Origin of the sequence: Massilia rubra (genome assembly GCF_011682065.1) — a bacterium.
GTDB lineage: Bacteria > Pseudomonadota > Gammaproteobacteria > Burkholderiales > Burkholderiaceae_D > Telluria_A > Telluria_A rubra.
The window spans coordinates 1-191842 of sequence record NZ_VUYU01000011.1; the positions used below are offsets into that span (position 1 = coordinate 1).

The following is a 191842-nucleotide window of genomic DNA, read 5'->3' on the forward strand; positions in this document are numbered from 1 at the left end:
CGCTGGCTGGCCATCGTACTGGAACGTCTCCCGACGTGCCCCAACAGCCAGATTGATTCGCTGCTGCCATTCCCCGACTTTACTTCGCGCTAAACAGGCTGTACAGGTGGGGCCGCTGGCCGCTTACCATCAATCTTCTTATTGCCGCCGCTTGCCTGCTGGGGCTGTTCTCGACCATCGGCGCCTCGCTGCCGTATCCGATCCTGCCGCCGCTGTTCGCTTCGGGCGTCGGGAACGGCCTCAATTCCTTCCTCGGGCTGCCGCCCAAAATGCTGTTCGGCCTGGCGCTGACCATCAATCCGCTCGGCTTGTTGATCGGTAATACCTTGCTCGGCCCGCTCTCGGACCGTTACGGCCGCCGCCCGGTGCTGATGCTGACCACCATCGGCGCCGCCCTCGGCCACATGCTCACGGCCCTCGCGCTGCTGCTCGAATCGTATCCGCTGTTTATCGTGGCGCGCTTCGGTACTGGCTTGTTGGAAGGTAACGGCGCCGTCGTGCGCGCCATGCTGGCCGACCGCCTCGAAGGCGACCTGCGCGTGCGCGCCATGTCGTGGCTGAACGGCGCGTTCTACCTTGGCTGGCTGGCCGGGCCGCTGCTGGCCGGCGCCACGGTGGTGTGGGGCATCACAGTGCCGTTCTGGATCGCGGCCGGCGCCCTGGTCATGACCGCCGCGCTGGTGGCGCTGGCGCTGCCGCGCGAGGCGCCTTCGCTGGCCACCACCTCGTGGTGGCATGTGGCGCGCCACCAGCACGCGTTTCACTTGCTGCGCCACGCCGACCTGCGCAAGCTGTTCATCGTCCAGTTCGCCTATACCTGCGGCGTGACCGCCTTTTACGAGTTCTATCCCTTGTGGCTGGTGGAGTATCCCGGCTACGGCGCGCCCGGCATCGCCTGGGTCACGGCCGCCCTGTGCGCGGTGATGACCTGCACCGCCGTGTTCGCCGGCCGGCCGAGCCGCTTCGCCCCCTTGCAACGGGCGACGTGGAGCGCGTTCGCCTGCGCCACGGCGATTGCGGCGGTGGCGCTCGGCCATGTGTGGCTGGGACTGGTAGCGATCGTGCTGTTCGGGATTCCGAACGCGTTCTATAACGCCATCGTGCCGGGCTGGTGCGCGGAGCGCTTCGGCGCGCTGGGGCAGGGCGCGGTGATGGGCTTGCTGTCGACCACGTTCTGCCTGGCCAATATCGTCATGGCCCTGGTCGGCTCGGTGCTGACCCTGCTCGATACGCGCCTGATCCTGCTGCTGGGCGCGCTATTGTCGGCCTGGGCCGCCTGGCGCCTGCGCGGCTGGCGCGTGCAGATGGCCGGTGCGGGCGCGGCCAGCCTGCCCGCCCGGCCCTAAGCAAGGGCGGGCAGGCTGGCGCCGTCACAGCGCCGGCGGCGGGTTCAGCAGCGCGGTCGGCTGCGCGGTGGCCGGCTCCGGCCCGCGCAGCATGGTCGGATCGAGGAAGCTGGCGGCGCGCCGGCTGTAAGCCGGGCGCATGTGGATGGTGTCGGTGTACAGCGGCGCGCCGCTCTCGTCGAGCACCGGGCACAGCTGGTCCTTGCACATGTATTGGGCCGGTTCGATGACGATGGCGCCGGTGTCGGCGGCAATCGCGGTCAGGCGCGCCAGCGGCGCCGCGTTGCGCTGGCGATACTCGGCCAGGTTGAACGCGGGCACCTTCGGCACCGGGACGATGGTGCCGAAACGCGAGCCGGTGACCATCGACTGCGGATCGTAGGCGCTGCCGGCCGGCGGCTGCAGCACCAGGAACACGCGCTTGCCGTTCTTGCGCAAGGTGGCCAGGCTCGCGCGCAGCGAGGCATACGCCAGCTCTTGCGCATCAGCCGCCGGGAAGGCTTTTTGCACGCCGTCTTTGTCGACCAGCAGTTCGCGCTGGCCGGCGTTGAAGTAGCCGTACCAGGCCGCGCCCAGCACCACCGTATCGACCTGCGCGCTGTTGGCCAGGGCGTAGGCCGCTTTCACGGTCTTGGGACACAGCGGAAAGCGGATCTGCGGCAGGCGCACCGTGTGCTCGATCGGCGGACAGCCGCCGGCGGTGGCGAAAATTACCGAGCTGAAGCGCGCCGGATCGGTCGCCACCGCGTGCTCGATGCGCGGGCCGTACTGTTGCATCACGGAGTCGCCCAGGAACACGGTCAGGCCGGGTCCGCGGCTGGCCGCCTTCTGGAACACCACGCCGTCGTAGCGCAGCGGCGCCAGGGTCGGGCCGGGGTACTGGCTGTCGTTCAGGGCCGCCAGGAAGGGCTCGGCGCCATGCGTGTCGATGCGTTGGCGCAGCATGCTGGTGCTGATCGCCAGGCCGAACACGGCGATGGCGACCATGCCCACGCCGAGCGACCAGGTCACGCGCGTACGGTCGCGCCGTTCGCGCAGCGGGATGTCGACCAGGCGGTAAGTGAGCCAGGCGAGCACGAAGCCGGCGCCGATCAGCGCCAGCTTGACTGGCATCGGCGGCTTCTGGCCATGGATAATATGGCCGTAGGACAGCAAGGGCCAGTGCCACAGATACAGGGGATAGCTGATCAAGCCGATCGCGACGGGCCAGCGCCGTCCCAGCACCAGGCGATTGAGCACGGCATCCTTGCCGGCCAAAATCAGCAGGCAGGCGCCGCCGACCGGCAACATGGCCCACCAGCCGGGAAACAGCGACTGCTCGTTGGTCAGCCAGAACGCCAGCCCCAGCAGCACCGCGCCGCCCAGCGACAGCGCCGTGCCATGCCGTGTGAAGCGCTGCGCGTGGTGCAGGTTCAGATACGCGACCACGCCGCCGGCCATCAGTTCCCAGAAGCGCGTGAGCGGCGAAAAGAAGGCCGCCACCGGATGGTCGGCCACCAGCAGCACGTTGGCGCTCATGGAGATCACGAAGATCACGCCGGCGACCCACAAAAAGCGCAGCTTGCGCGAAAATACCAGCCACAGGATCAGCGGCCACAGGATGTAGAACTGTTCCTCGACTCCGAGCGACCACAGGTGCAGGAAGGGCTTGGTGATGCCGTCGTTGTCGAAGTAGCCGGCCTCGTTCCACAACACCAGGTTCGACACGAAGGTGGTGCCGGCCACGGCGTGCTTGCCGATCTGCTGGAACTCGCCTTGCAGCAGGGTCACCCAGCCGAAGGCGAGGGTGGCGAGCATGACCACGGTCAGGGCCGGGAAAATGCGGCGGATGCGGCGCACGTAGAAATCGGCGATGCTGAACTTGCCCTTTTCCAGTTGGGACAGGAGGATCGAGGTGATCAGGAAGCCCGAGATGACGAAGAAGATATCGACGCCCACGAAACCGCCGGCAAACCAGGTCGGCCAGGCATGGAATGCGATCACGGCGATCACCGCCAGCGCGCGCATGCCATCGATATCGGGCCGGTAGGCGAGGGCGCCCGCGTGCGCGGACGCGCACGCGCTATGATTGTTGGTTGGAATGACAGCCTCCGGGTGCGGATGATTGAACAAAAATCAATGTCGACAACACGCGCATTATAGTGGAAGCGCTACGTATGGTTGTAATTTGTTTAATGAATTACGCATACAAATATTGTCGAAACTGTAAATACTCAATCATTCGACCGCGCGCTGGCCGCAGCGTTCGCGCGCCTTCGCGGCAAGCTGTCCGGTGTCACATCCTGGCGGCCTTGCTAGACGTTTATTGGGCGTCGCCTTCCTCTGGCGCCGGCTTGCCGATCCAGAGCCGGTGCGGCCCCGGTCCCTTGCCGGCCAGCTTGTCCTGCGGATTGCGCAACCAGCAGCGCTCCAGCGACAGGCAGCCGCAGCCGATGCAATCGTCGAGCGTGTCGCGCAGTTTTTTCAGCTGCGCCATGCGCTGGTCGAGGTCGTGGCGCCAGGCGGCCGACAGGCGCGCCCAGTCGTCGCGGCTGGGCGCGCCGCTGCCGAGGGTGGCCAGCGCCGCCTCGATCTCGGCCAGGCTCACGCCAACGCGCTGGGCCACGCGAATGAAGGCGATGCGGCGCAGCACGTCGCGCGTGTAGCGGCGCTGGTTGCCGGCGCTGCGCGTGCTGGCGATCAGGCCGCGCGTTTCGTAAAAATGCAGGGTCGACACGGCCACCCCGCTGCGCCGCGCGACCTCGCCCACGGACAAGCTCGGATGGGCTTCGCGCTGCGGATGTTGTTCTGCCATCGAAGACTCCTTGACCTCAACTTAACTTGATGTTTTAGACTGGCTTTCACTGCCCAGGCAAGCATTCTAAAGGAGAATTTCAGATGGCAAGGAACACACCCAGGAACCCGTCCGACGGGGTATTTCGCATCGATAAATATGTCGTGCCGGCGGCCTCGCTGGCGGCCTTTGTGACGCAGATGCGCGAGATTGAAGCCATGTTCGAGCGCCTGCCCGGCTGGCGCCAGAAGCATTTGTTGACGCAATTTGGCGGCACCGGGGAATTTAACGTGGTGACCATGGTCGAATGGAAGACGGCCGGCGCGATGGCGGTGGCCCAGGAAATCGTGCAGCGGCATTTTGCCGGGCAGGGCGTGGCGCCCGGCCAGGTGCTCGAGCGCCTTGGCGTGCGCTCGGACCGGGGGTTTTACATCGCCGCTTGAGCGCGGCGGGCCTTGCGTGCGCGGTACAGCTTGCGCAACCACAGGAACAGGGGGATCAACACCAGCAACCACGGCAAGACGGCAACGACCACGGTGATCAGGACGCCCAGGCTCGACGTGAGCACATGGCCGGATTCCTTGATCGCCTGTGCTACCGGCGCGACCCAGCTTTGTTCGGCATGCAGCGATTCGGCTACCAGGTTCAGTTCGACCCGCGTCATCTCGGTCTGGCTGGCCAGTGCCTTGCGCTGGCCGCTGATGCTGTCGAGTTCGGATTGAGTTTCCGACAACTGCTTTTCGGCTTCCAGGACTTCCTTCAGGTTGCCCGTGCGCTTGGCCAGCAGGTCGAGGATGCGCGCCTTGAGCGCCGTGAGGTTGGCGATTTTCGCCTCCACATCGATCACCTGGGCGGTCAGGTCTTCGCTGTCGCGTTCATGTTGCAGCAGCTTTCCGTGCTCAAGCATGGTCTTGAGAAAGCTGTCGAACGCTTGCGGGGGGATGCGGGCGCTGAGGGTGGCATTGGCCGGGCTGCGCAGGCGCGCCTGCGACTGATCGGCGTTGAGCACCACGCAGGCGAGCTTGAGGCAGGCCGCCTGGATCGCCTCGAAGTGCTTGTGCAGCTCGGCTTCGGGCGCTTCGAGCAGCAGTTTGTGACGCGTGGCGATGTAGCGCCGGCTTCCTGGCGGTTCGGGCGCCTCTATCAACTTGGTTTCGACAGCCTCTGGCATGGCGCCGCCGGCGGCGACCTCCATTTTTTGCGAACAGGCGCACAGGAAGAAGGCGACAACGATGCCGGACAGAATTTTCATAGGAGGGGCGCGAATGGATGTTGAGGGAATAGTAACATCATGCACGTGCCTGCGGGCAATGGGTGCAGGCTGGCGCGACGGTGGTGGCCGCGCGCGGCCGCCACCGTCTGGCCCGCTTGCGCCCAGGCGCTTCCCGGCGTGCTGGCAGCAGCAGCCGGGCGGGGACTGGCGGGGTACTGGTGTGGTGTTCGCCTGCGGGCAGGCTAGCTGACCGCAGCCTCGCGCAGGCGGCGCGCCGCCTGGCGGCGGTCGTAGCTTTCGATCAGTGCGTTTTGCGAAACTTCATCGCCAATGCCGCGCAGCTTGAGAAAGCGCTGGGCGGCGTCGCTGCCGAAAGCGCGCTGCAAGGCAAGCGCTTCGTGCAATTGCGCCGCGGTTTCAAGGTCCTGGCGACGGTCTTCGTGACGGCGGTCTGCATCGTCCATGTTGTTCTCCTGGTTACTGTATTGCATTTATAGCACGCCGAGAAAATGCATGCTGCGTATGCGCGTACCGAACGCGGGTATTTACATTATCGTCAGCAGGCCGTCGAACTTGATACTGAGTGCATGCAGAGGGGAAGAAATCATGGGCGCCGGGCTGTGGGTGCTGTCGCTGCCGCAGTGGCCGCAGTAGTGGCGCCGGTGGGGCTTTTGCGCAAAGCTGCCCAGGTCCAGGTGCGGATGGCCGCAGCGCGCACAGCAGACACAGCCAAGCTGCAGGCCGGCCGCGCGCACCGCGCTGTACGCCAGCAGGGCGGGCGGAGTAATGTTGATCTGCACGATGTCGGTGCCGGGAAACAGCGCGTGCGTGGCGCTGGTGCGCAGCGCCACTGCCGCGCAGCGCGTTGCAATGGGCGCTGTTGCGCCGGCCGCCACGCGGGTAAGCGTTATGGCGCCGTCGGGCGCGCCGGCCAGGCTTACCCTGGCGCAGGCGGCCAGGTCGATCACGGGCGGATGCAGCGCGTAGCCCATCTTTTCCAGATGGCGCGCGCAACGTTGCTCGCCGCTGTCGGCCAGCGCGGCCAAGTCCGCCTTCACGCCCCAATAAGTTTGGTGCGTGCGGCACCAGCGGCGGGCGGCGCCGTTGCGGTATTTGCCGGCCGCCACCAGCACGCAGTCGACGATGGCGTCATCGCCCCGCTCGGCCGGAAAATATCCGGCGACGCGCCCGCTCGCCACCGCGATGTGGCCGACTGTGGCCTGATGCGGCCAGCAGATGCCGGATACGACGGCTCCGCCGCCAAGGTGTTGCAAGCTCAGTGGCGCTGCAAGCTCAGTCGGCATGGGCGAGGTACAGGCCGCCTTTGCCGTCCGGCAGCCAGGTTTCGGCGATATCGGAGCTGACATCGAAAAAGCCCACGCCATGCTGGCCGGCGAGGCGGGTCACGGTGGCGTGCGCGTCGTCGATCTGACTCCACGGAAAGCTCATATAGATGAACGCCTTGCCGATGGTGTAGTCGGTGTCGGTCATGTCCTCGTCTTCTTCCTCGTCCTCGCGTTCGTCGAGCGGCATGGCCGGGAAGGCCTGGACGATGTTGGCGTAGAACGCCTGCAATGCCGGGGTGGTGACGGCCGGGTCGGCGTAGGAATGGTCTTCGCCCAGTTCGGTTTGTTCTTCATGCCACATGAGGAAGGGCTCGCGTTTTTTGGGAGCGGCTTCCGCTGCGAAAACCATCAGGTCGTAACTCATGCTTGTGTGCCTTTATCGTAGTGAAGTGCGCTGGCGCTATTTTAGAGCAAGCATGAGAATCCGAGATTTTTCCTTCTTGCCATTCTGGTAAGATGTTCACTCCTTAGCAACCCGGTCATTGCGGACCAAGCGTGCCGCAGGACGCGATAATGACATCCACACCAGCTCAGCCAACCCGCGCGCGGCGCGTTCTGTTCGTTCATCAAAATTTCCCCGGCCAGTTCAAGCGGATTGCCGCCCACCTGGCGCGCGACCCGGCCTACGAGGTGCTGGCGATCGGCAAGGAAGGCTGCCCCGGCCTGCCGGACGTGCGCACCCTGACCTACAAGTTGCACCGGGTCCAGGCCAAGGAAACGCACCACTATGCGCGCCCGTTCGAGTCGGGCATCCTGCATGGCCAGGCTTGCCTGCGCGTGCTGCTGGCATTGAAAGAAAAGGGCTTTGTGCCGGACGTCATCGTCGCCCATCCGGGCTGGGGCGACACCATGTTCGTACGCGAGGCGTTTCCCGATGCGCGGCTGGTGCATTTTTCCGAGTTCTACTATCACACGGACCATGCCGACGTCGGTTTCGACCCGGAGTTTCCCAACAATATCGACGACCGGGCGCGGGTGCGCGCCAAGAATGCGCTGCAACTGCTCAACCTGGAAGCGTGCGACATCGCGGTCGCCCCCACCCGCTGGCAAAAAAGCCTGCACCCCAAGCCCTACCAGGACAAGATCGCACTGATACACGAGGGCATCGACACCACCTACCTGTGCCCGAATCCCGCCGCCTCCTTCACCCTGCCGAACGGAAAAGTGCTGCGTCCGGGCGACCCGGTGGTGACGTATGTGTCGCGCAACCTGGAACCGTACCGCGGCTTTCATACCTTCATGCGCGCGCTGCCGGCCATCCTGGCCGACAATCCCGGCTGCGACATCGTGCTGGCCGGCGGGGACGGCGTGAGCTACGGCGCGCGGCCGGCCGGCGCTGGCAACTGGCGCGAGAAAATGCTGGCCGAGGTCGCCATCGATGCCAGTCGCGTGCACTTTCTCGACCGCATTCCGTTCGCGCGCTACCGCGAGCTGCTGCAGGTATCGGCCGCGCATGTATACCTGACGTATCCGTTTGTGCTGTCGTGGTCGATGCTCGAAGCGATGGCCTGCGGCTGCCTGGTGATCGGCTCGGACACGGCGCCGGTGACGGAAGTGATCCGCGACGGCGAGAATGGCTTGCTGGTCGATTTTTTCGATACGGCGGCGATTGCCGCTACCGTCAGCCGCGCCTTGCGCGAGCGCGAGCGCTGGATGCCCATGCGGGCACGGGCCGTGGAATCGATCAAGGCGGGCTATGCGGTGGAGGAGGGCATCGCCGGCTACCGCCGCCTGATCGACGCGGCGGCGCTGTAAGGCCCGGCCCGGCCCGGCCTGTCGGGGCAGGCGTCGGCCGGGGCCCCGTGATCCATCACGCGAAACGCATATACTTGGCTGACCGATCGAACAATTCGAACAATTCGAACAATCGCCAGGAGCGGCCCGCATGTCCAATCTCAACTTCAAGCACTTGCGCTATTTCTGGATGGTTGGCAAGACCGGCAGCATCGCCCGCGCAGCCGAGCAACTGCACCTGACGCCGCAGTCGATTTCCGGGCAATTGACCGAGTTTGCCGGCACACTCGGCGTGGAACTGTTCCGCCGCTCCGGGCGCAACCTGGAGCTGACCGATACCGGCCGGCGCATCCTCAGTTACGCCGAAACCATCTTCAACACCGGCGACGAACTGCTGGACATCGTGCGCGACCAGTCACTCAAGACCGCGCTGGCATTTCGGGTGGGATGCGCCGATTCGGTGTCCAAGCTGATCGCCTGCCGGCTGGTCGAGCCGGCGCTGAGCCTGGCCGAGCCCTTGCGCCTGATCTGCCGCGAAGGCCGCCTGGCCAGCCTGCTGGCCGACCTCGCGGTGCACCGGCTCGACCTGATCATCGCCGACCGTCCAATGCCGCCGCACCTGAGCGTCAAAGGCTACAACCATTTGCTGGGCGAAAGCGGCTTGAGCGTGTTTGCCACGGCGGCGCTGGCGGCCACTCTGAAAGGGACCTTCCCGGCATGCCTGGACCGCGCCCCCTTGTTGCTGCCGGGGGAGGATTTTGCGATCCACCACAAGCTGCTGCAATGGCTGGCCAACCAGCAGGTGCGCCCGCGCGTGGTTGGCGAGTTCGATGACAGCGCAATGATGAAAGCCTTCGGCCAGTCCGGCGCCGGCGCGTTTTTCGCGCCGACCGTGATCGCGCGCCAGGTGTGCCAGCAGTACGCGGTGGTGGAACTGGGCACGGTGCCGGGACTGGTCGAGCAGGTGTATGCGATCACCACCGAGCGCCGCATGAGTCATCCGGCAACCCTGGCGATCAGCCAGAGGGCACGGCGCGAATTGTTTGTGTGACGGCGCTTACGCGGCAGGCGTGTCCGGCGTGACGGCGGGACGCGCGCGCCGCCCGGCCCACTTGCGGTTCAAGTACAGGCGCACGGGGTTTTCGAAGAGATAGAACGACAGCGCGCCCAGGCCGATCGCGCCCAGCAGGCCGGCAAGGTGCGAGATGCGTCCTGCGCCCACGGCGTAGTAGAACGGTTGCTGCCACAGGTACAGCGAAAACGAGCAAACGCCGAACCATTGCAGCACCCGCGCCGCCAGTAGCTTCTGGATGATTTGGGGAGTGCGCTCCAGATGGTTGATGGAATAGGCCAGGCACAGAGGCGCGAGCGTGTATTGCAGTTCCTTGTGGGCGTAAGTCGAGTAGCACGCGATCGCCACCACCAGGGTCAGGACCGGGAGCCAGGGCGAAGTCTGGCGCAGCCATGGCGCCTGCGTGCTGGCCGCCATCACGCGATAGGCGGCTGCCGCGACCAGGCCGATGGCGGCCGACTCGCTGCGCAGGAACCACGGCGTCGCGCCCGCTGGCGGGTGCCCGGGGTAAACCATGTTCACCGCCAAAATCGCGCCTGTCCCGGCGAGCAGCATGGCGGCGCCGGCGAAGCGGTGGCGCAGGGCGCCGGCGAGCACGGCGAGCGCCGCCAGGAACATATAGCTGTGCTCCTCCACGCTGAGCGACCACAGATGCCCGATCGGCCAGGTCCGCGCCCAGATGCTGATATCGGCCGGGAAGTAATTGCGCAAGAACGCGAGGGTCGCGATCAATTCGCCTTGCGGGACCACGAAGCGCACCGGCTGCATAAAGGCCGCGTAGATCGCCATCGCGATGACGAACAGCCAGAAGGTCGGGAACACCCGGCTCAGCCTGCGCACGAAAAAATCTTTCAGCGGCACCTTTTTGATGAACAAAAGGTTGCCCATCAAAAAACCCGACAACACGAAGAACAGTTGCACGCCGAACTCGCCGAGCCAGGAAAGTTCTTGCGTCGATTTGAAGTGCGAAATCAGTACGGCGATAATTGCCAACCCGCGCCACCCGTCAAGGTAAGGGATATGCCTGGTGGGGCTGCTCATGATGGTTACCGCCATGCTGTTGTCGATCAATCAATCAAGTTACCACATGGTTATTGATACGACAAATGATTCGTGGCGCGCGTTGCGGCTTGTCCGCCTGCCGGCTGATTACGTGGGCCAGCGCCGCAGTAGCGACTTGTACGCCGTGTTTTCTGCATCAAGCGGACGCAAAACAGCCATCTAAACACAATCTGGAAAAACCATACGAGCGATTTTTTCTGTCACCGCTGAACCCATTGTGCGAGAATGCCCCTCCCCCTCGGATGGTGCGCATGATGGCCAGACTCGCCGCAATCATAACTGGACTGGCACTCGTGCTGGCAGCTTGCAAGCCCGCAGTCACAGCGCACGCGCATGACATTCCTGCGGCAATGAGCCAGACCGCGACCACCCTGCTGCATTCAAAACTTCTGCACGCGACCTCGATTGCTGTCGTTTATCGCGGCAAGGAGTTCATTCTGCATCAAGGCGAGCTGGAGACCGGCAAAGCCAATCGGCCGAATGATTCAACGCTCTATGAAATCGGCTCAGTCAGCAAGACTTTTGCTGGCCTGCTGCTGGCGAACGCTGTGCTTGATGGAAAGGCGGCGCTTGACGATCCCATACAAAAGTACCTGGCGGCCGCCTACCCGAACCTGCAGTCGCAGGGGCAGCCAATTCGCTTGCGCCATTTGATTACGCACACCAGCAATATGCCGGGCATGCTGCCATTGCAGGTGAACGCCGTATTGAAGGATTTCGCTGCACACGCCACGCCGGCGAAGCTCAATGCAGCCTACGCCAACTATGGACAACAGCAATTCTGGCAGGAGTTGCACTCGGTCGGCATCAAGGGGCCGCTTGGTAAGGACTACGCATATTCAAGCGCCGCTACCGAACTCATTGCGCACACTCTCGAAAAAATCTACGGCATGCCCTACGAAGTCCTGCTCGCGCGATTCGTCGCGCGCGAAGCCGGCATGCAAGATACCAAGCTGAGAATCACATCAACGGATACCGTCCGGCTAGCGCCCGGCTACCACAGCGACAATCCCGTTATAACAACACCGATGCCACAGTTGCCTTGGGGGGCAGCCGGCAATCTGAAGTCGACTATGCCGGATATGGCGAAGTACCTGCGCCTGCAATTGGGTGCCAATCCGGCGGTCGTCGAATCGCACAAGCCGCTGGTACGCTTCCAGGACGACTTCAGTATTGGCTATTTCTGGAACATCGGCACCAATCGCCAGTTGGGCACGCATTATGTACACCATGGCGGCGTGCCACGCGCGCAAAGCTACGCCTACGTCGTTCCTAAATATCAGCTTGGGGTCTTCATCATCACCAACCAGAGCGGCGACGCTACTGCCGGCGCCATGGAAAGCGCGCTGGCGCATATTTTCGACACAGTGGAATCCATGGAAAACGCGAAGTAGGCCGGCCCTTGTTTTGCGCCGCGGCCACCAGGAACATGCCTGAAAAAGGCCAGCCATCGGCGCCTGGCCTTGGTGTTGATGGATGTCGTCGTCCTCGGCTCCGGTCGATTTCCGGCCAACTGTTTCCGGCGATCCAGCGCGCGCCGTCATAACCGAACGGGCTGCGGATAGATGGCGCGGGAGTGTGACGCGGACAACAAAAAGCCCAACACGATGGTTGGGCTATATGCTTGACTTGCGATGCAAACGATGGGGTGGCTGATGGGGCTCGAACCCACGACAACAGGAATCACAATCCTGACCAAATGGGGTTCAACGATATTCATCAGTATTCCAAGTGTCGGTAATTTATATAAAAATCAATGACTTGAGAGATTTTTTGCCACCGCCGAGATTCAGCGTTATTCATTGATATACTGCCACATGGGTTACATGGCGGTTACATGAAGCGAAAAATTGGGGCTGGAGATGGCAAAAGTAAGATTTACGTCTGGACGCATCGACTCGTTCTCTTGTGAAGATGGCAAGAGCCAATCGTTCCTGTGGGATGCTTCCGCGCCTGGGCTGGGCGTGAGGGCCACGGCAAGCGGCGCCAAGTCGTATATGTTCCAAGCAAAATTGCGCGGCCAGGCAATGCGGATCACCATTGGCGCCACTGGTACATGGACCATTCCAGAGGCCCAGGCGGAAGCGCGCCGGCTCAAGGTAATGATCGACAACGGGCAAGACCCGCGCCAAGTCAAAGCGGCGGGACTCGCTGCCGAACTGGGCGCCCGCAACGCCAGCAAAGCCGCTGAGACCGCAAGGCGAGCCCAGGCAACCCGAGAATCGGTAACATTGGGCATCGCTTGGCCAGTCTATATTGAGGCGCGCCGCAAGCGCTGGAGTGATTGGCATATTCGCGACCATGAGAATGTAGGCAGCCCAGGCGGGGCAAGTAAGCTGCGAGGCAGAGGCGTGACAGAACCGGGGCCGCTGGCCTTGCTGTTTGACGTTCGACTGCTCGACTTGAGCGGGGCGCGCATTGCGGCATGGCTCGCAATTGAAGCGCAGACTAGGCCCACGCGCGCCGCCCTGGCGTTTCGCCTGCTTTCGGTGTTCGTGAACTGGTGCGACTCACAGACCGAATACGCGGGGCTAGTCCCCGCAGGCGCATGCAAGGCGCAGCAGGTCCGCGACGAAATGCCAAGCAAGAACGCAAAGGAGGGCGATAGCCTGCAGCGCGAACAGCTCGCCCCTTGGTTCGATGCCGTGCGCGGGATGAGTAACATTGTGCAGTCGGCATATTTGCAGGCGCTGTTACTCACTGGCGCGCGCCGGCGCGAGTTGGCCGCCCTGCAATGGGGTGACGTGGATTTCAAATGGCTGAGCATGACCATCCGCGATAAGGTGGAGGGAGAGCGCACCATTCCCCTGTGCCCATACGTCGCCGCTCTGCTGTCCGGCCTGCCGCGCCGCAATGAATGGGTATTCTCAAGTCCAGCATCTGAAAGCGGCCAACTGTCGGAGCCTACGCCAGGACATAAGCGCGCGCTGTGCGCCGCCGGCCTGCCCGATCTCACATTGCACGGTCTGCGCCGGTCCTTTGGGTCTCTCGCGGAGTGGACGGAAACGCCGGCTGGGGTGGTCGCACAGATCATGGGGCACAAGCCCAGCGCTATTGCTGAAAAACATTATCGGCGCCGGCCGCTCGATTTGCTGCGCATGTGGCATATCAAAATAGAGGTGTGGATTTTGGACCAGGCGGGCGTGGCCATTGTGCCGGCGGCACCTGGCCTGCGAGCTGTATCGACAGCATAGTTCCCGCACAAGTTTAAAGCGCCAGTCTAGTTTTAGCGGACGAAAAGCCGGACTCCTTCACCGGCCTGACTGGTGCCCCAACATATGAGGGCTGACACCTGAAGGGGTGCAAATGTCTAATAAGTACCAAGTTCCGCATTACGGTCGACTTGCGCCAACCACGCTTTGGCGCAGCGGCAGAATTAGTGACGTTGACGTAGTGACGCTGGCTGAAGCGGCTGCTATGGCGACCCAGCACGCAGGCACTGCCATTACGGAAGCTGACTTTCTTCGATCAGCAGGCCGTGGGGAGATAATGTTGCGCGCAGTAGTGCATGTGGCGGCGGTTATGGTGGCTTGTAGAGGGGATGAGCCTCCCGCTAAAATCGAATTACATAGTATTCCGACGTTGCCGCTTTCGGCATGCCAAATGCTGGCGAATGTCGGCCATGCGGCTTGGCGCCATTTAGACGGTCATGAAAGCACGAAAATATCCATGGGCGAGCTGTGGCGCTTTAAGCGCTTTGAGCTGCACGAGGAAGATGCAGCCATTGAGACAGCTATTGGAGATTGTCGAGTAACCGGATACGACGTTCACGCTTTGGCGGATGCATATCTCGTGGATCGCGAGACAGAAAAGCGCCCGGCAGCGGATATCTCTACGAGCAGCGCAGTGCAAGATAAACGAGAGACAGTCGCGAATAACGATGAGTTGTGCGCATTATCGGAAGACGTTCACAATGGAGGCGCGTTAGATTGGGCATACTGGGTCGCGCGGAAAACGATCACGCCGATGGAAGCCGCGAAACTGACCTATTGCATTGATCCGATTGAGTGGCCTGGGAACGGAGATGCACAAGGCTCGTTCACTGCTGAATTGCAAAAAAAAATTGTAAAGTGTGCTGCTCTCTTGGGGGATATCCAAATTGACTGGTCACTTCCCGCGTTGTGTGCCTACTTGGGGATTGAAGACGCTCCCTATAGGATGAGAATTGCAGCTCAATCCGAACAGGACAGGCTAGCCAAATTTGCGCAAGCGCCCGTACCGCCGCGTCGTTCGATCACGCCGCCCCCCCCACCCCCAACAAGACTCGACACGTCGCGCGGGCCGGTCGTTGGACCAATCAAATATGAAATTACCCTTCCAGATTGGACGCGGTGGAGTCGCTTGGACATCGTTCGGTTGTGGGAGGCAAGCTGTCTGCTTGCAGACATTGAACCGCCGCTTGCAGATGGCGCGGTAATTTGGGCAGAATACCAAACGGTTGGACTGTCACCCGCGTTTCATGAAGCATGGGAAATTATCAACGCTGACTCCACATTTTCCAAGCTGGAAATTCTCCCATACTCAGGTCGTATGCTCTGGAATGTTGATTTGGCAGGCTTCGCAGATTGGGCGATAGGAAAAGGGTTCAATGTCCCTGCAGGCCTGCGCATGATCGCCGCCCGGCGGTCCGTCAAGCTTGCAGTTGGACGCGCGCCCGAAGCGGGCACACAGGCGCCGCAGCCTGCCCCCTTAACGCATAAGCTCCGCATAAACTCTCTCGATGCACCAATTGATAAGGCTATTGGCTTGGCCGGTAGCCACAAAACCGCAGCCGTGTTTCTTGAGTTGAGGGCGCTTGCTCTTAATGAAGAAAAGCCGTTTACGGGAATCATCGAGGGGGACTCGCTCTGCTACACAACTGACGATGGACGACCCGATGGATTGACCAAAAATGCACTTGAGCACCGCCTGCGGCAACGAAGAAGGGCATCGGGTAGGAGCGGGTAAGCGCGCATAAGCGCGGGCTAAAGCGGGTAGGCGCGGCGCGTAGCAGATAACCGCATGTTGCGATATTCAATAGGAACCTCTTAAACGAAAGGGGTTCCAAAATGTCCACCGCTCAAAAATTTTCATCTCTCGAAACCGAGACCCGCAGCCATGTTGATACGGCATGCGCTGCATTCCACCTAACGCGCTCTTGCCAAACGTTGCGTTCGTGGTCGTGCTTCCAAAACGGCCCCATCCGGCCGACCCGCATCAATCGCCGCCTGGCATGGCCGGTAGCTGAAATCAAGCGCCTGCTGAACGGGGGCGCCAATGCTTAAGCCCCAAAAGAAAAACGCCTCACAAGGAGGCGATGAAATCACGCAGCTGGCGGGCGGTGTGAAAGCGAAAAAGAAAGACTTCTTCTGCGGCGTCAAGCATATCAGCAAACTGCGCCGCGAGCTACAGGGTGCAGGGCTGGCGTTGCGCGACACGAGCGGTCGCACCCAATGCGAAACGCTGTTGCGCGTGCTCCAGTACCTGGGGCCGCGCGGCATCAATACGCCGGAGGGTGTCGGCTGCGGCTTCTACAGGATCGCCACCCGCGTACAGGAACTTGAGGAGCGTGGCTGGCTTATCGCGTCATACCGTGAGCGCATTGTCGGGGCTGACGGCCTGGCCCATCGCGGCATCGCACGCTACACGCTGCTTGGTCGTGCCGCTGACCGAGCTCCAGCTCCGCAAGGCGTGCTCGATTTGGGGGCGCCACAATGATTTTCCTGACTGTCAAGAACTGGGACACCTTCCAGCACTACGGCAAGCGCAATCCCCCGTGGATCAAGTTGCACCGCGCCTTGCTCGATGATTACAGCTTCTGCGCCTTGCCTGATATTTCAAAAGCGCACCTCATGCTGGTTTGGCTCTACGCCAGCCAGCACAACGGGCGCGTGCCGCAAGACCCGGCCTTTCTCGAAAAAAAACTGTCGTGCGAAAACCTGAATCTCGATGCGCTTATCGCTAGTGGGTTTTTGATCCGCTTGCACGGTGCTAGCGAGGTGCAAGCATGATGCAAGCAACTGATGCAAGCAACTTGCTACTCTCAGAAGAGTACGCTAGCAGCTTAGTCTATTCTCAGAAGAGAAGAGAAGAGATAAAGCCTTTACCCCGCCCGAGCCATGACGAGGGGGCTTTTACCCTCCGGCCATATCAAGCTGAAGCGGTGCAAAACCTTCGCGCCGCCTTGGCGAGGAAGGTTTTAAGGCTGATGCTCAATTCCCCCACTGGCTCCGGGAAAACAGAGGTAGGCATGGCGCTGGTAAAGGGGGCAAGGGCAAAGCACCGCCGCGTCGCTTTCTTGTGCAACCGCGTGCATCTGGTCGAGCAGACCTCGCGCCGCTTTACAAAGGCCGGGATTTCGCACGGGATTATCCAGGGCGAGAACACGACCCGCGTTTATGAACCGGTGCTGGTAGCGTCGATTCAAACGATCGCCAAACGCGGCCTGCCGGCAGTCGATGTGATCCTGATCGATGAAGCGCATACGGTAGCCGGTTCTGCCGAGTACCGCGCCGTCATCATTGAAGCAGCGGCGCGCAACGTCCCTGTTATCGGTCTGTCGGCCACGCCCTACGCTAAAGGGCTGGGCAAGCATTACGACGAGCTGGCCGGGGCGCTGTTTCAAGAAATGATCGTGGCGGCGACTATCCCCGAACTGATCGAGGGCGGCTTTCTGGTCGACTGCGAGGTGTACGCGCCGAGCGAACCGGACATGTCAGGCATCAAGCAGGCGCGCAACGCGTTTGGTGACATGGACTACACAGATGCGGACGTAGGGCGTGCTGCCGATAAGCCGGAGCTTGTGGGCGATATCGTCACGCACTGGCAACGTCTTGCAGCGGGCACGGCGACCGTTTGCTTTGCGGCGAATATAGCGCACTCGAAACACATCGTTGAAAGCTTCCAGGCGGCAGGCGTCAGCGCTGAACACGTAGACTGCTACACGTCGCCGGAGGACCGCCGCGCCATCCTGGGGCGCATCGAAACCGGCGAGACGCTGATTGTGTCGAATGTCGGCATCTTGGCCGAGGGTTGGGACTTCCCCGCTTGTCGTACCTTGATCCTTGCGCGGCCTACCCGTTCGCTAATTCGCTATATCCAGATGGCCGGCCGGGTGCTGCGCCCGCACGCATCCAAGGTACGGGCGCTGATTCTTGACCATTCGGGAACAGTGAGCCGGCTGGGCTTCCCTACGGATGAATTTCCGCTGGAGCTGGACGACGGTACGCCGAAACCCGCAAGCAGCACGACGGATGACGCGGCCCGCGAAGCAGCTTTGCCGAAAGCCTGCCCGACATGCGCGTACATGACGACCGCGCATAAATGCCCGATTTGCGGCCATGCCCGTGTGAAGAAAAGCGGCGTTGAAGTCCAGGCCGGCGAGCTAGTGCTGGTCCAGAAGAAGCAAAAGCCAACAAAAATCGACAAGCAGGCGTTCTACTCGCAGCTAATCAGCGTCGCGACGAAGAAGGGCTACCAAGCGGGGTGGATTTCGAACCAGTATCGAAACTACTTCGGAGTGTGGCCGAAAGGACTGGACCAAACGCCTGCCGAACCGACCGCCGAATTTGTCGGGTACATGAAGCACTTGCAAATCAGGTTCGCCAAAGCGAAAGGGGCGAGCCATGCAAACGACTAAACCGCGCACAGCAGAAGAGGCCATCGGCCGGTGGCCGGGCATTCTCCAGGCACTCGGCATTGACCCGGCGTTTCTGACGAAGAAGCACGGCCCCTGCCCGATGTGTGGAGGGAAAGACCGTTTCCGTTTCGATGACAAGGAAGGCCGGGGGACATGGTTTTGCTCCGGCTGCGGTTCCGGCGACGGTTTCCGCCTGCTACAGCAGATCAAGGGAATGGCGTTCAAGGAGGCCGCGCAGGAAATTGACCGGATCATCGGTACGGTTCCGACCGGTCCTATCGCAGCGCAACGCACAGACGCAAGCAAGATCGAGGCATTGACGAACGTTTGGAAGGCGAGCCGGCCAGTCACGCGCAACGATCCGGTTGGCCTGTATCTGCATCGCCGCCTGGGCATTGAGCAGGCGTCGGGCGATCTTCGCTACCACCCCGCGCTGCGGTACACCGATACGGACGGGACCGACCTGGGGCGCTTTCCGGCAATGCTGGCCCGCATGCGCTACCCGGATGGCTCGGGCGCGTCTATCCACCGCACCTACCTTACCGAAAGCGGAGAAAAGGCGCTGGTCCCGCAGGCAAAAAAGATCATGGCGGGAAAGCCGCTTAATACGGCCGCTGTGAGGCTCGGACAAGCGTCAAGCCGCCTTGGTATTGCCGAGGGCATAGAAAGCGCCCTAGGGGCCGCAAAACGCTTTGGCGTGCCTGTTTGGGCCGCAACGAATGCCGTGCTGCTGGAATCATGGGTGCCACCGGCAGGAGTCGAAAGCGTTCTGATCGCTGGCGACAACGACGCCGGGTCGTCCTGGGCCGGCCAGGCTGCGGCGTTTGCATTGGCAAAGCGTTTGGTTCGAGAGGGATACGCAGTGGAAGTGCAGATTCCTAGCGACGCCGGGAAGGATTGGGCCGACGAATGAAAGTATCCCGTGACTTCCTACTTGACTTCGCCTATCTCGCCAACCTGTACGCGTGGACCCCCGCTGACATCGAGGAAGTGAAGGCACAGACCCGCGCAAACCCCGAGCCAATGCGGCAATACTGGGCCCTTTTAGCGGCAGCGCACCGGGCCGGCTACAAGCAGGAGAAGGCCAACAATTATGAGCGATTGGGGGCGTGGATACAGAGGGCGCCAGAGTTCGCGGACCAATACGCCCGCGCACGCGAGGGGGTTTCCGCCGACTTCGCGCGCGTACGCGAGGCGGCGGCCACCACATTAAGCGACCAGTACGCATGCGCGCACGCGAGGCGCACATGAGGGCGGACGCGTTACTGGACCTGATTGCAAAACTAGAAGATTGCGATGTTGATGCCGCCGCAAAGGTGGCGTTCCGAAAGATGATCGTCAGTGTGGGGGCGATGCACAACATTAGCTGCCTAAAGCAAGAGCAACGCGTGGACTTTGCACGGAATTTACTGCGGCTGAGAGAACAGCGCACAGTTGTTCGGGACCGGCTCATAGCGCAATTTCAGGTCAGCGAATCGCAAGCGAACCGCGATATTTCTACTGCCCTTGTGTCGCATCTCCAACCCACGCAAAAACGCTAACTTTTTGGCGGTAAATAGAGCTGTAATAGAGACTTGCAAATGAAAGGATCACCAAAATGAAAGTTGTGTATTTCCCTGATGAAAATAGCTCCCGCGCGCAAACTGCGGTAGGTGCAATGTTCGCCTCCCCACAAAACAAGTGGGTGAATCTGCTTGACCTGATTGCTACGATTGAGTCCGGCGAGACGGTCGAGATTCGGCCCGCATCCGAAGCTGAAATTAAGCGGGCAGATGCCTACGTGGCGCTGCATCAAATCGGAGTAATGCTGGGCGAAAAACTCGACGCTATTCTGGAGGGTGAGCCGTTAGAGGATGTTGTGAGAAAGACTACGGCCGTGCGCGATGCGATAGAGTCTATCGACGTAGAGTTGCCCGGCATTGTCAACTTCACGAAGGGCTAATCATGGGACTCCTCGATATGTTCAATGACCCGCAGACGGCCGGGTTGCTCGGTGCGGCCGCTCAAATTATGGAACGCTCCGGCGACACTAGCCGCCCATACAGCGCTGCTCAGGCATTCGGCACGGGCATCAATAGCTATATGCAGATCAACAATTCCATGCGCGCGCGCAAGCTCCAGGAGGAACAGGAGGCACAGGAAGCCGAGCGCCGCGCGCTGCAATTACAGCAGATGCAGGGCGATATGCAGATGAAACAAAAGCTGCTTGATCGTGAAGACCGCATTCGCACACGTTTGACTGAAGGAGCGCCGGCGCAGCCAGCACAGCAGGCGCCCGCTGATTACGGCTTTGCCAGTGCCGCACCAGGCGCTGGGCCGATGTCGCCAAAAACCGGCGGCCCGGACTGGATGCGACAATTTCAGGCGAGCAACGGCGCCGGTGCGCCTCCAGCGCAGCCGCAGCCGGCCATGCGGGCCCCTGGAAGCGACAAGCAAAGCGCGGTCGCGTATCTGACCCGCGTGGCACAAGTGCGCACGGAGGAAGGCGACATCGACGGGGCCAACAAAGCGTGGGAGCACGTCGCTAAACTCAGTCCTGAGGTGAGCAAGATCGAAGCCGGCACGCAGAATGGCCGGCCGATCAGCGTCATCACGTTCAAGGACGGCCAGCAAAAAGTAAGCGAATTTGGCCTGGCGCCGAACATGACCGAGGTGGACCTGGGCGACCACAAGCGTTTCGTTGACAAGAACGCCGTCAGCAATGGCCAAGAGTACACGGTCAACCAGTCGGCAAATTCCAAGGCCGAGGACCGGCGCGCCGCCGCCAGCCGCGCGCAATCGGCCAGCCAGTTCGGCGCGCGCCTGTCGTTCGACAAGCAGCAGGTCGAAGGCACTGGCCCGGACGCATCCGAGGCAATGATCGACGCCATCGGCACCGGCAAGATGGCGCCGCCGTCTGGCTACGCGCTGCGCAATCCGAAGATGCTCAACATGATGGAGCGCGTCGCGCAGAAGTACCCGGACTTCGACGCCACCGAGTATGACGGCAAGAAGCGCGCAATGCGGGACTTCACCACCGGCCGCCAGGGCGATTCAATCCGCTCGTTTGCCGTGGCGTCGGACCACTTGGGGCAACTGAAAAACCTGATCACGGAGCTGGGCAACGGCAACACGCCGCTGGTCAACAAGTACAGCAACATCGTCGCGCAGCAGACCGGCAGCGCGGCGCCAACCAACTTCGACGCCGCCAAGGGCATCGTAGCAAAAGAGGTGCTGAAATCCATCGTCGCCGGCGGCGGTGGCGTGGAGGAGCGCCAGGAGCTTGCGCACCTGCTTGACAACGCCAAGACGACGAAGCAGCTCAACGGCGTGGTCGACACGTACCTGCACCTGATGGCTGCGCAAAAGAGCGGCTTGGAGCGCCAGTACGAACTATCCACCGGGCGCAAGGACGCAAAGACGCGCTTTAATTACAAGGCCGAGGCCGAGAGCGGACCGGTGGCGCCATCGGCGCAGCCTGTCCGCACCTACAATCCTAAAACTGGGAAAATCGAATAATGGGCCAGATCATTAATGTACCGAACCAGGGCCGGGTAGAGTTCCCGGACGGTATGAGCGATGCGGAAATTGTCGCCGCGATCAAGAAGAATGCGCTGTCTTACCCAGCGCCGGCAGCGGCAAAGCCGAAGGGCTTTGGCGAGCAGCTCAACGACTTTGTGGCGAGCGTGCCGCGCCAGGTTGGCCTGGCCGCGCGCTACGGCATCGAGGGGCTGGGAGGCACGTTTGATGCCTTCGTCGGCAATCCGGTTCGGACCCTTGCAAGCCCGATCTTAGGTAATAAGCCGAGGGCGGATACTGGCGCTGCGCTGGCAAACGTTATTGGCCTCCCCAGTCCGGCGAATGCTCAAGAGCGTGTTGTTGGCGACGCGGCGCGCATGGTTGCTGGCTCTGCCGGCATCATCGGCGCCGCAGGCAAAACGGCTGCATTCACAAACGGCACTACGCAAGCAGTAGCGCGCAACCTGGCAGCCGCGCCCGTAAAGCAACTTGCTTCCGGCGCGGCCGCAGGGGGCGCAGGCGGATATACGCGCGAAACTGGCGGCAATGAGGGGTCTCAGTTGATCGCATCCTTGGCTGCCGGGGTGGCGACGCCATTTGCCGTTGGTGGCGTCCAGCGCGCGGCGGCGGGCATTGGCAACCGCTTGCGTCCTGCCGGCCCGCCGGCATCACCACAGCAGCAGCAAATGCAAATCGACATCACGATCAACAGCGCGCTGGAGCAAAACGGGATCAAGCTGGGCGACCTGCCGGCGCAAGTAGCGCAAAGCATTCGCCAGGACGTGGCCAAGGCCTACAAAATCAGCCCTGACCTGTCGCCCGATGCGGTGCGTCGCCTGGCCGACTACCGCCTGACTGGCACCACCCCGACCGCCGCCGGCCTGACGTTGGACCCGGCTATCGTGACGCGGCAAAAGAACCTCGCAAAGGTCGGCATCAACAGCAGGGACCCGGTGGCTCAGCAGCTTGGGCAGACGGAGCGCGCTAACGACCGGCAGTTGACGACTGGGCTAAATGGCTTGGGCGCCAACACTATTGATGATGCTCTGGCGGGCGGCAATAAGATTATGAGCGCGCTGGAAGCGCGCAATGCCCGCGCCAAGGCGTTAATTGACCAGCGCTACGCTGGCGCGCGCGGTGCAGATGGGCGCAGCGCCGCACTTGACCCGTACGCGTTCACCCAGCGCGCCAGCGACCTGCTTGACGACGCACTACTGGGAGGCAAGCTGCCTACGGACGTGCGCAATTTGCTAAACAAAGCCGCGAATGGGGAAATGCCGTTGACGGTTGACGTGGCCGAGCAGTTCAAGACCCGAATCGGAGACCTCCAGCGCTCGACAATCGACAAGGCCGAGCAAAAGGCGCTTGGCATGGTCCGCACTGCGCTGGACGATACGCCACTGCTTCCGGGTCAGCAGATTGGCCAGGAGGCCATGGATGCTTTCGGTCGTGCGCGCTCGCTGAATAGCAAGTGGATGGGTATCGTAGAAAAAACGCCTGCACTTCAAGCTGTGCGCGAAGGAATCGAACCTGACAAGTTCGTGGAAAAGTTCATTGTCGGCAGCGGCGGCAATGCCAATGTCATGGATGTGAACATGCTGCGGAACTCGATCCGGAAAAGCCCCGAGGCATTGAGCGCGGTGCGCGAGCAGATCACTTCGTTCCTCAAAACTAAGGCGCTCAATGGCGCAAATGACGAAGTTGGTAATTTCAGCCAGTCGGCCTACAACAAGGCGCTTTTGCAGATTGGGGATCGCAAGCTCAAGCTTTTCTTCGCCCCAGAGCAGGTTGCGCAAATGAAGGCCATCGGCCGGGTGGCCAGCTATGAGCAGTTCCAGCCAACCGGCGCTGCGGTGAATAAGTCCAACACCGCATCGGCCGGCGCCGCCATGCTCCTTGACCGCATTGCAGACCTGCCGTTCCTGTCGAGAGTCCCATTCGGCCAGCAGATGATCGCTCAGCCGCTGCAAAACATCTCACTGGGCATTCAGTCCAATCGTGCGATGAATGCGCCGCTGAACATCGCCGGGCCGGCCAAGGCGCCAGCGCAGTTGCGCGCGCGCGGCCTGATGCTGTCGCCGGCCGCGCTCATGGGGGTGGAAGGGGAGGAGGATCGACAGCGCCGGCTACTCGCCGCGCCGCCCCGCTAGCCAGGCGTTGATGATGAAGGCCAATGCCGCGCCAAGCTGAATTGGATCGTAAGACATATTTACCCCTGTGTAGTTTCCCCATTATAGGCCACCTCCGGGTGGCCTTTTCATCGTGGGGCAGGGCATCCTCAAGCCTTAAACAAAGGCCGGGAATGGGCGAAAGATGAAGCGGCGCGGTGCATCAGGCTGGTCGCGCGGCCAGGCCGCAACGATCCCCAGGCAGGTTTAAATAAGCTAGGAAAACTGGCCCGGCCCTTCTACGGCTTCACGATCCGCATCACCGTCGCGCGTGAAACATCATACCGCCGGGCCAGGGCGCTGATGGATACAGCCTGCTCCCTATGCTGGCTGATCATTTGGGCGCGCTGCGCGTCGGTTGTGCTGGCTGGGCGGCCAAGTGTGGCGCCCTCAGCCTTTGCACGTGCAAGGCCGGATTGGGTGCGCTCCACCAGCAAGTCCCGCTCCATCTCAGCAACGGCCGCGAGCATCGTCAGCATCAACTTGCCGGCCGGCGAGGTCAGGTCAAGTTTGCCAAGCTGCAAAACGACCACCTCGATCTTGCGGGCCGCTAGTGCCTTGATCGTGGCGCCAACGTCCTGAGCGTCGCGCCCCAGCCGGTCGAGCTTTGACACTACCAGCGTTTCCCCATCGCGGATTTGGCCCAACAGCGCTTTGAACTGCGGGCGCAGGGATGCCGACACCTTGCCGCTCACGCCCTCATCACTGAACCAGTAGTCGACCTTGTATCCGGCGCCCTCAATCTCCATGCGCTGATTCGCAGTGGTCTGGTCCTTGGTGCTGACGCGGCTGTAAGCGAAAGTTGCCATTTGTTTCTCTCGTGAAAGTTGAGTAGGGAAGTGTGTTCAATAACGCCTTAACTATATATGAACATGTTCAAAATAGCGATAGCTATTTTATGGGCATACTTTTGTGTTGATCCGCGTGCATGTTCATATACGGTCGTTTTTGAACATCAAATAGCTGTCCGTCCACGATGCTTCATGATAATGTTTTGGTTTTGACAGGTCGGACATCAGTCGTGGAAACTAAGAAGACCAATAAGCAACTTTTTTATAAGCAAGCCCAGTTCGCCAAGCCATCATCCGTCCCGCTGCAGCACCTGCTGCACCGCGCGATCAAAAAACTTAGCGTGCTCCAACGCAAAGAGCACATTTTCGAGGCAACCTTGACTGACGGGGGCATGCCCGAGGCCTCGATGCGATTGATTAATTCTGCCCGTGCCGATGCCGGGTTTCAATTGGGCACGTTGATACAGTTTTCCCCGGGTGCTAACCACTTGGTCATGTCGCAAGCAGTCAATGAGGCAGCAGATGAACTCGACGTGTCAAAGTTGCCTGCGCCGGAGGGAAAGCACTTCATCGACTCCCCCCTCTACTTCGCAGTGCGGGACAACCATGTAGTGTTCATCCAAAGTCGAAGTCTTCGGTCAGAAGCATTTGAGAGTCACTTAAATTGGCTGCTCAAGCAATCTGGCGCAATGGCTAAGGACCAGCGGGTAGTGTTGACGGACGTTATTCCGCAGGACATCCGTAAAAAACTGCAAGATAAGCCGATCAAACGGGTCTTACTACGTGCGCCGTTTTTCGAAACCCAAGGAAATGCTGAGGAAATCGTTGGCAGTCGAGCCACGCGCGCAGCGAAGGCTGGAGTAGGTCTTGGGCTCAAGATTGTGAAAGCTTTGATGTCGCCCGAAAAATTTCAGGCACTCAAGGTTGACCAGATGACCGAGCTCAACAATGTACAGCTCAATCTTGAGGTTAAGGTTGCCGGAAAGCATAAAGCTAAGAGTGCCGTGAATGAAAATGATATGATGCGCACTCTCCTGCAGGCTCTGGGACAGGTGGAGAACATTGACTTTGTTCAGGTTGAGATCGAGGGTGCAGGCACTAAAAAAGGCAACCAGCTGAGAGTACGCGAACATGTTTCGATTGAGAGCGTGGACGGCATTCTGACCACTGCCGGCGCGTACCACGCTCTGGTAGGATGGCTTGAAAGCTTGATTGACAAGGGCCACATAAGCGCTCAAGATTGACAAATGAAGCTTTTAACTACCCTTCTTGGAGCCGGTGTTGCCTGGTGCACTTATCGTTTCGCCCCAGATGTATTCCCACAGCTAATTGCAGCACCTGGCTTCGCCGCGACTTTTTCCGGATTAGGTGTTGCATTGGCTGGCGGCTGGACCGCTGTTCTTACAAAGTTGAACGCTCTGGACAAGCTAGACGACCTCCCTCAAGGCGGAGCCGAGCGGGTAAGCGGCTACGGTGCGGCGTCACGCAATTTCTCGGTCGCGCAAATTGTTGTGCATTTCGCGATGTCAGTACTTTGTTTGGCTTCAATCTATATTGCCAACATTCCAGCTGGGCAACCCGCGATGCGTCCTGCAATCGGTTATGTTTTGTGTGTAGCGCTCGGATATTGGCTGGGCAGTTTCCGCGAATCTTGGGCGTGCTTTAAATCCGTCGATGAGACACGTAGATCGCTAATTCAGGCGCAGGCTGCAACGAAACAGCGCGTGGCTTACCTTGCCCAACTTCGAAAAGACATCACCGAAAAACCGATCGATATGCACGACCGGCATCTTCTCGGCTACACATCTGACTCGAAATAATCAAGTGCGGTTGGGGAGGCTGCTCATCTCGCATGAGGCGGCGGTCGCCGGAGCCCGGCTCTCGCTGCAACCTCCGGCTTCATGGAAATTTGGGAGTCAAATTTCGTCTTCGTCTTTGCGCCACGGTCGCGCCCGCCTGCTGACTTCCGCATTCACATCCGCCATGACCTGAGCTGTGATGATGCTCCGCCCCTTAAGCGCGGCGCCGCTGCCGGTTCAGATCGACCGTGGAACGTCGAGCACATCGCCCGGTATTTGAAGCGGTCGGCCGACACCGTCCGGCGCGAAGTAGTCGTGCACACCACGTTCCCAAGTCGATCCGCCTGCCAGGCTCGCCGCGCGGCCAGGAGCTCTACAAGGCCCGGGAGGTGGTGGCCTGGACGAAGCGCCTGGCGTCATAATTTTGCCGTGATATCGTTGGCGCCAGGGCAAGCACCTTCTCGCCGTCGCTGGCATCCGGCGCCAGGGTGCGCGTGGCGAATGTCGGCCGGGCCGGCGCCGCCGTCACGCAGGAGCGGTACACCGGCACCTTGACCTCTTGCACGCGCGGCGGCGCGCTGGCGCAACCGGACGTCAACACGATAGCGATGACCAGCAGCAGGCCGGCCAAGAGTGAGTATCCATGCGGGTTCTGAGCGTTTTTACCCCTGCTAGCAGGCCAGCACCGGAATCTGCGCAAAAATTGCGAAAAATCGAAATTTCGAAATTTCGAAAGTTTCATCGGGTAGCCTCCAAGATCAGGTTGACGGCCGGCATGGCCTCGTCGCAGGTGGTGGCGCGCGCGCCGGCGACCCGGGCCAGCGCCGCGTCGAAGCGCTTGCCGGCGGCGACGGCCTGCTGCTGGGCGGCCTGGCCGCGCACGCCGGCCTCGCGCGTGGCATCCGCCAGAGCGGTGACAGCGGCGTTCTGGCGCTCCACCGCTGCCGCACATGCGGCGCTCTTGGCGCGCTCGGCGGCCAGCTCCACCCGGGCGGCGTCACGGTCGCGCGCGGCGAGGTACCAACCGCCACCGCTCCACGCGCCCACCACCAGCAGGGCCGCCAGCAGGATCACGGCGGCGACCTTCCAGATACCGCCCGTGACGCCAGCGGCCAGCGTGCCCAAGGCGCTCATTGGGCCGCCACGCACTGTTATCTCGGTTGCTGGGGGGCGTAAGTGTTGATAAATCGTAAATTTACTCCTTTAAGACTCTGCCCATGAATTGTGTATGGAACAAGTTTGATGGGGTACGAGGCAGGAGCCTTTCTGCGGCAGTACAGTGCGGCATGTTTATAGGCCCTTACTACATGATATTGGACGTCGACAAGGCAACGTACGCCCTGGAGCCAGGGGAGCCCGGAGACTACATCTATGAAATCGCTGGTCGCGTCATTGGCCTTAATGAGGCTTGTCGCCGGGTAGTGGCGGGTAGGTTCAAAGCGATCTATGTCGATGTGCTGGCTGCGGAGGCGGCATGTATCTCGACCGTCGACCTATTCGACGCCAACGCAACTACCCTGGAATATTTCTACGCGATCTATGACAGCGACGGCAGCCAGTTCGCGGGCGCGCTTACGCGTTTGCTCGGCGATGAGCCTTATTGGGGAAATATTCTGATAATCGACAGACTTGAAATTCTCCCAAAATTCAGAGCTCACAATCTCGGCCTTGTGGCCATGCGCCGCATAATCGAGCGATTCCGGCCAGGCGCTGAGATAGTCGCAATAAAGCCATTCCCCCTACAGAATGAGGCTTTCATTGGCAACGACGCTGCTTGGCGCGCCCGCCTTGATCTACCGAACTTCAAAGGAAATCAAGCACGCGCGGTGGCAAAGCTGCGCCGCCATTATGCCAAGCTGGGCTTTAAGCGGCTGCGAGACACGGAGTTCATGTTTCTGTTTGGGGGCGCGATTTTGCCGGGCATCGCGGGCCTGGAGAAGTAGCCGTGCGGCTATTTTTTCTTGGGGGCGATTCCTGCTCTCTTGGCCGCGTCACCCGACACTACCAATTGAAGCGTGCCATCGAGGCGCTTGACGACAGTCGACAGTAGCTGTTCGGTGGGGATGGATGCGAGGTCAATTTGCGGCTCCAGTGCCGCCATCACCATGGCGACTATTTCGGAATTAACGCTACGTCCATTTTTCTTTGCATGAGCTTCGAGGCGTTCGCGCAGCGCGGGCGCCATACGAAGGGGGAAGGGGGTTGTTTGGCTCGGTGCAGGCATGTGCGCGATTGTCCCCCACAGCGTCAGTTCCATCAAAGAGTCTTCTTGACTCTGAGTCTATTAGATTCTATATTGAGTGTAATCAATTTCCATGAGGGATGAAAAATGGCCAGTCAGCCAGCAGGGTATCCGTTGCGTATGCCGTCTGAGCTACGAGAGTGGTTTAGCGCAGAAGCGACGAAAAACGGGCGGTCCTTGAACAGCGAGCTGGTCCATTGCTTAACAGAGATTCGGGCACGCAGTACCCCGCCAGCCGCCGCAACGCAGCAGTTGGGCACCTAAGGCCGCGTCAACAGATGAAAGGAGTGTAATCGACGAAATGAAAGCCAGATGTGACAAGGGCCAACTGTAGGAGGTCGGCCCTTGAAAGTACACCGCCTAGTGGAGCTAGGCAAGTTGGGCCATAAATGTATCAGCATTTTTTGGCCTGTTGGATTAGTGCATCTTGGAGAAACACATGAACATAACGAACATTAAAGTAGACAACGAAAAATGTCAATCGCCCCTGTCCACCACCGCCAAATTGCACACGCTGCAATCACAGATGGCGGCAAGCCATTTCGGGGAAGATCATCCTTGGCGAATGGCGCTCAGCGAAATTATAGAGGGCGCAAGCGATGCCACTGCGCTCGAAGGCCATGTTGATTCGTTGCACAAACCGTTTTCGTGGCTGCCCGCAAGCCTAGCGGGGAATGCCGACGCTGATAATGACACGGATGCCCTGGACGCATTTCGAGGTATCACAACTTGCCTCCAATTGATTGAAATGAGTAATCTGGATAGAGAAATGGCCGACCCATCTCCTGTCTTAAATATGTGCGACACAGGAAATTTGATGCGGCTTGCGATTTTGGTTGCTACGGAGTGGGGGAATAAGGCTGAACGACGCATAAGCAAGCGTACGGCCGACGCGCGTGCTGGGGGTGCAAAATGAACCTTTCAGAAAATCTGAACTTTGGAAGCGCAGACAGGGCGCCGTATCAACTCACCCATTTGTTGCGTCAGATGCCGGCTGACTTTTCCGCCCATCGACCGCTTGCCCTGATGGATCGTGCTACAGCAGAAGCGGCGGCACAGCACGCTAGAAATGCTAATGACACGTTAATGCACGGGCTGGCCGCGCTCGGCCACGTGATGATGTTAGCCGGCCTCAATGAAGATGGGCAAGCGGCTTCGAGCCATTTGGCACGAATGGGCGACCTCATCACGCATCTGGCCGTCGAAGCCGAGGCAATGCAGGAACTGGACTTGTCGATTAGTAATGCGCTTAAAGCGCAACCGCGCAGCGATGGTGATACCCAATGTTGGGTGCCCGCCTTGCCCGGCCAGCTACCGCCGCCGGAGCAAACGGTGATCGGCTGGCATACCGAGTTGGAGAGCCCGGTTGTCATTTTTTATGATAGCAGTGGATTTGGTGAGGCGTGCTGGCGGGTCTGCGCTGACGGAGGGCAATTCCCCCTCGCCGCAGTGACACACTGGCGCCCATGCCAGCAACCACAGGGCTAATGTTGCAAGGGTTTCTGAACGCGCAAGAAACGTGAAAGCCGTTGCGAATCAAGTGGTTGTGGCAGGGCGTGGAATGCCGGCGTCGCAGGTTTCTGAACGGATCGGCGGCGAGCGCACGCCGGCGCGAGCACTCCAGCTTGGCCGGCCTGGTCCGGCGGCTCCGAGGTAACAAGTAACGCGCGTGCGCGCGTAAGGAGCCGGGTTCTACTTCTTGTCGTGACAGCTGGTCGCCTGTGGAGTGCGGTCGCGCCGGAAGTGGCCACGGTGGGTTGCCTTCACCATCGGCATTGGCACAGTGCCGAAAAGTGCCCGCAGCATAGTGGGGCGCTTGTCCTGACTGGATAGCGCAGCGATGATGCGCTTTCCCGGCCGTTCGCCCGGCTTCTTGCCGACCGCTTTCCTGCTGGCGCAGCTGTGCCTGTTGCAGCTGGTGTGCCTGTGGCGCGCGCCGCCGGCCTTTGCGTCTTGTTGGCCGTGGCCGGCGGCGTCAACTGGCAGCGCGGCACCTGGTCCTTTACACGCCATCGGCGACGCCGTGCGCGCAGCGGCAGGCACCAGTGCGCTGCTGGCGGTGGCCGGCGTGGACGCCCTGCTGCTGGCTCGCCTGACCCTGGCCACCGCTGCCGGCGTGCTGCTGCTGGCGGTCGGCCTGCTGGCGCAGCTTTCACTGGCGGGGCGTCAAGGGTCGCATTTGAAATGCAACCCTCAGAAGGTCGTCGCGCTGCTGGCAATCGGCCTTGGTATCGGCGCCCACCTGCGCCTGCGGGTCCCGGTCGGCACCTCCGGCCAGGCCGTAGACCCGCCTTGAATGGGTGCGTCCCTGTTCGCGCTCGCTGAGGCTGGCCGCGCCGAGCGTGTCGTCAGCCTCGATCCGAAGTCAGGCGCCTGGCTAGCAGGGCGAAAAAGCTGTCGAAAAATACGGATCAATACGGCCAACACCGCGACCTCCGCATTTATTGAAACGGGTTACACAGCGGTTACATGGCGTGACAACGTGAGCCAGAAAACAAAAAGCCCAACTCAATGGTTGGGCTATGTGCTTGATTTCAAACGCAAACGATGGGGTGGCTGATGGGGCTCGAACCCACGACAACAGGAATCACAATCCTGGACTCTACCAACTGAGCTACAGCCACCATCGAATCTGCATTTTGTTCAGATGCTTCCTGAACAGAAAAAGATTATACAAACATCTGAGCGAACTGGCAAATCAAAATGCGTGGAATGCTAAATATTTTCAAATCAGCACTTCACGAACGGGCGGGGCGATGCCCAGCAGGTTGGCAAACGCCCGCGACAGCGCGGGTGCCCCGGCGCTGGTAAAGCTTTGCAGCGTGGCGGACGATGGCGCCAGCCCCGCAGTCCCGGACTCGCCCACTGCCGGCAGGATGGCACTGGCCACGTTGCCATGCGCCTCCAAATTGGACGCTTCCACGCCGCACGTATCCACGCCGGACGCATCCACATCGGACGCTGCCACGCCGGACGCATCCACATCGGACGCTGCCACGCCGGACGTTTCAACGCCCGGATTGAGCAATCCCGCAGTCCCCAGCAAGCGCGCCAGGTGGCGCGCCACCGCATCGCCCGTGTCGATCAGCACGATCTCGCGTGAGGTTGCCTGTGCAATCACCTCGCCCAGCATCGCCAGCACGAACGGGTAGTGCGTGCAGCCCAGCACCAGCGTATCGGCGCCTTGGTCCAGCAGCGGCGTCGCATAGCGCTCCAGCAGCGCGCGGATGGCGGGCGAACCCAGGTCGCCCAGCTCGATCTGGTCGACCAGCCCCGGACAGCCTTGCAGCAAAAACTGCGCGTGGCTGCTTGCACTGACCTGGTCGCGCAGCAGCAGGAACTTGGCGCCGGCGACGGTCACGCTGGTCGCCAGCACGCCAACCTTGCCGTTGCGCGTGGCCGCCGCCGCCGGCTTGAGGCCCGGCTCTACCCCGACGATGGGCATGTCGGGATAGTGCGCGCGCAATACCTTGATGGCGGCCACCGTCGCCGTATTGCAGGCCACCACCAGCGCCTTGGCGCCGTTGGCGACCAGAAAAGCCGCTACCGCCAGCGAGCGTTCGGCCACCACGCTTTCCGGCTTGTCGCCGTACGGCGCAAAACCGGAATCGGCGAAGTACAGCAAACGCTCATGCGGCAGCTGCGCGCGAATATGGCGCAGGACCGACAAGCCACCCACGCCGGAATCGAACACGCCGATCGGCGCGGTCGCCGACGCGGTAGCCGACGCGGTAGCCGGCGCCGTGGCCACCATGGAGACGCTCGCGTTTTTCACTTCGTCGTCACTCGTTCGTCTCAGGCTACGGTGACGGGAATCTTGCCAACGCTCGACAGAGATTCAATCTTCGCTGCCCATTCCTTTGGACCGGTGTTGTGCACCGAAGTTCCGTTGGAATCGACCGCCACCGTGACCGGCATGTCGATCACGTCGAACTCGTAGATCGCTTCCATGCCCATGTCGTGGAAACCGAGCACCGTGGCGCTCTTGATCGCTTTCGAGACCAGGTAAGCCGCGCCGCCGACCGCCATCAGGTAGGCCGACTTGTGCTTCTGGATCGACTCGATCGCTGCGGGACCGCGCTCGGCCTTGCCGATCATGGCGATCAGGCCGGTTTTTTCGAGCATCATGTCGGTGAACTTGTCCATGCGGGTGGCGGTCGTCGGACCGGCCGGGCCGACCGCTTCGTCGCGCACCGGATCGACCGGGCCGACGTAGTAGATCACACGGTTCTTGAAGTCCACCGGCAATTCTTCGCCTTTGGCCAGCATGTCCTGGATGCGCTTGTGCGCGGCGTCGCGCCCGGTCAGCATCTTGCCGTTCAACAGCAGGGTCTGGCCCGGCGTCCACGAAGCGACTTCTTCTTTCGTGAGCGTGTTGAGGTCGACGCGGCGCGATTTTTCGGTATCCGGTGTCCAGTGCACGTCAGGCCAGCTCGACAGCGCCGGCGGCTCGATGTAGCTCGCGCCCGAACCATCGAGCACGAAGTGCGCGTGGCGGGTGGCGGCGCAGTTCGGAATCATGGCGACCGGCTTCGAGGCCGCATGGGTCGGGTGCATCATGATCTTGACGTCGAGCACGGTCGTCAGGCCGCCCAGGCCCTGCGCGCCGATGCCGAGCGCATTGATCTTGTCGCACAGCTCGATGCGCAGTTCTTCGGTCTTGTTCTGTGGGCCGCGCAGTTTGAGTTCGTACATGTCGATGTCGTCCATCAGCACTTCCTTGGCCATCAGCATGGCTTTTTCGGCAGTGCCGCCGATGCCGATCCCGAGCATGCCCGGCGGACACCAGCCCGCGCCCATGGTCGGCACGGTTTTCATGACCCAGTCGACCAGCGAGTCGGACGGGTTGAGCATGACGAACTTGGACTTGTTCTCCGAGCCGCCGCCCTTGGCCGCGACCTTGACGTCGACGGTGTTGCCTTCGACCAGTTCCATGTGGACCACGGCCGGCGTGTTGTCCTTGGTGTTCTTGCGTTCGAACTGCGGATCGGCCACGATCGAGGCGCGCAACTTGTTGTCGTCGAAGTTGTACGCGCGGCGCACGCCTTCGTTGACGGCGTCGGTCACGGTGCCCGAAAAACCTTCGAAGCGCACGCCCATGCCGATTTTGAGGAAGACGTTGACGATGCCGGTATCCTGGCAGATCGGGCGCTTGCCCTCGGCGCACATGCGCGAGTTGGTCAGGATCTGGGCGATCGCATCCTTGGCGGCGTCGCTCTGTTCCGACTCGTAGGCGCGCGCCAGGTGGGCGATGTAATCGGCCGGATGGTAGTAGCTGATGTACTGGAGGGCGGCGGCGACCGATTCGATCAGGTCTTCCTGCTTGATGATAGTCATGGCTATGGTTCTCGTTGGCTTAGTGGGGAGTCTTGGACTGGTTCTGGGTGCCGATCATGATGCGGTCGGTGTAGGCGATTGCCAGTGCCGAGAGCAGGAACACGATGTGGATCACGGTCTGCGCAATCAGCGTTTGCGGCGTGTACGCGTGGGCGTTGATGAAGGTCTTGAGCAGATGAATCGACGAAATGCCGATGATCGCCATCGCCAGCTTGGTCTTGAGCACCGAGGCGTTGACGTGCGAGAGCCACTCCGGCTGGTCCGGATGGCCTTCCAGGTGCATGCGCGAGACGAAGGTTTCGTAGCCGCCGACGATGACCATGATCAGCAGGTTGGAAATCATCACCACGTCGATCAGGCCCAGCACCACCAGCATGATGGTCGCTTCGTTGAGCTTGGTGGCGGGCGCCATGCCGGGCACGGTGACGGCGGTGAGGATGTGTTGCAGCGATGATGCATCGCCGAGGACGGCGCCGATCAGGTCTTTCAGTTCAACCCAAAAATGGAAGACATAGACGCATTGCGCCAGGATCAGCCCCAGATACAGCGGCAACTGCAGCCAGCGGCTCATGAAAATGACGTTGTTTAACGGGGTCAGCTTGCGCTGCTCGGTCGGGATGATCGGTTCAGACATGAAAGGCTTGGCTCCAGAGTAAGGCAAAAATTTTCGCTGCGTCATTTTACCAGCGCTTCGCCCGCCTGCAGATAGCCGGCTCGGTCCGGCAGCGTATTGATCTGGCGCAAACCACAGGCGAGTCACCTTGGCGCGCCATTGATCTTGTCGTTAATGCAAGTGACCATACCGCTTTGTTGGATGATCCATGCTTTAATGCCTTGTTGTCCTTGTTCGCTATGTTGCAACGTAAGGGCGCAGTAAGCGAGCGGGATTAAGGTTTTAGCAAACAACACCACTAATGGAGACTCAGCATGGCAGCATCAGATTCCCCCCAGCAGGAAAATCAGGGCTTGCAGGAAAGCCGCGTGTTTGCGCCGCCAGCCGACTTCGTGGCCAAGGCCGCCATCTCCGGCATGGATGCGTACAACGCGCTGTGCGCCGAAGCCGCCGCCGATTACGAAGGCTTCTGGGCGCGCCTGGCGCGCGAGAATCTGGACTGGCACAAGCCGTTCACCTCGACCCTGGACGAGACCAACGCGCCGTTCTACAAATGGTTCGACGACGGCCAGCTGAACGTCTCGTACAACTGCCTCGACCGCAACCTCCAGAATGGCAACGCCAATAAAACCGCCATCATCTTCGAAGCCGACGACGGCGCCGTCACGCGCGCCACCTACCAGGACCTGTACGAGCGCGTCTGCAAGTTCGCCAACGGCCTCAAGGCGCGCGGCATCAAGAAGGGCGACCGCGTCATTATTTATATGTCGATGTCGATCGAAGGCGTGGCCGCCATGCAAGCGTGCGCGCGCATCGGCGCCACCCACTCGGTGGTGTTCGGCGGCTTTTCGGCCAAGTCGCTGCAGGAGCGCATTATCGACGCCGGCGCGGTGGCGGTCATCACGGCCGACGAACAACTGCGCGGCGGCAAGCACCTGCCGCTGAAAAGCATCGTCGACGAAGCGCTGGCGCTGGGCGGCTGCGACAGCATCAAGAACGTCATCGTGTACAAGCGCACCGGCGGCAACATTGCGTTTACCGAAGGGCGCGACCTGTGGCTGCACGAGCTGGTGGCCGACCAGGCGGCGGAATGCGAGCCGGAATGGGTGGGCGCCGAGCATCCGCTGTTCATTTTGTACACCTCCGGCTCGACCGGCACCCCGAAAGGCGTGCAGCATGCCAGCGGCGGCTACCTGCTGTGGGCCGCGCTGACCATGAAGTGGAGCTTCGACATCAAGCCGCAGGACGTGTTCTGGTGCACCGCCGACATTGGCTGGGTCACCGGTCACAGCTACATCGCCTACGGCCCGCTGGCGGTCGGCGCGACCCAGGTCGTGTTTGAAGGCATTCCCACCTACCCGAACGCCGGGCGCTTCTGGGCCAACATCGCCAAGCACAAGGTCAGCATCTTCTACACGGCGCCGACCGCGATCCGTTCGCTGATCAAGGCGGCCGATGTCGACCCGGCCGTGCATCCCTCCAAATACGACCTGAGCAGCCTGCGCCTGCTCGGTTCGGTGGGCGAGCCGATCAATCCGGAAGCCTGGATGTGGTACTACAAGAACGTAGGCGGCGAGCGCTGCCCGGTGGTCGACACCTTCTGGCAGACCGAAACGGGCGGTCACATGATCACGCCGCTGCCGGGTGCGACGCCGATGGTGCCGGGTTCGTGCACCTTGCCGCTGCCGGGCATCATGACCGCGATTGTCGACGAGGCCGGCGTGGACGTGCCGAACGGGCAGGGCGGCATTCTGGTGGTCAAGCGGCCGTGGCCGTCGATGATCCGCACCATCTGGGGCAATCCGGAGCGCTTCAAGAGCAGCTACTTCCCGGATGAGCTGGGCGGCAAGATGTACTTGGCGGGCGATGGCGCGATCCGCAACAAGGACACCGGTTACTTCACGATTACCGGGCGCATCGACGACGTGCTTAATGTGTCGGGGCATCGCATGGGTACCATGGAAATCGAATCGGCGCTGGTGGCCAATCCGATGGTGGCCGAGGCGGCGGTGGTGGGCAAGCCGGACGACACGACGGGCGAATCGATCTGCGCGTTCGTGGTGCTCAAGCAAGCGCGTCCGACTGGCGAGGAAGCGAAGAAGCTGGCGCTCGAGCTGCGCAACTGGGTGGCCAAGGAAATCGGCCCGATCGCCAAGCCGAAGGAAATCCGCTTCGGCGACAACCTGCCCAAGACGCGTTCGGGCAAGATCATGCGGCGCTTGCTGCGCGTGCTGGCCAAGGGCGAGACCATAACGCAGGACGTCTCGACGCTGGAAAATCCGGCCATCCTGGAGCAGTTGAAAGAAGCCTCGTAAGGCGAAATGCAAATTTCTTCATACTTCGCGGAATCTTTGCTATAATCTGCGGCTTCGCGAAGGCGGAGATGTAAAGCAGGAGAGATGGATGAGTGGTTGAAGTCGCACGCCTGGAAAGCGTGTATAGGTTCATAGCCTATCCGGGGTTCGAATCCCCGTCTCTCCGCCAGAAAAAAATAAAAGCCACCCTCGGGTGGCTTTTTTGTTTTCTGGCGGAGAGAAGAAGAGCCCCTGCGGGCTCTTCGGCGGGGATTCGAAGGGCTGGGCGTACTCGCCCAGCCCTCTCCGAATCGTCCATCTGCCACCGCTGCGCGGTGGCGCGCCGAAGGCGCCGCGCGCAGCGCACGCAAAAATATCACTCGATCAGGCCTCGCTCTCTAACACACGTCAAATCTCCTCAAACACAGCAAAGATCCTCCCCGCATATCCGCCAGAATAGCAACGTGCCGAAGAACTTTTGCCCCCTGCCCAAGCACAACGGTATCGCGTGTCATAGTGCCCCCTTTCGGCGAGGAAAATTTAGCCATGTCCATAGCTCCGCCAGGAAACCAAATAAACAAGCCACCTCCAGGTGGCTTTTTTGGTAAGCGTCGCCCTAACACCGTCTTAAGCCGCCCGGCAATTCAAGCGATGCAGGCATCACACAAAATCCCGGAACAAATCGACACCAAGTGTACGGGTCAGCGACACTGCCGAGATCAATAAAGAGTTGTTGATAAACGCCGCGGCAAATCGGCATCATATTTTTGGCCATCAATTTCGTCACTACTCAAATCCCCCAAGATTGTTCCAGGGCTTGGCAAATCCCCACGATCCCGATGCTTGGCCGGGTCCCAGAGATGCGAACGAAGTATCGCGCGTGAGCACTGGAAAAACACCGCGTTGACTTTCACGACCAATACGGAAAGCGGCAATTTGCCGTCGATACTGAAGCTTGACAGCAAACCCGGATCGACTTGAATCGATGCGGTACCGTTGACCCGCAACGTTTCTCCAATCCCGGGTATCAAAAAGATGAGAGAGACCCGGGAATCATGCAGGACATTCCGCAGACTGTCTATTCGATTGTTCCCGCGACGATCGGGAAGGAGCAAGGTTAATTCGTCGTGGACCCGGACAAAACCAGCAGGGTCACCTCGAGGAGACACATCGAGACCGTCCGATCCGCTTGTTGCCAGGAGGGCAAACGGCGCCGCCTCGATGAATTTTCGATAGTGCGGATGAATGTATGCCACTTCTTTTTTCATTGACGCTGCGGCAGGCATTCCGTAAATCCCTTCAAGCGCCGCGATATCCGAAACGATTTGACTGTCAAGCTGGATCAAGCTCTACTCCCTATATTGATTGATGGGCTCTTGCGGTCACAAGAGAACCTCGGGCGATCGCCCCTCATGGCTGCTTGAATATCGATTTTACCCGAGCACATCTTTAACTGGCATCCATCGCGCGCGACTGCAGCCTGGGGCGGGGGCCTGGGCAACGTGTTCGCCGCCCGTGTCAGCGCCGGCGAACAGATAGTTGCGGCGACCGATGGCAACGCCCGCAGGGCGCGCTCGGCTGCCGAGTTGTCGATCTCGAACATGCCATCGTCGCAGTAGGGAAGACGCTTACCTTTTTTGTTTGTTTCATGGAGGAGAGAAGAAGAGCCCCTGCGGGCTCGTCGGCTGGGATTCGAAGCGTTGCGCATACTTGCGCAAGGGCGGCCTGCGGGATGTCGGCAAAGTCGTACTCCCCTGGCGCAGGCTGTTTTCACGGATGCGCGTTCAGTTCCTGTAAACCTTTACAGCATTGGCACTCTTGGCGCGCTCAACTGCTTCAACACTGTCCGGCAAGCCTTCATAGGCGGCGTCGTGGACGTTCTTCGGAACAAACCGTCCCATTCCCTCTTGTGCTTTCTGGTTTTCATACCTGAGCAAAGTGCGTAGATAGCTCAATTCGGGGTTGACTGCCATCACTCTCAGCTCAACGTGATAGCCGGCCTCGCTCAGCCTTGTGGTCAGCGCGACCAGCGAGTCCGCGTTTTTCGAGGTCTGGTCGATAATGAGGTTGCGCCGGCCATCAATCGCGTCGCTGGTCAGGCGTTTCGCCCATGTCGAGGCGTCGCTATGCGTCAAGTCGGCCGCTTCGCGGTCGTTCTCGCTCATGAGTTCAAAGTATGCCGGGTGACTCAAGCGAAGCTCGTTGGGGTCGACAAGGACATAACCGCCTTGCGTGGCAAATTCCTGTTTTGCTTGAGCGGTAAGCGTGCCTTTCCCTGATCCGGGCTGGCCGCCAGTGATGATCGCCATGGGCTTGTCTTGCGGTTCAACGCACGACAGATGATCTCGCGCAATGAGCGCGTAGAGTCTGTCGTGTTCGGCCTTGTCGAGTTCGTATGGGGGCGCGGTCCCGGTGTTCGCCAGCGCCTTGCATGCACGGAGAACTGGCCCGTACGTGGCGTTGATGTCTGCGATGGCCGCCTGGTCCTCGAGCTCGAGCGCCCTTGCCAAGGCCATCAGCGATCGCTTTTCATTTTCCCATTGCGCGATTTGCTTCATATCCGGGATCGCCTTATGCTCCTCCTTATATACACACTGGGAGTAATAGCTTATCAAGAGGTGTAGTCTGCTTTCGGCAATGTCGTATTCTTCCCGTTTTTCGCTCTGGCTCATGATATTTCCTTTTTTGCGTGAGTCTCGTCTTGTAAATGTTTCGCGTCCATGAAACGACCGCGCGCGCGATCCAGGGCCGCTAAGCAAGCGCACGGAAATGGAGCTGGGCGGTTGAGAAAAACCGAGGCCAAAGGCGCGGCGCGGTGATCGTTGTGGTGGCAGGTGCGACGGCTGCAACGTGCTGTTGAGCACACGCCAGTTTCTAATTTTACAACACCAGAGCCTGCATTTCTACTTGCGCTTAGCGGCGCCGCAGCATCCCTTGCCAGGGGGGGCGACATCGGATGGCCGGCCACCCGGCCTTGGCGGTCCAGCATTGGCGTCCTGGAAAATCAAAAATGACATCGGTTGCAATTAGACTTAGCCAGAAGCACACGGTTGGCGTGCGGCGCAGGACGGAAAAATTAGTCAGCATGCATATTTGTGGTATTTTGCCATTGCACAATCATGCGCCAGCCCACGTTAATCTGACTGCACCAAATGCCATAATGGCGCGTAGTGAGACAGTACTGTTGCGTTTCAAGTAGCAAAAAACCCGCCGCGCCTCACCCGGAGTCAGATTGATGACGCCTTGCCGACTTCCCGCTCGCCTGCTGGCACTGCCGCTGTGCTGCGTGCTGAGCCTGGGCGCGGTCGCCGGCATGGGCGGCGTCGCCAGGGCGGCCGCTTCACCGCCCGAGATGTTGTTGGCGAGCACAGACTGGTTGCCCTACACCGGGGCGCGTTTGCCGTTGGACGGCGCGGCGAGCGCGCTGGTGGCGACGGCGGCGGGGCGTTTTGGCTATACCGTGCGCTTCGCGTATTTTCCGTGGCGAAGGACCGTGCAGCTCGGCCACGACGATCCCCGGTTTGCCGGCTATTTTCCGGCCTACTACACGGAAGAACGCGCGCGCGATTGTCACTTGTCGGCGCCGATCAGCACCAGCATCGTCGGCCTGGCTTATCTGAAGAGCGCGCCCTTGCATTGGCACAGCGTGGGCGACCTGGCCGGCATGAAGATCGGCGTGGTCGCGGGCTACGCCAACGGCGCCCCCTTCGACGCGATGGTCAAGGAGGGCAAGATCCGCGCCGACCTCTCGCGCGGCGACCTGCTCAATCTCAAGAAACTGCTGGCGGCGCGGGTGCCCGCGATCGTCATCGACAAGGCCGTGCTGCGTTACCTGCTATTTAGTTCCCCTGAGTTCGCGGGTCAGCGCGAGCAGGTCGTTTTTCACGACAATATCCTCGGCGAAATGGCGGTACACATCTGTTTCCAGCCCACGAAAGTGGGGCTGAGCTTGCAGCAGTCGTTCAATGCGGCGCTGCGCGGCATGGATCTCGGCAAATTCGATGCGGCCTACTTCAGGGAGCTCGAAGCCGCCGAAAAATCTGGGGTGAAATAAGCCGCGGCATCGCCATTACCGATCAAGCCATCACGCCCGCCGGGTGCCAGGTCTGTCAATCGGACACGGTCCCGGCTGTAGCACGTAGTGGGCAGTCTCTGGCCGCAAAGTGAGCCGCTGGCTGGCCCGGTGGGCAGGGCTTGCCTCGGCAGCCCAGTTCATCCCGCCCCCAGTGGCGATCCGCCAAGCGTTGTTTCAGCCTATTTACATCCTGCCAAACTGCGATCCTGCAAAAAACAGCATGACAGTGCAGAAAGCAACAACGACTAAGGTAATGATCGCACATAGTTTGACGGCAACATGTGCTTCCTTGCTGGTCGCCAGTTCAAGCATGCGCGTAAAAATATAGGTGCCGATCATCAAACCAATAATAGGTATCATGTGTGCTTTCAGGTGAGAGTCCCGGCGCGAAAATCGCGCCGGCTTAGTAAGATTAGAGACTATTGGCTTGCTGCTTCTTTAGCGCAGTTGCACATTCCTTGAAGTTCTTGTACGTATAGTTAATTGAAATGAATCCGCTCATCGTCGTGCTGGCGTGCGTATTAATTTCGATATTGTCCAGATCTTCGGGGAGGGGTTGCTCCGTTTTTCCTTCGGACCAGTCGTAACCATACACAACAGATTCCTCCTTCAGTCCTACCATCCAGTACTCGGGGTTTTTCTTGTAGACATCCTTGCTGCTGTAATCGAATTTCTTCGTGTGTTTGCCGTACTTGATGGCCATCGTTTCAGCAAGACGATCAGCTTTCTTTCTTAACTGGTCGCCAGTACCGTTGACGATATCAATATCGTGGGTTGTTCGAATTCGGCACAGGCCCACGTTTGGCAGTGCCACGACAAAGTAGTCTTTGAATCCTTCGAGCGGCTTCGGTGGCGTTCCGGTAAATATGCCAGGTGAAGAATCCGACGTCTTGAAGCCCAATTTTTCAATCTCTTCGACCGACATTCCTCCTGCAAGACCAAACGGGCCGCTATGCGTCGTCTTGGCTGGCTCAAGAGGCTTTGCAGGTGCGGCCTTGCTCGGCTCTGCGGGGTTAACTGCTTGCGGGGCGCCACTGCTGCCGGGCACCTGCTTTTGACAACCGGCCATCGCGCATAATATGAGCGCAACAATTGAGCAACTTTTGATTTTTTGGGTGGACATATTCACTCTTTGATTTGGTTGGCATAGGGACGTGCCGGGTGCGATTTACAACCCTCCGGTGGCCTGACGTCTGCAACCCATTTTCGCATGTCTTGTAGCCACGCACCAATAAATATTGCCATTAAAGCTTGGTTGCCTCTGCCGCAATGAGTGCGCTGTTAAACGCATGCCTGGGATGACGGCTCCCTCGCATTCCGCGCCCTTGTCCAAGTCATCCACGTTGGCATGTGGATCTGCATTGCCTGGCGTATCGGGCGCTATTGACGAATCCCGGCAAGCGCTTTAGGCTCACCGAGCGACCGATGTCCCCTCGGGCGGGGTCGCTCGATTTGCGGCAATCGCTGCCGGTGTTCAACTTTTCGGGAGGCATGCAATGACCAGCAAGAATACGATCTGCCTGTGGTACGACGGCGATGCCGTCGACGCCGCCAACTTTTATGCAGACACCTTTCCCGACAGCGCAGTCCAGGCCATCCACCGCGCGCCGGGCGACTACCCGGATGGAAAAGAAGGCGATGTCCTCACGGTCGAATTTACCGTGGCCGGCATTCCCTGCATCGGGCTCAACGGCGGCCCGCATTTCAAGCACAGCGAAGCCTTCTCGTTCATGATCACCACCGACGACCAGGCCGAAACCGACCGCTTGTGGAATGCCATTGTCGGCAATGGTGGTCAGGAAAGCGAATGTGGCTGGTGCAAGGATCGCTGGGGATTGTCCTGGCAGATTGCGCCGCGCGCGCTGACGGCGGCTGTATTCGGTCCCGATCCCGCCGCCGCCAAGCGCGCGTTCGATGCGATGATGACGATGAGAAAAATCGATATCGCCACGATCGAACGGGCCGTGCTTGGCCGGGATTGATCCGCTCGATTAGACGAATGCGGTTCGCGCCGACGCCGCCGTCGTGGCCGATTGCAAAATGCGTCCCAGGGGAAGCTCGACGCACCGGTAAAATACCGCGCCCGCCAGCACACTCGCAGCCCAGGCCGTCAGCATACCCAGCGCCTGGAAATGCGGCTCGGGTGGCACGAAGCGGGCAAACGCCGCATTGATCAGCAGGCACACCGGGAAATGGATCAGGAACATCGAATAGGAGATCTGCGCCAGGCGATTGATCGCCGACATGCCCCAGTAGGAAAACGCTCCGGTGCGCGCGCGGCCGAACAGAAACAGGACGCACGTCACCGCCAGCGCCACCGCGATGCGCAGGCGGAAGTCCAGCACCAGCGCGACCAGGGTCGGCGCCAGGATCATCGCCACCAGCAGCGCCACCGCGCGTGGGCGCCGTTTCGGATCGCTCGCCAGCCAAGCCATGATGCCCAGTCCATAGCTGCCGAAGAAATAGGGCGCCCATTCATCCCAGTTGGGATCGCGATTGAAGTACAACAGGGACGTGCTGATCCCGAGCACCACCACGGCAGGCATCAGCCAGCGCCGCCGTCCAGCGCCGGAAACGCGACCGCACAGCCAGACCAGCATGGCCACCACCGCGTACAGCTGGAAATCGATGGCGACGTACCACGCCCCCGCCGACAAGGAGTCGTAACCGAGCACGCCTTGCAGCAACAGCGCGTGCGCGGCCAGTTGCAACCAATCGGGCGGCGGGGAAATCGAATCATGCGTCATCCACCGGGTGGCGAGGGCGGAAGCGGCAACCGCGCACAAAATCGCCACCATGAACGGCGGCACCAGCTTGGCATAGCGCCGCCACACGGTCGCCAGCGGATTGATCGCGCCTGGCTGGCCTTGCGGGAACAAGGACTTGGCCACCAGGAAACCGCCGATCACCAGGAACACTTGCACGGCAATGCGCGCGAAGGAATCGAGCCAGTCGATCACATCGGGCATCAGGGGGCGCGCATAGTCGGCCATCGGACCGTAGAAGGCCAGGTGGTGCAGCACAATCAATTGCGCCGCGATGACTTTTAACAGATTGATCAGTACAAACTGCGCCGGGGCGCTTGCCTTGGCCCCGGGTACTTTTTCTACAGCGACAGCCATCCAAACCTCTTCCAAAAGCGCGACCGCGCAAGCTGCGCATCGGTCGATATCAGCCAGTCATGAGCGATGATTGCTGATAACAATTTGTTATCATAGCGTATGCGGCCAGGATATGGTGTATGGATGCGTTACCGGATGTTACGTGCCGGTCGCCGGAGACGGCGTCAATATGTGTAGCGGCTCGCGTTTGAAACCGATCATGCTCGCATTCGAGGCCGGTTTTGGCTCGAATTAACTGCAAATGACGGAAAGCCCGTGCTCACATTATCTGCAAATGGGCTTGCAATCGACGGAACCGGCTCGCATTCCACGGACGCCGGCTCACGCTAACTGCAAATGACGGTTCATATAGGCAAGCCCGCCGCCAGCATGCGCTCGCGGATCTCGGCCGTGCGTTTCGGTTCGAGCTGGTTGCTGAACATCGCGCGAATCTCCGCCGCCTTGGCATCGAACTGCTCGGTCATGTCTTTGAGCCGGTAGCCGTGGCGCGCTAGCGTCGGCTCAAGGTCGTCGAGCTGGCGCGACAGCACCGTCTCCACCAATTCCGCCGTGACCGGCTTCTCGCCGGTCTGGTAGCCCGCTTCGAGGGCCAGCGTCAGGTGCAACTGAACCTGCAGCGGCGTGCGCAGCTTGGTGGCCAGTATGTCGATCGCCTCGGCTGTCAGAATCTCCCCCGGCTCGGTCTTGTTGCTGGTGCAGACTCCGAGCAGCCAATGGATATAGTCGCGCTGGCTGCCGGCGATGCCGTCCAAATTGAAGATGTCGGTGCGGTAGCCGATTTCCTCCATCGTAGGCCGACGTAGGTCATTGCGTAGTTTGGGATGGCCGGCCAAGATCACCGACAGCCGGCCGCCGACGTCCTCCACGACCTCCATCAGGCGCTTGAGGCCGATGAGCGTGTGGCCGTTCAAGTCGTGCGCCTCGTCGATGAATAGCGCCACGGGGCGCTTGCCCTTTTTCACCAGATCCTGCAGCTCGCGGTCGCGCCGCTCTCCCTGCTTGGGGATCTGCACCTGCTTGTCCTGCGACAGATCGTAATAGAGAGCCGAGATTAGCGTGGCGAGTTTGATGCTGTGCTTCTCCACCGATACCGACTTGGCGACGGACACGCGGTTTTCATCCTTCAGGATCTGCTGAAGACGGCGCAGCGTCACGGTCTTGCCGCTGCCGACGACGCCACAGACAGCGATCAGGCGCCCCTGCATGACCGCCCCCTTGATGTCCTTGATGAGCTGCAGGTGGTGCTCGGTCTCGTAATAGCCGGCTTGGCTGAGGGCCTGCGTCAGCCCGTAATACTGCATCACTTCAACCCGCATGGTGCTCTCCTGTCTGCTTGTTTCGGAAGTAGTCCCGCACGCGTGCCAGCACGACGCTGCGGTTGAGCGTCTCGGCCAGCACCTGGTCGATGAAGGCGCGGTCTTCCGGCGCGAGCTTGGCCAGAGGACGCGCCAGGTCGTCGGCGATGGCGAGTTTGGCGGCGATGGCGCCAGCGAAGTGGTAGGCGTGCGCCTCGGTGTTGAATGGTTGGTGCGGCAGCGACATGGCGGCGGCCGGCGGGGTAAGGTGCATATCGCTTCCTGCCAAAGCGCTGATCGGTAGATCGAGCTGGTCGGCAAGCGCGCGGATGCGATCGGCGCGCTCGTCCGCCTTGCCGCGTTTGAACGCCCGGTAGCGGTGCAGCGGAACCGGCCCGGCTACCGGGCGGTACGGCCCAAATTTCTCGCCGTCGAACTCGACATACATTTCGTCGTCGAATAAGCCCCATAGTAGGACGACGGTCTCGCCGGCCATGTCCGGCTCTACCTGATAGGCAGTGCCGCCGATGGCGATGCGCGCGTCGACGCCGACCTTGCGGCTCTCGGGTTCGCGCGCGAACCGGCAGTACTGCTCCCACGCGCACATGTCGCGCACGCCCTCGGCCGGCAAGTTGGCCAGCCAATCGGCCAGTCGAGAGTGTTTCTCCGAACGATGGCTCTGGTCGTTGTAACGCAGCAGGTAGCGCATCAACCATTCGTTGGCCTGGCTCTCCGTTTCCGGTTTGTGGAAATGGTAAAGCGTTTCATGCGCTTCCTTCACCGTCCTGAATGGGCGCTCGACCTTGCCTTTTGAACGGGCCGTCGTGCGGGTTCCATCTTTGCCTGCTGGAATGTGCGTGAGCCATTCGATATCGAGGGCCAGCATGACGTTTTGAAACACCCGGCTCTTGGCCACCGGACCGTTGTCCAGATAAATCATCTTCGGCCGGCCTTGGAATGGGAACGCGGGGTCGGCCTTGACGGTCATGGCGTTGAACAGGAAACGCAGCGCGGACTCGGCGTCCTCGCCATATACGCACTGGTATTCCTGGTAGCCGACGCCGCTGCGGTCATCTACCACACTGAACAGCATCAAGGTCGGCACTCCCTTTGAAGGATCAATCCAATCGGGCTTGTCGATGTGCTTGAGGTCGGAAGGCGACATATCGAATTGCCAGCAATCGTTGCTGTGTTCTGCCTGAAAACGCACGGCCGGTGGCTCGCGCAACAAATGGGGCTGGTCAAGTCGCAACAGGGACAGATAACGATTGACGGTCGGGCGCCGCAGCAGGCCCATGGGGGCCTTGACCAATCCCTGCACCGTTTCCACCCCATGCTCCTCCATCAACTCGATGGCCCGTCCGGTGGACAGGTGGCGTCCGGCCTTGTTGGTGGTGCGCAGTTTCAGCGCCGCGATCAGTTCGCAATAGCGCTCCAACTCCGCTTGCGGCAACATCCGAGGCTTGCCGTGGTCGGCGCGGTGCGCGGCGTGCGGCTTCTGAAACGCTTGCAGCGCCCGATAGACCGTTGTCGCGGAGACGCCGTAAAGACTGGCCACGGCAGCGATTTGGGTGACACGCTCCGAACTCTTGCGCGGTAAACGGTCCAGCCGCTGCCGCAACTGCAGCAGCGAGTCGACAGGGATCGCCTTATGTCGGCCGATCATGGCGGGCCAACGCGCGGTATACGGAGGCGCGGCCAACGCCGAGTCGCCGTGCGATTTCTGTCGCGCCAAGCTTCTCCTCGACGCGCAGGCGTTGGACCTCGGCGGAATCCACCGATGGCTTGCGTCCATGGTAAACACCGCGCACCTTGGCGGCGGCGATGCCCTCAAGCTGGCGCTCACGCCTGAGGTTGGTTTCGAATTCAGCGAACACGCCCAGCATGTCCAGGAAGGCCTTGCCCGCCGCACTGCGGGTGTCGATGGGTTGCTCGGTCGCCTTGAGGGTGACGCCACGCTCCTTCAACGCGTACACGATGTCCTGCAGATCCTTGATGCTGCGCGCAAGGCGATCGATCCTGGTCACGACCAGCGTGTCACCCCGCCGCAGGAAATCGAGCAGCGTCGCCAGCTCGGTGCGACCGGCGCGGCTGGTGCCACTCGCCTTCTCAGCTCGAACAACGTCGCAGCCAGCGGCGCGCAGCGCCTGCTCCTGCAGGGCGAAGTCCTGGTCGCTGCTGGAAACGCGCGCATATCCGTAGAGCGCCATGGGTAGGGTTCGTCTCGATAGGCTTTAGAACTGCCAAAATTACCATGTCGATAACTAAAAAACAACCCTATTGAGACGAAATATTCGTCTCACTCAAATAGTCCATTTGGGTATACCCATATGACCTGATTAATACAGGAATCTCCGGAAGAGATCGTTTTAATTTCATAATTGACAATATGTATACATTGATATCCAAATTTTCTCATTTGAATTCATGGCGCTCTTTTTTGCCGTCCCCAATATCCAAACTCCTCCGCATGAATTTCCAGATCCAGTTCCAATACCCTGCGCTCTAAGTGCGCCTGCGCGTCCTTGACGGCGGCGTTATAGACGAGCGGACCGATTTCTTCGAGAAAATAGCCGAGCAAGGCACCTGCAGTGATATTGCCGATTTTTTCCTCCATGTGCGCGTCGAAATAGCGCTGGATCGACTCCACAACTTTTTTTCGAGCGTCCTTCGACAGTTCAATGGTCATGGGAACTCCCGGCTGCGCCCTGAGCAGCTAAATGACCAGCATTGCCTTTTCTGAATCGCATAGCCAATCCCACCGCGACCATCGCCAGCAGAACGGCGCAGGACAGCAGCACGGTGATATACGCGTGTTCGAAAGCGTCTTTGGTATGGGCGATGAACGCACGGGCAACGCTGCTGTCCAGCGCATCGGCCAGCAGCAGCGCCTGATCGAGCCCATCTCTTGCAAGGTCCAGTCCAGCCACGCCGTCCGGCACGACGACGTTAGAGGAATAGGATAAGGTCGCAATACTGCCCATGACCGCCACACCGAGCACACCGCCAAACTCATATGCCACAGCTTCCATCGATGCCGCCATGCCCGCTTGCCGGCCGGGCGTATTGAACATCACCGCCACCGACGCGCTGACCATCCCGGCACCGGCGCCGAAGCCAAACACGACCATGCAAAACAATCGCAACATGAAAGCATCACCACTGGACAAGGCCATCCCTACCAGGCCCCCTGCGGCCATCAAGAGCGACATCCACAACATCCGCGCCACGCCGACCCTGTCCAGCATGGCGCCGGCAAGCGGCCCAGCCAAAAATGACGCCAGCGAGATCGGCAGCAGGTACGCGCCCGCGTCAAACGGAGAGTGACCTTCCACTAGTTGCAGTTGCTGAGTCATCACCAGTTGCACACCGATGACCGCTACCATCGCCACGATGATGGTGACGACACCACCGGCGAAGCTGGGATTCCTGAACAGTGAAAAATCCACCATCGGATTGATAGTGCAAACTTGCTGGCGATAGAAGAACACGAGGAAAGCGACGCCGATGGTGGCGGCAATCCCGGCCTGCACGTAGTGCGCGTTCAGTTTGCCCGCTTCATTGATGCCGTAGGTCAGCCCAACCAAGCCGACCATCACCACTACCGAGGACCAGGCATGCCAGGGCTGGCGCGGATTACCTGCCGATTTGCTGACGACTATAGGGGTGAGTACCAAGGCCAAGAGGATAATCGGAACATTGATGAGAAACACTGCGCCCCAACGAAAGTGGCCGAGCAAGGCGCCGCCGATCAGGGGGCCGACAGAGGTAGCGCCCGCGTAGAGCGATCCCCAGATCCCGATCGCCATACCCCGTTCGCGGTCGGTTGTGAACGTGTGTCGGACCAATGCTAGGGATGCAGGCATCATCATTGCTGCACCAGTCGCCATTAGCGCGCGGCCCAGAATCAATACTGCCACCGAAGGAGCCCATCCGCTAAGCGCTGAGGCCGCGCCAAATAGCGCCATGCCCATCAAGAAGATAGGGCGATGACCGATTCTGTCGCCCATCGATCCCAGTCCTAGCAGTAACCCTGCCATCACCAGCGGATAGGTATTGATGATCCACAGTTTTTCGCTGTTCGATGCATGCAGTTCATGCGCAATGGTCGGCAGTGCCGTGAATAGGACCGTCATGTCTAGTCCCACCAGGAAGATACCAGCCGAGATGACAGCGAGCACCATCCATTTATTTTTCAACATCATAAGCTTTCGTTAAGCATTCGTTGGATAAGTTAAAGCAAGCAGCCGGGCATGGATTTCGTCCGGATGACGAATAGCCACCCCTGAGAGTCCTGCCAACCAAATACCGTCGACAGTTAGCCGAACGCATTCCAGCACTGGGCCGCCATCGGTCTCTGCGTGCCGTGCTAAGCGACCGTCGTACCAGGCAACCCATTTGCCGCGCAGTTCGGTGTCGGTGAGCGTGGCAATCCACAACCCGGCCTGTTTGCGAGCCGCGCTAGAAGATTCATGCAGGAAGACGGTATTAACGAAGGCCCGCGTAAAACAGCCATACGGTTGCTTGTCAGCAGCGATAAGCTCATCGAGGCGCTGGTCGAGGTGTCCGAGCATCCAAGTGAATACTTCATCAAGCAGGGCCTGCTTGTTCAGGAAATGGTGGAAGAACGCCCCTTTAGTCACGCCAGCTGCAGCAGACACGGATTGCACGCTGACAGCAGCTAGTCCGCCCTGCGCCGCAAGTTCAGCAGTTCCCTCCAGCAGGTCCATTCGAACTTGTTGAGGGTTTTTCTTTCGATGGTGGGCTTCTGACATGGATCAATCATACCGATCGGTATGTTGCATGTCAATTCTTGTATTTTTTGGAAAAACCTGAGCAAATCTAATTTGGAATGGAGGGGCCGACTGGATCGACATCCACCGTCTTCGACGAACGGAATATTAGAGATTACACAGTTGACCGTCACTTGCAGTAAGCGCGAGCCAGCGGCTATGGAATGCGAGCCGGCGCCGTCGATTGCAAGCACAGTTGCAGATAGCGCGAGCATAGGCTCGTCGTCAGTTGCAGTTAATTTGAGCCGAAATCAGATTCAAATGCGCGCACGGCTGATTTCAAACGCGAGTCGTTACAAATATGGACTCGAGGCGGGTTCTCCGGCAGCGTTCGTCCAGATATCGTCGGGCAGCGCGCGGTCGCGGTGGCACACCCGGTCGTGCTCGGGATAGGTGATCCGGTCGACCGCGGCGCGGGTGCCGACCACCAGGCAGCGCGTTGGCGATGCGCTGCGGTTCCAGAGAAAGTGGCCCACTGCGACCCCGGCGCGGAAGGTGGCCGCGTCTCCCGGCTTGAGCAGTGTTTCGGCATCGCCTTCGACCAGCGTCAGCTGGCCTTCCAGGACGTAGACCATTTCATCCTCGGCGCTGTGCCAGTGCCTGATCGACGAGCGCGTGCCCGGTTGCAGCACTTCCACGAAAGCGCCGAACTGCGTCAGCCCGCCCGCCTCCGAAATCCACAGTGTCAGGTTGGGTTCGGCCGATCCCTCGGCCCAGCTTTCTTCCTTCATGAAGCCGTCTGGCGTGAGCGCAGTCATGCGGGTATTCCTTTCATCAGTGATATCGGCGACGATGGATCATCCTTGGATGCGGGCGCGCGAGCGCATCCGCCGGCTTCGATTCTACGCCGGGAGGATGGCGCTGCGCTGCTCGCAACAGTGGCCGGCTGCGCCCCTGCGCGCAAGCTGGCCGCGCGCGGTTCTTGTTGCCATGCGCTGTCACGCCTGCGACACTGTGCGCCCACGGGCATCAGCCTCTCTCTGGATTCACCATGCACTGGATCATTCAACAAAGTATTTTCAAGCCGGGCAATTACCAGTTGCTGGTCGACGCACTCGACATGCTCGGCATTGCCCATACGTCCGTCGCGATTCCCAACGGGACCGTCGAGATGGTTCCCGATGCGAACCCGGCAGGGAAGGTGTACGTTTGCGGCGCCATCAAACTGGCGAACATCGCGCGCGACAAGGGATGGACGCCAGGCAGCTTTTTGAACGACAATTTCAGGTTCGATCTGTGGCTGGCGCAACTCGGTTCCGAGCTGCTCAATCACGATATTGCGTGCGGCACGCTGGCGGACGTGCCCACCGGGCGCATGGAGACATTTTTCATCCGTCCGGCCGAAGATAACAAGGCCTTTGACGGCATGCTGATGGACACGGAGATGCTCGCCGACTGGCGGCGCGATCCCGCCAGGGCGCGCCTGCACAAGATGCAAGTGATTGTCTCGCCGGTCAAGGCGATCTATCGCGAGTACCGCCTGTTCATCGTCAAGGGCAAGGTGGTGACCGCTTCGGTGTACCGCATCGGCGGCCGGGCCGAACTGTCGCCCACGGTGGAAGACGATGTGCTCGACTATGCACGCGCCATCATCGAGCGCTGGACCCCGGCCGAGTCGTTCGTCATGGATGTCGGCCTGACGCAGGACGGCTTGAAGGTCATCGAATTTAACAACATCAACAGCTCCGGTTTTTACGCCATCAACGTGCCCAGGTATGTCGACGCGATGCAAACGCAGTACGGATAAATCGCGGCCATCCTGACGCCAGCGTGCTCCGGCGGCGACGCCCGGCCGAGCCGCCTTATGCGCAGACGCTGGCCAGGAAATCGGCCACGCTGCCTTTTTTCAAAATCAGGCTGGAGGCGGCCGCATACGGATCGAAGCGGCGCTCCCTGCCGCCCGCCAGCGGTACCCGCACGCTGATGCGCTCGTCTTCGACCTGCACCGAGGCATTGGCCAGGTCGAGCAGATACTGTGAAATGAAGGCGCCCACCAGTCCGACGAAGAACCCCAGGTCCTCGCGCCCGACCGCCTGCGCCTGCAGCCATTGGCTGAACGGCGCGCGCAGCGCGTCCAGGTCGAGCGGCTCGCCCGGCGCCTGTAGTCCGGCCTGGGTCAGCACCGCATCGAGCATCGGCCTGGCTTCTTCGAGAACTTTGTACGGATCCATGTTTATCGTGTGAGAGTGAGAGCGGGCCGGAGGCCGCGCGTTGGGGGCGTCATCATACCACCGACCGCCAGCCGCGCAGGCCCCGGCATGCGCCTGCCGCCCCCAAGCGAAACGGTAAAACGGCGCCGCTATTACCGCTTGCTGCGGATCAGCTCGCGTGTATGATTGCCTTGCTTTTATGTAATCGTTCTCCTGCACCGCCAGGCCGATCCTCTTTTGCCCGACTGCCCGCCATGACCAAACAATTGAACGCCGCTCTTTGCCTGTCGATCTCGCTCGTTTTTGCCATCACCGGATGCAAGCCGAAAGAACCAGTGGCAGCGCCGCCGCCGCCAAGCGCGCCGGCCCCCGTGGTGGCGCCCCCCGCCGCGCCGGCCCCGGTGGCCGCAACGCCGCCGCCGGCCGACGCCGGGGCCAGCGCCGGGGTCGACCTCGATAAGATGGCCGTCATCGACAAGCCGATGCCGCCGTTTCCCTTCGTCGATTATCCCGACAATGTCGGTAAAGAGAAGCAGAACACCAAGGCGTCCGAGTTCGATCAGTTGCACCTCGTCGTCGGTAACAAGATCCACACGGTGGAAGGGCGTTTCCGGCGCATCGAATTCGAATTGGCCGCCGCCGGCATTTCGCGTTTCCAGGGCCAGCGCGATTACGCCAAAGCGGCCGCCGACATGGGCGGCGTCAAGGTCAACACCACGACCCCGAAAGACGACGTGTTCGAGAAAATGAATGGCGTGTTGAACGACGCCATGAGCCACAAGCTCGATTATCCGAATGCCAACTACAGCTATGACACCTATTTTTTCGCCACCCCATCCGGGCGCAAGTGGATGCTGATCATGGCCAACGACGATAAGGTGCGCGTCATCTCGATCGAAGAAAAACAAGCCGCGTCGGTGGTCAAGATGGTGACCGCCGCCGTCATGAAGTCCGAACTCGACACCAAGGGCCATGTCGCGCTGTACATTAACTTCGATACCGACAAGGCGGCCATCCGTGCGGACGGCAAGCCGGCGGTCGACGAAATCGCCGCGCTGATGAAGAAGGAAACGGCGCTGCACCTGTCCATCGAAGGCCATACCGACAATGTCGGCGACAAGGCCCGCAACGTGGCCCTGTCGCGCGAACGGGCGCAGGCGGTGGTGCAGGCCCTGATCGGCGACGGCATCGACGGCGCCCGCCTGAGCGCCGCCGGCCACGGCGCCGACAAGCCGCTCATGGACAACGGCAGCGAAGAAGGCCGCGCCAAAAACCGCCGCGTCGAGCTGGTCAAGGTCGCCAAAGGCTGAGCGCCAGCCTGAAACGGTAAAACGCCGCCGCGATTACCGCTTGCGATGCCTCAGCGGCGATGTATTATCACCTTGCTTTTATGTAATCGTTATCCCCTGGCAGCGCCAGGCCGATCCTTTTTTGTTCCTACTGACCGACATGACCAAACAACTCAACGCCGCCCTTTGCCTTTCGATCTCGCTGGCCTTCGCTCTCACCGGATGCAAGCCGAAACCGCCGGCCGCGCCGGTGGAAGCGCCGGTCGCCAGCGCGCCCGTCGCCGCCACGGTCACGCCTGTCGTGCCGGCGCAGCCCGCGGCAGCGCCGGCGCCGGCCGCCGCCGTCAACGCCGCCGGCGATGACCTCGACAAGATCGCGGTCATCACCAAAGCGCTGCCGCCGTTTCCGTTCATCGATTATCCAGCTAATGTCGTCGGATCGTCACAGCGGACCGAAGCATCCGATTTCGACCAGCTGCACGTGATCGTCGGTAACAAACTGCACACCGTCGAAGGACGTTTTCGCAAGACCGTGTTCGATTTATCGGACGCCAAGATTTCGCAATTCCAGGCCCAGCGCGATTACTCCAAAGCGGCATTGGACATGGGCGGGGTGAAGGTCAATACGGTGAACCCGAGTGATGATGCGTTCACCAACGCAAACGGCGGCGATAGCTACGCGCTTAACAAGAAACTCGGTTATAGCCATTCGAGCTACAGCTACGAAGCCTATTTTTTGCCGACCCCGACCGGCCGCAAGTGGCTGGTGCTGATGGTCGGCGACAGCTCCGTGCACATGATTGCCATCGAAGAAAAGCAGACGGCATCGTCGGTAAAAATGGTGACCTCCGCCGTCATGCAATCTGAACTCGAGAGCAAGGGCCACATCGCGCTGTACATCAACTTCGACACCGACAAGGCCGCCATCCGCCCGGACGGCAAACCGGCGGTCGATGAAATCGCCGCGCTGATGAAGAAAGAAACCGCGCTGCACCTGTCGGTCGAAGGCCACACCGACAACGTGGGCGACAAGGCCCGCAACAAGACCTTGTCGCGCGAGCGCGCCCAGGCGGTGGTGCAGGCCCTGGTCAGCGACGGTATCGACGGCACGCGCCTCAGTTCCGCCGGCCATGGTTCGGACAAGCCGCTGACCGATAACAACAGCGACGAGTCGCGCGCCAAGAACCGCCGTGTCGAGCTGGTCAAGGTGGCGAGGGGATAATGCCCGGCGGGAGGCGCCCAAGCGCGCCTCCCGCTCGCCTCCGGACAAACACCATGCAACGTATTTCTTGCGACGCGTTCGAGGCATGGCGGCGCCTCTTGCGGGAAGTCCGGGCGATCCCTGGCTCTTCTTTGACTAAATCCATAATTCAGTCAAAATAGCGCCTCGATCAATCCTGACAAAACAAAAGAACCCCATGCTCAATCGCTATGTAAAACCGTTGTCCTGTATGGCCATCACCCTGTTGCTGACGGCATGCGCGGCTAGCGGCCCTAAATTTGCGTCAGTGAAGGACGCAATGCCCGCCGTGGCGGACAACACCGGACGCTTGTTTTTTTACCGTGAATACGCAGCGTTCGGCTCCGGCATGCGTCCCGATATTTTTGCCTGCGGCGCCAAAGTAGGGGAGTCTATTCCCGGCGGCGTGTTCTACGCCGACCTGCCGGTTGGCGAGTGCGAGATCGCGATCCCGTCGGTCATGTATCCGGGCGAGCGCAAAATGATGGTGACCGTGGGCACGCCGAAGGTCCAGTATTTCCGCACCTGGATGGGTGCATCGAGCTTCGGCGGGCGCACGAACATCGAAGCGGCGACCGAAGAAGCCGCACTGAAGGCAATACAAGACCTGGCGCTCACCAACGAGAAAAAGAACTGAGGCATTTCACCCGCCCCAGGGTCGCCGTTGCGTCTGATCCATAAGCCAGCACGCACACGAAACAGTATTGCCGGCATCAACCATGTCACGCCCGTAACGCGTGGCGCAAAACGCGCCGCTGGGCTACCGTATCAGTGAACCGGCGGCGTCGGATCGTCCGCGCCGTCCCACTTTTCGGGAGCTGTTTCATGATACGCACGCATCTTTCCATGACGATGGCAGCGCTGCTGCTGTCGCTGTCCCCGGCCTGGGCGCAAGAAAAAGTCGCGCCGCCCCAATCCCCGCCAGGCGCCGACAAGGCGCCCAAGACGCGGGCCCTCGAAGCCGGCGCCAAACTCTTGCAAAGCAACAGCCCGGTGGCCGGTTTTGATATCTACCTGGTCGGCTTTCATCCCATGAAGGACCATCCCGAGCACCAGATGGAAGCGCATCATTACTGCCACCAGATGAACGAAGATTTCGCCCAGTGCGTGCTGTTCGACAGCAACACCAGGAAAGCCAATATGCATGGCGTCGAGTACATCATTTCGGAAACCTTGTTCGAGACCTTGCCCGCCGAAGAAAAGAAATTCTGGCATCCGCACAACGGCGAAATCCTCAGCGGCCAGCTGATGGCGCCCGGCATCCCCAAGGTGGCCGAAAAGGCGCTGATGAAGTCCAAGATGAACAGCTACGGCAAGACCTGGCACGTCTGGAACACCGGCCACATGGGCCAACCCAACGACAAGCTGCCGCTGGGCGAGCCAATGCTGGCCTGGTCCTTCAACCGCGATGGCGAAGCGCAGCCCGGCCTGGTCGAAGAGCGCGACCGCCGCATGAAGCTCGATACCGCCGCAACGCGCAAGGACCGGGCCGACCTGACCAAACTGGCCAAGCCGCAAGCGGGCACGGACGACCTCAAAGGCAAGTTCGCCCGCCCCACGCGCGAGATTCCCGGCGTGACCAACAAATAGCCGCGCCGCAGGCCGGATCAGGGACGGACTGTTCCTACATGCACTGGGCCAGTTGGCCGATGGGCTGGCGCAGGGCAGGGCGCTAGGATACCCATCACCGGCTGCGCGCACCATCAGGAGCACGCGCAGCTTCCATTCACCGGAACAGGCAAAGGAGCTGCGACATGAACAAAATTCCTCTGATAAAGAATGTGGCGTGTATCGTGCTGGCGGCGGTGTCGCTGGCGGCGTGCAAGAACGATGGTGCCGGACCGGGCGCGGGCAGCAACGCCGCGCCGACGGCGACCGTGCCCGGTAGCGGCGCCGGCAACAGCACGACGGGCGCGACCGGCGGCACGGCGACCTCGACCACCGCCAGCACTGACGGCGGGGCCGCGACCACGCCGGGCGTGACCGGCGGCGGCAACAGCGCCACCGGCACGAGCGGCGCGGCTGGCAGCACGGCCACCGGCTCCAGCGGCGCGGCCGGCAGCACCGTCACCGGCGCCAGCGGCGCGGCCGGCAGCACCGCGAGCGGCGCCAGCGCTGGCAATGCGGGCGCCACGGGAACAGCAGGCACGCCCGGCACGACGTCAATGACTGGCAGTGACGGCGCTGCCGGCGCCAACAGCACCGACACCGGCACCAGGGGCACGGCCGGCACCACGCGCCCGAACGGCCAGTAAGCGTTGCGCTCGCGCCGTCCGCCGGCTGCGCGACGGCGACGGCGTCCAGGCAGGTCAGGGCGCCCGCATGTCCTATACTGGCAAGACCACCCACGCCGTCGCACCCGCGCAGGCGGGTGCCCAAGTTTTCTGCCGAGCCCATGACCAATTTCCGCATGCCACCCGATCCCCTGCCCGACCTGAAAGAGCGCTTGGACTGGCATGGCGGTCGCATCCGCGAAACGGCAGTGCGCGAATGCGGCACGCTGTCCGATCCGCGTGTCCTGGCGTTGCTCGCGCCCCGGCTCAACGACTGGGTGCCCCAGGTGCGCGATGCCGCGCGCGAGGCGATGATGTCACTGGTCGAGCGCTTGCCCGCCGCCGCCTTGCTGGCCATCCTGCCGCGCGTGCAGCATCTGCTCAATGCCGGCAGGACCGATCACCGCGCCTGGGTCGATGCTTACGAAAAGGCATTGATCCAGGTCACCGGCGTGCCCGCCTTGCTGAAAGGCGTGCAAGATGCCGATTGCCACGTGGCGCGTGCAAGTTTCCATCTGTTGCGCCGGCACGGCATGTGCACGCCCGCCGAACTGGTCGGCGCCATCGGCCGCAACTGGAACGATGCGATGCTGGCCGTGCAGGGAGTGCGCCTGTGCATGCAATTGCCGCCCGACCAGCGCAACGCCTTGTGCCGCAAGGCGCTCGGCTCGCCCTTCAGCAGCGTGCGCGCCCTGGCGCTGCAAGCCATGCTCGAGACCGATGACGCGGAAAGCCTGGCGGCCGCGCACGCCGCACTGCTCGACGTCAACGGATCGGTGCGCGCCGTGGCCAAGCCGTTCATGGCGCGGCACGGCGTCGACCTGCGCGACTTTTACCGCAACGCGGCGCGCCGGCCGGACCAGAACGCCCTGCAGGTAAGAACCGCGCTGGCGGGCCTGGCCAGCCTGCGCGACCCGGCCGACCTGGCCTTCATGCAATCGTTCATCACCCACACCAGCAAGTCGGTCCGGGCCGAAGCCCTGCTCACCTGGCTGCAGCAAGCGCCGGGCGACAAGGACGACATCGCACTGGCGGCGCTGATGGATGCCTCGCGCACGGTGCGCAAGCTGTCCTTGTACCTCGTTTGCAGGCAGGGCGCGTACATGCCGATGGCGCTGGTCAGGGCGCGCCTGGCGGCCACCGGCGACGCCGCCATGCTCGCCGCCTTTGGCGAGCGCCTCGGGTCGTCGTAGCGTCCGCATCCGGGCTGGCCGGCACGCGCCCTTGACGCGCCTTGCGGCGGCGTTCTCAGGGTGGCGTCCAGCGCAGGCTGAGCGCCCAGAACACGGCCGCCAGCGCGCTCACGGCGGCGCCGAGCACGCACACCCCGGTCCAGCCGGCGGCGGCGTACATGGCCGTTGCCGCCAGCGCCCCGGCGCCGCTGCCGACCGCGTAGAACAGCATGTAGCAGCCCACCAGGCGGCTGTGCGCGTCCGGGCGGCTGCGGAAAATCATGCTCTGGTTGAGCACCTGGATCGCCTGCGCGCCGATATCGAGCAGCACGATGCCCAGCCCGAGCAGCCACAGCGAGCGATGCAGCAAGCCGAGCGGCAGCCAGGCCAGCACCAGCAAACCGAGCGCAATGCCGGTGGCGCGTTGCCCGAGGCCGCGGTCGGCCCAGTTGCCCGCCTTGCCGGCCGCCAGCGCCCCGGCCACGCCCACCAGGCCGAAGGCGCCGATGGCGCTGTGCGACAGGGCAAAGGGCGCGGCGCTCAACGGCAGCACCAGCGCGCTCCAGAAAATGCTGAACGCCGCGAACATCAGCAGCGCAATCACGCCACGGATTTGCAGCATCCTTTCATGCCGCAGCAAGTCCAGCATCGACAGCAGCAGCGCGCCGTACGACAAGCCGGAGCGCGTGCGCGCCTGCGCCGGCAGCGCCGTCCACAGCAGGGCCGCCAGCGCCAGCATGGTGGCGGCCGACAGCAGATACACCCAGCGCCAGCCGGCCGCGTCGGCCACCAATCCCGCCAGCACGCGCGCCAGCAGCAGGCCGATGACGACCCCGCCTTGCGCCGCGCCGACCACGCGCCCGCGCTCGGATGCATCGGCGGCGCTGGCGGCGGTCGCGATCAAGCCCTGCGTCATGGCGGTGCCGAGCAGGCCGACGGCCAGCATGCCGGCCAGCAGCAGCGCCGTCTGGCGCGCCATCGCCACGCACGCCAGCGCCAGCGCCAGCAGCACGGCCTGGACCAGCATCAGGCGGCGCCGGTCGAGCCGGTCGCCGAGCGGCACCAGCATCAGCAAGGCCACGATGCTGCCGGCCTGGGTGGCCGTGATCACGCCGCCGATGGCCGCCGGGCTGATCGCGAAGTCGGCCGCCAGGGAACCGAGCAGGGGCTGGGCGTAGTACACATTGGCCACGCTCAAGCCGCTGCCGCACGCAAACAGCGCGACCAGCCGGGGCGGCACGCGCGGCGCCGCAACGGCGCCTGGGAAGGGTTCCATCATGCTCATCCTAAACTAGTTTTAAATTGAAACTGGTTGAAGTGTAAGGATTCTGGTTTTAAAATGCAACTAGTTAACCGAAAAGAGGGACTTCGCAACGATGGCCAAACGTAAAAGCATGAAAGCCGACCCTTGCCCGGTGGCGCGCGCGCTCGATGTGATCGGCGAGCGCTGGTGCCTGCTGGTGGTGCGCGACGCCTTCGACGGCGCGCGCCGCTTCGGCGACTTCCAGCGCCGCCTGGGGGTGGCGCGCAATATCCTGGCCGACCGCCTGCGCGTGCTGGTCGAGGCCGGCGTGCTGGCGGTGCAGCCGGCGGCGGACGGCACCGCCTACCAGGAATACGTGCTCACCGCCAGGGGCGAGAGCCTGTTTCCGGTGATCGTCGCGCTGCGCCAGTGGGGCGAACAGCAGTTGTTCGCGCGCGGCGAGGCGCACTCGCAACTGGTCGACCGGCACAGCGGACAGGCGCTGGCGCCGATGCTGCCGCGCGCCGCCGACGGCCGCCTGCTGGACGCTGGCGGGACGGTCGTCAACAAGCTGGCGGACAGCGCTGGCCAGGTGTTGTCACCCTGTTCAAGCTGCTAGCTAGCAAGGGTTTGATTGAGCGAGATCAAGCCTGCGACAGCCTCCAAAAGTAACCTTGGCATATGTCAGGCGCCCCGGCGCCGCTAACGCCAGCTTGTTTATGCCGTCGCAAAGGAAGAGCCATGAAACCGACCTCCCATCCCGTCGTTCCCGCCGAAACCCGCCGTCATTCCGTCCTGCGGAGCCTGGCGCAATGAGGCGCTACACCATTACCCTGGGCGCCACCACCAGCGCCGGCGGGCGCGTCGTCTCGGCCAGCGGCAGCGGCTGCATCAACGGCGTGCCGATCGCGCTCGAAGGCGACCTGGTGGCCTGTCCCGCATGCAAGGCGACCGGGCGCATCATGTGCATCGGCCCGCGCATCCCCGAAATGTCGGACGGCAAGCACGTCGCGCTCGAAAACGATCTGTGCAACTGCCGCTGCTCGCCCCTGCCCAAGCTGCTGCCGGTGCAGATGATGCGCAGCCAGGTGCTCAAGGATACCGGGCGCGCCCTGTCCAACAGCGACAGCCTGCCGTCGCGCGTCGCGCGTGAGGCCGCGCGCGGTCCGAGCTTCAACGAGCGCTTCGTGCTGCTCGACGAAGAAACGGGCGATCCGCTGGTGCACAAGGAATATGCGGTGGTGCGCGCCAGCGGCCAGCTCGAATTCGGCACCTCCGACCGCAACGGCTACACCCACTTGCTGTCGACCACGGCGATGGCCGAATCCGTCGAACTCTTTGTCTAGGATGCCGCATGAGCGCCACCCTCATTTCGCCTTCCGGCGCCGTCCTGCATCACCGGGCGCGCCTGAGCACCACGCCGGCTGACGAGGCCGAAGCCAAGACAGTGCGCATCCGACTGGAAAAAGCTTGCCGGCTTGAAGAAAACCGGGTCTACCTGAAGCAGCCCAACATCCGCGCCTTCCTGCGCGCGATGTGCCACTGCCTGGGCGGCGGCGTCGATTTTCTCGACGGCGCCATCCGTGGGCGGCGCAACGACCCGTGGCGCTTCACCGACTTTTCCACCCATCCCGGCGCGGGCCACAACGGCATCTGTACCGCCGCCGGCCTGTACCGCATCACGCGCGAAGTCTGGCAAGAGGTGGGGGCGCGCATGGACCTGTCCGACTTTTGCGCCGAGACACAGGAACTGATCGCGGTCGACGTGCTGCGCGAGTTGGGCGTGCTGGGCAAGATCCAGGCCGGCGACATCGACGCCACGCTGGCGGCCGCCGCGACCTGCTGGCCGGGGTTGCCCAGGACGCCGGGAAGCCAGGCGCGCTTTGCGGCGCCGGACGCGGCCTACGAGAGCTTCATGCAAAAGTACGGCGAATGCGGCGGCACCATCGCGTCGCGGGCCGACCAGGGTTTGCCGCCACCGCGCCGTTAGCCGGCCGGACCAGGCCAGGCCGGCGCCGCGTGCCTGTCGCCGCCTTGCTTACTGCGTTGACTGCGCCGCCCTGGCGCCGCCAGCCTGGCGTTGCTGCCATTCCAGCCCCGGACGCGCCACCCGGAATTGCAGCAACTGTCCATGCTCGACCTCGGTCACATAGGCCGTGCGTCCGTCCGGTCCGCCGAAGCTGATATTGCTCGGCTTCTTGCCGGGCAGGGCGATTTCGGCCAGGGTGCGGCCTTCGGGCGACAGCTTGACCACCGTGCCCTTGCCGATCCGCGTGACGTACAGGTTGCCGTCGACATCGACCCGCATCCCATCGAGCCCGTGATCGGCAAAGCGGGCAAAGCGGCGCTTGCCGCCGAGCGTGCCATCGGGCGCGATCGTGAACGCCCATACCACGCGCTGCACGCTTTCATTCACATACAGGGTGCGTCCGTCCGGGCTGACGTCGATGCCGTTGGCGGTGCCGAGCTGGTCGGCCGCGAGCGTCACTTTGCCGTCGCGCTCGATGCGCCACACGCGTCCGCTGTTTTTCTTCCAGTCCGGGTCGCTCGCATAGATGACCCCGGCGGCCGTGATGGCCAGGTCGTTCGGCTGGCTCATGGCGCTCTCGCGCGCGTGGATGGCAATCGCGCCGCTGGCCGGATCGATCCGGTAGATCGTGTGTTCGACGTAATCGGCCACGTACATGGCGCCGTCCGGCCCGAAGCGGATGCCGTTGGCCACGCTGGCGCCGGGCAGGGTCACGAACACCTCGGCCTCGCCGTTCGGCTTGACCTTGCCGATGGTTTGCTGACGCGCAAAATTGACCGCATACACATTACCTGCGGCATCGACGGCAGGTCCTTCCACCCCGAAGGTGAACGACTGCGGCGCGGTCAGGGCGCTGGCCACGTGCAAGCGCTCCAGGGTGGCCGGGGGCGCGCCGGCGGCCAGGGCGGTTCCCGCCTGGCAGGCGGCCAGGGCCAGCGCGCACGCCAGCCGGTTCGAGCTCATCATGAAAACTCCGATCGTGAAATCGCCGGTCATCCGGCCGGCAACTAGTGTACTTGATGATGAGGTAAGCTTCGTGTTTTGATAATGCTGAGCCAGGTGACAAGTTTGAACGGAAAATACACGAAGCCGCTGCTGATCGCGGCGGCCATCGGCGCCATAGGCGCGGGCGGTGCCTGGTACGCGCTGCAACGCGGCGCGCCGCCCTCGGTGGCCGGGGTGGCGGCCATGGTCGGCATCAAACCGCAGCCGACCGTGCTGGGCTGGCCGGTGAGCATCGGCACCGTGGCCGGCAACGGCAGCGCCGGCTTTGCCGATGGCGGCGCGGCGCAGGCGCGCTTTTCCGACCCCTTCGGCATGGTGATCGACCGCGACGGCAACCTGTTCGTGGCCGACGCCGGCGAGAACAACCGCATCCGCAAAATCACGCCCGAGGGAGTGGTGTCCACCCTGGCCGGCGGCAAGGAAGGCTTTGCCGACGGCAGCGGCGCGACGGCCGCGTTCCACACCCCGTCCGGCATGGCCATCGACGGCGCCGGCAACCTGTATGTCGCCGATACCGGCAACAACGCGATCCGCAAAGTCACCCCGCAAGGCGTGGTCAGCACGCTCGCCGGCGGCGGCGTGGCCGGCTACCTGGACGGCAAGGCGGACGTCGCCATCTTCAACGGGCCGGTTGGCGTGGCGGTCGACAAGGCCGGCGTGGTGTACGTGGCCGACACCTACAACGACCGCATCCGCGCGATCGCACCGGACGGCATGGTCACCACGCTTGCCGGCGGCGCGCCCGGCTACGTGGACGGGCCGCTCGCCAGCGCGCGGTTCGATACGCCCACCTCGGTCGTGGTCGACGCCAAAGGCACGCTGTACGTGGCCGACACCAGCAACGGCGCGGTGCGCAAGCTGACGCCGGACGGGCAGGTCAGCACCCTGGCGAAGGCGCCGGAAGACGCCGAAAAACCGCTGCTGCGGCGCCCGGTCGCTCTGGCGCTCACGCATGACGGCTTTCTGTACGTGGGCGACATCTGGCGCGGGCGCATCCTGCAAGTCAGCCCCGATGGCCTCTTGCAGGGCCTGACCGGAATCGGCGTCGACATCGAGGTCGGTGACGATCGGGCGCTGCGCCTGAGCCGCCCCAGTGCCATCGCGCTCGACCGCGCGGGCGGGCTGTATGTCAGCGACGCCGTCAAGCGCACCGTGCACCGGGTCTCGCCGCGGCGCGAGGGCGCCAGCGCGGTGCTCGCGCCCAAGGCCGCGCCACCGGTTGCCACGGCCGCGCCGGCCGCTGCGCCGTCTGGCGTGCCCGCATCCGGGCCGGCGCCGGCGGCGGCCGGGCGGTTTCCATGGCCGTTCAAGCCGCAGGACCAGCGCCACGAAGTGGTCGGCACCATCGGCGAAGTGCGCGGCAGCTACAACGGCGAAAGCCGCCACCACTTCCACAGCGGCCTCGACGTACAGGCCGACATGGGCGTGCCGGTGCTGGCGGTGGCCGACGAAAAGGTCAGCAGCCCCGTGCCCAACTGGGCCTTCGGGGAGGTGGGCGAAGGCATGAGCATCGACGGCATGGCCTACATCCACATGCGGGTCGGGCGCACGGGGAAGGATGCGCCGCTCGATCCGGCGCGCTTCATCATGCTCAATAACGAGAAAGGCAAGCCGGAGCGCATGCGCGTGCGGCGCGGCACGCGCTTTCACGTCGGCGACGCACTGGGCACGGTCAACCGCATGTACCACGTGCACCTGGTGTACCAGCCGGGCGGGGTGGAAGCCAATCCGATGGTGCTGCCGTTCACTGGCTTTTCCGACCAGGTGGCGCCGCGCATCGACAAGATCCAGTTGGTCGACGCGGCCGGCACGGCGCTGGCGCGCAAGCCAGGCAAGCGCGTGATGGTGGCGCGCGGCGCCGGGCCGCTGGGGATCGTGGTCGACGCCTACGACCAGGCCGACGGCAACGCCGCGCGGCGCAAGCTCGGTTTGTACAAGGTGGGTTACCAGGTCTTGCAGGCCGATGGTACGCCGCTGGCAGGCTTTGGCAAGCCGCTGGTCAATATCGAATTCAACAAGCTGCCGCCGGACCCGGAAAGCGTCAAGCTGGCGTACGCCGACAATAGCGGCATCACCGTGTATGGCAGCGCGACGACGCGCTTCTTGTACGTGGTGACCAACACCGTGCGCGACGGCGTGGCCAAAACCGGCGGCTGGGATCCGGCCGCGCTGGCGCCGGGCGACTACCTGATCCGCATCTTCGCCGCCGACTATGTCGGCAACGAAGCGCTGAGCGGACGCGACCTGCCGATCACGGTGGAATGACGAGGGCAGGCCGGCGTGGCGCGGCCTACCCGGCATGCTTTAAGCGTTGACGCTGGCCGGCCGCTGGCGGCGGTGCGCCAGAAAGCCCAGCATGGCCAGGCCGGTCAGGAACATGGCATAGGTTTCCGGTTCCGGGACGGCGCTGACCAGCTGATCCGAATTGCTGAAGCTGGTGAACGTGCCGGCGGGCGCCATGAATTGTGCCTGCTGGCCGCCATCGCAGCAGCCCTCGAAGCCATAGATGGTCAGGGTATGGTTGCCCGCGCCCAGATTGACTGCCGCGTTGAAGTACTGCGATGCATTGTTGTACTGGCCGGCCCACCACATATCATGGCTTTTCACGTCGAGCGCCACATCGTTGAGGAACAGCGCGCCGCCGAAGCCGAAATCGACGCCTGCGCGGAACTGCCAGAGGCCGGCGTTCGCTTGCGTGACGCCGAAATTGATGGTCGACTTCAGCGCAAAGTTACTGCTCCCGCCGAACAGGCTGGCGTGGGTGATGTTGTTGTACGACTCGACGCTGGTCTTGGTGTAGGCCGCGCCCAGCAGAGAAGCGTTGACGGCGTTCTGGTAGGCGCCGGCATCGGCCAGCGTGCCCGATGGCGTGGCGGAAGCCGATTCGATCGTGATCGTGCTGGCGCAGGCACTGCCGGCGACGGTCAGGGCAGCGGCGGCCAAAACCCACGAGAGATTCTTTTTCATATAGTTTCCTGGACGAGGACCGTGCGCGCAATGGCGGCGCGGTCGGGATAAAAGAAATTTTCGCTCTGCACGAGCGTCCAAGGCATGCGATGGACGATCAGTCTGGGTGCTGGCGCTGAATCACGGTGCATCGGAGATGTGTCGGATGCACGAACAGTATCCAAAGAGTAACATGAATTCGCCTCAACCAACTTTCTTCCTCAGCGCTGTCCACCTTTTACAACGTCCATTTCCTACCCAGCCGTCAAAACGCCTACAACCGGGGTCAGAGCTTTAATTAGCAACAAAAACGTTGCTAATTAAAGCTCTGACCCCGGTTGTAGGCGGGTTTGGTGTGGGGGTAGGAGTTTTGGTGTCAGGCGTTGGCGAGGTCGAGGCGGGCGTCGCTGCCGCGGCCGTGGTAGCGAGCGGCCGACAGGTCGTCGAAGCGGATCGCCGGGCGCTTGGCCGACATCAGGTCGGCCAGCATCTGCGCCGAGCCGCATGACATGGTCCAGCCCAGGGTGCCGTGACCGGTGTTGAGGAACAGGTTGCCGAGCGCGGTGCGGCCGACGATCGGGGTGCCATCCGGCGTCATCGGGCGCAGTCCGGTCCAGAACGTGGCCCGCGCGCTGTCGCCAGCCCCAGGGAACAGGTCGCCCACCACCATCTCGAGCGTGGCGCGGCGGCGCGGGTTGAGCCGGTGGTCGAAGCCGGCAATCTCGGCCATGCCGCCCACCCGGATGCGGTCCTCGAAACGGGTCACGGCAATCTTGTAGCTCTCGTCCAGGATGGTCGAGACCGGCGCTTTGCTGGCATCGGTGATCGGCACGGTGATCGAGTAACCTTTCATCGGGTACACGGGAATGTCGACGATCGATGCCAATAAGGCCGTCGAGTGCGCGCCAAGCGCGACCACGTAGGCGTCGCCTTGCACCAGCTCGTCGCCGCAATGCACGCCGGCGATCGCGTTGCCGCTCACCGCCAGGCGGTCGATCGCGACGTTGTAGCGAAAGCGCACGCCCAGCGCTTCGGCCATGCCGGCCAGGCGCGTGGTGAACAGATGGCAGTCGCCGGTCTCGTCATTGGGCAGGCGCAGGGCGCCGACCAGCTTGTCCTTGACCAGCGCCAGCGCCGGTTCGGCCTGGCCCAGCTGGTCGCGCGTGAGCAGCTCGTACGGCACGCCCGAATCGCGCAGCACCTTGATGTCTTTTTCCGCGCTGGCAAACTGTTGTTCGGTGCGGAACAGTTGCATGGTGCCTTGCTGCCGGCTTTCATAGCTGATGCCAGCTTCTTCGCGCAGGGTCTTGAAGCAGTCGCGACTATACTCGGCCAGGCGCACCATGCGTTCCTTGTTCACCGCGTAACGGTCGGCGGTGCAGTTGCGCAGCATGTCCCACATCCATTTGAGCTGGAAGGTGGTGCCGTCGGGCGTGATCGAGAGCGGGGCGTGGCGCTGCAGCATCCATTTCATCGCCTTCAGGGGAATCCCGGGTGCGGCCCACGGCGAGGCGTAGCCGGGCGAAATCTGGCCGGCGTTGGCGAAGCTCGTTTCGAGCGCGGGACCGGGTTGGCGGTCGAGCACGGTGACGTCGTGGCCGGCCTTGGCCAGGTAGTAAGCCGTGGTGACGCCGATAACGCCGCTGCCCAAAATGACGACACGCATGGTCTCTCCGAAGATTAAATGTGGATGCAAGAATTTCCGCTATATTATTGGGTTTCAACCAGTCTTTGTTCACGTATAACTGCACTTATTTAGTGGAATTTCATGCGCATCGTTAAAGAATCGACCCGCAGCCTCGACAAGCTCGACCGCCACATCCTGCGCATCCTGCAACTCGAAGGGCGCATCTCGATGAAGGACCTGGGCGAGCGGGTCGGCTTGTCGGTCACGCCCTGCATCGAGCGCGTCAAGCGCATGGAGCGCGACGGCGTCATCAGCGGGTATTACGCGCGCGTCGATCCGGCCGCGCTGGGCGCGAAGTTGCTGGTGTTTGTGGAAATTACCCTGAACCAGAAGTCGGCCTCGGCCTTCGAACAGTTCCGGCGCGAGGTGCTGCGCATTCCCGAGGTGCAGGAATGCCATCTGGTGTCGGGCGACTTCGATTACCTGATCAAGGCGCGCATCCACGAGATGGCCGAGTACCGCAAGCTGCTCGGCGACATGCTGCTGCAGTTGCCCGGCGCGGCGCAGTCGAAAAGCTATGTGGTGATGGAGGAGATCAAGGAGACGCTGGTGCTGTCGACCGAGGCGCTCCTCTCGCAGGGTTGATGCGGCCTTAACGCAAGCGCTGAAAACGCCCGGCCTCGAAGTCGGCAATGGCGGCTTCGATTTCCTCGCGCGTGTTCATCACGAACGGTCCGTGCGACACCACCGGCTCGTTCAGCGGCGCGGCGTGGCCGAAGATCAGCAACGCGTCGGTCTCGGCGGTAATCGTCAGGGCGACGCCTTCCTCGCTCAGTTCGGCCAGGTGGAAGGCGTCGGCGCGGTCGCCGTTCACTTCCACGGCGCCGCGCACGACATACAGGAACACATTGCGCGCGCAGGTCCGGCACGTGCAACTGGCCGCCGGCGCGCATCGCAACAGTGCTCATGAATACACCGGTCAGCGATTGCAGCGGGCCTTCGCTGCCATCCCATGCGCCGGCGATCAGGTGCAGGTCGACCTTGCCGCCATCGAGTTGCAGCGTCGGAATGTCGCCCCGCTGCAGCCCGGTGTAGGCCGGCGCCGTCATCTTCAGGCGTCCCGGCAGGTTGATCCAGAGTTGCAGGATTTCGAGCTGGCCGCCCTGTTCGCGAAACGCCGGCGGCGATACTTCGGCATGCACGATGCCGCTGCCGGCCGTCATCCATTGCACGCCGCCGGCGCCGATGACGCTCTCGTGCCCGGCGCTATCCTTGTGCATCAGGGCGCCGTCGATGATGAAGGTCACGGTGTCGAAGCCGCGGTGCGGATGCGGCCCGAACGGCAAGCCACGGTTGCCCGGAGGGTAGTGCTGCGGACCATGGTGATTGAGAAACAGGAAGGGATCGATCTGCTCGACGTACGGTCCCGGTAGCGGGCGCTGGGTCATCAGCTCGCCAATGTCGTCGCGCTGCGCGGGATGCAGGCGCTTGATGCTCTTTTCGCTCATGGGCGAACTCCTTGGATGGGTGGACTCGTCCCTCACCATACCCGAAGCGCGGCGCGCGCGTCGGCCTGCACGATCGCGCAAACTTTATGCCCCGCTGTGCTGTCCTAGAGGGACGCCACCGCTCTGGTGGAGACCACAAGGAGGCAGTAATGGCAACAATGAACGCACCCGCAAACGAACGCCGCCACATTCCCGAACGGCGCAATTCCGGCAGCATCTTGCACGCAACGCATTTTTCAGCCCTCGACTGGGCCGCGATGGTGCTGATGATTGTCGGCGGTATCAACTGGGGCCTGGTCGGGGCCTTCGAGCTCGACCTGGTGGCCGCGCTGTTCGGCGAGCGCAGCACCTGGTCGCGCCTGGTGTATGTGGTCGTCGGCATCGCGTCGCTGTATGGTATTTACGTGCTGAGCAAGATGGCCGCGCGCAGCCGCTAGGAGTCTGCGCGGCGCGGCTGGCGGTGATAGACTTTGAGGTTCATCAAACACAAGGTCGGGGATTGTCATCATGCGCCATTCGTTCCTCATCGCCAGCCTGCTGTGCTGCCTGGGCGCGGCCGCCGGCGCCGCTCCCCCGCCACCGGGGGACGCGGCCTTGCGCGCGGCCGCCCATGCGGCGGCGACCTATCGCACCGAGCTGATCAACAGCCTGGGCAAGATGGTCAGCTTCAATACCGTCGCCGACAAGGCGATTCCCTTCGAACGCAATGCGCAGCATCTCGGCTTCAAGCAGTACCTCAAGGACGAGGCCGAGCGGCTCGGGCTCGATTACACCGACCACGGCTATGTGATGGTCATCGGCCTGGGCAGCGGCAGCGAGCGGGTCGGCATCATCACGCACGGCGACATCCAGCCGGTCGATCCCTCCAAATGGAAAAAGTCGCCGTTCGAGCTGGACAAGACCAGCGAGGCCGGGCGCCTGATCGGGCGCGGCACCGAGGATGACAAGGGACCGATCGCGACCGCCATGTACGCCATGAAGGCGATCAAGGACAGCAAGCTGGCGCTGTCGAAACGGCTGGAACTGTATGTCTACATGGCCGAGGAATCGGACTGGGGACCGCTGACCGAGTTTCTCAAGACGCACCAGGCGCCGCAGGTGAATATCACCCTCGACGCCGAGTATCCGGTGGTGACGGCCGAGAAGGGTTACGGCACCATCAGCGTGACGGTGCCGCCGCAGGCGCCGGCAACGGCGGCGGCGCCGGGCACGCCATCGCTGTCCGCCTTCGGGGGCGGCTTTTTCGGCAGCCAGATTCCGGAAGACGCCACAGCCACCATCGACAACGCCACGCCGGAGCTGGAAGCGCGCATCCGCCAGCGCGCCACCGCCCAGGGCGGCATGCGCTACACCTTCACCCGCCAGGGCCCGCAGTTGCTGGTCAAGGCGCAGGGGCTCGCGGCGCACTCGTCCAAGCCGGAAGACGGCGTCAATGCGATCAGCATGCTGGCCGATGCGCTCAGCGTGCAGGCGTGGCCGAACACCACGGCCGGCGCCATGGTCCATTTTCTCAACGAGCTGATCGGGACCGGCATGTATGGTGACAAGTTCGGCGCCATCGCTTACCGCGATAAATTCATGGGCCCGCTGACCGTGGCGCCAACCGTCATCAAGCAGGGCGAGGCCGGCATCTCCCTGCATGTGAACCTGCGCCGCCCGCAAGGCAAGAGCACCGAACAGCTTACGCGCGAGGTGAACGCGGCGCTGGCGCAGTGGCAGGCGCAGCGCGTCGCGCTGGCCGATGTGAAGGTCGAGATCACCGAACCGTGGCTGCAGAAAAGCGCGCCCCAGGTGCCGACCTTGCTGTCCGTGTTTTCCTACTACACCGGGATCAAGAATCCGCGCCCGATCTCGATTGGCGGCGGCACCAATTCGCGCCTGTTCCCGAACGCGGTCAGCTTCGGTCCGGCCATGCCGGGCACGGTGTACTCGGGCCACTCCGAGCACGAATTCATCACCGTCAAGCAGCTGATGCTGAACCTGCAAATGTACACGGCCGTCATGGTCGAACTCGCAAAGTAGACGCACGCGGGGCGCTGCGGCTGCGCTCCTGCGCGGCCGCACCTCGCCGGCCCCACCTCGCCGGCCACACACGTCCACGTGTCCGCTTCGATCGCACCCGTAAGAACACCGATCCGTGATGTAGGCACCAGCCTACTTTATGTAACCAGTTGCGCCGCTCAGAGGTCAAGCCCGCGCCTTCTCTCGCTCTGGCCAATCACGGCGCCCTCGCGCCGGTGAAGTACAGGCGGTTACAAGCCATTTTTCCCTAGAAATCTTGCCTTGTGCGTGAGTGAAAATGCGCAAAATTGGCGTGCTAGCATCCATTCCCTGTCCGCGATCAACTGGTCTTGCGCGGCATGGAGCTTGCCCGTTTGCCGCGCCCGCTGGCGGCATGGCGCGGCGCATGTGCGGCACCCGCGCAGCCTGAAAAAGATCAGCGGCCACGGCCGTTTCCGGCCCACCACGAGGAGCATCGATGAGTCAATTCGAATACCCGCGGCCCCAGCTCGTGCGCGAGCAATGGATCAGCCTGAACGGCCTGTGGAAATTCATGTTCGACGACGAGCGGCGCTGCCGCATGCCCGATGGCGCAACCGAATGGACGCACCAGATCGAAGTGCCGTTCGCGCCCGAAGCGCGCGCCAGCGGCCTGGGCGACACCGGCTTTCATTCAATATGCTGGTACGAGCGCAGCTTCGAGCTGCAGCCGCACGCCGGCCGCACCATCCTGCATTTCGGCGCGGTCGACTACCGCGCCCGGGTCTGGGTCAACCAGCACCTGGTGGCCGAGCACGAGGGCGGGCACACGCCGTTTTCGGCCGACATCAGCGGCACCCTCAAGGAGGAGGGCGCGCAGGTCGTGACCGTGTACGTCGAAGACGACCCGCACGACCTGGCCAAGCCGCGCGGCAAGCAGGACTGGCTGCTCGAAGCGCACTCGATCTGGTATCCGCGCACCACCGGCATCTGGCAGACGGTGTGGATCGAACGGGTGGCCTCGACCTACATCCAGAGCCTGCGCTGGACGCCGATTTTCGAGACCTACGAAATCGGCTGCGAAATCGTTGCCACCGGCGATATTTCCGAAGAACTGTTCGTTGAAGTCAAGATCTGGCATGGCGAGAACCTGCTGGCCGACGACCACTACAAGCTGCTCGGGCACGAGGCCAACCGCAAGATTTCCCTGTCCGACCCCGGGATCGACGATTCGCGCAACGAACTGCTGTGGAGCCCCGAGCGTCCCACCCTGCTCAATGCCGAAGTGACGCTGCACCATCGCGGCCAGGTGCTCGACGTGGTGCGTTCGTACACGGCGCTGCGTTCGGTGGCGATCAACCGCGACCGCTTCATGTTGAACGGGCGCGCCTACGCGCTGCGGCTGGTGCTCGACCAGGGTTACTGGCCCGAGTCGCTGCTGACGGCGCCGTCCGACGCGGCCCTGAAACGCGACGTCGAGCTGGCCAGGGAGATGGGCTTTAACGGCGTGCGCAAGCACCAGAAAATCGAAGACCCGCGCTATCTGTACTGGGCCGACCGGCTCGGCCTGCTGGTGTGGGAAGAAATGCCCTCGGCCTACCGCTTCAGTCCCAAGGCCATCACGCGCATGGTGCGCGAATGGACCGAGGCGATCGAGCGCGACTACAGCCACCCGTGCATCATCGTCTGGGTCGCCTTCAATGAATCGTGGGGCGTGCCGAACCTGACCCTGACCCAGGCCCACCGCAACGCGGTCGAGGCCCTGTACCACCTCACCCGCACGCTCGACGCCACGCGCCCGGTGATCGGCAACGATGGCTGGGAGGCGTCGGCCACCGACATCCTCGGCATCCACGACTACGATTGCAATCCCGACCGGCTGGCGGCGCGCTACACCACCAGCGAGCCGACCCGCACCCTGTTCGACCAGCGCCGCCCGGGCGGACGTATCCTGACGCTGGACGGCTTTCCGCATCGCGGCCAGCCGATCGTGCTGACCGAGTTCGGCGGCGTGGCCTTCGACAAGCAGGGCGCCGGCGCGCACATCTGGGGCTATTCGCGCGCCCACACCGAAGAGAGCTTCCTCGCCCTGTACCGGCGCCTGCTGGCGGTGGTCAACACCACCACCATGTTCAGCGGCTTTTGCTACACCCAGTTCAGCGACACCTTCCAGGAAGCGAACGGCCTGCTGTGCGCCGACCGCACGCCCAAGGTCCCGCTCGAACTGATCCGCGCCGCCACGCGCAACGACCACGAGAAGGAGGATTGCTATCCCGGAATTGCCTGAGCAGCCGCCTACCTCACCGGTGCGGGACCGCGCCGCCGGTCCGCAAGACACAACACCAGCCAACATACGCCCGCGACGGGCGAAAGGAGATTACATGTCGACCATCATCGTTTTTTGCCACTTGCGCTGGGACTCTGTCTACCAGCGGCCGCAGCAGTTGTTATCGCGGCTGGCGCACCATTTCCGCATCCTCTTCGTAGAGGAGCCCGTTCACGATGATGGCGACAGCTTCATGGAACAATCGCGCCCTGTCCCGAACGTGACCGTGTTGCGGCCGCACACGCCGGTACATGCGCCGGGCTTTCACGACGACCAGATCCGCCTGCTGCAACCGATGCTGGCCGGCCTGGCGCCGCCCGGCGAGCGGCCCATCGTGTGGTTCTATACGCCGATGGCCCTGCCGCTGCTGCAGGAACTGCACGCCAGCCTGGTGGTGTACGACTGCATGGACGAACTGGCTGCGTTCAAAAACCCGCCGCGCCAGCTCCTGCAGCGCGAAACCGCCTTGCTGAACCTGGCCGACCTGGTGTTTGCCGGCGGGCCGAGCCTGTACCAGGCCAAGCGCGAACGCCATCCGAACGCGCATTGCTTTCCCAGCAGCGTGGACGTGCGCCATTTCGAGCGCGCGCTCGAACGCGACCGCAATCATCCGCTCCAGGCCGGCATCGACACGCCGCGCCTGGGCTTTTATGGCGTGATTGACGAGCGCTTCGACGCACCCCTGATCGGCGCGCTGGCCGATGCGCATCCCGACTGGCAACTGGTCATGGTGGGCCCGGTCATGAAAATCGACCCGGCCAGCCTGCCGCGGCTCCCCAACATCCACTACCTGGGGCAGCAATCGTACGAGGCGCTGCCCGGCCTGCTGGCCGGCTGGGATGTGTGCCTGCTGCCGTTCTTGCTGAACGAGGCGACGCGCTTCATCAGCCCGACCAAGGTGCTCGAATACATGGCCGCCGAACTGCCGATCGTCAGCACCGCGATCGCCGACGTCGCCCGGCCGTACGGCCATGTGGTGGCGGTCGCGCACGACCCCGCCGACTTCATCGCGGCGTGCGAAGCGGCCCTGTCGATGACGCCCGAACGGCGCGCCGCCATGTGCGCCACCATGCGCGATATCGTGGCCGGCACCTCGTGGGACGTCACCGTCGATGCGATGCGCCGCCTGCTGGCCGAGACCGCGCCGGGACGCAGCACGGCGCGCTTTGGCGGCGCCGGCTATGCGGGTGCCGGCTATGCGGGCGCCGGCTATGCGGGCGCCGCCAATGCGGGCGCCGGCGCCACCGCCAGCGGCAGCGGCGCCACGGTCAACCCGCTGCGCTCGCAGACAGGCGCGCAGAACGTGCAGACCGTCATCGTCGGCGCCGGCCCGACCGGCTTGTCTGCCGCCTACCATCTGGGCGAGGGAGCGGTGCTGCTCGACAAGAACAGCAGTGTCGGCGGCTGGTGCCGCTCGATCCACGACCAGGGCTTCACGTTCGACCATGCCGGGCACATCATGTTCTCGAACGATCCCTACGTGCTGTCGCTGTACGAGATGCTGCTCGGCCCCAACCTGCACTGGCAGGATCGTGAAGCCTGGGTTTACAGCAAGCAGGTGTACACGCGCTACCCCTTCCAGGGCGCGCTGTATGGCTTGCCGCCCAAAGTGATCACCGAATGCATCATCGGCGCGGTGGAAGCGCGCTTCGGCAGCATCGACGGGGCCGCGGCGGCGGCGGCGCCGTGCGCGGTCAGGCCGGTGGAAGACTGCTGCGCCGATGGGACGGTCGAGCTCGCCAACGGCACGGCCAGCATCGCTCCGCGCAAGCGCGAAAGCCAGAATTTCGAAGAATTCATCTACAAGGTCTGGGGCCGCGGCATCGCCAAGCACTTTGCCATTCCCTACAACAAAAAGCTGTGGACGGTGCCGCTTTCCGAGATGGAAACTTCCTGGCTCGGGGGCAGGGTGCCGTTGCCGGACCTGGAAGACATCATCGAAGGCGCGCTGGAACCGGTCGCCAGGCCGATGGGGCCGAATGCCCGCTTCGGCTATCCGCTCTCGGGCGGCTTCCAGGCGCTGATGTCCGGTTTCCTGCCGCATATCAAGGGCAAGATCGAGATGAACGCCGAAGCGGCCCAGCTGCTGCCGCGCGAACACGTGCTGGTGATGGCCGACGGCAGCCGCTACCGTTACGACCACCTGATCAGCACCATGCCCTTGCCCGAATTGATCAAGCTGACCGGCAGCGAAGCGCCACCCGAGGTGCGGGCGGCGGCCGAGGGGTTGCGTCACCTGTCGGTCCGCTGCGTCAACCTCGGCGTGGCGCGCGAAAACATCACCGACAAGCACTGGGTCTACTATCCGGAAGACACGATTTTCCACCGCATTTTTGTGCAGGGGAACGCCAGCCCGCACTGCAATCCGCCCGGTGGGTTCGGGCTGACCTGCGAGATTTCGTATTCCCCCTGGAAGCCGTTGCCGCTCGACGGCCAGGCGCTGATCGAGCGCTGCATCGAGGACTGCGTCAAGGTCACCATGCTCAGGCCCGATGATCGCATCATCACCGCCAACCTGGTCGACATGCCGTACGCGTATGTCGTGTACGACCACGCGCGTGCGGCCAATGTGGCGCTGGTCAAGGCATGGCTGGCGCGTTACGACATCGTGCTGGCGGGGCGTTACAGCGAATGGGAGTACTACAATTCCGACCATGCCTTCATCGCCGGCAAGAAGGCGGCGGAAGCGGTGCTGCGCCAGCGCGCCGATGCGGCGCAGAACGTCGGGTCGGAGTGAGCAAGCGTTGACAGCGCGTGCCGTCGTGCCTGCCATCGGCAGACACGGCGGTTCTGACCGTGGTCGTGGTAGCGAGCTGTCCTTCCCTTTCGCGACAAGCTCCACGTGGGAACGCAAGCCGGTTCCGCCTCACGGCGGCGCGGCGTGCGCCTTGCAAGGCACCCGCTTCTGTTCGCCAGAAACCCACCGTCATTTCTGCATGCTTACTTAGCGCTGGATCGCGCCCCCCGACATGCGCACGCGGTCGCCGGTGGCGAACGATGGCGCCGTTTCCTGTGTGACCACCTGGGTCGCACCGTCGTCCATTTTCAGCGTGATGCGGTAGACGCGTTCGCCGCTCATGGTGCCGCCGCTGGTGCCCGTGCTGCCGGCGCTGCCGGTGGAGCCAACCGACCCTCCGGTTCCTGCAGTTCCGCTGGTCTGACGCGGTACCACTTCGATCTTGCTGACGGTACTGTTGGGCGTGCCTCCCGACGCGCCCGACGGGCTCGTTCCACTGGCCATGCTGCCGCCCGACTGGGCGCTGCCGGTCGCAGTCGAACTACCCGCGCCCGCCATGGAACTATCCATGCCGGTGCCGGTGGCGCTGCCCGAACTACCCGAACCCGCCATGCTGCCGCTGCTTCCGGTCGACGTGGAACCGCCGCTGCCCGTGGTGCTTCCGGCCCCGGTCGACGTCGAGCCGCCCGTGCCCGCGCTGCTGCCCGTGCCGGTGCCCGCGATGCTGCCGCCGCCGGTGGCGTCGCCGGACTGGCCGCTGCCGCCCGTTCCGGCGCTACCGCTGGCGCCGCTTCCCGCCGCGCCGCCGCTGTCCGTCGTGCCGCTGCCTGTCGCCGAGGTGCTCGCCGAGGTGTCCCCGCTGGTCCCGCTGGCCGTGTCGCTGCCGTTCATGCCGGTGGAACTGCAGGCCGCCAGGGCCAGCAAGCCCGCCAGGAGCACGCTTTGTTCGATACGCTTCATGATCAACTCCTTTGGTTGGTGTCTTCCTTGTGTGCGTGACAATGCCGCGTGCCACACCGGTAAGAGCCAACGATTCGACTAACGTTCCCATGCATTCATCTGCCTTTTGACACAGGTCAAACAATGCGTAGATCGTCTTGATTTTTTCGGAAGGTACAGTGATAGCGCAAAGACAGCACTTCGCGCGCTTGATACAGCGCAAATACCCGCTGCTTTGAACGGGTAATAATTTTCCTACTGAAATTTTTGAGAGCGCGCCATGCCTGCCACTTCACTTTCCAGCCTGATCGTCGAGCTGGTCGCTTCGATGGAGTCGAGCGTCGCCAGCCTGTGCGCGCATCATTACTCCGAACAGGCCGCGTGTCGCCTGGTGCGCGCGGCGCAATCGCACCAGCCTGGCGCTGGCGTTGGCGATACCGCGCCCGGCGCGCCAGCGCTAGCGGGAGCGCGTTTGCGGCAGAAATGCCCAGAGCAGGCCGGCGGTGACGAGCGCGGCGTTGCAATCGACCATCCAGTCGCCGATTGCGCCTGTGCGGTACGGTAAAAAACTCTGCACCAGTTCGTCCAGCGCGCCCATGACCATCACGGTCAGCACCGATTTGATGGCGCGTTCGCGCGCACTGCCCAGGCTGCCGGTGAACAAGAGGAAGGTGATGATGCCGTAGGCCAGCGAGTGCAGCACAATGCCGGACGCCACGGTGCCAATCTCGGCGCGCGCACCGGGCAGGGAACCCATGACGAGAATGGCGGCGTAGATCGCCAGCGCGGTACGGTAGCGCAATTTGCGCAGGCGTTCATCAAGAACAAGCAGGGAAAGCAGGGCGGACATGTCGGGGGGGGCGTGAGGGAAAACCGCCACCTTACCATGCCGGCCGTCGCGCATGCGCGACCGGCATGTTGTTTGCCCAGGGGATCAGATGCTCAGTGCGGGCGCGCCATTGGGGTAGCGCGCGTCGAAACAGCCGTGGCATTCGGCGCAGAACAGATGGGCGACGCGGACGGCGCGCTGGCGCAGGACCAGCTTGAGGTGGGTATGGTTGCACTTCGGGCAAGTCTCCCGCACCGTGCCGAAAGTGATCAGTTCGACCGGGGCGTTATCGCTGTCGAGGTGGTCGACAACCGTGCTGGGATTGAGTTCGGTAAGGACGAGCGTGTCGTCCGGCGTATGGCGCTGGCGGCGGCTGGCGTTTGCCTGTTGATAAAGTGGCTCGGATAGTGCATCAAGGACATATTCGCTCATTCTTATCGCTCCGCTTGGCTGGCCAATGGTTATGAAAAAAGCTCGAGGAACTTCATGATAGATGAATAAGCGCCAGCTTCAAGCCTTTGTGTCATCTTTTCGCCTGCCCTAGTCAAAGGAACAGGGAAAAGTGTTGCGCCAAAAAAAAGCCCGCTTGTGGGAGCGGGCTAAACCCAAGATCGGGCCAAGAGATCGTCAATTCGGAGTGGTGTGCCGCCCTCCGGGTCGACACACCTGGCTGCCAGTCACGCATATCGGTTACGTGTACAGCAGATGAAGCAAGTATAGGCAGGAAATGTTACCCACTTATGACACTGCGCAACAATGTGGGAAAGCGCCGAAAAGAATGTCCGCCGGCATGCGCCCTGGCCGCGCACTGCCGGCACAGGCAAAAAAAAGCCCGCTGATGAAAGCGGGCTTAAACTATTTTCTTGGAGGAAGATAGTGGAGACAGGTGCAATTATGCGGTCCGGGCACTTATATGTCTAATTGCCATTTTGGATACCAGACATGCGCCTCACTTATATCTTCCCGGGTCGCCTCAAACGGTGACGCTCAGGTCGACGTCGATGTTGCCGCGTGTCGCGTTCGAGTACGGGCACACTTCATGCGCCTTGTTCACAGCCGCCTGGGCCGTCGCCAGGTCCATGCCGGGGGTCTTCACGACCAGCTTGATGGTCAGGCCGAAGCCGCCTTTGTCGTTCGGGCCCACGCCGACCGACGCGTCGATGCTGGTGTCGGCAGGAATCGGGGTCTTGAGGGCGCCGCTGACCAGTTTCAGGGCCGACAGGAAACACGCCGCGTAGCCGGCCGCAAACAGCTGCTCCGGATTGGTGCCATCGCCACCTGCGCCGCCCAGCGACGTCGGGGTCGACAGTTTGACGTCCAGGACTTTGTCATCGGAAACGGCGCGGCCATCGCGACCACCGGTTGCTGTTGCGTGTGCTGTGTAGAGAACTTGCATGGTGACTCCTTGCTTGGGTTGGGGCGGCAACGCTGTGCCGATGGAAGAACTATAGCGAACAATTCAATTGTGTGCAATCAATTTGATGAAATTCTTTTCCGGCGCTGGCGGGGGCCGCCCCCCGCCGCCAATTCAGTCGTGCTCTTCCATCGCCTTGAACAAGTCGTCGCGCACGCCCGACAGCTCCTTGCGCATGCGTCCCAGTGCGGCCAGTTCCTGCCCGCTGGCGCACAGCACCTGTTCCGGAATCGCTTCGGCCTGCGCGCGCAGCGCCTTGCCTTGCGCGGTCAGCACGATGCGCACCTGGCGCTCGTCATGCGGATCGCGGTTGCGCGAGAGCAAGCCGTTCGCTTCCAGGCGCTTGAGCAGCGGCGTGAGCGTGCCCGAATCGAGAAACAGGCGCGCCCCGATATCCTTGACCAGGATTGCGTCCTGTTCCCAGAGCACCAGCATCACCAGGTATTGCGGGTAGGTCAGGCCGAGCCGGTCGAGCATCGGCTTGTAGGTCTTGGTCATCGCATGCGAGGCCGAATACAGCGCGAAGCAAAACTGGTTTTCCAGCGCCAGCATGTTGATCCCCGCCGGCAGCGGCTGTTTGGTTTGGCTCATTCCTTCACCGGCACGGTGTAGTTGAGGGCAAGCCGGCCACCGTCGACATACATGGTCTGGCCGGTCATATAGGAAGCGTCGTCGCTGGCCAGGAACACCACCACGGAGGCGATTTCGTCCGGCTCGCCGCAGCGTCCCATCGGCGTGCGCGACAGGATCGTGTTGCGCGCTTCCGGGCTGCCCAGCACGGCTTTCTTGGCCAGTTCGGTCAGGATGGTGCCGGGGCCGATGCCGTTGACGCGGATGCCGTAGCCGGCCAGGTTCAGCGCCATCACCTTGGTCAGCTGGTTGATGCCGCCCTTGGAGACCACGTACGGCACCTGGTTGGCGATCGCCACTTCCGAATTGACGCTCGACATGTTGATGATGCAGCCGTGTTGCTGGCTCACCATGTGGCGCGCCGCCGCCTGGCCGCACAGGAACATCGACTTGAGGTTGATCCGCATGACGCGGTCGAAATCGTCTTCCGTCAGGTCGAGGAAATCGGCGGCGTGCGTTACGCCGGCGTTGTTGACCAGCACATCGATACGTCCGAAGGCGGCCACGGTGGCGGCGATCATGGCGTCAACATCGGCCTTCTGGCTGACGTCGGCGGCGAAGAAGCGGGCGTTCTCGCCGAGCGCTTCGGCCGCGGCGGCGCCGTCGGCTTTGATATCGACCAGCATCACGCGCGCGCCTTCCTTCACCAGGCGCTGGGCGCAGGCCAGGCCAATGCCTTGGGTGGCGCCGGTGACGATCGCTACTTTTTGCTCAAGTCTCATGTAGTGCTTTCAATGTGATACGGACATAGCGAATTTTAACCACACAGCGCGCCCGGCGTTGAGTTTTTTGCGCTGCGTCATAACATGATGGGGCGATCCGGCAACTCATTGGCGCGCGCGCCCTCGGCTGGAAAGTGTTCGGCCAGCAAAGCGTTGACTTGTTCCAATGCAGCCAGGGTGGCGGCGTGGAATTGACCCTGCGCAAAACCCTGCGTCATCAAGGCGCACAAGCGTTTCCAGACGATATTGTCGATCTTGCGTCCGACGTTGCGGTCGGTCACGATTTCGATTTGATGCTCGGCCAGGTTCACGTAGATCAGCACGCCGCAATTGTCTTCCGTATCCCAGATGCCATATTCCGCAAACAAGGCAATCGCGCGTTCGCGAATCCCCATGCCGGCCCACAAGGCGTCGAACGGCATGCCGTGCTCGACGATCAGGCGCAGCTCGCTGCGGTGGGTTTGCTCGCCGGCCGTGATGGCCTTGCCGATCGCGTCCAGCGTTTCCGGCGGAAACGCACGCCGGCCTTTGGCGGCCGTGCTGCGCCAGTGGTGCCAGATCCGCGCAAGGCGCGAACCGCTTGTTGATGTGGCGGACTGACTCATTACCAATCTCCCGAGGCGCCGCCGCCGTCAAAACTGCCGCCGCCGCCGGAAAACCCGCCGCCGGAAAAACTGCCGCCACCACCGCCGCCGCCACGGCCAAGGCCGCCAAGGGCGCTGCCGATGATGAAGCCGGTCGCGCCGCTGCTCCAGCCGCCGCTGCCGAGACGCGAGCGGCGTGGCCGGAACATCGATGCCAGCGCGAAGGCGCCGAACAGGATCAGCGGCACCAGCATGCCGCCACCGCCCGACTCCTGCGCCTGGCGCTGTTGTTGCGGCGGGGCGGGGAACTGTTCCGCGTTGAGCAGCGTGGCAATCGCGCCCACGCCGGCCACCAGGCCGTCATAAAACTGCTTCTGCTGGAAATGCGGTGCGATCACATCCTGCAAGATGCGCTTCGATTGCGCATCGGTCAGCACGCCTTGCACGCCGCGCCCGGCTTCGATGCGCAAGCGCCGCAGGGCGGCCGGATTGTCCGGCGCCACCACCAGCAGCACCCCGTCGTCGACGCCCTTGCGGCCGAGCTTCCAGGCATCGGTCACGCGGATGCTGTACTGCTCGATCTGTTCCGGCGCCGTGCTCTTGACCAGCAACACCGCGATCTGGCTGCCGGTCTTGCTTTCGTAATCGGTCAGCACGGCTTCCAGCTTGGCGCGCTGTTCTTCGCTCAGCATGCCGGCCTGGTCGGTGACATGGGAGCTCAAGGTCGGCACCGGCGCCAATTGCGCGTGCGCGGCCGTGCCGAAGCCGAGGCCGAGGGCCAGGGCCAGGGCCAGCATCCGGAGATAACGCAGCAGCTTCATCGGCTTACTTGCCAAAGTTCACAGCCGGGGCGGTCGAAATCGCTTTTTCGTTTTCGACGGTGAACGACGGCTTGGTGTCATAGCCGAACATTTTCGCCGTCAGGTTGGTCGGGAACTTACGCACCTGGACGTTGTAATCCTGCACCGTGACGATGTAACGCTGGCGCGCGACCGTGATGCGGTTCTCGGTGCCTTCGAGTTGCGATTGCAGGTCGCGGAAGCTGGCGTCGGCCTTCAGGTCGGGATATTTTTCGGCCACCACCATCAGGCGCGACAAGGCGCCGGTCAGCTGGCCCTGCGCCTCCTGGAATTTCTTGAACGCTTCCGGATTGTTCAGCACCTCGGGCGTGACCTGGATGCTGGTGGCGGCGGCGCGCGCGCGCGTGACCGACTCCAGCGTTTCTTTTTCGTGGGTGGCGTAACCCTTGACCGTATTGACCAGGTTCGGAATCAGGTCGGCGCGGCGCTGGTACTGGTTGACGACTTCGCCCCAGGCGGCCTTGGTGGCTTCATCCTTGGTCTGGAACTCGTTGTAGCCGCAGCCGGACAGCAGGGTTCCTGTCAGTGCCAGGGTCAGCAGCACCCGTGCGCAGCGTGCGAATGCAGTGTTTGTCATGGTATTTCCGTCCGTAGCAAGTTGTCGAATGGTCAAAAATATACCCTAAATGCCAACAAGATGACTTTTCAAACGTGCGTGCCGGCGAGCGGGGAGGGGCGGGGGACGCGCTACAATGGCGGGTTTGTAATTGACTACGAGGCTGTCCTGTGAACTTTATCAACAAGCTGTCCGCCGCCTGGACCACCAACAACTCCCTGCTGTGCGTCGGTCTCGACCCCGACCTGGCCCGTTTCCCGGCCCAACTGGCCAAGGAGCCTGACGCGATTTTCCTGTTTTGCAAGGAGATCATCGACGCCACGGCGGACCTGGCCTGTTCGTTCAAGCCGCAGATCGCTTACTTTGCAGCGCTGGGCGCGGAGGGGCAGCTGGAGCGCATTTGCGCGTATGCGCGCCAGCATTATCCGCATATTCCCCTCATTCTCGACGCCAAGCGCGGCGACATCGGCGCCACCGCGCGCCAGTACGCGCGCGAAGCGTTCGACCGCTACGGGGCCGATGCGGTCACGGTCAACCCGTACATGGGTTTCGATTCGGTCGAGCCGTACATGGAGTGGACCGATCGCGGCGCCATTGTGCTGTGCCGCACGTCCAATCCGGGCGGATCGGATTTGCAGTTCCTGATGGCCGATGGCAAGCCGCTGTACCAGCATGTGGCGCGCATGGTGGCGGAGAAGTGGAACAAGAATGGGCAGTGCGCGCTGGTGGTGGGGGCGACTTTTCCGGACGAGTTGGCGCAGGTGCGGGCGATCGTGGGCGAGATGCCGCTGCTGGTGCCGGGTGTGGGTGCGCAGGGTGGCGATGTGGAAGCGACCGTCAAGTCGGGCCGCACGGCCGGCGGCGCCGGCATGATGATTAACTCCTCGCGCGCGATTTTGTACGCGACGGCGCAGGGGAGCGAGGATTTCGCGGCGGCCGCGCGCCGGGTGGCGCTGGAAACAAGGGACGCGATTAATTTGTATCGCTAACTTGTCGTTCCCGCTAGCTCCCAAACCGTCATTCCCGCCGAGGGCCGCCTTGGCGCGGGAATGACGGTAATAGACGGTGCCTTGGATTCCCGCCTTCGCGGGAATGACGGTAACAGTCAGAACGGGAACGACAGAGACTAATACCTGCTCGGCGCAATCGCCTCCGCATAATCGTACAAGGTCCCCAAAATCTCTTCGGCACGCTCGTCCGCGTCTTCCGACAAGGTATCGATCTCGGCAAACAGCTGCTCGATCGTGCGCGCCCCGCCTTGCCCGTCGAACAGCTTGGCCGCGCGGTGTTCTTCCCACTGCTGCGCTTCCGCCTCACTGAGCAAGTCCGGGAAATTGCGCGCGCGATACCTGAACACCAGTTCCACCAGCCGCTGATCTTCAAACGATGGCTTGGCCTTGGCCAGCTTCTCGGGGGTCTCGGCCCGTAAGGACTCCAGCTTGCGCCGGTCGCCGTTGCCGATAAACCCGCCATACAAATCCTCGTCCACATCCACGGCCTCTTGCGCGCCCGGCCGCTGGTACACCTGCGCCCACAAGGCCCCCATATCCGGTCCCGCCGCCGCCACGGCCGCGAACGCGCGCGCCTGCTCGATATCGATGCCCCACTTCTGCGCCATGTCTGTCGTGAGTGTCTTGAGATTGCCTACCAGCATAGGCGACTTGTTCAAATGGATGCTCTTGATCGGCAAGCGCGTCACGCCTTCCGGCAGATCGGCCGAACGCGTGAACATGCGCAGGCGGATCGTATCCGCATCGAGCCCGAACAGCTCGGCCGGGTCATGGCTGCAATCCCACACCAGCACTTCATTCTTGTTGGTCGGATGCGTCGCCAGCGGCCATACCAGGCCAATGCAGCCGCGCTCGGTCGGGAACATGCCCGACACGTGCAGGAACGGCTGGCGCTGGGCCGCCGCCAGGTGCATGCCCATTTCCGAGGCGACCTTGTCTTTCTTGTGCAAGGCCAGGCAAAAATCGAACAGCTTGGGCTGCTTGTCGCGGATCAGGCGCGCCAGGGCGATGGTGGCGCGCACGTCCGACAGCGCATCGTGCGCCGACTCGTGCAACAAGCCATTGGCCTTGGCCAGGTGCTCCAGCTTGAAACTTGGCTTGCCATCCTCGCGCACCGGCCATTCGATGCCTTCCGGGCGCAGCGCGTAGGTCATGCGCACCACGTCGAGCAAGTCCCAGCGCCCGCAATTGTGCTGCCACTCGCGCGCGTACGGGTCGATCAGGTTGCGCCAGAACAAAAAGCGCGTGATCTCGTCATCGAAACGGATGGTGTTGTAGCCGACCCCGATGGTGCCGGCCTGGCTGAAAGCCGCTTCGATGGTGGCCGCGAACTGGTGCTCGGGCACGCCCAGCTCCAGGCATTGCTGCGGCGTGATGCCGGTGATCAGGCACGATTGCGGATCGGGCAGGAAATCCGGCGCCGGCTGGCAGTACAGCATGATCGGCTCGCCGATTTCGTTCAGGGCGGCATCGGTGCGGATCGCGGCGAACTGCGCCGGACGATCACGGCGCGGCTGGGCGCCGAAGGTTTCGTAGTCGTGCCAGAGAAAGGTATGGGTGGTCATGGAACTTTGATCAATAAGTTGCAGCCAGGAGGACGTGCGCCCCTGGGGCGGACCCTGCAACTATCCATTAGCCTCAGTTCCGTCATTCCCGCGAAGGCGGGAATCCAAGGCATGTACGCTGAGCGGCGGTGCCTTGGATTCCCGCCTTCGCGGGAATGACGGCAGGGCGCAGACGTCAGTGGCAGGGGCGGACCCATATGGTACACAGATTGGCGCCGCCCTGGGGCGTGCTTTCAGCGTGCGACCCGGTTGCGTCCACCATCCTTGGCGCGGTACAAGGCGGCGTCGGCCGCTGCGATCAGCGCGCTGTCATCCATGCCCGCTTCCAGCATGGCCACCCCGAACGAGGCCGTGATGTGCGGCAGCGGAACCCGCATATCGCGGAAAATCGCCGCTTCGCGCATGCGCGCGCACAGCCGGTCGGCCACCATCATGGCCAGCGGTTCGGCCGTTTCGGGCAGGATGACCATCAATTCCTCGCCGCCGTAGCGCAGTGCAAAATCGGATGGGCGCAGCGCCATCGAAATCACATCGGCCGCCGCGCGCAGGGCGTCGTCGCCGGCCAGGTGGCCGTGGGTATCGTTGAACAACTTAAAGTGATCGAGGTCGAGCATCACCAGCGCCAGCGGCGTGCCGGCGCGGTGCGCGGTGGCGATCAGCTTGGGCAGCATGTCGTTCATCCAGGCGCGGTTGTAGAGCCCGGTCAAGCCATCGTTCATCGACAACTGGCGGTAGAATTCGCCCAGCTTCTGGCGCCGCCGCAGCAGCGCGTTGGCGGCCCGGATGCGGAACGACAGCAGCCGCAACAGGTTGCGCGCCAGGCCGTTCGACTGGTCGATCAGCTTCCACACCAGTTCGCCCTCGATGACGAGCAGTTCCGATTCTTCCAGCGCGCTGATCGAGGCCAGGTTGGCCGCTTCGTCCAGCACCGATTGCTCGCCCACGCTCTCGCCCGGCAAAATCTTGCTGACGGTGCCGTCGGCCATGCCGTTGCGGGTGTCGGCTTCGACCGCCAGGGCGCCGCGCAGCACGATGTACAGGCGCGCGCGGTTGCTGTCTTCGACCTTGGCGCCGGTGTCGAGCCGTACGACGGCGCACCCGGCCAGCGCTTGCGCGATCTGCTGGTCGTCGATGTCGCGGAACAAATGCAAGTCGCGGATGGTGTAGCTCGATGCTGCGAAGGTGCCGATCTGTTCCAACATAGTCTCTCCGGTCAAATGTGCGCCGCTATAACCATTGGCGTTTGCATCATATCAGTGTTCCAATAGCGTCATTCGAATTGAACCGTTCATTCCATGTACTTCACCGACGCCCTTGGCACCCCATTTCAGCCCGACCCGGCGGCACGGATCGTGTCGCTGGTGCCCTCGATTACCGAATTGCTGTGCGACCTCGGCCTGGCCGGGCAAGTGGTCGGGCGCACCGGCTTTTGCATCCATCCGGCCGCGCAGGTGGCCTCGATTGCCAAGATCGGCGGCACCAAGGATGTGAACCTGGAAAAAATCCGCAAGCTCGCGCCCACCCATCTGGTGGTCAACATCGACGAAAACGAAAAGCCGACCGTCGACGCGCTGGCCGCATTCGTGCCGCATATCGTCGTCACCCATCCGGTGGCGCCGCGCGACAACCTTGCACTGGCGCGCCTGATGGGCGGGATTTTTTGCGCCGGCGAGAAGGCCGAAGCGTGGTGCGCGGACTTCGAAGCGGAGTACGCGGCGCTGCAAGCCTTGCCCAGGGGACGCCCGGCGACCGTGCTGTACTGCATCTGGCAGGATCCATGGATGAGCATTTCGGCCGATACCTACATCGCCCGCATGATGGCCGAGATTGGCTGGAGCGTGCCGCAACTGGGCGACCCGGCGCGCGATGCCACCCGTTACCCGTGTTTTACCTGGTCCGAGGACTTGGTGGCGCGCATCGACGGGGTGCTGCTGTCGACCGAACCGTATCGCTTCACGGACGTGCACGCGGACGCGCTGGAAAAGCAGATCGGCAAGCCGGTCCATTTGATCGATGGGGAAATGATGTCGTGGTACGGCAGCCGTTCGCTGGCTGGTTTGCGCTACCTGCGCGCGATGGCGGAGTCGGCGTCGATGTTCTGAGCGGGGCAGCGGATGTGCCATGCTGGTGCTGCCTCGCGCCGACGCAGGACAGCCTGCCGTGAAGCAGGCGCTGGCGGAGACCTCGAAAAACCTGCTGCGCGGCGCAATCTGCGCCGCTCGCTACGGTTTTTCGAGGTCCCCGGTTGACGCTTGACAGAAAAATTACTCGTTCACTTCGTCCGGCTCGGGCACCAGTTTCGGCGTGGCGTGCAGCTGCTTGTCGTGCAGGCGACCCAGGGCGCTTTCGATGGCGCGCTTGAGTTTGTCGGCGGCGCCGGTGATGGCCTGGTGCAGGTGTACCGAGTGGTCGCTGACGGCGATTGGCTGGTAGCCGGTTACGCGTGCTTCGAGCAGGCAGCGGTTGCCGCCGTCGGAGGATTTCTGGCTGTTATCGTCGCTGAGGTGGACTTCAACACGGGTAATGTGTTCGCTAAAACGGGAAACGGCGGCGGAGACCACGGATTGCACATGATCGTCGAGGCCTTGATGACGTTCGATCGTTTTATCTGTATTGATGTTGATTTGCATAAGCTCACTCCCGGCTGTTCATAAAGGTACTGGCGCAACCCTTTTCTACCTGCATGTGCGGCTTGCGCGCATTGCTGCGCCTCGCCAGGGTTGGCACTTCGTTAAGCACACGACCTATATTACACCTTTCGTTGATATTGCTCAGTGCAAATGAAATCGGGTCATGCCGGCGGCCAGCGCAGGGCGTCCGCAAGGGCGTCGGCGCGCTCGATGCCGAAGCCCATGTTCAGGTATAAACGGCGCGCTTGCGGATTGCCGCGATGCACAGACAAGGTCAGCGGCAGGCGATGCCTGGCTGCCCATTGCTGGAGTGCGCGCAGCACGGCGCTGCCGATCCCGCGTCCGCGCGCATGCGGTAGCAGGGCGATATCGACCAGGCGCACGGCTAGCGGCCCATGGTCGACCACGATGCGCGCCACCGCTTCTTGGCCCTCGTGCAAGATCAGATACAGGGCATCGGGAAAGCGCTCGCGGTAATCGGCACCTTGCAGGCGCTGCTGCATCGATATCAGCGAAGCGGCCAGGGTCGGATCGGCCCCGCCGCTGCCCAACAAGTCCTGGCGCGTGGAGGCGTACAGGCGCGCCAGGAACGGCGCATCGCCCGGCGCCGGGGCACGCGCCCCGAACGCGTGCAGATGGGTGGCCAGCGTCATGGCAGGGCCTTGGCGTCGCGCGCGGCGGCCTCTTCTGCTTCCTCTTTGTCGTGATGGGGAAAGCGGTCCATGCGCGAGAGCACCGGGAACTTGAAGATCCAGATCGCCGTGACCGCCAGGGTGGCGGCGCCGCCGAACAAGATGGCGCGGGTCAGGCCGAACCAGCCGGCGGTCAGGCCCGACTCGAATTCGCCGAGCTCGTTGGATGCGCCGATGAACACCGCATTGACCGCGCTCACGCGGCCGCGGATCTCGTCCGGCGTTTCGAACTGCACCAGCAGATGGCGCACGTAGACGCTGACCATATCGCCCGCGCCGAGCAGGAACAGGGCCGCCAGCGCGACCGGAAAACTCGTACTCCAGCCCAGCACCAGGGTGGCCAGGCCGAACACGGCCACGCCGCCGAACATCCACGCGCCGACGCGGCGGCGGATCGGATAAAACGCCAGCAACACCGAGCACAGCGCGGCGCCGACGCCGGGCGCGGTGCGCAGCAAGCCGAGGCCCGCCGAGTCCACCTGCAGCACATCGTGCGCATACGCCGGCAACAGCGCCGTGGCGCCGCCGAACAGCACCGCGAACAAGTCGAGCGAAATGGCCCCCAGCATGATCGGGCGCGACCACACGAAACGCAAGCCTTCCAGCACCGTGTGCCAGGTCGCCGGATCCTTGTTGACCGCCTGCGGCGCGCTGGTGGTGAGCGCCATCAGGATCACCGACAGCACCAGCAGCGCGGCGGCGGCCAGGTACACGGTGGACGGCCCGGCGATGTACAGCAAGCCGCCCAGCACGGGTCCGACAATGACGGCGACGTGAAAGGCCGAGGAACTGAGGGCGACGGCCTGGCTGAAGCTATCGTTCGGCACCATGTTGCGCAGCACCGCCAGGGTGGCCGGCATCATGAACGCGCGTGCACTGCCGAACAGCACCAGGACCGCAAACACCGGCCACACGACCCCGATCCCGCTCACGGTGAAGGCCAGCAACAGCAAACCGCACAGCAACTGCGTGAGGAGGCAGATGATGATGATCAGGCGCCGGTTGTAGCGGTCGGCAGTGTGACCGGCCAGCAAGATCAATACCAGGAAAGGGGCGAACTGGGCCAGGCCGATCAAGCCCAGGTCGAACAGGCTGCCGGTCATCTGATACACCTGCCAGCCGATGGCCACGCTTTGCATCTGTACCGCCAGGGTGCCCAACACGCGCGCCGCGAGGTAAAACGAGAAATTTCGATTGCGCAAAACGCTGAAACCGTTGGACGGTGACATCACTGACATAGGAACTTTCGGGACTGGCTACGCGGGTAGGGTAAAATGATTCTTTCTAGAATCATCAACATGGCATTGTGCCCGATGTTTCCCGACCCTGCTGGCTGTGCCCCTTCCTTGTCGTTATCGTTTTATGCAGAACACCATATTTGACACCCCTGTCGTCAACACCCTGATGAGAGGCTTTTCGCTGCTGACCCTGCGCCTGCTGGGATGGCGCACCGAAGGATTGACGCCGGAGCAGATTGCCGGCTATTCCCGGTACGTCCTCATTGCCGCGCCACACACCAGCAACTGGGATTTCCCGATGACGCTGATGGTGTGTTTCGCCTTGCGGCTGCGGGTGTACTGGATGGCCAAGTCGAGCCTGTTCAAATGGCCGATCGGCTGGCTGTCGCGTTGGCTGGGCGGGATTGCGATCGACCGCACCGCATCGAACAACACGGTCCAGAACACGATTGACGCGTTCGCCAAGCGCGAGCGGCTGGCGGTGATTGTCGCGCCGGAAGGCACGCGCGGCAAGGTAACGCACTGGAAGACGGGTTTTTATCACATTGCGCACGGCGCCAACGTACCGATCGCGCTGGCCTACCTGGACTTCAAGCGCAAGACCGGCGGCATCGGGCGCATGTTCCAGACCACGGGCGACATCACCCTCGACATGGCCGAGATCCAGCAGTTCTACAGCGGCGTGACCGGCAAAAACAGCGACCAGTTCGACGCCAGCTCGGTCAAGCGAAAATAATCCACTAACCGGGGTCAGAGCTTTAATTAGCAATAAATTGCTAATTAAAGCTCTGACCCCGGTTAGGAAACGTTTCTAGTTAAAGCTCTGACCCCGGATTTGATTGCTAATCAGAGGTCAGACCCCGGTGCGGGGTTTGTGGCGGAGCCATGCCCAGTTAGGCCAGGTCGGCTTCGCTGGTGAAGGCGTCGGCGTAGAATTCCTCGGCCGGCAAGCCGCATTGCTCGACGTACTCGCGGCGCGCCGCTTCGACCACCACCGGCGCGCCGCAGGCGTACACCTGGTGGCCGGACAGGTCGGGGAAGTCGTGCATCACGGCGGCGTGGACGTAGCCGGTGCGCCCGCTCCAATGGTCTTCCGGGAAGGCGTGCGATACCACCGGCACGTACTTGAACTGGGGCAGGGTGGCCGCCCATTCTTCGCACAGCGCATTCATGTACAGGTCGCTTGGCCGGCGTCCGCCCCAGTACAGGCTGACCGGACGGGTGGAACCGAGGTGGATCAGGTGCTCGACCAGCGCCTTGACCGGCGCGAAACCAGTGCCGGAGGCCAGCAGCACGATCGGCTTGTCGCTGTCTTCGCGCAGGTAAAAGGTGCCGAACGGCCCTTCGAAGCGCAAAATGTCACGCTCTTTCATGGTGTTGAACACTTGTTCCGTGAACAGGCCTCCCGCCATGTAGCGAATGTGCAAGGTCAGCGGACCGCCCTGGCTGGGCGCGCTTGCCATGCTGTAGCTGCGCCGCTTGCCGTCGCGTAGCATGAACTCGATATACTGCCCCGGACGGTAGGCCAGCGCTTCATTGGCCGGCAGTTGCAGGGTGACGATGGCCACGTCCGGCGCCGGTTTTTCGATGCTGGCCACGCGCGATGGCATCTTGCGCACCGGATAATCGGTGCTGCCGCCCACTTCGCGCGCTTCGATCACCAGATCGGCCGCCGTGGTGGCGCAGCAGAACAGCGAATAGCCCTGGGCTTTTTCTTCGTCGCTCAGCGCGCGCTGCTGGTGCGCCTTGTGCGTCACCGTGCCGGAGACAACCTTGCCCTTGCAGGAACCGCAGGCGCCATTTTTGCAGCCGTAGGGCAGGCCGATGCCGGCGCGGATCGCCGCCGCCAGTACGGTTTCGTCCGCTTCACAGGCAAACTGGTGGCCGCTCGGCTGGACAGTAATCTGAAACGTCATATCGTCATCATCAATAAGAACTACATGGTCGGGGTCGATCGTGCCGGTGTTACTAAGTACCCGCCCATAAATAACTGTGATTTTTGTCTTCCATAGCCGGCGCGCTGCGGCGTTGCCCTCCGCTTGCAGTGCTCGCACTGCAAGCGGAGGGCGCCTTGCATCGCATCCGGCTATGTTCGCCAAAATCTCACATTTATTTCTGCGCGGGTACTTACTTCTGCCGCGACGACCGACGGTTGCGGGTATTTTACATGCACTCCCGCCGGCGCCGCGTGCAACAGCCCGCCAGCCCGGCCCCGCCACCGGCGCTGTCTTTATCTTGTATATTGTCCGGCTACGCCATCGATAACCTTCCATTCACATGATGACCTCTTCACCATTCAAACGGCCGCGTCTCCTGATTCTCGGCTGCGGCGACGTCGGCATGCGCCTGTTGCCGCTGGTGCGCGCGCGCTTTCGCGTCTTCGCCGTCACCAGCAATGCCGAACGCTGCGCCGAGTTGCGCGCGGCCGGCGCGATTCCCATCATTGCCGACCTGGACCAACCGGCCAGCCTGAAACGCCTGGCCGGCCTGGCCGACTGGGTGGTGCACATGGCGCCGCCGCCAGGCGAAGGCGCCATCGATTCGCGCACGCGCAACTTGTGCGCGGTGCTGCCGCCTGGCGCGCGCATGGTGTATATCAGTACCACCGGGGTGTACGGCGACTGCGGCGGCGCGCTGATCGATGAAACCCGCACCGTGGCCCCGCGCAATGCGCGTGCCCAGCGCCGGGTCGATGCCGAACGGGTGCTGCGCGCCTGGGCCAGTCGCAGCGGCGCGCGCCTGGCGATCCTGCGCGTGCCCGGCATCTACGCGCGCGAGCGCTTGCCGCTGCGCCGCCTGGAGCAGGGCACGCCCGCACTGCTGGCGTCGGAGGACGTGTTCACCAACCATATCCACGCCGACGACCTGGCGCGGATTGTCGCATTGGCCTTGTACAGGACATTGCCCGGGCGTATCTATCATGCCGTCGACGATACCCATATGAAAATGGCGGATTATTTCGATACCGTGGCCGACGCCTTTGGCATGGCGCGTCCGCCTCGCGTTGCGCGATCGCAACTAGTTGCTTCGGTATCTCCCATGTTGCTGTCGTTCATGTCCGAGTCGCGGCGCATGAGCAACCAGCGCATCAAGCAGGAACTGGGCGTGCGCCTGCGTTATCCGCAAGTGGCGCCGGCGGTGGCGGCGATGGCGCTGGTAAAATGACGGTCCTCACTAAGGAAGCGCGATGACCTACGAAGAATATCTTGATGAAGTAACCACCCTGATCACCGAAAAGTACAACCTGAGCGACGCTGCCGCGATCAAGCTGGTCGTGAAAGCGCAGGACGCCGAATTTTTCGTCGAGCATGACGAGAAGGAAGCTATGCGCACCGTGGACCGCGCGCACCAGGATGCCAAGGCTTTGTACCTGGCAAGCCAGAAGAAATAGGCAGAAACCCGGCTGTCAATGGGCGAACTCCCGCGCTCGTTTGACGGCCATCAAGTTCTGGGCGCGGCTTGGTCGTATTGTGTGCGATGTCGTCTCTCAATTGCTCACTTGTGCTCACCGCCATGCCTACCGCCGTGCCTACCGCCGTGCCTACCGCCGTGCCACACCAGATCATCCAGCCGTCCAAAGAACAAGTACGCGCCTACATGGCCCGGCGCGAGGGCGCGCGGCGCCCGCCGCCGCCGCCCGACGAGATCCGCCGCCAGCTCGGCTGGCGTCTTGCCCACCCCGATAGTGAGCGCTTGCTCATCGAATTCTATCTGATTCCCACCAACTACAGCTGTTTGGCCACTCAGATTGCCCTGTACTGGCTGTTTGCGCCCGCGCGGCGCGCCGCACGCCGGTCACAATCTCACCAAATATTGCCTTAAACACAAAGTGTATTGAGTTTAAGTTCCGTTGGTTGAGCGAATGTCAACACTTAGGTGTATGATGCAAGCCCATGCCTAAACAGCCGCATATTCAGGCTGTTTTTGCCATCACCGCTTACTAATCGACTGTAAAGACAGTGCCCTGGCGAATATGCCACGGGCGCGAATTTCGAGAGACTTAAATTCATGACCAATCGCAGATTTCCTGAAGAACCGACTTACGATCCGAACAAGGTGCTCGACGCCATCATCGAACGCTTGCAGCTCAAGAACGATGCGGCCCTGTCGCGCGCGCTCGAAGTTGCGCCACCCGTGATCAGTAAAATCCGCCACCGCACCTTGCCGATCGGCGCGACCATCCTGTTGCGCATGCATGAGATCAGCGATTTCAGTATCCGGGAATTGCGCGCCATGATGGGTGTGCCGGCGGTGAGCATCAATCTCAACGCCTGAGGGGCGCCAAAAGAAAAGGGGCACCACGTGCCCCTTGGGATGGCAATGCCGGTCCGCATTGCAGCGCGTCGGCCTTACCTTTCTGGTTTAGTGCCCTTGGGTGGACCGTGGCGCCGCCACCCATGCTTGACCATGGCGTTGCGCAGGCTGCGCGTGCGGCCAGGCATTACTCATTGCCGGCGTCCGGCGTGGCCTGACTTGTTCAAGCCGACTGCGCCACGCCCTTGCTGATCGATAGCAGCAGGTCCGATGTGGCGGCGGTTACAACCATGGGCTCGCTCGAGACCCTCGTGCACCAGGCCGATTGCACAGCCGCTGGCATGGCCCTGGTGCACCATGCCGATTTCACTGCCTCTGCGCTGGTGCGTGTGCACCAGGCCGATTTTGCTTCAGGCGTCGCAGTGCGCGTGCACCAGGCCGATTTTGCTTGCGGCGTTGCAGTGCGCGTGCACCAGGCCGATTTTGCTTCCGGCGTTGCAGTGCGTGTGCACCAGGCCGATTTGGCGCTGTCGGTGGCAGCACGCGTGCACCACGCGGCTTTCGCTTGCGGCGTTGCAGTGCGCGTGCACCATGCGGATTTTGCGCTATCGGTGGTAGTACGGGTACACCATGCGGCTTTGGTGTCGGCCGATACGGTGCGCGTGCACCAAGCCGAGGTAGCGCTGTCGGTGGTAGTGCGGGTGCACCATGCGGCTTTGGCTGCTTCGGCATTGGTCCGGGTGCACCATGCGGCTTTGGCGCCGGCCGATACCGCCGTTTCACCTTCCGCAGTGCGGGTGCACCATGCCGATTGCGCGCCAGCTGTCTCTACCGGCGCCTCTTCCACGGCACGCGTGCACCAGGCGGCGGCGCGGGCGCCATATACTTCGCCGAAGGTGCTTTCATACAGGTCGCGCATGCGGTTGCCGCAGTCCTGCAGGTGCTGCGTATCTTCTGCTTCGCCGCTCATGCCCACATACGGATAGTGATGCAGGAAATAGCCGAACGCGTGCTCGCAATCCTTCGCGTACTTCATCGTGTCCAGAATATGGTAGTGCCAGAAGATGTCGACTTCGATCATCGGCGCGGTTTCGTCTTCCGGGAATGCCTTCATCAGATACAGGAAACGGCGATATTCCACTTCCACCGCATCCGCTTTTTCCTGCGACCAGCCTTCGCCGGATTCGGCATGCGTGAGCTTGAATTTGATCGGGTCCAGATCGAGTTCCGAAATTGCTTTGATTGCGTCGTTGGTCATCATGATTAAGCCTCTTTTGTAGAGTTGTGATTGGTTTATGTGACTACATTCCCTGTTTGGACTTGCGGGTGTTACCGGTACTGCAAGCTGCCTGTCTCCTTTCTTTCTTACGGTCAATCAATTGCCCGATTACATTGATTTCCGTTACTGTTTGAGGATGTTGCGCCGGTCCGCTTCCGACTTATTGACTTTGCTCAAGCATTACTCGGGGATATTCCTAGTGCACTGCGGATGCACTGACTGTGCCGCAAGCCATCGAGGAGGAATCTGTTTAGGACAATGCCCGTCGTCATCAGACAAACGCTGCATGCGCTTCATTTTTGCTGGACGTACCGCTGGCGTGGCCACGCGCGGGCTCATTGTGCAAAGGGACGCTCACGCAGACCGTGGTCCCTTCGCCGCTATCGCTGGTGATGGAAAACGAGCCGCCGAGGATGCTGATGCGTTCCTCGATGCCGACCAGGCCGAAGGAGCCGACCTTGGCCCGTTCGCCCGCCTGCAAACCGATGCCGTTGTCGCTGACGGTCATCGACAGGCGGTTGCCGCCCAGCTTGAGTTCGACCCTGACCCGGCTGGCCTGCGCATGGCGCACGATGTTGCTCAGCGATTCTTGCAGGATGCGGAAAAAAGCCGTGGCCGCATGGTCGCTGAGCGCCACTTCCTTCGGCTCGTCGATCAGTTCGCAGGCAATGCCGGTGCGGCGCTTGAATTCGGCGATCTGCCACTCGACCGCCGCCGACAGCCCCAGGTCGAGCACGTTCGGACGCAGGTCGTTGATGATCTGGCGCACGCTCTTGATGGTGGCGTCGATCTGCTGCAAGGTGGAGCGCGCGCGCGCGTGCAGGCGCGGATGGCGCTCGCGCGTGCGCGAACTGAGCATGTCCGCCTCGATGCGCAGCGCCAGCAGGTTCTGGCCGAGGTCGTCGTGGATTTCGCGCGCGATGCGCTTGCGCTCGCCTTCCTTGATCTGGTCGGCGTGGGCCGCCAGGCGGCGCAGGTTCTGGTGCGACAGTTGCAGCTTGGCCTGGCTGTCGCGCAGTTCGCGCGTCATGCCCTTGGCCATCTTGATGGCGCGCCGTCGTGACGAGGTCAGCGCATGGAACAGGGCGTACAACAGCATCGAGCTGACCGAGCCGGCCATCATCGCCAGCCACGGCGCGAATTCCTCGAAGCCCGTGTACAGCTCGGTGGCGGCGACGCTGAAGGTGGCGTCCCACTGGCGGCCGTTGAAGTCGATCGGCAAGGTCGCGTAGAAGCGTTCCGGCGCCAGCGCGGCGGGCAGGGATGTTTCGTCGTTTCCGCCGCTGTCGAACAACACGCGCCCGCGCAGCATGTCCGGGCCGAGGGCGTTATCGACCAGCATCATGCGCACATTCTTGATCGGCACTTCGTCGATCACGCCCTGCACCAGCTTCTGCACGCTGAAAGCGATTCCGACCGTGCCCAGATAAGCGGCGCGCCGCTGCGCCACGGTCGCGGTCGGCGCATGCGGCCGGTAGACCGGCAGGCGCATGCCGAGCCCGGTGCGGCCCGGTCCCGAAATGAAGGAAATCGGCAAGCCCGAGGTGAACAGCTTGCCGGTGTCGCGCAGCTCGCCGAGCGTGTCGACGATCAGCGGATTGGTGAACAGGTCGTAGCCGAGCGTGGCGGCCCAGCGTACTTCCGGCTCCACGAAGGTGACCACCGTGTAGGAAGGACGGCGCCCGGGTGGCTTGATGGTGAACTCCTCCGCCTCGCCGGCGCCGTCGGCCGCGCGTTCCTTGCGCACGCGCTGCAGGAAGGCATCGCGGTCGGCGTCCTGCAGCATCTGGGCGAAATTGATGTTTTCGATGGCCGGGAAATTACGCGCCAGTCCCAGTCCGTTGACGTAGCCGTGGAACTGGCGGCGCGTGAGCGGCTCGCTGATCTGGAATACGCTGACCGTGCCGCGCAACACGTCGGTATACGACTTGATGCGGGCGTTGATGGTGTTGCGGGCATTTTGCGCCAGGCCGGCAAAACGGGCGCGCGAATCGGTTTGAATAGAATTGGCGGTGGCAAGGTAAAGCACCAAACCCACCGCCAGCGAGAAGGGCAAGCCGACCCAAAGGGCGGGACGAGCCATCGAAAATGTTTTTATAGTTGTCTTCAGAGTAAGCATGGTGCGTTGCATTCCTTTCGGTAGCCCCAAATGGCGATGCATTGTTTGATCCACATTAACCGGAAGTTAGTTGTCATAATACCTATTGATCCTGCTAGGTATGGAGATCGGAAAAGTCTGAATATAGAAAGAACCCCGCCGCGGCAGTGCCGGGGCGGGGTTCGGTGGGGACGAAAGCGTCGCGTTTCGGCAACGTTTATTTTGCCCAGCTATCTTTCAAAGTAGTAACTCTGTTAAATACCGGCTTGCCCGGGGTGGAGTCGACACGGTCCGCGACGAAGTAGCCGTGGCGCTCGAACTGGAAGCGCTGGTCGGGTTCGGCCGCGCTCATGCCCGGCTCCAGATAGGCCGTCACCACTTCCAGCGCGTTCGGATTGAGGAACGGCTTCCATTCGCGCCCGCCGGCATCCGGCTGCGGCTCGGTGAACAGGCGGTCGTACAGGCGCACTTCGGCCTCCAGGGCGGTGGCGGCGCTGACCCAGTGAATGTTACCTTTGACCTTGTAGGTGTTCGAACCTTCGGTACCCGATTTGCTGTCCTCGAAATACTTCACGTGAACGGCGGTAACATTCCCATCGGCATCCTTGTCGAAACCGGTGCATTCGGTCACGTAGCCGTGACGCAAGCGAACCCGGCTGCCGGGGGCGTCGCCGATCGGCGGGAAATACCGAAAGTAACCTTTTGTCGGCACTTCCATGAAGTCATCCTGCTCGATCCAGAGCTCCCTTGTTATAGGGAAAGTACGCAGCCCGCGCTCCGGAAAGTGCGGATGCACGGGCGAGGTGCATTCGACCGATTCGCCTTCCGGAAAGTTATCAATAATCAACTTCAGCGGACGCAGCACGGCGGTGGCACGCGGCGCTTTCGGGTCGAGATCTTCGCGCAGGCAGCCTTCCAGGGTGCTCATGTCGATCCAGCCGTCGGCCTTGGACACGCCGATGCGCTCGCAGAACAGCTGGATCGATTCCGGCGTGTAGCCGCGCCGGCGCAGGCCGACGATGGTCGGCATGCGCGGATCGTCCCAGCCGGTCACGATGCCGTCTTCGACCAGTTCGCGCAGCTTGCGCTTGCTGGTGACCACGTAGGTCAGGTTCAGGCGCGCGAATTCGTACTGGTGCGGCAGCGGCTTGTTGAAGAAGCCGCCTTCGGCCAGGGTGGCCAGCAGCCAGTCGTAGAACGGGCGGTGGTCCTGGAATTCGAGCGTGCAGACCGAATGGGTGATGTTTTCCAGCGCGTCCGAAATCGGGTGCGTGAAGTCGTACATCGGATAGATGCACCAGGCGTCGCCGGTACGGTGATGGTGCGCATGGCGGATCCGGTAAATGGCCGGGTCGCGGTTGGTCATGTTGGGCGAGGCCATCGAATCGGCGGCCATCTTGATGCGCAGGATGTGTTCGCCGTCCTTGTATTTACCGGCCTTCATGTCGCGCAACATCGCCAGCGATTCCTCGGGCGTGCGGTCGCGGAAGGGCGAGTTGGTGCCCGGCGTGCCGAAGTTGCCGCGGTTTTTCTTGATATCGTCGGCGCTCTGGCTGTCCACGTAGGCGAAGCCGGCCGTGATCAGGTATTCGGCCATGGCGTACAGGCGGTCGAAATAGTCGCTCGCGTAGTACAGGTGGCTCTGGCCTTGTTGTTCCCAGCTGAAACCGAGCCATTTGACGCTGTCGATGATGGTGTCGACGTATTCCTGTTCTTCCTTGGCCGGATTGGTATCGTCGAAGCGCAGGTGGCAGCGGCCCTGGTAGTCGCGCGCCAGGCCGAAGTTGACGCAGATCGACTTGGCGTGGCCGATGTGCAGGTAGCCGTTCGGCTCCGGCGGGAAGCGGGTGATAACTGGCGGCAAGCCCTCACGGACGTGCGCGCCGGCGGCCAGGTCGTTCTCGACGATGGCGCGCAGGAAGTTCGGCGACGGGGCATTCGCAGCCGGCGCCGCAGTGTTTTTTTCGTTGCTCATGGAGGAATGCTTTGCGAATGATAGGGTTGTGTCATTCTAACGCAATGCGTATATATTGCGTTAGTGGGCGGGGTGTCGCTACACTTCCGCCGTTGCCGCCACACATAAAACCGTCTTTCCCGCGAAGGCGGGAATCCAATTTCGTCGCTCATCGCAGGTGCCTTGGATTCCCGCCTTCGCGGGAAAGACGGTTTTGAGGGTAGAGGGGCAAAACGAATTGGTCGAAGCTTGTAGTTTGTGACAAAACGACCAAGCCGACGCCACTACACGTCACTCCAGTCGGGCGGCCTTCACTCCCGGCATCCCATTCCGCCCCGCCGCCGCCGTTCTATAGGATAATCTCGCTTTACAGTTTCGGCAGCAGGAGTTTCCCGTGGACAATTTATACACCACCCTCGGCGTGGCGCCGAATGCGACCGACGACGAGATCAAGAAGGTTTACCGCTCGCTGGCGATGCGTTTCCATCCGGACCGCAACGATGCGCCCGGTGCGGAAGTGCGTTTCAAGAGCATCGTCAAGGCTTACGAAATCCTGTCCGACCCGGCCAGGCGCGAGGAATACAACCAGAGCGTCAACCACCGCATCATCATCGATGCGGAAGAAGAGGCGTTCGCCTTGTGGCGTTCGCTGTTCAGTCTGAATGGCGTGACCTTGCCGGTGTAAGCATCGCCCCCAACTTCCGGACATGGCACGCGCTTGCCCAAGGCGCCGTGCGTCCGCGCTTCGCTTCAACAGTCGATACGCATTACCAACAGGATCAGAAAATGACAAAAGTACATCCCGAATTTGCCTACCAGTCGCGTGAACTCGGCGGCCAGATCGACGGCATTTTGGGCGACCCGCCGAACCGCAAGAACTACGCCATGATGGTCAATGCCCTGGTGAGCGAATACACCAGCGGCGGCGGCATCGAAGACGTCAACATGATGAGCTTCGCGCTGGTCGATCACATCACCTTCAGCAATCCCAAGGGCTTGCTGGCCGAAGCGGGCGAGTACGAAGGCGGCAGCCCCGAAAAAGTCTTCGCCATGGCCGCCTGCGAGGGCGACGCCGAAGCCATGTACGCCGCCATGACCGACAACCACCCGGACCTGGCGCGCCAGGCCATCATCACCGCGTTCCTGTTCAAGCACCCGCGCCTGTGGGACGAGGACGACGAATCGCTCGAACAGCTCTCGCGCGACGATGACGGCGACGACCGCTACGACGACGAAGACGACGGCGTCACCGACGACTTCGCCCAGATGTTCGATAAGGAAGGAGATTGAGCATGAGCGAAAACAGCAATCTGCCCGCGCTGTCGAAACAGATCAGCGAACTGGTACTGGCCGGTTCGCTGTCGCATGCCGAGCAGGCGTTTTCCGAAGCGGTCGAGACGCATGGCGACCTGGCCGTGGTCGAGGTGCTCTCCACCCTCGCGCCGCAGGTCACGGCCCTGCACTTGTCCGGTTTCGACGGCGGCAAGACCTCGCTGGCGACCTTGCTGGTGCCGCCCAAGGCCTGGGCCGACAGCCTGGCGTTTTTCGCCGCCACCTGGTCGGACGACATGATCGAAGACGACCCTGAGCGGGTCGCCGAAACCCTGTTCGCGCACGTGCACGGCATCGTGTTTTCGGCCGACGACCCGGAGCGCCGCGCCGAGCTGCTGATGGAGGCGTCGGCCACCGATCATGGCGCGACCGTGTTCGCGATCCTGTTCTCGATGGCGCCGAAAGAGATGCTGGAACTGGCCGGCGAAGTGCTGGCCAAGGGCCCGTACATCACCAGCCAGACCTCGTCCGACAGCGACGTGGCGCCGTTGGCGATCGAACTGGCCAAGGCCAGCGAAGATGGCTGGGACCGCGCCCTGTTCGAACTGTTCCCCGACTTCCGCCACAGCGGCGACATTGCCGACGCCGAGTACACTGACGATCCGGACGAAGAGCAGCAGTTCCTGATGCGCAGCACCAAGGAACTGCTGTACCGCTTGCGCAAGCAGGTGCCGTCCTCGCGCAGCAATGTGCCCAAGCGCGGCGTGCGCAAGAGCATCGGCACGGGAATCTTCTCGTGATGGAGGCGGCGCCAAACACGCTGCCGGCCATCGTCATCGAGCGCCTGCCACGGCTGGTGCGGGCGATCCGCTGCCTGTCCGCGCGCGAAATCGGCGACGAGTCGGTGATCCTGGCCGACGAACTGGCCGGCATCACCGCCATGGTGGCCGAAAAGTTCACCAACGACCGCACCGCCGAAGGCATCCAGAAGGCCTTGCTGCTGACGGTGGGCTGCGTGTCGCTGGGGCTCGAGCATGAACTGGGCGAAGAAGACGACGATGCCACGCTCGATTTCCTGATCGAAGAAGGCGCCGAGCATGCGTTCCAGGCGGGTTTTCGCATGGTGCGCGACCTGGCCGCCTTGCCGGAAGATTCGCTGGTGGGCGAGTACGACCAGGACCCGGTGTACGCGCAGCGGCGCCTGAAGGATTTGTTCGTCGACATCTGCAGCGCCGATCCGTACCAGAACTGGGCCGGGTTCGAAAAATTCGAGGTCCAGTACAAGCAGCGCAAGGCGGTGCAGGCGATCGTGCGCGCGGCCGGCTGGCTGCGCCGCCATCACTACGCGGGGCCGATCAACGACGCCGACCTCAATGCCGAAGGGGTGATTGCGGTCGCGATCATTTTTGCGATCGAAGGAGGCGGGCGGATCGTGGCGCGCACCGGGCAGGCCGACTTTGAGCGATTGGTGAAATCGGTCCGCAAGAACAAGCCCGATTATGAAGAGGGCTGGGCGGCGCTGATGAAGCAGGTCCCGGCGCAGCACCAGCCGGTGATCGCGGAGCGGATTGAATCGTACCGCACCAACTGCACCGTGATCCAGAAAATCCGCACGCGCACGGCGATGAAAACCTTGTTCGCCGAGTTCGAGAACTATGCGGGTTCGGAGCTCGATGCGGATTATGGTTGATGTCCCTGCAAGTCGTTGTTAGCAGGACCGTGGCGCTGTAAGCACGTTTGGTCTCAAAACCGTCGTTCCCGCGCAGGCGGGAATCCATAGCACGTGTGAGCAAGGGTGCTATGGATTCCCGCCTGCCCGGGAACGACGGTTTTGCAGTTAACGAAGTCTGCGACGGTCGCAGCGGCTAAACCGCCGCCTCACTCGCCAACGCCAAAAATGCCTGCACCAGCGGCGCATGCTCGCCCTTCCTCTGCGCCAGCAGCAAGGTGGTGGTCGCTCCCGCATCGAGCAAGGGCCGATAACACACCCCGTCCATCCTGATCCGCTCAAACGACCCTGGCAGCACCGACACCCCGCATCCCGCCGCCACCAGCCCGATAATGGTCGACGCTTCCCCCGCCGTCTGCGCCACCCTCGGCACGAACCCCGCATCCCGGCACAACCTGAAAATCTGCGGATAAATCCCGGTCCCCGCGCTGTGCGGATACATCACGAACGGCAGCTCGGCCATCTCGCTGAGCGCGACCGCTTTCTTGCGCGCCAGGGCCAGCCCGGTCGGCAGCACCGCCACCAGCGGATCTTCGCGCAGCGCCGTCAAGCCGATATTGTCCGGCAGCGTATCTTCCGGCGGGCGCACGAATCCCAGGTCGAGTTCGCGCCGCGCCAGCATCTCGATCTGCGGCACGGTGGCCATTTCGTGCAGGGTCAGGGTCACCGCCGGATACTGCTGGCGATAGCGGTTGATCACGTTCGCAAACAGGGGCGTGAGCGGCGTCGAGAAGGTGAACCCGATGCGCAGTTCGCCCGCCTCGCCGCGTTCGGCCCGGCGCGCGGTGCTGGCCGCCTGCTCCGACAAGGCCACGATGCGGCGCGCATCGTCCAGGAACAGTTTACCGGCCTCGGTCAGCCTCACCCAGCGCTTGGTGCGCTCGAACAGCTGCGCCCCGACGTCCGCTTCGAGCATCTGGATCGCGTGGCTCAGTGGTGGCTGGCCGATGTGCAGGCGCTCGGCGGCGCGCGTGAAATGCAGTTCCTCGGCCACGGCGATGAAGTAGCGAAGCTGGCGAAATTCCATGTCTGTAATCGATTCAGTGTATGAGAAACGACTCAAATATATATTGGACAGTATAAAAGCGCAAACCTAAGATAACTCCAGTCTATTCACTTCGGGTTGTCCATCATGCCTTCCAGCGCCGTTACCGCCGCTTCCCCCGCTTTCAAGCGCATCAACCGCGCCATGCTGTGCGGCGGCTTTTCCGCTTTCGCGCTCCTGTATTGCGTGCAGCCGCTCATGCCGCTGCTGGCGCACCAGTTCGCGCTCACGCCGGCGCAAAGCAGTTGGTCGCTGTCGATCGCCACTTTGGCACTAGCGGTGTCGCTGGTGATCAGCGGCGCGCTGTCGGACCGCATCGGCCGTAAAAAACTCATGACCTTCGCGCTGGTCGGCGCCGCCGTGTTCACGCTGCTGACCGCCGTCGCCCAGAACTACGCACAACTGCTGGTGCTGCGCGCCTTGCTCGGGTTTTCGCTGGGCGGCATGCCGGCGGTGGCTATGGCCTACCTGAGCGAAGAAATCGAAGGGCCGTCGCTCGGGCTGTCGATGGGCCTCTACATCAGCGGCACCGCGCTCGGTGGCATGGCGGGCCGGGTGATCGCCTCGTTTGTGAGCGACCATTATTCATGGCGCCTGGCGCTCGGCGCGATGGGCGCCGCCGGCTTGTACGCGGCCTGGGAGTTTGCGCGCAGCTTGCCCGAGTCGCACAATTTCAGGGGCGGCAAGCCGGGAGTGCGCGGCTTGCTGGAAGGCGCCCGCACGCATCTGCGCGACGACGGCATGCCGTGGCTGTTCGCGCTGGGTTTCCTGGTGATGGGCGTGTTCGTGAGCCTGTATAACTACATCGGCTACCGCATGCTGGCCGCGCCGTTTAACCTGAGCCAGAGCGCGGTGGGGGCCATGTCGGTGCTGTATCTGATCGGGATGTTCAGTTCCGTGTGGGCCGGCCGGCTGGCCGACCGCATCGGCCGGCGCAATGTGCTGTGGATGGTGACGGTGATCATGCTGGCCGGTCTGCTGCTCACCTTGTCCAGCCATCTGCTGTTGATTCTGGCGGGGATGAGTATGTTTACGTTCGGGTTTTTCGGGACCCACTCGGTGACCAGCAGCTGGGTCGGCCGGCGGGCGAGGGCGCCGCAGGCGCTGGCGTCGGCCATGTACCTGTTCTTCTACTATATCGGATCGAGCGTCATCGGCTCGGTATCGGGGATCGTGTGGAGCGCGGCCGGCTGGAATGGTGTGGTGGCGATGCTGGCGCTGGCCCTCGGCCTGGCCCTGGCGATGGCGCTGCGGCTGCGCGGACTGGCGCCGATCGAGGCGGCCGGTCTGAAGGCAGCGTAAGCGCGCCGATGGTGGGTAGGCAGGTGCTTACCTCTCCCAGATTTTCCATATCGGTTTGAGCAAGGGGAGCTTGGGCGTTGGTGTTGGCTCCACGGCGTCGCCGGCGGCGCGGGGCTGCACCGGCACTGGCACCGGTTCCTCCTTGGCCTGAAGCTGTTCCAACTGCCACCTTGCATTTTCGTCGGGCGGCTGTGCAATCGACCTGCCGCCACGGTGCGCCTGCTGTACGTAGTTGTGATGCGGCGTGGGCAAGGACTCCGAGCACTGCCTGGAACAGGAGTTGACCAGCATCGGAAACACGTCGGTGCCGACTTTTAAGCTGATCCAGAGCTGCAGGATGTTGTCGTAGCCGGTTTCGGTCCCGCACACACTGCACTTGACCGTGTCGCCGTGATAGCGGACCGGATTGCCGTTCAGTTGCGGAAAATGCAGGCGGTGCTTGTAGTTCCCATACAGGGCACGAGTGCTGACCCGGCTGTTGACCAGGTTTTTGCAGCGCGTCAGTTCATACGGAAACCACTGCAAGCCATACGAGGTGTAGACGTCGAAGTGCGTCAACGCCGTCATGTCGCCGATTTCCGGTGGAATGCGCTTGAGCTTGCTACCGTAGAGATGCACCTTGGTGACGCGCTTTAACTTGCCGATCGATTCCGGCAGCGTAAAAATGCCGGCGTACAGTTCGGGCCCGAGTGCCTCGCGCGGCGCGAATTCGTCCGCACCGCTCGCGTCGATTTCATCGATATAGCGGCACAGCGCCTTCCAGGCATCGGAAGACCGGTCTTGGACCTCATTGTCGATCCGGGAGATGTAGCGGTTGAATTTCATGGCATGTGCTTTCGGGGTTGAACAACAGGGCGACAGCGAATCAGATTGCGCCTTTTGCCCGCAAGGCCGCAATCTCTTCTTCGCTGCGCCCCAGCAGATCGCGCAGCACTTCATCGGTATGCTGCCCCAGCATCGGCGGCGGCAAGTCGGCCTGCGCGGGTGTGAGCGACATTTTCATCGGGCTGCGCACCAACTTCACCTTGCCCGCCGCCGGATGATCCATCTCGATGGCCACGCCGCGCGCTTTCACCTGCTCGTTCTCGAACACTTCGCCGACATCGTTGATCGGCCCGCACGGCACTCCAACCGCCTCCAGCTGCGCAATCCACTCGTCGCGCGTGCGCGTTTTGACCATCTGCGCCAGCAGCGGCACCAGCACATCGCGGTGCTGCACGCGCAGCGGATTGGTGGCAAAGCGCGGGTCGGTCAGCAAATCATCACGTCCGCCCGCTTCCACGAACTTGCGGTACTGCCCGTCGTTCCCGGTCGCGACGATGATATGTCCGTCCGCGCAGGCAAACGTCTGGTACGGCACGATGTTGGCATGCGCATTGCCCCAGCGCTTGGGCGCCTTGCCGCTGTTAAGGTAATTGCTGCCCACATTGGCCAGCATCGCCACCTGGGTATCGAGCAGCGCCATGTCGATGTACTGGCCTTGCCCCGTGCGGTCGCGGTGCGTCAGCGCGGCCAGTACCGCCACGGTGGCGTACATGCCGGTCATCAGGTCGGTCAGCGCCACGCCGGCTTTTTGCGGCCCGCCGCCGGGCAGGTCGTCACGCTCGCCGGTGACCGACATCAGCCCGCCCATGCCCTGGATCAGGAAGTCGTAGCCGGCCCGGTGCGCATACGGCCCGTCCTGCCCGAAGCCGGTCACCGAGCAGTACACCAGGTCCGGCTTGATGTCTTTCAGGCTGTCGTAATCGAGCCCGTAGCGTTTCAGCTGGCCGACCTTGTAGTTTTCCAGCACCACGTCGGCTTCGCGCGCCAGGTCGCGAATCAGTGTCTGGCCCTCGGGCGTGGCAATATCGACCGTGACGGAACGCTTGCCCCGGTTCGCAGTCAGGAAGTAGGCGGCCTCGCTGGTGTCGTTGCCGTCGGCGTCGCGCGCGTACGGTGGCCCCCAGGCGCGCGTGTCGTCGCCCACGCCGGGTCGTTCGATCTTGATCACATCGGCGCCGAGATCGGCCAGGTTCTGGGAGCACCAGGGACCGGCCAGCACGCGCGACAGATCGAGTACGCGGATGTGGCCGAGCGCCTTGGGCATGCCCGAAAATGCTTGAGTCATTGTGTCTGCCTTGTTGCAAATCAGGCAGCAATTATATCGGCTTGCGCGCCGCTGCGGCCAAGCGTGGAACGCGGCCGGACCGCCCTGGCCATTTTGTGATGAAAAGTTAAATTGGTCAGACCAATAACTTGAATTGGACTAGCCGATTTTGGAGTTTGCTGGCATACTTAGCGAAACCGACCGCAATGGCGCCCGCAATTTCCGGGCTCATGCGGGTACGGGCAGACAAGGCGACCAAAAATGACGACACCGGAAAAAACCCCGCTCCATATTCGCATGCACGCGGCCGACAACGTGGCCATCGTGGTCAACGATGGCGGCTTGCCGGCGGGGACGGTGTTTCCCGACGGGCTGGTGCTGGTCGACGCGGTGCCGCAGGGGCACAAGGTCGCCCTGGGCGATTTCGCCGAGGGCGACCCGGTGACGCGCTATAACGTGACGATCGGCTTTGCCGCCCGCGCGCTGCCGAAAGGCAGCTGGATTTCGGAAGCGGTGCTGCGCATGCCGGCCGCGCGCGAACTCGAAGGCTTGCCGATCGCCACCCGCGCCGCCCCCGTCATGGAGCCCCTGGAAGGCTACACCTTCCAGGGCTTCAAGAATGCCGACGGCTCGGTGGGAACACGCAATATCCTGGCCATTACCACCACCGTGCAATGCGTCTCCGGCGTGGTCGAACACGCGGTCAAGCGCATCAAGAGCGAACTGCTGCCGCACTACCCGAACGTGGACGACGTGGTCGGACTCGAACACACCTATGGCTGCGGCGTGGCGATCGATGCGCCGGGCGCCGAGATCCCGATCCGCACCTTGCGCAACATCACCCAGAACCCGAACTTCGGCGGTCAGGCGATGGTGGTCAGCCTGGGCTGCGAAAAACTGCAGCCGGCGCGCCTGTTCCCGAAAGGCTCGATCCCGATCCTGAGTGGCGCCGACCCCGCGCACGTGTGCCTGCAGGACGACGGCCACGTGGGCTTTCAGTCGATGATCGATTCGATCATGCGCACCGCGGAAGTGCAGCTCAAGGCGCTCAACCTGCGCCGGCGCGAAACCTGCCCGGCATCCGACCTGGTGGTCGGCGTGCAGTGCGGCGGCAGCGATGCGTTTTCGGGCGTGACGGCCAATCCGGCGGTCGGCTACGCAACCGATTTGCTGGTGCGCGCCGGCGCCAGCGTGATGTTTTCGGAAGTGACGGAAGTGCGCGACGGGATCGATCAACTGACCTCGCGCGCCGCCAACGCCGACGTGGCCGAGGCCATGATCCGCGAAATGGCCTGGTACGATGCCTACCTGACGCGCGGCGGCGTCGACCGCAGCGCCAACACCACGCCGGGTAACAAGAAGGGCGGGCTGTCGAACATCGTCGAAAAGGCGATGGGGTCGATCGTCAAGTCGGGGTCGTCCGCGATCACCGGCGTGCTCTCGCCCGGCGAAAAACTCAAACAGAAAGGGCTGATCTACGCAGCCACCCCCGCCAGTGACTTCATCTGCGGCACCTTGCAGCTGGCGGCGGGAATGAATATCCATGTGTTTACCACGGGGCGCGGCACGCCGTACGGCCTGGCCGAATGCCCGGTGATCAAAGTGGCCACGCGCAACGACCTGGCGCGCCGCTGGCACGACCTGATGGACGTGAACGCGGGCCGTATCGCCAGCGGCGAAGCGAGCATCGAAGACGTCGGCTGGGAGTTGTTCAAGCTGATGCTCGACGTGGCCAGCGGCAGCAAGACCTGGGCCGAACACTGGAAGCTGCATAACGCCCTGACCCTTTTCAATCCTGCACCGGTGACCTGATTATGAGCAAACCCTTCAAACGCATTTTGCTGACCGGCGCCGCCGGCGGCCTCGGACGCCAGCTGCGCGAGCGCATCAAACCGTGGGCCGACATCGTGCGCCTGTCCGACCTGGCCGATGTCGGCCCGGCCGGCGAAGGCGAAGAAGTCGTGCAGTGCGACCTGGCCGACAAAGCCGCCGTGCTGGCGCTGATGGAAGGCGTGGACGCGGTACTGCACTTCGGCGGGATTTCGACCGAAGCGCCATTCGACGCGATCATGCAGGCCAATATCCTCGGCACGGCCAACCTGTACGAAGCGATCCACAAGTGCGGCGTCAAGCGGGTGGTGTTCGCCAGCTCGAACCACACGATGGGCTACTACAAGACCACCGACCTGGTCGACGCCGACATGCCGCCGCGCCCTGACGGCATGTACGGCGTGAGCAAGGTGTTCGGCGAATCGCTGTCGCGCTACTACTTCGACCGCTTCGGCATCGAAACCGTATGCCTGCGCATCGGTTCGTGCTTCCCGGAGCCGGCCAACCCGCGCATGATGATTACCTACCTGAGCCTGGACGACCTGGTCGAAGCGCTGCGCTGCTCGCTGTTTGCCGCGCGCGTGGGCCACACCATTGCGTTCGGCGTGTCGGACAACAAGGCAAAATGGTGGGACGACCGTCATTCGCGCCATCTCGGATTCGTGGCCAAGGACAGCTCGACCCAGTTCGAACACAAGTTCCCCTTCGGCGGCAGCTACGCGCCGGCCGACGACATCACCATCACCTACCAGGGTGGCGGCTTCTTGCTGACCGGGCCGCAGTATAACTAGCCTGGCCCCGCTGGTGCTGCGCAGCGCGCAGCTCTCCGCCGAGATCCTTCCGGGTGTCGGCGGCGCCTTGTCGCGCCTGGACTGGATCGGCGCTGGCGCGCCGGTGCCGGTGCTGCGCCCGTACGCCGGCGGCGCGGGCGGCGGCGCGCCGCGACCGAACCAGCTGGCCTGCTTTCCGCTGGTGCCATGGTCGAACCGCATGGCCGGTGGTTTTTCGTATGGCGGCGAGCGTTACGACATCGCGCCGAACCGCGAGGGCGATCCGTTTCCGATTCATGGCGAAGGCTGGCAGCGGCCGTGGACGGTGGCGTTCCAGTCGGCCAGCCAGGTGCTGCTGATGCTCGAGCGCCGCGACGGCCTGCCGTTTTCGTACCGCGCCTCGCTCGACTACGCCTTGCGCGGCAATGCGCTGGTGGTGACGCTGGAGGTCACCAACACCGGCGTGCTGGCGCTGCCGTTCGGTTTGGGTTTGCATCCGTGGATGCCGCGCAGTCCCGGCACCACCTTGCAGGCGGTTGCGCGCAGCGTGTGGATGGCCGGCGCGGATAAACTGCCGTCGCATGCGCAGGCGATGCCGGATGCGTGGTCGTTCGCGGTTGAGCGCGCGCTCCCGCAAGGCCCGGTCGACAATGTCTTCGAAGGCTGGGATGGCAAGGCGCGCATTCGCTGGCCGGAGAATGGCCTGACGCTGTCGATAGCGGCAGACTGCGGGTATTACATTGTGTACGCACCGGCCGGTGGGGATTTTTTCTGCTTCGAGCCGGTCGACCACCTGATCGACGCGCACAACATGGCGGGCGGGCCTGCCAGGCATGGCTTGACGATCCTGGCGCCGGGGCAGCGGCTGCGCCGCACCTTCAGCTTTACGGTAACTTGATTGCCACTTGCGCCACGCCGCGTTCGATGGTCTGCACCACGCGCGACGCGGGCTTTAACGCCAGCTCGATCACCCGCAAGGCCAGCTGCGGCTGCGCGTCCCCGCACATGAAAATATCGGCCGCCGCAAAGCCGTACTCCGGCCAGGTATGGATCGAGATGTGCGACTCGGCCAGCAGCAGCACGCCGGTCACCCCCATCGCCTCGCCAAAACTATGAAAATGGCTGTGCAAGATGCGCGCCCCGGCCGCTTGCGCGCCGGCGCGCAGCAGCGCATCGATATCGGCGCTGGTCGTCAACAGCGCCGGATCAACGCCATGGAAATCGGCCAGCAGATGAATGCCAGCCGGGCGATGTGCGGCCATCGTCATTTGTGCCCGCCGCCGGAACCGCCGCCGGAACTGCCGCTGTTCGAACTCCAGCTGCTGCCGCTGCTACCGCGATTGCCGCCGTGACCGGAGTGCGTGTTGGACATGGAATCGAACATCGCGACCCAGATGATGATGGTCGTGAGCACCGTCACCGCGATCGCGTACAGTAAATAGCGTTCGTTCATTGCTCATCCTTGTTGGCGATGCGGGTAAATGCCGCCGGCAGGAAAATGGCCGCCAGCCCCACCAGCAGGAACAGCGCCGACGTGCCGAAGTTGACCAGCAGCGGAATCAGGTTCAATCCGAGCAGCCACAAGAAAAACTTGAACAGGATGTTCGACAGCGGCGCCCCGCGCGCGGGTGGCGCGTTCCTGGGCGTGGCGGGGACCCGCGGCGCGCCGGGCGGCCTGGCTTTCTTGACCGGGTCGTCGAACCAGGCCATCACCTGGTCGGTAGCCAGGGGCTTGGAGCGCGACCAGGTCATCTCCTCGTCGGTGACCTCGGCCGCCAGGGTGGTTTTGCCGTATTTGAATTCCATCGTGCGGGTCCGGTCGCCGGCCTGCACGCGCCAGTTGAAGGCGCCCGCGGCGGCCACTACCCGCGCCATGTAATCGGCCGACTTGTTGTACTCGACCTTGTCGGCCAGGGCCACATCGGGTTGGTCCGCATGCCACGCCGGCCAATGGCTCATGACGTCGGCCCGATGCCAGCCATCGACGCTTTCGACCAGCCAGAAAAAACTGGCGCGCGTGCTGTAGAGCAGATACTGGGTCCAGCTTTCCCCATCGTCCGCCTCGCAGGTCATGGCGCCGATCACGGTGCACTGGCTGCCGCCGATGTTGGCCTTCGCGCCGATCTCGATCGTGGTGCGCATGCGCGCGACTTTGTCGCCGGCCGCCAGCACCCGCGCTTCGGGTCCGGCGGCGTCGAGCTGCGCCTTGCAGGCCGGGCAAACCAGGTTGGTCGCCACCCCCGGCAGGTAGCTGATGGTGCTGCCGCACGAAGGGCAGTCGAGGGCGTCGACCTTGCCGCGGTATTTGCCGGCGCTGGCGCGGATCTGTTCATCGTCGCGCAGCAGCTGGCAGCGCATCTCGGCCAAGGTGACCGCGACCCCGGTGTACACCACCGGCACGTCGCCATCGGTGTAGTCGAGCGTGAGAAAGCGCGGGCCGCTGCGAAAGTCGGCCACCCTGATGCGCCAGCCTTCGCCAACCCGGAACGGCAGCTCGCCCTGGCCGGCGATGCATTCGCCGCTGCGTTTTTCCGACGCCAGCCAGCGCTCCCCGTCGATCTGGCAGGTTTGGGCCACGCCGATGGCGTTGAATCCGGGCAGGGCGAGCGTGACCGCGCGCACGCTGGTGAGGGTGAACAGGCCCGAAAAGTCGCCCAGCCAGGCGTTGCTGCCGTCGTCGTACAGCACGTACCACTCGTTCCACAAGCCCCTGGCATAGCGCAGCTGGATGCGCCCGACCACCGTGAAATGGCGCCCGCCGGCGACGCCGCTGGTGCCGACCTGGATCGGCGAATAGTCTTCCAGCACGGACGACATGGTGCCCAGGTTCTTGACGGCGTCGGCATCCTTGAGCAGGGTGGCGCGACAAAACTCGCACACCGCCATGACGGCGGCGTGCGATTTGAACCGGACTTCGGCGCCGCAGCTGGGGCAGGAGACAATGTGCATTTAGCCGAGCAGTTGTTTGAGCAGCTCCGTCTTGGTGCCGTTGTAGTCGTCTTGCGAGATCAGCCCCTTGTCGAGCAATCCCTTCAGTTTCGTCAGGCGCTCTTCGATCGGGTCGACCTGCGGCACGGGCGCCTGCAAGGGCGCGGTCGGCGCCGGCGGCACCTGCGGGATCAGCGAGCCGCTCATGCCTTGCGCCATGGCGTGGCCCAGCATCGCGCCGGCGCCCAGGCCCGCGCCGAGGCCGGCCAGGCCGCCTTCGTTCTGCGCCGCCAGCGGAATGCTGGTGGCCACCTGGAATTGCGTGAACCCGCCCATCTTCTCGCCCGACAGGCCACCCTTCATGCCGGCCGAGATGCGTTCGTCGAGCGCGGCCTGCAGTTCTTCCGGCAGGCTGACGCTGGCGACGTTGAATTCGTCGAGCACCACGCCGTAGCGCGCGAAGGCGATGTACAGGTCGCCCTTGACCTGCTGCGCCATCAGCGCCTGGTTGGCGGCCATGTCGAGGAAGGCGACTTTGGCGCTGCCGAGCGAACTGGCCATGCTGGCCATCAGGATGCCGCGCAACTGGTCTTCGACCTCGTCGCGCGTGTAGACTTCGCGCGTGCCGCTGATTTCGGTGAAGAACAGGCGCGGGTCGGCCACGCGGTACGAGTACATGCCGAAGGCGCGCACGCGGATCATGTCGAAGTCGGCGTCGCGGATCGTGATCGGCTGCGGCGTGCCCCATTTGCGGCCGGTCTGCACGCGCGTGCTGAAGAAATACACGTCCGACTTGAAGGGCGAATCGAAGAACTTGTCCCAGTTTTTCAGGTTGGTCAGCAGCGGCAGCGTATTGGTGGTCAGCGTGTGGGTGCCGGGACCGAAGACGTCGGCGATCTTGCCTTCGTTGACGAACAGCGCCATCTGCGACTCGCGCACGTTGAGGATGGCGCCGTTCTGGATTTCGAAGTCTTGCATGGGAAAGCGCCATGCCAGCACGCCATCGTTCTCTTCGTTCCATTGCAGGACGTCGATGAACTGTTTTCTGATGAATGAGCCAAGGGACATGTCGGTCTCCGGTAGGAATGCGTTGTTAAGCGGGGGCGGGGAGGGCGGGTCAGGACACGGCGCCGGCGTTGACCAGGCCCACCGAGATCGCGATGGCGCCGAGCAGGCCGCCGAAGGCTGAATTGTCGGCTTCGATCTGTTCGGAGGCCATTTTCAGCAGGCGCGTGGTGACGTAGTACACCAGCACCTGGACCAGCATGGCGCCGGCCGCCCAGGCCAGGAACTGATAGTAGTCGCGGGTATGCAGCATGGCCGAGCAGATCGTCAGCGAAAAACCGATCAGGGCGCCGCCCAGCGCCAGCGCGGCGGCGTGGTTGCCGCCGCGGATCAGGGCCACTTCGTCGTAAGGCGTCATGCGCGTGTAGATGACAAAAAACGCCATCACCAGCGCAACCGCTGTTGCAAGGTAGAGCAGATAGTTTAGGATGGCGGGCACGAAGTTTCCCCCTGAAAGATGGTCGTATTGGCAGCGCACGACGATCTTAGAGCAAAAAAGACCAGATGACCAAAAGAATTTTGATACTGTCCGTGTTTGTGGTGGCCTCCTGCGGGCTGGCCTACGAACTCATTGCCGGCGCCTTGTCGAGCTATTTGCTGGGCGATTCGATCCTCCAGTTCTCCACCATCATCGGTTGCTACCTGTTCGCGATGGGCGTGGGGGCGCACTTTTCCAAGTACGTGGCCGAAGAGGATGTGCTGTCGCGCTTTATCGACATCGAGCTGGCCGTGGGCCTGGTCGGCGGCGTCTCGGCGGCGCTGCTGTTCATGACGTTTTCGTGGATGACGGCGCCCTTTCGCACCCTCTTGTATGTGCTGGTGTTCATGGTCGGCGCCCTGGTCGGGATGGAAGTGCCGCTGGTGATGCGCGCCCTGAACGCGCGCGACACCGCCTTCAATGACCTGGTCAGCCGCGTGCTGACGTTCGACTACCTGGGCGCGCTGGCGGTGTCGCTGCTGTTCCCGCTGGTGCTGGCGCCCTACGTGGGGCTGGTGCGCACCGGCTTCTTGTTCGGCATGCTCAATGTCGGCGTCGCCTTCTGGACCCTGTACGCGTTCCGCGCCGAACTGAGCGACGTCGGCGGGCGCGTGCTGCGCGCCTCGTTCGTCATGTTCGCGCTGGTGATCGGCTTTGCCCTGTCGGACCGCATGGTGCAGTGGGGCGAGCATGGCCTGTTCGGCGACCAGATCCTGTACTCCACCAACACCCCGTACCAGCGCCTGGTGATCACGCGCTGGAAGGACGACACGCGCCTGTACATCAACGGCAACCTGCAGTTTTCTTCGCGCGACGAATACCGCTACCACGAAGCGCTGGTCCATCCGGCGCTGCAAGCCTTGCCGTGGGCGCGCAAGGTGCTGGTGCTCGGCGGCGGCGACGGCCTGGCGCTGCGCGAAGTGCTGCGCTACCCGAACGTCAGGCAGGTCACCGTGGTCGACCTGGACCCGGCCATGACGCAGGCCTTCACCACCCGCCCGGAGCTGGTCAAGCTTAATGGCGGCGCGTTCTCCGACCCGCGCGTGAAGGTCATCAACGCCGACGCCGCGATCTGGCTGCAAAACACGGACGAGATGTTCGACGCGGCCATCGTCGACTTCCCCGATCCGTCCAGCTTCGCGCTCGGCAAGCTGTATTCGGTGCCGTTCTACGGCATGCTGCAAAAACACGTGGCGGCCAAGGGGCTGATGGTGGTGCAATCGACCTCGCCCTTCTTTGCGCCGCACGCCTACTGGACCATCGACGCCACCCTGCGCGAGGTCGGCATGCGCACCTGGCCGTACCATGCCTACGTGCCCTCGTTCGGCGAATGGGGCTTCATCATGGCCTCGCCCGAGCATGACTATGTGCCGCCGACCAGCTACCGGCTGCCGATGCGCTACCTGAACGAAGCGACCACGCGCGAGATGTTCGCCTTCCCGCCCGACATGCAGCGCCTGGACATGGCGCCGAACCGGCTCAATACGCAGTCGCTGGTGCACGAATTCGGCCAGGACTGGCGCCGGGTGATCCGCTGATGGACCGGCGCACCTTTTTGGCGCTGGCCGGCGGCGCGGGAGCCGCGGCGGCCAGCGCGGGGTTGTTCCGGCAATGGCTGGAAATGACGCCGGCCGTGCATTCTCCGGGCCGCGCCGAAGGCCATTTCTTGCGCGAGGGCGGCGCGCTGCCGGCGCCAGGCCAGGTGATCGAGACTGACATCGTCATCCTCGGCTCGGGCATCGCCGGCCTGAGCGCGGCCTGGAAGCTCGGGCGCGAAGGCCAGCGCAAGGTCCTGATGATCGACGGTCCGCAGCCGTTCGGCAACGCCGCCGGCGGCCATTTTGGCGAACTGGCGTATCCGACCGGGGGCTATTACCTGCCGCTGCCGTCGCCCGAATCGGTGCATGTGCGCGACATCCTGTTCGACCTCGGGATCATTGCGCGCGACCCGTACGGCGAAAAGCCTTACTACGACGAGCGCGTCATCCTGCATGGTCCCGCGGAGCGCGTGTTGTTCAACGGCCGCTGGCAGGAAGGCTTGATTCCGACCGACGGCGTGAGCGCGCAAGAGCGCGCCGAGCACGCACGTTTTTTCGCCGAGGTCGAGCGCCTGCGCACACTGCGCGGCAGCGACGGACAGCGCGCGTTCGTGTTCCCGAGCGTGTCCTCGTCGCGCGACCCGGCCTTCGACCCGCTCGACCGCATCACGTTCAAGGCGTGGCTGGACCAGCAGGGCTACCGCTCGCCGACCCTGCTCTGGTACCTGAACTACTGCTGCCGCGACGACTACGGCACCCGTTACGACCAGGTGTCGGCATGGGCCGGGCTGCATTATTTTGCCAGCCGCGGCGGACAGGCGGCCAACGCCGGCAACGGCGCCTGGCTGACCTGGCCGGGCGGGATGCAGGCCGTCGCCGACAAGCTGGCCGCCGCGTCGGGCGTGCGGCGCCGCCCCGGCAGCGCCGTCTCGCTCAAGCGCAGCGGGGCGGGCGGGGTTGGCGTAGAAGCGCTGTGCTTCACGCTCGACGGCGGCGTGGCGCGCAGCTATCTGGTACGGGCGCGCAAGGCGATTTGCGCGATGCCGCTGTACGTGGCAGCGCGCGTGGTCGAGGACATCGGCGCCTATGGCTTCGACCCGAAACGCCACACCCCATCGTACGCGCCATGGCTGGTGGCGAACTTCCTCATGAAGGATTTCCCGCGCGAGCTGCCGCACGCGCCGCTGGCCTGGGACAACGTGGTGTGCCAGGAGCCGGGCCTGGGCTACGTGGTCTCTACCCACCAGGATATCCGCGTCACGCCGCCCGGGAAGACCGTGTTTTCGGCCTACGTGGCGCTGTCGGACCGCACGCCCGCGGCGGCGCGTAAATGGATGATGAGCGCCAGCGGCGCCGAACTGGTGGCGCTGGCCGGCGCCGACCTGGCCAGCGCCTACGGCTGGAAGTTCGCGGCCTGCGTCGAGCGGGTCGAGATTACCCTGCGCGGGCATGCGATGGCGGCGCCGCTGCCCGGCTTTCGCAGCAATGCGGGCCTGGCGGCGTTGCGCGAAGCGGATGGACCGATCGTGTTCGCGCACGCCGACCTGTCGGGCTTTTCGGTGTTCGAGGAGGCCGCGTGGTGGGGCGTGCAAGCCGCGCTGAAGGTGTTGAAATAGGCGCTTACTGCTCGCTGTTTACTGATAAGTGGCGACGATGCGCTGCCAGGCCGGATCGTTCTTGAGTTTCTTGAGCACCGGCGCGACTTTGTCGAAAGCGGCGGCCTGGCTGCGCGGCGCCAGCATGCGCCGTTCGGTGGGCGCGCTGGCCAGGGTGACCAGGTGCAGCCTGGCCGTCATGCCGTTCGCGCGCATGAAGTAGCGCGCCATCGATTCTGCCACGACGACGCAGTCGAGCCGGCCAAGCAGCAGCTTTTCGAGGTTTTTCTCGTCGCTCGGCCCTTCGCTGCGCAGCATGCGCGAGCTGTCCAGCCAGGCGTCGATGCCGGGATAGTGGTAGCCGCGCGTGATGCCGACCGAGGCGCCCACCAGGCCGGCCGGCGCGTCCGGGCTGACCGGCTTTGCCGCCAGCGACACCAGCGCGTAACGGTCGGTGGCGAAGGGTACCGACCACAGGTATTTTTTCTGCTCCACGTCGTCGAACCATTCCGGCATCATGCCGATCACCATGCCGTCGATGCTGCCGTCTTCCAGCTTGACCTGCAGGCGCTTGCGCGGCATGTAGCGCAGCCGGAAAGTGAAGGTGCCCAGCTTGCGCTCGTTCAGGTAGTCGATCAGGTCCGGATACATGCCGCGCCCGTCGGCCAGCATCAGCGGCGCGAAACTGGCGCTGGTGTAGACGGTGACCTCCTGGGCCGGCGCGCTGTTTGCCAGCAGCAGCGCGCACAGGACCGCCAGCGCCGCGACCGGGTTTTTCATGATGTCGATACCGTCTGGTCGCGCTTGAGGGCGTGCACTTCGGCGTCGAGCGTGGCCAGGAACAGGTCGCGTTCACCGTCGACGATGCGGTCGACCCGCTCTTCGTCCATGCCGAGCGCTTCGAGCACGAAGGCGGACAGTTGCAGGCTCGCCTCCAGCGTTTCGGGCACGACGATGGTGGCGCCGGCGCGTTTGAGCGCGCGCGCATGCTGTTCGTCGCGCGAGCGCACCAGGAGCGGCACGTCGGGAAATTCGCGCCGGATGCCGCGCACCGCGTGCAGGGCCGACGCCGGATGGTCCATCGTGAGCACGATCGCGGGCGACTCGCCGGCGTTCACGTGGCGCAGCAGCTCGGCGCGCGCGGCATTGCCGAAGTAGACCGGCAAGCCCTGGCCGTGCATCTTGGTGGCCAGGCGCGCATCGTTTTCAAACGCGATGTAGCCGATGCCTTCGGCGGTGAGCAGCTTGGCCAGTTGCTGGCCGACGCGCCCGAAACCGGCGATGATGATGTGGCCGCGCGCGGCGCTAAGGGCCGCCTGGTCGGGCGTGGCCGCTTGCTCGTCGCCGCGCGGCTCCCAGCGCGTGCCGATTTCGCGCCCGAGGCGCGCCAGCATGGGCGTGACGAACAGGGACAGGCCCACGGCGAGCATGACGCGCGCGCCCAGGTCGGCGTCGACCAGTTTGCTGGCAGTGGCGTAGCCGATCACGATGAAGGCGAATTCGCCGCCCTGGCCGAGCAGCAGGCCGCCTTCGAGCGCGCGTCCCCAGCTCAAGCCGCCGATGCGGAACAGCACGGCGATCACCAGCGCCTTGATGGCGATCAGGCCGAACACGGCGGCGGCCAGCCACAGCGGCGCATCGATGACCTGGCGCGCGTCCATGCCCATGCCGACCGTCATGAAGAACAGGCCCATCAACAAGCCCTTGAAAGGCTCGACCATCAGCTCGACTTCGTGCTTGAATTCGGTTTCGGCCAGCAGCAGGCCGGCGATCAGGGCGCCGAGCGCCATCGACAGGCCGGCCGCCGCGCTCAGGCCGGCGATGCCGAGGGTCGTGAGCAGCACCAGCGCCATGAACACGTCGGGCTGGCGATGGCGCGTGAAGATGCGGAACAAGGGATGGATCAGGCGCCCGCCGACCAGGTAGATCAGGGCGATGGCGGCGGCCGCCTTGACCATGGTGATGGCCACCAGCGAGACGATGCCGTCGGACTCGCCCTTGGCCATGACGCCGATCAGGATCAGCAGCGGCACCACGGCCAGGTCTTGCAGCATGAGGATGGAAAAACCGGCCTGGCCGAGCGGGGTGTTGGTGCTGTGCTGCTCGTTCATCAGTTGCATGACCACGGCGGTCGAGGAGAGCGAGAGCACCATGCCGAGGATGACAGCGCTCTCCGTGCGGTAGCCGAGCAGCCAGATGGCCGTGCCGAGCAGGCCGGCGCTGATGCAGACCTGGGCCGTGCCGGCGCCGAACACCCAGCGCCGCAGCGACCACAGGCGGGCGGCTGACAGTTCCAGGCCGATCATGAACATCAGGAACATGACGCCCAGCTCGGCCAGCGCGACCACGCCTTCGGCGCGCGGGAAGGTGAGGTAGGCCAGCCAGGGATGGGTGTCGGCGAACAGGCCGAGGCCGAACGGGCCGAGCAGGGCGCCCACGGCCAGGAATCCGAGCACCTGGTTGATGCGCAGGCGTTGCAGGGTGGGAATCAGGATGCCCGCCAACGAGAGGAACAGGAGGATTTCCCGCAGGAAGGGGAAGGCGTGTTGCTCTTGCACGGGGTGGGGCCTGTCGTGTGGTTGGTCGCGCTTGCCATTTTATAACAGGGGGTGCGGCGTGGCGGGCGTTTATGCCTGTGGCCGGCCGAAAGATGGGCCGCCGCGCACGGTCGCCCTTGGCGCGGCTGCGCCGCATGCCGGTCAGCGGCTTGGCTTTGCCTTGCGACCGCGCAATAGCTTGATTGTATCCGCGAGGCAAGATGATGGACCTGCCGCCTGATCGGAGTGTCTGTATGAAGCCTTCGTTTTTTGCCGTCCGCACCAATTACCCCAGCCGCGCGTCCAGCGACCGCAGCGCGCTGTACAAGGCGATCGGCTGGGATGCCCTGATCGGCGTGACGGCGTACCAGAATACCTGCGCCACCCGGATCAGCCTGGCGCTGGTGCGCGCGGGCATGCGCCTGCCGGGTCGCCTGGCCATTCTCAAGGGCGAGTACAAGGGCAGCCTGGTCGAACCCGGCCATGCGCGCCTGTCGATCCTGCTGCAACGCCGTAACCTGCTCGGCCTGCCGGAAATTTATCGCGGCGGCCAGGCGCGCCAGGCCATCGGCAAGCGCAGCGGGATCGTGTCGTTCTGGCGCATCCAGGACGGCGACGGGCCGGACGAAGGCCATATCGATATCGTTTATCCGGACCCGAACGCGGACGGCAGCCCGGCCTGCGGCACCGAATGCTACTGGCAAGCCCAGGAAATCTGGTTCTGGCCGCTCGATTAGCCGGCCTGGCCCGGCCCGGACAGGCCCGGACAGGCCCGGCCAGGCCAAGCCCAGCCTTGCGCTTTGTTCAGCTCGCTTGCTGGCGCCTCCCGGTCTCGGCTTGCCGGCGCGTATCGGTGCAGTGAATCGGCTGCGCCAGTTCGATATTGTCGCCGCGCGCCTGTTCGCCACGCAGCTGCAAAAAGCGGGTGAGCGCGTCGTCCAGGCCCGGCATGAGCATGCCGCGCTCGGTGTGCAGCGCGCTGTAGGCCGGGCGCGGGGCCAGGTAGCGGCAGGCGGCCCCCGGCTGCGCTTCGAGCCGGCTGGCGTCGACCCCGGCCTGGCGCGCCGCCTTGCCGGCCAGCTCGGCCCAGGTGAGCGGGTCGCCGTTGGTCAGGTGCCACAGCCCGCTTTCCTTGTCGATGGCCAGGTCGAGGCAGGCGTTGACCAGGTCGGGCACGTAGGTCGGCGTGACCGTGATGTCGCTGGCGGCCGCGAACGGGGCGCCGCTTTCCAGGCTGGCCAGCGCCTGGGTCACGAAATTGTGGCTGTCCCAGGGGCCGAAGAAGGAGCTGGTGCGCACCACCAGCGCCCCCGGTTGCCGCTCGAGGACGGCGCGCTCGGCGGCGGCCTTGCTTTTGCCGTAGATATTGATCGGCGTGACGTTGTCGCTTTCCACGTACGGGCATTGCTGGCGGCCGTCGAACACCAGGTCGCTGGAAAAGGTGGTCAGGTGCACCCGGTGGCGCGCGCAGGCGGCGGCAAGCACCGCCGGGCCGGCCACGTTGTCGCGAAAGCAGCGTTCGACATCGTTCTCGGCTTCGTCCACCCGCACGTAGCCGCTGGCGTTGATGACGGCCCAGGGCTGGTAGCGCTGCATGGCGCGCTCCACCGAGACGGGGTCGGCGATGTCCATTTGCTGGCGGCTGAGCAACCGGTAAGCCAGGTTGCGGCGCGCGCAGATGCGGGCGAAGGCGCGCCCCAGGGTGCCGGTGGCGCCGGCGATCAGGATCGGGGCGGACGCCGTGCCGACCAGGCTGTGCCCGTCGGCCGTGATCGAGGTCGGCGCTTCGGGCGTGGCCACGGGCGGGCACAGGCAGCGCCCGGCGCGCCGCCACCAGCCCTGGCCGCGCAGCACCGGATGGGTGGGCGCGAGCCCGGCGGCCAGTTCGCGCATCATGGCCGCCAGCGCGGTGGGACGCGGCAGCGGCGAGCGCACGTCGAACGGCCCCGGTTCGTAGTAGCCACGGCAGGCGGTCACCAGGCAGTTCCAGTCGAACGAGCCGAGCAAGGCCCAAACGGTGACGGCGCGCAGGTCGACTCCGTTGCGCCGCGCTTGTTGCCCGGCTTCCCATACTTCCAGCAGCCAGCGCAGCTGGTCTTCGCGGTTGGCGTCGATGTGCGCTTCGGTCACCGCCAGCGCAATGCCGTAGCGGTCCCAGATTTCTTGCAGGAGCGGGCCGATGCCGGGCGTGGGCGTGGCCAGGGCGCGCGCGGTTTCGATGTCGGCGCAGGGCACGCCATTGGCGTCGCCGCGAAAATGCGCCGGGTAGCGCTCGACCCGGTGGTCGAGCCAGCGCTCGCTGGTGACGTAGTAATTGACGCCGATGATGTCGGGCGGACAGGGATTGTCGCGGAACCAGAGCAGCCCGGCCGGATCGGCCCCGTGGCCGGTCAGGTAGCCCCACAAGGCGTGTCCGGGGTCGACTTTGCCGCACAGCAGGTCCCAGGCCAGCCAGCGCCGCTCGTTGTAGAAGGTGGCGCAGCGGGCCATGGCGGGGGTGCTGTAGGTTTTGCCGAGGTCGTCGGTCTGGATCAGGCGGGCCTGCGGGTTGACCCGCCGGATGGCGCGCATCGCCAGCACGGTGGCGCGGCACTGGATCAGCAGCGCGCGCAGGAAACTGCAGTCGTCGCGGCCGTGCGGGTACCACAGCCCGTACAGGCCGGAAAAACGCGCCGTGGTCAGCGGTTCGTTGACCGGGGTGTAGTCGGTGATCCACGGGTAGCGCGCGGCCACGGCGCCGGCGTATTCCGCCAGCCCGGTGGCGAAGGCCGGGTCGGTCAGGCAAGTATGGCGCGGGCCGCTGCCGTGGTGTACCAGCCCGGCGATGGGGGTGACGCCGGCCTCGCGCAAGGCTTGCAGGCGCTGGTCGCACCAGCGCCAGTCGGCGCTGGCCAGGCCGTCGGGCGCCACCCGCTCCCACAGCAGCGGGTAGCGGATCTGGCTGATCCCCAGTGAGGCAAAGCGGGCCACGTCGTCGGCGCGGCCGTGATGTCCATTCCTTTCCAACTGGCTGAAGTAGTTTTCGCGCACGCGGTTGAGCGTGCATTCGAGCCCGCCCCAGAGGGCAAGCGGCTGGCATGCTGCATCGCTGTCAGTTGTTTGCATAGGGTCACTCATAACATTTAAGCAATCTGGAAAATTAGATATCCGGCGCCGTGGAAAAGTTCAGTTTGTTGATGCGCGAGCCTGGCCGCGATGGCAAAAAACAACGCGAAATTGCTGGCGGATAGGAAATTTTTGTTAACGGTGTACAAAGATGATATGGATCAATGATATGATTCGCTATCAATTACGTAACAACAGTTACTCTTAATCCAACAATTCAGGATATTCATGAAATTCACAACACTTCTGAGCGGCTTGTTCGCCGCCGCCATGCTCGTCAGCGGCGCAGCCCGCGCTGAACTCGTTACCAATGGCAGCTTCGAAATCAACAAGTCGTCCGGTTCGTGGCAGCAATTCAACGCAGTCAACGGCTGGACCTCGAGCAACGGCGTTTTCGAAATCCAAAAAGGCGCCAAGCAGGGCGGCGAGTCCGGTTTCAATCCGTACGCAGCCAATGGCCGCCAGTACCTGGAACTGAACAGCACCGGCCTGAGCTCGGTGTGGCAAATGATCGACACCTCGACAGCCGGCCTGTACTCGGTCTCGTTCGCCTACTCGGGTCGTCCGGACACCGCCGGCGGCGCCAACAGCGCGATGAATGTGTACTGGGGCGACACCAAGTTGAACGATTCGCTGCTGATGGGCGGCACCAATGGCCAGTGGAACTTCTTCAACATCACCGACCTGGTCGCCACCAGCGCGCTGACCAAGCTGCGTTTTGAATCGGTTGGCCCGAGCTCGTCGCCGACCTACGGTTCCTACCTCGATGCCGTGTCGGTCGAAGTGACCCCGGTACCGGAGCCGGAAACCTACGCCCTGTTCCTGTTGGGCCTGGCAGTAGTCGGTTTCACCACCCGCCGCAACAAAAAAGCGTAACTCACGCCTCCAAGGTTTCCGGCGCTCAACAGCGCCAAACCGGGGTCAGAGCTTTAATTAGAAATGTTTCTAATTAAAGCTCTGACCCCGGTTGTCGTTCGCTTGTCGTTTTTGTTGCTGTATGATGCGTACCGACTTCCTCCGCCTTTTTCGCAGTGCCCCCACCTAACAGAGAATTCGCATGAAAACCTTCATTCCAGGCAAAGACGCCGCCCTCGAATCCACCATCGACACCATGCAGGCCAAGCTGGCCGCGCGCGGTTTTAATCTGAACGAGTCGTCGTTGCTGCATGAGGTCGACGGCATCTGGTCGACCCATATGAAGGATAACGATTGTCCGATGCTGTTTTCGAACGGTAAGGGCGCGACCGAGCTGGCCGCGCGCGCCAGTGCCTACGGTGAATTCTTCGAACGCCTCGGCACCCACTATTTCTGGACCCACTTTCACCTCGGCGAAACACGTGCCAATCGTCCTTTCGTGCATTATCCGCAGGAGCGCTGGTTCAAGCCGGGGCCGGACGGCGCCTGGCCGGCCGAGATGCTTAATCCGGAACTGCACGCCTTTTATAATCCCGACAGCGAAATCGATGCCGAGGTGCTGGTCGACTTGAACTCGGGTAACGTCGAACGCGGTATCTGCGCGCTGCCATACAAGCGCTTGCGTGACGATAGCGAAACTTTTATTCCGGTTAATATCATCGGCAACCTGTATGTCAGCAACGGCATGGCCGCTGGCAATACGATGATGGAAGCGCGCAGCCAGGCGTTGTCCGAAATTTTCGAGCGCCAGATCAAGTACCGCATCATCAGCGAAGGCTTGTGCCTGCCGGAAGTGCCGGACGAGGTGTTGGCGCGCTTTCCGAACATCAAGGCCGGCATCGATGGCTTGCGCCGCGCCGGTTTCGGCATCCTGGTCAAGGATGCTTCGCTCGGCGGCAAGTATCCGGTGATGAATGTGACCCTGGTGCATCCGAAAGACCAGGGCGTGTTCTCCAGCTACGGCGCGCACCCGCGCTTCGAGATCGCGCTGGAACGCGCCATGACCGAATTGCTGCAGGGCCGCGCGCTCGATTCGCTGGAAGGCTTCCCGGAACCCGGTTTCGACATGAGCGAGATCAACGCCGTGGCTAACCTGGAAATCCATTTCGTCGATTCGAGCGGTGTGATCAGCTGGAATTTCATGGGCGACACGCCGGATTACCCGTTTGTCGACTGGAACTTCAGCACCACCACGGAAGAAGATTACAACTGGCTGGTCGATTGCATCCATGGCGAAGGCAAGGATATCTACGTGGCCGATTTCAGCGAGCAGGGCGCGTACAGCTGCCGCATCCTGGTGCCGGGCTTCTCCGAAATTTATCCGGTGGAAGACCTGGAGTGGGAAAACAACAGTATCGGCAACCTGATCCGTCCAAAGCTGGTGCGCCTCGATACCCTGAGCGCGGAAGAATGCGCAGCCTTGCTGGAAGACTTGCAGACCATGAACGTGAACGACGAGCGTCCGCTGTGGGAAATCCTGGGCCTGGCCATTCCGCTCGGCACGCCGTGGAAGCAGTTGCGCATCGGCGAACTGAAAACGCTGCTGGCGCTGGCGGTGGGCGATCAGGACGGCATCCTCGAAGGTTGCGACTGGATCCACCACTTCAAGGACCTGGCCCCGGCGCGCCGCCTCGTGTACCGCTGCATCGAGAGCATGCTCAACGTGGAAGACGTGGATAACTACCGCCGTTCGATGGTCTTGCTGTACGGCGAAGACACCGTGCGCCAGGCCGCGGCCTTGCTCGACCGTAGCGAGCGTTTCTTCGGGCTGGACACGCTCGGCGCCGACATGCAGGGCAGCGCCATGCACCAGACTTTGCTGGCCGCCTACGACAAGCTGTTCGTGTAAATCGTCAGCGCCAACGAAAAACGCCGCCGGGTTGATCGCCCGGCGGCGTTTTTTTTCGTCCTGGGATGAGCGGGACCGCAGTCCCGTCTGGCAGCCTGTCGGACTTGGGGAGTCGAAGCGAAAAAAGAGCTGGGCGAGGCAAGATTTTGACAATTTCGCAGTGCCAATAGCGAGCTATTGGCCGAGAAAGTGGCGAAATATGGACCGTCCCAGGTATTTTTGCAGCCGACGATCCCAAGTTCGACAGGCTGCTAGTCATCAGTCCTTCAGGTCGGCCGGCACCTTGCCGCCGTTAGCCGCCAGCTTGTTCATGACCTGGCGGTGCAGCCAGATATTCATCGACGCCGAATCGCTGGTGTCGCCGGTGAAGTGGAGCTCGGCCGCCAGTTGCTTGCGCGACTGCAGGCTGCTGTCCAGGTTCAACAGTTTCAGCAGGTCGACGATGGAGGTGCGCCAGTTCAGGCTCTGGCTCTGTGGCATGCCGTTGAGAATGGCTTCCACATCGACCTGGTCCAATGCCGCCGCCGGTGCGGCAGCTGGCGCCGCTGCGGGTGCGGCCGGGGCCGCGCCTGCGGCTGGTGCCGCCGGGTTGGCGCCAGGCTGGACGGCCGGGTGCGACGAAGGGAAGATTTTGTGGAAAATATTGCTGAGAATGCCCATGTAATACCTCTTTTTTTGTTGGTGAATGAATCGAAACGGATTAAGTAAGTGTGCAGAAATTATTGTGATTTATAGCGAACAGAAGCGGATGCCTTGCAAGGCGCACGCCGCGACGCAGTGCGAGCACTGCTAGCGGTGGGCAACACAGCAAGGCGCCGCTTGTGGAAGCTGGAAATGACAAGAATTTATGCGCACTTACTAATGCTTCATGCCTTCGGCCATGCGGCCGAGCACGATTGCCAGCGCCGCGCCGCCGATGGTCTTGACCAGGGTCGGATGCTCGGCGTAAAAGTCGCCCATGCGGTCGACGATGCTTGGGTTGTTGCGTTCGGCGTCTTCCGCGATCTGCTGGACTTGCTCGGGCGTGAGCTGGGCCGCTTGTTCCGGCGTAATCGCGGCCGGCGTCTCGCCGCCACGGAACAGGTTGCCGAGAGCGCCGCCCGCGATCGAGCTGAGCAGGCCAGGGCCGACGTTGCTGATCAGCTGGTTGAGCATGCCGGCGCGCTGGTTGGCGTCGCTGTGGCCGAACAGTTGGCCGATCATTTGCGGGAACGGCGGCGTCTGGTCGGAACGCAATGCCTCCGACACGCCCTGAGCCACCGTGCTACGCGGCGCGTTCTGCGCGACCTGGTCGAAGTCGTCGTCCACGGCACGCCCGCCATTGTTGCCGGCAGCGCCGCCCAGGTATTGCTGTAACAGATTGCCTAGATCGAAAGCCATATAACCTCCACTGAAATTGAGAAGACCAGCGCTGACAGTGAGCGCGAAGCCGATGCCGGAGCTTAGGCCGGCGCGTCCATGGCATCTGTACGCCAGCGCACCGTTGGAGGCTGAAATTTGCTTATCGGGCAAGTTTACTCTATTTACGGGAAATGGTTGCGTGGCAAGCCGGCGCACTCTAAGCTGGCGCTTTTTCACGCTCCTGCCGATGCCCTATTTGTCGATCCTGTTGTTTGGCGCCGTGTTCGCGGGCGCCGTGCTCGCCTGGCATGTTCCGCTGTGGGCGGGCGCGCTGTACCTGCCCGCCAGCGTCGTTTGCTTCGTCGTCTACGCGCGCGACAAGGCGGCGGCGCGCGCCGCACAGCGCCGTACCCCGGAACGGACCCTTCTGCTGCTCGGACTGCTGTGCGGCTGGCCGGGCGCGGTGCTGGCCCAGCAGTGGCTGCGGCACAAGTCGTCCAAGCGGCCGTTTCAAATGGCGTTCTGGGCGACGGTGCTGTGCAATATGGCCGCCTTTGTTTATCTCGTTTCGCCGCTGTCGTTCGTGCGCATGCTGTAAGCGGCACGCTGGCGCACGTTCAGAACGGGATCACCCGTGCCGCCAGCCGCGCGGCGCCGTGCTGCTCCACGCGGCGAACCAGGTCTTTGGCCCGCTGCGGCTGCTCGTCCGGCGTGCCATTGCCGAAGGGTGGGGCGGGATAGTATTCGATGCCGAGCTGAATTGTTCGGGCCAGTTGTTCGCCGCCAATCAAGGCCGCGAGGAAGAGGGCGGCATCGATGCTGGCCGATACGCCCGCGCCGGTAATGAGCTTGCCATCGCGCTGGTAGCGTTCGGTGCCGACCAGCGCGCCATACGCGGCGACATGTTCGCGCGCGAACCAGTTGGTGGTCACCTTCTTGCCCTTGAGTAGCCCGGCGGCGCCTAGGATTTCGGCGCCGTTGCAGATGCTGAGCGTCCAGGTGGTGGTCGGGTGCAGGCGCCGCACGCAGGCCATCAGCGCCGCGTTGCCGAGCGCGGCGGCCACGCCGGGGCCGCCCGGCACGTACAGGATGTCGGTCGAATCGAGCTGGTCGAAGCTGCGGTAGGCGGCCATGCCGAGGCGGCCGGTGTCGCTGGCGACCAGTCCGCGATGGTTGGAGACGAACTCGACTTCCATGGCGGGCATGTTCGCCAGCACTTCATAGCCGCCCACCACGTCCAGCGCGGTAAAGCCGTCGAACAGCAAAATCGATAATCGCATAAGTTTCTCCTGTCGTGAGTCCTCATTGTCGGCTTGCGCGCCAGCGCGCGGAAGTGGCGATATCGCCATCTTTCATGGCATACTCGCCAAATGAAAACCAAGCGCATCGCGATGTTGGCGTACCACGGCTGCATGGGCATGGAAGTGTTCGGCCTGTGCGATACCTTGTTGCTGGCCAACCGGGTCGGCGCCGCGCTCGACGCGGCCGCGCCGCCCCTGTTCGAGGTCATCGTTACCAGCCTCGGCGGTGGACAGGTCAGGGCGGCGGGCGGCATTCCGATCGGCACGCGCAAACCGGTCGCCGCGCCGGACTTGCTGGTGGTGCCGGGCATGGAGCTGGCCGACCGTCATGGCTGCATGGCGACGATCGATGCGCTGGCCCCCGAGGTTGCCTATCTCGCCAGGGCGTTCGCGCGCGGCACGCCGGTGGCCGCCGTGTGCGTGGGCGCATTCCTGCTGGGCGATGCCGGCTTGCTGGACGGGCGCCGCGCCACCACCTCATGGCTGTTCGCGCCCGACCTTGCGCGGCGCTTTCCGGCGGCCAGGGTCGATCCGGCGGCCATGCTGGTCGACGATGGCGGGGTGACCACGACCGGCTCGTTTACCGCCACCTTCGACCTGGCGCTGCACCTGGTCAGGCAGAGCGCGAGCGCCAGGGTGCAGCGGGCCGTGGTGCGCATGGGTTTGCTGGACGAGGGGCGCACCAGCCAGGCGCCCTTCGTCGATACGCGCATGCTGGCGCGGCCCGAAGGCACGTTCGCCGCCAGCGTATGCGCCTGGCTCGATCAGCGCCTGGCCGCGCCGTACGACCTCAAGGGGATCGCGGCGGCGTTTCACGTCAGCGACCGCACCTTGCTGCGCCGGGTGAAGGACGAAACGGGGCAAACGCCGCTGGCGTATTTGCAGCAGGCCCGCGTCGGCAAGGCCAAGGTGCTGCTGGAGTCGACCTCGCTGAGCGTGGCGCAGGTGACGGAACGGGTCGGTTACGCCGATGCGGCTACCTTCGGCGCGCTGTTCAAGCGCCACGTCGGGCAGTCGCCGGCCGGGTACCGGCGCCGTTTTTGCGCGGCCAAGGGGGACGGCGGCAAATCAACCCAATAAAATGCTTTATGATAAGGTGCACCTATGTGGAACTACCCCAAATTCCTGGCCCATCGCGGCGGCGGCAAGCTGGCGCCTGAAAATACCATCGCCGGCCTGCGTTGCGGCTTCGCGCACGGCTTTCGTGCGGTCGAGTTCGATGTCATGCTGGCGCGCGACGGCGTGCCCGTCGTCATGCACGACCCCTACCTCGGGCGCACCGTCGCCGGCTCCGGCAATGTGTTCGATTACGACGCCGCCGAGCTGGTCGCCATGGACGCTGGCAACTGGTTCGGCGCCGGGTTTCGTGGCGAAACGGTGCCGCTGTTCACCCAGGTCGTCCAGTTCTGCAAGGACCACGGCATCTGGATGAATATCGAGATCAAGCCCGCCCCCGGCTTCGAGGAGCAAACGGGCAGGGTGGTTGCCAGCCTCACGCGCGCCCTGTTCGGACTCGAGATCGCCCAGGACAACCCGCGCCGGGTGCCGTTGCTGTCGTCTTTCAGCCCGGTGGCGCTGGCGGCCGCCATGCAGGCCGCGCCCGACCTGCCGCGCGCCTTGCTGCTCGACCGCCTCGAGCAAGGCTGGCAAGACCAGGCCGGCGCGCTGCGGGCGCTGGCGATCCACACCAACCACAAGCACTTGACCCAAGCGCTGGCGCAGCAGGTCAAGGATGCCGGCTACGGCCTGTTTTGCTACACCGTCAACGATGCGGCGCGCGCGCGCGAGATCCTGGGGTGGGGGGTGGACGCCTTCTGCACCGACCGGATCGACCTGATCGGGCCCGATTTCGCGTAAGCCACGGCCGGCATAGCCTGGCCCGGTGTTTACTCCGGTTCCATACGCTATAATCGTTTTTTTATAGCATGCTGCCTTCTTACGCCCATACGACATGAAATCATCCGAAATCCGCGACAAATTCCTGAAGTTCTTCGAATCCAAAGGCCATACGATTGTCCGTTCGAGTTCACTCGTACCGGGCAACGATCCGACCCTGATGCTGACCAACAGCGGCATGGTGCAGTTCAAGGATGTGTTTACCGGCACCGACAGCCGTCCGTACACCCGCGCCACCTCGGTGCAGCGCTGCGTGCGCGCCGGCGGCAAGCACAATGACCTGGAAAACGTCGGCTACACCGCGCGTCACCACACCTTCTTCGAAATGCTGGGTAACTTCAGCTTCGGCGACTACTTCAAGCGCGACGCCATCAACTACGCGTGGGAGCTGCTGACCAAGGTGTACGGCCTGCCGTCCGAGAAGCTGACCGTCACCGTCTACATGGAAGACGATGAAGCCTACGACATCTGGGCCAACGAAGTGGGTGTGCCGAAAGAGCGCATCATCCGCATCGGCGACAACAAGGGCGCGCGCTACGCGTCGGACAATTTCTGGCAGATGGCCGACACCGGCCCGTGCGGCCCGTGCACCGAGATCTTCTACGACCATGGCGCCGACATTCCCGGCGGCCCGCCAGGCTCGCCCGACGAAGACGGCGACCGCTTCATCGAAATCTGGAACCTGGTGTTCATGCAGTTCAACCGCGACGAAGCGGGCGTCATGCACAAGCTGCCGAAACCGTGCGTCGATACCGGCATGGGCATGGAGCGCCTGGCCGCCGTGCTGCAGCACGTGCATTCGAACTACGAGATCGACCTGTTCCAGGCATTGATCAAGGCGGCCGCGCGCGAAACCGGCGCCACCGACCTCGAAAACAAATCGCTGCGCGTGATCGCGGACCACATCCGCGCGTCGGCCTTCATGATCGTCGACGGCGTCATTCCGGGCAGCGAGGGGCGTGCCTACGTCCTGCGCCGCATCATCCGCCGCGCGCTGCGCCACGGCCACAAGCTCGGCCAGGCCAAGCCGTTCTTCTTCAAGTTGGTGGAAGACCTGAACATCGAGATGGGCGCGGCCTATCCGGAACTGGCCGCGGTCAAGAAGCGCGTCGCCGACATGATCGAAGCCGAAGAAATCAATTTCGGCCGGACGCTCGAAAACGGCATGAAAGTGCTGGAAGCGCAGCTGGCCAAGAACCCCGGCAAGCTCGATGGCGCCACCGGCTTCCTGTTGTACGGCACCTATGGCTTCCCGCTCGACCTGACCGCCGACATCTGCCGCGAGCGCGGCATCGACTTCGATGAAGCGGGCTTCCACGAATCCATGAAGCGTGACAAGGAAAACGGCGGCGGCATCGCTGGCGTCAAGCAGAAAAACGTCGAATACACGGGCGAGAAAAACAAGTTCGTCGGTTACGACAGCCTGGCGCACGCCAGCCGCGTGGTGGCCCTGTACGCCGACGGCAGCGCGGTGCGGGAACTGGCGGCCGGCCAGAGCGGCATCGTGGTGCTCGACACCACCCCGTTCTACGCCGAATCGGGCGGCCAGGTGGGCGACCAGGGCGTGCTCGCGTCCGATGGCGCCACGTTCGCCGTGCAGGACACCCTCAAGGTGCAGGCCGACGTCTTCGGTCACCACGGCGTGCTGACGACCGGCGTGCTCAAAGTGGGCGATGCGGTCAACGCCAACGTGGACGAAGCCAGGCGCGCGCGCACCATCCGCAATCACTCGGCAACGCACCTGATGCACAAGGCGCTGCGCGAAGTGCTGGGCGAGCATGTGGCGCAAAAAGGCTCGGTGGTCGATCCGGACCGTACCCGTTTCGACTTTTCGCACAACGCGCCGCTGACGGTGGACCAGATTGCGCAGGTCGAAGTCATCGTCAACCGCGAGATCCTCGAAAACCACGCCACCGCCGCGCATAACATGACGTTTGACGACGCCGTCAAGCATGGCGCGATGGCGCTGTTCGGCGAAAAATACGGCGACGAAGTGCGCGTGCTCGACATCGGCTCGTCCAAAGAGTTGTGCGGTGGCGTCCACGTGGGCCGTACCGGCGACATCGGTCTTTTCAAGATCATCGGTGAAGGCGGCGTCGCCGCCGGCATCCGCCGCGTCGAAGCGGTCACCGGCGAAGGCGCGCTGGCGCTGGTGCAGTCGCTCAACCGCCGCGTGCAGGAAGCGGCCGGCGCGCTGAAAACCACCCCGGACGAACTGAGCAGCCGCATCGCGCAGGTGCAGGATCATGTCAAGTCGCTGGAAAAAGAACTGGCCGCCCTCAAGTCGAAACTGGCGGCAGGGCAGGGCGATGAGCTGGTGACCAAGGCAGTCGATGTGAACGGCATCAAGGTCGTCGCAGCGGTGCTGGAAGGCGCCGACTCGGCACGCCTGCTCGAAACGCTGGACAAGCTGAAAGACAAGCTGAAAACGGCGGCCATCGTGCTGGCCAGCGTGGCCGACGGCAAGGTGAGCCTGATTGCCGGCGTGACGGCCGATGCGACGTCCAAGGTCAAGGCGGGCGAGCTGGTGAACTTTGTCGCGCAACAGGTGGGCGGCAAGGGCGGCGGACGTCCGGACATGGCGCGTGCCGGCGGCACCGATCCGAGCGGCCTGGGTGCGGCCCTGGCTGGCGTGACGGCGTGGGTGGCCGAGCGCGCGTAAGCGTTAGCCGCTGCGCTCACATCCGTCTCCCCCGCGAAGGCGGGGGTCCATAGCACATCACCTATGAGTAGATGTGCTATGGGCCCCCGCCTTCGCGGGGGAGACGACGGACGCGTCGGCCGGCGGTGGATGCGCGCCGGCGCCGTAGCTAACCATACGTCACAGTACGGCGTCTACCGGCTGACAAAGTCCTTCAGACGATTCTTACACGCAGCTTACAACTTCAGTTGCAGTTCCGTTATTGTCGTTGTGACCATGCAACAAGCAATTTTAATATTGGTGCGGTGCGTCAAATTTGCGGATTTGGAGTATATTTGTTGGGTGAGTAGTCTAATCCACCCTAAGAGCAAGCGATGAGCGATACAACTTTCGACAGCGAGATCATGGAATACCAGAAGGAACTCGACGCACGGGGACTCAATTGCCCACTGCCGATCCTGAAGGCCAAGAAGGCGCTCGCGGAAATGGAAACCGGCGAAGTGCTGCGCATCGTTGCCACCGATACCGGCTCCGTGCGTGACTTCCAGGCCTTTGCCAAGCAGACCGGCAATGCACTCGTTTCCCACACCCAGAACGGCCGCGAATTCATCTTTTTGATGCGCCGCAAATAAGTGCCCGGACGGGGCAGCGCACCGGCACGCCCCGAGATTTTCCTCAGACAATTTCCCAATTTCATGACAAAGACCGATGATTAGGTGTTTTCCTCTAGTTAAAAATCGCACGATCGTGCTTAAATTTAGCGGGAAAACGGTTTTTCTCTTATAATCTAGGCCACTTTAGTCAAGTCACCCTATTCATTCTTCCAAAGGCACCCCTATGAAAGTCCTGGTTCCCGTCAAACGCGTGGTCGACTACAACGTCAAAGTGCGCGTGAAATCCGACGGCAGCGGCGTCGATATCGCCAATGTCAAAATGTCGATGAATCCTTTCGACGAGATCGCGCTGGAAGAAGCGATGCGCCTGAAAGAAGCCGGCAAGGTCACCGAAGTGGTGGCCGTGTCCTGCGGCGTGACGCAGTGCCAGGAAACCCTGCGCACCGGCATGGCCATTGGCGCCGACCGCGGCATCCTGGTCGAAACGAGCGCCGAGCTCGAACCGCTGGCCGTGGCCAAGCTGCTCAAGGCGCTGGCCGACAAGGAGCAACCGCAGCTGATCATCCTGGGCAAGCAAGCCATCGATGACGACTCGAACCAGACCGGCCAGATGCTGGCCGCCCTGCTGGGCTGGCCGCAAGCGACGTTCGCCTCGAAAGTCGTGCTGGAAGACGGCAAAGTGACCGTCACGCGCGAAGTCGACGGCGGCCTGGAAACGCTGTCGCTCACCCTGCCGGCGATCGTCACGACCGACCTGCGCCTGAACGAGCCGCGTTATGTCACGCTGCCGAACATCATGAAGGCCAAGAAAAAGCCGCTCGACGTGGTCAAGCCGGAAGAGCTGGGCGTCGATATCGCCCCGCGCCTGAAGACCCTGAAAGTCGTCGAGCCAGCCAAGCGTTCGGCCGGCATCAAGGTGCCGGATGCGGCGACCCTGGTCGCCAAGCTGCGCACCGAAGCCAAAGTTATCTGATCGCGGCCTGGCCGTCTCACCTAAAAATACAGGAAAAATCATGGTCGCATTAGTCATTGCTGAACACGACAACGCCTCCCTCAAGGGAAGCACCCACCACACCGTCACCGCTGCCATCCAATGCGGCGGCGAAGTGCACATCCTCGTTGCTGGCAGCAACTGCGGCGGCGCAGCGGCGCAAGCGGCCGCCATCGCCGGCGTGACCAAGGTATTGGTCGCCGACGCCCCTCACCACGCCGACGGCCTGGCCGAAAACGTGGCCGAGCAGGTCCTGGGCCTGGCGGCGTCGTACTCGCACATCCTGGCGCCGGCAACCGCGTACGGCAAAAACATTTTGCCGCGCGTGGCCGCCAAGCTGGACGTGGCGCAGATCTCCGAGATCACCAAGGTCGATTCGCCGGACACCTTCGAGCGTCCTATCTACGCCGGCAACGCCATCGCCACCGTGCAGTCGTCGGACAAGATCAAGGTCATCACCGTGCGCACCACCGGTTTCGATTCGGCTGCGGCCGAAGGCGGCTCGGCTGCCACCGAAGCCATCGGCGCGGTTGCCGATTCGGGCAAGTCGACCTTTGTGGGCCGCGAACTGGCCAAGTCGGATCGTCCTGAACTGACCGCCGCGAAAATCATCGTTTCCGGTGGCCGCGGCATGGGCTCGGGCGACAACTTCAAGATCCTCGAGCCGCTGGCCGACAAGCTCAATGCCGCCATGGGCGCCTCGCGCGCAGCGGTCGACGCCGGCTTCGTGCCGAACGACTGGCAGGTTGGCCAGACCGGCAAGATCGTCGCGCCATCGCTGTACATCGCGGTCGGCATCTCCGGCGCCATCCAGCATCTGGCCGGCATGAAGGATTCGAAGACCATCGTCGCGATCAACAAGGATCCGGAAGCGCCGATCTTCTCGGTAGCCGACTACGGCATCGTGGGCGATCTGTTCGAGGTCGTGCCTGACCTGGTCAAGCAACTCGGCTAACGCCGCGTCGGCTAAGCCGCAAAGCATCCGCAGTAAACACCTGTAGGGTGGGCACGGGAACCCTGTGCCCACCCTACACGTCCATTGGAAGTGCAATTTTAGGAGATCAAGGTGACTTACAAAGCCCCGCTGAAAGACATGCTGTTCGTGATGAACGAACTGGCCGGACTGTCCACCGTCAACACGCTGCCCGGTTGCGAAGACGCCACCGCCGACACGGTCGAAGCAGTCCTCGAAGAAAACGCGAAATTCTGCGCCAACGTGGTCGCGCCGCTGAACCATGCCAGCGACAAGGAGCCGAGCTTCTGGCACGACGGCCAGGTAACGACCTCCAAGGGCTTCAAAGAGGCCTTCAAGGGCTTTGCCGAAGCCGGCTGGCAGGGTGTGCAGCATCCGGTCGATTTCGGCGGCCAGGGCTTGCCCAAGCTGGTGGCCACGCCCTGCATCGAGATGCTCAACGCGTCGAGCATTTCGTTCGCGCTGGTGGCCTTGCTGTCGGACGGCGCGATCGAAGCGCTGCTGACCGCTGGTTCGGACGAGCAGAAGGCGACCTACCTGGAGCCGCTGGTGTCGGGCAAATGGACCGGCACCATGAACCTGACCGAGCCGCAGGCCGGCTCCGACCTGGCCGCCGTGCGCACGCGCGCCGTGCCGCAGGGCGACGGCACCTACAAGGTGTTCGGCACCAAGATCTTCATCACCTACGGTGAGCACGACCTGACCGAGAACATCGTGCACCTGGTGCTGGCGCGCACGCCGGACGCGCCAGCGGGCGTGAAGGGCATTTCGCTGTTCATCGTGCCGAAGTTCCTGGTCAACGCCGACGGCTCGCTGGGCGCGCGCAACGACGCGCACTGCGTCTCGATCGAGCACAAGCTCGGCATCAAGGCCAGCCCCACCGCGGTGCTGCAGTTCGGCGACAACGGCGGCGCGATCGGCACCCTGGTCGGCGAAGAAAATCGCGGCCTCGAATACATGTTCATCATGATGAACGCGGCGCGCTTCGGCGTGGGCTTGCAGGGCATTGGCCTGGCCGAGCGTTCGTACCAGCAGGCCGTGGCCTTCGCCAAGGACCGCGTGCAGTCGCGCGACCTTGCCGGTTCGGCCGGCCCGGTATCGATCATCCACCACCCTGACGTGCGCCGCATGCTGATGTCGATGCGCTCGCAGGTCGAGGCGGCGCGCGCGCTGGCGTATGTGGGCGCGGGCATCAGCGACGTCGCTCACCACCACCAAGACGCGGCCGTGCGCGCGTCCAACCTGGCGGTGTACGAGTACCTGGTGCCGATCATCAAAGGCTGGTCGACCGAAATGTCGCAGGACGTCACGCGCGACGGCGTGCAGGTTCACGGCGGCATGGGCTTCATCGAAGAAACCGGCGCGGCGCAGCACTACCGCGACGCCAAGATCCTGACGATCTACGAAGGCACGACCGCGATCCAGGCGAACGACCTGGTGGGCCGCAAGACGGTGCGCGACGGCGGCGCCGTGGCCAAGTCGATCATCGGCCAGGTGCGCGAGACCGAGGCGCTGCTGGCGGCGCAAGAGGGCGCCGACTTCAAGGCGATCCATCGCGCGCTGGTCGACGGCAGCGTGGCGCTCGAAGCGGTGGTGGAGTACGTCGCCGCGAACATGAAGAGCGACATCAAGGGCGTGTTTTCGGGCAGCGTGCTGTATCTGAAGCTGGCCGGGATTGTGCTCGGTGGCTGGGTGATGGCGCGCGCGGCGTTGGTGGCGCAGGCCAAAATCGACGGCGGCGCTGGCGACGCGGGCTTTTACAAGGCCAAGATCGCCACGGCGCGCTTCTTTGCGGATCATATCCTGACCCAAGCGTCGGGATTGCGCATCGCGATTGTGGAAGGTAGCGCAGGGGTGCTGGCGCTGACGGAAGACCAGTTCTAAGCAAGCCGCACCACTAGCTCGTCGTCTCCACCACCCCGTCGTTCCCGGCCTCGGCGGCCCCCTTGGCGGGAACCCAAGTTCGTGCTGCTAAAGGCGGATCAGCAAAATTGGGTTCCCGCCGAGGGCCGCCTTGGCGCGGGAACGACGGGGGTAGGGATTTGGTCTTTATGAGCGCCGAATCGAATTACCCGCATTGCGCACGCGATCCCCGCGCTGCATCCCCGGCTGGTTGTTGAACCTGAACGAGCGGCGCTGGCCGTTGTCGTACTGGACATCCACCGTCCACACCGTGCGCGCATTGGCGCGTTCCTGGATCTTCTTGCCCGCATACGCACCACCGATCGCACCGGCCACGGTGGCAACCGTGCGTCCCGAACCGCTGCCGACCTGATTGCCCAGCAGCCCGCCCACGGCGCCGCCGCCAACCACGCCCAGCGCATTGGCCTGGCCATTCTGGCGCGCGCTGTGCACCGCCGTCACCTTGCCGCAGTCGCGGCATACCGCCCGCGCGTCATTGCGACGGTCGTCACGGTCGCCGCCGCGTGCCGCCGCCAGCGCGCGGTTGTTCTCGGCCTTCGCCGCGCGCAGGCATTTCATGCGCTGGCCGTCGTTGCGCTCGTCGTTGCAGATCTCGCGGTCCTGCGCGTACTGCGTATCGGCGGCACGCAACTGCGCCGACGACGCCTGCGCCGAGCCCGTCACGCTGCCCAGCGCCAGTACCAGCGCCAGCGTCAAATTGAGTTTCATCATTTTCTTCTCCTGATCGGTTTGTCGTGCTCGCCAACGAGCGGCATGCCGCATTGTAGATCACTTGGAACAGCAATTATTCGCGGCAAGGATGTGCTTCGCCCGCGCCCATCTGTTTATAATCGCAAGATAGTCTTTACATCCCACGCTCGCCTTATCCAACAGGACATATCTTGAACATTCATCAATACGCAGTGCGCCTTCCGGCAGCCCTGGCCATCGCTACCCTGTTCGCCGCCTGCGGCGGCGGCGGCGGCAATCCGAGCAACGTCCCCGGCAAGGTCGACACCCCGACGCCGACACCGACGCCCACTCCCACGCCCACGCCGGGCGATGTCAAGCCAGATGGCTGCAAGGCCTATATCGTGGCCGACAAAACCGTCGCTGCCGGCAAGGCCGGCGGCGCCAGCGTGCTCTCGTGCGGCGGCCCGCTGGCCGATGTGAGCTGGAGCCAGGTGAGCGGTCCGGCGGTCACGCTGCAAGCGGCGCGCAGCCCGACCGTGTCGTTCGAAACGCGCGAGAAGGGCGTGATCGTCCTGCGCGCAGATGTCACCCTGGCCGACGGCGCGCGCCTGTCGCTCTCGACCGAGGTGACCGTGGGCGACGCCCCGGCCGGCAGCTTCATCAACCTGCGCGCCGACCATTCCGTGCGTCCCAACGTGCAAACCTCGGTGCGCGCCTGGCCGACCCTGACCGGCGGCGACACCATCGCCAGCATCGTCTGGACCCAGGTCAGCGGCCCGGCCGTGACGATGGACGCCAAGGACCAGTTGCTGATGTTCAAGGCGCCCGCCTCCGGCACCGACGTGGCGCTGCGTTTCCGCGCCACCATGACCACCAGCAGCGGCCTGAAGGACAGCGACGACGTGTTGATCAGCCTCGACCAGCAGGTGCCCGGCAACCCCGACACCCTGTTCAGCACGCCCACCGCGCGCGTGCATCCGTACCGCCAGGCCAGCGCCTACGCCGGCGTGCTGGTCAAGTGTACTTACGACGTCAAGGTGTACTACGATACGTCGTCCAACAACACCCTGTGCCGCGCGCAGGAGCTGCCGCCGCTGCAGACCGAAGCGGGCGTGGGCGTGGTGCCGAGCGTGGCCCAGATCATGGGCCGGGTGCTGGTGTCGCATGACTTCCTGGGCGCCAATTTCGAGCAGTTCCTGCTGACCCAGGACCCCAACAGCGACTTCCGCCGCCTGCTGGCGAGCACGTCCGCCATCGTGATCGGCTCGCATGTGCGGCCGAGTTTCTACAGCGCCGGCACCGGGGCGATTTACCTGGACGCCAACAACCTGTGGCTGAGCGCCGAGCAGCGCGACGTGGTCACCGAGGTGCCCGATTACCGCTCCGCCTTCGACGACGACCTGAACTTCATTCCGCTGGGCCGTTCGGTGAAAAACAACGAGCAGGCGCGCCGCAGCTATCCATCGACCACGCGCGTGACGCGCACCACGGAAGACTTGCTGTACGACCTGGGCCGCTTGCTGTACCACGAGCTGGCGCACGCCAACGACTTCCTGCCGTCGGTCAACCGCGCCGTCAATCCGCAGCGCTCGATCTGGGAAAACATCGCCGAGCGCGTCGGCAGCCGCACGCTGCCGTCGGACGCGCTGGCGATGCAGTATCCGCTGCAGTCGGCCGAAATGCTGGCCATGGGGCAGGTGCTGTACCAGGGTGAGACGGCCACGGCGGTGCAGAAGTCCTACACGGCGGCCGAGATCGGCGGTTTCTTCGGCGCCGACCGCGCATCGGACGACTACGCCTACTCGGTCAACAAGGGCGACAGTTCGCGCGAGGACCTGGCGATGCTGTTCGAGGAATTCATGATGAGCTACCGCCATAACGTGCGCTACGACGTGGCCTATGCCAACCAGACCACCGGCAGCGAGCCGATCATCGGCTGGGGCCAGCGCGGACGCATCGGCGAGGCGGCCATCAGGCCGCGCGTCAAGCTGGTGTTGGAGCGCATTGCGCCGTGGATCGACGTGACCGCCGTGGACCGCCTGCCGGCGCCCCTCATGATGAGGCCGGGCGCGAGCTGGGAAGCGAATCTGGTGCTCAATCCATCGAGCATGGCCAAGCGCTCCGCCTTGCGGATCGAGTCAAGCGAGGAGCGTGCGGCGCGCCTGAAAGGCGACATCAAGCGGCGCGAGCGGCACGGCAAGATGACGCCGGATGCGCGTCAGCCGTAGGCGCCGCCGGTGCTGATCAGGTCGAACAGGCGGGCGAGGGTGGAGATGCCCATCGTCGCCGCCACCAGCATTGTGCAAACCAACAACACTGCCAGTGGCCAGTTCGATTCCGACTTGCGGCCTGAGCCGGCGTTGAAGGCGGCGTCGAACTTCTCGTCGGGCATCAGGCCGATCACCAGCGCTTCGATGCAGCCGACGATGGCCGAGACGACCAGCGGCAGGATCTTGAAGAACCAGTTGGCCTCGGGCACGAGGCCAATGACCAGCCCGGCAACGGGCAGGCTGGCCACGTGCAGCAGGCCCAGCTTGTCGAGGCTGCCGCGCAGGTAAAAGCGGTGCGCGCCGAGGGCGCCCAGGATCAGGGCGAGGAAGCTGGCGAAGGTTTTGTTTTTGTGCGATGGGGACATGAGGCGGTCGAGGGATGCGGGAAAGCTGGCAGTATCGGTCAATTCCGCAAGGAACGCACGGCCCGATGCCCGATGGTTCCGACGATACCCCCACGATGCAGTTGGCGGTTCGCCCCAAAATAAGCGATAATCTTCAATTCGCCCCGAAGTGCGCGCCCTGTTGTCACTAACGCTTGCTGCTGCGCGGCATTGCGCGCTATAATTGTCGGCTTTTTCCGCCCAGCACAACTTTTTGGAATTATTATGGTCGTTATTCGTTTAGCTCGTGGAGGCGCCAAGAAGCGCCCGTTCTTCAACATCGTTGCAACGGACTCGCGCAATCGCCGCGACGGCCGCTTCATCGAGCGCATCGGTTTCTATAACCCGATGGCAGCTGGTGGCGAAGTCGGCCTGCGTATCACCGCAGACCGTCTGGCTTACTGGCAAGGCGTTGGCGCACAATTGTCGCCAACCGTTGCACGTCTGGTGAACAGCCAGCCAGCAGCGCCAGTAGCAGCAGCCTAAGCAGGTCCGGGTTTGAGCGGTACAGCATCCGGGGTGCAAGTCCCTGACGACCTGACGCAAGTCGGGTACGTATCTGGCGCTTTTGGCGTCACCGGTTCGATTCGGGTCACCCCGTTTTCCACCGACGCGGATGGGTTGCTGAGCGTGAAAACCTGGTGGCTGGATAAACCCAGCCTGCAATCCGTCTCCGTACGGACTGCGAAAATGCACGGCGGCGACGTCGTGGCCCAGTTGGCAGGTACGCTCGGGCGGGATGCCGCGGAGGCGCTGAAAGGCGCCGCTGTTTCCATCCCGCGCAGCCAATTCCCGCAACTGTCGGCCGATGAATTTTATTGGTCCGATCTGATCGGGCTGAATGTAGTGAACCTGCAAGGCGAGGCCTTGGGGCTGGTGTCCGACATGATGCATAACGGCGCGCAATCGATTTTGCGCATTACGCCGGTGCCGGATGTCACAGACGATGCAAAGGCGCCCGAGCGCCTGATTCCGTTTGTGGACCAGTTTGTCAAAACAGTTGACCAGGCAAGCAAGACCATCACGGTGGACTGGGGTCTGGATTATTAAGACCGCAACAAGGCGGGAGCGCCATGCAATTTGATGTCGTGACCTTGTTTCCCGAGATGTTTGCCGCGCTGACGCAGTCGGGAGTGACCCGCCGCGCGTTCGAGCAAAAACGCTGGGGCCTGTCGACCTGGAATCCACGCGATTTCACGACCGATAACCACCGTACCGTCGACGACCGCCCGTATGGTGGCGGACCGGGCATGGTGATGCTGGCCAAGCCGCTGGAAGCGGCCATTGGCGCCGCCAGGCAGCGCCAGGTGATGCTCGAGCTGCCGGTGCCGCGCGTGGTGTTCATGTCGCCGCAGGGCAGGGCGCTGACGCACGACCGGGTGATGGATTTAAAGGATGAAGCGGGCTTGATCGTGCTGTGCGGACGCTATGAAGCGGTCGACCAGCGCTTGCTGGACCGCTGCGTCGACGAGGAAATCAGCCTCGGCGACTTCGTGCTGTCGGGCGGCGAACTGCCGGCGATGGCGCTGATGGATGCGGTGGTGCGGCAGTTGCCGGGCGTACTGAACGACGACGCCTCGGCGCTCGAAGACAGTTTCGTCAACGGCCTGCTCGATTCGCCCCATTACACCCGTCCCGATACGTATGAAGGCGTGGCGGTGCCGCCAGTCCTGATGGGCGGCAACCACGCCGAGATTATCAAGTGGCGGCGCGAGCGCATGCTCGAAGCGACCGCCCAGAAACGGCCCGATCTGCTGGCCCGTGCGCGCAGCGCCGGATTGCTGAGCAAGGCCGATGAAAAGTTTCTGGCAGGTTTGTAAATCTGCTATTGCAGTACCACTGCAGTACCACTGTGCAGGCAATGTCGCCCGCATCAGTAACCCCATCCTCTACTGGGCGAATGCAGCGCCAGCAAGATGGTTATCGGAGTCCTAAAAATGAATTTGATTCAGCAACTTGAGCAAGAAGAAATTGCCCGTCTGGGCAAGACTATTCCTGATTTCGCACCTGGCGATACCGTTATCGTCAACGTCAACGTAGTCGAAGGCACCCGCAAGCGCGCCCAGGCATACGAAGGCGTCGTGATCTCCCGTCGTAACCGTGGCCTGAACTCGAACTTCATCGTTCGCAAGATCTCGTCCGGCGAAGGCGTCGAGCGTACGTTCCAGCTGTATTCCCCGCTGATCGCATCGATCGAAGTCAAGCGTCGTGGTGATGTTCGCCGCGCCAAGCTGTACTACCTGCGTGAGCGTTCGGGTAAATCGGCACGTATCAAAGAAAAACTGCCAAACCGTCGCGCTGCAACTCCAGCCGCTGCCAAGTAATCGGCATCTGCGTTGCAAAAAAGGCATCCTGTCCGGATGCCTTTTTTCGTTTTGAAGGACAATACCCTTGCCCAAGATTATTTTCGATCCAGAAAAATTACCTGTTGAAGCCCTCGGTGGCGAAGCGGCGCTCGACCCCGAGCGCCTCACGCCGGCGTGGCTGCGCCAGCGCTTCGCCAGTCCGCCCGACTGGCAACCTGAGCCGCCGGGCGAATCCTGGGGCGGGCGCAAGGAATTGATGCCGGCCTCGGTGCTGCTGCCGCTGGTGCAGCGCCCCGCCGGGCTGAGCATGTTGCTGACCGTGCGCACCGCGCATCTGTCGGCGCACGCGGGCCAGATCAGCTTTCCGGGCGGACGCGCCGAAAGTTATGATGCCTCGGCCATCGCCACGGCGCTGCGCGAGAGCGAGGAAGAAATCGGCCTGCAACGCCGCCTTGTGGAGGTGATCGGCACCTTGCCCGACTATATTACCGGCACCGGTTACCGGGTCACGCCCGTGGTGGGCCTGATCGCGCCGCCATTCGAGCTGGCCGCCGACGCCAACGAAGTGGCTGAAATCTTCGAAGTGCCCTTGCACTTCCTGATGGACGGCATGAACCACCAGCGCCTCTCGCTGGAACTGCCGGAAGGGGCGGGACAGCGCAGCTTCTACGCCATGCCGTATGATCGCTTCTTTATCTGGGGCGCCACCGCCGGCATGCTGCGCAATCTGTTTCACTTCCTGCGTGCCTGAACGGAGCAAGGCTTTTATGCTCACTTCTCGCCAAAAAATGTAGAGCCGTCATTCCCGCGCAGGAATGACGGCTCCGAATTTAGCGCTACTGCGTGGGTCTGGGAGCAATCCCCTGGCCGGCTCGCAGCGCCAATATGTTTGATTCCATCGGTGCTCTGCGCTATCGTAGCGGGCATTGATGAATTGCTCTGCTGCTTCATTTCAAAAAGTACAAAAGGACCGTCGATGACATTTCTCTCCATTCTCTGCGCGCTGCTGATCGAACAGCTCAAGCCGCTGCGGGCAGACAATCTGATTTATGCGGAGATCAAGAGTTTTGCGATGCGCATGGAGGGCTGGTTCAACGCGGGCGACGCCAGCAATGGACGCATGGGCTGGGTGCTGGTCATCCTGCTGCTAGTCGGCCCGACCGCCCTGATTTCCTGGCTGCTGTACAACTACCAGCTGGTGTTCATCGCGTTTGCGTGGAATGTGCTGATTGTGTACCTGACCCTGGGTTTCCGTCATTACAGCCATTATTTCAGTTCAATCCAGGCAGCGCTGAGCGGCGGCGACGAGGCCGGCGCGCGGGCGCTGCTGGCGGAGTGGGCGCGCATCGACACGGTCGGCATGGAAGCGTCGGAAGTGGCCCGCATCGCGGTCGAAAAGTCGCTGCTGACCACGCACCGCAATGTGTTCGGGGTGTTTTTCTGGTTCTTGATCCTGGGGCCGGCCGGTGCGGTGATGTACCGCGTGTCGGAATACCTGGCGCGCGCGTGGAACGAACCGGATCACATGCGCAATGAAGCGTTCGGCCAGTTCGCCGCGCGCGCGTTTTACTGGATCGACTGGCTGCCGGTGCGCTTGACGGCGGTCGCGTTCGCGGTGGTGGGCAATTTTGAAGATGCCATTTATGCATGGCGCAATTTCGCGCATCGCTGGAGCGACGAAGCGCGCGGGATTATCTTGTCGGCCGGCGGCGGCGCCATGGGCGTGCGCCTGGGCACGCCGAACGAGAATGCCTCCAAGGTCTTGCCGCCGGATGCGGCGACCGTGGACAGCACCTATAGCGAGGTGGAAGTGATGCCGGGGGAAGAGCCGAACGCGCGTGCGCTGCAAAGCACGGTCGGATTGGTGTGGCGGGCGTTGCTTTTATGGATGCTGCTGCTGTTGCTGTTGTCGGGTGCGGTTGGTTTGGCTAATATTGGGCAAGTGGCGACGTAAGTGGTGGCCTGTCGGCCCTCCGATCCGTCGTCGTTCCCGCGCAGGCGGGAACCCAATGTCGTGCTGACGCCAACAGGGGATCAACCAACTTGGGTTCCCGCCTGCGCGGGAACGACGTGGTGATGGTGGGGGGGCGACATTGGAGGGCGCCTCCCGCATCCAGGCTGCATCATTCTGCAAGTTCAACTCTTCTATAAGATATAATACTCGCGTTGCACAGCAGCACCTGATTCACTGGCCCGGCGCTTGCGCCTTCGTCTCCACGCATCTTCTTGTTCCCACGACCCGCCCTATGGCCGAGTTATCCGAAAGCAAGAAAAAACTCGCCGACGAGTTTTTCATTCTTGGCCTCACCAGCGATGGCAGGCAGTTCCGCCCCAGCGACTGGGCCGAGCGGCTGTGCGGCGTCATGTCCTGCTTTCGCCCGGAAGGCTCGGGCGGCCGCAATGCCCACCTCCAGTTCTCGCCCTACGTACGCCCGACCATGCTCGACGGCGTCAAGGCCGTGGTGGTCAACAACGACCTCCAGAAACTCGAACCGCTGGCCTACCACTTCGTCCTCAATTTCGCCAAGGACAATGATCTCCAGATCATCGACGCCTGTATCCTGCCCGAACCGGGCGAGCTTAAAATCTGAAAAGCATCACCGGTGTTTTGAGCAAGATCAAACCGGCAATAGAAAGAGCGCGTTAGTTTAAGTCTTTTGCGCGCCCATCTGTGCGCGCGCAAGTCACGAGCGCCGAGCCGCTCAGGAGAACATCATGCGCATAGGCGAAATCTGCACTGTTCAAACCAGTTACTGCAAGGGCGACGACACGGTCCAGGCCGCAGCCTTGTTGATGCGCAAGCATCACGTTGGCGACCTTGTTGTCATTGATCAAATCAACGACGAACGCATTCCGGTCGGCATCCTTACCGACCGCGACATCGTGGTGTCCGTCATCGCGCTCGGGCTCGATCCGGCCAGCCTGCTGGTGGGCGACATCATGAGCGCCGACCTCCTGACCGCGTCGGAAGACGACGACGTCTACGAAACGATCGAACGGATGCGTTTTCGCGGCATCCGGCGCGTCCCCGTGGTCAACAACGCCGGCGGCCTGACCGGCATTGTCAGCGTCGACGACCTGCTCGAATTCCTGGCCGAGGAAATGGGCGAACTGTCGCGTATCTGCTCGCACCAGCAAAGCCACGAGAAACGCGCGCGCCAGTAGCCCGGCTGCGCGATTGGCGGCCTCTGGTATGATGGCTCGCGCCGGGGACGGCAAACCGTGTCCACTCTATCAAAAAGACCTCATGACTCACATTCGCTGGATCTGCGCTGCCGCTTACCTCGTTACGGGCGCCGCGCTCGCCCTGCCGTTGCCGAAAGGCGTGGTGCAGGGCCCTTCCGTCGAAGGCATCACCGAGTATCGCCTGCCGAACGGCCTGAAGGTGCTGCTGTTCCCCGACTCGTCCAAGCCGACCGTCACCGTCAACGTGACTTACCTGGTCGGCTCGCGCCACGAGAATTACGGCGAAACCGGCATGGCCCACCTGCTCGAACACCTGATGTTCAAGGGCGCGCCCAACAACCGCAATATCGCGCAGCAGTTCTCGCAGCGCGGCATGCAGTTCAACGGCACCACGGCGCTCGACCGCACCAATTACTACGAAGTGTTCCAGGCCGGCGACGACAACCTGAAATGGGCGTTGCAGATGGAAGCGGACCGCATGGTCCATTCCTACATCGCCAAAAAAGACCTCGACTCCGAAATGACGGTGGTGCGCAACGAGTACGAAAGCGGCGAAAATTCGCCCGCCGAAGTGCTGATGAAGCGCATGCAGAGCCTCGGCTACGACTGGCACAGCTACGGCCGTTCGACCATCGGCAACCGCAGCGACATCGAGAACGTCAAAATCGAAAACCTGCAAGCGTTCTACCGCACCTGGTACCAGCCCGATAACGCGGTGCTGCTGGTGGCCGGCAAATTCGATCCGGCCCGCGCGCTGGGCTGGATCAGCAAGAGCTTCGGCGCCATCCCCAGGCCGAAGCGCGCCTTGCCGCAGTTCTGGACGGTGGAGCCGACCCAGGACGGCGAGCGCAGTTTTACCGTGCGCCGCCAGGGCGACGTGCAGATGATCGCGGTCGGCTACAAGGTGCCGGCGGCCCTGCATGACGACAGCGACGCCCTCAGTTTCGCCTCCGAAGTGCTGGGTGCGGCGAGCACCGGGCGCCTGCACAAGCTGCTGGTCGAGCCCGGCAAGGCCAGCGACGTCTTCGCCTACGCCGAAACCGGCTACGCGCCCGGCATGCTGTACTTCGGCGCCGTGGTGAAGAAGGGCGACCCGATCGAGCCGGTACGCGAGGCCCTCACGGCCGCCGTCGAAGATTTCGTCAAGACCCCGCCCAGCGAAGCGGAGATCGAGCGGGTGCGGCGTAACTACACCAACAGCATCGAGAAAAGCCTGAACGACCCGCAGCAGGTCGGGGTGGCCTTGTCCGAAGTGATCGCGCTGGGCGACTGGCGCCTGTTCTTCGTCGGGCGCGAACGCATCGCCAGCATGACCCCGGCCGAAGTGGCCGAAGCGGCGGGGCGCTACCTGCGCCGCGACAACCGCGTCACCGGTCACTTTTTGCCGGACGACGCCCCGCGCCGCGCCGAGATTCCCCCTGCGCCCACCCTGGCCAGCGTGATGAAAGACTTCAAGCCGAAAGAAGCGAGCCAGAAGTCGGAAGACTTCGACCCGAGCCAGGCCAACATCATGAAGCGCACCACCCTGGCCACCGTGGGTGGCGTGAAACTGGCGCTGCTGCCCAAGAAGAACCGCGGCGAAGCGGTGTCGGTCGACCTGAACCTGCACTGGGGCGACGAGAAAACCCTGTTCGGCAAAGGCGTGCTGCCGGCCATGACCGGCGCCATGCTCACGCGCGGCACCACCAAATACACGCGCGAGCAGTTGTCGGACGCCTTCGATAAACTCAAGATCAGCGGTGGCCTGATGGAGTTCGAAACCACGCGCACCCACTTGAACGAGGCGCTGCGCCTGATGGCGCACGTGCTCAAGGAGCCAACCTTTCCGGAAGCCGAATTCGAGCAGCTGCGCCAGCAATGGCTGGTCAGCCTGGAGTCGGGCCGCAGCGAGCCGCAATCGGTGGCCGCGCGCACGCTCTCCGAACACTTCGACCATTATCCGAAGGGTGACGTGCGCGCCACCCGCACGCTCGACGAGCAGATCGCCGATGTCAAGGCGGTGCGCCGGGACGATGTGAAGGCTTACTACCGCGATTTCTACGGCGCCTCGCATGGCGAACTGGCGATCGTGGGCGACTTCGACGCCGCGCCGGTCGCGCCGCTGGTCGAGGAATTGTTCGGCAAGTGGCAGAGCCGCGCCGGCTACGCGCCGGTGCTGCGCACCAACGCCCCGGTCGCGCCCCTGAAAAAAACCGTCAACCTCGCGGACAAGGAAAACGGCGTCGTCATGGCGCGCCTGAACCTGGACCTGCAGGTCGACGATCCGGCGTATCCGGCGCTGATGCTGGCCAATTACATTTTCGGCGACGGCGGCCTGGAATCGCGCCTGATGAACCGCATCCGCCAGAAAGACGGCTTGTCCTACGGCGGCGGCTCGCAACTGGGCGCGGGCGACCTTGACCGTGCCGGCGGCCTGACCATGAGCGCCATCGCCGCGCCGCAGAACCTGGCCAAGCTCGATGTGGCGATGCGCGAAGAATTGGCGCGCGCGGTCACCAAGGGGTTTACCGCCGGCGAACTGGCGGCGGCCAAATCGGGCCTGCTGCAACAGCGCGCGCAAAACCGCGCCGAAGACAGCGTGCTGGCGAGCGGCTGGACCTCGCTCCTGTACCTCGGCAAAACATTCGAATGGAGCGAGCGCTTCGAGCAAAAGCTCGCCGCCGTGTCGCTGGAACAACTAAACGCCGCCTTCCTCAAGGCCATCGACCCGGCCGCGCTGAGCGTCGTCATAGCGGGTGACCAGGAAAAAGCCAAGCCCAAGAAGTAAGGAGAACAATACTTGCTGGCGGGATAGCAACGTTTACGGTATTCTGTTGCTTGGAGGAAGTATTTGCTTCTTCTGTAGAACATACGGAGATGTTGCATCATGGCCAGGGAGAAGCAGAAGGAGTCCTCGTTCGAGGGTAAGGTTGTTCTCGTGACGGGCGCGGCGGGCGGTATCGGACGCGCCGCTGCGGTCGCATTCGGGCGCGCGGGTGCGTGCGTGGTGGTGGCCGATACGTCGGTCGACGGCGGGCATGCGACGGCGGCGATGATCGTCGAACATGGCGGCAAGGCGCTGTTCGTGCAGTGTAACGTGACGCGCGCGTCGGAAGTCGAGGCGCTGATCGACAAGACGGTGGCCTATTACGGCAAGCTCGATTGCGCGTTCAACAATGCGGGGATCGAAGAAGAGCATTTGCCGCTGGCGGACGCCGACGAAGCGCTGTTCGACCGCATCATGAACGTCAACGTCAAAGGCACCTGGCTGTGCATGAAGTACGAAATCCGCCAGATGCTCAAGCAGGGTGGCGGGACGATCGTCAACACCGCCTCGGTGGCCGGCCTGGTCGGCGCGCCGACGCAGTCGATTTACGCGGCCAGCAAGCACGCGGTGGTGGGCATGACCAAGACCGCGGCGGCCGAGTATGCGCGCGAGGGGATTCGTATTAATAGTGTGTGCCCTGGCGTGGTCAATACGCCGATGATGGGCCGCGCACTGGAACGCGAACCGCTGCGCGAGAAAAAGCTGCGCAATGTGCATCCGATGGGCCGCTTCGCCGAGCCGGTCGAGATTGCCAATGCGGCGATGTGGCTGTGTTCCGAACAGAGTTCGTTCGTGACCGGGCATCAGTTGGCGGTCGATGGCGGCTTGACGGCGATTTAACTAACGGCGCATGGCCCGACTGCTATCTCGTCGTCTCCGGCATTGCCGAAACCGACTTCCCGCGAAGGCGGGAACCCAAGTTTGTGGAGCCGCCAACTGTGCAGCACACTTGGGCTCCCGCCTTCGCGGGAGCGACGGTGGTACAGGCCGGAATGACATGAATTGGATGAGTGACCTTGGGCCGATATAAACGCAGCTAGGCCGTACTCAACTCCGCCACGAAATCATACATATCCCCCCTGAAGTACGAGCGGCAAAACTCGACCGCCCGGCCGTCCCGCAAGAACGCCAGCCGTTCCACGCACAATCCCGCATCGCCTTCCTTCGACTGCAGCAGCTTGGCCTGTTCCGCGTTGAGCAGCAGCGCCGATAAGCGTTGCAGCGCGCGCGTGGGCCGGTTGCCGGCCGCTTCCAGCGCCTCGTACATCGACACGCCCACCACATCGAGCGAGGGCAGGCAGGACGCCACGATGGTCGCGTACTCCAGGCACATCGGCAGTTCGTCCGCGTAGCGGATCCGGTTGAAGCGGTACACCGGCGCGCCCGGCGACAAGCGCAGGCGCAACGCTTCTTCCGGCGTCACCGTGCCCTCCGAGCGTTTGAGCCACACGCTGCGCGGCGTGCGTCCGCGTGCCCGCATATCCTCCGAAAACGAGGTCAGCTTGGCAAAATTCTTTTCGATCCGCGTATTGATGAAGTTGCCCGAGCCCGGCCGCTTGACCAGCAAGCCCTCGCTCACCAGCCCGTCAATCGCCTTGCGCACCGTGATGCGCGAGATCGACAGGTCCAGCGCCAGCTGGCGCTCCGCCGGCAAGGCTTCGTCCGGCCCGAACAGGCGCTGGTCGATCGCTTCGCGCAAGGCGCGCTGTAATTGCTGGTACAGCGGCTGCGAGCTGGTCTGGGCCAGCGTCTGCATGATTTGGGCGAGCGATGTCATACCAATGGCGCTTTCTTTTGTAAGGATGGGACCACTTTTCCCGGTCAATGGCGTCATTTCGCCACATCATGCAGTTGTCGTATTTGCATATAACGATAATACCAAAAAAAGACCGGCGCAATACCCCTCCCTCTTGCAACTAGGCCAAATTCCCCGTCAATGACCAGACCACTTACCCAAAATGCCAGTCCACCCGTGTATTAACGAAACAACATATGAAAAAAATCACATAACTGGTAGTGTTCTGGTATTAAAGAGGAGTATATTGGCGTTAGATTGGTTTTAGACGTGGTGGTACCCGTAGCACATAAAAAGTCGTTGTTAAAAATGAACTGGCTTACTCACGGAGCCAACATCAAGGGGGAAGTAATGAAGCGCAATCAGTCAGTAGTGAATAAGAACGCAGAGCGTCCTGTATCGACCAGCCTGACGCCGGTAGCGTCGGCGGCAGCTATTCTGGTGTTGAGTATCGCGATGTCGGCCCAGGCGCAAGCCCAGGCGACCGCCGCCGCAACCGTGCCGGCCGTGGACCCGGACGCCAAGACCGAAGTGGTGGTCGTGACCGGTATTCGCGCGGCCATGCAGCAGTCGCTGAACCAGAAACGCAATTCGGACACGATGGTCGAAGTCATTACTGCTGAAGACGTGGGCAAGATGCCCGACAAGAACGTCGCCGACTCCCTGCAACGCTTGCCGGGCGTGAGCGTGGCCGCGGCCGGCGGCTCGGAAGGCAGCTTCGGCGAGAACGACCGCGTGGCCCTGCGCGGCACCCCGTTCGGCCTGACCCTTACCACCTTGAACAGCCACACCGTCTCGAGCGGCGACTGGTTTGCCGATAACATCATCGGCGGTGGCCGCAGCGTCAGCTTCTCCCTGTTCCCGTCCGAACTGATCGGCCGCGTGACGGTACACAAAGGTTCGCAGGCCAACCTGCTCGAAGGCGGCGCGGTCGGTGTGGTGGACATCGAAACGCGCAAACCGCTGGACTTCAAGAAGGGCATCAGCGCACAGGTCAGCCTGGGCGCCGTCAATTCGCAAAACTCGGGCAAGAACGATGGCCAGTTCAACGGCCTGGTGAACTGGAAGAACGAAGCCGGCAACCTGGCGGTGATGGTCCAGGGCTTCCATGAAAAACGCACCCTGAGCCGGGTCGGCCAGGAAAACGGCCTCTGGTACGATCCGGTCGACGCCGGCTCGTCCATCGACAAGGGCGTGCCTGGTTCCTCGACCGCCATCAAGACCGATCCGGTCAAGGGCGCCAAGGCCAACTACCTGGGCGGCACCGCCTGGTTCGAACAGGAGCGCACCCGCAAGGGCGGCCTGATCGACGTGCAGTTCAAGCCGACCAGCGACATCATGCTCGACCTTTCCGTGTTCCGTTCGCACCTCGACGCACCGAACATCAACCACAACTTCATGCAGTCGCTGGGGCGCTTCCTGGCGCCGAACTGGACGGCCAAGGATTTCCCGGCCGGTAACGTGAGCGGTACTGTCAACAACGGCGTGCTGACCCAGCTGACCGGCACCGTGCCGGCGAACTGCGGCGCGGTCTGCGGCACCATGTCGAGTGCGGTGCAGGAAGAATTCAGCCGTCCGGTGGCCGAAAGCCAATCCAAGTTCGTCAACCTGGACGGCAAATGGCGCGTCAACGACAAGCTGACCCTGGCCGGCAAGGTCGGCTCGACCAAAGGCCTGGGCAATACCAAAAGCGGCGCGCTGGGCGTCTGGATGCCGTACACCGGCGGCAGCTACACCATGAATGGCGTCGACAAGGCAGTCACCTACGTGATCCCGGGCGCGGACAAGTTCTCGATCGGTGGCGGCCCTGACGGCAGCGGCAATGTGCCTTACACCTATGGTTCGCACGTGACCGCGATCGACAAGGAAGTCTACGGCCAGGTCGACGGTACCTACAAACTGGACCTGGCCAGCGTGCAGTCGATCCAGTTCGGCGTGCGCGGTGCGGAGCACAAGCGCGACCTGACCGCCATCGGCATCAACGCCTTGCCAAGCCTGTCCCTGGTCAGCAACCTGCCGATGGGCGGCCTGACCTCGTTCCCGACCGAGTTCAACGACCTCGACGCCAACGGCGCCGGCTGGTGGACGTTCTCGCGCGAAGCGGTCAACAACTGGCTGAGCACCCATGCCAAGTACGAAGGCCACTTGAAGCAAAACGAATTCAAGATCAAGGAGCCGACCCGTTCGGCCTACGTGATGGCGAACTTCGGCGCCGAAGGCATTTCGGGCAATATCGGCGTGCGCGTGGTGCACACCAAGGAATCGGTCGAGCGTAACGAAATCGCGCCGTCCGGCACTTTCGAGCCGCGCCTGTACACCAATACCTACCTCGACTTCCTGCCAAGCGCAAACTTCCGCATGGACCTGTCGAAGAACCTGGTGGCGCGCTTCTCGACCAGCCGCACCATGGCGCGTCCGGAACTGGGCCAGATGGCCGGTACCGACCTGCTCGATGTGCAGGGCACCGGCAAAGCGGGTAATCCGAACCTGCGTCCAATCCGCGCAAACAACTTCGACCTGGGCGTGGAGTGGTATTTTGCCGAGAAGTCGCTGCTGGCGGCCGGCGCGTTCTACTCGGCGCTGGACGGCTACGTGACCTACGGTTCGGGCACGGCGACCTTCTACAACCAGCTGCAGAAGAAGAACACCGAGTACAAGATCGACACCCCGCTCAACACCACGGCGGAAGTGAAGGGCCTGGAGTTCTCGTATCAGCAGGCGCTGCCGGCAGGCTTCGGCGTGAATGCGAATTACACCTACACCCTGGGTAAAGAAACCGGCAAGGCGCCGGGTTCGATGTGCGGCGCGCTCACGTATGCCGATTGCACCCTGATCGGAACGTCCAAGAACGCGTATAACGTCGGCGCTTTCTATGAGCAGAACAAGATCAGCGCGCGTTTGACTTACAGCTGGCGCTCGGGCTTCCTGAATGGCACGAGCCGCAGTTCGGCCTCGTACCAGGCCTCGGTCGGTTCGCTGTCGGCGTCGCTGGCCTACCAGATCAACGAGAACTTCAGCGTGACCCTCGATGGCAAGGACCTGAACAATCCGATGGTGCGTTCGGTGATCCACACCGCCGGTGCGATGGATGTGCCAGGCTCGCTGTACAAGAACGGTCGCCAGATCTACCTGGCGCTGCACGGCAAATACTAAGCCGATGATGGAGGGACTTCGGTCCCTTTGAGAAAGAACGGGACGCTGCTGCGTCCCGTTAGTTTTTTGGGAGACCATTGTGCTTCATCCTTACCGGACTGCATTGCTCCCCAGTCCGGGAGTTGCATGGTCCTGTCGGCGAAGGCACGACTTGCGTTGCCGGATTACGAGGTGAGCGTAATGATTGGACCGGAGCCGCAGGATTGAATTGTGCGATCCGCTGAGGTGAGTCGCCGGGTGTTGCATAATCATGCACATGGGACGCAAAACGTCACCGCTTACCGGCCACGAGTTTGATTGGAAGAAAATGAAATTTACCGATGAAATGGCAGCCGCGTTTCCAAAACGGAATCCACTGCCGGACGTGCTGCGGCAAGCCCTGCAATTCATGGAAGAACTCGGCTGCGTCCGGACGCGCCGCGATGGGAGCCGGTATATGACCGTGTACCCTGATCCCGAACATGACAACGTTACGGCAAACGCCTTCCACGTGCCGGACCCGGCCGATACCGCCGGCTGGACCCACTGTAACGATCCCGAGGTGAACGACCGCCTGGTGATATTCCTGAGAACCGGCGGCGATGGATCCTGGGCCGGGCTTTGGCTGGACGACGATGGGCAACAGCGGATCGTGCATTTGGGCTCGGGGTCCGGGTCGGTGATGCTTTGTGTGCTGACAGAAAATATGGAAGACCTGTTGCGCCTGCTTGCAATTGGTTATACCGAACTCTGTTGGCCCGATGATTTTGAGCGAACGCCAGATGAGGTATTTGAGGAGCAATGCGACGACGATGACGATGACACTCCACCACCTCTGCTGTTTCAAGACTATGTTAAAGAGAAACTACGACTAAGCATTCCAGAGCGCGCGTCGGAGATCGTGTCAAGTACCGTCAGCATGGACGAAGTGGAATCGCGTGACCCATTCTGGAACTGGATCAAGCGCCTTAACGATCAGTGATGGGCCGCCATGTGCGTGCAAATCGTTGGCGGTTTGCCGGCAAGCGGCGTATCCGGCCCCGATCGCGCGCATGTCCGCCTGCTTCTCAAGCGAGTCCAGAGTTGTTAAGTTTGCTGAATGAACTACGTCCGGAAGCCCACTTCGCGTTGATGCCTGATGGATAAAATTTGAATGAGGTCATGATGCGCATCGTAGTTGTACAGCGCGAGGTAGCCGCTCTTTCCTTGTGAAATGACCAGTTCATGCATCCCCGTTTCGGCTGGCCGGCCAACGAAAGGATGACGACCAAGAATACTGATGGCTTCGTCAATCAAATCGAGCGTCCCGGAAACGTCTACATTATTTGTGACAAGAAAATCACTGATACGTTCAAGGTCGGCAATGGCGCGGTTCGTGTAACTTACTTTCGCCATGGCTTGGCCTCGGGCCTGGCTGTGTCAGGATTGCTAAGGCGCTCCCGCAGGTAGGTGCGTACGTCGTCGGCATCGTAGCCCATTCCTGTTTCCCGCATGTCGGCGAGCGCAGCTTGAGCCTGAGCAACGAACTCCGCTCGTTGCTCAGCCGCATCTGCAGCCTGGCTGATCGCCCCGATCATGAACGCGTGGGTGCTTATTCCCAATTCCTCGGCTGCCGCGACGGCGCGCTCTTTGAGTTCCGTAGAAAGTTTTAGTGAGGTGGTTGACATGATCAAAGACTCCATAAAAGGTGTCACTAGAGTAGCACCTTTTTTACCCACGAGTTTACCCCGCTTCGAGGACCGCGATGAGCAAGGCGGCGATCAAGGTCAGACGGCGCCAACATGCAATTGGTTCAACACATCTTCATCCTGTTTGACTTCGATTAAGCTCTGGCTGCGTTAACGACAAAGGGCGGGCCCAGCCTGCGCCGGAACCCGCCCCATCAAACGGCCATGCCGCGAATTACTTGGCTACTGGCGCTGCCGCCGCTGCCGCCGCTGCCGTATCGGCAGGACGCTTCAGCCACATCACCCAGTAACGCGCCAGGTCGCCGATGCCATCGGTGCCCTTGATGCCTTCGAAGGTCTTGATCGCATCATCCTTGCGGCCGCCCTTGGCCAGCGCCATGCCCAGCTTGAGCTTGGCTTCTTCCGGACGCTTCAGGCCGCCTTTGGCGATGCCTTTTTCGATCAGGTCGATACCCTTGGCGTGCTCGTCCATGGTCGAGTACGCGTAACCGAGGTTGACCAGGCCGGTGCCGTCTTTCAGCTTGGACGCACTGGCTTCGCCCGAAGCGATGTTCTTGACGTCGTCCGCGGCGTTCTTGTTGGCGCGCTCGCGCAGCGACTTGTGCTTGGAAGCGTTCGCGCCGGTGCCCAGTACATTCGCGGCGAAACCGGCGTCAACCGCCTTTTTCGCTTCGATCGGGAAACCGGCCAACAGCGCCAGTTCGGCCATCTCGACATACTGTTCCGCTTCCATTTGCTTGAGCACGGTCGTCTCGAGACGGTACGCGTCCAGCTGCAGTTTGCTGTTGAAGCTGGTCTTGCCGTACATGCGGTGCAGCAGGTCGGCCCACAGTTCTTCGGTCGGATACGAGGCCACCAGCTTCTCGACGGTGGCGGTGTAGGTCGCCATGTCCTTCTGCTTGCCGGCGATCGTGGCCAGCAGGCGCAGGTCGTCCGCTGGCGGCACCTTGCCGGCTTTTTCGGATTCGGCCAGCATGGCTGTCACTTCGGTCTTGGCCGCTGCGAAATCGTTGTTCAGGAAGTAGGCACGCACGATCGAGCCGCGCACGCGCGTCGGCGAGCCGCCGTCGCTGATGTAGCGCTTCATCCATTCAATCGCCTTCGGATAGTTCTTGGCGTTGAACTGCATGTTGCCCATCGCCAGGATGAATTCCGGCTTGTCGGCCGCCGGCGTGCTTGGCGAGTTGATGATCGCTTCGAGCGAGCTCATGGCCAAGGCATCGTTGCCGCTGGCCGAGGCCAGCGCGAACTTCATGCGTTCGATGACGTAGGTTTCGTACGGGGTACGGTTGGCAAAGGCTTCGGCGGCGGTGACTTTTTCCTGGACTTCGGCGAATTTCTTACCGTCGATCAGGCCTTTGATCATGCCTGGCTCGAGCAGCTTGTACAGATCCGGACGAACGGTGTCGGGTTTGGTCGGCGCGGCGCTGGTCGCAGGCGTTGCCGGGGCGGTTTGTGCGCTGGCGCTGGTCATCAGGGCGGGGGCGGCGTTGAGGCCAATGGCGGCCAAGATCAGGCTGATACGAGCGAGACGAAACTGGGACATGGAGAATCCTTCAATCAAAGACATAAAGACAGCCTGACGCTATAACGCATCAGAGCGCCGAACCGTGGACACGTGACTTACATACGCGACATCCGAATGTGATGCGAATTTCGGACGAAGCGCATATTGTTACATAAACTTTATCTTTGCACGCTGATTTCCGTGCGGACCGGTTTATGCACGGGCAAACGCGCGTCCGTGGGCGTCGAACAGATGGCAGTGCGCGGGCGGCAAATGCACCGCGATGCGTTCGCCCGCGCGCAGCATGGCGCCGCCCTGCGGCTGGCGCAGTGCGATCAGGGCCGGGTCGCCCGGCATGCTGGCGTAGACGATGGTCTGGTCGCCCAGGTACTCCACATGGCCGACCACGGCGGCGAGCACATTGGCTTGCTGGGTGGCCTGCGGCAGCACCGTCATGTGCTCGGCGCGAACTCCCAGCGTGACCTTGTCGTCGATCAGGGCCTCGCCGCCGTCGGCGTCGGCGTCGACCAGCGTGCCGTCGGCCAGGCGCACGCGCACCCCGATGGCGCCGATATGGGCCACCCCGGCGCCGATAAAGTTCATTTTCGGCGCACCCAAAAAGCCGGCCACGAACAGGTTGCCCGGATTGTTATACAGCTCGTAGGGCGTGCCCACCTGCTCGATGCGCCCGCCGTTGATGACCACGATGCGCTCGCCCAGGGTCATCGCCTCGACCTGGTCGTGCGTCACGTAGATCATGGTGGTCTTGAGTTCCTTGTGCAGGCGGCTCAGTTCCACCCGCATCTGCACGCGCAGGCTGGCGTCGAGGTTCGAGAGCGGTTCGTCGAACAAGAACACCTCGGGCTTGCGCACGATGGCGCGCCCGATCGCCACGCGCTGGCGCTGCCCGCCGGACAATTCCTTCGGCCGGCGCTGCAGCAGGTGGGTGATCTGCAAGATCTCCGCGGCGCGCCCGACCTGGGCCTTGAGCTCCTCGCCCTTGTGGCCGGCCAGCTTGAGCGCGAACGCCATGTTCTCGAACACGGTCATGTGCGGATACAGCGCGTACGACTGGAACACCATCGCCAGCCCACGCTTGGCCGGCGCCACATCGTTGGCCAGCAGGCCGCCGATATGCAGCTCGCCGCCGCTGATCTCTTCCAGTCCGGCGATCATGCGCAGCAAGGTCGACTTGCCGCAGCCGGACGGTCCCACGAAGACCACGAATTCGCCATCGGCGATGGCCAGGTCGATACCGTGGATGATGGTCTGCTTGTCGTCGTAGCGCTTGACGACGCCCTTGAGGGTGACGGCCGCCATGTCAGCTCGCCGTCGATGGCCGGGCGGCCGCCAGGTCGGCCTGCTGGCGTTCGCTCGCGCTCATCGGAATGATCTGCGACAGGATCGCCACCGGCACCGCGGCCGCCAGCACCCACAGGAAGAAGTTGTGGTAGCCGAGCGCGATCTGGATATCGCCGCTGACCCACTTGAACAGCGAAAAACCGAGCTGCATGATCCCGGTCGCAAACGCGTAGTGCGCGGTCTGGTATTTGCCCGGCGCGACCACCTGCATCATGTACAGGATCAGGCCCACGAAGCCGAAGCCGTAGCCGAACATCTCCACCGCCAGCGCCGCGCCGATCAGGGTCAGGTCGGTCGGCAGGGTGGTCGACAAGAAGTAGAACACCAGGTTGGGCAGGTTCACCGCCAGGATCAGCACCAGGATGGCGCGCTTGAGGCCCAGCCACGAGGTGAAGTAGCCGCCGGCGATGCTGCCGATGACAAAAGCGACAGTGCCCGCCGTGCCGTACACGGCGCCCACTTCGATGGTCGTCAATCCCAGTCCGCCCAGGTTGCGCGCCTCGCGCAGGAACAGCGGGCCGATGGTCTGCACCTGCGCTTCGCCGGCGCGAAACAGAATGATGAACAGGACCGAGACCCAGATACCGGGTTTTTTGAAGAAGTCGATGATGACTTCCTTGAGCGTGCGCGCAATCGATGCCGCCGTGACGTCGGCGCCGACCGGATTTTTTGCCAGCGGCAGCGCCCAGCTGTTATACAGGCCAAGTGCGGCCATCGCGGCAGCCAGGATGCAGAACACGATGGTCCAGGCCGAGACTACGCCCATGGTCTTTTCAAAATACCCGGCCAGCAGCAGCAGGCCGCCGGACGAAATGAAGCGCCCGGCGTTGAAAAAGGTGCCGGTCCAGCCGGCGTAGGCTGCCTGTTCTTTTTGCGTCAGGCTCGAGATATACAGGCCGTCGCAGGCCACGTCGTGCGTGGCCGATGAAATGGCGACCAGGGTGAGCATGACCACGCAGGCGGCGAACCAGAACGGCATGTGCAGCGCCAGCGCCACCAGCCCGAGGCAGGCGCCGCCGATCAGCTGGAAGCTGACTACGACGATCTTTTTGCTGCTCGCCAGTTCCAGGAAGGGACTCCAGAGCGGCTTGAAGATCCAGGCCGACATGATGGCGGCGGTCCAGTGGGCGATGTCGTCGTTGGCCACGCCCATGCTCTTGAACATCTGGCCGGCCACCATGGCGACTGCGAAGAAGGGCAGGCCCTGCGCCAGGTACAGGCTGGGGACCCAGGCCAGTGGGCTGCGTTCTTTTTTCGTTGTTTTAGTCAGTTCCATCGACATCCTTGGGTAGGTTACTTCACTGCGCCGTCCATGCCGCGCATGAAGAAGCGCTGCGTGAACAGAAAGGCGGCCAGCGTGGGCAGGATCGTCAGCACGGTGCCGGCGGCGATCACGCGGGTGCTGCTGCCGAAGGTGCCGCGCAAATACAGCACGCCCACCGACAGCGGAAATTCATCCGGTTTGCTCATCACGATCGACGGCCAGATGTACTCGTTCCAGGCTTCGACCGCGGTCAGGATGCCGACCGTGGCCAGCCACGGCGCGATCAGCGGCAGCATGATCTTGCTGAAGATGATCCACTCCGAGGCGCCGTCCACGCGCGCGGCGTCGATCAGGTCTTGCGGCACTTCCTCGAAGGCTTGCTTGAGCAGCAGGATGGCGACCGCCGTCACCACGTTCGGCAAAATCACGCCGGTGTAGGTGTCCACCAGCGACAGCTTGGTGACGGTGATGAAGTTCACCAAAAAATTCACTTCCGACGGCAGCACCAAGGTGGCGAGGATGATCCCGAACACCAGTTTGCGGCCACGGAAGTGCATGCGCGCCAGCGGATAGGCGGCCAGGGAACACAATGCCAGCTTCCAGAACACGGTGCAGACGGCGATCAGCACCGAGTTCTTGAAAAACGCCAGGATCGGAATCGCGCGGAACACCTCCGCAAAGTTCTCCAGCGACGGCTTGCGCGGCCAGAAGGTGGGCGGAAAGGCGAACACATTGCCTTCGGTGGAAATCGCCGTGACCAGGGTCCACCAGAACGGGAACACGCACACCACTGCGAGCACGCACAGGATCAGGTAATGGCCGAACGTGGCCAGCGCACGGGCGCGCATCAACGATGCTTCGGCTTGAGGTAGCGCAGGCACACCAGCGCGATGCCGATGCAGATGCTCGACACCACCAGGCTGGCGGCCAGCGCGCGCGGCAGCTTGAGGTGCTTGAGGCCCTGGTCGTAGGCATAGTACAGGGCGGTGAAGGTCGAATTCATCGGCCCGCCCTGGGTCAGTACGTCCACTTCCTGGTAAGCCTTGAGCGCGGCCAGCACCGACAGGATCGTGCACACGGCGATCGTGGGCCTGAGCATCGGCACGGTGATCTTCCAGAATTGCTGCCAGCGGTTGGCGCCATCGAGCATGGCCGCTTCCTGCATGTCGGCCGGGATCGATTGCAGCGCGGCCAGGTACATCACCATGTACCAGCCAAGCCCGCGCCAGAGCGTGACGAACATCACCGCGAACAGGGCCAGGGTGTCGTCAGTCAGCCAGCCGATGGGCGCGTTCGCCAGGCGCAGTTGCATGAAGACGTAATTGAGCGTGCCCTGTTCATGGAACATGAAGCCCCACATGATGCCCACCACCGACACGGTCGTCACCACCGGCACATAGAAGGCGGCGCGGAACCAGCGGATGCCGGGCAACTGGTTATTGACCAGCACCGCCAGCGCCACCGCGCCGACCTGCACGAATGGCACCATCACCAGAAACAGGAGTGAATTCTTGAGCCCCGTGACGAACATCTCGTTGTCGAAGATGTAGCGGAAATTATCCAGTCCGACGAACGAGGTTGGCCGGATCAGGGAATAGTCGGTGAACGCGAGGAACGAGCCGTAAGCCACCGGCCAGAACGAAAACACGGCCAGCAGCACCAGTGCCGGTGCCAGGAACAGCCATGCTTGCAGGGTATGGCGCCGTGTCTTCATCAGTGCAGCCTCTGTTTGGAGAGCTTCTTGTTCCAGATCGCGACCGCCTGGTCAAGCGCTTGTTGCACGTCCTGCTTGCCGGTGACGCCCGCTTCGACCGCCTTGACCAGCGAGCGACGCAGTTCGTCGTAGTCGTCGATGCCGGCCACGTACAAGGTGTGCGAGTGCGCCATCGAGCGTGCTCCCGCTTCCACGGCTTTTTCGGCGGCGCCGGCGTTACTTGGGTGCGCCAGAAAATACGGATCGGCGGCCGCCTTGACGGCGGTGGGGAACACGCTAGCCTGTTTGGCAAAGGCGAGTTGGTTGGCGTCGCTGGTCAGGTACAGCGCGAACTTGCCGACCGCCGGCAGCAGCCTGGTGTCGACACCCTTGGGGATCGCGAAGTGAATCAGCCAGCCGCCGTCGGCGATGCCGGTGGGGCCGAGCGGCGCCGGCGCCACGCCGGTGACGGCGTAGATATCCTTGGCGTCGCCCTGGATGCGTTTCAAGGCTGTCGGCGGGGCGAGCAGCATGCCGAGGCGTCCGCCCTTGTAGGCGTCGATCACGGCCGGGAAGTTATCTTCGGCGAACAGGCTTTCTTTCAGCAGCCCGCCGGCCTTGTAGGTCGCGGCGAGTTTTTGCACCAGCGCCACGTGCTGCGCCGAATTGAACACCGCCTTGCCATCCTTGATGACGGCCAGGCCCTGCCACATGAACAGGCCATCGATTTTCGACAGCGCCGGGGCAATGCCGGCCTTGCCGGTGCGCGCCGCGATCTGGCGCGCGAACGCCAGTTGCTCGTCGAAGCTTTGCGGGCCGCGCGTCAACCCCGCATCCTTGAAAATGAGCTGGTTGTAGGCGATCACGGCGACGTTGCTGTACATCGGGAAGCCGTAGGTCTTGCCCTTGAAGCGCAGGTCTTCCAGGGTGCTGGGAATGTAGCTGGCCCTGGACGCGCCGAGCAGGGCGTCGACGGGCGTGAGCAGTTCGTCGCGCGCGTATTCGTCGGCCCAGGGCACGTTCAGGTTGACCAGCGCCGGCGGCGTGCCGGCCACGATGCGCGTGACCAGCTTGGTCTGGATGACATCCCACGGAAAATCGATCCACTCGATCTTCACGCCCGGATTGGCCGCCTCGTAATTGCGCGCCACCGAGTCGAAGAAGGGCGTGAACTTGGGCTTCATGCTGAAGGTCCAGAATTCGATTTTCGTCTCGGCGGCGGCGGCGGGAGCGGCCAGTCCAAGTGCCATCAATGCCGTCAGCAGTATCGTTTTCATCGATGGCGGGGCCGGGTCAGTTGGTCTTGGTGACTTTGCTGAGGTGGCGCGGACGGTCCGGGTCCATGCCGCGCGCTTTCGACAGGTGCGCCGCCATCACGTAGAACGCCTGCACCGCGACGATCGGGTCCAGGTCCGGCGTGGCGGCAATCGGCAGGGTCAGGTCGCGCTCCGCTACGTCTGCGGGAGCGGCCAGCAGCACGCGCGCGCCACGGGTGCGCATCTCGGCGGCGAGCGCGATCAGGCCGGCCTGGGTCGGTCCGCGCGTGGCGAAGATGAGCAGCGGGTAGCCGTCTTCGATCAGGGCCATCGGGCCGTGCTTGATTTCGGCGCCGCTGAAGGCTTCGGCCTGCAAGGCCGAGGTTTCCTTGAACTTGAGCGCAGATTCGAGCGCGATCGGAAAACTGATGCCGCGTCCGACCACCATGATGTTGCGCGCCGGCGTGAGCACGTCCAGCGCCGCCGACCAGTCCAACTCGGTGGCGCTGCGCAATGCATCGGGCAGGGCGGCCAGGCCTTCGGTCAGTTCCGGGTCGTTCTGCCACTGCGCCACCAGGCGCGCACCGGCCACCAGGCTCGTAATGAAGCTCTTGGTGGCGGCCACGCTTTGCTCTTTACCTGCGCGCAGCGGCATGGCCCACTCGGCGGCGGCGGCCAGCGGCGAATCGATATCGTTGACCAGTGCGATGGTGGTGGCGCCGCCGTCGCGGAAGTACTTGATCGGTTCGACCACGTCCGGGCTCTGGCCCGATTGCGAAATGGCGATGGTCAGCGTGTCGCGCGTGACCAGCGGCGACTTGTACAAGGTCACCAGCGACATCGGCAGGGAGGCCACGATGCGCCCCATGCGCGCCATGATCAGGTAGGCGCAGTAGTTGGCGGCGTGGTCGGAGCTGCCGCGCGCCACCGTCAGCGCGGTGTTGAAGGTGGTGGTCCTCAGCTTGCGGCCCAGTTCCGCATAGCGTTCGACGTCGTTTTCCAGTTGCAGGGCGACGCAGTCGGCGGCGGACAGGGCTTCTTTAAGCATCAGTGAGGTCACACTTTTCTCCTTCGATATAGACAGCTTTGATTTTCAAATCGCGGTCCAGCACCACCATGTCGGCAAAGGCGCCGATCGCCAGGCGTCCGCGTTCGGTTTCGCCGAGGTAGTCGGCGGCATACGTCGAGACCCGGTGCGACGCGTCTTCCAGGCTCAGGCCCAGGCTCACCAGGTTGCGCAGCGCCTGGTCCATGGTCAGGGTGCTGCCGGCCAGGGTGCCGTCGGGCAGGCGCACGCCGCCCATGCATTTCTGCACGCTGTGGCGGCCAAGCTTGTAGTCGCCGTCGGGCATGCCGGTGGCGGCGGTCGAATCGGTAACGCAGTACAGGTGCGGGATCGCGCGCAGCGCCACCTTGATGGCGCCCGGGTGCACGTGCAGCAGGTCGGGAATCAGTTCGGCGTACTGCGCATGCGCCAGCGCCGCGCCGACCATGCCCGGCTCGCGGTGATGCAGGCCGCTCATGGCGTTGAACAGGTGCGTAAAACCGGCCGCGCCGTGCTCCAGCGCGGCCACGCCATCTTCGTAGGAACCGAGCGTATGCCCGATCTGCACGCGGATGCCGGCGTTGCTCAGTTCCCTGACTAAATTGAGGTGGCCGGCGATTTCGGGCGCCACGGTAATGAGGCGCATCGGCGCCAGGGTGCCCAGTTGCTGCACTTCGGCCAGGGTGGCGGCGCGTGCGTAGTTCGGCTGCGCCCCCAGCTTGCCGGAGTTGATGTACGGGCCTTCCAGGTGCACCCCGAGGATGCGCGCCGCGCCCGGACGGCGGTCGGCGCAGGCCGCGCCGATGGCCTTGAGCGCACGCGTGATTTCGTGCGGCGGCGCCGTCATGGTGGTGGCCAGCAGGCAGGTGGTGCCGTGCCTGGCGTGCATGGCCGCGATGATATGGGGCGCGTCGCCGGCCTCCATGATGTCCTTGCCGCCGCCGCCGTGCACGTGCAGGTCGATGAAGCCGGGGATGACGTAGTCGTCGCCGTTGACCGCCGGATCGACCGCGCCGCCATGCATGCCGGTGACGCGTTGGCCGAAGCTGATCGCGCCGTTGATCCAGCCGCTGCTGGTCAGGATATTGCCCTTGATTGCATCGCTCATCGGCGCGACTCCGCTACAAATTCATAATAATCACTGCGGCAGAACGAGTGGGTCAGTTCCACCGCCGCGCCGCTGTCCAGGTAACTCACACGGGTAATGTGCAGCATCGCCGCACCCGGCGCCAGGCCGGCCAGGCGCGCCTGCTCCGCATTGGCGTTGACGGCGCGGATATGCTGCAGCGCGCGCATCGGAATGGCGCCGCGCGCCTCAAGGTAGCCGTACAGCGAATCGGTCACGCCGTGCGGGTCGGGCATGTGGATGGCCGGGATGGTGGTCGTTTCGATCGCCATCACCACATCGTCGGCGGTGCGCAGGCGGCGCAGGCGCGCCACCGGCATGTTGGGCGAGAGCCCGAGCGAGAGCAGTTCCAGGGGCGCGGCCACGCCGATCTCGCGTTCCAGCCAGCGCGAGCCGGCGGTAAAGCCGCGCTGGCTCAGTTCTTCCGAAAAGCTGGTCAGGCGCGAGAGCGGCTGTTCCAGCTTGGGCGTGATGTAGGTGCCGGAGCCGCGCCGGCGCGTCAGCATGCCGCGCTCGCACAGCATGTCGATGGCTTTGCGCGCGGTCACGCGCGAGATGTCGAGCATGTCCGAGAGCATGCGCTCGGACGGCAGCGCTTCGTTGGCGCGCCAGTCGCCGCTGGTGATGCCGGCCGAAAGCTTGTTCGCCAGCTGCATATACAGTGGGGTGACGCTGTCGGCGTCGGGCTTGAAATCGCTGAGCTGCGCAAGCATGGTTAGTGTCCTCTCACGTGGAGTTCGATCATGCGCAGCGCGCCGCTGGCGGAGTCGCCCAGGGGAGCGACGCTGCGTGCCAGCAGGTCTGGCGGCAGGTAGGCGCGCAGCGGCGCGCCAAGGCCGCCGCACAGGGCCAGCGGCAGTTGGCCGGTGGGGTCGAGCGCGTGCGCCATCAAGGCCACTTCGCGCCCGGCGTCGGCCAGGATGGCGCGCGCGGTGTCGCACGTGTCCGCATGCGCCACCACCAGTGGCGCCAGCGAGGCGAACACGGTCTGGGTGGCGCCGCCGATCCAGACCTGGATCGCATTGCGTTCGCCGCCGCAGGCGTCGATCACCGCTTGCGCAAAGGCGCTGTGCGGCGCGCGGCCGTCGATGACTTTTTCGATATGGGCGATGGCGCGCAGGCCCATCCAGCCGCCGCCGGCTTCGTCGCCGGTCGGAAAACCCCAGCCGCCCACTTCGCGAAAGCTGCCGTCGGCCAGCAGGGCCTGGCCCACGCTGCCGGTGCCGATGGCGACGATGGTGCCGGGATTGCCGCCATGCGCGCCGATCAGGGTGGTGTGGCCGTCGTTCTCGAGGCGCATGCCGCCGAAGCCCGGATCGGCGCTGATAAATTGTTCGGCCCACAGCGGATTGTGCACGCCGGCCATGCCGAGCCCAATGCCGATGGCGGCGTTGGGCGGCTGCGCGATGCCGGCCGCGCCGAAGGCCGAGGCGATCGCTTCGGCGACCGAATTCCACGCCTGCGCAATGCCGAGCGAGAGACCGGACGGTCCGCCCTGGCCTTGTGCCAACTGGCAGCCGTCGGCGCGCGCCAGGCGCACTCTGGTACCGGTTCCACCGCCATCGACGCCGATGAGATATTCGATCATGTTTGCTGTTGTCCGGGTTCTGAAGTGGGGAAGGTGTGGGCACTATATGATCGCCTAACCACCTTGTCAACAGGTATTTAAGTGGTATTATAAAATACCGAATTGGCATGGTGTCAGAATCCCTCGATATCATCATAAGCCGTTGTTTAATAACGGTTTATAAAACGCGGGCAATGGTATTGATCTGGCTTTGGTTTAGTGCCAATTTGGTATGGAAGAGAATGCCGCCGGGAGCGTGGGATGCGTTGTGGCCGGCGCCGCGCAAGGAGGGGGAAAGCGCTGGCGGTATTGCTGGGAGGACGGCAATCCCTCATCATGAGGGGGCGACAGGGATGGCGCCGCAAAAGGTGTCAGTCGGATTGCGTTGATGGTAAGCTATGCAAGTTCCCGCATCGAAATACTGCGGGCAACGTCCCAATCCAGATATCCCTGTCCTTTTTCCGTAGGCTTCAATGACTTGCCCAGTTTGCAATGCCCAAAATTCCGCAATGAGTGTCCGTTGCCTCGACTGTGGAGCCACGCTGATTCACGAAGCATTTCCACGTTCTAAAGAAGCGCAGCGCGCCTTGCGCGTGATCGACTATCGTACGTATACGGGCTTTGGCAGCCTGGCCGGCTGCGTCCTTGGCTTCGTAGGCTGGTTTGTCGTTTCCAGGAACGAGAGTGACTTCAAAAACTGCTTAGTCGTGTGTTCCTTGATCGGGACGGCACTGGGCGCCGTGCTTGCATGGCGTGAACGCAACACGCTTTGACGCCACTACAGGGGCGGGCAATCCCGCCCCCAGGGAAGGTGCATCAGCCGCGCGACGCTTTGGCGCCTTTGCGGTCATAGCGCATCAGTTGCGCGGCGCCGTTGCCGGCCGCTTTGACGCGCAGTTCCACGTTGCCCGAGCCGCGCACGGTCACGTTGGGCTGTTGCACCACCAGCTCTTCGGCGTCGATGCTGCCCGAACCATTCAGGTCGGCGACGAGCGTGCCGACCGCGCCGTCGATGTCGATCTCGCCGGAACCGGTCACCACCAGGCGCGCCTTGTCGGCCTGCAGTTGCTTGACAGTCAGCTCGCCCGAGCCATGCAACTCACCCAGGAATTCCTCGCTGCCGCCGGGGACGCAGACTTCTCCCGATCCGCGCAGCACGGCGCTGGCGCGCTTGAGGTTCATGCTGCAGGCGTCGAAGCTGCCTGAGCCGTTCACATTGGCCTGCAAAACGCCGACGTCGCCGCCGAGGTCGACGTCGCCCGAGCCTTGCATGGTCACGTTCAGCTTCTCGGTTTTCAGTTGGAACATTTCCACATCGCCCGAGCCGCTCACGTTCAGTGCGAATTGCGCGCTCTCGACATCGCGTGCCGACACGTCGGCGCTGCCGGCATTGGACAGGCTGCGCAGGCCGGGCGCCCTGATCTTGATGGTGACGCGTTCCTTGCGGTTGAAGCGGATGTTGATGCCGCCGGGCGAACGCGGGCGCACGATCAGGGTATCGCCCTTGACGATGGTTTCGATGTCGTCGAGTTCCTTGCGCGGGCCCGACAGGGCGAGTTCTTGCTGGCCCAAGCCTTTGATCTCGACTGTATAAGGGCCGGATACTTCGATCGCGTGGAAGGGCGCGACCTTGCGCACATCGTAGATGTCCTCGGCATGGGCGGTCGCGACGGCGCACAGGAGGGTGGCGCAGGTGACGTAGTTGAATAAGGTGGTCATGGCATGTGGCCGCTGGGCGGCGTTGAGTACGGAGCATGAACAATACGGCCATCCGGGTAGGCGCGCGAGTACCAGGCGACGAACGGACGAATCGGCGGCGTGAACGGTCGGGAAGCGGCTGTGCGCGGGCCGGCACTAGGGCAACGGGATGCGGGATGCGGGCACGAAAAAACGGGGGAGGGGAGGTCGGAAAACCCGAGGGGGCGTCGGGTTTTCCGGTGTGAACTGTGCTGCGAGGGTGCTGCGCGCGTGCGGCCGGGGGGCTGGCCGCCGCGCTTTGATGCTTGCGTCGTGCTTGATTAGTTCTTGTACTGTTCCAGCTGGATGGCGAAAGCGGTCTTGTAGTTCTTGACGAATTCAACAGCTTCGGCGCTCACGTCGGCGCGGTTACGGCTGGTCGACTGGCTGATGGTGACAGCTGGCACGCTCAGGCTCGATGCGGCGGCAGCGGAAACAGCGGTGCTGGCGGCAGGGGCGTCGGCGGCAAAGGCCGAACCACTCAGGACCAGGGCTGCTACGGCGGTAAACAAGGTCGATGCTTTCATAATATTTCTCCAGTATTAATTCAACGTCGCATTTGTCTGCGGCGGCAAGAGCGGTGCTCTTTGATTAAGGTCAGTGTATTCCATCTGATTGATTCGAAAAAGACCGAATGACGCAATGCACAATTGCTAAATTCGGAATAATCGATGTCAATCCGCGCTTAGTTCGCGCTCAGGTCGAGCTGGGTATTGAGGGTTGGACGGGCATTCTTGGCCGCCGCCAGCGCTTCGGCGCGCACCTCGGCGCGGCTGCGGGTCGACGATACGGCCAGTTCCGGCACGTTCAGGCGGGTGGCGGTGATGCTGCTCGCCGCCGCACTGACGCTTGCGCTGGCCACGGTGACATCGGCCGCAACAGCGGTACCAGCGAAGTTTCCAACAGCAAACACGGCAACAGCAGCAATGAAGGACAGTGATTTCATGGTGTTTCTCCAGTAATTGAGTGGACGTCGCTGTGACCTGGCGGCGCTGACGAGTTGTTTGTTTGCGTTTGCTCGTCCATGTGAAGCAGTCTATACGTTGCGGTATCCGCAAAAAAGGCGAATACTCGCAATGCAACGTTGCGCAATTTGGGATAATCCACAGTCGGAGGCGGGGATGGACAGGCTTCAATCAATGCGTGTGTTTGCCAAAGTGGTCGAGCAGGGCAGCTTTGCCCGCGCGGCGGAGGCGATGGAGATGTCGAACACCGTGGTGACGCGCAACATCGCCGACCTGGAAGCCCACCTCGGCACGCGCTTGCTCAACCGCACCACGCGCAAGCTCTCGCTCACCGAAACCGGCCGCCAATACCTGGAGCGGGTACGCCAGATCCTGGCCGATATCGACGATGCCGACGCGGTCGCGTCCTCGTCGTCGCGCAAGGCCAGTGGGACCTTGCGGATGTATTGCCATCCCGGCTTCGGCCAGTACCAGCTGGCCAAGCTGCTACCGCTGTACGCCGCCACCGTGCCGGAGGTGGTGCTCGACGTCACCCTGGCCGACCACGCGGTCGATATCGTCGAAGAAGGTTTCGATGTCGGCATCTTCATGGGTTTGCAAAAATTCGACGCCAGCCTGATCGCGCGCCGCCTGGCCACTTCCAACGTGGTGCTGTGCGCCTCGCCCGACTACGTTGCGCGGCGCGGCGAACCGCTCACGCCGGTCGACGTGTCGTCCCATGATTGCCTCAATTTCGCCTTCGAGCAGTTGCGTCACAGCTGGCCGGTGACGTGGGAGAACAAGCGGGTCGATGTACCGATCACCCCACGCGTGATATCGAACAATATCTCGGTGCTGCGCCAGGCGGCCATCGCCGGCATGGGCATCATGGTGCGTTCCTCGCTGACCCTGGAAGACGACCTGAGCAGTGGACGGCTGGTGCAGCTGCTCAAGGGCCATCACCTGGGCCGCCTGGAAGTGTCGCTGGTCTATCCGAGCCGGCGTTTGCTGTCGTACAAGGTGCGCAGCTTTGTCGATTTCATGACGGCCCAGTTTCCCCGTCCGGAAAGCGACCCCTGGCTGGCCCATGTCTGAGGCGTTTCTTTCTCGCCACACTCGCTGACATTTTGTTCATGTCATGTCAATGTCATGTGCTATATTTCTAGTCGGAATTTAGTGATTCCAGAGTGGCATCAGGGATGTGCTTTCTGGCAAATTTTACAAAAGCAAGAAGTTTCACGGGCACTAGCGGCCCATCTCGAAAGCCCGCCTCCGCGCGGGCTTTTTTTCGTCCGCGATTTCCGCCCCGGGTAGCGAAATTGCGCCGGGCAGTGTCATAATGTGGCGATGTGAGACAACAGAGGTTTATTCGCTCCGCTCACGGATTAACAGGAGGAATAATGATTCGCTATATGGGCACACGGCAGACTGACGACGGTGCCGTCGTATATGTGTTTATTATCAACGGTTTGCAGAAAGAAATCCGCGAGCACGCGCTCAAGCAGTATCCCGGCTGTTACGAGATGCTGCCGGCGTCGGCCAAGCAGAAAATCGCTGCCAACCGCAATTGGCTGTCCAAGCTATAAATCGTTATCAGGAGCCCGCAATGAGTAAAGCGCAAGACAACAAGAAAGAAACCAAAAAAGAGCCCGCCAAGTCGGTGAAAGAGAAAAAAGAAGCCAAGAAGGTCAAGAAGGAAGAGCGCGCGCGTCAGTAAGCACGTTCTCCCGCGGAGGTCGGATGCGCCTGGCGATCGGTTCGAAGCAGGTTTTACCTGGTGCTGCCCGCTTGCGCGCACTGCCCGGGCGAAGCTGCGCCATGGCCCTGCTGGCGCTGGCCGCCGCCGCGCCGCTGGCCGCGCGGGCGGCGCCGTCGACCTTCGGCCCCGTGATCGGCAGCGCCATCCTGTGCCGCAGCCATCTCGACAATGCTTACTTCCACGATTACCTGGTGAGCGCCTTCGGCCCGTCCTACAAGCATGAGGGCGGCGCCTACTGGTTCAAGGCCGAGGGCACCTTGTGGGGCGCGCCGGTGACCGACATCATGATCAGCGACGATACCAGCGAACTGGTGTTCGTGGCCGCCGTGGCCGACACCACGCCCGACAAGCTCGAAGAATCGATCCGCAACGCCGTGGGCGTGCGGCACCTGTCAATGGACAACTCGCCTTATCCGGTGCGCGCGTCCAATCCCGGCAGTAAAATCGTCTACTTCAAGACCAAGTCCAAGATTTACTGCGCCAAATACAAGCCGCTGCCCGTCGGCCGCTAGCGCGGGTGATGCACTTCCAGGGAATCCATGTACAAGCAATTCTTCAGCCTGAAGCAATCACCGTTTTCCATCGCCCCCGATCCCCGTTACCTGTTCATGAGCGAACGCCACCGCGAGGCGCTGGCGCACCTGCTGTACGGGGTCGGCAGCGGCGGCGGTTTCGTGCTGCTGACCGGCGAAATCGGCGCCGGCAAGACCACCGTGTGCCGCTGCTTCATCGAGCAGATTCCCCCCGACTGCCGCCTGGCCTACATCTTCAATCCCAAGCTGACGGTCGAGGAACTGTTGCTGTCGATCTGCGATGAATTCCGCATCGACCTGCCGCCGGCGCCGGCCGGCGCGGTCAGCGTCAAGAGTTATGTGGACGCCATCAACCGCTACCTGTTGCAGAGCCACGCGCAGGGCAAGAACAATGTGCTGATCATCGACGAGGCCCAGAACCTGTCGGCCGACGTGCTCGAACAGTTGCGCCTGCTGACCAACCTGGAAACCAGCGAGCGCAAGCTGCTGCAAATTATCCTGATCGGCCAGCCGGAGCTGCGCGCGATCCTGGCCCGGCCCGAACTCGAACAGCTGGCCCAGCGCGTCATCGCGCGCTATCACCTCGGCTCGCTCACCGAAGCCGAAACCGCCAGCTACGTCGCGCACCGGCTGGCGGTGGCCGGGGGCGGGGCGTCGCGGCCGTTTCCGCGTTCGCTGATGGGGCAGGTGTTCCAGTTGTCGCAGGGCGTGCCGCGCCGCATCAACCTGCTGTGCGACCGCGCGCTGCTGGGAGCGTATGTCGAAAACAGCCGCGAAGTGACGCGCCAGATCCTGCGCCGCGCCGGCAGCGAAGTGTTTTCGGGCGGCGCCACGGCGGCCGCGTCCAGGATGCGCTGGCAGTATGTTGCGGCCGGCGTGCTGGCGAGCGCCGCGATCGGCGCGGCGGCGGCATGGCAGTTGCGCCCGGCCGCCAGGGCCGTGGCGGTGCAGGCGGCGGCGCCAGCGCCGCTCAAGGCCGTGGCCGCCGTCCCGGTGCCGACGCCGACGCTGGCGCCGCGTGCGCCCGTCGCGCCGCTCACCCACGCCAGCGAAGCGGCTGCGCTGCACGCTTTGTCGGCGCTCTGGGGCGTGGCGCTGCCCGCCGGCGCGACCTGCGACGATGCATTGAAACTGAACCTGCGCTGCCATCAGGGCAAGGGCGGACTGTACGAACTGCGCCTGCTCGACCGTCCGGCCGTGCTGACCTTGCGCGACGGGCCGGTGGTGAGCTACGCGCTGGTGACCGGCATGGACGAGAGCACCGTGCGCCTGAACGTGGACGGCAGCGAGCAGACGCTCGACCTCGGCGCGCTCGCCACCCGTTCGGACGGCAGCTTCGTGACCTTCTGGGTCATGCCGCGTTACTTCCGCGACCAGGTCAGCGCGGGCGAGCAGGGGGCCGATGTGGACTGGATCGCGTCGCGCCTGGCCAAGGTCAACGGGCTGGCCCCGCCGCCGGCCGATCGCCCGCTGGGCGCGCCGACCCTGGAACTGCTGCGCGCGTTCCAGGCCCGTCAAAACCTCAAGGCGGACGGCGTGGCCGGTCCGCGCACCTACATGCGCCTGAACCAGCTGACCGGCGTGGCCGAACCGCGCCTGCTGGCGGCCGCCGCAACGGGGAAACCATAAGATGTCCTATATTCTCGAAGCACTGAAAAAGGCGCAGGCCGAACGCCAGCTCGGCAACGCTCCGACCATCCACGCGACCCCGATGCATGTCGCCGAGCCGGAACGGGCCGGCGCCGGCGCCAGCCCGGTCGTGATCGGGCTGGCGCTGCTGGCATTGGGCGCCACCGGGGCTGCCGTGTATGCGTGGAAGCAATCGGCAACGCCGCCGGCGCCGCTGGTGCAGGCTACCGCGTCGGCTACCGCGCCGGCTACCGCGTCGGCTACCGCGCCGGTCGCGCCGGCGGCGCCTGCACCCTTGCCTGTACCGGTCGCGCCGGCTACCGTGCCGGCTCCGCCGCCGGCGCCAGTGGTGCAAGCCGCGCCGCCGCCCAAGGCCGAGCCGGTCAAGGTCGATCCGCTCAAAGTGGCCGAGGTCAAGCTTCAGCCGGTCAAGAAGGAAGAGCCGGTGAAGAAGGAAACGCCGGTCAAGAAAGAAGAGCCGGTGAAGAAGGAAGCGCCGCTCAAGAAGGAAACGCCGCCTAAGAACGATGAGCCGGCCAGGACCGACACGGTCAAGGCCGACAAGCCTGTTCCCGCTCCGGAAGAGGCCCTGCGCACCCTGCGCGAACTGCCCGAGGCGCTGCGCAGCGAGATTCCGCCGATCGCGGTGGGCGGCTATATCTATTCCAAGAATCCGGCCGATCGCCTCTTGCTCATCGATAAAGTCTTGCGCCGCGAAGGCGAGGAAGTGGCGCCCGGCCTGGTGCTGGAAAAATTGCTGCCCAAGTCTGCGGTGATGAGCTACAAGGGCCAGCGTTACCGCCATCCGTATTGATGGCGATGACCTTTGTATAATTGCGATCTCACTTCACGGCGGAAAGGCCGCGCATGCACAACATACTCGGTGTAATCGGCTGGTCCGGCAGCGGCAAGACGACCTTGCTCGAAACGCTGGTCCGCCAGCTGGCCGCCGATGGCCTGCGCATCAATGTCGTCAAGCACAGCCATCACGACGTGATGCTCGAACCGCCCCACAAGGACAGCGCGCGCCTGCGCATGGCCGGGGCGGCGCAGGTGATGATCGCCTCGCCGTTCCGCGTGGCAGTCATTCGCGAGCTGCGCGGCGAGCCGGAACCGACCCTGGCCGAGCAGTTGGCGTTGCTGGGCCAGGCCGACCTGACCCTGGTCGAAGGCTACAAATGGGAAGCCATCCCCAAGCTGGAGGTGCAGCGACCGTCGCTGGGGCATCCGTCGCTGTATCCGAACGATCCGCATATTGTCGCTGTGGCATCGGATGCGCCGCCGCCAGATGATCTGCCCGACAATCTCGCCTGGCTCGACCTGAACGACCCGGCCAGCGTGCTGGCATGGCTCAAGGCCAGAATTAATCCGGCGCCAGCCTAAAGTTCGGGCGCGCCGTGTCGTTACCATCCCTGATAGCCAATCAAACGGGAGGACTCTCATGGACGTTTCATCAATTGCATCACTGGCCACCAGCATGGCCGAAACGGGTATCAAGCAGGAAGTGGGCTACGCCGTGTTAAAGAAAGCGCAACAGATGGAGGGCCAGGTTGCTGCCCAGCTGATCGACGCGCTGCCGCAACCGCAGCGCCTGCCGGCCAATCTCGGCAACAGGATCAATACGACTGCCTGATCCGGCGCCCAGGACGCGCCCGCGCCGCCCGGTGACCTCCCATCGATGGAGGAGCCGGGCTTTTTTACGTTAAAATTGGCGCCGCACGGGACAAGTTGTAAGGAACTGAAAGGCACGCCGGACAATCGCGTGGGCCGCTTTACAATCGCCTTCAACCCGGCAGTTCCTGTTCCACTTCCATCATACTCAAGGAGATCCACGATGAACAAACGTCAAGCACTGATCGCAGCCGCCCTCGCCGGCGTGTGCGCTGTTTCCTCCGGCATGGCTGCCGCGCACGATGCGCCCATGTCCAAGGGCGACAAGGCCGACAAGGAGAAGTGCTACGGCATCGCCAAGGCCGGCCAGAACGATTGCGCCAGCGCGACCGGTTCGCATGGCTGCGCCGGGGCATCGACCGTCGACAAGGCCCCGGAAGAGTGGAAATGGGTGGCCAAGGGCACCTGTGAAAAATCCGGCGGCAAACTGTCCGGCAAGTAAGCCAGCTATTTCATGAGGGGCGGGGCCTTACCGGTCGATCCTGTTGCCGGTTCCGGAACCGGTCCCGCCTCGCCGGGCGCCGGGGTCGGCTTGCGCGCCCCCCATTACCGCCAGTTTCTCGCGCAACGGCCCGCAGTCGGCTGGCTTGAAGTCCACACCGAAAACTTTCTCGACCGCGCTGGCTGGGACTGGCATGTATTGCAGGAACTGCGCCGCGATTATCCCATCAGCCTGCACGGCGTCGGCCTCGGCCTCGGCTCGGCGCGCGGGTTTTCGACGTCCCATCTGGACCGTGTCTGCGCGCTGGTCGAGCGGGTCGAGCCCATGCTCGTGTCCGAACACCTGTGCTGGGGCGCCGTCGCCGACCGTCAACTGAACGATTTATTGCCGATGCCGCTCAGCGGCGCCGCGCTCGATTTGCTGTGCGCACGGGTGGAGCAAGTGCAAGACCGGCTGCATCGGCGCATTTTGCTGGAAAATGTCTCCACGTACGTGCGTTTTAACGACGATACCATGAGCGAAGCCGAGTTCATGGCCGAGCTGGCCAGCCGCACCGGCTGCGCCTTGCTGCTCGATGTGAACAATCTCTACGTCAACCAGTGCAATCACGGCGAAGACGCGCTGGCGGCGATCGCGGCGATCGCCCCCGGCAGCGTGGGCGAGATCCACCTGGCCGGCCATCTGGTCACGCCGCAGGCAGTGGTCGATCATCATGGCGACGTGGTGGCCGCGCCCGTGTGGGCCCTGTATGAAGCGGCGCTGGCGCGCTTCGGCCGCCTGCCGACCCTGATCGAATGGGATACCGACGTGCCCGCGCTCGACGTGCTGCTGGGCGAAGCGCGCAAGGCGCAGCGCATCGCCAGTGCTTACCCGGTGATCAACGTCGCCAACCCCTGGCGCGGCCGCCACGGCCAAGTGCTGGCAGCGGACGCCCTGGCCGATACCCAGCAATGTTTCGCGCAAGCCCTGTTCGACTACGACCGCGAAGCCGAGGCGCTGGCGCAGTTCAAGGGCGGCGCCAATGCCGACCGCTTCGGCCTGTACCGGGGCAACCTCGGCGTAACCTGGAACAAAGCCCTGTCGGCCGCCTGCCCGGTGCTGCGCCAACTGGTCGGCGAGGAGTTTTTCGGCGCGCTGGCGCGGGCCTACGGCATGGCCCATCCCTCGCTCGACGCCGACCTGAACCGTTTTGGCGCCAGTTTTGCCCGCTTCCTCGACGGTTTTCCCCATATCGCCGATTATCCTTACCTGCCGGATATGGCGCGACTCGAGTGGGCGGTGCACCGCGCCCATTACGCGCCTGACGCCGAACCCATCGGCGCCGACGCGCTGGCCGCCCTCACGCCAGACCAGTTCGAACAGGCGCGCTACGCCCTGCATCCGGCCTGCAGCCTGATTGCGTCATGCTGGGCGGTGGTGCCCCTGTGGCAAGCGCACCAGCCCGACAGCGGCGTCGACTTTCCGGCAGCCATGGGTCGCCCCAGCGCAGCCCTGGTCGCCCGCCCGCGCTGGAAGATCGAACTGCTCGCGCTCACCCCCGCGCACGCAGGCGCGCTCGCCACGCTGGCCGGGGGATATACAATGGGTGAGGCGCTCGATGCCGCCTTCGCTCTCGATGAGCAATTCGACATCGGGGCGCATCTGGCGCAGTGGATTGCGCTCGGCATCCTGCTGGCGCCCTGAATCGCGGACTGCCTGTCTTTCTGTGCGGAAGCTGGTCATTTTTCCAGGGCGCGGCCCTCGTGCAAAAGGCTTGCGTTTTACTCACGCTATAATCATTCTTTATATCGATTTCATTCATGTCAATGAGCGCTGATCAAGTTATCGCCGAGTACCAGAGCAATGGCAATGCTGTTTCCCCCGCAGTCGCAACAGCGCTGCTCGCGCCGGAAGTGCGGCGGGCGATCTACAAGCAACTGGTCGGTGCGACCCTGGCGCCGTACCGCGCACTGCTGATCGAGTTGCTCGACGAGGAAATCAACCTGCGCACAGCCCTCTGGGACCACATCGTGCAAGACGATATGGATTACTACGAAGGCATCTACCAGTGCGCTTTCCTGTTGTACCGCGCCGGCGACGTGGCCGACAGCTTGCTGCTGTGGAAAGCCAAGCACATCAACATGGATGTCGGAACCTTGCTGGGGGCCGAGTATTTCGTCGGCGCCGGGCTGGACGTCACCATGGCCTACCTGTCGAACTCGCCGATGCCCGAAGCGGCCGAGCTCGCCGATTACCTCCAGCAATGGTTCGAAAAGCCGGGCGCCATTGCCTGGCAGGAAGCGTGGGAGCAGGAGCGCGCCTCCGCCATCGCCAACGCCTGAGCGGGCCATGCTCGATCTTCCCGTACGGCCAACTTTTCTGGACTTCCATGAGCGCGCGTTCAGCGCCGACGACATTGCGTTCCTGCTCACCAAGCCATCGATCCGCGGCCTGACCTTTACCGGCTGCGCCATCGGCGATGAGGAAATCGGCGCCCTGTGCGCCTTGCCCAGGCTGGAACGCCTGTGGCTCGCCGGCAGCGCGGTCACGGACGCCGTCCTGCCCGCCATCGCCCGCGTTCCCGCCCTGAACTGGCTGGTGCTGGACAACACCGGCATCACCGGCGCCGGCCTCGCGGCCCTGGCCGGACACGTCACATTGCGCAATTTGTCGCTGCGCAACACCCGGGCCGACGATGCCTGCGTCCCGTACATTGCCCGCATCGCGCCCCTGTCGAATGTGGACCTGGCGGGCAGCGCGATCACCCGCGACGGCCTGCTGGCGCTGGCTGCCCATCCGGCCGTGGGCTTGTGTGCGGACGACGCCCTGGCGCCCGGCCTGGCGGAAGAGTTCGTGCGCGAACAGCGCCGCCTGGCCAGTCGCACGCCGCCCGGCTTCGTCGCCGGCGCGGGCGAGGAGACGGCCGCGCTTGCCGCGCTGCGCGGTTTCTGGGACGGAATCAGCGCCTGGGAAACCCAGCTCGCGCTCGACAAGGCGACAGACCCGCTCTTCACCGACTGGCGCCAGCCGGTCCGCAGCGCCATTTTTGCGCAATATTGCACGCCCAGGCACAGCACCTCGGGGCAGGCTGTCGCGTCCAGTTTCGGCATGCCGCCCACGTATGCGCGGCACAGCGTCATCGATGTCGAATGGCTGACGGCGCGCAAGGTGTGCGTGTACACCACCCACCACGCTCACTTGCAGTGCCGCTTCGTGCTCATGAAAAAAGGCAACACCTGGTTGCTCGATCACATGCAAAACTTGTTCGATGGATGGAAGAAGGGGTATTTGTAGCAGCCCGATGAAGCGCGCGGGCGAGGACTGAAGCAGCGGCGCGCGGGGAAGACGCCGCTGGCTTGCTTAATTGAAAGCACGCATGATGCGCGCTTCGCCGGACAGGTCGGCATTGTCCGCATTGGCGGTTTTGCTCGCTTCGATCATGCGTCCGAGTTGCTCGTCCTCGAATCGGGCCAGTTCTTCGGTGGCCGCGTTCAGCGCCAGCGCCAGCTTGGCGCGGGCACTGCGGTATAACACGCTGGTGTACTGGTCCGTGTTCTTCAGCAACTCTTCCGCATTTTCGATGACGAGCCGCAGGTCGCCGATCAATCGTTCCTGGGTTTGCTGGTTTTCTTCAGGGTTATCCATGGTGGCCACCTTGAATCGGTTAATCACGTCTTAGAATATATACAAAACATGCAATTTTGTGTTTGTCGCCGCGCAAGAACGCCCGTGCCGCCGCCGTCCTTACTCAGCATATTTCTAATATTGCCCGATTACAAGGTGTTTATACTGCGCTGGCGCAATCAGGCGCCGTCAGTCCCGCTGCTGCGCACGCTGATGCGCACATCGCCGATGCCGACCACTTGGCCATCGCGGATCTTGGCGGTCTTGCGCAATTCCTTTTTGCCATCGACCGATACCACGCCCGTGGCGACCAGGTTCTTGCCCGCGCCGCCGCTGTCGCACAAGCCCGACAGTTTCAATAATTGGTTCAGTTCGACGAACTCGCCTGTGAGGTCAAAAGTGACTTTCTGCATTTACCGCTCGTCCTAAAATAGATGAAAGAAGCGCAGTGTGGCGGCATCGGCGCGGCGCGTCAACGTTGCCCGCGCCGCGCCGCGCCGTGTCTTACAAGCCGGGCCGGGTCATCTCGAGCGGCACGATCCACTCCTCGAACTGTTGTTCCGTCACAAATCCGAGCGCCAGCGCCGCCTGCTTGAGGGTGGTGCCCTCGTGCTGCGCCTTCTTGGCGATCTGGGCCGCGCGGTCGTAGCCGATGTGCGGCGCCAGGGCCGTCACCAGCATCAGCGAGCGTTCCATCAGTTCGCCGATGCGTTCGCGGTTCGGCTCGATGCCGTGCGCGCAATGCTCGTTAAACGAGCGCATGCCGTCGGCCAGCAGGCGCGCACTTTGCAAAAAGTTATGGACGATCATCGGCTTGAATACGTTCAGCTCGAAGTTGCCGGACGCGCCGCCCATGGTAATGGCGACATCGTTGCCGAACACCTGGCAGCACAGCATGGTCAGCGCTTCGCACTGGGTCGGATTGACCTTGCCCGGCATGATTGAGCTGCCCGGCTCATTTTCGGGAATGCTGATTTCGCCCAGGCCCGAGCGCGGGCCGGACGCCATCCAGCGCACGTCGTTGGCGATTTTCATCAAGGCCGTGGCCAGGGTTTTCAGGGCGCCGTGGGTGCCGACCAGCGCGTCGTGCCCGGCCAGGGCCGCGAACTTGTTGGGCGCGGTCTTGAAGCTGAGCGCCGTGCGCGAGCCGATTTCGGCCGCGATGCGGGCCGCAAAATCCGGGTGCGTGTTCAGGCCGGTGCCGACCGCCGTGCCGCCGGCGGCCAGTTGCAGCAGGCCGGGCAGGGTGGACTTGATCGCGTGCTCGGAGTATTCCAGATGGGCCACATAGCCCGAGAATTCCTGGCCCAGGGTCAGCGGGGTCGCGTCCTGCAAGTGGGTGCGCCCGATCTTGACGATGTCGGCGAACTCGCGCGACTTGATCTCGAACGTGCCGCGCAGGCGCGCCAGGGCCGGCAGCAGCGACTGCACCACGGCCTGGGCCGCTGCAACGTGCATCGCGGTCGGGAAAATATCGTTGGACGACTGGCCCAGGTTCACATGGTCGTTCGGATGCAGCAGGCGGCCTTCGCCGCGCGCGCCGCCGCTCAGTTCGGAAGCGCGGTTGGCCAGCACCTCGTTCATGTTCATATTGCTTTGCGTGCCCGAGCCGGTCTGCCACACGACCAGCGGAAATTCGTCGGGATGTTTGCTGTCGAGCACCTCGTCGGCGGCCTTGACGATGGCGTCGGCCTTCTCGGCCGGCAGCAGGCCGAGCGAGCGGTTGACAGCGGCGGCGGCGCGCTTGACCTGGGCCAGCGCGGCCACCAGCTCGGGCGCCATGCGCTCGCTCGAGATGGCAAAGTGTTCCAGCGAGCGTTGCGTCTGCGCCCCCCACAAGCGCTCGGACGGGACCGCGATCGGGCCAAAACTGTCCTTTTCGATTCTTGTTTCCATTTCGTTACCTGTTTATTTGGGATTGCGATTAAAGAGTTTATCTCGGCGTACGTTAATTACGGTAGGGCTACAGATTTCTCCGCTCCTTCGTCACTAGCTGGACAACATTACCATATATGCACCATTCGCGAATCGCCCGGCTGGCCCGGTCCGGCATTATCTTGATTTTCGGCCTGATACTGGCCGGCGCGCTGGCCAGCGCCCATGCCGCCGAGCTGGGCGAGGCCCAGGTGCGTTCCTACATCGGGCAGCCGCTGGTGGCCGATGTGGAACTGACGGCGCTGGCCGAATCGCCCGAGCGCGCCGCCAGCGTGCAGGTGCGCCTGGCCGACGCCGATGTGTGGCGCGGCGCGAATGTGCGCATGCATCCGGTGCTGTCGAACCTGACCTTGTCGGTGATGCGGCGCGACGGTCGCCATTTTCTGCACATCACCTCGGTCAAGCCGGTCGAGAGCGATTATGTGCATCTGTTCCTCATGCTCGGCGAAGGCGGCAAGCGCGAAGTGCGCGCAGTGACCTTGTGGCTCAGCCATGATCCGCAGCCGGCGCCGCCGCCCGCGCCGGTTCCGCTTACTGTTCCTGTTCCTGTTCCGGACCCGGTTCCGGTCCCGGTCCGGGTTCCTGCGTCGTTGCCTGCCGCGCCCGCCAGGGTTGCGCCAGCGCCAGCGCCGCGCCCGGTGCGGGTCTTGCAACTGCCATCGGCCGCGTCGTCATCCTGCCCCCAGATCAGTGAGGATCAACTCAAGACGTGCGTCGATCTCGACCGCAAGAATGGCGTGCTGTCGGCCCGGATTGTGGAGCTCGAAGAAAAGGTCAAACTGCTGCAACGGGCCATCGAGGGCAAAAGTGCCGCCGCCAGCCATGCGGCGGCATCGGCCGGGCATGACGCGGCTTCCGCCAGCCATGCGGCCGAGGCGGCCAGCCATGCGGCCGCGCCGGCAAGTCATGCGGCCGAGCCGGCCGCGCCGCCGCCGATCCTCTCGCGCGCGGCCCTCGCCAAAAAGAACGCCGCCAAGAAAGGGGAGGAGTTCCCCTGGATGCTGATCGGCGCCGCGGCGGGCGCGACCCTCGTGACCGCCCTGGCCGTCTGGTTCCTGCTACGCCGGCGCAAGCGCAAGGCCGCGCTGTCCACCGAGGGCGCCGCACCTGCCGACGCGCCGGCAGCGGCCAAAACGGGCATGTTCGCCGGACTTGCCGCGCGCTTCAAACGCAAGCCGAAAACGCCCGCGCCGGCGCTTCACGTCGCGCCCGATGCGAGCTGATTTCGTTGTATATATAAAAATGTTGAAAAAAGGTGAGCACGCGCACAAAGTCGTCTACACAACTTTTAAAACTGCGCTATACTGGTTTCCGTGGTCCTGCGGGACTGCAAAAACGGGCCCAGGATCTGGCGCAGCCACCAACGATAGCGTGGCGCGGCAAGCAGATAATCGTTGAAGAAACGCCTGTCCCCGGAAGCGGTCCGCCAGCCAACGATGCGCCAGCGGACGCCGGATGCAACCGGCAAGAGGCGACACCAGGAGATACCTGGTGATCGCTCTCCAGAATTCTTTCCTCCCCCAGCGATCAATTTGCCTTCAAGCTATACTCTTCGGTGACCCTAATCACTGAAGGCAAGCACATGACGACGGCAACAAACCAAGCACAAGCGCAATACGAGCTGTTCCTGCAACGCGGACTCAAGCTCGACATGTCGCGCGGCAAACCATCTCCCGAACAACTTGACCTGTCCAACGACCTGCTCGACGCCTTGCCGGGCTTTAGCGCGGCCGATGGCGCCGACGCCCGCAATTATGGCCTGGGCGTGGGCCTGCCCGAAGCGCGCGCGCTGTTCGGCAGCCTGCTCGACGTCCCAAGCGCCCAGGTCGTGGTCGACAGCAGCGCCAGCCTGTCGCTGATGCATGATGTGATCGTGTTTGCGCTGTTGAACGGCGTGCCCGGCGGCCAGCCCTGGGTTGGCCAGCAGAGCGTGTTCTTGTGCCCGGTGCCGGGCTACGACCGCCATTTTTCGATCTGCGAAGCGCGCGGCATCAAGATGATCAATGTGCCGCTCAACGACGACGGTCCGGATATGGATATCGTCGAGCGCCTGGTGGCCAATGACGCCAGCATCAAGGGCATGTGGTGCGTGCCGAAGTACAGCAATCCGTCCGGCGCGGTCTACTCGGACCAGGTGGTGCGCCGCCTCGCCGCCATGAAAACCGCCGCGCCGGACTTCCGGCTGATGTGGGACGACGCCTATCGTTTCCATCACCTCAACGAAGAAAACGTGCGTGTCGCCGAGATCATTGGCGAATGCGCCAGGGCGGGCAACCCGGACCGGGCGATCGTGTTCGCATCGACGTCGAAGGTGAGCTGGGCCGGGTCCGGCATTGCCGCGCTGGCGTCGTCGCCGGCCAATATCGCCTGGTGGACCAGGCATGCGGGCATCCGCAGCATCGGCCCGGACAAGATCAACCAGCTGCGCCACGTGCGCCTCTTGAAGGACCGCGCAACCGTGGAAGCGCTCATGCGGCGCCACGCGGCGCTGCTCAAGCCCAAGTTCGACGCCGTGCTGGCGCAGTTCGCGGCACACCTGGGCGATGTGCCGGGCGTGTCGTGGACGGTGCCGAAGGGCGGGTATTTTATCGACCTGGTGACGCCGCCGGGTGCGGCCAAGAAGACGATTGCGCTGGCCAGGGAAGCCGGGATTACGCTCACGCCGGCTGGCGCCGCGTATCCGTACGGGGTCGACCCGGACGACAGCCATATCCGCATCGCCCCGAGTTTTCCGTCGCTGCCGGAGATTACCCAGGCGGCCGAGGGGATTGCGCTGGCGTTGAAGGTGGCTGTAGCGGGGTAAAGGCGGTAATGACCGGAGCGATCCAACAAAAAAGCGCCCTCGGGCGCTTTCGTTCACATCTTTTCGTTCACATTGTTAAGCGGCTAAGTGCGTCGCGCACATCACATCGGACAACTGCCACGGTTCGGTAATCTCGCGCACCGCGCGGTCATTGGCCATGATCTGCTTGAGCAAGTCGATCTTGCGCATGCGGGGCGCGCCATCGAGTGCGGGCACGCCGGTCTTGACCGCCGCCGCATGTTGCTTGCACTGCGTTTCCAGGTTGGCCATGCCATTCCAGTCGCCTGCTTTTGCCGCAACCGCCATCTTGCCAGTCAGGCCAGCAATATTTTCGTACATCGAGAGAACTTCGTTGGAGGTCATGCGCTCACCTGGCCAAAAAATTTATAAAGATTACCGCGTGTCCTTCCATAACGTCGGGATTGCGCGGAACTTTAGGTTTTTTTCAAAAAAACCTGAAAATATTTTTAGCCAGGTTGAAAAAATGCTTAATTGATAAGCTCTTCCAGCCCGCCACTGAGCTCCCCGAGCGGCGGAATCCCCGCGAACAAGTCCTCCGGCGCCACGCCCAGCCCGGTCGCCAGCGCTTGGGTGAAGCATGCCGCCAGTTCCTCGTCGTTTGGCTGGCGCTCTTCATAACGCGCGCGCAGCACGGCCAGGTGAATCACCGACGCCATCCGGTACGAGGGCGACTCCGGGGTCGGCTCGGGAAAATGGCGCAAGGTCTGGTGAAACAGGTCGGGGAATTTCCAGCGCAGCGCCAGTTCCGCCCCCACCATGCCGAAATCGTAGCCGAACAGCGCCCGCTCGGCCGCGATCCGGCCGTTGTCGTACGGCCCGACCGTTTGATCGAGCTCGCGCGCCTGCTGCGCCACGCCCGCGTGCATCACCAGCTGCCCGATCCCGTGCATCATCCCGATCGTGAAGGCCAGGTCGGTATTGGCGCCGATCTGCTTGGCGATCCACTTGGCCGCCACCGCCGTGTGCAGGCTGTAGCGCCAGAAGCGCTTCAGGTCGAGTCCCGGCACCGTCTTGAAACTGCCCACCAGGCCCGAACTGATGACCAGTGTGCGCACCGTCACAAACCCGAGCATGCGCACCGCGTCGCCCACATTGCCGATCCGGCGCGAGACGTGATAGTAGGCCGAGTTGGCCAGCCGCAGCAGCTTGGCGCTCAGGACCGGGTCAAGCGAGAGCTTGCGCGCGACTTCTTCGACCGCCACATCCGGGTCGTCGAAACTGCTGATCAGTTCCGCGACCACTTTCGGCGCGGAGGGCAGGGCGTTGGGATTTTGCAGCAGGGCTTCAAGGGTCATTCTGTCTCCAGTTGATTGCGTAGCGCGAGGCAGGGTGACTATATAGCGATTCCTGCTGACACGCCACCACCGCGCCGACCGCGCCGCTCACACCTCGTCGAGCTGGGCGAAGCGCGCCGCCAGGAAATCGATCAGGGTCCGCACGGCCGGGCGCAGCCAGCGCCGCGACGAATAGGTGGCGTGAATGATCCCGCCCCGGGGAAACCAGTCCGGCATCAAGATGACCAGCGTCCCCTGGCGCAGTTCTTCTGCGATCATCATCAGCGGCAACTGCACCACGCCCACACCCGCCAGCGCCGCCGCCCTCAGGGCGATCATGTCGTCGGTCACCAGGCGCGGCGTGTGGCGGATACTGGCTACCGCGCCGTCCGGGCCATCGAGGTGCCAGGTCGGTTGCGCCATGGGGCTGCCCCAGTCCAGGGTCGGCACGCCGCCCAGGTCGGCGGGCAGGTGGAGCGCGGGGTGGCGCGCCAGGAAGGCCGGGCTGGCCGCGACACACCAGCGCCGCGTGCTCAGCACCTTCATCACCAGGTCGCTGTCCTGCAAGGGCGGCACCCGGACCCGGATGGCGACGTCGGTCCCCTCGGCCACCAGGTCGATGCGCCGGTTGCTGGCCTCCAGGTGCAGGGTCACCATGGGGTGCGCCGCCATGAATTCGGCCAGCATGGCCCCGACCCGCACATGCAGCAGCGCAATCGGACAAGCGATGCGCACCACGCCGCTCGGCTCGGCCCGGGTGCGGTCGACCGCATCCTGGGCCGCCTGGGCTTCGACCAGCATCGCCTTGCAATGCAAAAAATAGCTGGTGCCGATCTCCGTGACGGAAAACTGGCGCGTCGAGCGCTGCAGCAAACGCACGCCGAGCCGTTCTTCGAGCATGCAAATCCGCCGGCTCAGTTTGGATTTTGGAACCCCGATCGCCCGACTGGCCGGGGCGAACCCCTCGTGTTCGACCACCTGCACAAAGTAAAACAGATCGTTCAAGTCCTGCACATCGGTGTCCAGTGTTCCATTGATAGGACGCAGAGTATAGATATCGGCAGCTACCGGCGCAACCGTGTAAAGACTACGATGCGGGTCCGCCGTCGGGCACTGTCCCGGCGCCCGCTCTTTTTACTTATCCAGGGAACCAGCATGACCAGTGAAACCATCCGCGACACCAGCACCGACCATTTGCTTACCCCCGACAATGCGGCCTTGATCGTGATCGACTACCAGCCGGTGCAAGTCAATTCGATCGCCTCGATGGACCGCCAGCTCCTGATCAACAATATCGTCGGCGTATCGAAAGCGGCCATCGCCTTCGGCCTGCCGATCGTGCATTCCACGGTCAACGTCAAGACTGGCCTGAACAAGCCGCCGATCCCGCAGCTGCGCAAGGTACTCGAAGGCATTCCGACCTATGACCGCACCACCATCAATTCGTGGGAAGACGTCGAGTTCCAGGCCGCCGTAACGGCGACCGGCAGGAAGAAATTGATCATGACGGCGCTCTGGACCGAGGCTTGCCTGACCTTTCCGGCGCTGGACGCCCTGCGCGACGGTTATGACGTCTACGTTGTCGTCGACGCCGTCGGCGGCACCTCCGGCGCGGCGCACGAAGCTGCGTTGCGCCGCATCGAGCAGGCCGGCGGGAAGATGATCAGCGTGGTGCAGATGTTCTGCGAACTGCAGCGCGACTGGGCGCGCCATGACACCGTGCCGGCGTTCATCAAGCTGTTTATCGAGACCGGCGGCACGGCGGGGATTCAATTCTCGTACGACCAGGCCTGAGCATCGGACCAGGCGATGCGCTGAGCCCGAGGATCAGGCAGCGCGCATGGCATGCTGGCGGCGGCCTGCGCGCCATTCCGGCTTTTCGCTACTCTGGCGGCCTATCGTGCAGTTTATCGCATTTGATCAGCATTTCTCCCCGCGCTCGATTAAAGTGCAGGCTGGGAAAAATGCGCCGGCCCCGGCGCCGCCACGAAAAGAAAACACAGATGACATTATTGAAACAGCGCCGCTTCGCCGCCGCCCTCGCGCTCGCCTGCACCGCCTTTGCCGCCCACGCCGAAGCCCCGTACGCCTTCGCCACCACGCCGGGCAAGCTGCCCAAGGATATCGTGCCGGTGCAGTACGCCGCCCACCTGATCCCCGACCTGGCCGCCAACACCTTCCTCGGCTCCCAGACGGTCGAAATCGAAGTCCTCAAGACCACCTCGCGCATCATGCTCAACGCGGTCGACATCGAGATCGACGCCGCCAGCCTGTCCGGCAAAAACATCGGCGCGCTCAAACTGACGCCGGTCGTCGACAAGGAACAGGAAACGCTCAGCTTCGCGCTCGCGCAGCCGCTTGCGCCGGGCCGCTACAACCTGGCGCTCAAATTCCATGGCCTGATCAACCGCGAAGCGCGCGGCATGTTCCACATGAAGTACAAGGCCGGCAGCGCCGCCCGCACCATGATCGCCACCAACATGGAGCCGACCGACACGCGCCGCCTGCTGCCGACCTGGGACGAACCGGCCTTCCGCGCCGCCTTCAAGCTCACCGTCGACCTGCCGGCCAGCTTCAAGGCTTACTCGAACACCCCGCTCGAGCGCCAGGAAAAGCTCGATGGCGGCCTGCAGCGCTTCCATTTCGGCGTCACCCCCAAGATGCCGAGCTACCTGTTGGTGCTGGTCGCGGGCCAGCTGGAACGGGTCAGCGCAAAGCAGGACGGGGTGGAGATCGGCATCGTCACCACCGAAGGCAAGCTGCCCTCGGCCGCCTACGCGCTGGGCGCCACCAAGGACCTGCTGCGCTACTACAACAACTACTTCGGCGTCCCTTACCCGCTGGCGAAACTGGACCAGATCGCGATCCCCGGCGGCTTTAACGGCGCCATGGAAAACTGGGGCGGCATCGTCTACAACGAATCGACCCTGCTGGTCGACCCGCAAAAGAGTCCCGACAGCGTGCGCCAGACCTCGTTCGGCATCAATGCCCACGAAGTGGCGCACCAGTGGTTCGGCAACCTGGTGACCATGGGCTGGTGGGACAACCTGTGGCTCAACGAAGGCTTCGCCTCGTGGATGGCGAGCAAGGCCACCGACCATTTCCATCCCGAGTGGCGCGTGCAGCTGGGCGCCCTGGCCGAGCGCGAAAGCGTCATGAACCTCGACGCGCGCAAAACCACGCACCCGATCCAGACCCCGGTGCTGACCGAAGCGCAGGCCGCCGACGCCTTCGACGCCATCACCTACGCCAAGGGCCAGGCCTTCCTGCGCATGCTCGAAGCCTACCTGGGCGAAGAGCCCTTCCGCAAGGGCATCCGCGCCTACATGGCCAAGCACCAGTACGGCAACACCACCACCGCCGACCTCTGGGCCGCGCTCGAAAAAGCCTCCGGCAAACCGGTCGAAAAGCTGGCCTCCGACTGGACCACCCAGCCCGGCTTCCCGCTGCTGAAGGTCGAGCAAAGCTGCGTCGACGGCAAACGCAAGGTGACGCTCTCGCAGGAACAGTTCCGCCTGGACGAACCGGCGCTTGAAAAACGCCTGTGGAATGTGCCGGTGCAAGTGGGCACCGTGGGCGGCAAGGCCAGTTACGCCTTGTTCTCGGGCGCCAGCACCACCATCACGCAGCCATCGTGCGACGGTACGCTGGTGATCGACCCGGCCAGCGTCGGCTACTTCCGCGTCCAGTACGACCAGGCCGGCTTCGACGCGCTGGCGGGGCAGGCCGCCAAACTGCCCGACACCACCCGCCTCAAGCTGCTGGGCGACACCTGGAGCCTGGTCCAGGCCGACCGCCTGCAGCTGGGCAGCTACATCAAACTGGCATCGGCCTACGCCGACGAACCGCGGCTGGCGGTATGGAACGCCATGCTCGAGAACCTCGCCACGCTCGACACCCTGGCCGAAGGCGAACCGGAACGCGCGCTGGTGCGGCGCTACATCACCAGCCTGGCCGCGCCCAGGTTCGCGCGCCTCGGCTGGGACGACAAGCCGGGCGAATCGACCGAAGAGCGCCAGTTGCGCGCCCTGCTGGCCGGCGCGCTGGCCAAGATTGGCGACCCGGCCGTGATCGCCGAAGGGCGCGCCCGCTTTGCGCGCTTCCTGAACGACCCTGCCAGCGTATCGCCGTCGATGATCGACTTCGTCATGCGCGTGGCCGGCCGTTACGGCGACGCCGCCACCTACGACGCGCTGGCCAGCCGCGTGGCGCAAGCCCAGACTGACGAAGAACGCAACCGCTACGCGCGCTCGATGACCCTGGCGCGCGATCCGGTGCTGGCCCGGCGCACCCTGAACATGGCGCTCTCGCCCGAACTGCCGGCGCAGCTGACCTCCACTTTGGTGTCGGCCGTGGCGCGCGGCGAACACGTGGAACTGGCGTGGGCCTTCGCCACCGCCAACCGCGCGGCATTGATGAAGGACCAGGAATCGGTTGGCCAGAACCGCTTTTTCCCGAGCGTGGTATCGTCCTCCTCCAATCCGGCCCACGCGGACATGATGGAAGCGTACGTGAAGCAGAACTTCGGCCCCGATGCCCAGGTCGAAGCACAACGCGTGGCCAATGGCATCCGCACCCGCGCCGCCCAGAAATCCCGTTTGCTGCCGCAGGTGCGCGCGGCGCTAAAATAACAGAACATCGCAACAAGGAACCACACATGAAAACACATTGGACCCCGCTCAAGACCGCACTGACCCTCGCCCTGTGCGGCGCCTCGCTCGCCTTCGCCCCCGCGCATGGCGCCGGCCAGGACGCGGCGCCGGCCGCCAAAGCCATCACCGCCCCGGTGCTGCCGGGCGACGACTTCTTTGCCTACGCAAACGGCGACTGGCTCGCCAAGACCGAGATCCCGGCCGACCGCAGCAGCTGGGGCGCCTTTGCCGCCATGGCCGAAACGAGCAACGCGCGCATCGTCAAACTGATCGAAGAAGTCTCGGCCGATAAAAAAGCCAAGGGCGACGCGCGCAAGGTCGCCGACTTCTACAACACCTTCATGGACGAAGCGGCCATCGAAGCCAAAGGCGTCGCGCCCCTCAAGCCGCTGCTGGCGAAGATCGACGCCATCAAGGACAAGGCGTCCCTGACGCGCGCGCTCGGCCAATCGCTGCGGGCCGACGTCGACCCGCTCAACAACACCGACTTCTTCACCGAAAACCTGTTCGGCCTGTGGATTGCCCAGGGCCTGAACGACCCGGCCCGCAACACGCCTTACCTGCTGCAAGGCGGCCTGGGCATGCCCGACCGCGCCTACTACCTGACCGACAGCCCGCGCATGGCCGAACTGCGCAGCAAGTACCAGCAGCACATCGGCGCCATGCTCAAGCTGGCAGGCTACCCCGACACCGAGGCGCGCGCCGCCAGGGTGTTCGAGCTCGAAATGAAGATCGCCCGGTCGCACGCCAGCCGCGAAGATTCGGCCGACATCGTCAAGGCCAACAACAGCTGGACCCGCAAAGACTTCGCCGCCAAGGCGCCGGGCATGGACTGGAACGCGTTTTTCAAGAGCGCCGGGCTGGCGGGCGAGCCGACCTTCATCGTCTGGCATCCGGGCGCCCTGACAGGCGCGGCCGCGCTGGTCGGGAGCACGGACGTGGCGACCTGGAAGGACTTCCTCGCCTTCCACCAGGTCAATCACTTAGCCGCGACCCTGCCAAAAGCCTTCGCCGACCAGTACTTCGAATTTGCAGGCAAGGCCTTGAGCGGCACGCCGCAGCAATCGGCGCGCTGGAAGCGCGCGCTGGCCGCCACCAACGAAGCGCTCGACGAACCGGTCGGACGCCTGTACGTCGAACGCCACTTCCCGGCCGAGAACAAGGCGCGCGTGCAGAAAATGGTCGGTAACATCATCGCCGCCTTCAGCAAGCGCATCGACCAGCTGGACTGGATGGCCCCGGCCACCCGCGCCCAGGCCCAGGAAAAACTCAAGACCATGTACGTCGGCGTGGCTTACCCGGACCGCTGGCGCTCGTACGCGGGCCTGAAAGTGCTGCCGGGGGACGCGCTTGGCAACGCCGTGCGCGCCGAACAATTCCATTCCGCGCAGGAGATCGCGCGCCTCAAGCAAAAGGTCGACCGCAGCGCGTGGGCGATGCCGCCGCAACTGGTCAACGCGGTCAACCTGCCGCTGCAAAACGCCATGAACTTCCCGGCCGCGATTTTGCAGCCGCCGTTCTTCGATCCGAAAGCGTCCGACGCGGCCAACTACGGCGCCATCGGCTCGATCATCGGCCACGAAATCAGTCACAGCTTCGACGACCAGGGCGCGCAGTTCGACGCCCAGGGGCGCCTGCGCGACTGGTGGACCAAGGAAGACATGGCCCACTTCAAAGGCGCCGCCGACAAGCTGGTGGCGCAGTTCAGCGCCTACAAGCCGTTCCCCGACCTGGCGGTCAACGGCCAGCTGACCCTGAGCGAAAACCTGGCCGACCTGGCCGGCGTGGCGGCGGCGTACGACGCCTACAAAGCCTCGCTGGGGCAGGACGCGCCGGCCGACGCCGACAAGCAGTTCTTCCTCGGTTACGCGCAGGCGTGGCAGACCAAGGTGCGCGAAGCGGCCGCGCGCCAGCGCGTGCTGACCGACGGTCACGCACCGGCCGAATACCGCACCGCCATCGTGCGCAATCTCGAGCCGTGGTACAAGGCGTTCGACGTCAAGCCCGGCCAGGCCCTGTACCTGGCGCCGGCCGAACGCGTGAAGGTGTGGTAGGGGCGCCATGAGCGAGGACATCGACGCCATCACGCGCCTGACGCTGGCGCACTACGACAGCACCGCGGAGCAGTTCTTCCGCGGTACGGTGGACCATGACGTGAGCCAGAACATCGGCGCGCTGCTGGGCGCCATCGAAGGCGCGGCGCCGTACACCTTGCTCGACCTGGGGTGCGGGCCGGGGCGCGACCTCAAGACCTTCAGCGCCCTTGGCCACCGCGCCATCGGCCTCGATGGTTCGGGCGAGTTCGCAGCCATGGCGCGCGCCTACAGCGGCTGCGAAGTGTGGCACCAGGACTTCGTGCACCTCGACCTGCCGGCCGGCCTGTTCGACGGCGTTTTCGCCAACGCGGTGTTGTTCCACGTGCCCAGTCGCGCGTTGCCGAAGGTGCTCGACGATGTGTACGCGGCCCTGAAACCAGGCGGCGTGCTGTTCAGTTCCAACCCGCGCGGCGACAACCGGGAAGGCTGGAACGGGCCGCGCTACGGCAGCTATTATGATTTCGCGACCTGGCAGGCGTACATGACAGCGGCCGGTTTTTCCCCACTGCATCATTACTATCGCCCGGAAGGCTTGCCGCGCGACCAGCAGCCGTGGTTGGCGAGTGTCTGGCGCAAGCCGTATGGTTAGATAGCGAACGGAACGGTTCAGAGGAACGTCCTATTCTGGGTCCGTCGCACAGTAGGTGCGCCCCGCAGTTTCACTCACCATATGAGGTACCGAAAATGAACGAGGACCAAGTTAAAGGCAAAGCGAAAGACATCGGCGGTAAGATCCAGGAAGAAGTCGGCAAAGTCATCGGCAGCAGCGAACAGCAAGCCAAAGGGCTGTCGAAGCAAGTCGAAGGCAAAGTCCAGGAAAAATTCGGCGACGCCAAAGAAGTGCTCAAGGACCAAGGAAACCGCTGATCCAGCGCTGATTCCCCCTACAACCGGGGTCTGACCTCTGATTAGAAAAATTTAGAAAAAAAAGTGACACACCCCTGTAGTTTAACCCGTAAATTAGGGGTTTACCAGCAAGATGGCACCA

At 63.1% G+C, this 191842-nt stretch carries 191 protein-coding genes, 2 tRNA genes and 2 pseudogenes; 104 read left to right on the forward strand and 91 right to left on the reverse strand.

All coding sequences use genetic code 11. From position 1 onward, the window contains the following. The first annotated feature begins 128 nt into the window (after nt 1–128). A complete protein-coding gene (locus F0185_RS17390; RefSeq protein WP_370664032.1) occupies nt 129–1346 on the forward strand; it encodes an MFS transporter in 1218 nt (405 codons plus the stop codon). 24 nt (nt 1347–1370) lie between these two features. On the opposite strand, the gene F0185_RS17395 is transcribed toward F0185_RS17390, so the two are convergent. Both F0185_RS17395 and soxR read right to left on the reverse strand, forming a co-directional pair. After that, complete coding sequence (locus F0185_RS17395) at nt 1371–3458, reverse strand: acyltransferase family protein (protein ID WP_167226503.1); 2088 nt, start codon at nt 3456–3458, stop codon at nt 1371–1373. 190 nt (nt 3459–3648) lie between these two features. Beyond that, nucleotides 3649–4140, reverse strand: coding sequence for a redox-sensitive transcriptional activator SoxR (gene soxR, locus F0185_RS17400; protein WP_167226505.1), 492 nt, complete (start codon nt 4138–4140; stop codon nt 3649–3651). 83 nt (nt 4141–4223) lie between these two features. On the opposite strand from soxR, the gene F0185_RS17405 reads away from it, so the two are divergent. Beyond that, nucleotides 4224–4562 carry an antibiotic biosynthesis monooxygenase gene (locus F0185_RS17405; RefSeq protein WP_167226507.1) on the forward strand — a complete coding sequence of 113 codons (339 nt, stop codon included), beginning with the start codon at nt 4224–4226 and terminating at the stop codon, nt 4560–4562. On the opposite strand, the gene F0185_RS17410 is transcribed toward F0185_RS17405, so the two are convergent. From F0185_RS17410 to F0185_RS17425, 4 genes are all read right to left on the reverse strand, one after another. Then, nucleotides 4547–5371 carry a DUF4349 domain-containing protein gene (locus tag F0185_RS17410; protein WP_167226509.1) on the reverse strand — a complete coding sequence of 275 codons (825 nt, stop codon included), beginning with the start codon at nt 5369–5371 and terminating at the stop codon, nt 4547–4549. The two genes, F0185_RS17405 and F0185_RS17410, sit on opposite strands and share 16 nt — an antisense overlap. 203 nt (nt 5372–5574) lie before the next feature. Continuing rightward, nucleotides 5575–5796, reverse strand: a complete 222-nt coding sequence (locus F0185_RS17415; protein ID WP_167226511.1) for a hypothetical protein — start codon at nt 5794–5796, stop codon at nt 5575–5577. Nucleotides 5797–5877: 81 nt separating this feature from the next. Next, on the reverse strand, nt 5878–6636 hold the full coding sequence (locus tag F0185_RS17420; RefSeq protein ID WP_167226513.1) for a hypothetical protein: 759 nt from the start codon (nt 6634–6636) through the stop codon (nt 5878–5880). Further along, nucleotides 6626–7042: a hypothetical protein gene (locus tag F0185_RS17425; RefSeq protein ID WP_167226515.1), complete on the reverse strand. Its 417-nt coding sequence runs from the start codon at nt 7040–7042 to the stop codon at nt 6626–6628. The genes F0185_RS17420 and F0185_RS17425 overlap by 11 nt, the downstream gene beginning before the upstream one ends. A 149-nt stretch (nt 7043–7191) precedes the next feature. On the opposite strand from F0185_RS17425, the gene F0185_RS17430 reads away from it, so the two are divergent. Together F0185_RS17430 and nhaR are read left to right on the forward strand one after the other, a co-directional pair. After that, nucleotides 7192–8433: a glycosyltransferase family 4 protein gene (locus F0185_RS17430; RefSeq protein ID WP_167226517.1), complete on the forward strand. Its 1242-nt coding sequence runs from the start codon at nt 7192–7194 to the stop codon at nt 8431–8433. A gap of 130 nt (nt 8434–8563) precedes the next feature. Beyond that, nucleotides 8564–9463, forward strand: a complete 900-nt coding sequence (nhaR, locus tag F0185_RS17435; RefSeq protein WP_167226518.1) for a transcriptional activator NhaR — start codon at nt 8564–8566, stop codon at nt 9461–9463. A 6-nt stretch (nt 9464–9469) separates the two neighbouring features. Here nhaR and F0185_RS17440 read toward each other — a convergent pair whose 3' ends face one another. Continuing rightward, nucleotides 9470–10525, reverse strand: coding sequence for an acyltransferase family protein (locus F0185_RS17440; RefSeq protein WP_167226520.1), 1056 nt, complete (start codon nt 10523–10525; stop codon nt 9470–9472). Here F0185_RS17440 and F0185_RS17445 point away from each other — a divergent pair. From F0185_RS17445 to F0185_RS17505, 13 genes are all read left to right on the forward strand, one after another. Then, nucleotides 10524–10709 carry a hypothetical protein gene (locus tag F0185_RS17445; protein WP_167226522.1) on the forward strand — a complete coding sequence of 62 codons (186 nt, stop codon included), beginning with the start codon at nt 10524–10526 and terminating at the stop codon, nt 10707–10709. The two genes, F0185_RS17440 and F0185_RS17445, sit on opposite strands and share 2 nt — an antisense overlap. 88 nt (nt 10710–10797) lie before the next feature. Then, the gene (locus F0185_RS17450; RefSeq protein WP_223164527.1) at nt 10798–11940 is read left to right on the forward strand and encodes a serine hydrolase domain-containing protein; all 1143 of its coding nucleotides are present in this window, start codon (nt 10798–10800) and stop codon (nt 11938–11940) included. A 468-nt stretch (nt 11941–12408) separates the two neighbouring features. After that, the gene (locus tag F0185_RS17455; RefSeq protein WP_167226524.1) at nt 12409–13740 is read left to right on the forward strand and encodes a tyrosine-type recombinase/integrase; all 1332 of its coding nucleotides are present in this window, start codon (nt 12409–12411) and stop codon (nt 13738–13740) included. A 295-nt stretch (nt 13741–14035) separates the two neighbouring features. Further along, nucleotides 14036–15493 carry a hypothetical protein gene (locus F0185_RS17460; RefSeq protein ID WP_167226526.1) on the forward strand — a complete coding sequence of 486 codons (1458 nt, stop codon included), beginning with the start codon at nt 14036–14038 and terminating at the stop codon, nt 15491–15493. Between the two features lie 309 nt (nt 15494–15802). Beyond that, on the forward strand, nt 15803–16243 hold the full coding sequence (locus F0185_RS17465) for a helix-turn-helix domain-containing protein (protein WP_167226528.1): 441 nt from the start codon (nt 15803–15805) through the stop codon (nt 16241–16243). Then, nucleotides 16240–16536, forward strand: a complete 297-nt coding sequence (locus tag F0185_RS17470; RefSeq protein WP_167226530.1) for a hypothetical protein — start codon at nt 16240–16242, stop codon at nt 16534–16536. The genes F0185_RS17465 and F0185_RS17470 overlap by 4 nt, the downstream gene beginning before the upstream one ends. Beyond that, nucleotides 16533–18164, forward strand: coding sequence for a DEAD/DEAH box helicase (locus F0185_RS17475; RefSeq protein ID WP_223164528.1), 1632 nt, complete (start codon nt 16533–16535; stop codon nt 18162–18164). Before F0185_RS17470 ends, F0185_RS17475 begins: the two co-directional genes overlap by 4 nt. Next, nucleotides 18151–19077 (forward strand): DUF7146 domain-containing protein, encoded by a 927-nt coding sequence (locus F0185_RS17480; RefSeq protein WP_167226532.1) that lies wholly within the window; start codon nt 18151–18153, stop codon nt 19075–19077. The genes F0185_RS17475 and F0185_RS17480 overlap by 14 nt, the downstream gene beginning before the upstream one ends. After that, complete coding sequence (locus F0185_RS17485; protein ID WP_167226534.1) at nt 19074–19415, forward strand: hypothetical protein; 342 nt, start codon at nt 19074–19076, stop codon at nt 19413–19415. The genes F0185_RS17480 and F0185_RS17485 overlap by 4 nt, the downstream gene beginning before the upstream one ends. After that, on the forward strand, nt 19412–19705 hold the full coding sequence (locus F0185_RS17490; protein ID WP_167226535.1) for a hypothetical protein: 294 nt from the start codon (nt 19412–19414) through the stop codon (nt 19703–19705). The genes F0185_RS17485 and F0185_RS17490 overlap by 4 nt, the downstream gene beginning before the upstream one ends. 56 nt (nt 19706–19761) lie before the next feature. Then, a complete protein-coding gene (locus F0185_RS17495) occupies nt 19762–20106 on the forward strand; it encodes a hypothetical protein (protein ID WP_167226537.1) in 345 nt (114 codons plus the stop codon). Nucleotides 20107–20108: 2 nt separating this feature from the next. Then, complete coding sequence (locus tag F0185_RS17500; RefSeq protein WP_167226539.1) at nt 20109–21662, forward strand: hypothetical protein; 1554 nt, start codon at nt 20109–20111, stop codon at nt 21660–21662. Next, complete coding sequence (locus tag F0185_RS17505) at nt 21662–23812, forward strand: hypothetical protein (RefSeq protein ID WP_167226541.1); 2151 nt, start codon at nt 21662–21664, stop codon at nt 23810–23812. Before F0185_RS17500 ends, F0185_RS17505 begins: the two co-directional genes overlap by 1 nt. Before the next feature lie 257 nt (nt 23813–24069). Here the strand turns inward: F0185_RS17505 and F0185_RS17510 are convergent, their stop codons facing one another. Further along, entirely contained in the window at nt 24070–24639 is a 570-nt protein-coding gene (locus F0185_RS17510) for a recombinase family protein (protein WP_167226543.1), read from the reverse strand. A 212-nt stretch (nt 24640–24851) separates the two neighbouring features. Between F0185_RS17510 and F0185_RS17515 the strand changes: the two genes are divergently transcribed. Then, nucleotides 24852–25865 carry a hypothetical protein gene (locus F0185_RS17515; RefSeq protein ID WP_167226545.1) on the forward strand — a complete coding sequence of 338 codons (1014 nt, stop codon included), beginning with the start codon at nt 24852–24854 and terminating at the stop codon, nt 25863–25865. A gap of 3 nt (nt 25866–25868) precedes the next feature. Continuing rightward, nucleotides 25869–26441, forward strand: a complete 573-nt coding sequence (locus F0185_RS17520) for a hypothetical protein (protein ID WP_167226546.1) — start codon at nt 25869–25871, stop codon at nt 26439–26441. A gap of 352 nt (nt 26442–26793) precedes the next feature. On the opposite strand, the gene F0185_RS17525 is transcribed toward F0185_RS17520, so the two are convergent. Beyond that, a complete protein-coding gene (locus F0185_RS17525; protein WP_167226548.1) occupies nt 26794–27051 on the reverse strand; it encodes a hypothetical protein in 258 nt (85 codons plus the stop codon). A gap of 107 nt (nt 27052–27158) precedes the next feature. Then, nucleotides 27159–27569, reverse strand: coding sequence for a hypothetical protein (locus F0185_RS17530; RefSeq protein WP_370664027.1), 411 nt, complete (start codon nt 27567–27569; stop codon nt 27159–27161). Between the two features lie 158 nt (nt 27570–27727). Here F0185_RS17530 and F0185_RS17535 point away from each other — a divergent pair, with 158 nt between their 5' ends. After that, a complete protein-coding gene (locus F0185_RS17535; protein WP_167226550.1) occupies nt 27728–28363 on the forward strand; it encodes a hypothetical protein in 636 nt (211 codons plus the stop codon). An 8-nt stretch (nt 28364–28371) separates the two neighbouring features. On the opposite strand, the gene F0185_RS17540 is transcribed toward F0185_RS17535, so the two are convergent. Further along, nucleotides 28372–28677, reverse strand: coding sequence for an Arc family DNA-binding protein (locus F0185_RS17540; protein ID WP_166892119.1), 306 nt, complete (start codon nt 28675–28677; stop codon nt 28372–28374). A 105-nt stretch (nt 28678–28782) separates the two neighbouring features. Between F0185_RS17540 and F0185_RS35475 the strand changes: the two genes are divergently transcribed. The 5 genes from F0185_RS35475 to F0185_RS17565 all read left to right on the forward strand — a co-directional run bounded on the left by F0185_RS35475 (nt 28783) and on the right by F0185_RS17565 (nt 31222). Next, nucleotides 28783–28926, forward strand: a complete 144-nt coding sequence (locus F0185_RS35475) for an Arc family DNA-binding protein (protein ID WP_370664033.1) — start codon at nt 28783–28785, stop codon at nt 28924–28926. A 175-nt stretch (nt 28927–29101) separates the two neighbouring features. Then, the gene (locus tag F0185_RS17550) at nt 29102–29578 is read left to right on the forward strand and encodes a hypothetical protein (RefSeq protein WP_167226552.1); all 477 of its coding nucleotides are present in this window, start codon (nt 29102–29104) and stop codon (nt 29576–29578) included. Further along, on the forward strand, nt 29575–30150 hold the full coding sequence (locus F0185_RS17555) for a hypothetical protein (RefSeq protein WP_167226554.1): 576 nt from the start codon (nt 29575–29577) through the stop codon (nt 30148–30150). The genes F0185_RS17550 and F0185_RS17555 overlap by 4 nt, the downstream gene beginning before the upstream one ends. A 352-nt stretch (nt 30151–30502) precedes the next feature. Further along, nucleotides 30503–30958, forward strand: a complete 456-nt coding sequence (locus tag F0185_RS17560; protein ID WP_167226556.1) for a hypothetical protein — start codon at nt 30503–30505, stop codon at nt 30956–30958. Then, nucleotides 30959–31222 carry a hypothetical protein gene (locus F0185_RS17565; RefSeq protein ID WP_167226558.1) on the forward strand — a complete coding sequence of 88 codons (264 nt, stop codon included), beginning with the start codon at nt 30959–30961 and terminating at the stop codon, nt 31220–31222. It abuts the gene before it with no gap. Here F0185_RS17565 and F0185_RS17570 read toward each other — a convergent pair. From F0185_RS17570 to F0185_RS17585, 4 genes are all read right to left on the reverse strand, one after another. Further along, nucleotides 31211–31286: transfer RNA gene (locus F0185_RS17570), tRNA-His, on the reverse strand. The two genes, F0185_RS17565 and F0185_RS17570, sit on opposite strands and share 12 nt — an antisense overlap. A 101-nt stretch (nt 31287–31387) precedes the next feature. Continuing rightward, the gene (gene murI / locus F0185_RS17575; RefSeq protein ID WP_167226791.1) at nt 31388–32416 is read right to left on the reverse strand and encodes a glutamate racemase; all 1029 of its coding nucleotides are present in this window, start codon (nt 32414–32416) and stop codon (nt 31388–31390) included. A 41-nt stretch (nt 32417–32457) separates the two neighbouring features. Then, a complete protein-coding gene (locus tag F0185_RS17580; protein ID WP_166897781.1) occupies nt 32458–33999 on the reverse strand; it encodes a fumarate hydratase in 1542 nt (513 codons plus the stop codon). 19 nt (nt 34000–34018) lie between these two features. Beyond that, nucleotides 34019–34633: a YqhA family protein gene (locus tag F0185_RS17585; protein ID WP_167075927.1), complete on the reverse strand. Its 615-nt coding sequence runs from the start codon at nt 34631–34633 to the stop codon at nt 34019–34021. Between the two features lie 293 nt (nt 34634–34926). Here F0185_RS17585 and acs point away from each other — a divergent pair, with 293 nt between their 5' ends. Together acs and F0185_RS17595 are read left to right on the forward strand one after the other, a co-directional pair. Continuing rightward, a complete protein-coding gene (acs, locus tag F0185_RS17590; protein ID WP_167226560.1) occupies nt 34927–36927 on the forward strand; it encodes an acetate--CoA ligase in 2001 nt (666 codons plus the stop codon). A 78-nt stretch (nt 36928–37005) separates the two neighbouring features. After that, a tRNA-Ser gene (locus tag F0185_RS17595) sits at nt 37006–37096 on the forward strand. Nucleotides 37097–37625: 529 nt separating this feature from the next. Here F0185_RS17595 and F0185_RS17600 read toward each other — a convergent pair. The 3 genes and pseudogenes from F0185_RS17600 to F0185_RS17610 all read right to left on the reverse strand — a co-directional run bounded on the left by F0185_RS17600 (nt 37626) and on the right by F0185_RS17610 (nt 39578). Beyond that, entirely contained in the window at nt 37626–38249 is a 624-nt protein-coding gene (locus F0185_RS17600) for a pyridoxamine 5'-phosphate oxidase family protein (protein WP_167226793.1), read from the reverse strand. Nucleotides 38250–38402: 153 nt separating this feature from the next. Beyond that, nucleotides 38403–38524, reverse strand: a pseudogene (locus tag F0185_RS17605) (IS66 family transposase); the annotation flags it as partial. Nucleotides 38525–38690: 166 nt separating this feature from the next. Beyond that, nucleotides 38691–39578 carry a zeta toxin family protein gene (locus F0185_RS17610; protein WP_167226562.1) on the reverse strand — a complete coding sequence of 296 codons (888 nt, stop codon included), beginning with the start codon at nt 39576–39578 and terminating at the stop codon, nt 38691–38693. A gap of 563 nt (nt 39579–40141) precedes the next feature. Here F0185_RS17610 and F0185_RS17615 point away from each other — a divergent pair. Beyond that, nucleotides 40142–40960 carry a substrate-binding periplasmic protein gene (locus tag F0185_RS17615; RefSeq protein ID WP_167226564.1) on the forward strand — a complete coding sequence of 273 codons (819 nt, stop codon included), beginning with the start codon at nt 40142–40144 and terminating at the stop codon, nt 40958–40960. Between the two features lie 204 nt (nt 40961–41164). Here F0185_RS17615 and F0185_RS17620 read toward each other — a convergent pair whose 3' ends face one another. Further along, complete coding sequence (locus F0185_RS17620) at nt 41165–41341, reverse strand: hypothetical protein (RefSeq protein ID WP_167226566.1); 177 nt, start codon at nt 41339–41341, stop codon at nt 41165–41167. A 52-nt stretch (nt 41342–41393) separates the two neighbouring features. Next, complete coding sequence (locus F0185_RS17625) at nt 41394–42104, reverse strand: hypothetical protein (RefSeq protein WP_167226568.1); 711 nt, start codon at nt 42102–42104, stop codon at nt 41394–41396. 373 nt (nt 42105–42477) lie between these two features. On the opposite strand from F0185_RS17625, the gene F0185_RS17630 reads away from it, so the two are divergent. Then, complete coding sequence (locus F0185_RS17630; protein ID WP_167226570.1) at nt 42478–42963, forward strand: VOC family protein; 486 nt, start codon at nt 42478–42480, stop codon at nt 42961–42963. Nucleotides 42964–42972: 9 nt separating this feature from the next. Here F0185_RS17630 and F0185_RS17635 read toward each other — a convergent pair whose 3' ends face one another. From F0185_RS17635 to F0185_RS17670, 8 genes are all read right to left on the reverse strand, one after another. Next, nucleotides 42973–44103 (reverse strand): acyltransferase family protein, encoded by a 1131-nt coding sequence (locus tag F0185_RS17635; RefSeq protein WP_167226572.1) that lies wholly within the window; start codon nt 44101–44103, stop codon nt 42973–42975. A gap of 344 nt (nt 44104–44447) precedes the next feature. Next, nucleotides 44448–45419: an ExeA family protein gene (locus F0185_RS17640; protein ID WP_167226574.1), complete on the reverse strand. Its 972-nt coding sequence runs from the start codon at nt 45417–45419 to the stop codon at nt 44448–44450. After that, nucleotides 45409–47043, reverse strand: coding sequence for an IS481 family transposase (locus tag F0185_RS17645; RefSeq protein ID WP_370664034.1), 1635 nt, complete (start codon nt 47041–47043; stop codon nt 45409–45411). Before F0185_RS17645 ends, F0185_RS17640 begins: the two co-directional genes overlap by 11 nt. Before the next feature lie 4 nt (nt 47044–47047). After that, on the reverse strand, nt 47048–47608 hold the full coding sequence (locus F0185_RS17650; protein WP_167226579.1) for a recombinase family protein: 561 nt from the start codon (nt 47606–47608) through the stop codon (nt 47048–47050). 215 nt (nt 47609–47823) lie between these two features. Beyond that, entirely contained in the window at nt 47824–48087 is a 264-nt protein-coding gene (locus F0185_RS17655) for a DUF2164 domain-containing protein (protein ID WP_167226580.1), read from the reverse strand. Further along, nucleotides 48077–49603 (reverse strand): MFS transporter, encoded by a 1527-nt coding sequence (locus tag F0185_RS17660; RefSeq protein WP_167226582.1) that lies wholly within the window; start codon nt 49601–49603, stop codon nt 48077–48079. Before F0185_RS17660 ends, F0185_RS17655 begins: the two co-directional genes overlap by 11 nt. Before the next feature lie 9 nt (nt 49604–49612). After that, nucleotides 49613–50173, reverse strand: a complete 561-nt coding sequence (locus F0185_RS17665) for a TetR/AcrR family transcriptional regulator (RefSeq protein WP_167226584.1) — start codon at nt 50171–50173, stop codon at nt 49613–49615. 311 nt (nt 50174–50484) lie between these two features. After that, a complete protein-coding gene (locus tag F0185_RS17670) occupies nt 50485–50949 on the reverse strand; it encodes a cupin domain-containing protein (RefSeq protein WP_167226586.1) in 465 nt (154 codons plus the stop codon). Nucleotides 50950–51182: 233 nt separating this feature from the next. Here F0185_RS17670 and F0185_RS17675 point away from each other — a divergent pair, with 233 nt between their 5' ends. Next, nucleotides 51183–51938, forward strand: coding sequence for an ATP-grasp domain-containing protein (locus F0185_RS17675; protein WP_167226588.1), 756 nt, complete (start codon nt 51183–51185; stop codon nt 51936–51938). A gap of 55 nt (nt 51939–51993) precedes the next feature. Here F0185_RS17675 and F0185_RS17680 read toward each other — a convergent pair whose 3' ends face one another. Continuing rightward, nucleotides 51994–52362, reverse strand: a complete 369-nt coding sequence (locus F0185_RS17680; RefSeq protein WP_167226590.1) for a hypothetical protein — start codon at nt 52360–52362, stop codon at nt 51994–51996. A gap of 233 nt (nt 52363–52595) precedes the next feature. Between F0185_RS17680 and F0185_RS17685 the strand changes: the two genes are divergently transcribed. From F0185_RS17685 to F0185_RS17710, 6 genes are all read left to right on the forward strand, one after another. Then, complete coding sequence (locus F0185_RS17685; protein WP_167226592.1) at nt 52596–53651, forward strand: OmpA family protein; 1056 nt, start codon at nt 52596–52598, stop codon at nt 53649–53651. A gap of 139 nt (nt 53652–53790) precedes the next feature. Then, nucleotides 53791–54852 carry an OmpA family protein gene (locus F0185_RS17690; RefSeq protein WP_167226594.1) on the forward strand — a complete coding sequence of 354 codons (1062 nt, stop codon included), beginning with the start codon at nt 53791–53793 and terminating at the stop codon, nt 54850–54852. Nucleotides 54853–55048: 196 nt separating this feature from the next. Next, the gene (locus F0185_RS17695) at nt 55049–55507 is read left to right on the forward strand and encodes a hypothetical protein (protein ID WP_167226596.1); all 459 of its coding nucleotides are present in this window, start codon (nt 55049–55051) and stop codon (nt 55505–55507) included. 209 nt (nt 55508–55716) lie between these two features. Next, nucleotides 55717–56460, forward strand: a complete 744-nt coding sequence (locus F0185_RS17700; protein ID WP_223164530.1) for an OBAP family protein — start codon at nt 55717–55719, stop codon at nt 56458–56460. 164 nt (nt 56461–56624) lie between these two features. Next, on the forward strand, nt 56625–57125 hold the full coding sequence (locus F0185_RS17705) for a hypothetical protein (RefSeq protein WP_167226598.1): 501 nt from the start codon (nt 56625–56627) through the stop codon (nt 57123–57125). 140 nt (nt 57126–57265) lie between these two features. Continuing rightward, nucleotides 57266–58336 (forward strand): hypothetical protein, encoded by a 1071-nt coding sequence (locus F0185_RS17710; RefSeq protein ID WP_167226600.1) that lies wholly within the window; start codon nt 57266–57268, stop codon nt 58334–58336. A 55-nt stretch (nt 58337–58391) separates the two neighbouring features. Here the strand turns inward: F0185_RS17710 and F0185_RS17715 are convergent, their stop codons facing one another. Continuing rightward, nucleotides 58392–59591 carry an MFS transporter gene (locus F0185_RS17715; RefSeq protein WP_187362576.1) on the reverse strand — a complete coding sequence of 400 codons (1200 nt, stop codon included), beginning with the start codon at nt 59589–59591 and terminating at the stop codon, nt 58392–58394. 100 nt (nt 59592–59691) lie between these two features. Here F0185_RS17715 and F0185_RS17720 point away from each other — a divergent pair, with 100 nt between their 5' ends. The 3 genes from F0185_RS17720 (at nt 59692) to F0185_RS17730 (ending at nt 61548) form a co-directional block, all read left to right on the forward strand. After that, nucleotides 59692–60177: a winged helix-turn-helix transcriptional regulator gene (locus F0185_RS17720; RefSeq protein ID WP_167226604.1), complete on the forward strand. Its 486-nt coding sequence runs from the start codon at nt 59692–59694 to the stop codon at nt 60175–60177. A 193-nt stretch (nt 60178–60370) separates the two neighbouring features. Then, on the forward strand, nt 60371–60904 hold the full coding sequence (locus tag F0185_RS34860) for a PAAR domain-containing protein (RefSeq protein WP_167226606.1): 534 nt from the start codon (nt 60371–60373) through the stop codon (nt 60902–60904). Nucleotides 60905–60912: 8 nt separating this feature from the next. Further along, a complete protein-coding gene (locus F0185_RS17730) occupies nt 60913–61548 on the forward strand; it encodes a lysozyme family protein (RefSeq protein ID WP_229477077.1) in 636 nt (211 codons plus the stop codon). Nucleotides 61549–61596: 48 nt separating this feature from the next. Here F0185_RS17730 and F0185_RS17735 read toward each other — a convergent pair whose 3' ends face one another. Next, a complete protein-coding gene (locus F0185_RS17735; protein ID WP_187362577.1) occupies nt 61597–62553 on the reverse strand; it encodes an SMP-30/gluconolactonase/LRE family protein in 957 nt (318 codons plus the stop codon). A 102-nt stretch (nt 62554–62655) separates the two neighbouring features. Between F0185_RS17735 and F0185_RS17740 the strand changes: the two genes are divergently transcribed. Further along, on the forward strand, nt 62656–64857 hold the full coding sequence (locus tag F0185_RS17740) for an NHL repeat-containing protein (RefSeq protein ID WP_229477078.1): 2202 nt from the start codon (nt 62656–62658) through the stop codon (nt 64855–64857). Nucleotides 64858–64896: 39 nt separating this feature from the next. Here the strand turns inward: F0185_RS17740 and F0185_RS17745 are convergent, their stop codons facing one another. After that, the gene (locus F0185_RS17745) at nt 64897–65559 is read right to left on the reverse strand and encodes a CCXG family PEP-CTERM protein (protein WP_167226608.1); all 663 of its coding nucleotides are present in this window, start codon (nt 65557–65559) and stop codon (nt 64897–64899) included. Between the two features lie 355 nt (nt 65560–65914). Beyond that, complete coding sequence (locus tag F0185_RS17750) at nt 65915–67204, reverse strand: D-amino acid dehydrogenase (RefSeq protein ID WP_167226610.1); 1290 nt, start codon at nt 67202–67204, stop codon at nt 65915–65917. Nucleotides 67205–67306: 102 nt separating this feature from the next. Here F0185_RS17750 and F0185_RS17755 point away from each other — a divergent pair, with 102 nt between their 5' ends. Next, nucleotides 67307–67810 carry an Lrp/AsnC ligand binding domain-containing protein gene (locus tag F0185_RS17755; protein WP_166899021.1) on the forward strand — a complete coding sequence of 168 codons (504 nt, stop codon included), beginning with the start codon at nt 67307–67309 and terminating at the stop codon, nt 67808–67810. Nucleotides 67811–67817: 7 nt separating this feature from the next. Here F0185_RS17755 and F0185_RS34460 read toward each other — a convergent pair whose 3' ends face one another. Both F0185_RS34460 and F0185_RS35480 read right to left on the reverse strand, forming a co-directional pair. Continuing rightward, nucleotides 67818–68072, reverse strand: coding sequence for a pirin-like C-terminal cupin domain-containing protein (locus F0185_RS34460; RefSeq protein ID WP_370664029.1), 255 nt, complete (start codon nt 68070–68072; stop codon nt 67818–67820). 283 nt (nt 68073–68355) lie between these two features. Beyond that, nucleotides 68356–68712: pseudogene (locus F0185_RS35480) on the reverse strand (pirin family protein); the annotation flags it as partial. A gap of 110 nt (nt 68713–68822) precedes the next feature. On the opposite strand from F0185_RS35480, the gene F0185_RS17765 reads away from it, so the two are divergent. From F0185_RS17765 to F0185_RS17780, 4 genes are all read left to right on the forward strand, one after another. After that, the gene (locus F0185_RS17765) at nt 68823–69110 is read left to right on the forward strand and encodes a DUF378 domain-containing protein (protein WP_167226612.1); all 288 of its coding nucleotides are present in this window, start codon (nt 68823–68825) and stop codon (nt 69108–69110) included. 70 nt (nt 69111–69180) lie between these two features. Continuing rightward, complete coding sequence (locus tag F0185_RS17770) at nt 69181–70695, forward strand: dipeptidase (protein WP_167226613.1); 1515 nt, start codon at nt 69181–69183, stop codon at nt 70693–70695. A gap of 457 nt (nt 70696–71152) precedes the next feature. After that, nucleotides 71153–72940 (forward strand): glycoside hydrolase family 2 TIM barrel-domain containing protein, encoded by a 1788-nt coding sequence (locus F0185_RS17775; RefSeq protein WP_167226615.1) that lies wholly within the window; start codon nt 71153–71155, stop codon nt 72938–72940. A 94-nt stretch (nt 72941–73034) separates the two neighbouring features. Continuing rightward, nucleotides 73035–75716 carry an NAD(P)-binding protein gene (locus tag F0185_RS17780; RefSeq protein WP_167226617.1) on the forward strand — a complete coding sequence of 894 codons (2682 nt, stop codon included), beginning with the start codon at nt 73035–73037 and terminating at the stop codon, nt 75714–75716. A gap of 207 nt (nt 75717–75923) precedes the next feature. Here the strand turns inward: F0185_RS17780 and F0185_RS17785 are convergent, their stop codons facing one another. From F0185_RS17785 to F0185_RS17825, 9 genes are all read right to left on the reverse strand, one after another. Further along, a complete protein-coding gene (locus tag F0185_RS17785; protein ID WP_167226619.1) occupies nt 75924–76676 on the reverse strand; it encodes a hypothetical protein in 753 nt (250 codons plus the stop codon). A 436-nt stretch (nt 76677–77112) separates the two neighbouring features. Further along, complete coding sequence (locus F0185_RS17790; protein WP_167226621.1) at nt 77113–77505, reverse strand: VanZ family protein; 393 nt, start codon at nt 77503–77505, stop codon at nt 77113–77115. An 84-nt stretch (nt 77506–77589) separates the two neighbouring features. Then, nucleotides 77590–77916, reverse strand: a complete 327-nt coding sequence (locus tag F0185_RS17795; protein WP_166896909.1) for a hypothetical protein — start codon at nt 77914–77916, stop codon at nt 77590–77592. Nucleotides 77917–78457: 541 nt separating this feature from the next. Continuing rightward, nucleotides 78458–78880, reverse strand: a complete 423-nt coding sequence (locus tag F0185_RS17800; protein WP_166896911.1) for an organic hydroperoxide resistance protein — start codon at nt 78878–78880, stop codon at nt 78458–78460. A 132-nt stretch (nt 78881–79012) separates the two neighbouring features. Next, a complete protein-coding gene (locus tag F0185_RS17805) occupies nt 79013–79489 on the reverse strand; it encodes a MarR family winged helix-turn-helix transcriptional regulator (protein WP_166896913.1) in 477 nt (158 codons plus the stop codon). Further along, entirely contained in the window at nt 79486–80250 is a 765-nt protein-coding gene (locus F0185_RS17810) for an SDR family NAD(P)-dependent oxidoreductase (protein WP_167226623.1), read from the reverse strand. Before F0185_RS17810 ends, F0185_RS17805 begins: the two co-directional genes overlap by 4 nt. A 77-nt stretch (nt 80251–80327) precedes the next feature. Continuing rightward, nucleotides 80328–80855, reverse strand: coding sequence for a TPM domain-containing protein (locus tag F0185_RS17815; protein ID WP_167226625.1), 528 nt, complete (start codon nt 80853–80855; stop codon nt 80328–80330). After that, nucleotides 80855–81655 carry a TPM domain-containing protein gene (locus F0185_RS17820; protein WP_167226627.1) on the reverse strand — a complete coding sequence of 267 codons (801 nt, stop codon included), beginning with the start codon at nt 81653–81655 and terminating at the stop codon, nt 80855–80857. Before F0185_RS17820 ends, F0185_RS17815 begins: the two co-directional genes overlap by 1 nt. A 4-nt stretch (nt 81656–81659) precedes the next feature. Further along, nucleotides 81660–82271 (reverse strand): LemA family protein, encoded by a 612-nt coding sequence (locus F0185_RS17825; RefSeq protein WP_166896921.1) that lies wholly within the window; start codon nt 82269–82271, stop codon nt 81660–81662. Between the two features lie 149 nt (nt 82272–82420). Here F0185_RS17825 and pyrF point away from each other — a divergent pair, with 149 nt between their 5' ends. Further along, on the forward strand, nt 82421–83239 hold the full coding sequence (gene pyrF, locus F0185_RS17830; RefSeq protein ID WP_167226628.1) for an orotidine-5'-phosphate decarboxylase: 819 nt from the start codon (nt 82421–82423) through the stop codon (nt 83237–83239). 137 nt (nt 83240–83376) lie between these two features. On the opposite strand, the gene sbcB is transcribed toward pyrF, so the two are convergent. Continuing rightward, nucleotides 83377–84825, reverse strand: a complete 1449-nt coding sequence (gene sbcB, locus F0185_RS17835; RefSeq protein WP_167226630.1) for an exodeoxyribonuclease I — start codon at nt 84823–84825, stop codon at nt 83377–83379. A 233-nt stretch (nt 84826–85058) separates the two neighbouring features. Then, nucleotides 85059–86024, reverse strand: coding sequence for a GGDEF domain-containing protein (locus tag F0185_RS17840; protein ID WP_167226803.1), 966 nt, complete (start codon nt 86022–86024; stop codon nt 85059–85061). A 96-nt stretch (nt 86025–86120) separates the two neighbouring features. On the opposite strand from F0185_RS17840, the gene F0185_RS17845 reads away from it, so the two are divergent. Further along, entirely contained in the window at nt 86121–86927 is an 807-nt protein-coding gene (locus tag F0185_RS17845) for a helical backbone metal receptor (protein ID WP_167226631.1), read from the forward strand. Nucleotides 86928–87089: 162 nt separating this feature from the next. On the opposite strand, the gene F0185_RS17850 is transcribed toward F0185_RS17845, so the two are convergent. The 3 genes from F0185_RS17850 to F0185_RS17860 form a co-directional block, all read right to left on the reverse strand. Beyond that, a complete protein-coding gene (locus tag F0185_RS17850; protein ID WP_166896929.1) occupies nt 87090–87455 on the reverse strand; it encodes an HPF/RaiA family ribosome-associated protein in 366 nt (121 codons plus the stop codon). A 161-nt stretch (nt 87456–87616) separates the two neighbouring features. After that, nucleotides 87617–88108, reverse strand: coding sequence for a GNAT family N-acetyltransferase (locus tag F0185_RS17855; protein ID WP_167226633.1), 492 nt, complete (start codon nt 88106–88108; stop codon nt 87617–87619). Further along, entirely contained in the window at nt 88105–89385 is a 1281-nt protein-coding gene (locus F0185_RS17860) for an MFS transporter (RefSeq protein ID WP_167226634.1), read from the reverse strand. The genes F0185_RS17855 and F0185_RS17860 overlap by 4 nt, the downstream gene beginning before the upstream one ends. Nucleotides 89386–89509: 124 nt before the next feature. On the opposite strand from F0185_RS17860, the gene F0185_RS17865 reads away from it, so the two are divergent. Next, nucleotides 89510–90121 carry a lysophospholipid acyltransferase family protein gene (locus F0185_RS17865; RefSeq protein WP_167226636.1) on the forward strand — a complete coding sequence of 204 codons (612 nt, stop codon included), beginning with the start codon at nt 89510–89512 and terminating at the stop codon, nt 90119–90121. A gap of 157 nt (nt 90122–90278) precedes the next feature. Here the strand turns inward: F0185_RS17865 and F0185_RS17870 are convergent, their stop codons facing one another. Continuing rightward, complete coding sequence (locus tag F0185_RS17870) at nt 90279–91301, reverse strand: CDP-6-deoxy-delta-3,4-glucoseen reductase (RefSeq protein WP_167226638.1); 1023 nt, start codon at nt 91299–91301, stop codon at nt 90279–90281. Between the two features lie 361 nt (nt 91302–91662). Between F0185_RS17870 and F0185_RS17875 the strand changes: the two genes are divergently transcribed. The 4 genes from F0185_RS17875 to F0185_RS17890 all read left to right on the forward strand — a co-directional run bounded on the left by F0185_RS17875 (nt 91663) and on the right by F0185_RS17890 (nt 93660). Continuing rightward, nucleotides 91663–92550: an SDR family oxidoreductase gene (locus F0185_RS17875; protein ID WP_167226640.1), complete on the forward strand. Its 888-nt coding sequence runs from the start codon at nt 91663–91665 to the stop codon at nt 92548–92550. A 22-nt stretch (nt 92551–92572) separates the two neighbouring features. Then, on the forward strand, nt 92573–92776 hold the full coding sequence (locus F0185_RS17880; protein ID WP_166878928.1) for a hypothetical protein: 204 nt from the start codon (nt 92573–92575) through the stop codon (nt 92774–92776). 158 nt (nt 92777–92934) lie between these two features. Further along, the gene (locus tag F0185_RS17885; RefSeq protein ID WP_370664030.1) at nt 92935–93207 is read left to right on the forward strand and encodes a hypothetical protein; all 273 of its coding nucleotides are present in this window, start codon (nt 92935–92937) and stop codon (nt 93205–93207) included. A gap of 186 nt (nt 93208–93393) precedes the next feature. Beyond that, nucleotides 93394–93660 (forward strand): hypothetical protein, encoded by a 267-nt coding sequence (locus F0185_RS17890; protein WP_166896945.1) that lies wholly within the window; start codon nt 93394–93396, stop codon nt 93658–93660. A 202-nt stretch (nt 93661–93862) separates the two neighbouring features. Here the strand turns inward: F0185_RS17890 and F0185_RS17895 are convergent, their stop codons facing one another. The 3 genes from F0185_RS17895 to F0185_RS17905 all read right to left on the reverse strand — a co-directional run bounded on the left by F0185_RS17895 (nt 93863) and on the right by F0185_RS17905 (nt 98991). Continuing rightward, on the reverse strand, nt 93863–95014 hold the full coding sequence (locus tag F0185_RS17895; RefSeq protein ID WP_167226642.1) for a glycine-rich domain-containing protein: 1152 nt from the start codon (nt 95012–95014) through the stop codon (nt 93863–93865). 175 nt (nt 95015–95189) lie between these two features. After that, a complete protein-coding gene (locus F0185_RS17900; protein WP_167226644.1) occupies nt 95190–97001 on the reverse strand; it encodes a sensor histidine kinase in 1812 nt (603 codons plus the stop codon). A gap of 232 nt (nt 97002–97233) precedes the next feature. Beyond that, complete coding sequence (locus tag F0185_RS17905) at nt 97234–98991, reverse strand: glutamine--tRNA ligase/YqeY domain fusion protein (RefSeq protein WP_167226646.1); 1758 nt, start codon at nt 98989–98991, stop codon at nt 97234–97236. Between the two features lie 373 nt (nt 98992–99364). On the opposite strand from F0185_RS17905, the gene F0185_RS17910 reads away from it, so the two are divergent. The 4 genes from F0185_RS17910 (at nt 99365) to F0185_RS17925 (ending at nt 101932) form a co-directional block, all read left to right on the forward strand. Next, entirely contained in the window at nt 99365–99655 is a 291-nt protein-coding gene (locus tag F0185_RS17910; RefSeq protein WP_167226648.1) for a J domain-containing protein, read from the forward strand. Nucleotides 99656–99756: 101 nt separating this feature from the next. Further along, nucleotides 99757–100260, forward strand: a complete 504-nt coding sequence (locus F0185_RS17915) for a hypothetical protein (protein WP_167226650.1) — start codon at nt 99757–99759, stop codon at nt 100258–100260. 2 nt (nt 100261–100262) lie between these two features. Further along, nucleotides 100263–101042, forward strand: coding sequence for a hypothetical protein (locus tag F0185_RS17920; RefSeq protein ID WP_166896957.1), 780 nt, complete (start codon nt 100263–100265; stop codon nt 101040–101042). After that, entirely contained in the window at nt 101042–101932 is an 891-nt protein-coding gene (locus F0185_RS17925; RefSeq protein WP_167226652.1) for a hypothetical protein, read from the forward strand. Before F0185_RS17920 ends, F0185_RS17925 begins: the two co-directional genes overlap by 1 nt. A gap of 175 nt (nt 101933–102107) precedes the next feature. Here F0185_RS17925 and F0185_RS17930 read toward each other — a convergent pair whose 3' ends face one another. Continuing rightward, the gene (locus F0185_RS17930; protein WP_167226654.1) at nt 102108–102998 is read right to left on the reverse strand and encodes a LysR family transcriptional regulator; all 891 of its coding nucleotides are present in this window, start codon (nt 102996–102998) and stop codon (nt 102108–102110) included. 105 nt (nt 102999–103103) lie between these two features. Between F0185_RS17930 and F0185_RS17935 the strand changes: the two genes are divergently transcribed. After that, on the forward strand, nt 103104–104318 hold the full coding sequence (locus F0185_RS17935) for an MFS transporter (protein WP_167226656.1): 1215 nt from the start codon (nt 103104–103106) through the stop codon (nt 104316–104318). A 27-nt stretch (nt 104319–104345) separates the two neighbouring features. On the opposite strand, the gene F0185_RS17940 is transcribed toward F0185_RS17935, so the two are convergent. Further along, complete coding sequence (locus tag F0185_RS17940) at nt 104346–105143, reverse strand: leucine-rich repeat domain-containing protein (RefSeq protein ID WP_187362578.1); 798 nt, start codon at nt 105141–105143, stop codon at nt 104346–104348. 40 nt (nt 105144–105183) lie between these two features. Then, a complete protein-coding gene (locus F0185_RS17945) occupies nt 105184–106428 on the reverse strand; it encodes a CaiB/BaiF CoA transferase family protein (RefSeq protein WP_229477080.1) in 1245 nt (414 codons plus the stop codon). A 240-nt stretch (nt 106429–106668) separates the two neighbouring features. On the opposite strand from F0185_RS17945, the gene garD reads away from it, so the two are divergent. The 3 genes from garD to F0185_RS17960 are packed head-to-tail and all read left to right on the forward strand — an operon-like array spanning nt 106669 to nt 109905. Continuing rightward, entirely contained in the window at nt 106669–108219 is a 1551-nt protein-coding gene (gene garD, locus F0185_RS17950; protein WP_167226658.1) for a galactarate dehydratase, read from the forward strand. Between the two features lie 2 nt (nt 108220–108221). Further along, nucleotides 108222–109028, forward strand: coding sequence for an NAD-dependent epimerase/dehydratase family protein (locus F0185_RS17955; protein WP_167226660.1), 807 nt, complete (start codon nt 108222–108224; stop codon nt 109026–109028). A gap of 13 nt (nt 109029–109041) precedes the next feature. After that, nucleotides 109042–109905: an aldose 1-epimerase gene (locus tag F0185_RS17960; RefSeq protein ID WP_370664031.1), complete on the forward strand. Its 864-nt coding sequence runs from the start codon at nt 109042–109044 to the stop codon at nt 109903–109905. Here F0185_RS17960 and speD read toward each other — a convergent pair. The 5 genes from speD to F0185_RS17985 are packed head-to-tail and all read right to left on the reverse strand — an operon-like array spanning nt 109892 to nt 113439. Further along, nucleotides 109892–110269, reverse strand: coding sequence for an adenosylmethionine decarboxylase (gene speD / locus F0185_RS17965; protein WP_370664035.1), 378 nt, complete (start codon nt 110267–110269; stop codon nt 109892–109894). The genes F0185_RS17960 and speD overlap by 14 nt on opposite strands. A gap of 2 nt (nt 110270–110271) precedes the next feature. Further along, a complete protein-coding gene (locus F0185_RS17970; protein ID WP_167226664.1) occupies nt 110272–110460 on the reverse strand; it encodes a hypothetical protein in 189 nt (62 codons plus the stop codon). Then, nucleotides 110457–111956, reverse strand: a complete 1500-nt coding sequence (locus F0185_RS17975) for a DUF4178 domain-containing protein (RefSeq protein WP_167226666.1) — start codon at nt 111954–111956, stop codon at nt 110457–110459. The genes F0185_RS17970 and F0185_RS17975 overlap by 4 nt, the downstream gene beginning before the upstream one ends. After that, the gene (locus F0185_RS17980; protein ID WP_167226668.1) at nt 111957–113003 is read right to left on the reverse strand and encodes an SPFH domain-containing protein; all 1047 of its coding nucleotides are present in this window, start codon (nt 113001–113003) and stop codon (nt 111957–111959) included. 49 nt (nt 113004–113052) lie between these two features. Beyond that, nucleotides 113053–113439 (reverse strand): DUF350 domain-containing protein, encoded by a 387-nt coding sequence (locus F0185_RS17985; RefSeq protein WP_167226671.1) that lies wholly within the window; start codon nt 113437–113439, stop codon nt 113053–113055. A 65-nt stretch (nt 113440–113504) separates the two neighbouring features. Here F0185_RS17985 and F0185_RS17990 point away from each other — a divergent pair, with 65 nt between their 5' ends. Next, the gene (locus F0185_RS17990) at nt 113505–115016 is read left to right on the forward strand and encodes a polyamine aminopropyltransferase (protein WP_167226673.1); all 1512 of its coding nucleotides are present in this window, start codon (nt 113505–113507) and stop codon (nt 115014–115016) included. Then, entirely contained in the window at nt 115016–116632 is a 1617-nt protein-coding gene (locus F0185_RS17995; RefSeq protein WP_167226675.1) for an NAD(P)-binding protein, read from the forward strand. The genes F0185_RS17990 and F0185_RS17995 overlap by 1 nt, the downstream gene beginning before the upstream one ends. Before the next feature lie 18 nt (nt 116633–116650). On the opposite strand, the gene F0185_RS18000 is transcribed toward F0185_RS17995, so the two are convergent. Beyond that, nucleotides 116651–117391, reverse strand: a complete 741-nt coding sequence (locus tag F0185_RS18000) for a substrate-binding periplasmic protein (protein WP_167226677.1) — start codon at nt 117389–117391, stop codon at nt 116651–116653. Continuing rightward, nucleotides 117388–119169, reverse strand: coding sequence for a cation:proton antiporter domain-containing protein (locus F0185_RS18005; RefSeq protein WP_167226679.1), 1782 nt, complete (start codon nt 119167–119169; stop codon nt 117388–117390). The genes F0185_RS18000 and F0185_RS18005 overlap by 4 nt, the downstream gene beginning before the upstream one ends. Nucleotides 119170–119402: 233 nt before the next feature. On the opposite strand from F0185_RS18005, the gene F0185_RS18010 reads away from it, so the two are divergent. Beyond that, nucleotides 119403–119885, forward strand: coding sequence for a T6SS effector amidase Tae4 family protein (locus tag F0185_RS18010; RefSeq protein ID WP_167226681.1), 483 nt, complete (start codon nt 119403–119405; stop codon nt 119883–119885). 67 nt (nt 119886–119952) lie between these two features. On the opposite strand, the gene F0185_RS18015 is transcribed toward F0185_RS18010, so the two are convergent. Beyond that, nucleotides 119953–122253, reverse strand: coding sequence for a sugar nucleotide-binding protein (locus F0185_RS18015; RefSeq protein WP_167226683.1), 2301 nt, complete (start codon nt 122251–122253; stop codon nt 119953–119955). A gap of 228 nt (nt 122254–122481) precedes the next feature. Here F0185_RS18015 and F0185_RS18020 point away from each other — a divergent pair, with 228 nt between their 5' ends. Both F0185_RS18020 and ycaO read left to right on the forward strand, forming a co-directional pair. Beyond that, nucleotides 122482–123129, forward strand: coding sequence for a DUF642 domain-containing protein (locus F0185_RS18020; RefSeq protein WP_167226811.1), 648 nt, complete (start codon nt 122482–122484; stop codon nt 123127–123129). Between the two features lie 181 nt (nt 123130–123310). Then, nucleotides 123311–125017 (forward strand): 30S ribosomal protein S12 methylthiotransferase accessory factor YcaO, encoded by a 1707-nt coding sequence (gene ycaO / locus F0185_RS18025; protein WP_167226685.1) that lies wholly within the window; start codon nt 123311–123313, stop codon nt 125015–125017. Between the two features lie 258 nt (nt 125018–125275). Here ycaO and F0185_RS18030 read toward each other — a convergent pair whose 3' ends face one another. Then, entirely contained in the window at nt 125276–125677 is a 402-nt protein-coding gene (locus F0185_RS18030) for a DUF3597 domain-containing protein (RefSeq protein WP_167226687.1), read from the reverse strand. Nucleotides 125678–125875: 198 nt separating this feature from the next. Beyond that, nucleotides 125876–126397, reverse strand: coding sequence for a hypothetical protein (locus F0185_RS18035; RefSeq protein WP_167226689.1), 522 nt, complete (start codon nt 126395–126397; stop codon nt 125876–125878). Nucleotides 126398–126500: 103 nt separating this feature from the next. Between F0185_RS18035 and F0185_RS18040 the strand changes: the two genes are divergently transcribed. Continuing rightward, nucleotides 126501–126956 (forward strand): DUF1294 domain-containing protein, encoded by a 456-nt coding sequence (locus tag F0185_RS18040; protein WP_308623714.1) that lies wholly within the window; start codon nt 126501–126503, stop codon nt 126954–126956. Between the two features lie 19 nt (nt 126957–126975). Here the strand turns inward: F0185_RS18040 and F0185_RS18045 are convergent, their stop codons facing one another. Then, nucleotides 126976–127638 (reverse strand): DJ-1/PfpI family protein, encoded by a 663-nt coding sequence (locus F0185_RS18045; RefSeq protein ID WP_167226691.1) that lies wholly within the window; start codon nt 127636–127638, stop codon nt 126976–126978. Between the two features lie 90 nt (nt 127639–127728). Between F0185_RS18045 and F0185_RS18050 the strand changes: the two genes are divergently transcribed. The 7 genes from F0185_RS18050 to F0185_RS18080 all read left to right on the forward strand — a co-directional run bounded on the left by F0185_RS18050 (nt 127729) and on the right by F0185_RS18080 (nt 136658). Then, nucleotides 127729–128739 (forward strand): GlxA family transcriptional regulator, encoded by a 1011-nt coding sequence (locus tag F0185_RS18050; RefSeq protein WP_167226693.1) that lies wholly within the window; start codon nt 127729–127731, stop codon nt 128737–128739. Nucleotides 128740–128763: 24 nt separating this feature from the next. Then, nucleotides 128764–129516 carry a glycerophosphodiester phosphodiesterase gene (ugpQ, locus tag F0185_RS18055; protein ID WP_167226695.1) on the forward strand — a complete coding sequence of 251 codons (753 nt, stop codon included), beginning with the start codon at nt 128764–128766 and terminating at the stop codon, nt 129514–129516. Between the two features lie 94 nt (nt 129517–129610). Beyond that, nucleotides 129611–132217 carry an alanine--tRNA ligase gene (gene alaS / locus F0185_RS18060; RefSeq protein WP_167226697.1) on the forward strand — a complete coding sequence of 869 codons (2607 nt, stop codon included), beginning with the start codon at nt 129611–129613 and terminating at the stop codon, nt 132215–132217. 383 nt (nt 132218–132600) lie between these two features. Beyond that, a complete protein-coding gene (locus tag F0185_RS18065) occupies nt 132601–132828 on the forward strand; it encodes a sulfurtransferase TusA family protein (RefSeq protein WP_054268154.1) in 228 nt (75 codons plus the stop codon). A 205-nt stretch (nt 132829–133033) separates the two neighbouring features. Next, nucleotides 133034–133783 (forward strand): electron transfer flavoprotein subunit beta/FixA family protein, encoded by a 750-nt coding sequence (locus tag F0185_RS18070; RefSeq protein ID WP_166896127.1) that lies wholly within the window; start codon nt 133034–133036, stop codon nt 133781–133783. Between the two features lie 40 nt (nt 133784–133823). Further along, entirely contained in the window at nt 133824–134756 is a 933-nt protein-coding gene (locus F0185_RS18075; protein WP_167226699.1) for an electron transfer flavoprotein subunit alpha/FixB family protein, read from the forward strand. A gap of 111 nt (nt 134757–134867) precedes the next feature. Further along, complete coding sequence (locus F0185_RS18080; protein ID WP_167226701.1) at nt 134868–136658, forward strand: acyl-CoA dehydrogenase; 1791 nt, start codon at nt 134868–134870, stop codon at nt 136656–136658. Between the two features lie 165 nt (nt 136659–136823). On the opposite strand, the gene F0185_RS18085 is transcribed toward F0185_RS18080, so the two are convergent. Beyond that, a complete protein-coding gene (locus F0185_RS18085; protein ID WP_167226703.1) occupies nt 136824–137408 on the reverse strand; it encodes a glycine zipper 2TM domain-containing protein in 585 nt (194 codons plus the stop codon). 170 nt (nt 137409–137578) lie between these two features. Between F0185_RS18085 and F0185_RS18090 the strand changes: the two genes are divergently transcribed. Then, the gene (locus F0185_RS18090; RefSeq protein WP_167226705.1) at nt 137579–139597 is read left to right on the forward strand and encodes a hypothetical protein; all 2019 of its coding nucleotides are present in this window, start codon (nt 137579–137581) and stop codon (nt 139595–139597) included. Here the strand turns inward: F0185_RS18090 and F0185_RS18095 are convergent. Continuing rightward, entirely contained in the window at nt 139588–140004 is a 417-nt protein-coding gene (locus F0185_RS18095) for an NINE protein (RefSeq protein ID WP_167226707.1), read from the reverse strand. The genes F0185_RS18090 and F0185_RS18095 overlap by 10 nt on opposite strands. Nucleotides 140005–140247: 243 nt before the next feature. Here F0185_RS18095 and rpsP point away from each other — a divergent pair, with 243 nt between their 5' ends. The 10 genes from rpsP to F0185_RS18145 all read left to right on the forward strand — a co-directional run bounded on the left by rpsP (nt 140248) and on the right by F0185_RS18145 (nt 149160). Beyond that, nucleotides 140248–140508, forward strand: a complete 261-nt coding sequence (gene rpsP, locus F0185_RS18100; RefSeq protein ID WP_166896139.1) for a 30S ribosomal protein S16 — start codon at nt 140248–140250, stop codon at nt 140506–140508. Between the two features lie 33 nt (nt 140509–140541). Further along, the gene (rimM, locus tag F0185_RS18105; protein WP_167226815.1) at nt 140542–141072 is read left to right on the forward strand and encodes a ribosome maturation factor RimM; all 531 of its coding nucleotides are present in this window, start codon (nt 140542–140544) and stop codon (nt 141070–141072) included. Between the two features lie 23 nt (nt 141073–141095). Next, a complete protein-coding gene (trmD, locus tag F0185_RS18110) occupies nt 141096–141842 on the forward strand; it encodes a tRNA (guanosine(37)-N1)-methyltransferase TrmD (RefSeq protein ID WP_167226709.1) in 747 nt (248 codons plus the stop codon). 117 nt (nt 141843–141959) lie between these two features. Next, on the forward strand, nt 141960–142346 hold the full coding sequence (gene rplS, locus F0185_RS18115) for a 50S ribosomal protein L19 (protein WP_054266855.1): 387 nt from the start codon (nt 141960–141962) through the stop codon (nt 142344–142346). A gap of 67 nt (nt 142347–142413) precedes the next feature. Then, on the forward strand, nt 142414–143079 hold the full coding sequence (locus F0185_RS18120; protein ID WP_167226711.1) for a CoA pyrophosphatase: 666 nt from the start codon (nt 142414–142416) through the stop codon (nt 143077–143079). Nucleotides 143080–143304: 225 nt separating this feature from the next. Beyond that, entirely contained in the window at nt 143305–144282 is a 978-nt protein-coding gene (locus F0185_RS18125) for a CobD/CbiB family protein (protein ID WP_167226713.1), read from the forward strand. A gap of 292 nt (nt 144283–144574) precedes the next feature. Further along, entirely contained in the window at nt 144575–144919 is a 345-nt protein-coding gene (locus F0185_RS18130; RefSeq protein WP_166896147.1) for a DUF3579 domain-containing protein, read from the forward strand. Between the two features lie 124 nt (nt 144920–145043). Beyond that, nucleotides 145044–145493 (forward strand): CBS domain-containing protein, encoded by a 450-nt coding sequence (locus F0185_RS18135; RefSeq protein WP_167226715.1) that lies wholly within the window; start codon nt 145044–145046, stop codon nt 145491–145493. Between the two features lie 82 nt (nt 145494–145575). Continuing rightward, nucleotides 145576–148281, forward strand: coding sequence for a M16 family metallopeptidase (locus F0185_RS18140; protein ID WP_167226717.1), 2706 nt, complete (start codon nt 145576–145578; stop codon nt 148279–148281). A 99-nt stretch (nt 148282–148380) separates the two neighbouring features. Beyond that, a complete protein-coding gene (locus F0185_RS18145; RefSeq protein ID WP_166896153.1) occupies nt 148381–149160 on the forward strand; it encodes an SDR family oxidoreductase in 780 nt (259 codons plus the stop codon). Between the two features lie 196 nt (nt 149161–149356). Here F0185_RS18145 and F0185_RS18150 read toward each other — a convergent pair whose 3' ends face one another. Then, entirely contained in the window at nt 149357–150097 is a 741-nt protein-coding gene (locus F0185_RS18150) for a GntR family transcriptional regulator (RefSeq protein ID WP_167076971.1), read from the reverse strand. Nucleotides 150098–150487: 390 nt separating this feature from the next. Between F0185_RS18150 and F0185_RS18155 the strand changes: the two genes are divergently transcribed. After that, nucleotides 150488–153268 carry a TonB-dependent receptor gene (locus F0185_RS18155; RefSeq protein WP_167226719.1) on the forward strand — a complete coding sequence of 927 codons (2781 nt, stop codon included), beginning with the start codon at nt 150488–150490 and terminating at the stop codon, nt 153266–153268. Between the two features lie 307 nt (nt 153269–153575). After that, the gene (locus tag F0185_RS18160; RefSeq protein WP_167226721.1) at nt 153576–154229 is read left to right on the forward strand and encodes a hypothetical protein; all 654 of its coding nucleotides are present in this window, start codon (nt 153576–153578) and stop codon (nt 154227–154229) included. A gap of 122 nt (nt 154230–154351) precedes the next feature. On the opposite strand, the gene F0185_RS18165 is transcribed toward F0185_RS18160, so the two are convergent. The 15 genes from F0185_RS18165 to F0185_RS18235 form a co-directional block, all read right to left on the reverse strand. After that, complete coding sequence (locus tag F0185_RS18165) at nt 154352–154642, reverse strand: type II toxin-antitoxin system RelE/ParE family toxin (RefSeq protein WP_167226723.1); 291 nt, start codon at nt 154640–154642, stop codon at nt 154352–154354. Then, entirely contained in the window at nt 154630–154914 is a 285-nt protein-coding gene (locus F0185_RS18170; RefSeq protein ID WP_167226725.1) for a hypothetical protein, read from the reverse strand. Before F0185_RS18170 ends, F0185_RS18165 begins: the two co-directional genes overlap by 13 nt. Before the next feature lie 235 nt (nt 154915–155149). Then, the gene (locus F0185_RS18175) at nt 155150–156481 is read right to left on the reverse strand and encodes a tetratricopeptide repeat protein (RefSeq protein ID WP_167226727.1); all 1332 of its coding nucleotides are present in this window, start codon (nt 156479–156481) and stop codon (nt 155150–155152) included. Nucleotides 156482–156655: 174 nt separating this feature from the next. After that, nucleotides 156656–157762 (reverse strand): ABC transporter ATP-binding protein, encoded by a 1107-nt coding sequence (locus F0185_RS18180; protein WP_167226728.1) that lies wholly within the window; start codon nt 157760–157762, stop codon nt 156656–156658. Nucleotide 157763: 1 nt separating this feature from the next. Then, entirely contained in the window at nt 157764–159080 is a 1317-nt protein-coding gene (locus F0185_RS18185; protein ID WP_167226730.1) for an MFS transporter, read from the reverse strand. A gap of 17 nt (nt 159081–159097) precedes the next feature. After that, on the reverse strand, nt 159098–159916 hold the full coding sequence (locus F0185_RS18190; protein ID WP_166896268.1) for a carbohydrate ABC transporter permease: 819 nt from the start codon (nt 159914–159916) through the stop codon (nt 159098–159100). Next, nucleotides 159916–160782 carry a carbohydrate ABC transporter permease gene (locus F0185_RS18195; RefSeq protein WP_167226732.1) on the reverse strand — a complete coding sequence of 289 codons (867 nt, stop codon included), beginning with the start codon at nt 160780–160782 and terminating at the stop codon, nt 159916–159918. The genes F0185_RS18190 and F0185_RS18195 overlap by 1 nt, the downstream gene beginning before the upstream one ends. Next, the gene (locus F0185_RS18200) at nt 160782–162038 is read right to left on the reverse strand and encodes an ABC transporter substrate-binding protein (RefSeq protein WP_167226734.1); all 1257 of its coding nucleotides are present in this window, start codon (nt 162036–162038) and stop codon (nt 160782–160784) included. Before F0185_RS18200 ends, F0185_RS18195 begins: the two co-directional genes overlap by 1 nt. A gap of 16 nt (nt 162039–162054) precedes the next feature. Beyond that, entirely contained in the window at nt 162055–163065 is a 1011-nt protein-coding gene (locus tag F0185_RS18205) for an SIS domain-containing protein (protein WP_187362586.1), read from the reverse strand. Next, entirely contained in the window at nt 163058–164170 is a 1113-nt protein-coding gene (gene nagA, locus F0185_RS18210; RefSeq protein WP_167226736.1) for an N-acetylglucosamine-6-phosphate deacetylase, read from the reverse strand. Before nagA ends, F0185_RS18205 begins: the two co-directional genes overlap by 8 nt. After that, entirely contained in the window at nt 164167–164901 is a 735-nt protein-coding gene (locus F0185_RS18215) for a GntR family transcriptional regulator (RefSeq protein WP_166874143.1), read from the reverse strand. Before F0185_RS18215 ends, nagA begins: the two co-directional genes overlap by 4 nt. A gap of 2 nt (nt 164902–164903) precedes the next feature. Then, nucleotides 164904–165776: a glucosamine kinase nucleotide-binding domain-containing protein gene (locus F0185_RS18220; RefSeq protein WP_167226738.1), complete on the reverse strand. Its 873-nt coding sequence runs from the start codon at nt 165774–165776 to the stop codon at nt 164904–164906. 795 nt (nt 165777–166571) lie between these two features. After that, nucleotides 166572–167474 carry a head GIN domain-containing protein gene (locus F0185_RS18225; protein WP_167226740.1) on the reverse strand — a complete coding sequence of 301 codons (903 nt, stop codon included), beginning with the start codon at nt 167472–167474 and terminating at the stop codon, nt 166572–166574. Nucleotides 167475–167773: 299 nt separating this feature from the next. Next, the gene (locus F0185_RS18230) at nt 167774–168019 is read right to left on the reverse strand and encodes a hypothetical protein (protein WP_167076956.1); all 246 of its coding nucleotides are present in this window, start codon (nt 168017–168019) and stop codon (nt 167774–167776) included. A gap of 158 nt (nt 168020–168177) precedes the next feature. Next, a complete protein-coding gene (locus F0185_RS18235; protein ID WP_167226741.1) occupies nt 168178–168438 on the reverse strand; it encodes a hypothetical protein in 261 nt (86 codons plus the stop codon). A gap of 175 nt (nt 168439–168613) precedes the next feature. Here F0185_RS18235 and F0185_RS18240 point away from each other — a divergent pair, with 175 nt between their 5' ends. From F0185_RS18240 to F0185_RS18290, 11 genes are all read left to right on the forward strand, one after another. Further along, nucleotides 168614–169531 (forward strand): LysR family transcriptional regulator, encoded by a 918-nt coding sequence (locus tag F0185_RS18240; RefSeq protein WP_167226743.1) that lies wholly within the window; start codon nt 168614–168616, stop codon nt 169529–169531. A gap of 305 nt (nt 169532–169836) precedes the next feature. After that, nucleotides 169837–170022, forward strand: a complete 186-nt coding sequence (locus tag F0185_RS18245) for a hypothetical protein (RefSeq protein ID WP_166896193.1) — start codon at nt 169837–169839, stop codon at nt 170020–170022. Between the two features lie 154 nt (nt 170023–170176). After that, nucleotides 170177–170707 carry a hypothetical protein gene (locus tag F0185_RS18250; protein WP_229477081.1) on the forward strand — a complete coding sequence of 177 codons (531 nt, stop codon included), beginning with the start codon at nt 170177–170179 and terminating at the stop codon, nt 170705–170707. A gap of 27 nt (nt 170708–170734) precedes the next feature. Further along, entirely contained in the window at nt 170735–172357 is a 1623-nt protein-coding gene (locus F0185_RS18255) for an ExeA family protein (RefSeq protein WP_167226745.1), read from the forward strand. 1 nt (nt 172358) lies between these two features. Next, complete coding sequence (locus F0185_RS18260; protein ID WP_167226747.1) at nt 172359–173171, forward strand: general secretion pathway protein GspB; 813 nt, start codon at nt 172359–172361, stop codon at nt 173169–173171. Nucleotides 173172–173224: 53 nt separating this feature from the next. After that, nucleotides 173225–173740, forward strand: coding sequence for a molybdopterin-guanine dinucleotide biosynthesis protein B (gene mobB, locus F0185_RS18265; RefSeq protein ID WP_167226749.1), 516 nt, complete (start codon nt 173225–173227; stop codon nt 173738–173740). Between the two features lie 58 nt (nt 173741–173798). Beyond that, nucleotides 173799–173990, forward strand: coding sequence for a YjfB family protein (locus tag F0185_RS18270; protein WP_167226751.1), 192 nt, complete (start codon nt 173799–173801; stop codon nt 173988–173990). Between the two features lie 201 nt (nt 173991–174191). After that, complete coding sequence (locus F0185_RS18275) at nt 174192–174470, forward strand: BufA1 family periplasmic bufferin-type metallophore (protein WP_167226753.1); 279 nt, start codon at nt 174192–174194, stop codon at nt 174468–174470. A 12-nt stretch (nt 174471–174482) separates the two neighbouring features. Beyond that, the gene (gene bufB / locus F0185_RS18280; RefSeq protein ID WP_167226755.1) at nt 174483–176153 is read left to right on the forward strand and encodes an MNIO family bufferin maturase; all 1671 of its coding nucleotides are present in this window, start codon (nt 174483–174485) and stop codon (nt 176151–176153) included. A 116-nt stretch (nt 176154–176269) separates the two neighbouring features. Beyond that, complete coding sequence (locus F0185_RS18285) at nt 176270–176791, forward strand: hypothetical protein (protein WP_167226757.1); 522 nt, start codon at nt 176270–176272, stop codon at nt 176789–176791. 7 nt (nt 176792–176798) lie between these two features. Further along, nucleotides 176799–177743, forward strand: coding sequence for an NTF2 fold immunity protein (locus F0185_RS18290; protein ID WP_167226759.1), 945 nt, complete (start codon nt 176799–176801; stop codon nt 177741–177743). Nucleotides 177744–177809: 66 nt separating this feature from the next. Here the strand turns inward: F0185_RS18290 and F0185_RS18295 are convergent, their stop codons facing one another. The 3 genes from F0185_RS18295 to fumC all read right to left on the reverse strand — a co-directional run bounded on the left by F0185_RS18295 (nt 177810) and on the right by fumC (nt 179969). Further along, the gene (locus F0185_RS18295) at nt 177810–178094 is read right to left on the reverse strand and encodes a DUF883 family protein (protein WP_166896210.1); all 285 of its coding nucleotides are present in this window, start codon (nt 178092–178094) and stop codon (nt 177810–177812) included. A gap of 158 nt (nt 178095–178252) precedes the next feature. Further along, a complete protein-coding gene (locus F0185_RS18300) occupies nt 178253–178486 on the reverse strand; it encodes an RNA-binding S4 domain-containing protein (protein WP_166874095.1) in 234 nt (77 codons plus the stop codon). Between the two features lie 91 nt (nt 178487–178577). Continuing rightward, nucleotides 178578–179969: a class II fumarate hydratase gene (fumC, locus tag F0185_RS18305; protein ID WP_167226760.1), complete on the reverse strand. Its 1392-nt coding sequence runs from the start codon at nt 179967–179969 to the stop codon at nt 178578–178580. A 116-nt stretch (nt 179970–180085) separates the two neighbouring features. Between fumC and F0185_RS18310 the strand changes: the two genes are divergently transcribed. Both F0185_RS18310 and F0185_RS18315 read left to right on the forward strand, forming a co-directional pair. Continuing rightward, a complete protein-coding gene (locus F0185_RS18310) occupies nt 180086–181231 on the forward strand; it encodes a type IV pilus assembly protein FimV (protein ID WP_167226762.1) in 1146 nt (381 codons plus the stop codon). A gap of 359 nt (nt 181232–181590) precedes the next feature. Then, nucleotides 181591–182811, forward strand: a complete 1221-nt coding sequence (locus F0185_RS18315; protein WP_167226764.1) for an aspartate aminotransferase type Ic — start codon at nt 181591–181593, stop codon at nt 182809–182811. Between the two features lie 75 nt (nt 182812–182886). Here the strand turns inward: F0185_RS18315 and F0185_RS18320 are convergent, their stop codons facing one another. From F0185_RS18320 to F0185_RS18330, 3 genes are all read right to left on the reverse strand, one after another. After that, nucleotides 182887–183174, reverse strand: a complete 288-nt coding sequence (locus F0185_RS18320; RefSeq protein WP_167226766.1) for a flagellar protein FliT — start codon at nt 183172–183174, stop codon at nt 182887–182889. A gap of 125 nt (nt 183175–183299) precedes the next feature. Continuing rightward, nucleotides 183300–184127, reverse strand: a complete 828-nt coding sequence (locus F0185_RS18325; protein ID WP_167226768.1) for an HDOD domain-containing protein — start codon at nt 184125–184127, stop codon at nt 183300–183302. Nucleotides 184128–184214: 87 nt separating this feature from the next. Next, nucleotides 184215–185120 carry a LysR family transcriptional regulator gene (locus F0185_RS18330; protein ID WP_167226770.1) on the reverse strand — a complete coding sequence of 302 codons (906 nt, stop codon included), beginning with the start codon at nt 185118–185120 and terminating at the stop codon, nt 184215–184217. 141 nt (nt 185121–185261) lie between these two features. Here F0185_RS18330 and F0185_RS18335 point away from each other — a divergent pair, with 141 nt between their 5' ends. The 5 genes from F0185_RS18335 (at nt 185262) to F0185_RS18355 (ending at nt 191721) form a co-directional block, all read left to right on the forward strand. Beyond that, complete coding sequence (locus F0185_RS18335) at nt 185262–185900, forward strand: isochorismatase family protein (protein WP_167226772.1); 639 nt, start codon at nt 185262–185264, stop codon at nt 185898–185900. Between the two features lie 209 nt (nt 185901–186109). Beyond that, nucleotides 186110–188737, forward strand: a complete 2628-nt coding sequence (locus tag F0185_RS18340; RefSeq protein WP_167226774.1) for a M1 family metallopeptidase — start codon at nt 186110–186112, stop codon at nt 188735–188737. Between the two features lie 26 nt (nt 188738–188763). Then, a complete protein-coding gene (locus tag F0185_RS18345; protein WP_167226776.1) occupies nt 188764–190812 on the forward strand; it encodes a M13 family metallopeptidase in 2049 nt (682 codons plus the stop codon). Nucleotides 190813–190819: 7 nt separating this feature from the next. Then, nucleotides 190820–191443 carry a class I SAM-dependent DNA methyltransferase gene (locus F0185_RS18350; protein WP_167226778.1) on the forward strand — a complete coding sequence of 208 codons (624 nt, stop codon included), beginning with the start codon at nt 190820–190822 and terminating at the stop codon, nt 191441–191443. 95 nt (nt 191444–191538) lie between these two features. Beyond that, nucleotides 191539–191721, forward strand: a complete 183-nt coding sequence (locus tag F0185_RS18355) for a CsbD family protein (RefSeq protein ID WP_167226781.1) — start codon at nt 191539–191541, stop codon at nt 191719–191721. Nucleotides 191722–191842 lie beyond the last annotated feature (121 nt).

Coding starts and splice junctions, on each gene's coding strand:
- soxR (WP_167226505.1), bottom strand. CDS start 4,140: ATGGCAGAACAACATCCGCAGCGCGAAGCCCATCCGAGCTTGTCCGTG.
- F0185_RS17405 (WP_167226507.1), top strand. CDS start 4,224: ATGGCAAGGAACACACCCAGGAACCCGTCCGACGGGGTATTTCGCATC.
- F0185_RS17410 (WP_167226509.1), bottom strand. CDS start 5,371: ATGAAAATTCTGTCCGGCATCGTTGTCGCCTTCTTCCTGTGCGCCTGT.
- F0185_RS17415 (WP_167226511.1), bottom strand. CDS start 5,796: ATGGACGATGCAGACCGCCGTCACGAAGACCGTCGCCAGGACCTTGAA.
- F0185_RS17420 (WP_167226513.1), bottom strand. CDS start 6,636: ATGCCGACTGAGCTTGCAGCGCCACTGAGCTTGCAACACCTTGGCGGC.
- F0185_RS17425 (WP_167226515.1), bottom strand. CDS start 7,042: ATGAGTTACGACCTGATGGTTTTCGCAGCGGAAGCCGCTCCCAAAAAA.
- F0185_RS17430 (WP_167226517.1), top strand. CDS start 7,192: ATGACATCCACACCAGCTCAGCCAACCCGCGCGCGGCGCGTTCTGTTC.
- nhaR (WP_167226518.1), top strand. CDS start 8,564: ATGTCCAATCTCAACTTCAAGCACTTGCGCTATTTCTGGATGGTTGGC.
- F0185_RS17445 (WP_167226522.1), top strand. CDS start 10,524: ATGATGGTTACCGCCATGCTGTTGTCGATCAATCAATCAAGTTACCAC.
- F0185_RS17440 (WP_167226520.1), bottom strand. CDS start 10,525: ATGAGCAGCCCCACCAGGCATATCCCTTACCTTGACGGGTGGCGCGGG.
- F0185_RS17450 (WP_223164527.1), top strand. CDS start 10,798: ATGATGGCCAGACTCGCCGCAATCATAACTGGACTGGCACTCGTGCTG.
- F0185_RS17455 (WP_167226524.1), top strand. CDS start 12,409: ATGGCAAAAGTAAGATTTACGTCTGGACGCATCGACTCGTTCTCTTGT.
- F0185_RS17460 (WP_167226526.1), top strand. CDS start 14,036: ATGTTGCGCGCAGTAGTGCATGTGGCGGCGGTTATGGTGGCTTGTAGA.
- F0185_RS17465 (WP_167226528.1), top strand. CDS start 15,803: ATGCTTAAGCCCCAAAAGAAAAACGCCTCACAAGGAGGCGATGAAATC.
- F0185_RS17470 (WP_167226530.1), top strand. CDS start 16,240: ATGATTTTCCTGACTGTCAAGAACTGGGACACCTTCCAGCACTACGGC.
- F0185_RS17475 (WP_223164528.1), top strand. CDS start 16,533: ATGATGCAAGCAACTGATGCAAGCAACTTGCTACTCTCAGAAGAGTAC.
- F0185_RS17480 (WP_167226532.1), top strand. CDS start 18,151: ATGCAAACGACTAAACCGCGCACAGCAGAAGAGGCCATCGGCCGGTGG.
- F0185_RS17485 (WP_167226534.1), top strand. CDS start 19,074: ATGAAAGTATCCCGTGACTTCCTACTTGACTTCGCCTATCTCGCCAAC.
- F0185_RS17490 (WP_167226535.1), top strand. CDS start 19,412: ATGAGGGCGGACGCGTTACTGGACCTGATTGCAAAACTAGAAGATTGC.
- F0185_RS17495 (WP_167226537.1), top strand. CDS start 19,762: ATGAAAGTTGTGTATTTCCCTGATGAAAATAGCTCCCGCGCGCAAACT.
- F0185_RS17500 (WP_167226539.1), top strand. CDS start 20,109: ATGGGACTCCTCGATATGTTCAATGACCCGCAGACGGCCGGGTTGCTC.
- F0185_RS17505 (WP_167226541.1), top strand. CDS start 21,662: ATGGGCCAGATCATTAATGTACCGAACCAGGGCCGGGTAGAGTTCCCG.
- F0185_RS17510 (WP_167226543.1), bottom strand. CDS start 24,639: ATGGCAACTTTCGCTTACAGCCGCGTCAGCACCAAGGACCAGACCACT.
- F0185_RS17520 (WP_167226546.1), top strand. CDS start 25,869: ATGAAGCTTTTAACTACCCTTCTTGGAGCCGGTGTTGCCTGGTGCACT.
- F0185_RS17535 (WP_167226550.1), top strand. CDS start 27,728: ATGATATTGGACGTCGACAAGGCAACGTACGCCCTGGAGCCAGGGGAG.
- F0185_RS17540 (WP_166892119.1), bottom strand. CDS start 28,677: ATGGAACTGACGCTGTGGGGGACAATCGCGCACATGCCTGCACCGAGC.
- F0185_RS35475 (WP_370664033.1), top strand. CDS start 28,783: ATGCCGTCTGAGCTACGAGAGTGGTTTAGCGCAGAAGCGACGAAAAAC.
- F0185_RS17550 (WP_167226552.1), top strand. CDS start 29,102: ATGAACATAACGAACATTAAAGTAGACAACGAAAAATGTCAATCGCCC.
- F0185_RS17555 (WP_167226554.1), top strand. CDS start 29,575: ATGAACCTTTCAGAAAATCTGAACTTTGGAAGCGCAGACAGGGCGCCG.
- F0185_RS17560 (WP_167226556.1), top strand. CDS start 30,503: ATGATGCGCTTTCCCGGCCGTTCGCCCGGCTTCTTGCCGACCGCTTTC.
- F0185_RS17565 (WP_167226558.1), top strand. CDS start 30,959: ATGGGTGCGTCCCTGTTCGCGCTCGCTGAGGCTGGCCGCGCCGAGCGT.
- murI (WP_167226791.1), bottom strand. CDS start 32,416: ATGGTGGCCACGGCGCCGGCTACCGCGTCGGCTACCGCGTCGGCGACC.
- F0185_RS17580 (WP_166897781.1), bottom strand. CDS start 33,999: ATGACTATCATCAAGCAGGAAGACCTGATCGAATCGGTCGCCGCCGCC.
- F0185_RS17585 (WP_167075927.1), bottom strand. CDS start 34,633: ATGTCTGAACCGATCATCCCGACCGAGCAGCGCAAGCTGACCCCGTTA.
- acs (WP_167226560.1), top strand. CDS start 34,927: ATGGCAGCATCAGATTCCCCCCAGCAGGAAAATCAGGGCTTGCAGGAA.
- F0185_RS17610 (WP_167226562.1), bottom strand. CDS start 39,578: ATGAGCCAGAGCGAAAAACGGGAAGAATACGACATTGCCGAAAGCAGA.
- F0185_RS17615 (WP_167226564.1), top strand. CDS start 40,142: ATGACGCCTTGCCGACTTCCCGCTCGCCTGCTGGCACTGCCGCTGTGC.
- F0185_RS17620 (WP_167226566.1), bottom strand. CDS start 41,341: ATGATACCTATTATTGGTTTGATGATCGGCACCTATATTTTTACGCGC.
- F0185_RS17625 (WP_167226568.1), bottom strand. CDS start 42,104: ATGTCCACCCAAAAAATCAAAAGTTGCTCAATTGTTGCGCTCATATTA.
- F0185_RS17630 (WP_167226570.1), top strand. CDS start 42,478: ATGACCAGCAAGAATACGATCTGCCTGTGGTACGACGGCGATGCCGTC.
- F0185_RS17635 (WP_167226572.1), bottom strand. CDS start 44,103: ATGGCTGTCGCTGTAGAAAAAGTACCCGGGGCCAAGGCAAGCGCCCCG.
- F0185_RS17640 (WP_167226574.1), bottom strand. CDS start 45,419: ATGCGGGTTGAAGTGATGCAGTATTACGGGCTGACGCAGGCCCTCAGC.
- F0185_RS17650 (WP_167226579.1), bottom strand. CDS start 47,608: ATGGCGCTCTACGGATATGCGCGCGTTTCCAGCAGCGACCAGGACTTC.
- F0185_RS17655 (WP_167226580.1), bottom strand. CDS start 48,087: ATGACCATTGAACTGTCGAAGGACGCTCGAAAAAAAGTTGTGGAGTCG.
- F0185_RS17660 (WP_167226582.1), bottom strand. CDS start 49,603: ATGATGTTGAAAAATAAATGGATGGTGCTCGCTGTCATCTCGGCTGGT.
- F0185_RS17665 (WP_167226584.1), bottom strand. CDS start 50,173: ATGTCAGAAGCCCACCATCGAAAGAAAAACCCTCAACAAGTTCGAATG.
- F0185_RS17670 (WP_167226586.1), bottom strand. CDS start 50,949: ATGACTGCGCTCACGCCAGACGGCTTCATGAAGGAAGAAAGCTGGGCC.
- F0185_RS17675 (WP_167226588.1), top strand. CDS start 51,183: ATGCACTGGATCATTCAACAAAGTATTTTCAAGCCGGGCAATTACCAG.
- F0185_RS17680 (WP_167226590.1), bottom strand. CDS start 52,362: ATGGATCCGTACAAAGTTCTCGAAGAAGCCAGGCCGATGCTCGATGCG.
- F0185_RS17685 (WP_167226592.1), top strand. CDS start 52,596: ATGACCAAACAATTGAACGCCGCTCTTTGCCTGTCGATCTCGCTCGTT.
- F0185_RS17690 (WP_167226594.1), top strand. CDS start 53,791: ATGACCAAACAACTCAACGCCGCCCTTTGCCTTTCGATCTCGCTGGCC.
- F0185_RS17695 (WP_167226596.1), top strand. CDS start 55,049: ATGCTCAATCGCTATGTAAAACCGTTGTCCTGTATGGCCATCACCCTG.
- F0185_RS17700 (WP_223164530.1), top strand. CDS start 55,717: ATGACGATGGCAGCGCTGCTGCTGTCGCTGTCCCCGGCCTGGGCGCAA.
- F0185_RS17705 (WP_167226598.1), top strand. CDS start 56,625: ATGAACAAAATTCCTCTGATAAAGAATGTGGCGTGTATCGTGCTGGCG.
- F0185_RS17710 (WP_167226600.1), top strand. CDS start 57,266: ATGACCAATTTCCGCATGCCACCCGATCCCCTGCCCGACCTGAAAGAG.
- F0185_RS17715 (WP_187362576.1), bottom strand. CDS start 59,591: ATGGAACCCTTCCCAGGCGCCGTTGCGGCGCCGCGCGTGCCGCCCCGG.
- F0185_RS17720 (WP_167226604.1), top strand. CDS start 59,692: ATGGCCAAACGTAAAAGCATGAAAGCCGACCCTTGCCCGGTGGCGCGC.
- F0185_RS34860 (WP_167226606.1), top strand. CDS start 60,371: ATGAGGCGCTACACCATTACCCTGGGCGCCACCACCAGCGCCGGCGGG.
- F0185_RS17730 (WP_229477077.1), top strand. CDS start 60,913: ATGAGCGCCACCCTCATTTCGCCTTCCGGCGCCGTCCTGCATCACCGG.
- F0185_RS17735 (WP_187362577.1), bottom strand. CDS start 62,553: ATGATGAGCTCGAACCGGCTGGCGTGCGCGCTGGCCCTGGCCGCCTGC.
- F0185_RS17745 (WP_167226608.1), bottom strand. CDS start 65,559: ATGAAAAAGAATCTCTCGTGGGTTTTGGCCGCCGCTGCCCTGACCGTC.
- F0185_RS17750 (WP_167226610.1), bottom strand. CDS start 67,204: ATGCGTGTCGTCATTTTGGGCAGCGGCGTTATCGGCGTCACCACGGCT.
- F0185_RS17755 (WP_166899021.1), top strand. CDS start 67,307: ATGCGCATCGTTAAAGAATCGACCCGCAGCCTCGACAAGCTCGACCGC.
- F0185_RS17765 (WP_167226612.1), top strand. CDS start 68,823: ATGGCAACAATGAACGCACCCGCAAACGAACGCCGCCACATTCCCGAA.
- F0185_RS17770 (WP_167226613.1), top strand. CDS start 69,181: ATGCGCCATTCGTTCCTCATCGCCAGCCTGCTGTGCTGCCTGGGCGCG.
- F0185_RS17775 (WP_167226615.1), top strand. CDS start 71,153: ATGAGTCAATTCGAATACCCGCGGCCCCAGCTCGTGCGCGAGCAATGG.
- F0185_RS17780 (WP_167226617.1), top strand. CDS start 73,035: ATGTCGACCATCATCGTTTTTTGCCACTTGCGCTGGGACTCTGTCTAC.
- F0185_RS17785 (WP_167226619.1), bottom strand. CDS start 76,676: ATGAAGCGTATCGAACAAAGCGTGCTCCTGGCGGGCTTGCTGGCCCTG.
- F0185_RS17790 (WP_167226621.1), bottom strand. CDS start 77,505: ATGTCCGCCCTGCTTTCCCTGCTTGTTCTTGATGAACGCCTGCGCAAA.
- F0185_RS17795 (WP_166896909.1), bottom strand. CDS start 77,916: ATGAGCGAATATGTCCTTGATGCACTATCCGAGCCACTTTATCAACAG.
- F0185_RS17800 (WP_166896911.1), bottom strand. CDS start 78,880: ATGCAAGTTCTCTACACAGCACACGCAACAGCAACCGGTGGTCGCGAT.
- F0185_RS17805 (WP_166896913.1), bottom strand. CDS start 79,489: ATGAGCCAAACCAAACAGCCGCTGCCGGCGGGGATCAACATGCTGGCG.
- F0185_RS17810 (WP_167226623.1), bottom strand. CDS start 80,250: ATGAGACTTGAGCAAAAAGTAGCGATCGTCACCGGCGCCACCCAAGGC.
- F0185_RS17815 (WP_167226625.1), bottom strand. CDS start 80,855: ATGAGTCAGTCCGCCACATCAACAAGCGGTTCGCGCCTTGCGCGGATC.
- F0185_RS17820 (WP_167226627.1), bottom strand. CDS start 81,655: ATGAAGCTGCTGCGTTATCTCCGGATGCTGGCCCTGGCCCTGGCCCTC.
- F0185_RS17825 (WP_166896921.1), bottom strand. CDS start 82,271: ATGACAAACACTGCATTCGCACGCTGCGCACGGGTGCTGCTGACCCTG.
- sbcB (WP_167226630.1), bottom strand. CDS start 84,825: ATGACCACCCATACCTTTCTCTGGCACGACTACGAAACCTTCGGCGCC.
- F0185_RS17845 (WP_167226631.1), top strand. CDS start 86,121: ATGTACTTCACCGACGCCCTTGGCACCCCATTTCAGCCCGACCCGGCG.
- F0185_RS17850 (WP_166896929.1), bottom strand. CDS start 87,455: ATGCAAATCAACATCAATACAGATAAAACGATCGAACGTCATCAAGGC.
- F0185_RS17855 (WP_167226633.1), bottom strand. CDS start 88,108: ATGACGCTGGCCACCCATCTGCACGCGTTCGGGGCGCGTGCCCCGGCG.
- F0185_RS17860 (WP_167226634.1), bottom strand. CDS start 89,385: ATGTCAGTGATGTCACCGTCCAACGGTTTCAGCGTTTTGCGCAATCGA.
- F0185_RS17865 (WP_167226636.1), top strand. CDS start 89,510: ATGCAGAACACCATATTTGACACCCCTGTCGTCAACACCCTGATGAGA.
- F0185_RS17870 (WP_167226638.1), bottom strand. CDS start 91,301: ATGACGTTTCAGATTACTGTCCAGCCGAGCGGCCACCAGTTTGCCTGT.
- F0185_RS17875 (WP_167226640.1), top strand. CDS start 91,663: ATGATGACCTCTTCACCATTCAAACGGCCGCGTCTCCTGATTCTCGGC.
- F0185_RS17880 (WP_166878928.1), top strand. CDS start 92,573: ATGACCTACGAAGAATATCTTGATGAAGTAACCACCCTGATCACCGAA.
- F0185_RS17890 (WP_166896945.1), top strand. CDS start 93,394: ATGACCAATCGCAGATTTCCTGAAGAACCGACTTACGATCCGAACAAG.
- F0185_RS17900 (WP_167226644.1), bottom strand. CDS start 97,001: ATGGCTCGTCCCGCCCTTTGGGTCGGCTTGCCCTTCTCGCTGGCGGTG.
- F0185_RS17905 (WP_167226646.1), bottom strand. CDS start 98,991: ATGAGCAACGAAAAAAACACTGCGGCGCCGGCTGCGAATGCCCCGTCG.
- F0185_RS17915 (WP_167226650.1), top strand. CDS start 99,757: ATGACAAAAGTACATCCCGAATTTGCCTACCAGTCGCGTGAACTCGGC.
- F0185_RS17920 (WP_166896957.1), top strand. CDS start 100,263: ATGAGCGAAAACAGCAATCTGCCCGCGCTGTCGAAACAGATCAGCGAA.
- F0185_RS17925 (WP_167226652.1), top strand. CDS start 101,042: ATGGAGGCGGCGCCAAACACGCTGCCGGCCATCGTCATCGAGCGCCTG.
- F0185_RS17930 (WP_167226654.1), bottom strand. CDS start 102,998: ATGGAATTTCGCCAGCTTCGCTACTTCATCGCCGTGGCCGAGGAACTG.
- F0185_RS17935 (WP_167226656.1), top strand. CDS start 103,104: ATGCCTTCCAGCGCCGTTACCGCCGCTTCCCCCGCTTTCAAGCGCATC.
- F0185_RS17940 (WP_187362578.1), bottom strand. CDS start 105,143: ATGAAATTCAACCGCTACATCTCCCGGATCGACAATGAGGTCCAAGAC.
- F0185_RS17945 (WP_229477080.1), bottom strand. CDS start 106,428: ATGACTCAAGCATTTTCGGGCATGCCCAAGGCGCTCGGCCACATCCGC.
- garD (WP_167226658.1), top strand. CDS start 106,669: ATGACGACACCGGAAAAAACCCCGCTCCATATTCGCATGCACGCGGCC.
- F0185_RS17955 (WP_167226660.1), top strand. CDS start 108,222: ATGAGCAAACCCTTCAAACGCATTTTGCTGACCGGCGCCGCCGGCGGC.
- speD (WP_370664035.1), bottom strand. CDS start 110,269: ATGGCCGCACATCGCCCGGCTGGCATTCATCTGCTGGCCGATTTCCAT.
- F0185_RS17970 (WP_167226664.1), bottom strand. CDS start 110,460: ATGAACGAACGCTATTTACTGTACGCGATCGCGGTGACGGTGCTCACG.
- F0185_RS17975 (WP_167226666.1), bottom strand. CDS start 111,956: ATGCACATTGTCTCCTGCCCCAGCTGCGGCGCCGAAGTCCGGTTCAAA.
- F0185_RS17980 (WP_167226668.1), bottom strand. CDS start 113,003: ATGTCCCTTGGCTCATTCATCAGAAAACAGTTCATCGACGTCCTGCAA.
- F0185_RS17990 (WP_167226673.1), top strand. CDS start 113,505: ATGACCAAAAGAATTTTGATACTGTCCGTGTTTGTGGTGGCCTCCTGC.
- F0185_RS17995 (WP_167226675.1), top strand. CDS start 115,016: ATGGACCGGCGCACCTTTTTGGCGCTGGCCGGCGGCGCGGGAGCCGCG.
- F0185_RS18000 (WP_167226677.1), bottom strand. CDS start 117,391: ATGAAAAACCCGGTCGCGGCGCTGGCGGTCCTGTGCGCGCTGCTGCTG.
- F0185_RS18010 (WP_167226681.1), top strand. CDS start 119,403: ATGAAGCCTTCGTTTTTTGCCGTCCGCACCAATTACCCCAGCCGCGCG.
- F0185_RS18015 (WP_167226683.1), bottom strand. CDS start 122,253: ATGCAAACAACTGACAGCGATGCAGCATGCCAGCCGCTTGCCCTCTGG.
- F0185_RS18020 (WP_167226811.1), top strand. CDS start 122,482: ATGAAATTCACAACACTTCTGAGCGGCTTGTTCGCCGCCGCCATGCTC.
- ycaO (WP_167226685.1), top strand. CDS start 123,311: ATGAAAACCTTCATTCCAGGCAAAGACGCCGCCCTCGAATCCACCATC.
- F0185_RS18030 (WP_167226687.1), bottom strand. CDS start 125,677: ATGGGCATTCTCAGCAATATTTTCCACAAAATCTTCCCTTCGTCGCAC.
- F0185_RS18035 (WP_167226689.1), bottom strand. CDS start 126,397: ATGGCTTTCGATCTAGGCAATCTGTTACAGCAATACCTGGGCGGCGCT.
- F0185_RS18045 (WP_167226691.1), bottom strand. CDS start 127,638: ATGCGATTATCGATTTTGCTGTTCGACGGCTTTACCGCGCTGGACGTG.
- F0185_RS18050 (WP_167226693.1), top strand. CDS start 127,729: ATGAAAACCAAGCGCATCGCGATGTTGGCGTACCACGGCTGCATGGGC.
- ugpQ (WP_167226695.1), top strand. CDS start 128,764: ATGTGGAACTACCCCAAATTCCTGGCCCATCGCGGCGGCGGCAAGCTG.
- alaS (WP_167226697.1), top strand. CDS start 129,611: ATGAAATCATCCGAAATCCGCGACAAATTCCTGAAGTTCTTCGAATCC.
- F0185_RS18065 (WP_054268154.1), top strand. CDS start 132,601: ATGGAATACCAGAAGGAACTCGACGCACGGGGACTCAATTGCCCACTG.
- F0185_RS18070 (WP_166896127.1), top strand. CDS start 133,034: ATGAAAGTCCTGGTTCCCGTCAAACGCGTGGTCGACTACAACGTCAAA.
- F0185_RS18075 (WP_167226699.1), top strand. CDS start 133,824: ATGGTCGCATTAGTCATTGCTGAACACGACAACGCCTCCCTCAAGGGA.
- F0185_RS18085 (WP_167226703.1), bottom strand. CDS start 137,408: ATGATGAAACTCAATTTGACGCTGGCGCTGGTACTGGCGCTGGGCAGC.
- F0185_RS18095 (WP_167226707.1), bottom strand. CDS start 140,004: ATGTCCCCATCGCACAAAAACAAAACCTTCGCCAGCTTCCTCGCCCTG.
- rpsP (WP_166896139.1), top strand. CDS start 140,248: ATGGTCGTTATTCGTTTAGCTCGTGGAGGCGCCAAGAAGCGCCCGTTC.
- trmD (WP_167226709.1), top strand. CDS start 141,096: ATGCAATTTGATGTCGTGACCTTGTTTCCCGAGATGTTTGCCGCGCTG.
- rplS (WP_054266855.1), top strand. CDS start 141,960: ATGAATTTGATTCAGCAACTTGAGCAAGAAGAAATTGCCCGTCTGGGC.
- F0185_RS18125 (WP_167226713.1), top strand. CDS start 143,305: ATGACATTTCTCTCCATTCTCTGCGCGCTGCTGATCGAACAGCTCAAG.
- F0185_RS18130 (WP_166896147.1), top strand. CDS start 144,575: ATGGCCGAGTTATCCGAAAGCAAGAAAAAACTCGCCGACGAGTTTTTC.
- F0185_RS18135 (WP_167226715.1), top strand. CDS start 145,044: ATGCGCATAGGCGAAATCTGCACTGTTCAAACCAGTTACTGCAAGGGC.
- F0185_RS18140 (WP_167226717.1), top strand. CDS start 145,576: ATGACTCACATTCGCTGGATCTGCGCTGCCGCTTACCTCGTTACGGGC.
- F0185_RS18145 (WP_166896153.1), top strand. CDS start 148,381: ATGGCCAGGGAGAAGCAGAAGGAGTCCTCGTTCGAGGGTAAGGTTGTT.
- F0185_RS18150 (WP_167076971.1), bottom strand. CDS start 150,097: ATGACATCGCTCGCCCAAATCATGCAGACGCTGGCCCAGACCAGCTCG.
- F0185_RS18160 (WP_167226721.1), top strand. CDS start 153,576: ATGAAATTTACCGATGAAATGGCAGCCGCGTTTCCAAAACGGAATCCA.
- F0185_RS18165 (WP_167226723.1), bottom strand. CDS start 154,642: ATGGCGAAAGTAAGTTACACGAACCGCGCCATTGCCGACCTTGAACGT.
- F0185_RS18170 (WP_167226725.1), bottom strand. CDS start 154,914: ATGTCAACCACCTCACTAAAACTTTCTACGGAACTCAAAGAGCGCGCC.
- F0185_RS18175 (WP_167226727.1), bottom strand. CDS start 156,481: ATGTCCCAGTTTCGTCTCGCTCGTATCAGCCTGATCTTGGCCGCCATT.
- F0185_RS18180 (WP_167226728.1), bottom strand. CDS start 157,762: ATGGCGGCCGTCACCCTCAAGGGCGTCGTCAAGCGCTACGACGACAAG.
- F0185_RS18185 (WP_167226730.1), bottom strand. CDS start 159,080: ATGGAACTGACTAAAACAACGAAAAAAGAACGCAGCCCACTGGCCTGG.
- F0185_RS18190 (WP_166896268.1), bottom strand. CDS start 159,916: ATGCGCGCCCGTGCGCTGGCCACGTTCGGCCATTACCTGATCCTGTGC.
- F0185_RS18195 (WP_167226732.1), bottom strand. CDS start 160,782: ATGAAGACACGGCGCCATACCCTGCAAGCATGGCTGTTCCTGGCACCG.
- F0185_RS18200 (WP_167226734.1), bottom strand. CDS start 162,038: ATGAAAACGATACTGCTGACGGCATTGATGGCACTTGGACTGGCCGCT.
- F0185_RS18205 (WP_187362586.1), bottom strand. CDS start 163,065: ATGCTTAAAGAAGCCCTGTCCGCCGCCGACTGCGTCGCCCTGCAACTG.
- nagA (WP_167226736.1), bottom strand. CDS start 164,170: ATGAGCGATGCAATCAAGGGCAATATCCTGACCAGCAGCGGCTGGATC.
- F0185_RS18215 (WP_166874143.1), bottom strand. CDS start 164,901: ATGCTTGCGCAGCTCAGCGATTTCAAGCCCGACGCCGACAGCGTCACC.
- F0185_RS18220 (WP_167226738.1), bottom strand. CDS start 165,776: ATGATCGAATATCTCATCGGCGTCGATGGCGGTGGAACCGGTACCAGA.
- F0185_RS18225 (WP_167226740.1), bottom strand. CDS start 167,474: ATGACCACCTTATTCAACTACGTCACCTGCGCCACCCTCCTGTGCGCC.
- F0185_RS18230 (WP_167076956.1), bottom strand. CDS start 168,019: ATGAAAGCATCGACCTTGTTTACCGCCGTAGCAGCCCTGGTCCTGAGT.
- F0185_RS18235 (WP_167226741.1), bottom strand. CDS start 168,438: ATGAAATCACTGTCCTTCATTGCTGCTGTTGCCGTGTTTGCTGTTGGA.
- F0185_RS18240 (WP_167226743.1), top strand. CDS start 168,614: ATGGACAGGCTTCAATCAATGCGTGTGTTTGCCAAAGTGGTCGAGCAG.
- F0185_RS18245 (WP_166896193.1), top strand. CDS start 169,837: ATGATTCGCTATATGGGCACACGGCAGACTGACGACGGTGCCGTCGTA.
- F0185_RS18250 (WP_229477081.1), top strand. CDS start 170,177: ATGCGCCTGGCGATCGGTTCGAAGCAGGTTTTACCTGGTGCTGCCCGC.
- F0185_RS18255 (WP_167226745.1), top strand. CDS start 170,735: ATGTACAAGCAATTCTTCAGCCTGAAGCAATCACCGTTTTCCATCGCC.
- F0185_RS18260 (WP_167226747.1), top strand. CDS start 172,359: ATGTCCTATATTCTCGAAGCACTGAAAAAGGCGCAGGCCGAACGCCAG.
- mobB (WP_167226749.1), top strand. CDS start 173,225: ATGCACAACATACTCGGTGTAATCGGCTGGTCCGGCAGCGGCAAGACG.
- F0185_RS18270 (WP_167226751.1), top strand. CDS start 173,799: ATGGACGTTTCATCAATTGCATCACTGGCCACCAGCATGGCCGAAACG.
- F0185_RS18275 (WP_167226753.1), top strand. CDS start 174,192: ATGAACAAACGTCAAGCACTGATCGCAGCCGCCCTCGCCGGCGTGTGC.
- bufB (WP_167226755.1), top strand. CDS start 174,483: ATGAGGGGCGGGGCCTTACCGGTCGATCCTGTTGCCGGTTCCGGAACC.
- F0185_RS18285 (WP_167226757.1), top strand. CDS start 176,270: ATGTCAATGAGCGCTGATCAAGTTATCGCCGAGTACCAGAGCAATGGC.
- F0185_RS18290 (WP_167226759.1), top strand. CDS start 176,799: ATGCTCGATCTTCCCGTACGGCCAACTTTTCTGGACTTCCATGAGCGC.
- F0185_RS18295 (WP_166896210.1), bottom strand. CDS start 178,094: ATGGATAACCCTGAAGAAAACCAGCAAACCCAGGAACGATTGATCGGC.
- F0185_RS18300 (WP_166874095.1), bottom strand. CDS start 178,486: ATGCAGAAAGTCACTTTTGACCTCACAGGCGAGTTCGTCGAACTGAAC.
- fumC (WP_167226760.1), bottom strand. CDS start 179,969: ATGGAAACAAGAATCGAAAAGGACAGTTTTGGCCCGATCGCGGTCCCG.
- F0185_RS18310 (WP_167226762.1), top strand. CDS start 180,086: ATGCACCATTCGCGAATCGCCCGGCTGGCCCGGTCCGGCATTATCTTG.
- F0185_RS18315 (WP_167226764.1), top strand. CDS start 181,591: ATGACGACGGCAACAAACCAAGCACAAGCGCAATACGAGCTGTTCCTG.
- F0185_RS18320 (WP_167226766.1), bottom strand. CDS start 183,174: ATGACCTCCAACGAAGTTCTCTCGATGTACGAAAATATTGCTGGCCTG.
- F0185_RS18325 (WP_167226768.1), bottom strand. CDS start 184,127: ATGACCCTTGAAGCCCTGCTGCAAAATCCCAACGCCCTGCCCTCCGCG.
- F0185_RS18335 (WP_167226772.1), top strand. CDS start 185,262: ATGACCAGTGAAACCATCCGCGACACCAGCACCGACCATTTGCTTACC.
- F0185_RS18340 (WP_167226774.1), top strand. CDS start 186,110: ATGACATTATTGAAACAGCGCCGCTTCGCCGCCGCCCTCGCGCTCGCC.
- F0185_RS18345 (WP_167226776.1), top strand. CDS start 188,764: ATGAAAACACATTGGACCCCGCTCAAGACCGCACTGACCCTCGCCCTG.
- F0185_RS18350 (WP_167226778.1), top strand. CDS start 190,820: ATGAGCGAGGACATCGACGCCATCACGCGCCTGACGCTGGCGCACTAC.
- F0185_RS18355 (WP_167226781.1), top strand. CDS start 191,539: ATGAACGAGGACCAAGTTAAAGGCAAAGCGAAAGACATCGGCGGTAAG.